The sequence below is a fragment of the Rhodanobacter sp. OK091 genome, assembly GCF_900142825.1.
In the GTDB taxonomy this organism is placed as follows: domain Bacteria; phylum Pseudomonadota; class Gammaproteobacteria; order Xanthomonadales; family Rhodanobacteraceae; genus Rhodanobacter.
Map to the genome: position 1 here is coordinate 849,289 of NZ_FRCH01000001.1, position 230,686 is coordinate 1,079,974.

General features: G+C 64.0%; 191 protein-coding genes and 1 tRNA gene (2 of these 192 running past the window's edge). 74 read left to right on the plus strand and 118 right to left on the minus strand.

Annotation, left to right across the window (positions count from 1 at the left end; genetic code table 11):
- The 6 genes from BUA26_RS04130 to BUA26_RS04155 all read left to right on the plus strand — a co-directional run.
- Positions 1–1,844, plus strand: partial view of a glycosyltransferase gene (locus tag BUA26_RS04130; RefSeq protein WP_072758134.1) — the 3' portion only. The gene continues 784 nt to the left of window position 1, outside the view; the window shows 1,844 of its 2,628 coding nt (coding positions 785–2,628); its start codon lies beyond the left edge, outside the window; the stop codon is at positions 1,842–1,844.
- A 159-nt stretch (positions 1,845–2,003) separates the two neighbouring features.
- The gene (locus BUA26_RS04135) at positions 2,004–3,779 is read left to right on the plus strand and encodes an autotransporter assembly complex protein TamA (protein WP_072758136.1); all 1,776 of its coding nucleotides are present in this window, start codon (positions 2,004–2,006) and stop codon (positions 3,777–3,779) included.
- Position 3,780: 1 nt separating this feature from the next.
- Positions 3,781–7,572: a translocation/assembly module TamB domain-containing protein gene (locus tag BUA26_RS04140; RefSeq protein ID WP_072758138.1), complete on the plus strand. Its 3,792-nt coding sequence runs from the start codon at positions 3,781–3,783 to the stop codon at positions 7,570–7,572.
- A gap of 99 nt (positions 7,573–7,671) precedes the next feature.
- Positions 7,672–9,741 carry a M13 family metallopeptidase gene (locus tag BUA26_RS04145; RefSeq protein ID WP_072758140.1) on the plus strand — a complete coding sequence of 690 codons (2,070 nt, stop codon included), beginning with the start codon at positions 7,672–7,674 and terminating at the stop codon, positions 9,739–9,741.
- Between the two features lie 166 nt (positions 9,742–9,907).
- Entirely contained in the window at positions 9,908–10,129 is a 222-nt protein-coding gene (locus tag BUA26_RS04150; protein ID WP_072758142.1) for an AbrB/MazE/SpoVT family DNA-binding domain-containing protein, read from the plus strand.
- A gap of 9 nt (positions 10,130–10,138) precedes the next feature.
- Positions 10,139–10,567 carry a type II toxin-antitoxin system death-on-curing family toxin gene (locus BUA26_RS04155; RefSeq protein ID WP_072758144.1) on the plus strand — a complete coding sequence of 143 codons (429 nt, stop codon included), beginning with the start codon at positions 10,139–10,141 and terminating at the stop codon, positions 10,565–10,567.
- A 68-nt stretch (positions 10,568–10,635) separates the two neighbouring features.
- Here the strand turns inward: BUA26_RS04155 and murD are convergent, their stop codons facing one another.
- The 5 genes from murD to BUA26_RS04180 all read right to left on the minus strand — a co-directional run bounded on the left by murD (position 10,636) and on the right by BUA26_RS04180 (position 18,255).
- Complete coding sequence (gene murD / locus BUA26_RS04160; protein WP_072758146.1) at positions 10,636–12,009, minus strand: UDP-N-acetylmuramoyl-L-alanine--D-glutamate ligase; 1,374 nt, start codon at positions 12,007–12,009, stop codon at positions 10,636–10,638.
- Positions 12,010–12,030: 21 nt separating this feature from the next.
- Positions 12,031–13,371 (minus strand): UDP-N-acetyl-alpha-D-muramoyl-L-alanyl-L-glutamate epimerase, encoded by a 1,341-nt coding sequence (gene murL, locus BUA26_RS04165; RefSeq protein WP_072758148.1) that lies wholly within the window; start codon positions 13,369–13,371, stop codon positions 12,031–12,033.
- Positions 13,368–13,772: an endonuclease domain-containing protein gene (locus tag BUA26_RS04170; protein ID WP_072758150.1), complete on the minus strand. Its 405-nt coding sequence runs from the start codon at positions 13,770–13,772 to the stop codon at positions 13,368–13,370. The genes murL and BUA26_RS04170 overlap by 4 nt, the downstream gene beginning before the upstream one ends.
- Before the next feature lie 83 nt (positions 13,773–13,855).
- Positions 13,856–16,468 (minus strand): bifunctional aspartate kinase/diaminopimelate decarboxylase, encoded by a 2,613-nt coding sequence (locus BUA26_RS04175; RefSeq protein ID WP_255368154.1) that lies wholly within the window; start codon positions 16,466–16,468, stop codon positions 13,856–13,858.
- A 272-nt stretch (positions 16,469–16,740) separates the two neighbouring features.
- Positions 16,741–18,255 (minus strand): fumarate hydratase, encoded by a 1,515-nt coding sequence (locus BUA26_RS04180; protein WP_072758155.1) that lies wholly within the window; start codon positions 18,253–18,255, stop codon positions 16,741–16,743.
- A gap of 417 nt (positions 18,256–18,672) precedes the next feature.
- Here BUA26_RS04180 and BUA26_RS04185 point away from each other — a divergent pair, with 417 nt between their 5' ends.
- The 5 genes from BUA26_RS04185 to BUA26_RS04205 all read left to right on the plus strand — a co-directional run bounded on the left by BUA26_RS04185 (position 18,673) and on the right by BUA26_RS04205 (position 25,876).
- Positions 18,673–20,598 carry a S53 family peptidase gene (locus tag BUA26_RS04185; protein WP_072758157.1) on the plus strand — a complete coding sequence of 642 codons (1,926 nt, stop codon included), beginning with the start codon at positions 18,673–18,675 and terminating at the stop codon, positions 20,596–20,598.
- A gap of 132 nt (positions 20,599–20,730) precedes the next feature.
- On the plus strand, positions 20,731–21,621 hold the full coding sequence (locus BUA26_RS04190) for a PhzF family phenazine biosynthesis protein (RefSeq protein ID WP_072758158.1): 891 nt from the start codon (positions 20,731–20,733) through the stop codon (positions 21,619–21,621).
- A gap of 55 nt (positions 21,622–21,676) precedes the next feature.
- On the plus strand, positions 21,677–23,014 hold the full coding sequence (locus BUA26_RS04195) for an APC family permease (RefSeq protein WP_255368155.1): 1,338 nt from the start codon (positions 21,677–21,679) through the stop codon (positions 23,012–23,014).
- Between the two features lie 52 nt (positions 23,015–23,066).
- Positions 23,067–23,603: a (2Fe-2S)-binding protein gene (locus tag BUA26_RS04200; RefSeq protein WP_072758161.1), complete on the plus strand. Its 537-nt coding sequence runs from the start codon at positions 23,067–23,069 to the stop codon at positions 23,601–23,603.
- The gene (locus BUA26_RS04205; RefSeq protein WP_072758162.1) at positions 23,600–25,876 is read left to right on the plus strand and encodes a xanthine dehydrogenase family protein molybdopterin-binding subunit; all 2,277 of its coding nucleotides are present in this window, start codon (positions 23,600–23,602) and stop codon (positions 25,874–25,876) included. The genes BUA26_RS04200 and BUA26_RS04205 overlap by 4 nt, the downstream gene beginning before the upstream one ends.
- A 55-nt stretch (positions 25,877–25,931) precedes the next feature.
- On the opposite strand, the gene BUA26_RS04210 is transcribed toward BUA26_RS04205, so the two are convergent.
- The 35 genes from BUA26_RS04210 to BUA26_RS04375 all read right to left on the minus strand — a co-directional run bounded on the left by BUA26_RS04210 (position 25,932) and on the right by BUA26_RS04375 (position 54,070).
- On the minus strand, positions 25,932–26,258 hold the full coding sequence (locus tag BUA26_RS04210) for a hypothetical protein (protein ID WP_218587772.1): 327 nt from the start codon (positions 26,256–26,258) through the stop codon (positions 25,932–25,934).
- Between the two features lie 135 nt (positions 26,259–26,393).
- Complete coding sequence (locus BUA26_RS04215) at positions 26,394–26,708, minus strand: antibiotic biosynthesis monooxygenase family protein (protein ID WP_072758164.1); 315 nt, start codon at positions 26,706–26,708, stop codon at positions 26,394–26,396.
- 75 nt (positions 26,709–26,783) lie between these two features.
- Entirely contained in the window at positions 26,784–27,194 is a 411-nt protein-coding gene (locus BUA26_RS04220) for a VOC family protein (RefSeq protein ID WP_072758166.1), read from the minus strand.
- Positions 27,195–27,210: 16 nt separating this feature from the next.
- Entirely contained in the window at positions 27,211–27,642 is a 432-nt protein-coding gene (locus tag BUA26_RS04225; protein WP_083572863.1) for a GNAT family N-acetyltransferase, read from the minus strand.
- Positions 27,643–27,698: 56 nt separating this feature from the next.
- The gene (locus tag BUA26_RS04230) at positions 27,699–28,265 is read right to left on the minus strand and encodes a hypothetical protein (RefSeq protein ID WP_143154164.1); all 567 of its coding nucleotides are present in this window, start codon (positions 28,263–28,265) and stop codon (positions 27,699–27,701) included.
- Between the two features lie 140 nt (positions 28,266–28,405).
- Positions 28,406–28,831: an LIC_13387 family protein gene (locus BUA26_RS04235; RefSeq protein ID WP_072758170.1), complete on the minus strand. Its 426-nt coding sequence runs from the start codon at positions 28,829–28,831 to the stop codon at positions 28,406–28,408.
- A 64-nt stretch (positions 28,832–28,895) separates the two neighbouring features.
- Positions 28,896–29,375, minus strand: coding sequence for a hypothetical protein (locus BUA26_RS04240; RefSeq protein WP_072758172.1), 480 nt, complete (start codon positions 29,373–29,375; stop codon positions 28,896–28,898).
- 634 nt (positions 29,376–30,009) lie between these two features.
- A complete protein-coding gene (locus BUA26_RS04245) occupies positions 30,010–30,438 on the minus strand; it encodes a DUF1801 domain-containing protein (protein WP_072758174.1) in 429 nt (142 codons plus the stop codon).
- A gap of 187 nt (positions 30,439–30,625) precedes the next feature.
- On the minus strand, positions 30,626–31,066 hold the full coding sequence (locus tag BUA26_RS04250) for a DUF6196 family protein (RefSeq protein ID WP_072758176.1): 441 nt from the start codon (positions 31,064–31,066) through the stop codon (positions 30,626–30,628).
- 113 nt (positions 31,067–31,179) lie between these two features.
- Entirely contained in the window at positions 31,180–31,593 is a 414-nt protein-coding gene (locus BUA26_RS04255; RefSeq protein ID WP_343124218.1) for a GFA family protein, read from the minus strand.
- 88 nt (positions 31,594–31,681) lie between these two features.
- The gene (locus BUA26_RS04260) at positions 31,682–32,050 is read right to left on the minus strand and encodes a VOC family protein (protein WP_072760014.1); all 369 of its coding nucleotides are present in this window, start codon (positions 32,048–32,050) and stop codon (positions 31,682–31,684) included.
- 435 nt (positions 32,051–32,485) lie between these two features.
- Positions 32,486–33,145: an XAC0095 family protein gene (locus BUA26_RS04265; protein ID WP_072758178.1), complete on the minus strand. Its 660-nt coding sequence runs from the start codon at positions 33,143–33,145 to the stop codon at positions 32,486–32,488.
- Positions 33,146–33,525: 380 nt separating this feature from the next.
- A complete protein-coding gene (locus BUA26_RS04270; RefSeq protein ID WP_072758179.1) occupies positions 33,526–34,146 on the minus strand; it encodes a hypothetical protein in 621 nt (206 codons plus the stop codon).
- Between the two features lie 93 nt (positions 34,147–34,239).
- A complete protein-coding gene (locus BUA26_RS20010; RefSeq protein ID WP_143154165.1) occupies positions 34,240–34,536 on the minus strand; it encodes a hypothetical protein in 297 nt (98 codons plus the stop codon).
- 78 nt (positions 34,537–34,614) lie between these two features.
- Positions 34,615–35,061 (minus strand): hypothetical protein, encoded by a 447-nt coding sequence (locus BUA26_RS20015; protein ID WP_143154166.1) that lies wholly within the window; start codon positions 35,059–35,061, stop codon positions 34,615–34,617.
- A 542-nt stretch (positions 35,062–35,603) separates the two neighbouring features.
- The gene (locus tag BUA26_RS04275) at positions 35,604–36,011 is read right to left on the minus strand and encodes a hypothetical protein (RefSeq protein WP_072758181.1); all 408 of its coding nucleotides are present in this window, start codon (positions 36,009–36,011) and stop codon (positions 35,604–35,606) included.
- Positions 36,012–36,911: 900 nt separating this feature from the next.
- A complete protein-coding gene (locus tag BUA26_RS04280) occupies positions 36,912–37,364 on the minus strand; it encodes a group II truncated hemoglobin (protein WP_072758183.1) in 453 nt (150 codons plus the stop codon).
- A 142-nt stretch (positions 37,365–37,506) separates the two neighbouring features.
- Positions 37,507–38,052: a DUF2867 domain-containing protein gene (locus BUA26_RS04285; RefSeq protein ID WP_072758186.1), complete on the minus strand. Its 546-nt coding sequence runs from the start codon at positions 38,050–38,052 to the stop codon at positions 37,507–37,509.
- 637 nt (positions 38,053–38,689) lie between these two features.
- Positions 38,690–39,094: a DUF2251 domain-containing protein gene (locus BUA26_RS04290; RefSeq protein WP_072758188.1), complete on the minus strand. Its 405-nt coding sequence runs from the start codon at positions 39,092–39,094 to the stop codon at positions 38,690–38,692.
- Between the two features lie 448 nt (positions 39,095–39,542).
- The gene (locus tag BUA26_RS04300; protein ID WP_083572864.1) at positions 39,543–39,989 is read right to left on the minus strand and encodes an SMI1/KNR4 family protein; all 447 of its coding nucleotides are present in this window, start codon (positions 39,987–39,989) and stop codon (positions 39,543–39,545) included.
- Positions 39,990–40,077: 88 nt separating this feature from the next.
- A complete protein-coding gene (locus BUA26_RS20020; protein ID WP_143154167.1) occupies positions 40,078–40,530 on the minus strand; it encodes a hypothetical protein in 453 nt (150 codons plus the stop codon).
- A gap of 2,457 nt (positions 40,531–42,987) precedes the next feature.
- Positions 42,988–43,383 (minus strand): hypothetical protein, encoded by a 396-nt coding sequence (locus BUA26_RS04315; protein ID WP_072758198.1) that lies wholly within the window; start codon positions 43,381–43,383, stop codon positions 42,988–42,990.
- A 388-nt stretch (positions 43,384–43,771) separates the two neighbouring features.
- Complete coding sequence (locus BUA26_RS20025) at positions 43,772–44,260, minus strand: hypothetical protein (protein ID WP_143154168.1); 489 nt, start codon at positions 44,258–44,260, stop codon at positions 43,772–43,774.
- A 52-nt stretch (positions 44,261–44,312) separates the two neighbouring features.
- Complete coding sequence (locus BUA26_RS20030) at positions 44,313–44,687, minus strand: hypothetical protein (protein WP_143154169.1); 375 nt, start codon at positions 44,685–44,687, stop codon at positions 44,313–44,315.
- A 118-nt stretch (positions 44,688–44,805) separates the two neighbouring features.
- Positions 44,806–45,177, minus strand: coding sequence for a cupin domain-containing protein (locus tag BUA26_RS04320; protein WP_072758200.1), 372 nt, complete (start codon positions 45,175–45,177; stop codon positions 44,806–44,808).
- A gap of 729 nt (positions 45,178–45,906) precedes the next feature.
- Complete coding sequence (locus BUA26_RS20685) at positions 45,907–46,383, minus strand: pyrimidine dimer DNA glycosylase/endonuclease V (protein WP_072758202.1); 477 nt, start codon at positions 46,381–46,383, stop codon at positions 45,907–45,909.
- A 63-nt stretch (positions 46,384–46,446) separates the two neighbouring features.
- On the minus strand, positions 46,447–46,950 hold the full coding sequence (locus BUA26_RS04330) for a hypothetical protein (RefSeq protein ID WP_072758204.1): 504 nt from the start codon (positions 46,948–46,950) through the stop codon (positions 46,447–46,449).
- A gap of 1,112 nt (positions 46,951–48,062) precedes the next feature.
- The gene (locus BUA26_RS20035; RefSeq protein WP_143154170.1) at positions 48,063–48,467 is read right to left on the minus strand and encodes a hypothetical protein; all 405 of its coding nucleotides are present in this window, start codon (positions 48,465–48,467) and stop codon (positions 48,063–48,065) included.
- A 43-nt stretch (positions 48,468–48,510) separates the two neighbouring features.
- Positions 48,511–48,753 (minus strand): hypothetical protein, encoded by a 243-nt coding sequence (locus BUA26_RS04345; RefSeq protein ID WP_143154171.1) that lies wholly within the window; start codon positions 48,751–48,753, stop codon positions 48,511–48,513.
- 412 nt (positions 48,754–49,165) lie between these two features.
- Positions 49,166–49,387: a hypothetical protein gene (locus BUA26_RS04350; RefSeq protein ID WP_072758211.1), complete on the minus strand. Its 222-nt coding sequence runs from the start codon at positions 49,385–49,387 to the stop codon at positions 49,166–49,168.
- Between the two features lie 58 nt (positions 49,388–49,445).
- Positions 49,446–49,808, minus strand: a complete 363-nt coding sequence (locus BUA26_RS04355; RefSeq protein WP_072758220.1) for a hypothetical protein — start codon at positions 49,806–49,808, stop codon at positions 49,446–49,448.
- 63 nt (positions 49,809–49,871) lie between these two features.
- Positions 49,872–50,222, minus strand: a complete 351-nt coding sequence (locus BUA26_RS04360) for a hypothetical protein (RefSeq protein ID WP_072758222.1) — start codon at positions 50,220–50,222, stop codon at positions 49,872–49,874.
- Positions 50,223–50,312: 90 nt separating this feature from the next.
- Positions 50,313–50,690, minus strand: a complete 378-nt coding sequence (locus BUA26_RS04365) for a glyoxalase superfamily protein (protein WP_143154173.1) — start codon at positions 50,688–50,690, stop codon at positions 50,313–50,315.
- Positions 50,691–50,937: 247 nt separating this feature from the next.
- Positions 50,938–52,929: a hypothetical protein gene (locus BUA26_RS04370; RefSeq protein ID WP_255368157.1), complete on the minus strand. Its 1,992-nt coding sequence runs from the start codon at positions 52,927–52,929 to the stop codon at positions 50,938–50,940.
- Between the two features lie 70 nt (positions 52,930–52,999).
- Positions 53,000–54,070, minus strand: a complete 1,071-nt coding sequence (locus tag BUA26_RS04375; RefSeq protein WP_255368158.1) for a hypothetical protein — start codon at positions 54,068–54,070, stop codon at positions 53,000–53,002.
- A 227-nt stretch (positions 54,071–54,297) separates the two neighbouring features.
- Here BUA26_RS04375 and fusA point away from each other — a divergent pair, with 227 nt between their 5' ends.
- Positions 54,298–56,337: an elongation factor G gene (gene fusA / locus BUA26_RS04380; RefSeq protein ID WP_072760016.1), complete on the plus strand. Its 2,040-nt coding sequence runs from the start codon at positions 54,298–54,300 to the stop codon at positions 56,335–56,337.
- Between the two features lie 154 nt (positions 56,338–56,491).
- On the opposite strand, the gene BUA26_RS04385 is transcribed toward fusA, so the two are convergent.
- From BUA26_RS04385 to BUA26_RS04420, 8 genes are all read right to left on the minus strand, one after another.
- Positions 56,492–57,799, minus strand: a complete 1,308-nt coding sequence (locus BUA26_RS04385) for a DUF58 domain-containing protein (protein ID WP_072760017.1) — start codon at positions 57,797–57,799, stop codon at positions 56,492–56,494.
- Complete coding sequence (locus BUA26_RS04390; RefSeq protein WP_072758228.1) at positions 57,799–58,806, minus strand: AAA family ATPase; 1,008 nt, start codon at positions 58,804–58,806, stop codon at positions 57,799–57,801. Before BUA26_RS04390 ends, BUA26_RS04385 begins: the two co-directional genes overlap by 1 nt.
- Positions 58,803–59,930 (minus strand): hypothetical protein, encoded by a 1,128-nt coding sequence (locus BUA26_RS04395; protein ID WP_072758230.1) that lies wholly within the window; start codon positions 59,928–59,930, stop codon positions 58,803–58,805. The genes BUA26_RS04390 and BUA26_RS04395 overlap by 4 nt, the downstream gene beginning before the upstream one ends.
- Positions 59,927–61,450: a DUF4129 domain-containing protein gene (locus tag BUA26_RS04400; RefSeq protein ID WP_072758232.1), complete on the minus strand. Its 1,524-nt coding sequence runs from the start codon at positions 61,448–61,450 to the stop codon at positions 59,927–59,929. Before BUA26_RS04400 ends, BUA26_RS04395 begins: the two co-directional genes overlap by 4 nt.
- Complete coding sequence (locus BUA26_RS04405; RefSeq protein ID WP_072758234.1) at positions 61,440–62,417, minus strand: stage II sporulation protein M; 978 nt, start codon at positions 62,415–62,417, stop codon at positions 61,440–61,442. The genes BUA26_RS04400 and BUA26_RS04405 overlap by 11 nt, the downstream gene beginning before the upstream one ends.
- Positions 62,414–63,094 carry an RDD family protein gene (locus BUA26_RS04410; protein WP_072758236.1) on the minus strand — a complete coding sequence of 227 codons (681 nt, stop codon included), beginning with the start codon at positions 63,092–63,094 and terminating at the stop codon, positions 62,414–62,416. The genes BUA26_RS04405 and BUA26_RS04410 overlap by 4 nt, the downstream gene beginning before the upstream one ends.
- Positions 63,094–63,612: an RDD family protein gene (locus tag BUA26_RS04415; protein WP_072760018.1), complete on the minus strand. Its 519-nt coding sequence runs from the start codon at positions 63,610–63,612 to the stop codon at positions 63,094–63,096. Before BUA26_RS04415 ends, BUA26_RS04410 begins: the two co-directional genes overlap by 1 nt.
- A gap of 86 nt (positions 63,613–63,698) precedes the next feature.
- Positions 63,699–64,172: an SET domain-containing protein gene (locus BUA26_RS04420; protein ID WP_072758238.1), complete on the minus strand. Its 474-nt coding sequence runs from the start codon at positions 64,170–64,172 to the stop codon at positions 63,699–63,701.
- 111 nt (positions 64,173–64,283) lie between these two features.
- On the opposite strand from BUA26_RS04420, the gene BUA26_RS04425 reads away from it, so the two are divergent.
- From BUA26_RS04425 to BUA26_RS04440, 4 genes are all read left to right on the plus strand, one after another.
- Entirely contained in the window at positions 64,284–64,778 is a 495-nt protein-coding gene (locus BUA26_RS04425) for a hypothetical protein (protein ID WP_072758241.1), read from the plus strand.
- Between the two features lie 54 nt (positions 64,779–64,832).
- Positions 64,833–66,608 carry an acyl-CoA dehydrogenase C-terminal domain-containing protein gene (locus BUA26_RS04430; protein ID WP_072758243.1) on the plus strand — a complete coding sequence of 592 codons (1,776 nt, stop codon included), beginning with the start codon at positions 64,833–64,835 and terminating at the stop codon, positions 66,606–66,608.
- Positions 66,609–66,842: 234 nt separating this feature from the next.
- On the plus strand, positions 66,843–67,814 hold the full coding sequence (locus BUA26_RS04435) for a polysaccharide deacetylase family protein (RefSeq protein WP_072760019.1): 972 nt from the start codon (positions 66,843–66,845) through the stop codon (positions 67,812–67,814).
- On the plus strand, positions 67,811–68,584 hold the full coding sequence (locus tag BUA26_RS04440; protein ID WP_255368159.1) for a formyl transferase: 774 nt from the start codon (positions 67,811–67,813) through the stop codon (positions 68,582–68,584). Before BUA26_RS04435 ends, BUA26_RS04440 begins: the two co-directional genes overlap by 4 nt.
- A 42-nt stretch (positions 68,585–68,626) precedes the next feature.
- On the opposite strand, the gene BUA26_RS04445 is transcribed toward BUA26_RS04440, so the two are convergent.
- Positions 68,627–68,863 carry a hypothetical protein gene (locus tag BUA26_RS04445; RefSeq protein WP_072758245.1) on the minus strand — a complete coding sequence of 79 codons (237 nt, stop codon included), beginning with the start codon at positions 68,861–68,863 and terminating at the stop codon, positions 68,627–68,629.
- A 312-nt stretch (positions 68,864–69,175) separates the two neighbouring features.
- Here BUA26_RS04445 and BUA26_RS04450 point away from each other — a divergent pair, with 312 nt between their 5' ends.
- Positions 69,176–71,140 (plus strand): CocE/NonD family hydrolase, encoded by a 1,965-nt coding sequence (locus tag BUA26_RS04450; protein WP_083572865.1) that lies wholly within the window; start codon positions 69,176–69,178, stop codon positions 71,138–71,140.
- Positions 71,141–71,197: 57 nt separating this feature from the next.
- Here the strand turns inward: BUA26_RS04450 and BUA26_RS04455 are convergent, their stop codons facing one another.
- Positions 71,198–73,096 (minus strand): esterase/lipase family protein, encoded by a 1,899-nt coding sequence (locus BUA26_RS04455; RefSeq protein WP_072760024.1) that lies wholly within the window; start codon positions 73,094–73,096, stop codon positions 71,198–71,200.
- Between the two features lie 171 nt (positions 73,097–73,267).
- On the opposite strand from BUA26_RS04455, the gene BUA26_RS04460 reads away from it, so the two are divergent.
- Entirely contained in the window at positions 73,268–74,254 is a 987-nt protein-coding gene (locus BUA26_RS04460) for an Lnb N-terminal periplasmic domain-containing protein (RefSeq protein ID WP_072760025.1), read from the plus strand.
- 22 nt (positions 74,255–74,276) lie between these two features.
- Here BUA26_RS04460 and BUA26_RS04465 read toward each other — a convergent pair whose 3' ends face one another.
- On the minus strand, positions 74,277–75,719 hold the full coding sequence (locus BUA26_RS04465) for an RNB domain-containing ribonuclease (RefSeq protein WP_255368160.1): 1,443 nt from the start codon (positions 75,717–75,719) through the stop codon (positions 74,277–74,279).
- A 206-nt stretch (positions 75,720–75,925) separates the two neighbouring features.
- Between BUA26_RS04465 and BUA26_RS04470 the strand changes: the two genes are divergently transcribed.
- Complete coding sequence (locus tag BUA26_RS04470; protein ID WP_072758247.1) at positions 75,926–76,399, plus strand: GNAT family N-acetyltransferase; 474 nt, start codon at positions 75,926–75,928, stop codon at positions 76,397–76,399.
- Between the two features lie 55 nt (positions 76,400–76,454).
- Here the strand turns inward: BUA26_RS04470 and BUA26_RS04475 are convergent, their stop codons facing one another.
- Entirely contained in the window at positions 76,455–77,237 is a 783-nt protein-coding gene (locus BUA26_RS04475) for a SapC family protein (protein WP_072758249.1), read from the minus strand.
- 252 nt (positions 77,238–77,489) lie between these two features.
- On the opposite strand from BUA26_RS04475, the gene BUA26_RS04480 reads away from it, so the two are divergent.
- Entirely contained in the window at positions 77,490–78,089 is a 600-nt protein-coding gene (locus BUA26_RS04480) for an HNH endonuclease (RefSeq protein WP_072758251.1), read from the plus strand.
- 32 nt (positions 78,090–78,121) lie between these two features.
- Here BUA26_RS04480 and BUA26_RS04485 read toward each other — a convergent pair whose 3' ends face one another.
- Positions 78,122–78,538: a low affinity iron permease family protein gene (locus BUA26_RS04485; RefSeq protein WP_072758253.1), complete on the minus strand. Its 417-nt coding sequence runs from the start codon at positions 78,536–78,538 to the stop codon at positions 78,122–78,124.
- Between the two features lie 144 nt (positions 78,539–78,682).
- On the opposite strand from BUA26_RS04485, the gene dxs reads away from it, so the two are divergent.
- Positions 78,683–80,575, plus strand: coding sequence for a 1-deoxy-D-xylulose-5-phosphate synthase (gene dxs, locus BUA26_RS04490; RefSeq protein WP_072758254.1), 1,893 nt, complete (start codon positions 78,683–78,685; stop codon positions 80,573–80,575).
- Between the two features lie 12 nt (positions 80,576–80,587).
- Here dxs and prmC read toward each other — a convergent pair whose 3' ends face one another.
- Both prmC and BUA26_RS04500 read right to left on the minus strand, forming a co-directional pair.
- Complete coding sequence (gene prmC / locus BUA26_RS04495; RefSeq protein WP_072758256.1) at positions 80,588–81,412, minus strand: peptide chain release factor N(5)-glutamine methyltransferase; 825 nt, start codon at positions 81,410–81,412, stop codon at positions 80,588–80,590.
- On the minus strand, positions 81,405–85,508 hold the full coding sequence (locus BUA26_RS04500; protein WP_072758258.1) for a hypothetical protein: 4,104 nt from the start codon (positions 85,506–85,508) through the stop codon (positions 81,405–81,407). Before BUA26_RS04500 ends, prmC begins: the two co-directional genes overlap by 8 nt.
- Positions 85,509–85,667: 159 nt before the next feature.
- Here BUA26_RS04500 and BUA26_RS04505 point away from each other — a divergent pair, with 159 nt between their 5' ends.
- Together BUA26_RS04505 and BUA26_RS04510 are read left to right on the plus strand one after the other, a co-directional pair.
- Positions 85,668–86,681, plus strand: coding sequence for an NADP-dependent oxidoreductase (locus BUA26_RS04505; protein WP_072760027.1), 1,014 nt, complete (start codon positions 85,668–85,670; stop codon positions 86,679–86,681).
- 980 nt (positions 86,682–87,661) lie between these two features.
- Positions 87,662–88,135: a hypothetical protein gene (locus BUA26_RS04510; protein WP_072758260.1), complete on the plus strand. Its 474-nt coding sequence runs from the start codon at positions 87,662–87,664 to the stop codon at positions 88,133–88,135.
- Positions 88,136–88,283: 148 nt separating this feature from the next.
- Here BUA26_RS04510 and BUA26_RS04515 read toward each other — a convergent pair whose 3' ends face one another.
- Entirely contained in the window at positions 88,284–90,965 is a 2,682-nt protein-coding gene (locus BUA26_RS04515; protein WP_072758262.1) for a M1 family metallopeptidase, read from the minus strand.
- Between the two features lie 339 nt (positions 90,966–91,304).
- Between BUA26_RS04515 and BUA26_RS04525 the strand changes: the two genes are divergently transcribed.
- From BUA26_RS04525 to BUA26_RS04545, 5 genes are all read left to right on the plus strand, one after another.
- Positions 91,305–92,276: a LysR substrate-binding domain-containing protein gene (locus tag BUA26_RS04525; protein ID WP_072758264.1), complete on the plus strand. Its 972-nt coding sequence runs from the start codon at positions 91,305–91,307 to the stop codon at positions 92,274–92,276.
- Positions 92,277–92,406: 130 nt separating this feature from the next.
- Positions 92,407–92,826: a rubrerythrin family protein gene (locus BUA26_RS04530; protein WP_072758265.1), complete on the plus strand. Its 420-nt coding sequence runs from the start codon at positions 92,407–92,409 to the stop codon at positions 92,824–92,826.
- A 129-nt stretch (positions 92,827–92,955) separates the two neighbouring features.
- The gene (locus BUA26_RS04535) at positions 92,956–94,299 is read left to right on the plus strand and encodes a (Fe-S)-binding protein (RefSeq protein ID WP_072758266.1); all 1,344 of its coding nucleotides are present in this window, start codon (positions 92,956–92,958) and stop codon (positions 94,297–94,299) included.
- A 113-nt stretch (positions 94,300–94,412) separates the two neighbouring features.
- Positions 94,413–94,994 carry a DUF3501 family protein gene (locus BUA26_RS04540; RefSeq protein WP_072758267.1) on the plus strand — a complete coding sequence of 194 codons (582 nt, stop codon included), beginning with the start codon at positions 94,413–94,415 and terminating at the stop codon, positions 94,992–94,994.
- Between the two features lie 2 nt (positions 94,995–94,996).
- Positions 94,997–95,596 (plus strand): hypothetical protein, encoded by a 600-nt coding sequence (locus BUA26_RS04545; RefSeq protein ID WP_072758268.1) that lies wholly within the window; start codon positions 94,997–94,999, stop codon positions 95,594–95,596.
- 53 nt (positions 95,597–95,649) lie between these two features.
- Here the strand turns inward: BUA26_RS04545 and msrA are convergent, their stop codons facing one another.
- Genes msrA through BUA26_RS04560 form a run of 3 tightly spaced genes read right to left on the minus strand, consistent with a single transcriptional unit; the run spans position 95,650 to position 97,175 of the window.
- Positions 95,650–96,291 carry a peptide-methionine (S)-S-oxide reductase MsrA gene (gene msrA, locus BUA26_RS04550; RefSeq protein ID WP_218587773.1) on the minus strand — a complete coding sequence of 214 codons (642 nt, stop codon included), beginning with the start codon at positions 96,289–96,291 and terminating at the stop codon, positions 95,650–95,652.
- A gap of 53 nt (positions 96,292–96,344) precedes the next feature.
- Positions 96,345–96,863, minus strand: coding sequence for an adenine phosphoribosyltransferase (locus BUA26_RS04555; RefSeq protein ID WP_072758269.1), 519 nt, complete (start codon positions 96,861–96,863; stop codon positions 96,345–96,347).
- Between the two features lie 36 nt (positions 96,864–96,899).
- Positions 96,900–97,175: a putative signal transducing protein gene (locus BUA26_RS04560; RefSeq protein ID WP_072760029.1), complete on the minus strand. Its 276-nt coding sequence runs from the start codon at positions 97,173–97,175 to the stop codon at positions 96,900–96,902.
- Positions 97,176–97,289: 114 nt separating this feature from the next.
- On the opposite strand from BUA26_RS04560, the gene BUA26_RS04565 reads away from it, so the two are divergent.
- The 10 genes from BUA26_RS04565 (at position 97,290) to BUA26_RS04610 (ending at position 109,586) form a co-directional block, all read left to right on the plus strand.
- A complete protein-coding gene (locus BUA26_RS04565) occupies positions 97,290–99,095 on the plus strand; it encodes a glutamine--tRNA ligase/YqeY domain fusion protein (protein WP_072758270.1) in 1,806 nt (601 codons plus the stop codon).
- A 9-nt stretch (positions 99,096–99,104) separates the two neighbouring features.
- Entirely contained in the window at positions 99,105–99,662 is a 558-nt protein-coding gene (locus tag BUA26_RS04570; RefSeq protein ID WP_072758271.1) for a nucleoside deaminase, read from the plus strand.
- Positions 99,659–100,372 carry a TVP38/TMEM64 family protein gene (locus BUA26_RS04575; protein WP_072758272.1) on the plus strand — a complete coding sequence of 238 codons (714 nt, stop codon included), beginning with the start codon at positions 99,659–99,661 and terminating at the stop codon, positions 100,370–100,372. The genes BUA26_RS04570 and BUA26_RS04575 overlap by 4 nt, the downstream gene beginning before the upstream one ends.
- Before the next feature lie 405 nt (positions 100,373–100,777).
- On the plus strand, positions 100,778–101,221 hold the full coding sequence (locus tag BUA26_RS04580; RefSeq protein ID WP_304442115.1) for a type IV pilin protein: 444 nt from the start codon (positions 100,778–100,780) through the stop codon (positions 101,219–101,221).
- Positions 101,222–101,224: 3 nt separating this feature from the next.
- The gene (locus BUA26_RS04585) at positions 101,225–101,698 is read left to right on the plus strand and encodes a GspH/FimT family pseudopilin (RefSeq protein ID WP_072758275.1); all 474 of its coding nucleotides are present in this window, start codon (positions 101,225–101,227) and stop codon (positions 101,696–101,698) included.
- The gene (gene pilV / locus BUA26_RS04590) at positions 101,695–102,267 is read left to right on the plus strand and encodes a type IV pilus modification protein PilV (RefSeq protein ID WP_072758277.1); all 573 of its coding nucleotides are present in this window, start codon (positions 101,695–101,697) and stop codon (positions 102,265–102,267) included. Before BUA26_RS04585 ends, pilV begins: the two co-directional genes overlap by 4 nt.
- The gene (locus BUA26_RS04595) at positions 102,267–103,394 is read left to right on the plus strand and encodes a PilW family protein (protein WP_255368161.1); all 1,128 of its coding nucleotides are present in this window, start codon (positions 102,267–102,269) and stop codon (positions 103,392–103,394) included. The genes pilV and BUA26_RS04595 overlap by 1 nt, the downstream gene beginning before the upstream one ends.
- Positions 103,394–103,948 carry a pilus assembly PilX family protein gene (locus BUA26_RS04600; protein ID WP_072758279.1) on the plus strand — a complete coding sequence of 185 codons (555 nt, stop codon included), beginning with the start codon at positions 103,394–103,396 and terminating at the stop codon, positions 103,946–103,948. The genes BUA26_RS04595 and BUA26_RS04600 overlap by 1 nt, the downstream gene beginning before the upstream one ends.
- 34 nt (positions 103,949–103,982) lie before the next feature.
- Positions 103,983–107,360, plus strand: coding sequence for a pilus assembly protein (locus BUA26_RS04605; protein ID WP_072758281.1), 3,378 nt, complete (start codon positions 103,983–103,985; stop codon positions 107,358–107,360).
- 309 nt (positions 107,361–107,669) lie between these two features.
- A complete protein-coding gene (locus BUA26_RS04610) occupies positions 107,670–109,586 on the plus strand; it encodes an ATP-binding response regulator (protein WP_072758283.1) in 1,917 nt (638 codons plus the stop codon).
- 18 nt (positions 109,587–109,604) lie between these two features.
- Here the strand turns inward: BUA26_RS04610 and BUA26_RS04615 are convergent, their stop codons facing one another.
- From BUA26_RS04615 to BUA26_RS04670, 12 genes are all read right to left on the minus strand, one after another.
- Complete coding sequence (locus BUA26_RS04615) at positions 109,605–110,384, minus strand: YkgJ family cysteine cluster protein (protein ID WP_072758285.1); 780 nt, start codon at positions 110,382–110,384, stop codon at positions 109,605–109,607.
- Positions 110,385–110,500: 116 nt separating this feature from the next.
- Entirely contained in the window at positions 110,501–110,998 is a 498-nt protein-coding gene (locus tag BUA26_RS04620) for a DUF4347 domain-containing protein (protein ID WP_072758287.1), read from the minus strand.
- Positions 110,999–111,026: 28 nt separating this feature from the next.
- Positions 111,027–111,467: a type VI secretion system baseplate subunit TssE gene (gene tssE, locus BUA26_RS04625; RefSeq protein ID WP_072758289.1), complete on the minus strand. Its 441-nt coding sequence runs from the start codon at positions 111,465–111,467 to the stop codon at positions 111,027–111,029.
- A gap of 100 nt (positions 111,468–111,567) precedes the next feature.
- Positions 111,568–112,170 carry an Hcp family type VI secretion system effector gene (locus BUA26_RS04630; protein WP_072758291.1) on the minus strand — a complete coding sequence of 201 codons (603 nt, stop codon included), beginning with the start codon at positions 112,168–112,170 and terminating at the stop codon, positions 111,568–111,570.
- A 92-nt stretch (positions 112,171–112,262) separates the two neighbouring features.
- Positions 112,263–112,751, minus strand: a complete 489-nt coding sequence (locus BUA26_RS04635) for an Hcp family type VI secretion system effector (protein ID WP_072758293.1) — start codon at positions 112,749–112,751, stop codon at positions 112,263–112,265.
- Between the two features lie 21 nt (positions 112,752–112,772).
- A complete protein-coding gene (tssC, locus tag BUA26_RS04640; protein WP_072758295.1) occupies positions 112,773–114,257 on the minus strand; it encodes a type VI secretion system contractile sheath large subunit in 1,485 nt (494 codons plus the stop codon).
- Positions 114,258–114,319: 62 nt separating this feature from the next.
- Positions 114,320–114,844: a type VI secretion system contractile sheath small subunit gene (gene tssB / locus BUA26_RS04645; RefSeq protein ID WP_072758297.1), complete on the minus strand. Its 525-nt coding sequence runs from the start codon at positions 114,842–114,844 to the stop codon at positions 114,320–114,322.
- A 352-nt stretch (positions 114,845–115,196) separates the two neighbouring features.
- A complete protein-coding gene (gene tssA, locus BUA26_RS04650; protein ID WP_072758299.1) occupies positions 115,197–116,273 on the minus strand; it encodes a type VI secretion system protein TssA in 1,077 nt (358 codons plus the stop codon).
- Between the two features lie 17 nt (positions 116,274–116,290).
- A complete protein-coding gene (locus BUA26_RS04655; protein ID WP_178368531.1) occupies positions 116,291–119,815 on the minus strand; it encodes a type VI secretion protein IcmF/TssM N-terminal domain-containing protein in 3,525 nt (1,174 codons plus the stop codon).
- Between the two features lie 11 nt (positions 119,816–119,826).
- Entirely contained in the window at positions 119,827–121,173 is a 1,347-nt protein-coding gene (locus BUA26_RS04660; protein WP_072758303.1) for a DotU family type IV/VI secretion system protein, read from the minus strand.
- A gap of 34 nt (positions 121,174–121,207) precedes the next feature.
- Positions 121,208–122,638, minus strand: coding sequence for a type VI secretion system baseplate subunit TssK (gene tssK / locus BUA26_RS04665; protein ID WP_072758304.1), 1,431 nt, complete (start codon positions 122,636–122,638; stop codon positions 121,208–121,210).
- 44 nt (positions 122,639–122,682) lie between these two features.
- Positions 122,683–123,738, minus strand: a complete 1,056-nt coding sequence (locus BUA26_RS04670; RefSeq protein ID WP_178368532.1) for a TraB/GumN family protein — start codon at positions 123,736–123,738, stop codon at positions 122,683–122,685.
- Between the two features lie 183 nt (positions 123,739–123,921).
- Here BUA26_RS04670 and BUA26_RS04675 point away from each other — a divergent pair, with 183 nt between their 5' ends.
- The 7 genes from BUA26_RS04675 (at position 123,922) to tssH (ending at position 134,340) form a co-directional block, all read left to right on the plus strand.
- On the plus strand, positions 123,922–124,572 hold the full coding sequence (locus BUA26_RS04675; RefSeq protein WP_072758308.1) for a LuxR C-terminal-related transcriptional regulator: 651 nt from the start codon (positions 123,922–123,924) through the stop codon (positions 124,570–124,572).
- A gap of 253 nt (positions 124,573–124,825) precedes the next feature.
- Positions 124,826–125,824, plus strand: coding sequence for a phosphate/phosphite/phosphonate ABC transporter substrate-binding protein (gene phnD / locus BUA26_RS04680; protein ID WP_255368162.1), 999 nt, complete (start codon positions 124,826–124,828; stop codon positions 125,822–125,824).
- A 122-nt stretch (positions 125,825–125,946) separates the two neighbouring features.
- Positions 125,947–127,803, plus strand: coding sequence for an MltA domain-containing protein (locus tag BUA26_RS20520; RefSeq protein ID WP_218587774.1), 1,857 nt, complete (start codon positions 125,947–125,949; stop codon positions 127,801–127,803).
- A gap of 39 nt (positions 127,804–127,842) precedes the next feature.
- Complete coding sequence (locus tag BUA26_RS04695; RefSeq protein ID WP_072758310.1) at positions 127,843–128,430, plus strand: hypothetical protein; 588 nt, start codon at positions 127,843–127,845, stop codon at positions 128,428–128,430.
- A gap of 101 nt (positions 128,431–128,531) precedes the next feature.
- Positions 128,532–130,367, plus strand: a complete 1,836-nt coding sequence (tssF, locus tag BUA26_RS04700) for a type VI secretion system baseplate subunit TssF (protein ID WP_072758313.1) — start codon at positions 128,532–128,534, stop codon at positions 130,365–130,367.
- Between the two features lie 4 nt (positions 130,368–130,371).
- Positions 130,372–131,520 carry a type VI secretion system baseplate subunit TssG gene (tssG, locus tag BUA26_RS04705; RefSeq protein WP_072758315.1) on the plus strand — a complete coding sequence of 383 codons (1,149 nt, stop codon included), beginning with the start codon at positions 130,372–130,374 and terminating at the stop codon, positions 131,518–131,520.
- A 171-nt stretch (positions 131,521–131,691) separates the two neighbouring features.
- Positions 131,692–134,340: a type VI secretion system ATPase TssH gene (tssH, locus tag BUA26_RS04710; RefSeq protein WP_218587775.1), complete on the plus strand. Its 2,649-nt coding sequence runs from the start codon at positions 131,692–131,694 to the stop codon at positions 134,338–134,340.
- 120 nt (positions 134,341–134,460) lie between these two features.
- Here tssH and BUA26_RS04715 read toward each other — a convergent pair whose 3' ends face one another.
- Positions 134,461–135,054, minus strand: a complete 594-nt coding sequence (locus tag BUA26_RS04715; protein ID WP_072758317.1) for an NAD(P)H-dependent oxidoreductase — start codon at positions 135,052–135,054, stop codon at positions 134,461–134,463.
- A 59-nt stretch (positions 135,055–135,113) separates the two neighbouring features.
- A complete protein-coding gene (map, locus tag BUA26_RS04720) occupies positions 135,114–135,860 on the minus strand; it encodes a type I methionyl aminopeptidase (RefSeq protein ID WP_072758319.1) in 747 nt (248 codons plus the stop codon).
- 412 nt (positions 135,861–136,272) lie between these two features.
- On the opposite strand from map, the gene tssI reads away from it, so the two are divergent.
- From tssI to BUA26_RS04740, 4 genes are read left to right on the plus strand one after another with little or no spacing between them, the layout of a single operon-like run.
- Positions 136,273–138,390, plus strand: a complete 2,118-nt coding sequence (gene tssI / locus BUA26_RS04725; protein WP_072760044.1) for a type VI secretion system Vgr family protein — start codon at positions 136,273–136,275, stop codon at positions 138,388–138,390.
- Positions 138,391–138,403: 13 nt separating this feature from the next.
- On the plus strand, positions 138,404–138,955 hold the full coding sequence (locus tag BUA26_RS04730; protein ID WP_143154174.1) for a DUF4123 domain-containing protein: 552 nt from the start codon (positions 138,404–138,406) through the stop codon (positions 138,953–138,955).
- Between the two features lie 8 nt (positions 138,956–138,963).
- Positions 138,964–139,320 carry a hypothetical protein gene (locus tag BUA26_RS04735; RefSeq protein WP_143154175.1) on the plus strand — a complete coding sequence of 119 codons (357 nt, stop codon included), beginning with the start codon at positions 138,964–138,966 and terminating at the stop codon, positions 139,318–139,320.
- A 3-nt stretch (positions 139,321–139,323) separates the two neighbouring features.
- A complete protein-coding gene (locus BUA26_RS04740; RefSeq protein WP_143154176.1) occupies positions 139,324–140,940 on the plus strand; it encodes a hypothetical protein in 1,617 nt (538 codons plus the stop codon).
- Positions 140,941–140,977: 37 nt separating this feature from the next.
- Here the strand turns inward: BUA26_RS04740 and BUA26_RS04745 are convergent, their stop codons facing one another.
- Both BUA26_RS04745 and BUA26_RS20525 read right to left on the minus strand, forming a co-directional pair.
- The gene (locus BUA26_RS04745) at positions 140,978–141,367 is read right to left on the minus strand and encodes a DUF4280 domain-containing protein (RefSeq protein WP_072758327.1); all 390 of its coding nucleotides are present in this window, start codon (positions 141,365–141,367) and stop codon (positions 140,978–140,980) included.
- A 9-nt stretch (positions 141,368–141,376) separates the two neighbouring features.
- Positions 141,377–141,955: an OmpA family protein gene (locus tag BUA26_RS20525; protein WP_218587776.1), complete on the minus strand. Its 579-nt coding sequence runs from the start codon at positions 141,953–141,955 to the stop codon at positions 141,377–141,379.
- A 293-nt stretch (positions 141,956–142,248) separates the two neighbouring features.
- Here BUA26_RS20525 and BUA26_RS04755 point away from each other — a divergent pair, with 293 nt between their 5' ends.
- From BUA26_RS04755 to BUA26_RS04770, 4 genes are all read left to right on the plus strand, one after another.
- Complete coding sequence (locus BUA26_RS04755) at positions 142,249–143,739, plus strand: sensor histidine kinase (RefSeq protein ID WP_178368533.1); 1,491 nt, start codon at positions 142,249–142,251, stop codon at positions 143,737–143,739.
- A 160-nt stretch (positions 143,740–143,899) separates the two neighbouring features.
- Complete coding sequence (locus BUA26_RS04760) at positions 143,900–146,032, plus strand: CHAT domain-containing protein (protein WP_218587777.1); 2,133 nt, start codon at positions 143,900–143,902, stop codon at positions 146,030–146,032.
- Positions 146,029–147,723, plus strand: a complete 1,695-nt coding sequence (locus tag BUA26_RS04765; RefSeq protein WP_072758330.1) for a ShlB/FhaC/HecB family hemolysin secretion/activation protein — start codon at positions 146,029–146,031, stop codon at positions 147,721–147,723. Before BUA26_RS04760 ends, BUA26_RS04765 begins: the two co-directional genes overlap by 4 nt.
- Before the next feature lie 55 nt (positions 147,724–147,778).
- Positions 147,779–153,094, plus strand: coding sequence for a two-partner secretion domain-containing protein (locus tag BUA26_RS04770; RefSeq protein WP_072758332.1), 5,316 nt, complete (start codon positions 147,779–147,781; stop codon positions 153,092–153,094).
- A 226-nt stretch (positions 153,095–153,320) separates the two neighbouring features.
- Here BUA26_RS04770 and BUA26_RS04775 read toward each other — a convergent pair.
- The 19 genes from BUA26_RS04775 to BUA26_RS04865 all read right to left on the minus strand — a co-directional run bounded on the left by BUA26_RS04775 (position 153,321) and on the right by BUA26_RS04865 (position 169,220).
- Positions 153,321–153,396 (minus strand) — tRNA-Lys (locus tag BUA26_RS04775).
- Between the two features lie 65 nt (positions 153,397–153,461).
- On the minus strand, positions 153,462–154,148 hold the full coding sequence (queC, locus tag BUA26_RS04780) for a 7-cyano-7-deazaguanine synthase QueC (RefSeq protein ID WP_072760049.1): 687 nt from the start codon (positions 154,146–154,148) through the stop codon (positions 153,462–153,464).
- Between the two features lie 157 nt (positions 154,149–154,305).
- The gene (gene queE / locus BUA26_RS04785; protein ID WP_072758334.1) at positions 154,306–154,998 is read right to left on the minus strand and encodes a 7-carboxy-7-deazaguanine synthase QueE; all 693 of its coding nucleotides are present in this window, start codon (positions 154,996–154,998) and stop codon (positions 154,306–154,308) included.
- Between the two features lie 7 nt (positions 154,999–155,005).
- Positions 155,006–155,896 carry a tol-pal system protein YbgF gene (ybgF, locus tag BUA26_RS04790; RefSeq protein WP_178368534.1) on the minus strand — a complete coding sequence of 297 codons (891 nt, stop codon included), beginning with the start codon at positions 155,894–155,896 and terminating at the stop codon, positions 155,006–155,008.
- Entirely contained in the window at positions 155,896–156,402 is a 507-nt protein-coding gene (gene pal, locus BUA26_RS04795) for a peptidoglycan-associated lipoprotein Pal (protein WP_072758336.1), read from the minus strand. The genes ybgF and pal overlap by 1 nt, the downstream gene beginning before the upstream one ends.
- A 250-nt stretch (positions 156,403–156,652) precedes the next feature.
- On the minus strand, positions 156,653–157,981 hold the full coding sequence (tolB, locus tag BUA26_RS04800; protein WP_178368535.1) for a Tol-Pal system beta propeller repeat protein TolB: 1,329 nt from the start codon (positions 157,979–157,981) through the stop codon (positions 156,653–156,655).
- Positions 157,978–158,922, minus strand: coding sequence for a cell envelope integrity protein TolA (gene tolA / locus BUA26_RS04805; RefSeq protein ID WP_072758338.1), 945 nt, complete (start codon positions 158,920–158,922; stop codon positions 157,978–157,980). The genes tolB and tolA overlap by 4 nt, the downstream gene beginning before the upstream one ends.
- Entirely contained in the window at positions 158,909–159,361 is a 453-nt protein-coding gene (gene tolR, locus BUA26_RS04810) for a protein TolR (RefSeq protein WP_072758340.1), read from the minus strand. Before tolR ends, tolA begins: the two co-directional genes overlap by 14 nt.
- A 14-nt stretch (positions 159,362–159,375) precedes the next feature.
- On the minus strand, positions 159,376–160,062 hold the full coding sequence (gene tolQ, locus BUA26_RS04815) for a protein TolQ (protein ID WP_072758342.1): 687 nt from the start codon (positions 160,060–160,062) through the stop codon (positions 159,376–159,378).
- 34 nt (positions 160,063–160,096) lie between these two features.
- The gene (gene ybgC / locus BUA26_RS04820; protein WP_143154177.1) at positions 160,097–160,519 is read right to left on the minus strand and encodes a tol-pal system-associated acyl-CoA thioesterase; all 423 of its coding nucleotides are present in this window, start codon (positions 160,517–160,519) and stop codon (positions 160,097–160,099) included.
- A complete protein-coding gene (gene ruvB, locus BUA26_RS04825; RefSeq protein ID WP_072758345.1) occupies positions 160,512–161,558 on the minus strand; it encodes a Holliday junction branch migration DNA helicase RuvB in 1,047 nt (348 codons plus the stop codon). The genes ybgC and ruvB overlap by 8 nt, the downstream gene beginning before the upstream one ends.
- A gap of 91 nt (positions 161,559–161,649) precedes the next feature.
- Positions 161,650–163,548 carry a potassium transporter Kup gene (locus BUA26_RS04830; RefSeq protein WP_072758347.1) on the minus strand — a complete coding sequence of 633 codons (1,899 nt, stop codon included), beginning with the start codon at positions 163,546–163,548 and terminating at the stop codon, positions 161,650–161,652.
- A 39-nt stretch (positions 163,549–163,587) separates the two neighbouring features.
- Positions 163,588–164,181: a Holliday junction branch migration protein RuvA gene (gene ruvA, locus BUA26_RS04835; protein ID WP_072760055.1), complete on the minus strand. Its 594-nt coding sequence runs from the start codon at positions 164,179–164,181 to the stop codon at positions 163,588–163,590.
- 61 nt (positions 164,182–164,242) lie between these two features.
- On the minus strand, positions 164,243–164,764 hold the full coding sequence (ruvC, locus tag BUA26_RS04840) for a crossover junction endodeoxyribonuclease RuvC (protein WP_072758349.1): 522 nt from the start codon (positions 164,762–164,764) through the stop codon (positions 164,243–164,245).
- A gap of 36 nt (positions 164,765–164,800) precedes the next feature.
- Positions 164,801–165,535, minus strand: coding sequence for a YebC/PmpR family DNA-binding transcriptional regulator (locus tag BUA26_RS04845; RefSeq protein WP_072758351.1), 735 nt, complete (start codon positions 165,533–165,535; stop codon positions 164,801–164,803).
- Between the two features lie 104 nt (positions 165,536–165,639).
- A complete protein-coding gene (locus BUA26_RS04850) occupies positions 165,640–166,269 on the minus strand; it encodes an alpha/beta fold hydrolase (RefSeq protein WP_072758353.1) in 630 nt (209 codons plus the stop codon).
- A 40-nt stretch (positions 166,270–166,309) separates the two neighbouring features.
- Positions 166,310–168,082 carry an aspartate--tRNA ligase gene (gene aspS, locus BUA26_RS04855; protein ID WP_072758355.1) on the minus strand — a complete coding sequence of 591 codons (1,773 nt, stop codon included), beginning with the start codon at positions 168,080–168,082 and terminating at the stop codon, positions 166,310–166,312.
- A 146-nt stretch (positions 168,083–168,228) separates the two neighbouring features.
- Positions 168,229–168,789, minus strand: coding sequence for a DUF3011 domain-containing protein (locus BUA26_RS04860; RefSeq protein WP_072758357.1), 561 nt, complete (start codon positions 168,787–168,789; stop codon positions 168,229–168,231).
- A 98-nt stretch (positions 168,790–168,887) separates the two neighbouring features.
- Positions 168,888–169,220, minus strand: coding sequence for an FmdB family zinc ribbon protein (locus BUA26_RS04865; protein ID WP_072758359.1), 333 nt, complete (start codon positions 169,218–169,220; stop codon positions 168,888–168,890).
- A 269-nt stretch (positions 169,221–169,489) separates the two neighbouring features.
- Between BUA26_RS04865 and BUA26_RS04870 the strand changes: the two genes are divergently transcribed.
- Positions 169,490–171,973, plus strand: a complete 2,484-nt coding sequence (locus tag BUA26_RS04870) for a TonB-dependent receptor plug domain-containing protein (RefSeq protein WP_072758361.1) — start codon at positions 169,490–169,492, stop codon at positions 171,971–171,973.
- Positions 171,974–172,034: 61 nt separating this feature from the next.
- On the opposite strand, the gene clpB is transcribed toward BUA26_RS04870, so the two are convergent.
- The gene (gene clpB / locus BUA26_RS04875) at positions 172,035–174,632 is read right to left on the minus strand and encodes an ATP-dependent chaperone ClpB (protein WP_072758363.1); all 2,598 of its coding nucleotides are present in this window, start codon (positions 174,630–174,632) and stop codon (positions 172,035–172,037) included.
- A gap of 164 nt (positions 174,633–174,796) precedes the next feature.
- Here clpB and otsB point away from each other — a divergent pair, with 164 nt between their 5' ends.
- From otsB to otsA, 3 genes are read left to right on the plus strand one after another with little or no spacing between them, the layout of a single operon-like run.
- The gene (gene otsB, locus BUA26_RS04880; protein WP_343124219.1) at positions 174,797–175,660 is read left to right on the plus strand and encodes a trehalose-phosphatase; all 864 of its coding nucleotides are present in this window, start codon (positions 174,797–174,799) and stop codon (positions 175,658–175,660) included.
- Positions 175,605–177,425, plus strand: coding sequence for a glycoside hydrolase family 15 protein (locus BUA26_RS04885; protein WP_072758365.1), 1,821 nt, complete (start codon positions 175,605–175,607; stop codon positions 177,423–177,425). Before otsB ends, BUA26_RS04885 begins: the two co-directional genes overlap by 56 nt.
- On the plus strand, positions 177,422–178,807 hold the full coding sequence (gene otsA / locus BUA26_RS04890; protein WP_083572874.1) for an alpha,alpha-trehalose-phosphate synthase (UDP-forming): 1,386 nt from the start codon (positions 177,422–177,424) through the stop codon (positions 178,805–178,807). Before BUA26_RS04885 ends, otsA begins: the two co-directional genes overlap by 4 nt.
- Positions 178,808–178,832: 25 nt before the next feature.
- Here otsA and pgeF read toward each other — a convergent pair whose 3' ends face one another.
- On the minus strand, positions 178,833–179,579 hold the full coding sequence (gene pgeF / locus BUA26_RS04895) for a peptidoglycan editing factor PgeF (RefSeq protein ID WP_072758367.1): 747 nt from the start codon (positions 179,577–179,579) through the stop codon (positions 178,833–178,835).
- Between the two features lie 79 nt (positions 179,580–179,658).
- Complete coding sequence (gene rluD, locus BUA26_RS04900; RefSeq protein WP_072758369.1) at positions 179,659–180,633, minus strand: 23S rRNA pseudouridine(1911/1915/1917) synthase RluD; 975 nt, start codon at positions 180,631–180,633, stop codon at positions 179,659–179,661.
- A 71-nt stretch (positions 180,634–180,704) separates the two neighbouring features.
- Between rluD and BUA26_RS04905 the strand changes: the two genes are divergently transcribed.
- Positions 180,705–181,571 carry an outer membrane protein assembly factor BamD gene (locus BUA26_RS04905; protein WP_072760061.1) on the plus strand — a complete coding sequence of 289 codons (867 nt, stop codon included), beginning with the start codon at positions 180,705–180,707 and terminating at the stop codon, positions 181,569–181,571.
- Between the two features lie 170 nt (positions 181,572–181,741).
- Here the strand turns inward: BUA26_RS04905 and BUA26_RS04910 are convergent, their stop codons facing one another.
- Positions 181,742–183,373 carry an NAD+ synthase gene (locus tag BUA26_RS04910; protein ID WP_072758371.1) on the minus strand — a complete coding sequence of 544 codons (1,632 nt, stop codon included), beginning with the start codon at positions 183,371–183,373 and terminating at the stop codon, positions 181,742–181,744.
- A 65-nt stretch (positions 183,374–183,438) separates the two neighbouring features.
- The gene (locus BUA26_RS04915) at positions 183,439–184,056 is read right to left on the minus strand and encodes a LysE/ArgO family amino acid transporter (RefSeq protein ID WP_072758373.1); all 618 of its coding nucleotides are present in this window, start codon (positions 184,054–184,056) and stop codon (positions 183,439–183,441) included.
- A gap of 201 nt (positions 184,057–184,257) precedes the next feature.
- Between BUA26_RS04915 and BUA26_RS04920 the strand changes: the two genes are divergently transcribed.
- Positions 184,258–185,154, plus strand: coding sequence for a LysR family transcriptional regulator ArgP (locus BUA26_RS04920; RefSeq protein ID WP_072758374.1), 897 nt, complete (start codon positions 184,258–184,260; stop codon positions 185,152–185,154).
- A gap of 79 nt (positions 185,155–185,233) precedes the next feature.
- Here BUA26_RS04920 and sucD read toward each other — a convergent pair whose 3' ends face one another.
- Positions 185,234–186,109, minus strand: a complete 876-nt coding sequence (gene sucD / locus BUA26_RS04925; protein ID WP_072758375.1) for a succinate--CoA ligase subunit alpha — start codon at positions 186,107–186,109, stop codon at positions 185,234–185,236.
- A gap of 11 nt (positions 186,110–186,120) precedes the next feature.
- A complete protein-coding gene (gene sucC, locus BUA26_RS04930; protein ID WP_255368163.1) occupies positions 186,121–187,434 on the minus strand; it encodes an ADP-forming succinate--CoA ligase subunit beta in 1,314 nt (437 codons plus the stop codon).
- Between the two features lie 139 nt (positions 187,435–187,573).
- On the opposite strand from sucC, the gene BUA26_RS04935 reads away from it, so the two are divergent.
- A complete protein-coding gene (locus BUA26_RS04935; RefSeq protein WP_072760063.1) occupies positions 187,574–189,226 on the plus strand; it encodes a sensor histidine kinase in 1,653 nt (550 codons plus the stop codon).
- Positions 189,227–189,305: 79 nt separating this feature from the next.
- Here the strand turns inward: BUA26_RS04935 and BUA26_RS04940 are convergent, their stop codons facing one another.
- On the minus strand, positions 189,306–190,310 hold the full coding sequence (locus BUA26_RS04940; protein WP_083572875.1) for a LacI family DNA-binding transcriptional regulator: 1,005 nt from the start codon (positions 190,308–190,310) through the stop codon (positions 189,306–189,308).
- Positions 190,311–190,656: 346 nt separating this feature from the next.
- Between BUA26_RS04940 and pgmB the strand changes: the two genes are divergently transcribed.
- From pgmB to BUA26_RS04975, 7 genes are all read left to right on the plus strand, one after another.
- The gene (gene pgmB / locus BUA26_RS04945) at positions 190,657–193,773 is read left to right on the plus strand and encodes a beta-phosphoglucomutase (protein WP_255368164.1); all 3,117 of its coding nucleotides are present in this window, start codon (positions 190,657–190,659) and stop codon (positions 193,771–193,773) included.
- A complete protein-coding gene (locus BUA26_RS04950; protein ID WP_072758377.1) occupies positions 193,770–196,313 on the plus strand; it encodes a TonB-dependent receptor in 2,544 nt (847 codons plus the stop codon). Before pgmB ends, BUA26_RS04950 begins: the two co-directional genes overlap by 4 nt.
- A 297-nt stretch (positions 196,314–196,610) precedes the next feature.
- Positions 196,611–197,876, plus strand: coding sequence for an MFS transporter (locus tag BUA26_RS04955; RefSeq protein ID WP_072758378.1), 1,266 nt, complete (start codon positions 196,611–196,613; stop codon positions 197,874–197,876).
- 103 nt (positions 197,877–197,979) lie between these two features.
- A complete protein-coding gene (locus tag BUA26_RS04960) occupies positions 197,980–200,232 on the plus strand; it encodes a glycosyl hydrolase family 95 catalytic domain-containing protein (RefSeq protein ID WP_072758379.1) in 2,253 nt (750 codons plus the stop codon).
- A gap of 57 nt (positions 200,233–200,289) precedes the next feature.
- Positions 200,290–202,557: a glycoside hydrolase family 65 protein gene (locus BUA26_RS04965; RefSeq protein ID WP_072758380.1), complete on the plus strand. Its 2,268-nt coding sequence runs from the start codon at positions 200,290–200,292 to the stop codon at positions 202,555–202,557.
- Between the two features lie 36 nt (positions 202,558–202,593).
- Positions 202,594–203,667, plus strand: coding sequence for an alpha/beta hydrolase (locus BUA26_RS04970; protein ID WP_072758381.1), 1,074 nt, complete (start codon positions 202,594–202,596; stop codon positions 203,665–203,667).
- 75 nt (positions 203,668–203,742) lie between these two features.
- Positions 203,743–205,146 (plus strand): sigma-54-dependent transcriptional regulator, encoded by a 1,404-nt coding sequence (locus BUA26_RS04975; protein WP_072758382.1) that lies wholly within the window; start codon positions 203,743–203,745, stop codon positions 205,144–205,146.
- 128 nt (positions 205,147–205,274) lie between these two features.
- Here the strand turns inward: BUA26_RS04975 and BUA26_RS04980 are convergent, their stop codons facing one another.
- From BUA26_RS04980 to BUA26_RS05005, 6 genes are all read right to left on the minus strand, one after another.
- Entirely contained in the window at positions 205,275–206,534 is a 1,260-nt protein-coding gene (locus BUA26_RS04980; RefSeq protein WP_072758383.1) for an ABC transporter permease, read from the minus strand.
- A 10-nt stretch (positions 206,535–206,544) separates the two neighbouring features.
- The gene (locus BUA26_RS04985; protein WP_072760069.1) at positions 206,545–207,867 is read right to left on the minus strand and encodes an ABC transporter permease; all 1,323 of its coding nucleotides are present in this window, start codon (positions 207,865–207,867) and stop codon (positions 206,545–206,547) included.
- Positions 207,868–207,914: 47 nt separating this feature from the next.
- Positions 207,915–209,453 (minus strand): hybrid sensor histidine kinase/response regulator, encoded by a 1,539-nt coding sequence (locus tag BUA26_RS04990; protein ID WP_072758385.1) that lies wholly within the window; start codon positions 209,451–209,453, stop codon positions 207,915–207,917.
- Between the two features lie 111 nt (positions 209,454–209,564).
- Positions 209,565–210,011, minus strand: a complete 447-nt coding sequence (locus BUA26_RS04995) for a response regulator (protein ID WP_072758388.1) — start codon at positions 210,009–210,011, stop codon at positions 209,565–209,567.
- Positions 210,008–211,801, minus strand: a complete 1,794-nt coding sequence (locus BUA26_RS05000) for a sensor histidine kinase (RefSeq protein ID WP_072758390.1) — start codon at positions 211,799–211,801, stop codon at positions 210,008–210,010. The genes BUA26_RS04995 and BUA26_RS05000 overlap by 4 nt, the downstream gene beginning before the upstream one ends.
- A gap of 90 nt (positions 211,802–211,891) precedes the next feature.
- Positions 211,892–214,189: a GH92 family glycosyl hydrolase gene (locus tag BUA26_RS05005; RefSeq protein ID WP_072760072.1), complete on the minus strand. Its 2,298-nt coding sequence runs from the start codon at positions 214,187–214,189 to the stop codon at positions 211,892–211,894.
- Between the two features lie 185 nt (positions 214,190–214,374).
- On the opposite strand from BUA26_RS05005, the gene BUA26_RS05010 reads away from it, so the two are divergent.
- From BUA26_RS05010 to BUA26_RS05025, 4 genes are all read left to right on the plus strand, one after another.
- Positions 214,375–215,427: a LacI family DNA-binding transcriptional regulator gene (locus BUA26_RS05010; RefSeq protein ID WP_072758392.1), complete on the plus strand. Its 1,053-nt coding sequence runs from the start codon at positions 214,375–214,377 to the stop codon at positions 215,425–215,427.
- A 95-nt stretch (positions 215,428–215,522) separates the two neighbouring features.
- Positions 215,523–216,785 carry an L-fucose:H+ symporter permease gene (gene fucP / locus BUA26_RS05015; RefSeq protein ID WP_255368235.1) on the plus strand — a complete coding sequence of 421 codons (1,263 nt, stop codon included), beginning with the start codon at positions 215,523–215,525 and terminating at the stop codon, positions 216,783–216,785.
- Positions 216,782–217,762: a carbohydrate kinase family protein gene (locus BUA26_RS05020; protein ID WP_072758396.1), complete on the plus strand. Its 981-nt coding sequence runs from the start codon at positions 216,782–216,784 to the stop codon at positions 217,760–217,762. Before fucP ends, BUA26_RS05020 begins: the two co-directional genes overlap by 4 nt.
- Entirely contained in the window at positions 217,759–218,979 is a 1,221-nt protein-coding gene (locus BUA26_RS05025) for an AGE family epimerase/isomerase (RefSeq protein WP_072758398.1), read from the plus strand. Before BUA26_RS05020 ends, BUA26_RS05025 begins: the two co-directional genes overlap by 4 nt.
- A 20-nt stretch (positions 218,980–218,999) precedes the next feature.
- On the opposite strand, the gene BUA26_RS05030 is transcribed toward BUA26_RS05025, so the two are convergent.
- Genes BUA26_RS05030 through BUA26_RS05035 form a run of 3 tightly spaced genes read right to left on the minus strand, consistent with a single transcriptional unit; the run spans position 219,000 to position 220,566 of the window.
- Positions 219,000–219,368, minus strand: coding sequence for a hypothetical protein (locus BUA26_RS05030; protein WP_072758400.1), 369 nt, complete (start codon positions 219,366–219,368; stop codon positions 219,000–219,002).
- Between the two features lies 1 nt (position 219,369).
- Complete coding sequence (locus tag BUA26_RS20410) at positions 219,370–219,513, minus strand: hypothetical protein (RefSeq protein ID WP_178368537.1); 144 nt, start codon at positions 219,511–219,513, stop codon at positions 219,370–219,372.
- Between the two features lie 36 nt (positions 219,514–219,549).
- Positions 219,550–220,566, minus strand: coding sequence for a helix-turn-helix transcriptional regulator (locus BUA26_RS05035; protein WP_255368165.1), 1,017 nt, complete (start codon positions 220,564–220,566; stop codon positions 219,550–219,552).
- A 28-nt stretch (positions 220,567–220,594) separates the two neighbouring features.
- Here BUA26_RS05035 and BUA26_RS05040 point away from each other — a divergent pair, with 28 nt between their 5' ends.
- Positions 220,595–221,716 (plus strand): isocitrate lyase/PEP mutase family protein, encoded by a 1,122-nt coding sequence (locus BUA26_RS05040; RefSeq protein WP_072758404.1) that lies wholly within the window; start codon positions 220,595–220,597, stop codon positions 221,714–221,716.
- Positions 221,713–222,681: a transporter gene (locus BUA26_RS05045; protein ID WP_255368166.1), complete on the plus strand. Its 969-nt coding sequence runs from the start codon at positions 221,713–221,715 to the stop codon at positions 222,679–222,681. Before BUA26_RS05040 ends, BUA26_RS05045 begins: the two co-directional genes overlap by 4 nt.
- Before the next feature lie 216 nt (positions 222,682–222,897).
- Here BUA26_RS05045 and BUA26_RS05050 read toward each other — a convergent pair whose 3' ends face one another.
- Together BUA26_RS05050 and BUA26_RS05055 are read right to left on the minus strand one after the other, a co-directional pair.
- Complete coding sequence (locus BUA26_RS05050) at positions 222,898–223,542, minus strand: response regulator transcription factor (RefSeq protein WP_072758406.1); 645 nt, start codon at positions 223,540–223,542, stop codon at positions 222,898–222,900.
- Positions 223,539–224,741 carry a sensor histidine kinase gene (locus tag BUA26_RS05055; protein ID WP_178368538.1) on the minus strand — a complete coding sequence of 401 codons (1,203 nt, stop codon included), beginning with the start codon at positions 224,739–224,741 and terminating at the stop codon, positions 223,539–223,541. The genes BUA26_RS05050 and BUA26_RS05055 overlap by 4 nt, the downstream gene beginning before the upstream one ends.
- An 83-nt stretch (positions 224,742–224,824) precedes the next feature.
- Here BUA26_RS05055 and BUA26_RS05060 point away from each other — a divergent pair, with 83 nt between their 5' ends.
- Entirely contained in the window at positions 224,825–225,904 is a 1,080-nt protein-coding gene (locus tag BUA26_RS05060) for a serine hydrolase domain-containing protein (protein WP_072758410.1), read from the plus strand.
- 32 nt (positions 225,905–225,936) lie between these two features.
- On the opposite strand, the gene BUA26_RS05065 is transcribed toward BUA26_RS05060, so the two are convergent.
- From BUA26_RS05065 to BUA26_RS05085, 5 genes are all read right to left on the minus strand, one after another.
- Positions 225,937–227,322, minus strand: a complete 1,386-nt coding sequence (locus tag BUA26_RS05065; RefSeq protein WP_072758412.1) for a hypothetical protein — start codon at positions 227,320–227,322, stop codon at positions 225,937–225,939.
- A 27-nt stretch (positions 227,323–227,349) separates the two neighbouring features.
- Positions 227,350–228,135: an outer membrane lipoprotein-sorting protein gene (locus tag BUA26_RS05070; RefSeq protein ID WP_072758414.1), complete on the minus strand. Its 786-nt coding sequence runs from the start codon at positions 228,133–228,135 to the stop codon at positions 227,350–227,352.
- Entirely contained in the window at positions 228,132–229,544 is a 1,413-nt protein-coding gene (locus tag BUA26_RS05075) for an ABC transporter permease (protein WP_072758415.1), read from the minus strand. Before BUA26_RS05075 ends, BUA26_RS05070 begins: the two co-directional genes overlap by 4 nt.
- The gene (locus BUA26_RS05080) at positions 229,541–230,272 is read right to left on the minus strand and encodes an ABC transporter ATP-binding protein (RefSeq protein WP_072758416.1); all 732 of its coding nucleotides are present in this window, start codon (positions 230,270–230,272) and stop codon (positions 229,541–229,543) included. Before BUA26_RS05080 ends, BUA26_RS05075 begins: the two co-directional genes overlap by 4 nt.
- A 112-nt stretch (positions 230,273–230,384) precedes the next feature.
- Positions 230,385–230,686: the 3' end of an NmrA family NAD(P)-binding protein gene (locus tag BUA26_RS05085; RefSeq protein WP_218587778.1), read on the minus strand. The gene runs 859 nt beyond the window's last position; 302 of the gene's 1,161 nt are visible here — the last part of the coding sequence; its start codon lies off the right edge, out of view — the gene reads right to left on this strand; its stop codon occupies positions 230,385–230,387.

A 230,686-nucleotide genomic window follows, 5' to 3' on the forward strand; every position in this document is an offset into this window, starting at 1 on the left:
CGTCGATATCGAACGAGGCGATCTTTATCCGCGATTGGCTGCTCGCGGCGAAGCAGCGCAACATCGATTACTACCTGATGGAAGCGTTCGACCAGCCGTGGAAGGAGCAACTGTCGGGTCGCACCGAAGCGTACTGGGGCACCTTCAACGCCGATCGCCAGCCGAAATTTCCGCTCACCGGTCCGGTAACGGAAGACACCGCCTGGCCGTGGAAAGCCATCGCAGCGAGCCTGCTGGCGCTGTTGCCGATGATCTTCTTCGCCCGCCGCTTCAGCCGCTTCAAGCTGATGGGACGGCTGTTCTTCTGCATGCTGATCCAGCTCGCCTGCGGCCTGATCACCTGGTCGGCCACGCTGCCGTTCAATTTCTACCTGAGCTGGATCGACTGGACCATGCTGGTGCTGCTGTTCCCGGCCCAGATCGCGATCCTGGCGATCCTGCTGATCAACGGCTTCGAGTTCACCGAGGTGCTGTGGCGGCGCGACTGGATGCGCCACGCCGGCATGCTCACGCCCGATCCGCCGGAGAAGCAGCCGTTCGTGTCGATCCATCTGGCCTGCTACAACGAGCCGCCGGAGATGGTGATCATCACGCTCGATTCGCTGGCGGCGCTCGACTACGCCAATTTCGAAGTGCTGGTGATCGACAACAACACCAAGGATCCGGCGGTGTGGAAGCCGGTGCAGGCGTATTGCGAACAGTTGGGCAAGCGCTTCCGCTTTTTCCACCTGGAACCGTGGCCCGGCTACAAGGCCGGCGCGCTGAACTTCGGCCTGAAGGAAACCGACCCGCAGGCCGACGTGGTGGCGGTGATCGATGCCGACTACGAAGTACGCGCCGATTGGCTGGCCGCCCTCACCGGCTACTTCCACGACCCCAAAGTGGCCGTGGTGCAGTGCCCGCAGGCGCATCGCGAGTTCGAGCACAATGCATTCCGGCGGATGACCGCATGGGAATACGACGGCTTCTTCCGCATCGGCATGCATCATCGCAACGAGCGCAACGCGATCATCCAGCACGGCACCATGACGATGGTCCGGCGTACCGCACTGGAAGGTACCGGCGGCTGGTCGGAATGGACGATCTGCGAGGATGCCGAGCTGGGCCTACGCCTGATGCACTCCGGCTATGAGCTGGTCTACGTCGATGAACTGATGGGCAAGGGCCTGACCCCGGCCGACTTCAAGGCATACAAGAGCCAGCGTTACCGCTGGGCGTTCGGCGCGATGCAGATCCTCAAGGGCCGTTGGAGCTGGATGACCCAGAAGGGTCCGCTCAGCGCCGGCCAGCGCTTCCACTTCCTCACCGGCTGGTTCAGCTGGTTCGCCGATGCGCTGCATCTGATCTTCACGTTGATGGCGCTGTTCTGGACCGCCGGCATGGTGGCCTATCCGCAGTACTTCAGTCTGCCGATGCAGCTGTTCCTGATCCCGGTGATCGGCTTCTTCTTCGCCAAAGCGATCTTCGGCATCGTGCTGTACCGCGCACGCGTACCGTGCAGCTGGTACGACACGCTGATGGCGTCGCTGGCCAGCATGGGCCTGTCGCATGCGATCGCCCGCGGCATCCTGCACGGCCTGACCCGCGAGAAGACGTCGTTCGTGGTCACCGCCAAGAGCCGGCGCCTGGGCGGCAGCAACTTCGCCGCATTCGCGCCGGTGCGCGAAGAGCTGCTGATGGCCGTGGCACTGATGCTGTGCATCGTCGGCATGGCGTTGAGCTACGGCACGCACTACATCGAGGGCACCTTGTGGATGTTCATCCTCGCTGCGCAGTCGATTCCCTATGTATCGGCGGTGATCGGCGCGTGGATTGCCCACAAGGCGGGCGACAAGGCGGGCTGATGTCGCCTCGGCGACATCAGCAAATCAAGCATGACGCTCTGGCTCTGACTCCGAGGTTCTGATACCGAGGTAACCAGCCGCGTTCATACCCAGCCAACATCGACTTGGGTAAGCTGCCCTCACCCCGTGAAGCCCCCCGCAAGGACGGAACCCCCACGCATGCGCCGAATTCCCCGACGCCTGAGCCTGCTGTTACTGCCGCTGGTGCTGTTGTCGACACAGGCCCGGGCCGGCGTGCAGCTGACGGTGGATGGCGTGGCGGACCCGTTGAAAGGCGCGGTGATCGCGGGCGTCGAACTTTCGCAATACGCGACCCGTGATGTCAGCGATGCGCAAATGCGCCGCCTCTACGAGCGAGCGCGCGATCAGGCGAAATCCTCGCTGGAGCCGTACGGCTACTACGAAGCCACTGTCACCGGCGACCTGCAGCAGGTCGGCAAGGACTGGCGCGTCGGGCTGCACGTGAAACCCGGCGAGCCGGTGAAGGTCACCGCCGTCGACGTGCAACTGGACAAGACGGCTGCCCGGATCGCCCCGATCCGTCGCGCGCAGCGCGCGATCGAGCAGCTGAAGGGCAAAGCGTTGGACCACGGCGCCTACGATGCCGCCCGCGACGCGCTGAGCGCACAGCTCACCGGCAATGGTTTTCTCGACGCCCGCCTGCTAACCCATCGGGTCGAGGTGACCCGCGCCGACCACAGCGCCTCGATCAAGCTGGCGTGGCAGGCAGGCCCGCGCTATCGCTACGGCCGGGTGCATTTCGAGGGCTCGCAGTTCAACGACGGTTTCCTCGACCGCTACGTGCCGTTCAAGTCCGGCGACTACTTCTCGCAGGATCAGCTGCTGGAGCTGCAGCAGGCGCTGAACGGCGCGGACTATTTTGCCGTGGTGAATGTGCTGCCCGACGCGGACGAGGCGAAGAACGGCGTGGTCGACGTCACCGTGCAGCTGGCGCCGGCCAAGCGCACGATTTATACCGGCGGCCCATTCATCGGCACGGATACCGGCTTCGGCCTGCGCGGGGGGATGGAGCGGCGCTGGGTCAACCGGCGCGGGCACAAGTGGAAGAACGAGCTGGTCGTGGCGCAGCGGCTGAAGACGCTGTCCACGCTGTATTCGATCCCGATGCCCGGCGACAACCAGCGCAGCTTCAACGTCGGCGCGAACTTCCGTGACGCGAACACCACCACTTCGCAGTCGCGCACGCTCGAGCTGGTCGGTAACGAGACCCGCCTGTGGCACGGCTGGACACGCACGCTCGGTGTGCACGCGCTGTCCGGCACGTTCACCGTCGGCAAACACGGCAACGAGCCGGACAGCACGCCAGGCATCGAGCACGGCCGCAGCACGCTGGTATTCGGCGAGGCGTCGCTGTCGCGTAAGCAGGTCGACAACGCCACGTTTGCGCGCCGCGGCTGGTCGATCAACCTGACCGCGAGCAGTACCGCCGGCACGCTGTTGTCCGATGCCAGCTTCAGCCAGCTCACCGCCGACGCGAAATGGATACGCGCGTTCGGCGCGCAGAAGCGCAACCGGCTGATCCTGCGCGGCAGCGCCGGCTACACCTGGACCAACGATTTCACCGCACTGCCCCCGCAGTTGCGCTTCTTCGCCGGTGGCGACCGCTCGGTGCGCGGCTACGGCTACCAGTCGATCGGTCCGCGCAACAGCGAAGACCGCGTGATCGGCGGCAAGAGCCTGCTGGTGGCCAGTACCGAGGTCGAACATTACTTCACGCGCAACTGGGGCATGGCCGCATTCGTCGATGCCGGCAATGCGTTCAGCGGTGTCGACTATCGTCCGAAGATCGGCGCGGGACTGGGCGTTCGCTGGCTGTCGCCGGTCGGCATGATCCGCGTCGACCTGGGTACGCCGATCCACGACAGCCGCGCCCACGGTATCGAGCTGCACCTGGTGATCGGGCCGGACTTCTGAGATGACCACGACGACCAAGACCAGCACCACCGTTCCCCGTCGCCGTCGCTGGTTGCGCTGGCTGGGCGGCGCGTTGCTGCTGGTTCTGCTGCTGCTCGCCGTCACCGCCGGCTGGCTGTTTGGCACCGGCTCCGGCCTGCGCTTTGCGTTGGCGCGGTTGCAGGCCGCCAGCGCGGGCGCACTGCGCGTGCAGCATGCGCAGGGACGTCTGGTCGGTCCTCTGGATCTGGTCGGCGTGCGTTACGACGACGGCAAGGGCACCGTGGCAAACGTGGCGAGGGCACGTCTGGATCTGCGCGTCTGGCCACTGCTGGCCAAGCGCGTGCATGTACTCGTGCTGGACGTCGACGGCGTCGACGTGGCCTTGCCCAAGCCGACACCGGATCAGACACCCAGCTCCGGCAGTTTCTCGCTGCAGCCGCCGGTCGAGCTGATCCTCGATCGCGTCCACGTCGGCACGGTGAAGGTGACCCGGGACGGCCAGATCTTGTTTGTCTCCAACCAGCTCGACCTGGCCGGCAGCTGGACCCGCCGCGGCATCGAACTGGGCCGGCTCGCCCTGCTCGCGCCGGAAGGCCATGTCGATCTCGCCGGCACGCTGGCGATCGGCAAGGGCTACCAGGGCGACAGCAAGGCGGACTTCGCGTGGAAGGTCGGCGACACCGACTACGCCGGCAACCTCGTCGCGCATAGCGACAGCAAGCAGGCGCATCTCGACCTCGAGCTCAGCGCGCCGACCGTCGCGCAGCTGCAATTGGATCTGAGCCAGAGCGGCGACTACGCCTGGACCGGCAAGCTCGACGTGCCGCGTTTCGACCCGAAGCCGCTGCTCGGCGCCAGCTCGCTGAAAGCGCTGGCGGTTGCGGTGCGAGGTCATGGCGACCGTTACAGCGGCGCGCTCGATGGCAGGCTCGATCTCAACGACTACCAGCTGTTGCTGCAGCCGCTGCGTGCGCAGTTCAGCCACGACTTCAACACGCTGACCTTGCAGCAGCTCGGTCTCGGCTCGCCGCAGATCAAGGGCAGCGTCGCCGCCAGCGGTGTCGTGCAGCTGGCGGTGAAGCCGCTCAGTGCCCAGCTCGACATTCGTTGGAACGATCTGCTGCTGCCGCAGGATCTGGTCGGCCAGGTGCTGGCCAGCCACGGCGAACTCAAGGCCAGCGGCACAGCCGACAAGTATCACGCCGAAGGCGATGTCGAGGTGGGGCCACCCGGCAAGCTGGCGAAGCTGGCACTGAACCTCGACGGCACCGCACAGCTGATCACCTTGCACACGCTGGCATTGAAGCAGCCGCAAGGCGACGTGCAGGCCAACGGCACGCTGACCCTGCAACCGGCATTTGCGTGGCAGGCCGAGGCCAGCGCCCACCGCTTCGATCCCGGCCAGCTGTTTGCCGGCTGGAACGGCGCGCTGGACTTCGACATCGCCAGCACCGGCAAGCTGCCGAAGCAGGGCCCCGATGCCACGCTGGAAATCCGCAAACTGGCCGGCAAGCTGCGCGACCGTGCGGTCAGCGGCAACGGCAAGCTGCACCTGTCATCGAACCAGGTGATCGACGGCCAGCTCAACCTCGCCTCGGGCGGCAGCACCGTAAAACTGGATGCCCGTCCGGGTGCCGAGAACGACGCGGACCTGCAACTGGCGATCGCCTCGCTGGGCGACTGGCTGCCGAATGCCGGCGGCCGTCTGGACGGCCATTTCACTATCCGTGGCAAACAGCCGAAGCTCAGCATCAATGGCCAGTTGCAGGGCCGGTCGCTGGCCTGGCAGCAGCAGAAGGCAGACTCTTTGCACCTGATCGTCGGCCTGCCCGACATCAGCCGCCCGGCCGGCAAATTGGATCTGCAAGCGAGCAATGTGTATTTGCAAGGGCTGATGTTCCAGCACATCAACCTGCTCGCCGAAGGCAGCCAGGGCGACCATCAGCTGAGCGTGGACGCGCGCGGGACCCAGTTATCCGGCAAGCTGGCCTTGCACGGTGCGCTGAAGGGTTCGGCGTGGAGCGGCACGCTGACCACCCTCGACCTGGAGCCGCAGGGCATGCCTGGCTGGCGCCTGCAGCAACCATCGCAGCTGAGCTACAACGACGGCGCGATGAGCCTGTCCGACATGTGCCTGAGCGCCGGCGATCCGCAACTGTGTGTGGCGGCGAAACAGGACAAGCCCGGCAATCTCGACGCCAGCTACCGGCTGCATGCGCTGCCGCTGGCGTTGCTGATGAACGCGGCCGGCGACGCCGACCTGCCGATGCGCGCCGACGGCACCTTGGAAGGCAGCGGAAAAATCCACCGCAGCGCCGCCGGCGCCCTCAGCGGCAACGCCTCGATCAGCTCGGCACGCGGCAGCGTCACCTACACCAATCAGGCAGATGCGCCGCTGTTGCGCTACGACCAACTGCGCCTGAGTGCCGAACTCGCATCCGCCAGCCAGCGCATCGACGTGCACAGCGGCCTCGACGACGGCGGCCGTCTGGATGGCCAGGTCACGATCGCTGGTGCACAGCAGACGCTGGGTGGACAACTGGATCTGCGCCTGAACAATCTCGCCGTCATCGAGCTGTTCAGCAGTGAGGTGGCGAACGTCCAGGGCGGCGCCGACGGCAACTTCCGTTTCTCCGGCACGCTCAAACAACCGGCGATCACTGGCCAGGCCAACGTGCGCGGGTTCGCTGCCGAAGTGCCCTCGGCCGGACTCAAGCTGACCCAGGGCCACTTGAGCGTCAGCACCACCGACGCTCGCCAGTTCCTGCTCAGCGGAAGCGTGCAGTCGGGCAAAGGCACGCTGACGATCAATGGCCATGCCGGCGTCGGTGCCAACGCGCAGACCGCCATCACGCTCAAGGGCAGCCAGTTCACCGCCGCCGACATTCCGGCGGCGAAAGTGGTGATCACACCCGACCTGATCGTGAAACAGGACGCCAAAGGCATCGACATCGGCGGCGGCCTCACGATAGACAGCGCCGATGTGAATGCCGAGAAGCTGCCCGGCGCCGGCGCCACCAAGGCGTCGCCCGACGTGGTCGTGATCGACCAGAAGCAGCAGGAACAGGCTGCCAGCAAGCTGCCGATCAGCGCCATGGTCAAGGTGGATCTCGGGCAGAAGACGCATATCGTCGGCATGGGCCTGGACGGCCGCGTAACCGGCCTGCTGACGGTCAGCGAACGGCCCGGCCGCGCTACCACCGGACAAGGCCAGCTCGCGGTCGATGGCACCTACCGCGCCTACGGACAGAACCTGCAGATCCAGCGCGGCCAGCTGCTGTTCGCCAGCACGCCGATCGACAATCCGGGGCTGAATATCCGCGCCGCGCGCAAACTCAACCCGAACGCCACCATCGACGAAGGCCAGCAGGTCGGCCTGCTGGTTTCCGGCACTGCGCAACGGCCGATCCTCACGGTGTTCTCCAACCCGGTGATGGAACAATCCGACGCGCTGTCCTATCTGATTACCGGCAAGCCGCTGTCCGAGGTGAAGGGCGGCGAAGGCAGCATGGTCAGCGCGGCGGCGCAGGCGCTGGGTTCGGCCGGCGGCGACCTGCTGGCCAAGCGCATCGGCTCGAAGCTCGGCGTGGACGACATCGGCGTCTCCAGCAACGAAGCGCTCGGCGGCAGTTCGGCGTTCAGCGTGGGCAAGTACCTTTCGCCGCGGCTGTATCTCAGCTACGGCGTCGGCCTGTTCGAGCCGGGCGAGGTGATCACCTTGCGCTACCGCTTCGGCAGGCGCTGGAATTTCGAGGCGCAGCAGGCCACCGACTTCAGCCGCGCCAGCTTCAACTACCGTTACGAGAAGTAGAGCGCCAAGGCCGCCCCGCTCTCGCTAGCCCATTAGTCATGCCCACAAACCCGGGTCGGCGCACTATCGTGCAGATTCCATCCTGCCGGGATAAAAACCATGCAACGCATCCGTTGGATTCTGACCGCCGCCGTCCTGTGCGGATCGAGCGCCTGGGCGGCCACGCCCGCGCCGGCACCACATGCTGCCGACCGCCCTACCGGCGTGGATCTGGCCGGCATGGACCACAGCGTGAAACCGGGCGACGACTTCGACGGCTACGCCAACGGCAACTGGCGCAAAACGGCGGTGATCCCGCCCGACCGCGCCAGCACCGGGATCTTCCTGCAGGTATTCAACAAGGCCGAGCAACGCAACGCCGACCTGATCAAGGCGGCGGCTGCGGCCAAAGCGCCCGCCGGCTCCAACGAAAGCAAGATCGCCGACTACTACGCCGCCTTCATGGATCAGGCCGGCATCGCCAAGCATGGCCTGAGCCCGCTCAAGCCCGAGCTCGCGAAGATCGACGCGATCAAGACGCCGGCCGATCTCGCCGGCGTGCTGGGCGGCCAGCTGCGCGCCGATGTCGATCCGGTCAACGCGACCAATTTCAGCACCGAGCACCTGTTCGGCCTGTTCGTCACGCAGGGGCTGGAAGATTCCGCGCATAACGTCGCTTATCTGCTGCAGGGCGGCCTGGGCATGCCCAACCGCGACTACTACCTCGCCACCGATAAGGACATGGCCGGCATCCGCGCCAAGTACCAGTCCTACATCGCCGCCCAGCTGAAGAACGCCGGCATCGTCGACGCGGACGCCAAGGCCAAGGCCGTGTTCGAACTGGAAATGAAGATCGCCAAGGTGCATGAGAGCCTGGTCGACAGCGAAGACGTGCACAAGGCCAACAATCCCTGGAACACGGCGGACTTCGCCGCCAAGGCGCCGGGGCTGGACTGGCCCGCGTATCTGCATGCCGCGGGCCTGGATACGCAGAAACAGATCACCGTGTGGCAACCGAGTGCGATCCGCGGAATTTCCGCACTGGTCGCCAGCGAACCGCTGGATACCTGGAAAGCCTTCCTCATTTTCCACACCATCAATCACAGCGCAGGCCTACTGCCGCCCGCATTCGCCGACGCGGGTTTCGAGTTCTACGGTCACACGTTGCAGGGCACGCCGAAGCAGCGCGATCGCTGGAAGCGCGCCATCGGCGCGCTCAACAATGACCTGGGCGACGCGGTCGGCCAGATCTACGTGAAGAAATACTTCCCGGCCTCATCCAAGGCGCAGGTGAAGCAAATGGTCGACAACATCCTCGCCGCATTCACCGATCGCGTCGATCAACTCGACTGGATGACCCCGGCCACCAAGCAGAAAGCCAAGGCGAAGATCGCTACCGTCCGCGTCGGCGTGGGCTACCCGGAAACCTGGCGCGACTACGCCGACCTGACGATCAGCCGCGACGATCCGGTCGGCAATCACTTGCGCGCCGAACAGCACGAATACCAGCACCAGCTGGCCAAGCTCGGCCAGCCGGTCGACAAGGGCGAGTGGTGGATGACGCCGCAGACCGTCAACGCGGTGAACCTGCCGTTGCAGAACGCGCTGAACTTCCCCGCCGCGATCCTCGAAGCGCCGTTCTTCGATCCGAAAGCCGATGCCGCCTCGAACTATGGTTCGATCGGCGCGGTGATCGGCCACGAGATCAGCCACAGCTTCGACAACACCGGTGCGGAGTTCGACGCGCAAGGCCGCCTGGCGAACTGGTGGACGCCGGAGGACCAGGCCCACTTCAAGGCCACCGGCCAGAAGCTGGTCGAACAGTACAACGCGTATGAGCCGCTGCCCGGCCTGCACGTCAACGGTCAGCAGACGCTGGGCGAAAACATCGCTGACGTGTCCGGCCTCACCATCGCCTGGATCGCCTATCACAAGTCGCTCGGCGGCAAGCCTGCGCCGGTGATCAACGGCCTCAGCGGCGACCAGCGCTTCTTCCTCGCGTTCGCGCAATCGTGGCGCACCAAGACCCGGCCTGCCGCACTGCGTGCCCAGGTGATCGGCGACGGTCACGCGCCCGGCAACTTCCGCGCACAGACCGTGCGCAACCTCGACGCCTGGTACGACGCGTTCTCGCCCAAGCCCGGTGAGAAGCTATATCTGGCACCGAGGGATCGGGTGAAGATCTGGTAAGGGTTTTTTCGATCAGCGCAAAAACGGAGGGCCGCATGCAAGTGCGGCCCTTTTTGCTTGACTAGCCGGCCGCCGAAGCGGCCAGCGTCCTGCCTCCCCGGAGCACATTGCATTCGGGGCCATCGCTGACGTATAACATACGTTATAACGCACCCCGGAGGCCGCCATGAAACTCAAGATCACCACCATTGGCAACTCTGCCGGCGTCATCTTGCCGCGCGAATTGCTGGCCCGCCTGCGCCTGAAAAAAGGCGACGAGCTGTTCGCGCTGGAAACCCCCGACGGCATTCGGCTCACCACCTACGACCCTACCCTGGCCAAGCAGATGGAGGTGGCCGAAGAAGTCATGCGCAAGGATCGCAACGTGCTGCGCAAGCTGGCGCAATAGGAGACGACCATGATCATCTGGATCGAACGGCCGCTCGCCATCGCCATCCACGAACGCCAGCTGGCCGAACATGGCGGCGGCAGCGGCGTGCGTGACGAGAATCTGCTGGATTCCGCGCTCGCCCGCCCGCAACAACTGCACACCTACGGCGAGCCGCCGCCGGACCTCGCCGACCTCGCCGCCAGCCTCGCTTTCGGCCTGGCGCGCAACCATCCCTTCGTCGACGGCAACAAGCGCACGGCACATGTCAGCTATCGCGTCTTCCTCGCGCTCAACGGCGCCGACCTCGTAGCCAGCGACGAGGACAAGTACGTCACCATGATCGCCCTCGCCGAAGGCAGCCTGCCCGAAGCCGATTTCGCCGCCTGGCTGCGCCAGCACATCAGCCTCGATGCCAAGAAACGCGTGAACGAACCACGGGCGCGCTACGCCCGCTGAAGCCAGCGGTCTTCCTCAAGCGGCGGAACTTCTATAGCCCGGAAAACGAGTGGTCCCGTTTTCCGGGCTCACCCCACCCCGAGCCCGGCAATGCCTGCGATAGCCTTGCCGTCGAAGCCAGCCAGCTCAGCGAACCGGCGACCGCGCTCCGCATAATCCTTGAACTGATCGAAGCTGGGTGCGCCGGGCGACAGCAGGATCACGCCATCCCGGGGCGTGCGTGCCTTTGCCTCGGCGACGGCGCTGGCGAGATGGTCGACGCGCACCAGCGGGCAACGTACTTCAGCCTCGTGCAGTGCCGCTTCGATGCGTGCGCCATTGCTGCCCATGCAGACGATCGCGTTCGGCGGCGCGGTGCGCATCGCCTCGACGAACGGCGTCCAGTCCAGTCCGCGATCGTGGCCGCCGACCAGTACGGTCACCGCGCGGCCATGCAGACTTTCCAGCGCCGCAAGCGTGGCCAGCGGTGTGGTGCTGATCGAATCGTTGACCCAGTGCCAGCCATCGCGCTCACCCAGTGGCTGCAGGCGATGCGGCAGCGGGCGGAAATGTGCGAGTGCCGATGCCGCGGCCAATGCATCCATGCCGACGGCTGCCAACGCCGCCAGCGCGGCACAGGCATTCAGCGCGTTATGCAGGCCCGGCGCCGCAAGCTGCTCGACCGGAAAGACTTCCTGTGTGCCACGACGGATGAAACCATCGGCAACGTGCCAGCCTGCGGGTTGACCGAACAGCAGGCGATGCGGATGCTTCTGCGTGCGTTCCAGCAGCGCCGGCTGCAGCGCATTGACCAGCAACTGTCGCGAGACGTCGGCCAGGCGCAGCTTGTCGGCGACGTAGCGCTCGCGCGACCCGTGCCAGTCGAGATGTTCCTCGTACAAGCTGGTGATCACGCCAAGCTCCAGCGGGCCGGCTTCGCTGGTCTGGAAGCTGGACATCTCGATTACCCACAGATCGGCGGGTGGCGAAACGGCATGGCGATCGGGCAGCTCCAGCAGCGGCAGGCCGATATTGCCAGCGAGTGCCGTGCGCACACCGAGCGCCCGCGTCAGGTGCGCGATCAGCGCACTGGTGGTGCTCTTGCCTTTGGTGCCGGTGACCGCGATCACGTGCGCGTCAGGATTCTCGCCGAACCACAGCGCGGTGCCGGAAGTGAACTGGGCGCCCTGCGCCTGCGCGGCCAGCAGTGCCGGCCTGTACGCCGAGATACCCGGCGACTTCACTACCACATCGAATTGAACCAACGTGGCGGCATCAGGCTCGCCGGCAACGACCTCGAGCGCCGGATCGAACGCGCGGGCGGCGTCGACCTCGGCCGCACTGCAGAACAAGGTGAAATGCTGATCCGGGCAACGTTGACGCACCGCATGGATGGCCGCGCGGCCCTCGCGCCCGAAGCCCCAGACCGCGACGCGGCGGCCGACCAATTCAGCGATGCGCATGACGGCCCACGAAGCTCTTCATCAGCCGATCGCCGCCAGCGCAGCTTGCAGCCGAAGCGGCACGCGGTGTTCCTCGCCCGGTACCAGCCACGGCTCCAGCGCCAGTTCCGATGCGTCCAGCTGCGGCAGGATCTCGCTGTAGAAGCGCGCGACCAGGGCGTCTTCCTGCCATTCAGGGCGCTGGCTCAACGCATACATCGCGGCGCGGGCCTCGGCGCCCTCGCCTACGCATTCGAACGGTTTGTGGTCCTGGTACTCCAGCAGCGCGTCGAAACCGGCGGTCTGATTTTCATCGTCCAGCAGGTTGCGCCCGAAGATCGACAGCAGTCGCGGCTTGGGCAGGAACGGCGCCAGCGCGAGGAACACGAAATGGCATTTCGGGCATTGCCCGCACCAGCGATCGGCCGGCTTCGGGCCGAGCAGCTTGAAGTTGCGGTTGCAGCTGGAGAACACGTCGAAATACGGCGTCAGCTTCGCGAACGCGCGAGTGATCGCCAGCTCCGAATACGGCCGCAGCAGCGAGCAGTAGTCGAGGTCACTCGCCACATGCGTATGCAGCCAGTCGCCCAGCAGCTGCTCGAACGCATAGCTCTTGCTCCACTGGTGGTTCACCTGCTGGCCGTCGTACTCCAGCGTGGCGGCCGAGGCGGAGCGTTCGTTGGCGAACGCGATCGAATCGTAGCCATACAGGATCGCGGCGACAGCGAGGATCGCCGAGTTCACCGCCGTCACCGGTACATGTCCGTTCCACGCGCCCAGCCGGTTCAGCTCGAACAGCCCCGGCGCCAGTTCGCGCTGGATGTTCAGCATGGGCAGGCCGGTACGCTCCGCACAGGCGGCGATCAAGGCCGAATTGCCGACCCACGCCGCAGTCGCCTCACCGCCGATCGACTTGATCGCCTCCACCGCGACCAGCGAATCCTTGCCGCCGCCGATCGGCACCAGCGTGCGTTTCGGCAGGCTCAATGACTGCACCGTCGGGGCTGCGGCACCGCGGGGGAATGCAATGCGTCCACGCAGATCCAGCCCATTGCGATAGGCGAACTCGGCCAGGCCGTGCAAGTACAGCTGATCGAGCAGCTCCGCCGTAGCGTTATCGAGTGGCCCTGTCGCCACCTCGATCTTCGGCGGCACACCGGCTTTGTAGTAGCTGACGCCCGCGATCAGATGCAGCAGTTTCAGCGCCGCCTCGAACGCCGTGGCATGCGCGGCCGGAACCGCCGGCGCATTCGGGAAGCGAATCCGCTCGACCAGTTCCTCGCCGTCGTCGAACGCATAAACCAGCTCGGCAACGCCATTGGCGTAGCTGCAGCGCACGAAACGGAACAGCTGGGTCAGCCGCGGTTGAATTGTCGTCGTCACTCTTCACTCTCCGGCGCGCTTGACCCCCTCTCCCCCGCGGGGAGAGGGTTGGGGTGAGGGGCTGGACTTGCCAAGGCATCCAGAATCACCGTAAGCACGCTCTCAATATTTACCAATGCGTCATTGTTCCAGAAACGCAGCACGCGGTAGCCCATGGCTTGCAATTGCTGTGTGCGCCGCTCGTCGTACACCATCTGATCTGCGTGCTGCCCACCGTCCAACTCGATGATCAACATAGCCTCGGTACAAACGAAATCGACGATGTAATAACTGATTTCGTGCTGACGGCGGAATTTCCATCCAAGCATTTGACGATTGCGAAGATGACGCCACAACCTCTGCTCCGCATCGGTCATCACTTGGCGCAATCCACGCGCCTGATCCACGTTGAGACGTTTCATCCTTGAAAGCTCTCCTGATGTTGCACCTTGGCGAGATTAACCCCTCACCTCGATCCTCTCCCCAGCGGGGAGAGGAGGAAAAGCTATTCGATCACCACCTCGTCGGCTTCGTCGCGCAGGTTGTAGTGCGAGGACATCACCTTGCCATACGCACCCGCCTGGGCAATCAGCATCACGTCGCCCTCCCGTGCCTCGGGCAGGCGGCGGTCGGTGCCGAGCACGTCGCCACTCTCGCAGATCGGGCCGACGACCTGGTACAGCGCGGTGGCCGGTTCATCGAGCCGGCTGAGATTCACGATCTCATGCCAGGCGTCATAAAGCGCGGGGCGGATCAGACTGTTCATGCCGGTGTCGAGGCCGAGATAGCGCAGCGTACCCTTGCCCTTTTGCTGGGTCACCCGCGCCAGCAGCACGCCGGCATCGGCGACCAGGTAGCGGCCCGGCTCCATCCACAGCTGATATTGGGGATAAGCGGCCTTGACCTCGCGCAGCACGCGATCGAGTTCGGCGATGTCCAGCGGCGCCTCCCCCGGATGGGACGGCACGCCGAGGCCGCCGCCGATGTCCAGGAAACTCACGCTGCCGATGCGCTCGGCGAGGCTGGCGAGCTGGGCATACACCTCGCCCCAATGGGCATCGTCGAGAATGCCCGAACCCAGGTGCGCGTGCAGGCCGCGCACGATCACGCCATGCGTGTCGGCCAGGCGCAGAAAGGCGTCGATCTGCTCCACCGGCAGACCGAACTTGCTGCCGCTGCCGCCGGTGCGCACCTTTTCGTGATGGCCCAGGCCGCGGCCCAGGTCGACGCGCAGCACGATCTCGCGGCCGCGAAACAGCTCGCCCCAATGCTCCAACGGATAAAGCGAATCGAGCGAGACGGTGGAGCGCGTGCTCAGCGCCCAGGCGTAGTCCTCGCGCGGCGCAAAATTGGGGGTGAACAGCAGCGGCGCGGATGACGGCACAGCCGCCATCACCGCCTTCACCTCGCCTGGCGACACGCATTCGAAGCCGAAGCCCTCCTCGGCCAATGCCTTGAGGATCGCCGGATGCGTGTTCGCCTTCACCGCGTAGTGCAGCCGGTCGACCGCAGCCAGCCTCTTCAGCTCGCGCGCCTGGTGGCGCACGGTAGGCAGGTGGTAGACGTAGCGCGGTGTAGCCTGCGCCGCGATCTCCAGCAGCCGCGGGCGCTGCGACTCGTGCCACCACGCCGCCGCGGGCGCCGGCGACTCGCCGCTGCCGTACAGCGCCTGCCAGCTGGGGCCGAACAGCGCGCTGTCGTCGGTGCGCAGGGCGCCGGCGGCGATCAGCAGTTCATGCAGATGCGGCAGCAGCGTATCGACCACTTCCTCGTCCACCACGAAGGTGAGATTGAGGTTGTTCGACGACTGCGAAATCATGTGCACGCGCAGCTGGCCGAACTCGGCCAGCACGCCGGACAAGGTGTGCAGCAGCGAGCGCATGCCGCGCCCGACCAGGGTGATCGCCGCGCACGGCGCGATCACCTTGACCCGGCATACCTTGGCCAGGTCGGTAGCCAGTGCCGCGATCGCATCGGAGTCGAGCAGGTTTTCGGTGGGATCGAGCGATACGGTGACATTGGTTTCGGCCGAACCGATCAAGTCCACCGACAGCCCGTGCTGCTTGAAGTGCGCGAACACGTCGGCAAGAAAACCGACCTGCTGCCACATGCCGACCGATTCCATCGACACCAGGGTGATGCCCTTGCGCGCGCTGATCGCCTTGACGCTGGGCGCGTGCGCGCGCACTTCGGGACCGATCACGGTGCCGTCGAGTTCCGGCCGGTTGGTGTCCTTGATCAGCAGCGGCACGCGCGGTTCGCGCAACGGCGACAGGCAGCGCGGATGCAGCACCTTGGCACCGGTGGAGGCGATTTCCTGGGCCTCTTCGTAATCCAGCCGCTGCAGCAGCCGCGCGCCCGGTACCTGGCGCGGGTTGGCGGTGAACATGCCGGCCACGTCGGTCCAGATTTCCACCCGCTGCGCCTTCAGCAGCGCACCGAAGTACGCCGCCGACGTATCCGAGCCGCCGCGGCCTAGCAGCACCGTGCGGCCTTTGGCTTCGCGAGCGATGAAACCCTGGGTGATGAACACCTCACCCAGCGCGGCAAGCCGTGCATTCAATGCGGGGTCGGCTTTGGTATCGACCATCGACGACAGCAGCCGGGTGCGCTCGTTCTGGTTCGGCAAGGCGATGGCGGCCAGACAGTCGCGCGCGTCCAGCCATTGCGTAGGCAGGCCGCTGTGGCTGAGGAACGCGGCACCGAGCGCGCTGGACATCAGCTCGCCGTGCGCCTGCACCTGCGCCTGCCAGGCCAGCTCTCCCAGTGCGGCGGCACCTTCGTGCGCCAGCTTTGCCAGATCGGCTAGCCGCTCGCCCAGCGTGTCGGGCATGGCCAGCTGCATGTGGTCGAGCAGATCGTAGTGGCGCTGCGCGATCGCCTTGGCCGCTTCGCTGCGTTTGCCCGGTTCGCCCTGCGCACACAGTTGCTTGAGCGCGTCGGTGACGCCGGTCAGTGCGGAAACGACGACCAGTACGCGCGCGCCCTCGGCGCGGCGGCTGGCGACCAGCTCAAGAATGTTCTGCCAGCGCGACAAGGTGGCGACACTGGTGCCGCCGAACTTCATCACGATCCAGGGGGCGTCGGCGGGAAGCGACGCAGGGCTTTGCGGGTTCACGGCTACCTTCAGTGGCGATGGTTGGGGAAGACAATTCCCCCAGTGTTGCGCCGCAGCAGGTGGAATGCAACCGCCAGAAGCCTGCGAGCGTTTGGATGGCTAAATGCGAGGGCATCATCGCCCCACTCCCCACCGGGGAGAGGGTTGGGGTGAGGGGCCAGACTGGCCTCGGTTTCCCTTCAAGCGAAGAGCTCGCTCTTGAGAGAGGCTCTCGCGAGCACCCGCCCCTCACCTCGATCCTCTCCCCAAAAGGGAGAGGAAGAAAGACGGTGTTACACCACAACGACCGGAATCTTGCCGATCCGCGCCTGCCATTCGCGCGGACCGGTCTGGTGCACCGAGCTGCCCAGCGAATCGACCGCCACGGTAACGGGCATGTCCTCGACGGTGAACTCGTAGATCGCCTCCATGCCCAGATCGGCGAAGCCGACCACGCGCGCGGCCTTGATCGCCTTGGACACCAGGTATGCCGCGCCGCCGACTGCCATCAGATAAACCGACTGGTGTCGCTTGATCGCCTCGATGGCCGCCGGCCCGCGCTCGGCCTTGCCCACCATCCCGAGCAGGCCGGTCTGCGCCAGCACCTGCTCGGTGAACTTGTCCATGCGGGTGGCGGTGGTGGGACCGGCCGGGCCAACCACCTCGTCGCGCACCGGATCGACCGGGCCCACGTAATAGATGAAGCGGCCCTTGAAGTCGACCGGCAGCGGCTCGCCTTTGTTGAGCATCTCCACCATGCGCTTGTGCGCGGCGTCGCGGCCGGTCAGCAGCTTGCCGTTGAGCAGCAAAGTCTCGCCCGGCTTCCAGTCGGCGACGTCCGCCTGCGTCACCGTGTCGAGATTCACCCGACGCCCTTTCGAGGCGTCGTAGGTGAGCTTCGGCCAGTCTTCCAGTGACGGCGGATCGAGCATCACCGGGCCGGATCCGTCCAGAGTGAAATGCGCATGGCGAGTCGCCGCGCAGTTCGGTATCAACGCCACCGGCAGGTTGGCCGCGTGGGTCGGATAGTCCTTGATCTTGATGTCGAGCACGGTGGTGAGGCCGCCCAGGCCTTGCGCGCCGATGCCCAGCGCGTTGACCTTCTCGTACAGCTCGATGCGCAGTTCTTCGGCACGATTGCTCGGGCCGCGTGCGATCAGCTCCTGGATATCGATCGGCTCCATCAGCGCTTCTTTCGCCAGCAGCATCGCCTTCTCGGCGGTACCGCCGATGCCCAGTCCCAGCATGCCCGGCGGGCACCAGCCCGCGCCCATCGTGGGCACGGTCTTGAGCACCCAGTCGACGATCGAGTCGGACGGGTTGAGCATCGCGAACTTCGACTTCGCCTCGGAGCCGCCACCCTTCGCGGCCACGATCACGTCGAGCTTGTCGCCCGGCACGATGGCCACGTTGATGATGGCCGGCGTGTTGTCCTTGGTATTGATGCGCTTGCCGGCAGGGTCGGCCAGGATGCTGGCGCGCAGCTTGTTGTCCGGGTCGTTGTAGGCGCGGCGTACGCCCTCGTTGACCATGTCGTCCAGCGACATCGTGGCGTCCCACTGCACGTTCATGCCGACCTTGAGGAACACGGTGACGATGCCGGTGTCCTGGCACAGCGGCCGATGGCCTTCCGCGGCCATCCGCGAGTTGATCAGGATCTGCGCCATCGCGTCCTTGGCCGCGGGGCTTTCCTCGCGCTCATAGGCGGCAGCAAGGCCTTTGATGTAGTCGACCGGGTGGTAATAGCTGATGTACTGCAGCGCGTCGGCAACGGACTGGATCAGATCGGCTTGCTTGATGATGGTCATGACAGCGGCTTCGATTCCAAAAAAATACCGCGTCGCAAACGGCCGTTTGCGACGCACAATCCCTCTATTGTGCCGCAACTTGGCCTGCGACCAGAAAGCGGGCGGCACCCCGGCAGCTCTCGCCAGCCTGTGGCGGGCCTCGGCCTGAAGACATAGTCGCAATTACATGCGGCACGGCTTGAGCCGCCACATGGATTGCGCAAACTATTTCGCCGCAGCGGGCACTTTCAGGGCCAGCCGTACGCTGCTAGCGTCGTTCGGCCAGTACGGATTTGTCTTCAGGGGCCGCGCTGGTTGTTGGGGTATCAGCTTACGAATGTATGGCTTAAAGCTTGTCGGGAGGGGGCTTGTCGAGAGACAGGGAGCTACTCGCCGCAGCGTCGCCCAAGTGACCGTTTCAACCCTTGGAGAAAACCCATGCTTACGAATTTGCATCGCAAGTCGCTCGCGACTTCATTGGCGTTGCTGCTTTGTGGCTTCGCCACTACATCGCTCGCCGCTGGTGGCTCGGCACCTACCAGCAGGGCGGCACCCATCGACATCGGGGCAAGCAATCCCGCTCAAACCGTGAACGTCACGCTGGTCCTCGGCCTGCACCACCAGGATGCACTCGAGCAGTACATCTACAGCACGGTCACCCCGGGCAATCCGTCGTATCACCGTTTCCTCACCACGGCACAGTTCGCCGATCGCTATGGCGCCACCGCCGACGAGATATCCAGGGTGAAGTCGTTCCTGCAGCAGCAAGGGCTCGCTCAGGCCGAGCTGCTGCCGAATCATCTCGCGATCAAGGTCAGCGGTACGATCGGCCAGTTCAATGCGGCCTTCCATACGTCCATCCACGATTACCGAGCCGGTGACGGCACGACCTTCCACCGGCCCAATGCGACACCGAGCATGCCCGTAGCGCTTGCCGACACGCTGGTCGTGGCGTCAGGCCTCAGCAGCGAGGCCCGCTATCGTTCGCATCGCGTCAGCGCACTGTTCCCGCCGCAGCCGGGAGCCCGAACCAATGCCTTGGGCACGGCTGCACCGGCCACGGTGTCCTGCACCGGCGACCCCACCGCCACCTGCATACCTGGCGAATTCACGGTCGGCGATGTGGCCAACCGCTACAACATCAATCCGCTCTACAAGGCCGGAGTGAACGGCAGGGGTTCGACCATCGGCATCGCCACCCTGGCGAATTTCCTGCCCGCCGATGCCTATAACTACTGGAGAACGATCGGCCTGGCGGTGAAACCCAAGCGCATCACCCAGGTACACGTGGACGGTGGCGGGCTGCTCAGCGGCGCTGCCGGCTCGGGTGAGACTTCCCTCGACGTCGAGCAATCCGGCGGCCTGGCGCCCTGGGCCGACATCATCGTATACGACGCACCCAATACCGACGCCGGCTTCTTCGATGTATTCAATCAGTCGGTATCCGACAACAAGGTAGACAGCTTGTCGGTAAGTTGGGGCTTACCGGAAATTTTCTACTTCCCGCAGCTCAACGGCGGTGTCGACTTCACGGATGAATTGCTTGCCTTCCACCAGGTCTTCCTGGAAGCGGCAGTACAAGGCATCTCGATGTTCGCGACTTCCGGCGACTCGGGCGCCTACGACACGGTGCGGGGAGTGGGCGGCTTGCCGACCGACCCGGTGCCGCCGCCGCTCACCGCCGACGCCCCGGGCTCCGATCCCTTCATCACCACCGCGGGCGGCACCACCGTGCCGTTCTCCTACAGCTTCAGCGGTGGACCGACGGCATCGATCGGCAAGGAAAGCGTCTGGGGCTGGGATTACATCGCCAATTACTTCCAGACCAATTTCGGCGCGGACATTACCCCTGAAGTGTTCTCGGTCGGCGGTGGTGGCGGCGTCAGCGTGTTCTGGCCGTTGCCGCGCTATCAGCAGTTCACCTTCGGCATTCGCAGGAGCGAGAGGAACCAGACCTTGTTCCTGCCCGCGTTCGGCATCAACTACACGCTGCCGGCCAATTATCGCGGCCGCAACGAGCCCGACATTTCGCTGAATGCGGATCCGGAGACCGGCTACAGCTTCGTCTCGTCACTGGACGGCGGCGGCCTGCTGACGTTCGAAGGCGGCACCAGTTTCGTCGCACCCCAGCTCAACGGGATCAGCGCCCTGTTGACGCAAAGCACCGGGCACCGGGTGGGCTTCTGGAATCCGCAGGTGTACCTGCTGCAGAACATCTTCGGTTACGGCTCGTGGTCGCCGTTCAACGATATCCGTGCCGGCGACAACTGGTTTTATAAAGGCGTACCCGGCTACGACCAGGGTGCCGGCATCGGTACGCTCAACGTGACGAACTTCGACCTGTTCCTGCGCAGCGGTTTCTGATTCAGCGCAGCGTTGATGCTCCCACTGGCTGGCGCCCATGGCGCCAGCCAGCGATGCGCGAAGCATTCCGGATGGACGCTTGCGTGCGGCGCCGCCGTGGTGGCATGGTCGGGTGCTTCCCCTGGCGCTCCCATGACCCGTCGACTCCGTTTTCTGCAACTGGACGTCTTTGCGAACCGTCTGTTTGACGGCAATCCGCTGGCTGTGGTGCTCGATGCCGTGGGGCTGGACACCGACACCATGCAGCGTATCGCGCGCTGGACCAATCTCTCCGAGACGACCTTCCTGCTGCCGCCGACCCAGCCGGCGGCGGATTATCGCGTGCGTATTTTCACCACCCATCAGGAGCTGCCGTTCGCGGGGCACCCCAGCGTGGGCAGCGCCTATGCGGCGATCGATCATGGCTTGGTGGAAAGCGGCAAGGCGTCGCTGGTGCAGGAGTGCGCTGCCGGCCTGCTGCCGGTGCAGGTCGTCGGCACCGGCCCGGCGCGGATCATCCACGTGCAGGCACCACCGGCGCGGATCGCGCCTGGCGCTGCGGACTTGACCGACAAACTGGCCGCCGCCCTGCACGCTCCGCTGGATCCGGCCACGATACGCCTTGTCGACAACGGCCCGCGCTGGATCGTCTGCGACATGCGCGAAGCGTCCGTGGTGCGTGGATTGCACCCCGACTTCATCGCCCTCGCCAGTGCCTGCGAACAGGCATCGGCACTCGGGGTATGCGTCTTCGGCCATGAGCGCGATGGCGCCGCGGCGATGGCCGTGCGTGCGTTCTGTCCCTCCGAAAACATACCCGAAGATCCGGTCACCGGCAGCGCGAACGCCGCCATTGCCGCGTACTTGCAGGCCACCGGCGGATTGTCCGCGTACGGCCAGCGTTATCGCGCCAGCCAGGGCCGCGAGGTCGGCCGCGATGGCTGCGTCGAGGTGAGCGTGGACCCGATCGGCTCGGCCATCACCATCGGCGGCGCCTGTGCGATCGGCGTGCGCGGCGAACTGCTGCTTCAGGACATTCGCTGAGCGGCCCCGTCTTGCCGGATACGCCGCGGGCCGCCATGCTGCCGCGATCGCCCCCATGACCGGTTCCATGCCAGCCCCCACTTCACCCACCACCTACCTCCGCAGCCTGCGCCCGTGGGATGCCGCTCTGATCGTGGTCGGCGGCATCATCGGCGGCGGCATTTTTCTCAATCCCGGCATCGCCGCACAACGCACGGAATCGGGCCTGGCGCTGCTGTTGCTGTGGGCCGGCGCCGGCGTGCTCACCTTGATCGGCGCGCTGTGCTATGCCGAGCTCGGCGCACGCCGACCGCACGCGGGCGGCACCTATGTCTACCTGCGCGAGGCCTTCGGGCCGCTGGCCGGGTTCCTTTTCGGCTGGACCATGTTGCTGGTGATCTATTCCGGCTCCAGCGCGGCGGTCGCCACGATCTTCGCCAGCTACGCCGCGGCGGCGTTCGGTCTGCCGCCGGCCATGGCGCTGCCGCTGACGGTCGGCGCGCTGGTCTTCGTCGGCGGCATCAATTTGTTCGGCATTCGCCTGGGCGCACAGATCCAGAACCTGTTCGCCCTGCTCAAGCTGCTGGCGGTGGCGGTGCTGGTCGTGTGCGGCCTGTTTCTCGCCGGCGCCGGCCACGGCCAGGTGCTGGCCGTCGATCCGGCGCGCAGCGGCGTCGGCTTCATCGGCGCCGCGTTGCCGGTGCTGTTCGCGTATTCCGGTTTCACCTATCTCAACAACCTCGCTGGCGAGGTGCGCGATCCGCAGCGCACGCTGCCCCGCGCGCTGACGCTCGGCATGCTGCTGGTGATCGTCGCTTACGTGCTGGTCAACGTGGCCTATCTGGCCGTGCTCGGCCATGACGGCCTCGCCGCCAGCCATGCGCCGGCAGCCGACGTGATGCAGCAGGTGTTCGGTCCGCTCGGCGCCAGATTGATCGCGCTGGGCGTGGCGATTTCCACGCTGGGCTTCTGCAACATCACCCTGGTCGCCGGTGCGCGTGTGCTGCAGGTGATGGGCGAGGACGGCCTGTTCTTCCGCGCGGTGGCGCGGCTGCACCCGCGTTATCGCACGCCGAACATCGCACTGCTGTTGCTGTCGGGCTGGGCGATCGTGCTGGCGCTGTCGGGCAGCTACGGCCAGTTGCTGGACTACGCCACGTTCGGCGACTGGCTGGCCTGCGCCATCGGTGTCGCCACGCTGTTCTGGTATCGCCGCCGCGATGGCGCCACGGCGAGCTTCCAGGTACCGGGCTACCCGTGGCTGCCGCTGCTGTTCGTCGGCACGGTGGCATGGGTGGTAGTGATGACCATGCGCGACAACCCGCGCAATGCCGGTATCGGCGCGCTGATCATGGCCGCCGGCGTGCCTGTCTACGCGGTCTGGCGTCGCCTGTTCAGTCGCGCGCACCCCTAAGCGGACGGCAGCAATGCCACAATGTGCGGATAGATTCGTGAGGAGATGATGGATGGCGCCCGTGCAAGCCCAGGCCGTGACGGTCACTTCGGACAGCAGTATCGTGCCCGAGAAGATACGCGACGGCATTGATCTCGAGATCAACGGCGAACACTACCGCCACACCGGCGATCCGCAGATGCCCTTGCTGTGGTACCTGCGTGACGTGCTGCGCCTGACCGGCACCAAGTACGGTGGCGAGCACGGCCAGAACGGCGCCGACCTGGTGCTGCTCGACGGCAAGGCGGTGTCCGCGATCGACCAGCCGATGACCAAACTGGCCGGCAGGCAAGTCGTGACCGTGGAAGGTCTGGCCGGCAACGACGGCAGCCTGCATCCGGTCCAGCAAGCCTTCGTCGATGAGGACGCGATCGGCTGCGGCTACTGCACCCCCGGTTGGCTGATCGCCGCGGTCGACCTGCTCAGGCGCAAGCCCAATCCTGGCGATGACGATATCGATCGCCTGCCCAATCTGTGCCGCTGCGGCTGCCAGACCCGCGTGCGCAGCGCCATCAAGCGCGTCGCCGCCGGCAAGGCGGGCCAGCCATGAGCAACGATCGCACTACGGTCCACAATCAGATCCGGCTGTCGCGCCGCCGTTTCCTGCAGGTGCTGGCCGGCACCGCCGGTGCGCTGGTTGTCGGTATCCGCATGGCCGATGCCGCCGATGCACCGCTGCCGCTGGCCATGCTCGGCGACACCTTCAACGACCTCGGCGCCTACGTGCGCATCGATGCCGACGGCAACGTGCTGATCGGCGCGCGCGATCCGGACACCGGCACCGGCGTCGCCACTTCACTGCCGCGTATCATCGCCGACGAACTCGACGCCGACTGGAACCGCGTCAGCGTGGTATCGCTCGGCCTCGGCGTGACCGACAACAACGGCCAGCCGCGCTGGACCTACGGACGCCAGATCGGCGGCAGCGGCGGCTCGATCCCCGCCGCCTGGAACGACCTGCGCCATGTCGGCGCGCTCGCGCGCTGGCTGCTGCTGCAGGCCGCGGCGCGTCGACTCGGCTTACCGGCCAGCAATCTGCGTTGCGATGCCGGCACGGTGATCGCGCCGGACGGGCGCCGCTTCACCTACGGCAGCCTCGCCGCGGACGCCAGCAAGATCGCCCTGCCCGCCAGCGTGCCGCTGTTGAAAAATGCCGCGAACTATCACCTGATCGGCAAGCCGGTCGGCGATGTCGACGCACGCGCCATCGTCACCGGCCTGACCCGCTATGCGATCGACGAACATTACGGCGACGAGCTGATCGCCGTGCTGGCGCATTGCCCGTGGCCAGACGGCACGCTGGCGCAAATCGATACCACCGATACGCTCGCCGTCAAAGGCGTGCTGAAAGTGGTGCAGTTGAAACCCGAGCCCGGCCAGCCGCTGGGCAGCACCGTGATCGCGCCGGCGGTGGCGGTGCTGGCCGTAGACACCTGGTCGGCGCTGCAAGGCCGCGAGAAACTCAAGCTCGAATGGAAACCCGGCGCCAGCGGCGGCGAAAGCAGCAACGCGCTGGAACAGCAGGCCAGCGCGTTGCTCGCCGGCAAAACCGATCCCACTACGCGCGTGCGCAACGATGGCGACGTCGAAGCCGCCGGCAAGAAAGCCGCGCGCCGGCTCGAGGCCACTTATTTCCAGCCGTGGCTGGGGCACGTCACCGCCGAGCCGATGAATTGCCTGGTGCGGCTGGACAAGGATCGCGCCAGCCTCGTCGTGCCGACCCAGGCGCCGCAGAAAGCATGGGCGGTGGTGCAGCGCCTGACCGGCCTGAGTCCCGCGCAGATCGATATCCGGGTGCCCCGCGTCGGCGGCGGCTATGGCCGCCGGCTCGATCACGACTACGTGGCCGAGGCCGTGATGGTGGCCAAGGCCGTCGACAAGCCGGTGCGCCTCATGTGGACGCGCGAGGAGGACTTCGACCACGACTATTACCAGTCCGGCAGCGTGCACCACCTGAGCGTGGTCCTCGACCGCAAACGCCAGCTGCTCGGCTGGAACCAGCGCATGGCGAGCGCCTCCGCGCTGGCCCATCGCAACACGCCGGATAACCGGCTATGGACGTCCGAACTGCACGCCGACCAGCTGCCCGCCGCGCTGGTGCCGAACTATCGCAGCGACTGGTACGCGCTGAACTCGGCGATGCCGCGCGGCCCGATGCGCGGCATGCCGCACACCAGCAATGCGTTTGCGGTGGAAAGCTTCATCGACGAAATCGCGCACAGTATGAAAGAGGATCCGCTGGTCACCCACTTGCGCATGCTCGGTGAGCCGCGCGAGCTGCCGCTGAGCGTCGGCGGCACGTTCAATACCGGTCGGCTGGCCAACGTGCTGAAGCTGGTCGCCGACCGGATCGAATGGAAGAACTGGCTGCACAGCGTCAACGGACTCGGCATCGCCTGCTGGCACATCGACGGTGCCTACGTGGCCCATGCCATCGAGGTGGCGATGCAGAACCAGAAGCTGGTCATCCAGCGCGTGGTCTGTGCCGCCGATGTCGGCCGCGTGATCAACCCGCTGGGTCTCGAAGGTCAGCTCGCCGGCGCCACGCTCGATGCGCTGTCCACTGCCCTGAACCTCGCCATCACGTTCAAGGATGGTCTGATCCAGCAACACAACTACAAGGATTATCCGCTGGCCAGCATGGCGCAGCTGCCGAACGCGGTCGAAGTCATCGTCGTGCCCGCCGATGACCGCCCGCCCGCCGGCGCCAGCTTCCTCGCGATGCCGACCGCCGCTCCGGCACTGGCCAACGCGGTCTTCCGCGCCAGTGCCGTGCGCGTGCGCCGGCTGCCGCTGATGAAGGAATTGCTGCGCATGCTGTAAGACCGCGCCGCTCGGATCGACCGGGCGGCGAAGCGGCTCCGGCCCGAATGGATGGTCAGGCCCGTGCCGTTCGCCATCGCCACGCGGGCATGGCTGCGAACAACAGAAGCATGGCCAGGTACACGGCGCCCGATACGGGATCTCGGGACGCAACATACTGGGCGGGCGTTTGCCCCTGCAGTAGCGCAACGAACAGCAGTTCGGCCGCGGCGAGCAGCGACAGCGCAATAACACCGACAAGAAGACGGGACCGCCAGTGCAACAGCCGATAGCGGCGCACCACATAGCGTGCAGAGCACACGATGACCAGCAGCATGAGCGGCATTTCGAGCAGCTCGGCGAAGCGAACGCCCAGGCGCGGAACCAGCAGCGGAACGCGCACGAGACCCAACGGAAAACCGCCGCGAAGACAAGCGCAAAGTAGACGAGACCTGCTTTGAGTGTGCGCACCATCGGATGCCGGGCCTGGCGCATGGATCAAGCCGAACCGCAAAGCACCTTCGGCTCGAATGGATGATTAGACCGCATCTTCCTTGGCGATCACGCTGTAGTGCTGGACGAGCGGCTCAAACTCCAGAAGATAGTCTTGATCTTCAGGATAGTATTTGGCCTTGAGTACGTCGTCGCCGGCAAAACGGCGCACGCAATCTTCGGATTCCCAATAGGTCACGGTCAGGAAATGGGTGGTGTCACCATCGTCCCGACGCAGTACGGCCACACTCAAGTTTCCGGGCACCGAGCGATAGTCCGGAATGGCCCTTCGCTCGAGGAAACTTGCGTACTCATCCGCTTTTGAACGCGGGGTACGTCCGTGCCACATGCGATAAATCATGAAGCCCTCCAGATGTTTGAGCCAAGCGGCGAATCGGCAGGCATGGATGCTGAACCGGTGAGATGCTAAGCGGTTCTACAGCGACGTGGCAATTTCGTCGTAACCTCTACCGACGAACTGCACAAGACAGAAACCGTGTCCGAACGGATCGGACATGAGCGCCAACTTTCCCCAGTTGCTGGATCGGACTGCATGTTCGAGCTTCGCGCCAGCACTCAGCGCACGTTGGACAGCCACATCAACATCATCGACGACGATGTCGAGATGCACAGGGGTCCAATGCCTCCTGTAGTCCCGCGTCTGACTCGACGCACCCGATGCCTGGCTTCCCGCCGCCTTGACCAGAAGATAGATCGGCGCTGACCCACCAAGAAGTTCGGTGCCGTCCACACCAAATCGGCGCCCGACCTTCAGGTCGAATGCGCTCGTGTAGAACTTGATCGCACGATCAAGATCTTCAACGTCGATATTTACCAGAAGGTCCATGAGAGCACTCTCTTTGCTACGGAAGCTTGGCGCGAAAGTGGAAGCACTCCATGCCAAAGCCCTCGCGGAAGTAGAACCGGTGCGCCTGTTCTCGCGTAACCCGCGAGATCAGTTGGACCTCGGTACAACCAAGCGCACGCCCCTCGTCTTTGAGTCTGGCGATTAGCTGCGCACCGTAGCCACGTGAACGTACGCGCTCATCCGCAACGAGGTCATCTATGTAAATCAGGCTCCCGCAGTACAGCATGTTCATGACCCGGTACGCAGCCACAGCCCGAACCGTCCCCTGCTCCGAAAGCACCAGAAGCCTGAGTCCGTCACTTGCCATGAGGCTACGGATCGTTGAAATGTACTGACTGTTCTCGAGATGTGGCCGAAGTTGCTGCATGACATCAAAGGTCGCAGCAATCTCGTCGTCCGATTCCGCATGAGTGATGTCGATCGTCATCGAAGTCTAACGCCTGAGTTAAGGATGCTCTTCGCTCGCATGGCTGGAACGCCTTGTTAGGCTGTACGTGGCGCGATGTGGACTACAACGGCCACGATGACTATGCCGGCGACGATCGCCAAGGGCGCCTTCCATTTGGGACCCGACAAGTCATATAGCGCAGCGAGAATCGACGCAACGAGAACCGCTTTTAGCGGGTCCGTCTGACTGAGCGCGGTAGCGCTAATGAGCATCCCGCAAAGGATGAGCATTAGCAACGCGGCAAGGGCCCCAGCAACATGGCCCAAAAGACGCACTGGCTCACCGGTTCTCGCATCAAAAGCTAGGAGCCAAGCGGCAAGAGATGCCGCGCCAATAGCCATATCCTGAAGATCGCCCCGATCGATACCCCAACTATCCCGTCGTATAGTTGAGGCCACCAGGAAGAGTGCCGCCAGAACGAAAGAGCCGCCTGCCTGGATTTTTCTGGACACGCCGTACCCGGTGCATAGGCCGAGCAGAGTGAGGATGATTAGCGCAATCCAGCCCACAATGACCTCTGGCTGGAATCCCCGGAAGTAAGTCGCCACACATGCGATAAAAGCAAACAAAACGCCTTGCCCCCAGGCAAGGCGTACAAGCATCTTGTCGACTCCCTCAGTGGCCATCCGTGCTCCGAAATACGCGGCCCAGCGTTTGATGGTGAGCGATAGCCAACGGCGCCACCGAACTTGCCGGCGTGCGCAAACCTGCCCTGTCGCTGGATGTCCGCTCGACCGAGGGGTCAGGCGCCATTGCGTTTCCCCGCGGCGTAGAACGCCAGCCCAAGGCAAACCGCAACAGCGGTGAACGAGACGACAGGCAGCAGAAAGATAAACCTCCAGGACAGGAATGCGGACGCGACGGACACAAGCAAGAACGATCCTATCAGTGGACGAACCTGGGATTGGTCAGTCTTTGCCATCGACGCCAATTGCCAGAGAACGACCGCCTGTGCAAGCAGGTAGGCGCTAGTAATGAAACCGAAGCCCAGATAGAAATCCAAGTAGGTTCGGCTAACACCCGCGGCATCGAAGTGAAACGACCTCATCGCGCGAAGCACCTCCGTCTCTCCCGCGGGAGACCAGAAGCTGAGTCCACCCGCGGTATGTCCCACGGCAAATAGCAAAGTGATGATCGATGCGATGCGCAATAAGAGCGACGGCTTCATGGGGTTCTCCAAGTGCGAGACGCATAACGCGGGAGTCAGGCAGCGGCACAGCAGTCCGCCTGGATCACTGCTTGGCCGCACACGCAGGGTGTACGAGCTGCGACCGATGGGAAAGCGACTCGGCCTGAAAGAAACCCCAAATGGCAATGGCTACAAACGGAGTAAATGCCAACAAGCGAAGATAGCCAACGCGCCGTGCCGCAGCCCCTCGTTTGATGCGCGTAGGACGCAAAACCTTGACACCCATCGGCGGAGACTGCCCATCGCGCAAGATCTTGACGCCATGCCGACCCTCTACGCAGGCGAAAACCAACGCCAGAAAGAGCGGGAAACCAACGAACAGCCCGTACCAGAGAACAGTGGTACCAGCCATACCGAACACGCTACGACAATGGGCTGATACAGCAAATGCAGCGAACGCAGGCAGAAGCCAGAGTTTCCACAGTAGAACAAACACCCCGCCGATGACGAGGCCAACGGCACACAGCCGAACGCGTTCGCGAAAACTGTATTCCTCCGCAAACTCTGGAAGCTCGATCTTCATGCCCGGCCAACGCCCCATGTCTTGAATAAATAGTGACCGCCTAAGTTATGAGGCGTGCGGTACGCGCGTTCGCTTGGAGGAGTGGTTAGACAGACCTATGTTGAACACGATGCCATAGGGATCTCGCATGTAGCAACGAGGCATAGAGGCATTTTCTTCCAGGACAGTGCAGCCGGCTGCGACAAGTCGACTCTTCGCGGCTTGAACGTCGGGCACGAGAAACTCGAAGACCGGCCCGTGCGCCTTACCCTTTTCGACATATAGGCAGAAGGCACCCGTCTCGAAACCCATCAGTGTTTCGCTTTCGGAGCTGACGGGGAGGCCGAGAACCGACCCATAGAAGTTGGTGGCTTCTGCCCAAGCCTCGGTTCGAATGATGACATCACGTGTAGATTGAAATCGGCTTCCCACGATGACCTCCTGCTTATGACACCTAACGCCTATATTTAGCGGCCACGCGGAGCGTGGCCCACTGAAATGAATAGCGAGGTGGATCCCGATTTTCGCCAGTCACACCTGTCCGTGCGTGCAGTATGCACCGTGACCACGAAGCCGTCCTGCATAGTCATGGCTATGTCCGAGTCGGCGTGAGCTCGGCCGACTCACATGTGCAATTACTGTTCTGGCAACCATGCTAGATGGTTGTCTGATCAATACCATATCGCATGGCTGATTTAAGTGCCTCCATACTTATATCGCTCAGCGTTTTGAACTTAATGCAATAACCCGTTATTTTTGCCTTACCGAGGTTCTTTCCATATGCCTGCGCCAAGTATCCCCTGTCTTCGATTCCAAGGATGTAGACGGAAATTCCCGTTGTGTTTGCACTGATGCCAATCTGGTAGAACTCCCTGGCATCGCCGTTCGCGTACTTAATCGTCTGAGTTCCGTACCCTACATTAGGGTTGGAAACGGTTTTACCTGAATCGTCCTTGCCATCCAGGAACCACAATTTACATTTCGGCATGACATTCAGAATGATGCGGTGCAATTCCTTCATGTCTCTGCGCTTCGGCTCAGGCTGAGCAGCAATATATTCTTTGATTTGCTCGTCGACGCTCATACAGAAACCCTCACTTAGCTCGCCGGCTCGGCGGCCGTCAGACTCTGGATGCAGTTCTCTATGACAACTGGCATATCTTTCTTGTGGCAAACATTTTGACGACGATATTGCCAATGCCGCTCACGCCGGATCCACCTGACGTTTGACCTAAGCGGATCGCCGCAGGCGGGTCCGCCTGAAGGAAAGATTAGGCGGCACTTCTCTCGCCTCGCAGATTGCGTATTTCGGCGATGACCTGGCTTGCCACCGACAGCGGAGCGCCCCAATAGTCAAAGATCCCTCCGCGCTGAGAGTTCTGCCCACAGATGACCAAAACGCCGGTGCCAAGTACGACTTTGAGATGCGATGCCAACCAGCCGACGAACCCTGAGTTGTCGAGGTTTTCCGTGAAGTGGAAGCTGAACACGACGAACTTTTCGTGCTCAGGCTCAACGCTCGGGACAAGAGCGCTCCAGACGTTCTCATCCCTCACGAATGCCAAAGCCGTTGTAAGCAACTCTTTCGGGAAGCTACTCACGTCCGTCTCTACGAACGTATATGGCTGGTCGTATACGACAAACTCTGCACTGGCTATGACCTGGCCCAAGCGAGTGCTCGTCTGTGATGGTGTTTCGTAGCTGATGTACATGGTGGGAGAGATTGTGTGGCGCCTAGCGCGGGAATTGAGCGGCGGCGTAGCCGTCCGCCTTGAGCGAGATGTTAGGCGGCGTTATGCCTCGAAGGCCAGACGTGGCTGGAAACTCACATGGGGTCCTTCTCATATACCACCACGCCTTGCGGCAGCTGCACCCAAGGATGACGGCGACAGTCGTACACGGAATCCTGCGGTGGCGGAAAGCTCGGGTCGGCGAACGCGCCAACGGCTACCGCGACCCACTTGCTCTCATTTCCCTCTTCGGTGTGAAACACCGTTGACCCACAGACCGGACAGAACCGAAATCTGAACTTTGCCCCTTGATCGCCAGTGCGAACGAACTCTGTGGCGGTGCCGGTTACCTTGTACGGTGCCAGGAAGCCCGCGAGCGCAGCGAATACGCTGCCGGTTCGGCGCTGACATGCCAGGCAGTGGCAGACACCCACACCCTGAGGTTCGCCCTGAACCTCTACACTCAACTGACCGCAGTAGCAGGAGGCAGTTCTCTTCTCCATGCGCATCTCGATGGTGGCTTCTCGTGCCGCCTAACGCTTGAGTTCAGCCGCCGACAACCCGCGTAGCGGGATAACGGTCGGCTGCAGCGAGCTGTTAGGACTCGGATTCGTGGCAAACGACCTCGATATTGTGTCCGTCGGGGCCTATGACGAAGGCCGCATAGTATTTTCCCGTGTAGCTGGGGCGCAGCCCGGGCGCACCATTGTCTTTGCCACCAGCCTCCAGTGCCGCGCGATAAAAAGCTTCGACTTGCTCGCGACTCTCGGCGGTGAATGCTAGATGAAGATGCCCAGACTTTTCCCCAGCTCTACGGATACACAGTGAAGACTTACCGTCCGCGCTGAGTTCAACTCCGGGCGGCCCTTCCGACACCACCGCCATGCCAATTGGCTCAAGTGCCTTGAGAAAAAATGTTTTGCTCTCAGCGTAGTCGCTGACCCCGAAAACAACGTGGTCAAACATGAGGTCCTCCAAATCCCTCGGCCTATGCATTGCCTGACGCTGGAGTTAAGCAGCGCGGCCCAACTTAAATTCGGTTGTTGATCGAAACCTAAGCCCGCAGCCTAACCCGACAAATCGGGTAGCGGCCATCAGGAGCTTCCTACACAAATCAACGAGCTCTACCGGTCGCACCGCCTAATCCCGCCATCTAGTTCCGCTAGCCTTTCACGGTGGAGCCGGCCAAGCGACGATACTCCCACCCGAAGTCGGCAGCGGCAAGCGCAGTTCCAGCCATGCTCTTGCACTGGCCGCCACCTCCTTCACAACCGATTCTCTGCTTGATCACCTATTAACTCCCGATCAACGCCCCGGACAACTCGCTGCAGTGCGCATCCGGGGGAAGCGGACGGAGGAAACCCCACGACTTGCGCCTCCGTCCCTGCCCTCTCCCTTCCGCTACTGATAGGTCGGAAGCTGCCGCACAAGGTGCGACGTGTGGCCCATGAGCAAACGCGCGGGTAGTACGTGGTAGGTGGCACGTTCCTCGCGCACGCCGGGTTTCGCTCCGTGCGATGGTCCCAGCCGCTGCGCATTCACGTCGTCGATGATGTCGCGCAGCTTCTGCGCGTCGCGGACGATGGCGTCGCCCATGATCGACAGTGTGACGTCGGATAACTCGGCATGATCGCTGCAGGTCACCACGTTGCCATGGGCCCGAAGGCTGTCGAGCAGCAGGTTGATGTCGTCGAGCTGAGTCAGGGTGACGCCAAAGAGGCAGCGATTGCCGGCCTCGTCCATGACCGGCTCGGCGACAGCCGGTTCCGCGGCTTCGATGGAATCCTCCGCGTTCGCGTGCGCATCGGCCTCTCCACGCTCGGCCGGCCAGGAGAGTTCATTCAGCACCTGAGCGATCTGCTCCTCCAGCAGTTCCAGGCAGACCGCCACTTCGCCCGGGCGAATCTCCGCATAGCACTCCTTTTCCTCGACCGACGTGCGCGGTCGCGCGAGGTTGGCCAGAAACTCCACATACTCGCGCAGCTTCTTCAGCCGCAGCTGGCTGTCTTCCGGCAGGAAATAGCCCATCGTTTCCAGATCATCCGCATCGAACGTCGACATGGTCGCCTCCTATTCCACGAAGTGCCCGTCCACGGCATGACGACGGACGGGGTGTCGGGAGGTTAGAAACCGCACAGAGCCGGCGGGCGTATTCCCCTTGCGGGTGTTGTATTAGCCGCCCTCCCGACGCAGGTATCACGTCGGCTTGCACCTGCGAACAGGTACAAAAAACCCACCGGTTTGTCGGAGGTGGGTACCGCTCTGTGTGGAGTTTCTACGCTCCTTGTGACCGAGTCTGCTATCGCCGTCGAGCTGTGTCAACAGCTGCGCTTTGGACGCTGCCTGGGCATCTGATGCGCAAAAGAATTCAGCATGAAAAGCTACCTAACGCAGGAGTTAAGCGACGGCGAAGCCGTCCGCCTTGAACGAATTGTTAGCGCTCACCAGAGCACTAACCCGCGGGCCCCTGCTGAAAACTCTCGTGCGAACTCCCAGAAGGGCTCAAACCTGCCCTCGAAAGTCCAGTTAATTCCATCCGCACCAGGGAACCCCTGTTGTATGAGTGCGCGGAAGTCAGTTGCTTCCACTATCACGGGATCGGAATGAAAAACGGCCTTCCCGGGCTTGACGTACACGTTGTGGCAATTGTTCTTTCGGAGTGATCCGTCGGACTTGGTTGGCGCGCCTACCGAGGAAAGTGTGGTGACATCGACAAGCCATGTTTGAGAAACCAAGTCCGAGTTTGCTCTTAGCTCTGCCGTCGTGCCAACCAGAGGAAATGCGTAGAAGATTGAACGGCGGTGAGATCCTGCTCGGTGCCGCAATGCCAGTAGTTGGTTGTGCGGCGCCATGAACACGCGGTCTCTTGATCTAAGCACGCGATTCGATGCTTTGAACTGAAAGATGAGCAGGCGGCCGCCCAACTTGGTGCACGCATCGAAACCGGCACGGGCCTCTTGCTTTTGGGTAAGCCCGAACCAAAGCAGACGGCTACTGCTCCCCACATGTTGCGATACTTGAGCGCAGATGTTGAGTTCGAGTGTTTTCTCTGAGAGCTTCATATGCGCCGAACGTCCCTGTGAGTGCTAACGCATGAGTTAAGCGGCAGCGAAGCCGCCTTGAACGAGTTGTTAGGCAACGTGCCAGCTCGCTTGCTATTTGGCCGAACCATCTTTGGTCTCACCAAGCACCCACTGCCGCCAGCTGCGAGGCAATGCAGCAAGTTGCCCAAGTTTTGCAGTGCCGGGCTCGCCGTGATGTCTCCAGGCACGCCACAGGACAACAAAAGACCCGACCACGAGAAAGGCCAGCCACGCCAAAGCAAATGCGATGTCTAGCGCTCGCCAATGGGCAGCAGCAGCCAGGCCGATGGCGGCGCTGCACCCAAAGAACCAGGCAAACGCGCTGGGCTGACCCCAAGAGGTATGGCTTTTTTGTCGTTCGATTTCCATGGTGCTCTTTGATGCCTAACGCTGGAATTGAGCGGCGGCTAAGCCGTCCGCCTCGAATGAGTGGTTAGATTGCTACGGCTAGTTGCCTTTGCCAAGCGAAGGAAGGCCACCCGAGACGGTGTAGATGCTCCTTCGACGGCCACCACCATGCTGGGCACGTTTAACCTTGCGCTCCGCTACAGGCAGGACCCTGCAAGCAATGCACATGCGCTCGTGTGACCACATCATCTTTTTCTTGCCACAGACAACGCAGCGTCGTTTAGTCTTCCCGGTGCCAAGCTGATTGCTAGCGTAGTAGGGCTGCACTGTTGCCGGCTTATTCACGGGCTGCATGCTGACCGCATCGCTACTCGAAATTGCTTTCTTTGCACCATCCCTTCTTGCGCGAAGACCCTCGACTAGCTTCTGCTTTGTGCCGAGAGAATGTTTCTGAGCTAGAGCGCGAATTTCCTCAGCCTTATTGCGATCTCTTTCGAGACGTTGCTTGCGCGCCCGCACCCCTACGCCATTCTTTTTCTTGTTCACAGACTGCCCCTGCAATCTAACGTTGGAGTTAAGCGGCGAGCGTCAGCGCGTCCGCTTGGACGAGTTGTTAGACCCTGCAATGTCAGAGGACGCGCGCCCAAAAGGTGCGAAATTTCCGAAACTCTCGCATTTGAAGCCAGGCATGCAGATGCTTCCATTTAGTTGAAGCCCTGATGCTCCGTGTAGCCGGACGACCTTTACTTCGCAAGAACTATGCAAGAGCTCTGACAGTAATACCGTGTCTCCCTCTTTAAGGATAAAGGACCCGTCTGGGCTGCTCACTGCCTTGCTATGGGTGCCGTCGCTGTGAGTGACAATCCGCGGCACGTTTTCATAACCTTCCAGAAAAACCAGCTTTGCGCCGCCGTGTTCCTGCGTTGCGTGTTTGATCCAACACGGATCGGCCGCGTGTGCAGAGGATGCGACGATACACATGCCCAACGTCACAAGGCGGAAAGCTGAAGATTTCGGATGCACGTGAGCTTCCTTGAGCCTAACGCTGGAGTTAAGCGGCGGCGTAGCCGTCCGCCTTGAACGAGTGGTTAAGGCGCTTTGCGAAAACCAAAACGCACCTTGTATGCGTAGACGACACCAGGTATCCCGATAAGCATCAAGTACATGACGGCATTGTATGCAGAAGGATTAGCGCGACTGCCAGACCAAAGCACGCCATCGGATAGCTCAGCTAGTAGGTAAGCTGCACCAACCGAGAAAATGGTGCAGCCAATGACGCTGCCGATGAACTGCCTCACGCGCCCGGAAGTGAAGCACGAAATGGCAACGAGAAAGCAGAACGTGCCAAATCCGTAGAAACCGATGGCTTTAGGGTCAGCACCAGAAGGGGCGACAAAAAACATGACGACCCCAAACAACCCGGCCACGAGGCCGAGTACAAGGCGTGCACCAAAGCTCAAGCCTTGATTGATAGCCTCATTTGCGCGCTCGTACATGTGATGTGCCCTGACGCTGGAGTTAAGCGGCGGCGCAGCCGTCCGCCTTGAACGAATGGCTAGGGTCCGAACAACGCCTCATGGCAATGCGGGCATAGACCGCTGGCCGTGGCCCTACGCCATGTGAACAACCCTACGGGCTTGTGGCATGCAGAGCAACGGGGAGCGTTGTGGGCAAATGCCCTGCGCATGGGGATGGCCCAGAGCCATATCACCGCGACGCACGCGGGCGCAGCGATGGCAAAGTAGATTGGAGCGCTTTCGGGGTATGACTGAAAAACGATGAAACCTACGATGACGATGGACAGTTGAACAACGGAAAGAGGTGCACCGTATAGAACCAGCTTGCGACGCGTATGCGCCAAGGCGACTCTGGTTTGTTGGATGTACGAGGATCTGTCCATAGGGCCCTAACGCTAGAGTTAAGCGGCGGCGTAGCCGTTCGCCTTGAACGAGATGTTAGGCATGCGCCGACAACAATAGGCCGATAACATAGCCCACCCCTGCAAGAACACCAACCAATGCAGCACCGCTACTACGAGATAGCTGCCACTGGGCTTTGAGGCCTATGCCCAAAGCACAACCAACTGCGAGGCAAATCGCAACCCACGGTTGAAAACCGACACTGAGCACGTGTGAGAGGAGCATGGCCAGGAGCACCGCTACCAAAGCACCTGCGAGTGTCGTAGCTGCAGAAACGAAGAATCGCATACCCACCTCCTTGTGCTGAACACCTAAGCTAAGCGGCCTTGCGGGCCGCAATGCATGATTGCACCGGAAACTCCCTCCCACACGGTCTGCTTGAGTGCATAGTTAGGCCGCACTCAGACGAACAGTTGCGCTTGGCTGCTCAGACCAGCTCAGGGTCATGGCCTTCGGAGCAGACAGCCACCGACACGATCATGCCTGCAGGCCGTTCCATGACCATCGAGGGATTCGGAGGCCCTCGGGTACGTCGCCGGCCCTTTGTGGGTACGCAGCCATGCTTACCGTAGTGGCCCACGCAAAATAGTCGTGCAGGACTCGCCAGAGCGTGGAGTCGGCGACCTCAACGTCATCCATCGCCTGGTCAAAGCATGCGATCGCACGGCGGTCCATCTCTTCATGAGGCCCATTCCCGCTGTGCATACGAACTACCGACGACTCGCTGCCGTACTGCTCGCTGTAGGTCGGCGGTCCACCCCATGCTTCGCCCCAATACGCCGCGAGGCGTTCGGTGTGTTGCGGATGGAATCCGTGGCTGAATGCATGTGCGACGACTTCGTCAGCCAAGACTCGCTCGTGCCACGCATGAGCAAGACGACGAACACCTGCGGCGCCCCCGAGGGCTTCGAACAATGTATCGGTGGTCATGACTGTCTTCCGTTGAAGCTGTATGCGCGGCCTAACGTTTGGTATGAGGGGCGGCCGCAAGTGGCCGAAGCCCGCTTGTGGATGCCGCCTCGATGGAAGGGTTAGACCTCAGTGGGCTGCGCATGGTGACCGGGAGTTTGGCTCACGCCTCCGTGGCCGACGGCCAGCCGATTCGAGCGGCCCGACGGAGACTGGACTGAACGACCCATCGGTGGAACGGGGCGATGGCACCAATATAGAGACGGCCTGAGAGGTTGTGGCAATGGACCACGGTTGAAAGAGTCAAGTGGCGTTTGCCTCCCGGCGACGGCTGATTGGTACAGAGGACAGAAAGCCTGAAGTCCAGGTGCTTGTCGTCTTCTCCAAGGACAACTTCGGTCGGACTTGTGCTGTAGATCTTGAAGATGCCGACACGGCCTGCCCCGCTCGCCGCACCAAGTGACGTGAGTTGCTTGGCAGTCTTGAGGCCGAACTTGCCGACGACGGCATCTCGGACCGCCATGAGGTTGCCGACCCACGGTGCCTGGTGGGAGAAGATGAACCTCGCCAACAGTTCGGGATTGGTAGACGCTTCCGTTGGAAGCTCGATCGAGTAGGCGTCTGCGAGATTCGTCGATTCGTAGGCCCTGGCAATTCCCGACCCTATGGGAAGCGATACGGGCGTTGCGCGACGTTGTTGGTTTGACATGTGTGCGAGCCACTGGTTGGGTTCTGATATCTGACGCTGGAATTGAGCGGCGGCGTAGCCGTCCGCCTTGAACGAGATGTTAGATTTGCTTTTTGGCCGAGGGGCGCCCGAACAACGCGCATAGAACACCGAAAGCCATCAGGCCGCCATAGAACACAATCGGAAAGTCGCTGATTTGTCGATTGTTGACTGAGTATGTGAGTGCCCACTTGTCTTTGCGGATAAGAGTACCTACGGGCAAGCGCCTCTCTAAGGACTCGTCAGTTGGGCCAGCTACATAAGTGGAACGTGTTTGATCTTGCGCTTCTACGACGTACGTAGTGTCGCACCGATTGTTGTAGGGCTGAACACAACTGGTCTCGGATGAGACTACGGTCCCTTGTAGCGAAATTGCAGCACGCTGATAAATTTCATGGCCCGCGAAAAACCAGACGAGCAAGGCTAGGGGCGCAAGGTTCGGGATGCTGTCTCTGAAAGTTGGAATCCTTTGGCCACCGACACGTCGGTTTATAACCATCCTGAAATCGCCAAGCCATTCACGAAAGCGCCCTAGCATTGACTTTCCTTGTGCATCGAGGCTCATAAAATCTAACGCTGGAGTTGAGCGGCGGCGGCGCCGTCCGCCTCAAACGAGGGGCTAGGACTCGTCCGCGAAGAGCTTGAATGCGGAATCGTCCCAGTCGTGGCCGTGCCACTTCTCCGACGGAGGCGGGAAGCCTGTGCGGCAGTAACCGCGCTTTGCTGAGAAGTCGAAGATGGCGTGAACATAGTCATTGATGAGCAAGACCGCTTTGCAGTTGTCGGGGGACCAGCCGAGCTCAACCACTGAAGGAAGATGCCTGTCGGTGACGTTGGCCACGTTGTAGATGTGCATGGCATCTTGGATGGACTGACCAGATTGTGACTGGTCTAACGCATACAAGTATCCAGTGTCTCCGTCATCTTCAAAGACCACAGCGAACGGGCCGTCTGGAGCAGCACCCTCAACGAACTCCTCGATGCCGACTGTGAGCTGCTGCTTGGCTACGACGTTAACCGGCATGAGAGTCCTAACGCTGGAGTTAAGCGGCGGCGTAGCCGTCCGCCTTGAACGAGTAGTTAGACATTATTGGTAGCCACCTGCAAGAACTCGGCTCTGGTGCTCTCGGCCACGCTACGCCAAATTGTGCCCGCATTTGGATAGAGTTCGCACCCTTGCTCTCTGGCCGCAACGAGGATCTGCTGAAACCAACGCGCGTATGACCATTCGCGTGGCGGCGGAGAGTACAAGGAGTGACGCTCCGGGTCCCAATGAACCTCCATTGCCTCACGGTAGATGTAAGGAAACGCACGAGACGCCGGAACGACGTGCAGCTGACCTGCTGCGTCGATCACGATCTCTGCGATTTCGTCTCGGTCCATTGGATGTCTAACGCTTGAGCTAAGCGGCCGCTGCCGTGATGCGCAGCATGTTAGCGCAACCCGTCACAACGGTCCGCTTGAAGGAATAGTTAGTGCGCACGCCCGTAACGTTCCTGCAGCAGGATAACTGCGGCACGAGACTTAGCAGCGGCAACGACGATTGAACTGAGACCAGGCTTCCACAGGGTAAGCTTCTGAGTTTCATGATGCCAATGAAAAACCTCGTTCCCAGCGCGCATAGCAGCGACTTTGAGTACGAGTTGATTTCCCGTGCCATTGTCGGCTATTGACACAAGGCCTTGCGCCATCACTTCTTTACCCCAGACGCCCTTGAGGTTTTCATAGATGATGCTGTTGCATGTTTTTCGTGGGTTCGTTGGATCAAAAATAGGAAAAATTCTCCAGCCACCACGAATTTCGTTGCAGTTATACGATTTCCACGCTTCTCGTAGTTCGTCAGGAAAGCGAAAGCCTAGATCTGCTTCAGCAGCGGCAACCATTTCTTCCGTGACCCCAAGTGCAGGTTGCTGATTCATGCGCGCTAACGCTTGAGCTAAGCGGCCGCTGCCGCGAGGACCGTCAGTTTACCAGCGGCCCATCGCAGCGATCCGATTGACCGCATAGTTAGGCAACACGCCTTTTGCGAAACGGAACCGATACCACAACGTATGTGAGCCCGCCTTGTGCAAGGACCGTGCATGAAACATTGTAGGGCTCAACGCCTAACCAGAAAAACTCGTAGGTTGTTCGATCAGCTACGAACCTGTGTGTTTCTACAGGCTCGCCAAGCACGGTTGTAATTTGCTCGATGGCCATACCTCTTTGTAGAGGTAAACCCACGCGACGAAAGACAGCGCTGTAAATGGCCTTGTGGAGTGCCCCTAAGTCAAGTGCAAGCGACTGCAGCAGGCCTGGGTGTTTCTGTGGCCTGAGCCACCCAGTAAAACCGATGGCCTCACCAACCCAAGTGCGCCCCATGAACTCCCAGTTGGTCAACGCAACGATTTGAGATGCGGGAGAAAACTGAGACAGACGAAGTTCACCGAATTCTTTATGAGGGATCATGGCTACGATCATCTGCTTTTGCGAAGCCTAACGCTGGAGTTAAGCGGCAGCGAAGCCGTCCGCCTTGAACGAGTAGTTAGATATTGTTGCCCGAGGTTTCATCTTTCGGCTCTCCGGATAACGGCAAGCCACAGTTCATGCAACGCTGTGCGAAAGGATTTGCCCATGAGGACATGCAAAACGTGTTTCCGCACCTTGGGCAATTGCTGAAGCCGCTAAGTACAGCAGAAAAGAAGAGAAGCCCCATGTAACACGCAATAACGATGCTGCCCACCGCCCCAGAGATGACGACCAACGAACTCAGCCACACGATCGGCAGGAAGCCGCTGAATAGAACGAGCACCTGACGTCGCCTGGCACGTATGCGCCGAAGCCCCGCCTCAATGCTCTCGTTGGAATCGATTGTCATGATTGAATCTAACGCTGGGGTTGAGCGGCACGCGGCTTTTCGTGCGTCCGCTCGAATGAGCGGTTAGGCCAGAGCCTACCGGGTAGGTTCGTGCATGAGAAGACTATGAACAGCACGACCTTTCCGGAGGAAGTAGAAAGCGAAGAGCGCGAAGAAAATTATCTGAGCGACACCGAGGCCTAGTCCAACCCAGGTTGAAAGAATGGGCTGCTCCGTTCGAGCGGCGAGTGACTCGTAATTGACGGTGTACAGCTTTGATAAGTTGAAGGCATCGACGGCCACGCTCAGGAGCGATAAGAAAGCGCGTCCAAGCGCTAGCAGGCCAATGATTCTAAGGGTAAGCCAACCTGCGGATTCTTTGTTCATTGGATGCCTAGCGCTGGAGTAAAGCGGCCCGCCCGCTTGGACGAATTGTTAGCACCCAAGCCGAGATACGAACTCACTGATGACATGAGCGCAAGCTTGTGGCACAGCTTGGAGCAATAAATGAGGTCCTGCAATGTTTACGGTGGTGCAGTGCGCGATGGCTGCGCTAATTTGCCTGCCAGCACGCCACGCAAGCAGCCTGTCATTTGTGGCACAGAGGTAAAGAACGGGCAAAGAGACCGCGCGACAGCTGACTAACGCCTTGGCCCGCAGAGCGGAAGCAACCCGAGACCGAAGAACTGCTGGCCTGACTGCGAGCAATGCATTTTGGAGCGCGGCTTCTAGTTGTGGTGTGGCCCAGCGGCCAAGCAGCCACCAGGATAACAAAGACAACGGTATCGCTCGCACCGGCGCGAAGCGTGTGAGTGACGCAAGCGGCCCGAACATTGGCACCGGCGACTCTGCGAAGGTTGTAGAAAGGATAACCCCGACGAGATTGGACGGCGGGTTTGCGGCAATGGAAAGCGCAATGGGACCCGAGAATGACTCGCCGAGGAGCACAAACGGTACAACGGAAGGCAACTGATCTCTGACAAGCCTTTCGAGCGCGACGTAGTCGAGAATCTGGTCTGGTGGGTAAGAAATGATCGCGATGGAGTCGAATGCTGCGCGGACGGCATCCGCAAAAGCGGAGTGCAACGTGGCAGTGCCATCTAGGCCGGGAAGCACTACGAGTACGGTCATGCTGATCTAGGATGCTAACGCTGGAGTTAAGCGAAGGCGTAGCCGTCCGCCTTGAACGAGTGGTTAGGGCTCATATGGCACGGCATTAACCACCGAGTCCAACCGTAAAAAGAGCTGTTTTTTTGGTCTTGGCCAGTCAACTGCTTTTTCAACAATGACGCCAGAGAAGTCGTGTTAGGCGCGCTCATTTCAGAACCGTCATGGCGAAGGCAATTGCCAAGCCAAAAATTGCGACGTTCCAAGCGAGTACGCACATACGCAAACGTTTTAGCCAACCGCGATAGGTGGCGGAGGAAGCCGCCCATGTTGGATTTTTGAAGAGCCAAACAAAGGATAGACGATGAGTGGCCCATGCGCTGCGGAACATTGTGCACTCAGGCGCACGCCAGAAAAAGCCGTGAGGTCGACCGTTAGCCTCCCAAGCTGCTCGATCTTGTGCGTACTCAGTGCGGACCAAGCGATCGAAGATTACGAACGAATACAGTAACGCAGAGATCGCTAGCGCGAGGATGACTAACATGCCGGCGAATGTGAAATGCGAGGTCATCAGTAGGGCCTAACGCTGGAGTTAAGCGGCGGCGTAGCCGTCCGCCTTGGAACGAATGGTTAGGGCCCGCGCTCACTAGATATGTGTACGAGACCATGACCGCATGAAGCTTTTCAGCTCCGGCCCAGCAGAGATGTCCCTCATTTGTTGTGAGTCAGTAGGAGAAACCGGCTCGTAACCCGAGATGGCGGTGGCAACACAGAATACGTTTACGAATATTGCACCGCAATGAGAGCAGCTACCAAGCGCAAACTCCATTGAATCGGCATGACCAAGGTCACGCTCAGCGGACCACTTGAAATTGTCGCAGCAGGATTGCCGAGCCATGCTTGGTTAGCCCTAACGCTGGAGTTACGCGGCGCGCTTTTTCGTGCGTCCGCTTGGACAAGCTGTTAGACAACAGCTAGTCGAATTTGAGCTTCGATTTGAGATCAGCAAGCTCAGCCCGCTCTCGCGAATCTGCGGCGTCGCGCTCAGCAGCAGCACGCTGAGCTTTTTCTACATACGACCGGTAAGTAGCGTTTGTTTCAGCAATGACCTTGTTAAGCTCAGGTATGTGATGCCGCTGGAGCTCATCGGGGACGCAATAGATTTCTAGACGCTTACCCAATACAGAAGCGCGCCGCTTCATCATGTAGAACTGCTGCTGCCACCGGCCATCAAAATACTGAGCCCATTCGTGCGGTGCCGACGCAGAAAGGGTAAGAACGACGTGCACCATTTGAGTATTCGGCTCGCTCTTGTATGAGGCCTCGTCGTCCATAGCGACGATCTTGATGTCTTCAAACTTGCTTGGCATATTTCCTTCCCCTTATTGTCTAACGCTGGAGTTAATCGGCGGCGAAGCCGTCCGCCTTGAACGAGTTGTTAGAAGGTTGCGACACCGCTAACTACCGCGTGAACGAGCAAGAGCACACCACCAGCCATAGAATATTGCGCAGATGCCGCCGAAGATGCCGACCACTGCGCATACGAACCCCAAAACGAGAAGCACACGCGCATGCCACGACATTGCAAGAAGGACCAGCAAAAACCCTGCAGACGCGAGACACACCGCAGCAAAGGCTAGCCGTAGAGCCGTAGAAAATGGCGTGATGTTTTGGCCCACGAAAAAGTTACGCACGCTACCTTCTAACGCTAGGGTTAAGCCACGGCGTAGCTGTCCACCTTGAACGAATTGCTCGCCCCTACGCGGAGCCATTGAACGACAGCTGAGAAAATTGTCTTGCTTCTGGATCGTATAGTACCCCCCAGAAGCTATCGCCACCGTCGCAAACGATTTCAGGCTCACTGCGCCAGCGATCTCGATCCTGGGGATGGAGATAGATCGGGTGGTCATGAAACGCATTGATATATACGTAGTCGTGACCGTTGATGCTGACACCGACGTACTGTCTATAGAATGCAGACGGGCCTGAAACGGACAGGCTTTTGCCACAGCAAGTTTGAGACACCATTTTTGAGAGCTTCGGCAAGTCCTGTTCTAGCTTCGCAATCACCGCAGGACTAACCATCCATACGCCGCTGACCGGCCCCGGTGTCTCGCGAGAACATTGCTGAAGGACGTGTCGTGCCTGTGTCGTTGGCAACAAAACGGCGCGCTCAGACGAGGCCGAATTGGCACTCGCACCAAAGCCTAGAAGAAACAACGCGAGAAAGTTGAGTGTTTTATGCATAACGCTGGAGTTGAGCGGCGGCGAAGCCGTCCGCCTTGAACGAAATGTTAGGTTACTTAGTGTTGATGGCGGTGACTACTGCTAGTCCTTTAGTTGTTGCGCGATACTGAACGACTGAAGCACCCAGCATATTTGTATCGCCGTCTGGCAGCGTATGCGGCTCATGGATTTCCACGAATCCCTTGGCCTCAAGGTCTTTGAGCAGAGGCCAAGAACCGTCCTGCTCTAACGTCTCCTTGCGATTAAATACATGCGGGTCGGCTTGTAGCAATAGGGATATTTGACGAAGGCTTATGCCAAGAGTTGCCTGTGATTGCGATTCCAGCGCTCGCGCATGTGCAGCAAGTTGTAGGTTGGCATTGCGCTCGGCGCTCCATGCGTTTTGGGAGAGCGAAAGCGCAACGAGGATGACTAGGAAAGCACGCATATGGAAGACCTAACGCTGGAGTTAAGCGGCGGCGAAGCCGTCCACCTTGAACGAGTTGTTGGGGCCCGAACAACGCCCCGTGGCAATGCGAGCATAGCCCGCTGGTTGAAGAGTCCGCTCATACCGGGCGCAGTTGCTCAGCCAAAGACCGAGTTTTCTCGGTGGCCACCGTGCCAGTGTGCAGCGTTGACTTGCGCTCGATGAGCATGAGTTGACACTCTTCCTCCGCGACCGGATTGTGGCGAACGCCCTTGGGGACGATGTACATCTCACCCTCGCCAAGCTCCACGGTGTTCCCTTCCAGTTCGATGCGGAGACGGCCTTTGAGTATGAGAAACAGCTCGTCTTCGTTCTCGTGACTGTGCCAGGCCAACGAGCCACGGACTTTTGCAACTTTGATATAGGCATCATCGACCTCACCGATCACCCGCGGAGACCAAAGTTCTGTGAGGGAGGCAGCGATTTGCTTTGGTGACACAACACTCGACATGTTCTCTCCTACAGGCTAACGCTTGAGTTAAGCGGCGAAGCCGTCCGCTTGAATGAGTGGTTAGGCATCTTGGTATCGCTTGAGGCCGCAGTGAGGGCAAGCTACAAGCGGAACCCGAGAGTTGCCTACGAAATATTGCGAACACCTTGGGCAACGAAAGCGACTTAAGCGTATGCGCCAGTAGAACGTGCCAGCTAGCCAGAGACCAAGGTAACTAAAGATTAGAACTTGCCGATTGGCTTGTGTAAGTGATGATGCATGGTTTAGCAGCAGCAAGAACGGCAAGACCAAGCCTCCAAGCCACCAGGACAAGAACCAGGCCTGAATATGGCGATACCGCTTCCATGCTGCCGAATATTTGCCCATGCATGCCTAACGCTGGAGTTGAGCGGCGGCAAAGCCGTCCGCCTTGAACGAATAGTTAGAGCCTAGCCTGTAGCAATGCTACTTCGCTTTGAAGGCCCATGTTTACAGCAGCGCTGTGTAACTCGCCCCAGAACTCCTTTGGGGCGCTGCATAGCTCACCAAGCTCCATGGCGTCGTCGAGAGCAAGACCAAGTTCGTTGTGATGCAAGAACCCCTCCATCGATAACCAGCAGGCATCAGCATCTTGGCTTGGCAGCGTTTGCGGCAAATAGAAGCGACTTGCTGCGAGATGTCGAAGCGTTATAGCTAGCGAAGCCTTCAACTCAATTGGCAACATTGTTCACCTAGGCTCTGACGCTGGAGTTAAGCGGCGCCGGAGGCGTCCGCCTTGAACGATTGGTTAGGTGCCACTTGCACCCGCTCCCATGATGCTACTGGCCCGGCGCTTTGGCGAAGTAGTGGGTGGCACATTGGCCGCTTGAGTAGTCTCCATTGCTCAAACTGCGCCGGGCTGCGTACAGCCAGCTTGGCTAGCAAGTGCTGCCACTCGTGATGAATTTGGCCGGTGGTAACAACGATAGGCTCAACGACTTTGACCGGCCCTATCTTGGTGCGATCGAACGAGTATCCACGGGCCTTTGCCTCCGCGTAGACCCCAGCAAGATAGGCGTTGATCGCCAGGCGCGGCTGCGCATGCGCCGCGAAGCGGTCGAGTTGTGGGTGATGCTTGTACCCGTGCGTGTTCCCGCGAAGGACCGCACGAGCCAGCAAACCCTCCCGCCATAGTGCGACAAGGCCTTGAGTGTCTAGGTATTTGGGGTGTAACGACCAAAGACGCATGCGCGTATGGCACCTAATGCTGGAAGTTATGCGGCGGCGAAGTCGTCCAACTTGAACGAAATGTTAGAGATCGTGCGCCCCAGTACCCGCATAGCGTAGACGGAGCAGGAGCCGAGAAGTAGCCCGCGCACCTAAAACGAGAGCTGTACCAAGGATGCACTGGACGATGCTGGCAACAAGTGACGGCAACACGAACAGCCCAGGCCCGCCAAATGCGCGAATTACGCTGCCGGCCAAATCCGGTAGCGCGAGGGTAAATATGAGAGTGCCCGCTGCGACGAACACCGCACCGACAATTGACTGCTGGTCTAGCGTAGCCACCGGGAGATCAGTGATGCCGCGTGCAGCTAGCCGTGCTAGATAAGGCGCACACCACCAAACGACGATTGCCGCAATTGCCGGCCCAAGTAAAGAAATTAGGGCGATGACTGGAAGCGATAAGCCGAACTGATTTTGGTTTGGAACAACCACGAAGACGACAGCCTCGGCTAGATAGACGAGCGCTCGCGAGGCGATGAAAACAGCCAAGACTCGTAGCGCAAGCGTCGTTAGTTCCTGTGGCTTCATGTCTTCAACCTCTAACGCTGGAGTTAAGCGGCGCCGGAGGCGTGCGCCCTGAACGATTTGTTAGGCGCGCAATTACTGCCCACGGCGCGAACTTGGCGGCTCACCTTTGAGCCAACACACTGCAAGGAGAATGGCCGTGGAGACCGCGATGCCGGCAAAGAATAGTGCGTGATCTCTTGCTGGCGGCAAGAAATGTCTGAGGAGCACTAAGGACGCAGCATAGGCGACGAAAACGGCCCAGCCTTGCCACCGGGCTGGGAAGCTCCAACCCCAGCCGTACCGCTTAGCAGGAAACCAGTACTTCTTTTCGATATCCATTTCGACCCCGATGACGATTTTTCGAACCGCCTAACGCTTGAGTTAGGCGGCAGCGTACCCGTCCGCCTTGAACGAGTTGTTAGGCATACAGCTAGTCACGATAGGCAGACCAAGCAAGCCAAATGAACCCAGCGCATGCCACCAACCAGAAGAAGATGATGAACCAAAATTGCGATGACTGTGATGCATGGCTATGCATAGTGCCCGCTACGAGGTCTGTTCGGCCAAAGCCAGGAACAGAGCCGCTCTTGAGGCCAGACACGACCAGCGCGCCAGATACAAGTGCGCCGATTACACCGATGAAGATCTTGAAGTAACGCCTAACGGTGTCTTGCATACGCACTCCCTTGATATGCCTAACGCTTGAGTTAAGCGGCGGCGAAGCCATCCGCCTTGAACGAGATGTTAGGCCATGACACGAAATATTTCGGACGCCAAGAGCCAAACGATGGGAAGCAGTACGAGCAGCCATGCGAGCCAGTGAATAAGCTTGCGCCAGGCCCAGCCACAGAACATGGCGACCGCAGCAAAACCGAGTACTGCGAAAGCCGGAAGAAAGTACCAGTTCGCTGCGACGAGCTCGTATACGCCGGAGTCGACGTTGTGCCCGTAGCGAGCCACGGTTTCGTCCACAGCAATCCGTGAGGCCCGATACAGCCACGCCGCCATTGCAAGCGATGTAGCGCTGGCGATGGCATCTATCCAAGCTCCCAATCGTGCTGAGGTAACCATCGTGACCTAACGCCGGAGTTAAGCGGCGGCGGAGCCGTCCGCCTTGAACGAGATGTTAGACATCATGGCACTTCGACTGGGCATACAGCTGGGCTTGCAACATATATTTTTGAGTTAACACGCATGACGTCGGCCCGGTACGCTTGGATGTTGTCGACGGCCCCAGCCTCGACAACGGTGAGCAAATTTGTCTCTTTGCAAAGCTCCAATTCTACGTAAGAACCGCCCGGGCCGCCGCTGCCTGCAAAAGTGACAAAGACCAGATGCCGATTGTGAGCAGCTATGGCGGATGAGACCAGCCCACGGGCGGCGTCCGTGTAGCCACTTTCAGCCGGATGTTTTCGATTGAAAGCGCTCAGATATGCCCGAGAGAGATCAATTGCCAAGCGCTGATCGTAATGAAACGCATCAGCTGCGGAAGCGCTGAAGCTGATGAAAAACGCAAGAGCTGCAAGGAGGCTCTTCATGATGCCTAACGCGCGCGTTAGCGCGTCCGCCTTGAAAGAGATGTTAGGCCTTGTCGCCAAGGTCACGACCGAGCCACTTACCAATTGGCTTGGAAAAGATGAGCACAAGCACACCGACGACAATGTAAGCCATGTTGCCTATGACTGTGTGCGCAGGGTAGTGCTGAACATTGACGCCTGCAGCAGCCTCGATCGCGTACATGCTCCAGCCGAGCACGATGAAGGCCGTCCATACAGCAGCCATAAGACGAAGAATAAGAATGGCCAACTTTTGATGAGAGTTCACAGCAGACAGTCCTTGTGGCCTAACGCTTGAGTTAAGCGGCGCCGGAGGCGTCCGCCTTGAACGAGATGTTAGACCGAACCGGCCCAACAGGAATCATGCTGCGAGCTTACGGATTGCCTGACGCACTTGCTCGTCTGGTACCAAAGCCGCGAATCGGTGCTCGAACGTGACCGCGAACTCGGGCGATGCTTGGCCTGATGAAACAAGATTGCTCCCCTGACGAAGCTCTTCGATCAACCGCCAATCCTCGTCGGTGATGCCCGATGTAACACCGGATCTATTACGAGACCATCCATCGGCGTCACCGCCGAATGATTGATACGTACTTATTTTTGCCAATGTGAGCATGGTATGAAGTACGGTCTAACGCTGGAGTTAAGCGGCGGCGTAGTCGTCCGCCTTGAACGAGATGTTAGACGCCATTTGCGCCAAAGTGATTGTAGAGGCCTATGACAAGAAGCGCGCCGAGCAGAGCAACGGCGCCAATCGTCTCTACGTCATAGTTAGAACGCGAGAAGCGTTTTCGAAGAGGTTTGAATAGCAGCAGCGGCAGAGTGACGATCAAGCCTGCAACGAGGCAGGCAAGGCCAAACCCCAAGCCAAACTTTGTCCAATCCCAGAATGCGTGAAGCATGTTTGGCGCCTAACGCTGGAGTTGGGCGGCGGCGAAGCCGTCCGCCTTGAATGAATTGTCAGGGGTCGACCCAGTACAGGCACAGCCCACCTGCTGCGAAGAATATCAGCCACGATAGGTGGCGACCGCGCGTAAGGACCAGTGGCAATAGGCCGCAAGCAATAAAGGTCCAGCCGATGGCAGATGCAAGCGCCGAAGCCGAGGCTTGGCCGGCCAACTGGAACAAGACGACGGCAAATCCGAAGGCAAGCACACTGGTTATGTGCCACGCAAAGCGAAGCGTGCGTACCGTGAACTCGGTGCCACCAAACAGCCTGGGCAGATTGTCTCGACGGAACAGACGGATGAGGATGTACCGCTCCCCCAAGATGGAGTGGGCAATCCCGAGTGCGGCAATCAAGAAAGCGGCGGTATGCAGCATTCTTCCCAAGCTCCCTGACGCTGGAGTTAAGCGGCGGCGAAGTCGTCCGCCTTGAACGAGGTATTAGGTTGCATTGGCGAAAATGCCGCGGGCAACGAACTGTGTAATGACGGAGGCGAACAAAATACCAAGAACGAGAAGCGCCCAACGAAACTTGAACCACGCAGCCCGGTACCCGGACGACTGTACAACCAGATCGACAAGGTAGGCGGCGCAGTAGGCGACGTTTGCCAAGACAGCCAGCACAAAGAGACCTTGCAGCAGATCGAAGGACATGGCTTGCCAGGACTGCGACAGGTGAAACAGGAAGATGGCCCCTACGACACCTAGAAGGGCTGCGTTGTAGATGAGACGGCCGCGCTCCCAGTAACGGATGGCGTTGGTTAGTGAGGCGCGGAATGGTGGTGTGCTCATTCTTGCAACCTAACGCCGGAGTAAGCGGCCGCTGTCGCGATGCATGACCGTTTGCCGTAACCGATTTCATCGACCCGGTCGACCATGCGCTTAGGCCATGCGACCCGGTTCGCTACCGCTATCCGGCAATGGAAAGAGCAGTTCATTGCCATCGGGATCTTCTATCTTGATCACATCGTAGCCCCACCAAGAGATCTGGTTGGGAATGGAGCGCTCAACCATTTCGCGCTTGAATTCCGCAATGCCATCGCGCGTGAGCTCTACAAACAGGCGTCCCTTGTCCTTGCGTCCGGCATCCTCGCACAGAATGATCTCGCATTCCGCCCTATCGATCTGACATACCTTCCCCTGTCCATCGCCTTCATGCCAGGCCTTTTCGAAACCGAGTGTTTCGATATAGAAGTGCAGCGCACGATTCAGGTCACTAACGAAGAGAACCGGCCTTGTATACCACCTGTGCATGGTCATCTCTCCGGGAGTTCGTGGTGCGGCCCGACGCTGGAGTCAAGCGTCGGCATAGCCGTCCGCCTTGAACGAAATATTAGCCCCAAATGTGAACCTTTCAGGGCGCGAAAACCCGCCTGGCGATCTGCCGGTGAAACGCGCAAGTCCAAAACCAGGATGGCGCAAAAGAGCGTACTGCACGGCCAACGGAGGCACGCCGATGCCTGCCAAGCCCGCCGGATCGGGGCTTGGCGCAGGCACTACGTATGCCTCAATGGAACTGGTCGCTGGCCGGCACCCACGAACTGGACGATGAGGCGGGCGTACTGGCCCGCTTGACCGGCAGCACGATGCCTTCGCAGCCCGGTGGTGGCGGGCCGCCGGCGACGCGGGCCGCTGCGCATTCGGCGCCGTTGTCGAGTTTGATCATCGGTGCCGGAGCTGCGCTGCTGGCTGCGGGTGCAGGTGGCGTCACCGGGTTGGCGGGAGCGAGGTGCAGGCGTTCGTAGACTTTCGCGTCGAGCGGCTTGGCCGGCGGATCGGGGTTCTTGCAGCCGAACAGCGACATCGGCAGCAGTGGCATCACCGCGCACTCGACGCGTACACCGCGGGGCAGATGGAAGGTGTGTTTGACCGTGGTTTTTTCCACCGCATGACGCAGCGCGGTGTCGATCGAACTCTCGCCTTCGGGGGTCCAGTTCTGGTCGAAGCGGGTCGGCTTGTAACCGATGTTCGGCGTGCCATGGCTCATGATCGAGGTATCGCCGCGCGGCTTCAGTTGCACGTAGCCGCCGAGTTCGCCTTGCTTCTCGCCCTGGTCGGCACCGGGCTGGTTGCCGCCGGGCTGGCCGGTACCTTGTTGTTGCCCGGCGCTGCCCTTGTCGCTGCCCTGCCCTGTTTTCGGCGATGTGGCGGCCGTGTTCTTGCCGGTGTCCGTTTCCGGTGCGGCAACGACGCCGTTGGGCTCACCCGGCGTGGCCGTGTCGCTGCCTTGCGGCGTAGCGTTGGGTGCACGGCTGACGTCGCGCCCGCTGCTGAGGTCGCCCGGACTTGGGTTGGTCTCGTGCGCAGCAGGTTGCTCGGTCGCGGCAGGTGACGGCGACTGGGCCGGCGTGCTGGTCGCGGTGGTGGTCGGCGTGGCCGCGGCGGCGGTCGCCACTGGCGCACTCAGTTGCGGCCGTTCGATGGACGGCTTGATGGCTGGCGTGCGTGCGGTATCGGCAACCTCGACCTTCACGCTCGGCGTCTGCGCCTCGGTTCGCGCCGGTGTGGCGGGAGCCAGCGGCACCGCTTCCAGTTCGGCTTCGGCCACGTCGATCGTCGGCGCCTGCACCTGCGGTTTCTCATTCGGTACGGTCGGCGCCGGCGCACTCAATGACGTCTGCAGGTTCACGCTCGGCGATGGCTGGGCCGGCAGCGGAATCGGCTGCAGCTCGGGCACCGGCGGCGCGGCGGCAATCTCGGCACGGGCCGGCACCACGCTGGCTGGCGCGTTGGTTTTCGGCACCTCGGTATTCAACGTGACGCTGGCTACGCTGATCGGTGGCGGTGACTGCGGCGGCACTTCCGGCAGCGCCAGCGAGGCCGGCGGCGTCAGCGGCTGGGTACCTTCCAGTTGCGGCTTGCGCACGGATTCGGGCTGGAACTTCGGCGGCACCGGCGGCTGCAAGGCCGGCGTCGGCAGCGCCACCGTCGGCGGTTCGCCGGCCAGCGGAACCGGCTGCAGGTCGGGTGTCGGCGCCGGCTTCGGCAGGCTCACTGGCGGCGGCGGCGCGGCCTTTGGTTTCGGTGCCGGCGCATGCGGCTTCGCGGCCTTTGCGAGCACCGGCGTCGCGGCGGCCGGCGCGGGCGACGCCGCTACCGTTGCCTGCGTAAACGCACTGCGCTCGCTGCTCGGCGTGGGCTGGCTGCTGCGGCCTTGATGCCGCGGACCGCGCTCTTTGGGCGGTGTGCCGCGCACCGGTGGCGGCGGTGGCGGCTCGGGTGGTTCGATCAGGCGCACCTGCATGAACTGCAGCTTCGGCGCCGTCGGCGGCGGCAACTCGTAGGCCGGCCCCAGCACGAAACTAAACAGGAACACGATGTGCACCAGCAGCGCGCCGATCGCGGCGACCGCATGCAGGCCACGCTCGCGTGGGCGCTGACGGGTGCGTTGATGGTAGACGCGCGCCCGGGAGGCAGCCGCCAGCGGCGAGTTCAGCATGATCCGCGCGGGATTGGCGGAACGGCCGGCAGCAGGTTGGTCCGGGGGTGGCAAGGGCATGCGGCCAGTGTAGCGGGCGCGGCGGCCGTTCCGCATGACACTCAAGATGCTCTGATCTAATCAGAGCATCTCAATGACTGCGGGCAGCGCTCGCGGCGCGTTCGCGCAATTCGGCGTCGACCGAACGATTCGGCGTATCGACCGGGCAACCCGGCTCCAGCGGCTTGCCGGCGCGATACATCGCGATGCACGCCTCCACGCTGGGCGGCTTTGGCGCATGCGCCTCGCCATCCAGCGGCTTGGCCGGCGCCATGCTGAGGCGCTCGTCGCCGTCCTTGGCCGAGGGCGGCGCCGGCGGATTGATGCAATTCGGCGTCGGAATGCCCAGCACCGTCATGCATTTCAGATGCACGCCACCGGGCAGGTTCACGTCCTTCGATTTCAACACCGCATCGACCACATGCCGAACCGCCGCGCCGCCGGCCGTTTCATCCGGTGGCGGAAAGTACTTCTCGAAGCGCGTCGCCTTGTACTTGATCGGATCGGTGTGCTGCATGATGCGCGCGTCGCCTTGCGGCTGGTTCTGTACATAGCCGGGCACGGGCGCGCTGGCGGCGGCCGCCGGCAGCAGCGGCTGGCCATGCTCGTCGTACAGTCGCGCCGCGGTGGCTGGCTTGGGCGCCGGCAGCTGCAAGGTCATCGCCTCCTTCGCGACCGGCTCGGGCAGCCTGGGCCGCACGCGCGGCTTCGGAGGCGGTGGCAAGTCCTGCGCGGGCGGCGGTTCGACCATCGGGATGGGCGATCGGGTGATGAAGCGAATCCGCAGTATTTCGTCGGTTCGTGTCGCCACCGCGGGGGTCGGCCGCGGCCGCATGCCGTACCAGATCGCCACCACGAACAGCGCATGCAGCGGCACAGCCACCGCGATCGCGAGCCAGCGCTGCCGGCGATCGTGCTGCGGCTCGCGCCAGCGCCGCTGCCGCAACCGCGCCAGAGTCGGGCCGTCCAGCGGTGCCAGTCCGCCATCCGGCTGATCCTGGCTCAGCCATGGCTGGCGTTGATGTGCGGCCTGCTGCGGACGGACGATGACGATGCCTCGTGGGATGCGGATGGCTGTCGGCAGGATGCCGGAGGGCGCTTGAACCCCGACGCACCGGCCAGCGGGTGTGGAGTTCACGCGCACTACAGACCGCTGCCACACGCTGCCGGTTCCCCGCACTGCAGCTTGACCGCATCGGCGGTTCGCTCAAGTCTAGACGCGTGGTGCAACGCACCGCTCCGCCATGACCGCCCTCATCCTGTGCAGACGCCCGCTCTGCGCATGCGAGGAACGACCATGACGGCCCGCCATCGTCAGCCGCCAACGCGCGGCCTCATGCGGCGCCGTTCATGCCACGAGGCCACGCCCTGCTTGAGGAGGGTCGCATCGTGACATACACCACGGAAAGCATCCGCAACATCGCGTTCGTCGGCCATGCCGGCGTGGGCAAGACCACGCTGTTCGAAGCGCTGCTGCTGGCCGGCGGCGCGATCCAGGCACCGGGCACGGTCGAGCGCGGCAACACGGTGTCGGATACCGACAGCCAGGAGAAGGCCCGCGTACATTCGATCGACACGTGCATCGCACATCTGGATCGGGACGATTGCCACCTCAACCTGATCGACACCGCCGGCTATGCCGATTTCCGCGGCGCCACGCTGGCCGCGCTGGCCGCGGTGGAAACCGTGGCGATCGTGGTCAACGCGATCAACGGCATCGAGCACGGCACCCGCCGCATGATGATGCATGCGAAGCAGCGCGGACTTGCGCGCATGCTCGTGGTCAACAAGATCGACTTCGACGGCGCCAACCTGGCGGCTGTGGTGGATGCGCTGCGCGAGGAGTTCGGCAACGAATGCCTGCCGGTGAACCTGCCCGCCGGACGTGGCACGCGCGTGCTGGACTGCTTTTTCCACAGCGAAGGCGCCACCGATTTTTCTTCGCTGGCCGAGGCGCATCAGCGCATCCTCGACCAGGTCGTCGAAATCAACGAAACCATGATGGACCAGTACCTCGACGCGGGCGAAGGCGCACTGACCCCGCAGCAGTTGCACGATGCGTTCGAGCAGTGCCTGCGTGAAGGCCATCTGGTACCGATCTGCTTCGTCAGCGCGCGCACCGGCGCCGGCGTCAACGAACTGCTGGATGTCGCCACGCGGCTGCTGCCGAATCCGGCCGAAGGCAATCCGCCACCCTTCGTGCGCAGCGATGGCTCGCCGCTGGCGGTCAGCGCCGATCCGGCCAGTCATGTGATCGCCGACGTGTTCAAGATCGTCAACGATCCGTTCGTGGGCAAGCTCGGCGTCTTCCGCGTGTGGCAAGGCACGATCCGCCGCGACAGCCAGTTGCTGGTCGACGACGGCCGCAAGCCGTTCAAGGTCGGCCATCTGTTCCGGCTGCAGGGCAAGACGCATGTGGAGATCGAGGCGGCGATCCCGGGCGACATCGCCGCAGTGGCGAAGATCGAGGACATCCACTTCGACGCGGTGCTGCACGACTCGCACGACGAGGATCGGATCGCACTGGCGCCGCTGACGTTTCCGTCGCCGATGTTCGGCCTCGCACTGGAGCCGAAGCACAAAGGCCATGAGCAGAAACTCTCCAACGCGTTGGGACGGCTGGCCGAGGAGGATCCGTGTTTCCGCGTGGAGCACCACAAGGAGCTCAACGAGACGGTGGTGCGCGGGCTGTCCGACCTGCATCTGAAGGTGATGCTGGAGCGCATGCGCGAACGTTACGGGGTCGAGGTGGTGACCCATCCGCCACGCATCGCCTACCGGGAAACCATTTCCGGCCAAGCCGAAGGCCATCACCGTCACAAGAAGCAGACCGGCGGCGCCGGCCAGTTCGGCGAAGTGTTCCTGCGGGTGGAGCCGCTCGAACGCGGGACCGGTTTTGAATTCGTCGATGCGGTGAAAGGCGGCGTGATTCCCGGCCAGTTTCTGCCGGCGATCGAGAAAGGCGTGCGTCAGGCGATGGAGCATGGCGCGATCGCCGGCTATCCGCTGCAGGATCTGCGGGTGACCGTGTACGACGGCAAATACCATCCGGTCGACTCGAAGGAAGTCGCCTTCATCAGCGCCGGCAAGAAGGCGTTTCTCGACGCGATCGGCAAGGCGCGGCCCATCGTGCTGGAGCCGATCGTCAACGTCGAGGTGGCGATTCCCGAACACAACGTGGGCGACGTCACCGGCGGCCTCGCCGGCAAGCGCGCACGCATCATGGGCACCGACACCCAGCGCGGCGGCGAGCTGGTGATCAAGGCACAGGCGCCGCTGGCAGAGCTGGTCGACTACCCCACCGAACTGAAATCGATGACCGGCGGCCGCGGCCGCTACAGCCTCGACCTCAGCCACTACGAGCCCGTACCGCCGACCGTGCAGAAGCAGCTCAGCGAGGCGTGGAAACCGCACGCGGAAGAGGATTGAGGTACGGCGGGCAACCGCTATGCCCTATTGCACCATGTGGGAGCGACTTCAGTCGCGATGCTCTTGCTTCACTAGTTTTTGGCACACATCGAAGAGCATCGCGACTGAAGTCGCTCCCACAAACATGCAGGCATCCCACACCGCGGTAGACCCACTACAGCCGACTGCTGCGCTTCACCGCGAGATAGCGCTCGATCAGCGCGCCGGACAATTCCGCGCAACTGACGTCGAGCGTGTTCACGCCTTCGCGACGCAGGCCTTCGTGCACGCGCTCGCGTTCGGCCAGGTAGTGCATCGCGGCCGCGCTGCGGATGCTGGTTTCCAGCTCGTCGCCCGGCTCGATCGCGGCGCGGTCCAACGCCAGTTCGCGCAGGCTGACCAGCATCACCAGATGCCGCTTGGCCAGCATCGATACTGCCATGCGCAATTCCGCGTCGTCCTCGTCGCGCACGTTGGTGATCAGCACCACCAGTGCGCGGCGCTGCTGGTGCGCCTGCAGCGCGCTGGCCGCGGCGAGGTAGTCGGTGGACAGCGGCATCGCGTGCAAGTCGTAGCCGGCGCCCAGCAGCATGTCCATGCCACCATTGCCGTGTTGCGGCGGCAGCCAGCGCTGCTGCTGGCCGGTGCAGGCCAGCATGCCGACCGCGTCACCCTGGCGCAGCGCGATACTGGCCAAGGCCAGCGATGCGTTCAGCACATGATCGAAATGCGCCAGCTGATCGTCCTGCGCCAGCATGCGGCGACCGCAGTCGAGCATCAGCACCACCTGCTGGTTGCGCTCGTCGCGATACTCGCGCGAGATCAGCCGGCTGCTGCGCGCGGTGGCTTTCCAGTCGATCTTGCGCAAGCTGTCGCCGACGCGGTAGTCGCGCAGTTCCTGGAACTCGGTGCCTTCGCCGCGGCGCCGCTGCAGCCGCGCGCCGACGCTGCGCGAAGCCAGCTCCACGCTGAGTCCGGCCAGCTCGGCCAGCGACGCGAAATTCGGATACACGCGCACCGTCGACGGCGTGCCGACCACGCGGCGCGAAGACCAGCAGTGCCACGGCGAACGCAACTGCAGATGGCAACCGTCGAAGCCGAATTGGCCGCGCGCGTCCGGCGTCACCGTGTAGTCGAGCAGCATGTCGCTGCCCGGCGGCAACGAAAGTTTGCGCGGCATGCCGCGCACGGCCCAGCCGCCCGGATGCAGATCGTGCAGCCGCAGGTGCTGGGTGCGCGCCGCAGACGCGCGCAGACGCAGACCGACCCGCGCCTCCGGCCCCAGCGGCATCACCGGCGATACGTCGCGCTGCACGCTGGGCGAAGGCAGCCGCCGCAGACGCCAGCCGTCGACCAGCGCCAGCATCGCGATGACGGCGCCGCAGGCCAGCCATGCCGACAACGGCAGCCACGCCAGGCTGGCCAGCACACCGATCACGGTCCAGCCGGCCAACAGCCACAGCAGGGGCGGGGCGGGTCGCATCATTGGCGTGGCGCAGGCACCTTGTGCAGTAGCGCCCTGAGCAAGTCGTCGGGCCGCTGGCGTTCGATCAACGCTTCCGGCGCCAGCATCAGCCGATGCCGCAACGCCGGCAGCGCCACCGCGCGCACGTCGTCGGGCGTGACGAAATCACGGCCATCGAGCACCGCTTGCGCGCGCGCCAGCCGCGCCAGCGCCAGCCCGCCGCGCGGACCCGCGCCGCCGATCACGCCCGGCCATTCGCGCGTGGTGCGCACGATGCGCACGGCGTAGTCGGTCACCGCCGCATCCATGCGGATCGCGGCGACGCCTTGCTGCAAAGCCATCAGTTCGGCCTGGCTCATCACCGGCTGCACGCGCGAGACATCGAGGTCGGCGGCGACCTTGCCGTTGACCACGCTGGCGACCATCCGGCTTTCGTCCTCCGCGCTGGGATAGCCGATCACCACCTTGATCAGGAAGCGGTCCAGCTGCGCTTCGGGCAACGGGTAGGTGCCCTCCTGCTCGATCGGATTCTGCGTGGCCACCACCATGAACGGCGCCGGCAACGCGAAGCGGCGACCTTCGATGGTCACCTGCCCTTCCTGCATCGATTCGAGGAGCGCGGCCTGCGTCTTTGCCGGTGCGCGATTGATCTCGTCGGCCAGCAGCAGGTTCGCGAACACGGGGCCGCGGCGGATCTGGAAGCGCTCGGTCTTCGGATCGTAGATCGCGTGACCGGTGACATCCGCCGGCATCAGGTCGGGGGTGAACTGGACGCGCCCGAAGGTGCAGCCGACCGATGCGGCCAGCGCGCGCACCAGCAAGGTCTTGCCCAGCCCGGGCACGCCTTCGATCAGCACGTGGCCGGCGGCGAGCAAGGCCAGCAAGACCTGGTCGAATACTTCGGCCTGGCCGATGAAGGCCTGCGCGACCTGCACGCGCAGCGCGCGTGCGTGCGCGCCGAGTTCGTCGATCGAAAGCGGTACCGGTGGGATGACCGGCACGGCGGCGAGTGTCTCGGTGGTCATGGGCGGCTCCTGAGTCGCGCCAGGGTGATGATGCATGCGCGAAACGCCTGCGCGTTCGCGGGTGACTGGAAGGCCTGGGCGATCTGCGCGGCATCGATCCCGCTGCGCTCCGCCAGGCGTGTGTAGAGCGCGTCGCCATTGAGCATCGCGCAGGCCGGATCGCGCCGGCGCTGACGCGCCAACACCGTGTGACAGGCCAACTGGTGCAGGCTGCGGCCGCCGTCGCGGCGATACAGAAATTCACCGGCGGCCTGCACGTGTTCGAGCAGGGCGCGTCGATGCATCGCCGGCGCCGGCATCAATGGGCCAAGCCGGGCACTGCGCATGGCCATCCAGCCGGCCAGCAGCAAGGTCAGCGCCAGCAATGCCGGCCAGCCGTCGCGCAACAGCATCCTGAGGAACGAAATGCCGTCCAACGCGTACACCAGATAGATCTCGCCGCGGCCCATATTGGGCGCCAGCAGACGCCAGCCGAAACGCTGCGCCGAGGTCTGCTTCAGCGCATTGCGCGAAAGAGTGTTCAAGTTGACCAGCAGGCTGACCGAACCCCTCCCCATCCGGGTGCGGGCAAACAAATAGCCATCCTGCGGATCACCGATTGCCGCATCGACGGCTGCGGCAGCCGCCGACGAGAGCAGGAAGCGGCGGCCGCACAAGGCAACTCCGTTCGCGTCGTCGTCGCCAGCAGCGCCCGCCGCGCCGATGGTGCTGCAGGCATAGTCCGCCTGGCGCGGATCGAGCAGTTGCAGCGCTTCGAACAGCGGCGTGTGCACCGCCGTGACGGTCGACCCGGGCGACATCAGCAGATGCCCTCCGCCACGCACCCACGTCGCGATCCGCGTGGCGCCATCCGCATCGACCCGCGCCGCATCGTCGCCCAGCACCAGCGTGTCGCCGGGATGCAGCGGCATCTTCTGCGGATCCAGCGTGGCCAGCGCGGTCGCCGACACGTTCAACCGCTGCAAGGTCAGCTCCAGCGCAAGGAAGCGGTTGTAGCGCGCCTCGCCCTTGGCGGCCACCGTTTCGGTGACGTCCTTGTGCTCGAACGTGGCGAAGAACGCGCCGACCAGGAGCAGCAGCACGCCCAGCACCAGCAGAGCCGTGTAAAGCGGTTTGCGGTTCATGCGGAAGCTCCCGCTTCCACCGGCCAGCCGCTAAGCAGATGTTCCATTCCGGCGTCGTCCGGGTAACGCCCCGCATAAGCGGCGAACTGCCAGGTGCGCACGATCGCGATGGCACGCTGTGCGCGCGCCGGATCGTCGATCGCCGCGGCCTGGCGCAACCAGTCCGCCTCGGTCGCATCCGCCGATGGCGGTACCTTCAGCAGCCGGGCCGTCTGTTCCACGCAACCGCGGTACAGCAGCGCCAGCGCCTCGCGCTGATGCTGTGCCTGCCACAACGCGCGGGCGGCGCCGGCCAGATCCGCGGGCAGCGGCGCGTCCGCCACGACACTCACGCGCACACCCGGCGACATTGCCGATGCCGGCTCGTCGGGTGTCGGCGCCAGCTGTCCACGCCAGCGCCAGGCAAAACGCAACAGCGCAGCGATCGCCACGATCAGCAGCAGCCACATCAGGGCCTTGAATACGATCGCCAGCGCGGCGCCGAACGCCGGGAACGGTATCGGCTGTGCGTTGGGCTGCGCCTTGGGCGTGTATTTGAACACCCACTTTCGCGTCGTGTATTCGCCACCGAAACGGGGGTCACGGTAGGTCTCCGCCGCCGCCGCGGCGAAACGCGCGTCGGCGCTGTCAACCGGCTGCCGGAACACTTGCTGCAGCGATGTTGCCGAGGGCTTCCGAGGCACGCCAGACGGCGTCGCCGCCTGGCCCGACAGCGGCCAGGCGCAGGTACAGGCCAGCAACATGCCAAGTACCTTGCCGAGTCCTTGCAGCCGCGTGCGCATGCGGCGGAATGCCAGATCGATATCCCACGCTTCCAGCTGGGTGCGCCGGTTGAGATACAGCGCGAATCCGCAGGCCACGTACAGCGGCTCGATCGCGCTCATCGCCAGATACGCCATGGCTGCGGCCAGCAGCAGCCAGGCCGTCGAAGCGTCGCGCACGTCGTTGCGGAAAAAGTCGCCCAGCGAATCCGCGCGCCATTCGTGCGGTATCAGCATCGCCCCCAGCAACCACGCACTGAGAAACAGCACCAGTTCGAACTGCAGGCAACCATAGGTCAGCAGACTGGTGTCCGCCACAATGCGGCGGCGCAGCACTTTCCAGCGCGCCGAGCGCAGCTTGCGTGGCGCTCCTTCGAGCAATTCCATCGGCAGACGCAGCGCGCGATTGCTGTCGATGCGCAGCCAGCTGAGCGCGGCCACCGTGCTGCGCCAGCTCCACTGGCGCTGGCCGCGCAGAGTTTCGCGCCAGTTCGGCGTGCGATCAAACACCGCCCGCGACAGCACGTACAGCGGCAGCCGGTCGAACAGCGGCTTCAGCCACCACATCAACACCAGGCCCAGCCATGGCAGATCCAGCATCACGCCGAGCGCATTGCAGATCACGAACACCGGCAAGGTGAAGGCGAACCACGCCGACCACACGGCGCCGGCATTCGCGCGCAACATGGCGGCACCGAGATCCAGCGCCTCGCGCGGCGCGCGCGGCCGCAGCACCACACTGATCCGCTCAAGCTCCATGCGAGGTTCCCCTGCCGCCGCGCCACAGCCAGCCGAGCACCAGCAGCCACAGCAGCGCGCCGCTGCCGAACTTCAGCACATCCGGCAACGCCGCGATCGACGACCAGTACGCCTCGACGAAGGCCGCAGCCAGCAACATCGCGAACGCGCCCAGCGCCAATTGCGCACCGACCCAGCCGGCGGCGACCAGCGCCGGCCCGCGCCGCTGCCGGCCCGGTGCCAGCAAGGTCAAGCCGAGCTGCAAGCCGGCGCCGCCGGCGATCACCAGCGCGCTCAATTCGAGCGCCGAATGCCCGACCACGAAACGCCAGAACGGGCCGCCATAACCGATCGCGGTGAGATGCCCGGCCACGCCGCCGATCAGCACGCCGTTGGCGCCCAACACGTAGATCGCGCCGACGCCGAAGAACAGGCCAGAGGCAAACGTGCGGAACGCGATGCTGACATTGTTCATCACGTAAAAACCGAACATCTGCATGTCGGTGCCGCTGCTGCGGCCGAGGTGCGTATTCGCCGGGTCGTACATCTTCTCGACATCGGCGAGCTGGGCACTGCTGAATACCGTATGCGCCAGCTCGGGGCGCACCTGCATCAGCACCAGGGTGATCAGGGCCGGCATATAGAACAGCACCGCGGCCGCGGCCATGCAGCGCCATTGCGCGCGCACCAGGCGCGGGAACCCCGCGATCAGGAAGCTGGCTACCCGATGCCAGCGCGGCGCCGGCGGTCGATACATCACGCGATGGCCTTGCTGCACGATGCGCTGCAGCCGATCGGTCACTTCATGGCTGTAACCGCGTCCGCGCGCCAGCGCCAGGTGGTGACAGAGACGCCGGTACGACACCGGAAAATCCAGCGCCTGCTCCTGCCGCATGGTGCGCTTCGGCTGCCGTTCCAGCGCGCTCAGCCACGACTGCAGGCTGTCCCACTCACCACTGTGCAACGCCACGAAACGCTCCTGCTTCATGGCCGTCCCAGCAACCAGTTGGCATGCCCGATCAGCTGCCGCACCGCCGCGCTATCGTTGCGCCCGGTCAGCGGCGTGAGCAGGTTGGCCAGTTCCTCCTGCCGCTGCGGGGTGAGCTGACCCGAGCGTTCGGCGAACTCCACCAGCGCAGCCTGTTCGTCGGCCACCAGCACCACGGGCAGCGGCACTGCCGCCTGGGACGGTACTTGCTGTCCCGCCGGCAGCTCGCTGACATGAATCACCATCGTGCCCGCGACGATGTCGCCGAGCCGGCGCGCGTGCGGATCGATCAGCGTGCTGATCAGGCCCACGCCATACACGCCCGGCAACGCATCCACCACACGCAGCAGGTTGCGCACCACCGACGGCAGCCAGGTCACCGGCGTGCCGTCCGCGTTGACCACGCGCAGACCCAACGCGCGCTTGCCCAGGGTCTGCCCGCCCAACCAGACCTCGCACACCACCGAGTACGCCCACATCAGCGCGAACAGCAGCAGCAAGGCCAGCCCTTTGCCGCCCACGCCGAACAGCGAGAGTGGGATCGCCGCCAGCATGAACACGCCCATGCGCAGAAACAGATCGACCGTCCACGCCTGCGCGCGCGGGAGAGCTCCCGCCGCGCGCAAGTGCAAGGAAATGCCTTCGGGTGTCTCGATCTCGCGAATGGTGTCGAGCATCAAACGTTGACGACAATCGTATCGGCGATCAGATCGTGCAGGCAGCGGCGCTCCTTGCCGAAGATAAGCAGAGGGTCGACCAGATTGATCAGCCTGCCGACGACAGGAATCAGGCTGATCAGGACGACCGGCACCACCCGCAGGAAGATGTAGCGCGCCAACCCGATGCGGCTGCCGTCGGTACGCACGATGGCAATATCCAGCGCACGCTTGCCGATGGTCTGGCCGCTGCGATGAATCATCATGCAGTTGACGATGAATATGCCGATCAACAAGGCCAGGCCCAGCAGTATCACACCCACCATCGGCGCGGCGGGCTTCAACCCTTGCTTGACGTCAACCGCCATGGTGGCGCCCCAGACGACCGGGAGGACCCAGACCAGATTGATCAGGCCATCCAGCAGCGCAGCACCCAGACGCCTGCCACGTTCGGCCTTGCGGTTTTCCAGATCATGCGCGTCCCATGCAGCCACATCGTCGACCACGGCCGTTGGCGCGGCATACGGATTCGTTTCCATCGCTTCCCTCCCCTTGTCGCTGTCCTCGCGGCCCTCCCCCATGTCGGGCCACGATGGCGAGTATAGAAGCGAATTTTGACCGTTGCCTACCGCTTCGGCTTGAGCAGTGTGCCGGTGCATTTCGGCGACCCGCACAGACAGACCCACAGCTTTTTCAGGCGCGCGGTATGCGGTACATCCAGCACGATGCCGTAGTCGTAGGTGAGCTCTTCGCCTGGCTTGATCGCGCGGATCGTCTCGATCAGCACCTTGTCCTTGCGCGGATCGCCGCTGGCGCTTTCCTCGACCACGGCGCGGCAGTTCGGTGCGCAGCTGTGGTTGATCCAGCGCGCGCTGTTGCCGTGCTGGTTCGCGTCGATGATGTAGTCGTCGTTGAGCGTAAACAGGAAGGTATGGCCGGTCTCGCCGCCGTCGCCATACAGTTCGTCGGCCTCGGCATGGGTCAGCAGCTTGCCCTTGTACTGGATGATCTCCTCGCCTTTGGCGATGGCGCTGGCGGCGAAGACTCCGTTGCCGTGGATCGGTGAACGGCGGGCGATGATGCGACGTGCTGAGGTCATGGGCGGATCTGCTGGCTCTTGGGAACGGACCGCCGATGATGCCCGTTGCGGAGCGTCATGGGAATTTCCGCCAACTTTGCTAAGATTCAAACAATCGTTTGAGGTAAAGCCATGAAACGACTGCTGCAAGGATTTCTGCTTGTCCTGCTGACCGCCGGCCTGGTCGCCGGCCTGACCGCCTGCGGCCCGGCAAAGAAGAGCGTCTATCCGCCCACCGTGAGCATCCAGCAATTGTCCGTGTTGCCTAGCGGCCAATGGCAATTGACCGTGCGCATCCAGAACAACAGTTACGGCGAGATGGATTTCAAATCGCTGGACGGCCAGTTGCAGATCGCCGAGCTGGTGCCGATCCGGCTGCACGCGGTGTTCAAGCGGGACATCCCGGCGCTCACCGGCGACGTGGTGCAGCTCGACGTGCTGCCCACTACGGCGATGGTGCAGGCGCTGCAGACGATCGCCGGCAAAGGCAGCAGCGGCACGCTGGCTTACCGCGTCAGCGGCAGCACCAGCGCCAAGCCCGAACAGGAAGACAAACCGCGCGACTTCGACTTCAACGGCAACGACTGGATCTCGCCGGTGCCGGGCATCGCCAATACCTACCGCTGACTCTTTCCGGGACATCGCCCTCCACCGCATGTCTCCTCTATCCCAGGAACTACCATGACTGCTTACAAGGCTCCCCTCGATGACCTGCGCTTCGCCCTGTTTGACGTGCTGGGCGCCGAAAAGACCTTGACCGGCCTGCGCGGCGGCGAAGCGCACAGCCGCGATCTGCTGGACGCCGTGTTGGAGGAAGCCGGCCGCCTCAGCGAGCAGTTGCTGGCGCCGACCAACGGTCCCGCCGACGAGGAAGGCTGCCATTTCGACAAAGCCACCCAGACGGTGACCACACCGAAGGGGTTCAAGGAGGCGTTCAAGCAGTTCGCCGAAGGCGGCTGGACCGGCCTGACCAACCCCGAGGCCTATGGCGGCCAGGCGCTGCCCGGCGTGCTCGGCACCGCCACCACCGAGATATTCCAATCCGGCAATCTGGCGTGGAGCCTGTACCCGCTGTTGTCCGAGGGCGCCACCCATGCCATGGAGTTGCATGGCGAGGAGTGGCAGCGCGAGCGCTTCATGAAGCCGATCATCGAAGGCCGCTGGACCGGCACGATGTGCCTGACCGAGCCGCAGGCCGGCTCCGACCTCGGCCTGCTGAAGACCCGCGCCGAACCGGCTGGCGACAAGACCTACAAGATCACCGGCACCAAGATCTTCATCAGCGCCGGCGAGCACGACCTCACCGAGAACATCGTGCACCTGGTGCTGGCCCGCCTGCCCGACGCGCCGGAAGGCAGCCGCGGCATCTCGATGTTCATCGTGCCGAAATTCAAGGTGAACGAGGACGGCTCGCTAGGCGCGCGCAACACGGTCGCCGCCGGCGCGATCGAACACAAGATGGGCATCCATGCGTGCTCCACCTGCGTGATCAACCTGGACGGCGCCGAAGGCTATCTGATCGGCCAGCCGAACAAGGGCTTGATGGCAATGTTCACCATGATGAATGCAGCGCGCCTGTCCGTCGGCGTGCAGGGCCTGGCGCTGGCCGAGCGGGCGCTGCAGAACAGCCTCAACTACGCCCGCGAACGGCTGCAGTCGCGTTCGGCGTCCGGCCCGAAGTTCCCCGACAAACCGGCCGACAATCTGCTGGTGCAGCCGGACGTGCGCCGCATGCTGCTGACCCAGCGCGCCTTCGTCGAAAGCTCGCGCGCGCTCCTTCTGTACACCGCGCTGCAGACCGACATCGAATCGCGCGCCACCGATGAAGCCGCGCGCAAGGCTGCCGGCGAACTGGTGGCGTTCCTGATCCCCATCGCCAAGGGCATGGTCACCGAGCTGGCGCAGGAGTGCACCAAGGAAGCGCTGCAGATCTACGGCGGCCACGGCTACATCGCCGAGAACGGCGTGGAGCAGTTCGTCCGCGACGCGCGCATCATCACGCTGTACGAAGGCACCACCGGCATCCAGGCCGCCGACTTGCTCGGGCGCAAGATCCTCCAGCTGCAAGGTGCAGGCTTCAAGCATTTCCTCGAGGAAATCAGCGCGTTCTGCCAGCAGCACAGCGCCGACGAAGCCTTGCGCCCGTACATCGCCCCGCTCGCCATTGCGACCAAGAACTGGAGCGATCTCACCTTGAAACTGGCCCAGCGCGTGCAAGCGAACCCGGAGGAACTCGGCGCCGCTGCCGTCGACTACCTGTACTACTCCGGCTACGTCGCACTGGCCTACATGTGGGCACGCAGCCTGGCGGCTGCCACGACCGGCACGCAGTCCGCCGCGTTCAAGCAGGCCAAACGCGACACTGCGAGCTTCTACTTTGCACGCATCCTGCCGCGTACGCTGATGCACAACGCAGCGATCGAAGCCGGAGTGGCAACGCTGCCGGAGATTGTCTGAATCAGCCGGCCATTGGCGACAAAAATGGCCCGGCACACCCGGGCTTTTTTTGTCGCCGTGCTATCCGACTGGAACACCCGTTTGGCGCTTTACATTCCCCCCATGAATTGCCGACTGCCTGACCATCTGTTGTGCCACGGGCTACCCGGCAAGCTTGCATGCCGATTTTCAAGGTAACGCCAGTATTCACACGGAGCTGATACGCTCGTGCCAGTGGAAAGCAGGCTGGAAAGTATGAATACCGGCGCATTCACCATATCCATCGACTTCGAACTCTATTGGGGTGTGCGCGATACGCGCAGCCTCGATGATTATCACGAACGTCTGGATGGTGTCAGGCAGGCCATCCCCCGCATGCTGAGCCTGTTCGAGCAGCATGATATTCACGCCACGTGGGCGGTCGTGGGTTTTCTGTTTTGCCATGATCGCGATGAGGCGCTGTCGGCGGCGCCGTCCGAAAGGGCCGGCTACGAGAACCGCGCGCTCTGCCCTTACCGCTATCTGGAACAATCGACTGATCTTGTCGAGCGCTACCATTTCGCGCCGGCTCTGGTCGAGCTGATTGCCGCAACGCCACAGCAGGAAGTGGCGAGCCACACGTTTTCGCATTACTACTGCCGCGAAGCCGGCCAGACGGCGGCGACGTTCAGCGCCGATATCGCCGCTGCCATCCGCATCGCCACGGAACGAGGCCTCGCCATCCGCAGTCTGGTGTTTCCCCGCAATCAGTGGCATCCCGATTATCTGGCGGTACTGGCGGAGCACGGCATCACCGCTTATCGCGGCAACGAGCATGGCTGGCTGTATGCCGCCACCGATCACGTCGGGCAAAACACCGTGCGCCGAATGGGTCGCCTGCTGGACAGCTACATCAACCTAAGCGGCCATCACACGTATACGCTGGAAAGCTGCGCCGGCAAACTGCCGTTCAACTTTCCGGCCAGCCGCTTCCTGCGTCCGCACGACCCGCGCCTGGCATGGCTGGACGGCTTGCGGCTACGCAGGATCACGCAAGCCATGCGCCACGCCGCGATACACCATGAGGTCTTCCACCTGTGGTGGCATCCGCACAATTTCGGCGCCCATACCGATCAGAACATACGTTTCCTGGAGCGCGTACTCGAGGAGTTCGAACGGCTGCGCCGCCGTTATGGCATGCGCTCGCTGGGCATGGCCGAACTCGCCGACGCGCTGGCCGCACGATGACCCCACGGCGTCCCCGCATCGTCATGTTGTGCGGCGATGGATTGTCGTCCTGGTTCATGTACAACGCGCTGGCGGCCGAGGCGGAGATCCTCGCCGTAGTGGTGGAGCGCAAGCCTTCGTCACGGGCCATGATCCGACACCGGCTGCGCCAGCTGGGGTGGTTTACGGTCATCGGCCAGCTGGCTTTCATCGCGTTCAACCGGCTGCTGGCGCGATGGCAGCAGCGCCGCATCGATGAGCTTGTCCAGCGCTATGCATTGCAGGCGACCTTGCCGCCGGCGGACATCACTCATCGCGTACCCAGCATCAACGCCGCCGCAGTGCGCCGGCTGCTCAAAAAACTCGATCCCGATGCGGTCGTGGTGAACGGCACGCGTATCATTTCGCGCACCGTGATCGACTGCATCGAACGTCCCTTCATCAACACGCATGTCGGCATCACGCCGCGTTACCGCGGAGTGCACGGCGGCTACTGGGCGCTGGTCCACGACGATGCCGAGAACTGCGGCGTCACCGTCCACCTGGTGGATGCAGGAGTGGATACCGGTGGTGTGCTGTACCAGCAGCGGATCCGTGTCGAGCGCAGCGACGGCTTCAATACCTATCCGCTGCATCAGCTGGCCGCTGCGATTCCGCTGATGAAGCAGGCGTTGCGTGACGTATTGGACGGCACTCTTGTCAGCCGCGACGGTGTCGGCCCATCCAAACTCTGGTATCACCCTACCCTGGGCCAATACCTCAGGTACCGGTTTACGAAGTCGGTCAAATAGAACCGGGGGTCGCGGCGACCCGAAGACCCTTTCCTTCCCGACTCACTTACCGGTGACGCCGCGGAACGCCTGCCCGCTCATTCGCAGGTATTGCTGGATCAGCGCTTCATGCGCGGCGTCGGCAAGCATCAGCTCGCACGCCATGGCGTCCTGCACCGCGGCAAGGCTCGCCGCCGTCGGCGCGGGTGGCGGGGTTTTGACGATCTGCAACTGCGGCACTTCAACCGTGGCGGTTTTGGAGTCGAGCAGATAAGAGATGTCGTAGGCATGGTCGCTCATGCGGTGAATAAAGCAACATGCTTGCCAACACAGGCGAAGCAAGCGGATTTCGGCCTATTTCGGGAGTCTGGCGCCGTTTCTGCAGGGTTCCGATACCTGCACGCGGGCTCGCTTCGGCCACCGTTTGACGCGCCAGGTACCGATTTGGACGAGATGCGTCACACCCTCTCCGTCACAGCGATTCGCCTGGGCCGCTGCGTTGACTCCGCTCATCGCGGCGCCATTCCGATCTTTCGGTGTTGCCGTGATTGAGTCCCGCTGGGCCCGATTCGTTGCGCTACGCTAAGCCGGCTATCCGCCCAAGGGGTCCCCATGAAATCGAACCGTATCGCTGCCGGGTTCAGGCCCGCGTTGTTCGCCCTGCTGTTCACGCTGAGTGGCGTATCGCTGGCCACCGACACGCCGCAAGCCAAGTATCCGAATTACCCCAGCGAGACGCCGGCCAGGTTTGTGCCGGCTACCGACAGTTACGACTACGTATCGCGCGACGTAATGATCCCGATGCGCGATGGGGTAAAGCTGCACACCGTCATCCTGATCCCGAAAGGCGCGCAGCACGCCGGCATCCTGCTCACCCGCACGCCGTACGATGCGAAAGTATTGACCACACACACGATGAGTGGCCACCTGGGCCCCATGCTGCAGGGCTACGACAATGCCACCGACGTCATCGTCGAGGACGGCTACATCCGCGTGGTGCAGGACGTGCGCGGCAAGTACGGTTCCGAAGGCGACTACGTGATGAACCGGCCCGTGCACGGGCCGTTGAACCCCACCCCGGTGGATGACGCCACCGACACCTGGGACACCATCGACTGGCTGGTGAAGAACATTCCCGAGTCGAACGGCAAGGTCGGCACGCTAGGTATTTCCTACGACGGCTTCGAGCCGCTGATGGCGCTGGTCAATCCGCATCCCGCGCTCAAGGTGTCGGTGCCGATGAATCCGATGGTCGACGGCTGGATGGGCGACGACTGGTTCCACAATGGCGCGTTCCGCCAGCAGAACCTGAGCTACATCTACGAACAGACCGCCAGCCGCGACAACAGCATCAAATGGTGGACGAACTACCACGACGAGTACGACTTGTTCATGCACTACGGTTCCGCCGGTGCGCTGGCCCGCGCGTACGGCATGGAACAGCTCGGATTCTGGAACAAGCTGCTGGCGCATCCCGCCTACGACAGTTTCTGGAGCGACCAGGCGGTGGACAAAGTGCTCGCCGCACAGCCGCTCAAGGTACCGGTGATGCTGGTGCACAGCCTGTGGGACCAGGAAGACATCTACGGCGCGCTGGCCGTCTACAGGGCGATCAAGCCGAAAGCCTCCGGTGGCGGCATGGTGAAGCTGGTGATGGGCCCATGGCATCACGGCCAGGAGATCGACGAAGGCAGCTCGCTGGGCGCGATCCAATTCGGCAGCGACACCGCCCAGTATTTCCGCGAACACATCCTGCGTCCGTACCTAGCGCAATACCTCAAGGACGGCGCACCCAAAGCCGACATCGCCGCAGTCACCGCCTTCCAGACCGGCACCAATCAATGGCAGCGGCTGGATCGCTGGCCGCTGGCCTGCACCGACGGCTGCCCCACGAAGAGCCGTGCGCTGTACCTGGAAGCCGGCAACAAGCTCGGCTTCACGGCACCCGCTGCCGGCGCCGACTACGACGAATACATATCCGATCCCGCCCATCCCGTGCCGTTCCGCGCACGCCCGATCCAGCCGGTCGGCTACGATCCCGGCCAAACCTGGTCGCAATGGCTGGTCGACGATCAGCGCGAAGCATCCGGCCGCACCGACGTGCTGAGCTATGTCTCCGACGTGCTCACCACGCCGCTGAAAATCAGCGGCGCACCCGAAGTGCATCTGGTCGCTTCCACCAGCGGCAGCGACAGCGACTGGGTGATCAAGCTGATCGACGTCTATCCCGATCAGGTCGCCGCGCAACCGGGGATGGGCGGCTACCAGCTCGCCGTGGCGATGGACATCTTCCGCGGCCGCTATCGCGAAAGCTTCACCGATCCCAAACCGATCGCCGCGAACCAACCCCTGCCCTACCGCTTCGCACTACCTTCGGCCAACCACGTCTTCCTGCCCGGCCACCGCATCATGGTGCAGGTGCAATCGAGCTGGTTCCCGCTGTACGACCGCAACCCGCAGACCTTCGTACCGAACATCTTGCTGGCCAAACCGGCGGATTACGTGAAGGCTACGCAGCGCGTGTATCACGCACCGGCGCAGGCGAGCTTTATTGCATTGCCGGTGGTGGGCAACTGAGCGTCCTTCCTCCCCTGCGACGCGGGGGAGGAACGCGCAAGGCCATGCTGCTCGCGGCTACGGTTGACCGGCTCGCACTGCCTGTGCGTGCAGCGCGAGAATCCTGCGCAATTCCAGGATCGCCGCCGGAGTTTCCTGCACGCTGTGCCATGACGGCACGGCGAGTTCGGAGTCGGCGCCATCGAGGTGCGCGCTCTGGTACGGCACGACGCCGTCGCTGCTGGTGACGAGCGGGCCGGCAGGTTTGTAGTCGCCGATGATGGTGTGATAGCGCACGCGCGGCGAGATCGGCAGGTTGGCGGCGGCGACGATGAAAGGGTCGGTGTCGCTGAGGTTGTCGATGCTGTTGGGTATGCGCAGCGGCGTGGCCGTGCCGGAACCTTCACCCTTCAGCAGATCGGACAGGCTGGCCACTTCCTTGAGCACGTTGACCGGCAGGCGGATCAGGTTGCCGATCCAGCGCGCCAGCCGATGCTGCGCGTATGGCGTGCCGCGATGCGGCGACGCGAGGAACACGGCGCGGGTGACCTGCGGCATCGGCGTGAACTGCAGATAGGGCGCGAGACGTTTGCGCACGCGTGCGCGCTTCTCCGGCGAGAGATTGGCGCGCAGGGGCACGACATCCCACAGTTTGTCGCCGCTCGATGACACCAGCAGCCGCGCGATGACGCCGCCCATGCTGTGGCCGACCAGCACCATGTTCTGCGAGGCGCGCGCACGGCCGGATGGATCGAAATGCTGCAGGGTCGTGTCGAGCGCCTTGTGGATCTGCGCGAGGTTCACCGCGACGGGCGCGTTGGTCGGATAGTAGACCTCCCATACCTGGTAATTGCGGCGCAGGTATTCGTCGCCCATGACTTCGTTCGCCACGTTGATCCACGCCTCGGGACTGCTGGCCAGGCCATGCAGCATGACCACGGTGAGGCGATCGGGATCGTACGGCTGCATCAACAGCACGCGCGGCGTGGTGATACCGCCTTCGCGACCCAGCAGCGAGCGGATCGACTGGCTGGCGAACCCGGAACGCGCCAGCCACATGCCATAGGCCGCGGTGAAGTTCGCACCGAGCGGCACCATGCGACCGCCCACGGTGATGCTGCTGTCACGATACGGATCCCTCGCCAGCAGCTGCACCTGTCTCGTGGCCAGCACCTCGGCCAGCGTATGGCCATCGAAGACCAGCGCGCCAGTCATCGACACATAGCCAGGGTTGCGCCACGGCACTTCGGCGGCGTGCGATTCCGGCGACGCGACGGCGACGAAATTCGAGCCGAAGCCGTCGCGCTGGTAGACGTTGCGCAGGCCGTTGAAACGCAGGTTGGAGGCAGGAATGAGTTCCGTCGGCACACGCGCGTCGCCGGCCAGGCGCACGTCGGTCTGGGGTCGCAATACGGTCCAGCCGGCCAGCGAGGTCTGCGTCCACTGTGTGCCGAGCTGCGGCAATTCATGGAAGAAGCGGACCACCGCGCGCTGCACCGCGAAGTTGTAGAAGCCGATCACCTGCACCTGGCGCAATTCGAAGGCGCGATCGGATGGCTGGCGCACCGTGTAGAAGAGGTAGGCATAGGCATAGCGCGCGGACTGCAGGTAGGCATCGAGCGTCGCGTCGTCCATCGGCGTGCCGGCGTTCGCGCGGTCACTCTTCATCGCCTTGCTCATCCACAGTTCGGACAACGTCGAAAGCCGCTGCTCATCGGTCAGACCGCCTGAACGGGCGACGGTATCCGTGCAATCCGCGAACGCACGCGCGCAGGCATCGGCAGCGAGCGCGACCACGTTGAGCGACTGCGCCGTGCCGTCGCTCAGGCGGCCGCTGCCGAGGATGTCGGCGCGCCGTTCCGCGACATAGTCGTGCGGCTTGATGTTGCTGACCCCGACCATGGCGCACGCGCCGAGGGAAAGCAGCATGGCAAGGGCGATGCATCGCACGATCCATATCCGTGGTCCGCTACTCATGCTGCTGTGGTCCATTCGACGGGTGGCGGGGTGATTGTAGCGATCGGATTGCAAGCCGGGCTCGCTCCTGCGCCGGGCCATGCATTGTCTTCCCGCGATCAAAGCCGCAGGCTTGCGGTGGCGGTCGAGCAGCAGAGAGATGATGGTGGAGAGATGATGGCGAAGAAACTCATGGTGGTGGGCCGGGCCGTGCTATTCGTGGTGACCGCGCTGGTTACGGTCCTGTCGGGCGCGTGGGGAACGCTCGCGCTCTGGTACCAGCTGCCGGGCAGCGCGGTCGCCCGAACGCTGGGCGGCGCGACCTGGGCGCTCGCTGTGATCGCGCTTGCCGTGTTCGCGATCAGCCGGCGCAGTTGGTTGCCGCTGGGCATCTACGCGGCGATGTACGGGGCATTGCTGATCTGGTGGGCGAGCATCGCGCCGTCGAACAACCGGGTGTGGTCGGACGATGTCGCCCACATGCTGACCGGCCATGTGCAAGGCAACGCGGTCACGCTCGACAACGTACGCAATTTCACCTGGCGCACCGACGACGACTACGATGCACATTGGGAGACGCGCCATTACGACCTGGATCGCCTGGTCTCCGCCGACGCCGTGCTGTCCTACTGGGGCAGCAAGGCGATAGCGCATGCCATGATCTCGTTCGGCTTCGACGACGGCAGCCATGTGGTGTTCTCCGTGGAGATCCGCAAGAAACGCGGGGATCAGTATTCGTCGATTGGCGGATTTTTCCGCCAGTTCGAAACAACCCTGGTCGCCGCCGACGAGCGTGACATCATCCGTGTGCGTACCAACGTGCGTGGCGAGGACGACTATCTCTACCCGCTGCGCATGGACAAGGCCACCATGCGTGCGCTGTTTCTTTCCTACGTGCAGGCGGCGAACACGCTGTCCGTCACGCCGGCGTTCTACAACACGATCACGTCGAACTGCACCACGATCGTCTATCGGATGGCGCGGCAAATCGACCCCGGACTGCCGTGGGACGCGCGCCTGCTGCTGACTGGCTACCTTCCCGAATATCTCTACAAGATCGGCGCGGTGGATCGCAGCGTCCCGGTCGAGCAGCTGCGTCAGCGTGGGCGCATCACCGACAAGGCGAGAAACGCTTCCGCCTCCGATTTTTCCAGAGCCATACGCTCGGATTCCCGTTGATCGCTACGCCTAGGTCCTTGCTTCAATCCGCCAGCTCGAAACGCGTCACGCGCTTGACCGGATCGGCCTCGATCAGGGTGACTCTGACGTCGGCGCCGAGCGGCAGACTGGATGCGCTCGACACACTGGCTTCGATCGCCGGATCGCGCACGATCACGACGCCTTTGCCGGGTGCATTGGCGGCGACTTCGACGATGGCGCCATTGAAGGTTTCACCCACGCGCGGCGCCAGCACCGCAGCTTCGGCCAGATCGAGCACGGCTTTCTCGTACTGGCTGGCGCGATGCCCGGAAGCCTGCATCGTGACAGGCAGACCAGGCAACGCAGCCAGTGCCCAGGTGGGCACGGGCTGGTTCGCGCACAGCGCCACGCAGACTTCGCCGGTGTAACGATCGACGAGGCGGCGCAGCGGAGCCGTGGCGTGGGTGTATTCCGCCGCTACCGCCCACTGCACCGGCTGCGCGGGCAGCTCGCCATTGAATGCCGTGTAGCCGGCGCCGCGCAACACGGTGGTGCACGCGGTCAGCATCGCGACATGAGTGTCTTTGGCGGGATCGAGCGAACGGATGAATGCGGGATAGCTCAAGGCGTCCGGCCAGTCGATGCCCAGCGCCCTTGCGGTGATGCGCAGCCGCTGCAGCGACTGCGGCTCGGGTTCGGGTAAGGTGCGCAGCAGGCCGACCTTGGCCCGCACCATCAGTTGCGCCGCTGCCATGCCGGTCAGCAGCGATATCTGCTCGTTCCAGTCCTCGACGGCCAGACGCGCGCGGAATGCCAGCGACCAGCGGCCGTCGACCACGTCGACTTCCTGTTCCGGCAACGGCAGGCTGATGCCGCCACGCGCTTGTTCGCGCTGCTTGCGCAGCTCGCCGATCTCGCGCAGTACGGCCCACATCGGATCGGCGGTGCCGGCATCGATCTGCTGCTGCACGCCGGCATAGTTGAGCTTGGCGCGGCTGCTGACGCGGGCGCGCCGCACGTCGATGCTTGCGATCTCGCCGGTCCTGTCCAGTTCGATCGTCCACAGCAACGCGGGACGCAGCTCACCGGGCAGCAGGGACGTAGCGCCCTCGGACAGCACCTTGGGATGTAGCGGGATCTTGGCATCCGCACCGTACAGCGTCTCGCCGCGGCGGTTCGCTTCAAGGTCGATGGGATCGCCGGCGGTGACGAAAGCGGCAACATCGGCAATCGCGTAGTAAACCCGGTGACCGCCGTCGGTGCGCTCGACGTACATCGCCTGATCCAGGTCCATCGACTCCGGCGGATCGATCGTGACCAACGCGATATCGGTGCGATCCAGTGCCGGCAACCGCGGATTGGCGGCGGCCTGCGCAGCGGCGGCCTCGACTTCCGGCGGAAACGCCAGCGGCAGTTTCAGCTGACTCTGGATGTCGCGCATACCTTGCACCAGCACGCTGTCGCCGGTGGGCTGGATGTGGATGCGGCGGGTGGTGGTCGGCACGGGCGATATCCTGGCGTGATGGTTTGCGGCAATCCGGGCGGGCATGCGGCGCGCCTGGTGCAGATGGCACATTTCTCGAAATATACACGTCTCGGACAATCGGCCGGCGCCGCACGCAGGCGGCTCATCCACCGACCGGGACTTCCGTCGCCCTCGCTCAAGGTGTAGAAACGACAACGTTATCCCCGCCCCGCAATCGATTCCTCATGACCGACACATCCTTGCTGATTCGTCTGGCCGAAGACGACGACGATTTCATCCTCTCGCTGGTACCACGCTTCGTGGATTTCAACTTGCCGCCGTGGCGGCGCCGGCACGAATGCATCGAGGGCATTCGCGATGACCTGCTGCGGCATCTGGAGGATCAGCCGGCGAACAGCTTTTTGTTCGTGGCCGAGGACGCCGATGGCGAACGGGTCGGCTTCATCCATCTGCAGCGCACTGCGGATTTCTTCACCGGGCGCAGCAATTGCCACATCTCCGATCTGGCGGTGGCGCCGAAACACGAGGGCAACGGTGTCGGCAAGGCACTGCTGACGCATGCCGAGGACTGGGCGCGCGAACACCATTGCCAGCTGGTGACGCTAGCGGTGTTTCCCGGCAACGAGCGCGCGCGGGCGCTGTACGAGGCGACGGGCTACGCGCCGGATCTGCTCAGGCTGGCCAAACCGGTGCACTAAAACAAAAAAGCCGCCCGAAGGCGGCTTTTTTCTGATCTGTCGCGATCGACGGCGATCAGTTCTTGGTGGCGCCCGCCGCCGCTTCGGCCTGCTCACGCACGTCCAGACGCTGGGCCAGACGGTCGATGTTGATCAGCGACAGCAGATGCGCATAGATCCAGCCGAGCACGCCTTCACGCAGCAGCTCATGGGTGACCTTCTCGTCCAGCGCGCGCAGCTTCTCTTCACTGACCACGAACAGGCCATTGAGATTGATCGACCGGCCCTCCTTGCCGTCGGTGCCGTCCTTCTGCAGCCGGATGTTGCGCGGCTCCAGCAAGTCGTGCTTGACCAGCTGCTCCATGAACCACTTGGTGCGCGCAATGTTCTGCTGGAATTCGCCGAGGAAGCCCACGGCCTTGCTCAGCATCTCGCTGTCGCTGCCGTCTTCCATGAACAGACGCTCGCCTTCGCTGGCGTTGAAGCCTTCGTAGCTCTCGTCGAGGAACACGGTGAAGTCATCGCCTTCCTGCCCGGCCGGCTTCTCGGCCAGCACGAACGGGTAGCGGCGCACAAAAGCCGGGATATAGGTGTCTGCCGCCCAGCGACCGTCGGCATCGACATACAGGTTTTCGTTCTGGCGCAGGCCGAGCATGGCCATCGGGCCGGCTTCGGCCATCGACGTGCCACCAAACACGATCAGCAGATCGCGGGCAGCGATGCCGAACTCCACACCGGTCAGCGGCACCGAGTGCGCATTCATCGCGAATTTCACGTTCGGCACGCCCTTCAGGCGCAAATCCTTGTGTTCGGTGCGGTTGAGCGGCACCGGGTGCTCGTAGAAAAGAACTTCGGCCACGTTACTTACCTCTGCCCCCGCCGTGCCGGGTCACCACCGAAGCGCCCCTACCAAACCCGGCGTCAGGTCTGTGTTGACTGGCAATCATATCAGCGCTTCCGCGCCACGGCGACTGTCCTCCCCGTGCTTATCGGGGCGTCCCTCGCCCGATTTGCATGCGGATTGCAATGAAATTGTTCTATGCTCGGGCTAGACAAGCATCCTGCATTGCCGAAAACGCTCTTTCGAAGCCCAGGCTGAAGGACGATTTACATGCTGATGGAAGTGCCAAGTCGGGCCGATCTCCATGCGACCCGTGTGTTGTCACTGGACGCCGCCGGCCGCATCCTCGACTGGATCAGCTGGCAGGACGCGGTTTGCCTGTACGTCCGCGATGCGGTCGCCTGGACGCTGGGCGACCCTTGCCTGACCGTGCATGGCGGCCACAATCGCCTGCTCGGCTCACAGAGCCTCATGCACCTGCACCCCATCATCGCCAGCACCGGCCATTGCCGGGAGCATGCGATCGACCCTGCCCCGGCGCTCACCAACACGGCGCTGTTCGCCCGTGACCGCCATATCTGCCTTTATTGCGGCGAGCACTTCACCCGCAGCGAACTGACCCGCGACCATGTGCTGCCGATTTCCAAGCACGGCAAGGACGAATGGGAGAACGTGGTCAGCGCCTGCCTCGCCTGCAACCTGAAGAAGAGCAACCGCACCCCGCAGCAAGCCAACATGCCGCTGCTAGCAGTGCCGTACCGGCCGAGCTGGGTCGAGCACCTGATCCTGTCCAATCGCAACATCCTCGCCGACCAGATGGAATTCCTGGTCAGCCGCCTGCCGCGCGACCGGCGGCCGATCGCCGCCTGACTTCGGGCGGCCCGATCTCAGGCGGTGTGCTCTCAAGCGGCGTCGTTGTGCAGGTCGCCGGTATCCCGTTCGATCGTCTCAAGTGTGCTGTAGGCGGCTTGTGCCAGTCTGCAGTAGTGCTTGCGGATGCGATCCAGGTCATCCTCTTCCAGTTCCTCCAGATTCAGCAGCGCGTTATGGGCCTTGCTGGTGCGGATCAACTCGTCCAGCTTGATCTGCAAAGCCGCCGAATCGCGGTTCTGGCTGCTCTGGATCAGGAAAACCATCAGGAACGTGATGATCGTGGTGGACGTGTTGATCACCAGTTGCCAGGTGTCGCCGAAGCCGAACAGCGGTCCGGTGGCCGCCCATAGCACGATCATGGTTGCGGCGAGAATGAATGCCGTCGGCTTGCCGGCCTGGCGTGAGGTGGCTTCGGCGAAATGGCGAAACAGCTTGCGTACGGTCATGGTCGGGTTCCCTGCTGGAAGATGTCCCGCAGCGTTGCTTCAGCGACGTATGCATCGTGTGGAGAGATGTTTGCAGCGGCTCTGCCCCGGCCTGTTCATATGTCTGCCCTTGCCCCGCCCCGCCGCTGGACCAACAATACGCAGATGAACGATCTTTCCCACTATCCCCATCTGGCCCCGATCGAGACCCCAGCCGATTTGCGCCTCGTCCCCGACGACGAGCTGCCGGCCGTAGCGGACGAACTGCGCCAATACCTGATCGAGGCCGTGGCCAGCTCCGGCGGTCATTTCGGCGCCGGCCTGGGCGTGGTGGAGCTGACCGTGGCGCTGCACCATGAATTCGACACGCCGCACGACCGCCTGGTGTGGGACGTCGGCCACCAGTGCTATCCGCACAAGATCCTCACCGGCCGTCGCGAACGGATCACCACGATCAAGAAAAAGGACGGCCTGGCGCCGTTCCCGCGCCGCGAGGAAAGCGAATACGACACCTTCGGCGTCGGCCATTCGTCCACCTCGATTTCGGCCGCGCTGGGCATGGCGATCGCGGCGCAGCGCAAGGGTGACCAGCGCAAGGTGGTGGCGGTGATCGGCGACGGCGCCATGACCGCCGGCATGGCGTTCGAGGCACTCAACCATGGTGGTGACGTCGAGCCCAACATGCTGGTGGTGTTCAACGACAACGGCATGTCGATCAGCGAAAACGTCGGCGCGCTGACCAAGATGATGGCCCGCGCGATGGCCAGCCACACGCTGAACGCCCTGCGCGAACGCGCCAAGCGGGCGATTCCCAAGCAATCGCTGTTCGGGCGCTTCTTCAAGCGCTGGGAAGAGCACGCCAAGGGCATGTTCGTACCCTCGACCTTGTTCGAGGAGCTGGGCTTCCACTACACCGGCCCGATCGATGGCCACAATATTCCCCAGCTGTTGCATGCGCTGCGCACGGTGAAGGATCTGCCCGGCCCGCAGCTGCTGCACGTGATCACCACCAAGGGCAAGGGCTACGCGCCGGCCGAGCAGGCGCAGATCGAATATCACGCGGTAGGGCCGTTCGACCCGCAGGCCGGCCTGGTGAAAAAGAACGCACCGGCAAAGCCGAGCTATACCGATATCTTCAGCGACTGGCTGTGCGACCAGGCGGCGGCTGACGAGCGCCTGCTGGCGATCACCCCCGCGATGCGCGAAGGCTCGGGCCTGGTGCGCTTCTCCAAGGAATACCCGCAGCGCTACTTCGACGTGGCGATCGCCGAGCAGCACGCGGTAACGCTGGCCGCGGGCATGGCCTGCGAGGGCGCGAAACCCGTCGTGGCGATCTACTCGACGTTCCTGCAGCGTGCCTACGATCAGGCGATCCACGACGTGGCGCTACAGAATCTCGACGTGACCTTCGCGATCGACCGCGCCGGCGTGGTCGGCCCGGATGGCGCTACCCACTCCGGCAGCTTCGACCTCACCTTTCTGCGCTGCCTGCCGAACATGCTGATCATGGCGCCGGCCGACGAGAACGAATGCCGCATGATGCTGAGCACCGGCTTCCAGTATCGGGGCCCCGCCGCAGTGCGCTATCCGCGCGGCAGCGGCCCCGGCGTCGCCATTCATCAGCAACTCGACACCTTGCCGATCGGCAAGGCCGAGCTGCGTCGGCGCGGCCGCGGCGTGGCCCTGCTCAGCTTCGGCACGATGCTGGCACCGGCTGCCACGGTCGCCGCCGAGCTCGACGCGACCCTGGTCAATATGCGTTTCGTCAAGCCGCTGGATGAAGCGCTGATCGTGGAGCTGGCAAAAACCCACGACGCCTTCGTCACCCTGGAAGACAACGCGATCGCCGGCGGCGCCGGTTCCGCCGTGGCCGAATGCCTGGCCGCGCACGGCATCACGCTGCCGATCCTGCATCTCGGACTTCCGGACGTCTATCTGGAACACGGCAGCCGCGAAGAAGTACTGAGCATGGCCGGCCTGGATCTGCCAGGCATCCGCCGTGCGATATCCGCGCGTTTCCCGCAACTGGCCGCATCGAACATCGCCAGCATCGGCTGAGGCCGCTCCTGTCTACCCGAAGCGGCCGCCACTGACACGGTCGCGCTGCTCCAGGTCCTGGGCGGTGAATACTTCGGCATAACCCGCCTCTTGCAACAACGCACGGGAAGCCTCGCCCTGGTTCCAGCCATGCTCGAACAGCAGCCAGCCGCCGGGGTGCAGGCGGGCGGGTGCGTCGTGCACGATGCGGCGGATATCGTCCAGGCCATCGAGGCCTGAAGCCAGCGCGCTGACCGGCTCGAAACGCAGATCGCCCTGCCCCAGGTGCGGATCGGCGGTCTCGATGTATGGCGGGTTGGAGACGATCAGCTCGAACTGCCGACCGGCCAGCGGCGCCAGCCAGTCGCCATGCACGAACGCGATGTTGCCGATGGCGTGACGTTGCGCATTGCGCCGGGCGACGGCGAGAGCATCGGCGCTGGCGTCGGTGGCGACCACCTGCGCATGCGGTCGTTCGTGCGCGATGGCCAGCGCGATCGCACCGCTGCCAGTGCCGAGATCGGCCACGCTGCAAGCATTATCGTCCGGCAGGCGCTGCAAGGCGAGTTCGACCAGCAGCTCGGTCTCCGGGCGCGGGATCAGCGTGGCCGGAGTCACTTCCAGATCCAGCGACCAGAAGCCGCCGTGGCCGGTGATGTAGGCCACCGGCTCACCGTTCGCACGACGATCGAGCAGTCTTGCGTAATCCGTCTGGACGTCCATATCCGGCACGTCGTCGGCATGCGTAAACAGCCAGCTGCGCGGTTTTTTCACGACGTGCAGCAGCAGCAACTCGGCATCGAGACGCTCACCGAGCTGCTGCGTGGCTGCCGCCAACATGTGGCGGACATCAAGCATCGTGTGGCTCTGGCGCCGGTGGTGGCGGCGGTGGCGTCGATCCGGATTTCGGTTCGCGCTTGCGCCAGTAACCGCCGTGCGTCCACGCATCGAACGCCCAGCGCAACCAGCCGATCAACGCGTTGGCCAGCCACAGCGCCCATGCCAGCATGGCCAGTTTGTAAACCCACAGCGAAACGCTGAACACGCCGCCGCCGGGCAGCGCATTGGCGCTCTGATCGGCGAACCAGTGCAGGCTCCATGCGCTGGAGTCGTTGCCTGCCACATGCATGTCGGGCAGGCCGAGCAACCCCTTCGGTACCGCGCTGATCAACACGGCCAGCGCCACCAGCGTGAGTGCGGCGAGGCCGAATTGCAGCAGGTTGAATGTCGTCGGCGTCAGTCGCTCTGCCGGCGCCCCGCGCGCGCGCAAACCCAGGAGGATCAGCCATAGCACCACCAGCGCATAGGCACTCCAGGCGAACGCGGAGAAGCCCAGTCCAAGCAGTAGCCAGTGATGGAAACGCAACGGCGTCGGCGCATAACGCGCCAGCAGCCACGCCGCCAGCAGCAGCACGATCAGTTGCGACCAGTACAGCACCGCCGGTCCGGCCGTCGGTCCCCACGTCCACAACACCCAGCGATCCTGCGGCAGCTGCAGTGCGAGGCTGATGTTCGCCACCGGCGCGTGCAGTGCGAACGCCGGCGTTTGCGTGCGCGCGGCAACGCCATGAGGTTCGCGCAGGCGCAACGTGTAATCGTGCGCACCGGGCAACAGCGGCAGGCTGAGCTTGCCCTCGCGTACAGCGAGGTTGATCGGCTGGTTGTCGCGCTGCGCCTCCAACAACTCGGCACCCGCCGGCAGATCAATCGCATGCTCGCCACCGCGCGTGCTGCGCGCATGCAGGCTCAGCGTGGTCTCACTCGCACGCTCACCTGCCGTGCTGGTCAGCTGCACGCCATCGAAGGCCAGACTGTCGCCTGCCACCGCCACCGGTTGATTGAAGGCAAGCTGCAAGCTCTCACCCGGCAACGGCTGGTAAAGCAGGCCGTCGTCGCTGGCGCTCGTCGGCACGCCCTTGGCATCGACATGCCACATCGGTGCGGCATGGATTTCCCAGACTTCGGCACGCTCGCCAAGGTCCGGCGCCTTCAACGCCAGCTGCGCGGCATGATCGAGGCGACTGGTCCAGCTCACGCTGTTGCTGTTCGCGTTGAAGGTGATGTTGATGCGGCCATCCTTGACCAGCGCATCGTCGCCAAGCGGATGCTCACCGGGCAGCAGCGGCAGCGTGGTGCTGAAGCCGCCCTGCTGCGGAGCGATGCGTTCGGCCACGTTCTGTATCGTCCAGTCGAGACCCAGGACCAGACGGCGGGTCAGTCGCACATACGGCGGAAAACTCTGAGCGGCCGGAAGATTCTTGCCGTCGCTGGCGGTACGCACGCGATGCAATGCGATGCTGTCGCCCAGCACACGACCATCGTCGACACCATCCAGCGACCACCCCTGACCATTGAACGTCACGCGCTGCGGTCGCTGCGCAAAACGCAGACTGACACTGTCGGCCACTCCGATGCGGTAATGCAGGCTCACCCGGTGCACGCCGCGGTCCAGTCGCAGCAGCAATTGACCAGCGTTGCGCGTGAGCGGCGCGTCGGCATGACCGTCGACGACGACATCGAGCAATTGCAGTGCATCGTCGGCCTGCGGCAATGGCAGCGCGACCGGTGCACCGATATGCGCTTCCAGCTCCACATCGAGCGCATCGCCATTGACCTGCAGCTGTGCCTGCGCCAGATCCGCACAGGTCGGTGCGCATTTCGGCGCCTCGGTCAGGCGGTTTCGCAGCTGCTCGAGCAATTGCTCGCTGGGCAGGCTCTGTGCATGCACGCCATGCGGCAACAGCGCCAGAGCCAGCAACGCGGCACCCGCCATGCGGCCACCACGCCAGCCAGCCCAGCGGCCACGCCACGGCAACAGCAGAGTCGTCACCAGCTTCGCCAGCAAGAGGGCCAGCAGCGCGACCATCGCCACGCGCAGCAAGCGCACCAGCCACGAAGGCGCGATCACCAGCCGCGTGCTCTGCTCCGTCGTCACCGGGCCGGACCAGCCCAACTGGTAGTTGTTGCCCTGGTTCCAGCGCGGCATGCCGGCACCAGCCTGGATCACGCTGCGGGTATCGACCTGGCGACTGCGCCCCCCGACTGACGCTAGGTCAGCCGCCGGCGACGATGCAGCGGTCATATCCGATGACACTTCTTCCACTTGCGCCGGTGGCGGGGGAGGCGGCGCTGCCTGCGCCATGATTTGCGGCGACGCCACCTGCTGTTTCATTTTCATCTGCGCATTCGCATAAACCCCTTCCTCCGCTGCCTGCTCGGCGTAACCCGCCGAAATGATCCGGCTCTGGCTTCCACCTTCCAGTTGCGGATGCAATGCGTACTGCAGCTGCGTCGCGGTGAACGGCAGCGTCCACAACGCTGCCAGCGCGAAGACCGCCACCGCACCCATGCGTGCAGCAGAGCGCAGCCGCCCTTCCGGCAACGCGCGCAGCAGCAATGCCAGCGCCAGCGTGACGGCCAGCGTCCACAGCGGCGCATGGTTTTCGTGTTGTGCCAGTGCGAGATAACCGGCAGCAAGCAGCGCCCAAGGCCAGCCGAGCAGGCGGCCGGCCAGCAGCGCGATCAACGCCACCACGAACAGGTCGAGCAGGCTCCATTGTGCGACCCAGGAATCGGGCGAACGATCGACGCCGACCGTACCGAGCAACCGGTAACCCGAAGGCAGGTGCAAGGTGGCCTGGATGCCCTCCAGCGGTATCTGCCAACCCGCGCTCGGGAGCGCACCGCGGTAGGTGGCGAGACGCAGGCCGGCATTGAGGTCGAGCTTCTGCTCGCGCAGCTCGACGCCACTTCTATCGTTGGCGCCCTTGGTGATCAGCAGCGGCTCGTCGCCCTGCGCAGCGCGCTGCAGTTGCCATGGCGCCGCTACGTCCAGCCGCTGATGATGGCGCAGCTCGCCGGTGAGATGATCCGCAACGCTGAGGCCTGCACCGTTGAAATCCAGCCACAGCTCGCGCTGCAAATGCAGCTGATCGCCTTGTCCACCTTCATCGCCGCGCGTGCCCTGCTCGATCGCCAGGCCTGCGTTGTCGCCGAGAGCATAAGCAGGCAGATCACTCCAGTCGGACGGCACACCAGCCTGTGCTGCGTCGGTGGCATTGCCCTCGACGCGCGTGTTGCGCAGATCGGTGTCGTCGGCATAGCTCCAGATTTCCTGCCGCGGCCACGGTGCGGCCGGCAGTTTCAGTGCCACCTTGCTCAGCGGCGCGACACTGCGGGCGGCGAGCGTGACCGTCCACTGTCCCGGCCGCAGCTGCACGCGCAGTTGGCCATCGTTCTCCAGTCGGGCAGGCAGGTCACCGGACAGCGCGGTCGCCACAAAACCCGCAGGCAATGCAGGACCAAGCAACTGTTCACGCGCGCTGCCGGTGACATTGAGCTGCAGCCGCGTTTCCAGCGTGGCCGGCAGCCCGTCTTCGAGACGGCGATAGACGCGCAACGACAGCGCATCGGCCGCCCGTTGCGCCGCGGCGGCTTCGCCGAGAGTGAGTTGATCGCCGTTGCGTTCGATGTGCGCGACGGCAGCACCGTCGACGTTCAGCGAGACCAGCCCGATCATGGCCGGCACGCGCAAGCGCGCGGGACGCGACGTCCACGGCAGCGTGCCGCTCAATTGATAGTCGCCCGGCATCAGCCACAGCATCGGCACACCGGCGCGCTGCAGTACCGTAGCCGTCTGCTTGTTGGCGCTGACCTGCTGCGGCCAGTTCCTTTCGTCGCCTGGCAAAGCCACCCAGCTCGGCGCGTCGACGTGCACGTTCAGGCTGAAGCGGCCGCCGTCCTTGCTGGCATCGAGGGTCAAGCGGCCGGGCCACGCGCATCGGTAACTGCCGTCGCCGGGCATCTGGTTGGCGAGGAACGGACAGTCGTGCTGCGGCACATCGTGCAACACCCAGCTCTGCCAGTCGCGCAACGACGCCGGTAAATCCTGTGCCAGCAATGGCGTGGCGAACAGCAACCCCAGACTCAGCAATCCAGCCAATCGACGAAGCATACGTTTCTCCCTGTGTGCCGTGTGGCCGGCACAGTGTAAGTGGAACACGCGGGCATGTAGGGGCTGGGGGCCCATAAGTTTTGCGTTGAAACCGTATCCCGGTGACCGGCCGCGCCACGCCGTATAGTCGTGGGCGAGCCCTCCCACACGGTGAACCGCATGTCCCTCGTCAATCGCCAGTTGCGTCTCAAGACCCGTCCCGAAGGCCTGGTCACACGCGAGGATTTCGACCTGGTCGAACAAGCCGTGCCCGAACTGAAAGACGGCGAAGTATTGGCGCGCGTGCTGTACCTCTCGATGGATCCGACCAACCGTGTATGGATGCGCGACATTCCCCAATACCTGCCGCCGGTGGCCATCGGCGAGGTGATGCGCGCACTCGGCCTGGGCCGAGTGGTGCAGTCGCGCTCCACGCAGTACCACGAAGGCGACCTGGTGCAAGGCGTTACCGGCTGGCAGGACTATCTGGTATTCCACGACAGCGCCAAAGGCTACGTGCGCCTGCCCGCCGACCCCGGCATCCCTTTGCCTACCCTGCTCGGCGCCTGCGGCATGAGCGGGGTCACCGCCTACTACGGCCTCACCGATATCGCCCCAGTACAAGCCGCCGAGACCCTGGTGGTCTCCGCCGCCGCCGGCTCGGTGGGTTCCATCGCTGGCCAGATCGGCAAGATCATGGGCGCCCGTGTGGTCGGCATCGCCGGCGGCGCCGACAAGTGCCGCTATCTCACCGACGAATTGGGCTTCGATGCCGCCGTCGATTACAAGTCCGCCGAGTTCAAGCAGCAACTCAAGGCCGCCACCCCCGACGGCGTGCACGTGAACTTCGAGAACGTGGGCGGCGAGGTAATGCGCGCGGTGCTTTCACGCATGGTCATCGGCGGGCGCGTGGCGCTGTGCGGGCTGATCTCCGGCTACAACAGCGGCGAACGGCCCAGTGACGACTTCGGCGTTTTCGTGATGAAGCGGCTGAGCATGCGCGGGTTTCTGGTGCTTGATTACACGAAGACGCGCGAGGCGGTGCAGGCGCTCAGCGGGTGGATTCGCGATGGGCGGTTGAAGGCCGAGGAAACGGTTGCCGAGGGGTTGGAGAATGCGCCGGTGGTGTTGAACCGGTTGTTTGATGGGAGTCATCGGGGAAAGCTGGTGTTGCGGGTGGACCCGCAGACGTAAGGTGTGATTGTTCTGTAATGCCTGCTTTCGGGGGCGGCCTTAGCCGGTCGACGCAAATGTTTGCCCTTGTAGGAGCCCGCTCGCGGGCGATGCTCTTCGCTCTTGGTTGGATTTGAAGCGAAGAGCTTTCGTGCGCCTTTGGCGCCCGAGTTACTTTCTCTTTGTGTGGCCAAAGAGAAAGGTAACCAAAGAGAAAGGCCACCCCGCTTGGCGCTTGCCGGGCTCCTGCCCGGCAAGTCCGTGAGCCGGGGCCGGGCTTTTCGACAGGACTCCTGTCCTGGCGAAAAGGCATCGGCATCCTTGCCGATGCCCCTGCGGGCCTGTCGACCCCGTCTCACCGCCGCACAGGGGCCCCGGGGAGAGCAGCGGGCCATCCTGCCCCGCACTCGATGGAAAGCTTAGAAGCAACGGCAAAAGAGCGAAGCTGCTCTGCTGTCGCTTTGCTTTGATCTGGCTCTTCTGAACAGTACGCGCAGGAGGCGCGTTGCTTTACCGGGGCCCCTCTGAAGCGGCGGGCGGGTGGAGGAACAGCCCGCAGGGTGGCCGGCACGGATGCCGGCCAGTTTGGCGTCAGCACAGGATGTGCTGTCGACAAACCCCGCAACCCACCCGCGGACTTGCCGGGCAGGAGCCCGGCAAGCGCGCAAGCGGGGTGTCGTTTTCTCTTGGTTACTTCTCTTTTGGACAAGCAAAAGAGAAGTAACTCGCCCTCCGCAGGAGGGTGAACGCTCTTCCCTTCAAATCAACCCACCCAGAGCAAGAGCATCGCCCGCAAGCGGGCTCCTACAAGAAGGGCCACGCAAATAGCTCGGCTGTCGAAGGCAGACGAAAGCGCTTCGCTTCACATCAACCCATCAAGCGCAAAGCCATCGCGACTGAAGTCGCTCCCACAGCCCATTCCCACATCCCACGGGAGAGAAAACCCAGGCATCCCACCCTCAAAAGACGTATCGTCCACTCTCCTCCAGATCAGACTCCCCATGGCGACGCCGAAACCCTACCCGCATGCCGACTTCCTGAGTCATCTGGAGCAAATCACCGCGTCCGTTCCGCTGACCACAGGCGCACCGATGTCGCCAGCGCTTGCACGCATGCTTCTGGCCGCAGACGGAACCGGCCAGCCGACGCGAGCCGTCGCTCACCTGATCCAGTTGTTGAAAGCCCGCAAAGCCATGCTGCAGGCATCGTTCGGTACGGCTGTGGTGGCCGACGAGCTGCGCCGATACCAGAAGTTCGCCAAACCAGGCCAGCCGTCGCCGCATATCGTCCAGCTGCGGCAGCAGCAGGCTGCCGCGCGGCAGGCCTCCAGTCAGTCGAAACAATCATTCATCAAGGCGGCGGCCGCATTCGTGCGGGAGGTCGGTATCGACGTGCCGCAGCGTGTGGCGATCGAAGTGTTCATCACCCACTGGATCGATGCCAACGTGCCGAAGGATGCTGTCGTCGCGAGCTGAGCTTCGGCTGTCGGAGGCACACCGATGACCGCCTCGGACCTGCGAAGCGTGTCGATGTTCGGGAAAAACCAAGGATCGAATTGACCGATCCGCTCAGCACGACGCCGGCACGTTCCACGTGCCGGCGTACATGCACCCTTCTTCGCGCTTACCGCAGGATCGCACCCGCATCCTGCTTGGTCTTGAGCGCACTGCACAGCTGGATCGATTCGCTGGTCTGCGCCAGACCACGATCGATGCCGGCGGCATCCTTCAGACGCGGCTTGAAGAACGCCTGCAGACGATCGCCTTCGGCGGTGGTGCAGCTGCCGCCAGCAGCCAGCGACGGCAGACGGCCACCGGAGAAGCTGCCGGTGCGGCCGAGGATCTGCTGGTAGTGCGCAGTGAACCACGTCCACATCGCATCACGCTGGACTGCGGTCTCGCGACCGGCGCGCAGCAGCATGGCCATCTCGCCGACCTTGACCGGCTTGGTCAGCGCGAAGTTGCGCACCTGTTCGGTCAGCGCCGGATCTTCCACGCTGGCCAGGCCGCCCAGGATGCCGTTGCGCAGGGCCGGGTCGCTGGTCTTGGGCAGTTCGGCGATCAATGCATCGACCGCGCTCTTGCCGTGTTCCTGCACCGCCATGCCCAGCGCGTCGCCGAGCAGATCCGGATCGGCAGCCGCAAGATTCAGGCGACCATCCGCCTTGGGCTTGAGCGCCGCCTCACCCTGCTTGAGCAGTGCCGCGCGAACTTCCGGCAATTTGAAACCGAAGGCCAGGCTGCTGGCCAGCTCGCTGCGCATCAGCGAGTTGTCCTCGGGCTCGCCTGCCTTGCGCTGGTAGCCGAGCTGCTGCAGACGCGGCAGATAAGCGTCCTTCGCCCATGCCGCCAGACGAGCGCGCTGGGCATCGGTGACAGCTTCGTTGCGATAGATCCAGCCGACCTGTTCCAGTGGAGCGGTGGCCACTTCGCGGATCTTCGAAGCGGTCAGTGGCTTCAGCGCGATCAGCACGTCGCCGGCATCCAGGTCGCCGTGGCGGAAGCTGGCATTGACCGCGTCGGCGTAGGCCAGCTGCTCGGCATCGCTGAGCTTGCCGACCTGCTTGACCAGACCGGCCACGCCGTCCTTGCCCAGGCTGAAACGGTAATAGCCGCTGGCGTTCGCGTTCGGCATCACCCAGGTCGGGTTGCTGGCTCCAGCCAACTCCATCGAACCGGTGGCCTTGTCCAGCATCTCGCAGCTGACTTTGCTGCCGTCGGCGGTGCCGTAGCGCACGCATACGGGCACGCCCCAGATGCGCTGCGCGTCGCCGGTGCTGCCGATCGGCAGGTAGCGGCTCTGGCTCAGCTGCAGCACGGTCTTGCCGTCCTTCTGTTCCAGCCTGGTCGCCACGTACGGCACGCCGGACTGGTCGAGGAAGCTCTTGAAGGCATGCTTGAACGCATCGCCCTTGTCGGCCGCGGTGGCGATCGCCGAGACCAGGTCGTCGGCGGTGGCATTGCCGAACTTCTGCTTCTGGATGTAGGCGCGCATGCCTTTCTGGTAGGTCTTCTCGCCCACGTAGTTCTCGAACATGGCGATGACGCCGGCACCTTTCTGATAGGTGATGCCATCGAACGCGGTCATGATGTCGCCGTTGCCGGTGATCGGCTGGCGGATGCTGCGCGCGCTGATCAGGCTGTCGTTGCTCATCGCGCCCTGCGCGCCGCGTACGCGATCGAGGTCGGCGCGGTATTCCGGATGCACTTGCATCGTCACTTTCTGCTGCATCCAGGTGGCGAACGCTTCGTTGAGCCAGATGTCGTTCCACCATTCGGTGGTCACCGTATCGCCGGTCCACTGATGCGCCAGTTCATGTGCGTTGACGTTGAACGAACCCTGCACATTGCGCGCCGGCGAATCCTTGTCGATCAGCAGCAGCCAGTCACGGAAGGTCACCAGGCCGGCGTTCTCCATCGCGCCCGCTTCGAAATCCGGGGCGGCGAGCAGGTCGAGCTTGTCCCACGGATAGCCGAAGCCGTAGTAGTTCTCCAGCGCATGGATGATGCTCGGCGTTTCGCCCAGCACATGCTGCATGCGATGCCCTTCGCCGGCGGCGGCGATGCCGCGCAGTGGCAGCGGCTTGGCACGGTACGTATCGGGCGAGATGTCCGGTGCCTTGACGACATCCCACGGACCGACGCCGAACGCGACCAGATACGTCGGCAGCGGCAGCGTCTGCGCGAAGGTCAGTGTCTTCCAGCCTTTGCCCGCCGCGACTTCTTTCACCTGCTGGGTGTTCGCCACGGCCGTCTGGCTGTCGGGAACGGTCAGGCTGATGTCGAACGGAGTCTTGAAGCCGGGCTCGTCGAAGCTCGGAAACGCGAAGCGCGCGCTGATCGGCTCCATCTGCGTCATGGCATACGGCTGGCCCTTGGCGGTGACCTTGTACAGGCCTTGCAGCTGCGCATTCAGCGGAGCGGTGTATTCAAACTTGAGGGTCAGGTTCTGCGGCGTCAACGTGCTGCCGAAATCCACCCGCACTACACCGGCCTTCGGGTCCGCCTCGACGTATTTGCCCGCATGCACTTTGCCGGCGGCGTCGATGATGTCGACCTTCGACACCTTCAGCTCCGCGCCGTCCAGCCACAGGTGATCGGAAGCCTGGGTCAGCTTGACCTTGATCGTGGTGGTGCCGGAAAAATCCGTCTGCGCCGGATCGACCTTGAACGCGATCTGGTACGACTGCGGTATCGCCCAACCCGGCAACCGGCCTTGCGGTGTCTGGTCGGCGGTGGCGGCAAACGCCGCGCCGCAACAGGCAGCCAGCGCGGTGAGCATAAAAGGACGGACAAGACGGCGCATACGATTTTCCCTGGGACTTGTGGAGAGCCCGCACGCTAGAACCGCCGTGACCTTCGACCCAGTGCCAGAAGGCACAGGCGCCGCGCCAGCGCGCATACATCGATGCCCCTTGTCCCGGGCTGGCTGCAGTTGCCGGGCGAAAAAAAACCGATGGCGAGTCACTTCGCCATCGGCCTGGGAAGCCCGCGCGCCTGCGGGGGAGAGGGAGGGACTCCGACGCGCGGGATGTTGCAGGTGGCCAGGATAGAACCCGCACTTGTATTGCTCCAATTGATTGTTACCATCCCTGCCATAGTGTGAATCTATTGAAAGCGTGAACTTATCGTGCCGGGGTGATCCATGAATCTGCGTGATCTCCAATACCTGGTTGCTCTTGCCGAACACCGGCATTTCGGGCGCGCCGCCGAGGCCTGCTTCGTCAGCCAGCCGACCCTTTCCACCCAGATCAAGAAGCTGGAGGACGAGCTGGGCGTGCCGCTGGTCGAGCGCACGCCGCGCAAGGTGCTGCTGACCGAAGTCGGGCGCGACATCGCCATTCGGGCACGCGATGTGCTCAACCAGATCGAGCATATCCGCGGCGTGGCCCGGCGCACGCTCGATCCCGAATCGGGCACGGTGCGGCTGGGCATCTTCCCCACCCTGGGTCCGTATCTGTTGCCGCATGCGTTGCCACTGGTGCGTGCCGCGTTCCCCCGGCTTGAACTATTGCTGGTCGAGGAAAAAACCGAAGCGGTGCTGCGCCTGTTGCGCGAGGGCAGGCTGGACGCCGGCATCCTGGCGCTGCCTCTGCATGAGGACAGCCTGCACAGCGAGTTCCTGTTCGAGGAACCCTTCCTGCTGGCGGTCTCGGAACAGCATCCGCTGGCGCACAAGCAAGGCCAGCTGAAACTGGCCGATCTGACCAACCAGAATCTGCTGCTGCTGGAAGACGGCCACTGCCTGCGCGACCAGGCGCTCGAGGTATGTCACATGGCCGGCGCCGGCGAGCGCAGCGGTTTTCGCGCCACCAGCCTCGAGACGCTGCGCCAGATGGTGGCTGCCAACGTCGGCATCACCTTGCTGCCGGTGACGGCGGTGAAGCCGCCGGTGGCGCCGGTTCAGGGTTTGCACCTGATCGAGTTCAAAGGGCATCCACCGAGCCGGCGCATCGCCATGGTCTGGCGCAAGAGCTCGGCGATGAATGTATTCCTGAAACGTCTGGCCGAGGTCTTCAGGCAACTGCCCACCGACTTGCTCGACGCCCGCCAGGCCGCCACGCCGGTATCGGAAAAGAAGATGGCGCCAGCCAGCGGCGGGGTCGCCCGCCGATAGTTGCAGGCTATTTGCTCCATCTAGACAATCAATTTCCTCGTTGCCCCCAGCCGGCGCTAGGCTCGGCTGTCGACGACCGCCACGGCCGCCTCCGCATTGCCCTCCCAGCCGCACGCCACGAGGTGATGTCATGAGCAACCTGAAAGGCTCCAAGACCGAGCAGAACCTGAAAGACGCTTTTGCCGGCGAATCGATGGCCAACCGCCGCTACCTCTACTTCGCCGGCAAGGCGGACGTGGAAGGATTCAACGACGTCTCGGCAGTATTCCGCTCTACCGCCGAAGGGGAGACCGGCCACGCCCACGGCCATCTGGAATATCTGGAAAACGTAGGCGACCCCGCCACCGGCCTGCCGTTCGGCGAGACCCATCTGAACCTGAAGAGCGCCATTGCCGGCGAGACCCACGAGTACACCGACATGTACCCGGGCATGAGCAAGGCCGCGCGCGAGGAAGGTTTCGACGAAATCGCCGACTGGTTCGAGACCCTGGCCAAGGCCGAACGCTCGCACGCCAATCGCTTCACCAAGGCGCTGAACGAGCTGGGCTGAGCTGCCCGCCGGCTTCGCTTTTTTTGTGGGAGCGGCTTCAGCCGCGATCAGGCGTAACGTTGTCCTGCAGCGCCCCGGTCGCCAGCCGACGATCGCGGCTGAAGCCGCTCCCACTTTGAGGAAACGACCATGGCCGAGCCCGTCAGCGGCACACGCGAAGGCAACCTGGACGCTCCCACCCGGCATCCGCTGGACTGGACCAATCCCGATTTCATGGATCAGCCATCGCTCGATGCGGAGCTGGAACGCGTGTTCAACATCTGCCACGGCTGCCGCCGCTGCGTCAGCCTGTGCCATGCCTTCCCCACGTTGTTCGACCTGATCGACGGGTCGAAGACGATGGAGATCGACGGCGTCGACAAAGCCGACTATCCCAAGGTCACCGAGCAGTGCTACCTGTGCGACCTGTGCTACCAGACCAAATGCCCGTACACGCCGCCGCATCCGTGGAACGTGGATTTCCCGCACCTGATGCTGCGCGCCAAGGCCACGCACTTCCACGAGCATGGCGCACCGTTGTCGGCCATGATCCTGTCGAATACGCGCGCGGTCGGCAAGCTGGCATCGATCCCGGTGGTGGTGCAGGTAATCAACGCCGCCAACCGCAATGCTGGTGCGCGCAAGCTGCTGGAAAAAACCATGGGCGTCGATGCCGATGCCCGCGTGCCCGCGTACCACACGCCCACCGCGCGCAAGCGCCTGCGCGATCTCGACGGCAGCGGCACGGTGACGCCGGCCGGCCGCACGCGCGGCAAGCTGGCGTTGTTCGCCACCTGCTATTGCGACCATTCCGATCCGGTGGTGGTCGAGGACCTCGCCGCGATACTCGCGCACAACGCGATCCCGACCCGGCTGGTCGAACAGGAAAGCTGCTGCGGCATGCCCAAGCTGGAACTGGGCGACCTGCAGACGGTGAAGATGTACAAGGAGCGCAATATCCCGGTGCTGGCGAAAATGGCGCGCGAGGGCTGGGACTTCACCGCGGCGATCCCGTCCTGCGTACTGATGTTCAAGCAGGAACTGCCGCTGATGTTCCCGGACGACGCCGACGTGGCGCTGGTGCGCGACCGCTTCTTCGATCCGTTCGAATATCTCGCCGAGCGGCACAAGGCGGGCCTGCTGCAGACCGACTTCAAGCAGTCGCTGGGCAAGGTCGCCTGGCAGGTACCATGCCACCAGCGCGTGCAAAAGATCGGCCCGAAGACCCGCGACATACTGCAACTGGTACCGGATACGGAAATCGTCACCATCGAACGCTGTTCCGGTCATGACGGCACCTACGGCGTGAAGCACAAGACTTATGCGAACTCGCGCAAGCTGGCCAAACCGGTGGAGAATCGCGTGGCGCAGGCGGACGCCGACCACTTCACCAGCGACTGCCCGATGGCCGGCGGCCATATCGCCCACGGCCTCGACGACAAGCCGGCGGCGGAGCATCCGCTGAGCCTGCTGCGCAAGGCGTACGGCATTTGAGAAACGAGTGGGAAAGAGCGAGAAACGAGTGAAGAGGAGTGAGAGACGAGTAAAAGCCCCTACTGCCCTCACTCACTTCTCACTCCTCCCCACTCTTCACTGATTTAAAGCCCATGCACAAGCTCACCCGCGCCGACCTGCTCACCCTCGAAGCCTATGCGCAGCAACGCGGCGAGTTCCGCGCCCGCGTGATGGCGCACAAGAAGCAGCGCACGGTGCACATCGGCGAACACCTGACACTGATCTTCGAGGATCGCCTGAGCGTGCAGTACCAGGTGCAGGAGATGCTGCGCATCGAACGCATCTTTGAGGCTGCCGGCATCCAGGACGAACTGGACGCTTACAATCCGCTGATACCGGGCGGCGGCAATCTCAAGGCGACCTTGCTGATCGAGTACGCCGACATCGAGCAGCGCAAGCGCGAACTGGTGCGCCTGCGCCACATCGAACACGCGATCACGCTGAGCGTGTACGGACATGCGCCGGTGACCGCCATCGCCGACGAGGATATGGAGCGCAGCAATGACGAAAAGACCGCCGCCGTGCACTTCCTGCGTTTCGAGTTCGATGACACGATGATCGCCGACTGGAATGCGGGCGCGCCGGTCACCCTGGCCTCAACGCTCCCGGCGATGCCGGTCGAGGTGACCCTGACACCCGAACAGCGCAGCACGCTGGCGGCCGATTTCGTCTGAGCATGCGCAAACTCCTGCTTGGCGCCGCCCTGCTGCTGGTGCTGCTGGGTGCGATGTCGCACTGGCGCCATCGTTCGCTGCATCCGCTACCGGGCGTGCTCGCGGCCGAGGCACCCGCGCAGGTCGACCTCGATCACGGCGCGCAATTGCAACGCGGCGACGTCACGCTGACCACCCGCGCTCATTTCGACATCACCGCGCGCGTGCTGTCACGCAAGGATTATTCCTGGGGCGCCGACGCCGAGCTGATCCCGGAAGACCTCGCCCTCGGCTGGGGCCGCATGTCAGACAGCGATGTGCTGGCAAACATCGACATCACTCAGTCCGATCGCTTCTACTACTGGCACGTGAAGGAATTTCCGATCCCGCGGCGCGAAATCGAAACCTCCAGCGCCAATATGCACATGATTCCCGCCGACCCCGGGGTGAAGCGCGAACTCGAACAGGTGCGCCAAGGCCAGGTCGTCCATATCGAAGGCTTTCTGGTCGACGCCAGCCGACCCGATGGCTGGCACTGGAACACCTCGATGACCCGTGACGACACGGGTGCGGGTGCGTGCGAGCTGGTTTACGTTGAAAGCCTGGATATCGTCACGCCTTGAATGCGATCCAGAAGGCTGGCACCGGCTGACGCAATCGCTTCATCCCGGCAAACTCATCCGATCGGGCAACGCACTCCCGTTCCGCCTGACCCGCCATACCCGTCCGGATTTTTCGACAGGTATTGCTGGTGCTCATCCTCGGCGTAGTAGAACGGGCCGGCGATGGATATCTCGGTGGTGATCGGATGAAGGCCGGCGCGGTTGAGTTCCGCCTGATAACGTCTGGCCGAAGCTTCGGCGATGCCTAGCTGCGCCACGCTGGACGTATAGACGGCCGAACGGTATGGGGTGCCGACGTCGTTTCCCTGGCGCATGCCCTGGGTCGGATCGTGGTTTTCCCAGAACACCTGCAGCAGCTGTTCCAGGCGAATCTGCTCCGGGTCATAGATCACCTGCACCACCTCGGCGTGGCCGGTCTGGCCGGAACAGACTTCATCGTAGGTCGGATTCGGCGTATAGCCGCCTGCATAGCCGACCGCCGTGCTCAACACGCCCGGCAGATCCCAGAACTTGCGCTCCGCCCCCCAGAAACAGCCCATGCCGAACAGCACCATCTCGCTCTGCGGATAATTCCTGGCCAGCAGCGAGCGCCCATGAACATGATGTGGCTGGGCTGGCGCCATTGCCCGCTCGCGTCCCGGCAGCGCCTCATGGCTCTGTGGCATCCGTTGCTTCCAGTCCCCTGTACCCATCATCGGCGCTCTCCGGACGCTACACCTCGCAGCCTACGGCTGCGCTGGGTGCCGCTTCAATAACGCAGCAGACTGTGCAACGGCTTACTCCCCTGCCAGCGGGTCCGCCCGCACGCCGCGACCAGTTCGACGACCACGCTGGCGCCGATCAGCTCGGCATCCAGCCTGCCGACCAGGGAGGCTGCCGCGGCCAGCGTGCCACCGGTGGCCAGCACGTCATCGACCAGCAGCACCCGTACGCCCGGCTTCAGCGCATCACTCTGCGCCTCCAGCCGATCGCTGCCGTATTCCAGTTGATAGTCTACGGCCACTACCGGCGGCGGCAGCTTGTTCGGCTTGCGCAACGGCACGAAACCGGCATGCAGCTTCTGCGCCAGCGCGGCGCCGAAAATGAAGCCCCTTGCCTCGATCCCGCAGACCGCCTGCACGCCGCTACCCTGCCACGGCTCGGCCAGCGCATCGATACACCGGGCGAAACCGCCGGCATCGGCGAGCAATGGCGTGACATCACGAAACAACACCCCAGGGCTGGGGAAATCCGGTACGGCACGAATCAGGGCGGCCAGGTCTTGCATGAAGCTCCTTGAGCATGTCGCGATGGCCGATGCGGCTCAGCAGGGTACGGTCAGCGGATCGTCGGGCAGGTCGTCGTCTTGAATGGCCAGCCGCGCCTCGCCGAGCTGGGCTTCCACTCCGCCCACGATGCCCCGGGCGATGGCCACGCTCGATTCGGGCACCATCACGGCGATGTAATCCATTGCCGGCAGCTGACCAATCGCGCCGGTCAGGTATTCGCCCGAGATGAATGCCGGGATGTCACCGGCTTCCAGCGCATCCTTGACCAGATGGGCATCGAACAGGTTTTCGGCGCGATAGACGATGTGCATGGCCTGCACGCTAACCCGCGCGGCGTCGCGGGGCAAGGCGGGCCGCCAATCTGCGCCCATGGCGGCGACAAGGTAAACTTGGATGTTCCCGCTACTGCCTGCGAGCCCTGCCCGATGTCGATCGACCATCCCGCCACCGCACCTGCCACGCCAACGGCCATCGTGCACCCGGCGGCTTCACATCAGGCTGCTCCACAACAGGCTGCTCCACAGCAGGACTTCATTCGCCAGATCGTGCGCGACGACCTGGCCTCGGCCAAACACCACGCCATCCATACGCGCTTTCCGCCGGAGCCGAACGGCTACCTGCACATCGGGCACGCCAAGGCGATCTGCCTGAACTTCGGCATCGCGGGCGAGTTCAAGGGCTGGTGCAACCTGCGCCTGGACGACACCAATCCGGGCAAGGAAGATCCGGAGTTCGTCGAAGGCATCAAGGACGACGTGCGCTGGCTCGGCTTCGAATGGCATGCGCTGCGTCATGCGTCGGATTATTTCGAGGTGTTCTATCGCTCCGCGCTGAAGCTGATCGAAGATGGCGTGGCTTATGTCGACGACCTCAACGCCGAAGAGATGCGTGAGTATCGCGGCACGCTGACGGCCGGCGGCCGCAATTCGCCGCATCGCGAGCGCAGCGTGGCGGAGAACCTCGAGCTGTTCCGCTGCATGCGCGCGGGCGAGTTCCCCGACGGCAGCAAGACGCTGCGCGCAAAGATCGACATGAGCGCCGGCAACATCAACATGCGCGACCCGGCGATCTACCGCATCCGCAAGATCACGCACCAGAACACTGGCGACGCGTGGCCGATCTACCCGATGTACGACTACGCGCACTGCCTGTCGGATGCGCTGGAAGGCATCACCCATTCGCTGTGCACGCTGGAGTTCGAGGATCACCGGCCGCTGTACGACTGGTTCGTGGACAAGGTCGACCTGCCGAACCACCCGCAGCTATGGCAGCCATTGATCGACGCCGGTCTGCCGACGGTGCCGGCCAAGCCGCGCCAGATCGAGTTCTCGCGGCTCAACCTCAGCTACTGCATCACCAGCAAACGCAAGCTGGCGCAGCTGGTGAACGAGAACTTCGTGGATGGCTGGGACGATCCCCGCATGAACACGTTGCGCGGCCTGCGCCGGCGCGGCTTCACCCCGGCCGGGCTGCGTCTGCTGATCGAGCGCGTCGGCGTGAGCAAGCAGAACAGCGTCATCGACTACGCGATCCTCGAAGGCTGCATCCGCGAGGACTTGGATGCCACCGCAGCACGCCGCATGGCGGTGCTCGATCCGCTGAAACTGGTGCTGACCAACCTGCCGGAAGGCCACGGGGAAACGCTCACCTTCGCGAACCATCCGAAGAACGAGAGCTTCGGCACCCGTGAAGTGCCGTTTGCGCGCGAGCTGTGGATCGAGCGCGAGGATTTCGCCGAAGTGCCGCCGAAGGGTTTCCACCGCCTGAAACCCGAGGGCGAAGTGCGCCTGCGCGGCGTCGGCATCATCAAATGCGAGCAAGTGATCAAGGACGCCGATGGCAAGGTGATCGAGCTGCGCTGCACGCTGGACCCGGAAACGCGCCACGGCATGCCCGGCGCGGATCGCAAGGTGAAGGGCACGATCCACTGGGTCAGCGCGAAGCACGCGATCGCCACCGAAGTGCGCATCTACGATCGCCTGTTCAATGTGGCGGCCCCGGACAGCGAAGAAGACGGCAAGAGCTGGCTCGACCACGTCAATCCGCAAGCCAAGCAGGTGGTGCGGGGCTGGTTGGAGCCGGCGGCAGCGAACGTCGATCCGGAGCAGCGCTTCCAGTTCGAGCGGCTGGGCTATTTCGTGGCCGATCGGGTCGATCACCGCGCCACGGCACCGGTGTTCAACCGCACCGTCACCTTGCGGGATACTTGGGCCGCGCAGGCCGGAGCATAAGGAAGCCGCATGTTGCCACTGCAGATCCATCTGACCTTGCCGCCATGGATCGGCGAAGTCGCCGACGAGAGCCGCGCCTATCTCACCGACGAGGAACGGGTTGGGTTGGCGATCGAGCTGTCCAAGCACAATGTCGAACGCAGCCACGGCGGCCCGTTCGGCGCCGCGGTGTTCAACGCGGCGGGGCGGTTGATCTCGGTGGGCGTGAACCGCGTGGTGGCGCAGACCTGTTCGGTCGCGCACGCGGAAACGATGGCGTACATGATGGCGCAGCAGCGTCTCGCGGCGTTTCGGCTCAACGAGCAGGGCGGCCGCTACATCCTGGCCAGCAGCGCACAACCGTGCTGTCAGTGCTTCGGCGCCACCATCTGGGCCGGTATCGACGAACTGCTGATCGGCGCACGCTCCGAAGACGTCGAGGAGCTGACCGATTTCGACGAAGGCCCGTTGCCGACCGACTGGATCGGCGAATTGCAACGCCGCGACATCGCCGTACGCCGCGACATACTGCGCGATCAGGCGCGTGCCGTGCTGGCCAGCTACGGCGCCATCGGCACACCGTATTGAGCCGTTGGCGCGCCGCGCTGCCACTGATCCTGCTGGTGCTGGCGGGCATCGTGCTGTTCGCGTCCGGCTCGCTCGACCAGCTGACCCCGCGGCAGCTGGTGGCGCATCAAGCCGAGTTGCAGGCCCAGATCGCCGAACACCCCTGGCTTACCCGACTGGCTTACGTCGGGCTGCTGACGTTGACCGTGGCCACCGGCATTCCCGGCACCGTGGTGGTGATTCTGGCCGGCGGCTTCGCGTTCGGCGTGGTGGATGCCACGCTGTGTTCGTCGGTCGGGCTGACCCTGGGTTCGCTGATCCTGTACCTGGCCAGCCGTTACGCGTTCGGTCCCGGCAGCCGGCAGCCGCCGGCGGTCGTGGCGCGGTTGCATCATGGTTTCGAGCGGCATCCGGTGAGCTACACCTTGTTTCTGCGCTTCGTGCCGGTGGTGCCGTTCGGCGCGGTCACCGTCGCATTGGCCTGGCTGCGCTGTCCGCTATGGCTGTTTCTCGGCGCCAGCTGGCTTGGCGGTACCGTCGCCCTGATCTTCGAAACGTCCATCGGGGCCGGTCTGGGCGACGTCATGAGCCAAAGCGACAGCTTTGGGGTCGCCTTGTTCATGCACCGCGAAGTGCTGCTGCCGCTGGGCGCGCTGGCCTTGCTCGCGCTGCTGCCCCTGCTGGTCGAGCGCATCACCCGGCGGCGCCGCCAGGCAAACCATATCGATTGAGCACCACGGCTTCGGCCCCGGCTCGAGCGATTTGCGTGCTCCACGAGGCCTTCAATGCCCGTCCAGGGCGCCCAGGCAGCTCTTCAGCTAGCAGAAATTTCACGCCTTCAACCGCTCGAGCCTCTGCCTATTCCGAAAGGTACCTCGGGCATGGATGAACGACTTTCCGGGCGGGGTCGAAAGATCATGCGCAGGGTTCGGGAACACCCCCCAAACCACTGCAAATCGGCAATTTGACATTGGCTGGGGAACATCTCATATTCGCAGCCGAGCATGGAGTTAGCCCGTGATTCAGCACACGGACGAGCCTGTCGGTCCACTGAAATAGTGCCGGCATTCCCAGGGGGGAATATGCCAGTTTCGATCTACTCCGATCGACGGTTCGCGTCACCAGCTCGCACACGTTTGTGTCGGGCCTGGATCGAACCGTGCGTAGAACCGCGCGCGCAGGGTTTCACCTTGATCGAGCTGATGATCACGGTGGCGGTCATCGCCATCCTTGCTGCGATCGCCGTACCCAGCTACTACCAATACATCTTGCGCTCCAACCGCTCGGCGGCCGAGAGCGTGATGCAAGAAATCGCCAGCGCGCAGGAGCGCTACGTGGTCGACAGCCGGCAGTTCGCCGGCGCCCTGACCACGCTAGGCTACAACGTGCCGAACACGGTGTCGCCCAGCTACAGCGTTTCATTGGTGGCTACCGCGGCCTCCGTCTCCGGCGGCACGCCGCCGAGCTACACCATCACCGCCAAGCCGATAAACGGCCAGACCCGCGACACGACCTGCGGCACGCTCACCCTCTTTGGGGACGGCACCAAGTTGCCCAACGCAACGAACTGCTGGAAATGAGCCATGCGCACATCACGTAGCCACGGCTTCACGCTGATCGAGATGCTGGTCACCCTGGCCGTATTCGCTGTGCTGTTGATGATCGCGATCCCCTCGATGCGGCCGTTCCTGCAGTCGCAAGGCGTCAAGAACGCCTCGATGGACATCAGCTCCACCGTGGCGCTGGCGCGCAGCGAGGCGATCAAGCGCAACGCCACGGTCGACGTGACGGCCAACAACGCCACCGACTGGAGCCAGGGCTGGGTGGTCAGCCAGACCACCCCCGCCTCTACCATCCGCAAGCAGGCTGCCCTCGGCAATATCGTCATCACACCGTCCAGCGGGAGCTTCAGCTTCGACAGCAACGGCCGGATGACTACCACGGGCTCCACGTTCACGATCTCGCCCCTCGACAAGACCGGCTCGCAGCCGCTCTGCCTCACCGTCACGGTGGGCGCCACCGGCCGCGTCGAGTCCACCAAGGTCACCTGCACATGAAAAACCAGACCGGCATGATGCTCATCGAGGCGTTGGTGTCGCTGGTCATCGCGGCCATCGCCCTGCTCGGCACCGTCACTCTGATGGCGAAGTCCACGCGCGGCGAGATGGAGTCGTACCAGCGGGTGCAGGCGTTGACCCTGGTGCAGGACATGGTTTCGCGCATCAACGCCAATCGGCAGGTCGCCTCGTGCTATTCGGTTGGCACCAGCATAACCAACCCCACCGGGCCCACCGGTTACAGCACGACCAGCGCCCCAACTCCCTGCACCGCGGGCTCGTCGATCCAGAACACCACCGTCGCTTCCGACCTCACCGCGTGGCAAAACGCCCTGCTCGGTTCCAGCGAAGCCTCCGGCAGCAACAAGGTCGGCGCCATGATCGGCGCCGTCGGCTGCATTACCCAGATCGACCCAACCAATCAGATCTATCAGGTCAGCGTTGCCTGGCAGGGCCTGATGTCCACGGCCACGCCAAAGTTGCTGTGCGGGAGTGGAACGCTCGGCAACAACAACCTGCGGCGCGTGATCAGCGTCCAAGTCCAGATCGCCAACCTCACGACGACATGATGACTCCTCGCGCCCACGGCCAGCCCCTGTCACATGGCCGCCACCAGGCGGGCATGTCCCTGATCGAGCTGATGATCGCCGTCGCCATCGGCCTGGCGCTGCTGGCCGGGCTCAGTTCGCTGTACGTCTCCACCAGCAAGGCACGTGCGGAGTTCAACAAGACTTCCGAGCAGGTCGAGAACGGCCGCTTCGCTTTGCAGTCCATCAGGCGCGACATCGAGATGGCCGGCTTCTACGGCCGCTCCAGCCTGCCGGTCGCCACTACCAGCTATGCCCTGTCGGATCCCTGCGCCACGACGCCGGCGTCGATGGGTTTCAGTACCAGTCCCACACTCACCGTCCCGCTCCCGGTTTACGGGCCTGCGCTGGCCAGCGCCGCTCCCGCATGCGTGCCAGCCACCCTTGCGACCACTCTCCCGAACATGAAAGCCGGTGCAGAAGTCCTCACCGTCAGCTACGTCGCCGGCAGCACCACCATCACGCCTGACGGCACCAATTACTACCTGCAGCGATCCAGTTGCGAAACCGATAGCGTACCGATGGTCTATAGCAAGACCGCCGGCGACTTCACTCTGCTCACCAAGGCGCCTATTGCCGGTAACGCCTGCAGCACCACCGGCACCAAGGCCGAGCTGCGCCAATACATCCTGCGCAGCTACTACGTAGCCACCTGCGATGTGTGCAGCGGCACCAGCCCCGACACCACGCCGACGCTGAAGGTGGCCGAGTTCGTGAACGGCACGATCCAGACACCCACCTCGCTGGTCGCCGGCATCGAGGACGTGCACTACAGCTACGGCGAAGACCTTGACAACAACGGCTCGCCGGACTGCTACGTCGACAATCCGTCCGACATCAGCGCCGTACCGGCGGCCTGCACGGCGGCGGCTACAGCCGCTTCTTACACATGGACTGCGTCAGCTACCGCCAATTGGGCCAACGTCACCGCCGTGCGCGTCAACCTGCTTTCGCGCAATCTCGACAACACGGCCAGTTGGACCGACACCCGCACCTACGACCTGGGCCGCTCCGCGGTGAACGGCCCGTACAACGACCACTACAAGCGGCACGTCTACGGTACCGCCGCACGCATCTGGAACACCGGTGGCCTGAGGGAGAACCAGTAATGAAGACCTCGCCGTCTCGCGCCTCACAACGCGGCTTCACCCTCGTGATGACGCTGATCTTCCTGATCATCTTCATGCTGTTCGCCATTTCCATGGTCAGCTCGAGCATGATCAATACCAAGGTCGCGGCCAACCAGCAGTACCGGCTGGAAGCCGGCACCGTGGCGCAACAAGGCATCGAGCAGGTGATGAGCCAGCCGTTCATCCGGGTGCCGATCACCACCACCACCTTCGTGAAGGTCGACGTCAACGGCGACGGCAAGGCGGACTTCACCGCACAGGTCGCGCCTCCCGTCTGCCTCGACAGCAAGGTGATCCCGAACGCGGTACTGCCGAAGGGCGACGTGTGCAGGACACCCAACAACCCCAACGGCAACCTGATCCTGCCCGGTCCGGCTTCCTCGACATCCCCGACGCCGGCGGCACCCTCGATGTGCTCCGCGACGCAGTGGGACATCCAGTCTGCCGTCACCGATCCGAACAACACCGCCGTTGCGGTCACCGTGCATCAGGGCGCCGCCGTGCAGGTGCCGATCGGCACGGCCTGCCCCTAATTAACCTCGCATCCGTTCCTGCGGAGGAATCGTCATGCCACACGCGCGCATTATCTTGAACCACCGGCTGCGTATCTTCGTCCTGATCGCTGCGGCCCTGGTACTGCCGGGCGTGGCTTGCGGCGAGGATATCGACCTGTATACCGCGCCGGGCAGCGGCGGCCAGCCAAACGTGATTCTCCTGCTGGACAGCTCCAGCGCATGGAACGGTGCCGTGGGATTCAGCTGCCCCAGCCCAGGTTCAGGCGCGGTTTCTTCCAACAATGCAGGCACGGATGCCGGTTTTGAACAGTGTGCCCTCTATAACGCGCTTACTGTCTTGGGCACCAACGCGCAGCTGGCCGGCAACATCAACGTGGGCCTGATGCGTTGGGACAAACAAAAGGACGGAATAACGGATACCGGCGCGACCTACAGTGGCAATGGCGGTTATTTCAAGTTTCCGCAGCCGCAGGCGGCACTGCTTCCTGTCATTGGCGATCCGTCCGGGTCCACCACCTCGCCGGGTGCCGTCAATCTCAGCAACTTGCTGACCATCATCAAGGGAATCGACCGCACGGCGGATGGTGCAAACAGCCCGAACACCGGCGGCGCCATGCAGGAGGTATGGGCGTACTACACGCGCAATAAGGGTCTGTCAGGCAACGACTACTCGTCACTAGCCAAGCTCAACGCCTGCCAGAAGAATTTCGTGATCTACATCGCGAACGCCATGAACAATGGCGACCCCAACCAGACCGCCAATATCTGGCAGACCGCGCTCGTAAATGCCAGCAAGCTTTATACATTTCCAAATTTTGATCCAAATGCGATTGTCCCTGTCTCCCCGCTTTCCAAGTATCAAGGCAAGGGTGGCGGCCCCGAATGGGCCCGCTACATGGACAACATCGATCTTTCCTCCGGTACCAGCAGCACCCCGCAGAACATCATCACCTATACGATCGCAGTGACCGACGGCAAAAACCCCGAATATGTGAACTATGTTCAGACCATGGCCGCCAACGGCGGAGGCAAATCCTTTGTAATCAACATCAACGACGCGAATGCACTGGAGGCGCTGATCAAGGATCTGACAGGCATATTCAATGAAGTGCAGGCGACCAACAGCGTGTTCGCCTCGGTGAGCTTGCCAGTCAGCGTGAACGCCCAAGGCACCTCACTGAACCAGGTGTACGTCGGCATGTTCCGCCCGGATGCCACCACGGCCCAGCGCTGGGCAGGCAATCTCAAGCAGTACCAGCTCGGCTTTGATGCCAACCTGAACGTCCAGCTCGAAGACTCGCTGGGCAATGCGGCGATCACCAACTCCCAAACCGGCTTCATCACGCCCAATGCGCTCAGCTACTGGACGGCGGATCACCAGGCCGGCACCCTGCGCGATGGTCCAGTCACCCTCAGCAGCAGTGGCTACTACAACGCCGGCACCATCGTCCCCAACTGGCCCAGCCTCACCACCGCCACCGCCACCACTCCCACCGGCTTCTGGGTCAATCTTCAGCCGGCCGCTGTTCAAGGCGCTGGCGGCACATTTGACGTCCCCGACGGCCAGATCGTCGACAAGGGCGGCGTCGCCGAGATGATACGCGCGGATTACCTCACCGATGCGGCTCAGGCGAACCGCGTGATCTATACCTGCCCCACAGCTGGCTGCACCGTCAATGCCGCACTGTCCACCAAATTCGATGCAGCCACACTGGGCAGCAGCACAGCTTTCAACATCTCTTCGACCGCTTCTTACACTGCTCAGGATTTGATCAACTGGGTCCGCGGCAAGGACAACATCACCACCGGCACCGGCGTCGAGAACCCGAAAGGGCCGGGTGGATCGGTCACCGTGCGCCCGTCCATCCATGGCGACGTGCTGCACTCGCGACCGGCGGTGGTCAATTACGGTGGTTCCGTCGGCATCGTGGCGTTCTACGGTTCCAACGACGGTTTCTTCCGTGCCGTCAACGGCAATCAGGATGCCACGTTCACCACCGTCACCCCTGCGCCCGCCGGCGCCATCAACATTACCAACACTACAAGCTACGTGCGTCCTGGCAGTGAATTGTGGTCGTTCATCGCTCCTCAATTTTTCAGTAAGCTCAAGGATTTGCACGATAATACCCCCCAGCTCACGCTGGGCGCTGCCAGCAGCAAGAAGGACTACTTCTTCGATGGCACCACCACGGTCTACCAGAATCTGCGCACCACCCCCGCGACGACCTATATCTACGTCACGGCGCGGCGTGGCGGTCGCCTGATTTACGCGTTCGACGTAAGCGACCCGACCCTACCGAAATTCCTGTGGAGCAGGACCAACGCCGACATCCCCGTACTCGGCCAGACCTGGTCGCAGCCCAAGCTGGCCCTGGTCAAGGGCAACACGAATCCGGTGGTCATCATGGGCGGTGGCTATGACACGAACGAGGACACCGATCCGGCAACCGTTCCCGATACCATGGGGAACGCGATCGTGGTGCTGGACGCCTTCACTGGCAACACGGTGTGGACCGCCTGCCCGTCCGGCTGCACCACGGCAGTTTCCGCTATGACTTATGCGATCCCTGCCGACATCACGCTGCTGGATAGCGATGGCGATGCCAAGACCGACCGCCTTTACGCCGCTGATCTGGGCGGCAATATCTGGCGTGCCGACATCGATGGTGCCACTCCGTCGACGGACTGGAAGGTGACCCAGATCGCCAAACTCAGTAGCACTGGCAACGGCACCGGTGCCAGCTGCGCCAGCACCCCCACCGGTGCCCGCAAGTTTTTCTATCCGCCCGACGTCACACAGACCGGCAATTTCGACGCGGTGGTGGCCGCCAGCGGCGATCGCGAGCATCCCCTGCTGGTGAACGCATCCTCCTGTGTGGTCAACCGTTTCTACATGCTGAAGGACACCAGCACCGGCAAGAGCGTGCCCAGTACCTGGACCACAATCACCGAATCCATGCTCACCGACGAAACCGGTGCTCTCACAGGAGGAACACCCTATCCCTCCACCAGCACCACGCAGGGCTTCTTTATCAACCTCGGGGCTGGCGAAAAGGCCGTGAATGCGCCGCTGACGGTGGCGGGCTATACCTACTTCGGCACCAATACACCCACTCCCGCGAGCTCACTCGTATGTTCCGCGAACCTGGGTATCGCACGCGGCTACGCGATCAACTTCCTGACCGGCGCAGGTCTGAACAACAAGGGCTACATCACCTTCGACGGTGGCGGCATGCCGCCCTCGCCGGTATTCGGCTTGGTCGAAGTTACTACCAGCAGCGGCGTGTACACCCCGGTGCTCATCGGCGGCGGCAACCAGACCGGACTGAACGGCGGCAACAACTCCTCGTCGCTGGGCGCCAACAAGGTCACCCCGCCCAACACCGGCAAGCGCAAACGTACCTACTGGTTCACCGAAGGCCTGAAATAGGCATTAGCCAAGACCCAAAGACCCGGCGGGCGCGGCCGTCAAGCCGCGCCTGCGCCACGGCCAACGGCGAGGCGGATCATTGGCGATGGCCGCTGCTCCCTCCACGACCGATCCGATGGCGGTGCCTGGCGGCTATTCGAAACCGCAACGGACGTGGGCAGCGACCATCCCGCGCCAAGCGGTGAATCCACCATCAGCCATATGGCTGATCGCCGACCCGGGTACCGTGTTTGCCGGCTCCCGTTCACCGCTTTTCGCGCTAGGCTCAGGCTGACGGCACGCGGGGTTGCCGTAGGGGCGCAAGCAGTGATGGACAGCAGGACACACAGCTTCTCGGTACGCCTGTGGCGACGCGCGTCGCTGATGCAGCGGCTGGGCTTCATCGCGTTGGCGCCCACCTTGATCACGGCCACGCTGCTGGTGACCATCCTGACCCGCCACCAGCTGGCGACCCTGCATGTGATGGCACAGTCCACCGCGGACGCCATCGCAACCCAGGCCGCATCGATCTCCACCGATCCGCTGCGCAACCTGCAGCGTCGCGAACTGGTACGCATCGCGCAATCGACAGGCGGATTGCCGCACGTGGCCCATGTGCAGATTCGCGCGGCCGATGGCGAGATCCTGGCCGACGATCGTGACGCCAGCAAAACGCAGATGCAGGACAACCTCACCGTGGTGCACGATGTGGTCGATCGGGATCAGCCGCTGCATCCGACGCTGGGCTCGGTGCTGGTGGAGGTGAACTTGAGCGAGGCCATTGCGGCGCAGCGGTCCAGCCTGCGCATTGCGATCCTCACGCTGGTAGTGAGCCTGCTTGTCGCGGGGGTGATTGGCTGGCGGGCGGCACATTGGATAGGCGCACCTCTGCGACACTTGGCCCGTGCCGTGCATCAGCTCGGCCGCAGCGATGATCAGGTCGAGGTGGAGATCACCGACCAGACCGAGATCGGCGAATTGCAACGAGGTTTCAACAGTGCCGCCGCCGCATTGTTCGACATGCATCGGAGCATGGAGAGCGAAATCGAACACGCCACGCTCGAGCTGGCCCACAAGAACGCCGCGCTGGAAGCCGCCAGCGTGGCCAAGGCGCGCTTTCTCGCCGCCGCATCGCATGACTTGCGGCAACCGCTGTACGCATTGACCCTGTTCTCCTCCGCCCTGGCAGTGGAGGAACACGATCCGGTGCGGCTGGATCGCATCGCGCACATCCAGGAATGCGTGCAGGCACTCGATCACCTGTTCAGTGAACTGCTCGACCTGTCGCGGCTGGAAACCGGCGCGATGCAGGTCGAGATCAGCGAGTTCCCGCTCGATCAGGTCTTCGATGAAGTCAGCCGGAACTTCCGCATGATCGCCGAACAGCACAACCTTCGGCTCATCGTGCGAACAACCCGCCAATGGGTGCGCTGCGATCACAGCATGCTCGCACGCATACTCAACAACCTGGTCAGCAATGCCTTGCGCTACACCAAGGAAGGTGGTGTGCTGGTCGGCGCGCGCCGTGGACCTGCCGGTACCTTGAGGGTCGACGTATGGGATACCGGCGTAGGCATCGACACCGAACATCAGGTGCGCATCTTCGACGAGTTCTATCGAGTCGAACAACATGCCGGGCATGATTACGACGACGGCCAGCGCCGCGGACTCGGCCTGGGCCTGGCCACCGTGCAACGACTGACCGATCTGCTCGATATCCGGATGCAGCTCAAATCACGTCCGCGCCGCGGCAGCGTGTTCAGCTTCCTGTTGCCCATGGTGCCGCCGCAACAGGTCTTCGACCAGAGAACCGAAGATCCGCCACTGGATGTTTCGGGCATGCGTGTGCTGGTGATCGATGACGAACCCGCGATCCTGTCCGGCATCCGTTACCTGCTGAAGAGCTGGGGCTGCGAAGTGGCCGTGGCCGAGGATCGTGCGCAGGCCCTCGAAGCCGCCAATGAATGGGTGCTGCCGCCGGACATCGTGATCTCCGACCTGCGCCTGCGCGAGGGCGAGAGCGGACTGGATGTGCTGGCTGCGCTCGATCACTACTATTACCGGGACAAGGAAGCGAACATGGACGAACGGCCTTTCGCGCGTCTTCTGATCACCGGGGAAACCCGCAGCGACCGCCTGCGCGAAATCATGGCCGCGAAGATCACGGTGTTGTACAAACCGGTATCGCCGGAGCAGCTGCGTGAAGCCATGATGGCCGTCTGGACGTCCGCGCGCAGCCTGGCCTGAGAGAGATTCGCGGCAACATCACGCTTCCGCATTGTCCGCTGACGGCGCCGTGCCAAGCCACTTGAACAACGACTCGATCTGCGCGGGGCCGCTGCTGGTCGGTGGCGCTTCCGGGTATTCCTTCGCCCACTCCGGCGCCGTGATCAGCGGTACCCACGACAACCCAACCTTGTCCTGCCTGTCTTGGCTTGCTTCCAACTTCCGCAGCGCACGCGACACCTGCACGGCGATTGGCAGGCAGTCGATGCTGTCGGGCGTGGGTTGAGCGCAATGTGTTGCCGGCGAGGTGACGAGGTATTCGCGGCAAGCCAAGGGGCGCTCCGTATAGATCGAACAGGATTCCTGCTCGAGAAACGGACAGGCCACGCCGTGACGGAAATAGTCGATACCGAGTCGGCGGCGTGATGCTTCGTCCAGACGCGCGGGTGCGCGCAAGCGATCGAGCATGCCGGTGGCAGCCAACTTCGCATGCGCGGCCTCGAACCGATTCAACACTTCGTTGCGCCGCGGCTCCGGCATCGCGGCGATCACCTGGCGCAGTCGATGCGCCTCGGCGGGGGCGATCGGCACTAGCTGCCGGCAGCAGGCACCGCACCCCTTGCGGCATGAGATCGGCCTGCCTTGCGCCGCACTTTTTTCCACCGCGGCGTCGACCACGGCGTCGGTCAAGCCACGCAACAAATGCAGCAGCTGGCCCGGCGTGGCCGGTCCGGCGGGCACCGTCAGCTGCATGCGCCATGGCTGCTCATCGAGCACCAGGTCGACGGTCGCCGTCACACTTGCGGTTTGTTCTGCCATGTCGTTGCCCTCGCCGAAGCGCGCCGATGGTGGCCAAGCGTACCGGTGCGCGCCGCACGGTCGGTCTTGCGATGGATGTGCCGGATGACGGTCAAGCCATGCAGGCATCGCACGAGTCATTGCTCGAAGCGTTCAACGATCCTTCCGGTGGGATCGACGTACAACCGGCGCGTGGCGCCCCACAGGTGCACGACATGTCCGTTGAACGGATTGCCGAAGCCGACCGAAGTCTGGCCAAAGACCTCGCCGCCGCCCGGCGTCAGGAATACCCCTACGGCCGCTTCGAGAAAGCTCCAGCCGTCGTCTCCCTCGGCGACATTGCAACCGTTGAAGTAGACGCGGGCATTGGTCGTGGTGAGGCTGGTGTATCCGCGGGGGATCAGGCCTCTCACCCAGGTCGCATCGATATAGGCGTTACCGAAATAGATTCTTCCCGGAGAGCCGTGCGTTTCGAACAATATGCGATCGAAATATTCTCCGCTGTCCTTCATGGCGTCGAGCGCGGGCACCAGGTCGCCGGCATCGGTGATCGGCAGGCGGTGCACCGCGCCGCGCGCATCGGCGGTCTGCCGGATACGCGAATCGCTGGCGTCGTAGATATGCAACAAGGCCATGGGCCAATCTCCTGATGTGACAGCCGGCTCAGCGCACCTGATACGACTGTGTGTTGAGTTGCAGCACGGCGTCGAACTGCACCTTCTCGCGATCCGCACCGAGGTTCATCAACGCCTCCACGCGAAAGCGCAACGCCCGCTCGTACGCGCGCTGCCCTTCCAGTTGCACCTTGACGCGGGTAAGCCGCGGCTCGTGCAGGCCGATCGCCTGCTCCAGCACTTTGCGGATGCGGTCCCGGTCGCGCGGACTGAGCAGGCTGTACGACGAAAAATCCGGGATGCCGAATGTCAGCGACGACTTGCGGCATTCCACAAAGGCCTCGGGCAGCACGCGCGCCGCCTCGGAGCGGGTGTTGAGCAAGGCCTCCAGGTCGCGCGACACCAGGTCGCGGAACTCCAGCAGCGACATGCCACGACCGCTGTCTTCGGGCAGCGGCTTGTCGGTGAGGCGATCAAGAATCGAACGCATGGCCTGCTCCGTTCCAGCGTGTCAGCCTGGTGGCCGACCTCAAAAATCCATGATTGGCTCGTCATCCCAGCGAAAGCTGGGATGACGAGCAATGACCCATTCACATCGACGCGTTGAGCTTGCGATCCCAGCCGGCATGCTTCTTCCCCTCGGCGGTGCCCTTGACGCCTTGCGGCTGATAAGTGAACTCGATCCGCCCATAGCTGAGCACCAGCCGTTCGGCCGGGATGATCTGTTCCGGCGACGCCGCCACCTGCCAGCTCGACACCACCACGTCCTGCAACTGGATCTGCAGGTACTCCAGCCCTTCCGCACCGGATGCCTTGCGGCAGGTGAGAATGGCCTTGGCGATTTTCTGGCGCGTCGTCGACGCCTTCAGCAAGGGTGCCGAGGCTGCGTCGACATGCTTGCTCAGATGCAGGTCGCCGACCCGCACGGCGCCCGCCGCGGCGACGCCTGTGCGCGCCTCCGCCTTAGCGTCCGCGCTGCGGAAAATCGGCATGTCGTTGCGAATGCCCGAAACCGCCTGCGCATCGCGCGTCTCCCGCGGGTCGTAATCATTGACCCCGAACGACCAGCCGTCGATCTCGATTTCCGCGGCGTGATCCTCGTCGTTGGATTCGCCCTGGATGCCATCCAGCTTCAGAAAAAAATCGTTGCTCGACGATGTCCTGATGTTCAACTCCGGCACTTCGATTGGCATCGACCTGCTCCACCTTGTCGGCATCATGCGTCGGCGTGACATGCCGGGAGGCAGGCCACGCCGATGTCATGCGATGGTCTGGAACGACCCGCTCAGGTCGCCTTGTTGGTGTGGCGGTCGTAGGCAATGGTGATCGAGCCTTCCAGCGAACCGTCGGACTTCTGCGGCTTGTATTCGTAGGTGATCTTGGCGTAGTTGAGGCCGATCGACTCGTTCGGAACCGGGCTGCTGCCACCGGCCGCGCTGGAGTGATAGCTGGAGATCAGCACGTCCTCCAGCGTCAGCTTGAGATACTCCTGCTGCTGGCCGCCGGCCTTGCGGCAGACCAGGACCATGTTCTTGATGTGCTGGCCGGTGGCCACCGCCTTGAGCAGCTTCGGCGTCGACTTGTCGGCGTACTTGCTGATCGTGATATCGCTGAAGTCGGCCTTGCCCGCGCCACCGCCGCCACCTGCGCCAAAGGTGCCCTGGTTGGTCGCTCCCCACGACCACGACTGGATCTCCAGTTCGCCCTTGTGCTTGTCATCGGTGGACTCGCCCTCGATGCCGTCGATTTTCAGGAAGAAGTCGCTCTGTGACATGGATCAATCCTCAATAGATTCTCAACGCGCCGACTTCGGAAGCTCGGCCACCAGACGCAGCGAGACGCTCAGTTCGTCCAGCTGGTAATGCGGCCGCAGGAAGGCCACCGCCTTGTAGGCCCCGGGTTTGCCGGGCACATCCACAACTTCAATGGACGCCTCGCGCAGCGGGTACTGCGCTTTCATCTCCTGCGAGGCGTTGTCGTCCAGCAACACGTACTGGGTGATCCAGGTGTTGAGGAAACGCTCGACGCTGGAGCGCGAGGCAAAACTGCCGATCTTGTCGCGCATCATCGACTTCAGGTAATGCGCGATGCGGCTGACCGCGAAAATGTATTGCAGCTGGGCGGCGAGGCGCGCGTTCGCGTTGGCTGCATCGGTGTTGTATTCCTTCGCCTTCTGCGCCGACTGGGTCGAGAAGAACGCCGCGTAGTCGGTGCCCTTGCAATGCACCAGCGGGATCATGCCCAGATCCGCCAGCTCCTTTTCGCGGCGGTCGGTGATCGCGATCTCGGTCGGACACTTCAGCGCGACCTCGCCATCGTCGGTGGCGAAGGTGTGGGTCGGCAGCCCTTCGACCAGGCCACCGCCCTCGACGCCGCGGATCGCCGCGGTCCAGCCGTACTTGGCGAACGCGTCGGTGAGTTTGGTGCCCAGCGAGTAGGCGGCATTGGTCCACAGATAGCGGTTGTGATCCTTGCCGGAAACGTCTTCGACGAAATTGAAAGCCTCCACCGGCGTGGTCTCCGGCCCGTACGGCAGGCGGCCCAGTACATGCGGCATCGCCAGGCCGACGTAGCGCGCATCCTCCGACGCGCGGAAGGACTTCCACTTGGCATATTCGACAGTGTCGAACACCTTGGCCAGGTCACGCGGACCGGCCAGATCGGTGAAGCTCTCGAAACCGAACATCTCCGGCGAGGCGGCCGACAGGAACGGTGCATGCGCCGAGGCGGCCACATGCGACATTTCCTCCAGCAGATACATGTCCTCCGGCTGCCGGCTGAACTCGTAGTCGCCGATCATGGTGGCGAACGGCGCGCCGCCGAAGGTGCCGTATTCCTCTTCGTAGATCTTCTTGAACAGCGTGGACTGGTCGAAGTCCGAGGCGTTCTTGAAATCCTTGATCAGTTCCTTCTTGGTGCAGTTGAGCACCTTCACCTTCAGCGTTGTGCTGGTCTCGGTGTTTTCGACCAGATACTTCAGGCCGCGCCAGGATCCTTCCAGCTTCTGGAATTCCGGCGCGTGCATCACTGCCGAGAGCTGGTCGGAGAGCAGCTTGTCGATGTCGGCGATGCGTGCATCGAGCGAGGCGATCGCATCGCTGGAAATGCTGATCTGGCCGTCGGTCACCTGATTCACCAGTTCGGCGATCAGGTCGCGGGTGCGGTCACGCTCGCTGTCGGTGCGCGCGATGCGGCTCTGGTTGAGGATGCTGTCGAGCAGGCTGCCTCCCTGTTCGGCGACGACGGTGCCCTTCGCGGCTTCTTGCTGTGTGCTGGCCATGTCTTGCCCCTAACGTTGCGTGTCCGATGGTTGATAGGCGGTGCCCGCGATCTGTTCGCGGTTTACTCGGAGTCGCCGGACTTGCCGCCCGAACCCACTTCCTTGGTCAAGCGGGTGATCTGGTCGGTGTTCTGCAACACCTCGTTGAGCAATTCCTCGAACTTGTCGTTGCCGGCCATCTTGTTGCGCAGGTCGGCGAGTTTCTGACGCGCCTCCAGCAGCTTGCGCAGCGGATCGACCTGCTTGACCACGTTCTCGGGGCTGAAGTCATCCAGGCTGCGGAAGTTGAGCTCCACGCCCACCTTCGAGCCGTCGCCCTTGAGCTTGTTGTCCACCTGCATCTGCACGCGCGGTTTCATGCCTTTGAGCACGTCGTCGAAGTTGTCCTTGTCGACATTGACGAACTTGCGCTCCTTCATCTTCGCCAGCGGCTCGGCCGGCTGGCCGCTGAAGTCTCCGATGACTCCCGCCACGAAAGGCAGTTCCTTCTTTTCGATCGCATCGCCCACCTCGACGTCATAGGTGAGCTGCACACGCGGTGCGCGGACGCGATCGAGCTTGTGCTGCGTGCTTTCTTTCTTGGCCATGACGTTTCCCCGGCAGTTGGGCGAAGCCCGTTGCGCGGATGCGCAGCGGCGATAGCGGAGAAGTCTAGGAATCTGTCCGGCGCGAAAGAATTAGCCGTACGGCCAGTTGGCGGCCTATGACTTTGGGGTGGTGTACCGCTCCGGGTCGACTGCCCGGACCCGTGGCCTTTTCCTCCTCTCCCCTTGGGGAGAGGATCGAGGTGAGGGGCGGGTGCTCGCGGGAATCGCCATGGTGCAACCCCGACGGCACGCCGCAAGACTGGCCCTGACTGACCGCCTCACAATGGGAGATCGAGGCGAGCACCCGCCCCCTCACCCCAACACTCTCTCCGCAAGGAGAGGGAGTAGTGGGTCACTCGCCCGGAATCCCCACCCGATCGCGGATCGAGGCGAGCACGGAGCTGTCGCGGACGACTTCGCTGAGCCATGCATCGAGCGGTGTGTTCGCCCATACCACCGCTTTCTCCAGCATGAAGGCGACCGGGTTGTGCGGCTCGGTGCGACGGAAGAACGCGGCGATGTCGCTGATCGCACGCAGCGCGGCTTCCTTGCTGGCGGCGCTGTTGCTGGACAGGTCCAGCGTGCCGCCGCCAACGGGCGACGATGACGAAGAGGCCGCGCCGGCGATCGAGCCGGGATCATCCGAAGCGTTGCCGGCAGCGGCGCCGCCGATGCCTTTGGCCTGTGCGGTCTTGCCGATCACCTGGCGGATCCGTTTCAACGCGTCTTCCACCGCGGCCAGCGACGGTGCAGCGCGACCGAGCCGGGTATCGACGATGCGCTTGAAGCTGTCGAAGGCGGCCAGCGCCCCGTCGGATTCCTCCAGCAGGCGCTGCACGGCGTCGTTCGGGTTTTCCATCATCGCCTTGTCGAACGCCTCGCCGGTGAGCCGGCCCTCGTCGAGCGCGGCCCGATGGGACTCCTGATTCTGCCGTGCCAGGTTGTCGACCTCGCGCGAGTCCTGCCAGTCCAGCAAGGTCATCGGCTTCGCGCCGCCGGACAGCGGCACGCGGCGCAGCGCATCGCTGGCGTAGATGTTGTACCAGGCCAGCTTGGCCGCGCGCTCCTCGGCATCGTCGCCGTCGAGTTCGGGATACAAGCCGTCCCACATCGTGTCGAGCAGGCCGTACAGCAGATCGACCGACTGCGTGGCGCCACGGACGCCGTCGGTGGCGATCAGCGCCTCGCCCAGCCACACGGCCATCTGCAGATCCTTGCTCTGCTTGGTCAGCACTTCGGTGGACAGGCGGATCACCAGGCGCCAGTCGGCGACCTTCAGCTCGGTCTGCCATTCGCCCTGGCGCAGGTTGGGGTCGTCGGCGCGGCGCGCATCGCGCACGCGGTCGTAGACATCGTTGAAGCTCACGTCCTCGCCGCAGGGGCGATCGGGCGAGATCGGCGCAAGCAGTTCGGCCAGTTCGATACTCATGATGCTTCTCCTAACCGTTATTCGATGATCGTGGCGGGCATCGCCACCGGCGTATTGCGTGCACTGAGGTATTGCTTCATCGCATCGGACAGCTCGACGGCGAGATATACCCGCGCCTGATTGAAGCCGACGGCACGCAACCGCCCGGTGATGTCGGCCCATTGCAGCGGCGTATAGGAATCGCGGAAATCGGCGAGCGCGAAGCTGTGCGAGCCACCGCCGAAATCCTTCAGCAGCTGCAGGAAACCGTCCTGCCCCGCATAGAGTTTGGTGAGCACCAGCGCATCCGCAGCCGCTGGCGCGACTGCGCCCGCCGCGCTGGCCGAAGCGGCCGGCACCAGCGCCACTTCGTTGGGCGCAGCTTGTTCCAGGCTGATGCGCAAGCTGGCCTGCAGACAGTTGGCCGGCGACCAGAACACCGCAACCTTGGACTCGGCCAGCGACTGCGCCTTGCTGTTGGCGCTGAAGCTGCGATCCTTGCAGTCGATCTGCAGCACCGTGCCCAGCGTGCCTTCGGCGAGGCTGCCCAGCTGGCTCGGCCCGGTGAAGCTGAAGCTGCCGGCCATGAACGGCTGGTCGGCATTCAGTGCGGGCTGGGCCTGGCTCTGCGCCGTCATCATGGCCTGGAAGCCGGGCGTCAGCGGCAGCGCGATGCCACCCACCTTGGTCGGCGCATGTTCCTTCTCGCTGACAAACGGTGCCAGCCAGTCGTTGACGAAAGCATTGAGCTTGCCCTGGGCGCCATACAGCGCTGCCATCTGCTGATCGGCGGGCAGCTGCTTCAACGGCGTCGCCACGCCGTCGTTCCAGCGTTGCTGCACGTAGGCGGCGGCGCGCTGGACGGTGAGATACAGCAACAGGTGCGAAGGTCCCTGCACCACCGACCAGGCACCGAGGTCGTCGCCCTTGAACTTCGCGGCATAGCTATCGTCCGGCCGATCCACCGACTGCAGCAGCGTGGCGTACTCGCTGGCCGGCGGCTGCGCTGGCGCGCCCTTGGCACGATAGATGTCGGCGACGATCTGATACAGGTTCTGTTCGCCGCCCTGCGCCTGCAGACGCAGGTAGCCGTTGGCGAACAATGCCTGCTGCTTGTCGAGCACGGCATGGCGGGTATCCAGCAAGGCCAGCAACCACGTCGGCGGCGCCACCCCCGCGCTACTGAACCAGCCGCCGACGGTATGGCCGATGAAGCTGCCCAAGGGTTTCCAGCCACCCCATCCGGCCGCTTTGGTCTGGCTCCACGCACGTTGCCAGCGCAACGACAGCGGCAACTGCAGCGGCAGGCTCAGCAGGTTGCGCTGCACGCTGTCAAAAAAAAAGCGGTACGGATTGTCGTCGCCGCCGGCGCGCGTCGCCAGTTCGTCGGCATGGCCTTTCCACAGGTTCACGCCCTCGAAGAAGCGGCTCTGGAACTGCGCCCAGGCATGGAAGTAGCTGGTGAAATACGCGCTACGAAAGCCATCGGCCAGACTTTTTTTTTCCGCCATGGTGTCGCCGATGGTCTCGGTCATCGGTGACACCACGCCCTCCCAGGCGTCGACCGTATAGGCGGCCGACACCGTGGGCAAGCTGCCCGAGTCCACGCCGACCAGACGATCGGCGGGCAACCAGTAGTCCTGCAGCCGCGGCCCGATCATGCGCGCATCGGCCCAGGCTTCCAGATCCTGCGAACGCGGCGTATAGGCGGTGAGCAGACGCTGCAACTCGCCTTGCAGCCGGTGCTCTTCGTCGTCCAGCACGGCGCTCTTCTGCCAGCGCAGGTAGCCCAGGTAGGTGGTGAGCAGCGCGTCGGCGTTGTCGCGGTCGCGACGGGTATCGGCATCGGCCGTGAAGAACGGCGCGAACAACCGCGAGCGCGGGTCGAACACCACGTTGTGCAGCACCTCGCTGTCGATGCAGCTGGCGCTGTTGCTGCGGCAATGCTGCAGGATGCGCAGGCGCTGGGTCACCGCCAGCACGTGCTCGATACCGGCACGCCCGTTGGCGACATCGTTGTCCAGCATCTGATCGTACGGCGCCAGGATCAGATTGGAGAAATCGGCGACGACCTCCTGCTTGAGCTGCTCGATGTCGCGGTCGGAGCGGCGCAGGCCGAAGCCGAGCTGACTCTTGTCCGCGCTGGCTTCCAGTCGCTCGATGGTGCGACCGCAGCCGGCCACCCATGCGATGCGTCCGCTGGCACCGGCATTTTCGCGGCCCTGGCAGGCAGCGCGGGTCTGCGCCAGCAGTTGCGCATCATCGGTGCGCGCCTGGCTGAGGCCATAGGTGAAATAGGCGGAAAATCCCAGCAATGCCGCCACGCCGAGTGCCGTCACACCCATCCGTCCCGCGCTGCCCTTGAAGCTGGGCGTGGCGAGCGGCTGATCGGCCGGCAGGAAACGGGTGAACAGATCGGCGACGAAGGCGCCGGCCGGTGTGTTCGGTCCCGGCCCGCCGGCAAAGTACAGGCCGCGCCAACGCGGCGTGCGCTGGAACGGATTGTCTTCCAGCAGCAGGCTGACGAATCCGCGCAGGCCATCTTGCAACCGGCTGATCGACTGCACGAACTCGAACACGCCGCGGCGGCCCTTCACTTCGTGCTGCGCGGCGAGTGCGGTGAGCCGCAAGGCGTGCAGGCGCTCGGCCACCGGCGCGAACAAGCCGTCGAACTTGGCGCTGGTACCCGCGCTGACCGCTTCGTTTTCCGGCAGCCGCCAGCCCATCGCCTGGGCGAACGCTTCGGCCGGGATGGCGGCGCGGAACGCGGCATAGCCTGGCAAGGTCTCCAGCCCGGTCACCATCACGTACACCGGCAACTGCACCTGCAAATGTTCCATGGCTTCGTCGACCAGCCGGCGCAACCGCATGCTGGTGTCCTTCAACGCGTCCGCGTTGCCGAGCAGGCTGCGCGCGCCAATGCATGCGACGATGCCATTGAGCGGCAGCTGGTCGCGCTCGCTGGCCAGTTGCATCAATGCCTGATACCACAGGCCGCGCTCGGTGCGAGCCGAGGCATCGCAGACGATGCATGGGCTGGTCTCGATCGCGATCAGCGACTTGAAGAACCACCAGCGCCAGATGGCCTCTCCGTCTGCACCGGCCGGCGCGGGAAACGGCGAGATGGTGCTCGCCGCCTGCAACAAGCCGTGCACGTTGGCATCGGCGTCGCCGAGGAACAGCATCCACGGTACGCGATACAGCGGGTTGCGGCTGCCGGCGCCGCGGATATCAACGAGCTCGGGCGAACGCTGGATCGTGCGTTTGGCCTCCTGGATGGCCGCGCTCATCTTCGCCAGCGGCTCGCGCTCATCGTCCGGATTGCCTGGGCCGAGATCGCCGATGCGCTGCCGTGCGCGACCGGCACGCGAATACTTGCGCGCGCCCTTGGTGAACCACCACAACACCGCCAGCGCGGCGAGGCACAGGCCCAGCAGTTGCCAGAATCGCGGTGGAATGCCGGGAATCAGCGCCGGCATCACGAACACGATCAGCGCCAGCAGCGCGATGCCGCCGAGCACGAACAGCGCAGGTCGGAACCAGGTTTTCTGAGTGAGGCTCATGGTCATAGTCCTCAGCGCGCCGGTTCGGTCTGGATGGTCATGAAATCAGCCACGAACTTGTCGTTGCTCCGATTCAATTCGACGGCCTGCTTGAGCAGCGGCAGGTAATCCTTGGCCGGTTCGCTGTCCGGGCGCAGCCCGGTGTACAGCGGCGTCGGCGAAGCGACCACAGTCATCAACTCCTGCCCGAACGGCGCTTCGACGGTGATCCAGCCGCCGCCTTGCACGCCCGCCTGGCCTACGTCGATCTGCTGGCTGGCCGGAATGACCTGCCCGCTGTGCGGCTCGCGCGTGTTCGGAAACAGGTGGATCACTTCGCCTTCGACCGTGTAGTAATCGACATAGAGATAGCCGTCGTGATTGGCTTGGACGAGCTTGACGATCACCTGCTCGTCCTTGACGAAACGATCGGTGTGGCCGGTGGTCGGTGTCACCGCCAGGCCATCGTGCCGATCGAGGTTGCGCTGCCGGTACGGCGTGAGCAGCTTGACCACTTCGCAATGCGGCCAGATCAGCACCTTCACCTGATAGCTCGGCGTCTTGACGCCCTTGATACCGCCGATATCGCCACGCAGGCGTTCCAGATCCACCGGCTTGGATACATAGCCGGTCACCGAAGTCACCCCGTCCTTGTCGACGGTGCCGGTGAGATCGGCGCAGCTGTAGCCGGCGATCTCCTGGTCCACCAGTTGCTGCACCGTAGGCCCCGTGACGTGCGTGGGCGAAAGGAAGAACCACACCAGGTACACGAGCGGAATCAGCAACGCGACCACCGCGCCAACCTTCATCAGCAACGCGTCCCACTGCTTGGGATAGCGCGGCCCGGAGGGGTCCTTCATCTGGTAAGGCTGCGGCGTGATCTGTTCCTCGCGCAGCGTGTGCAGCGGCGCCGGCGCTACCGGCAACTGGCGGCTGTTCAGCTCCTTGATCTTGCCCAGCTCGCCGTGATCGCCGGTCTCGAAGTAATACTGCCCGACGAAGCCGAGCAGCAACGCGTGGTAGTACACCTCGCGCACCTCCTCATCGCCGCCCTTGAGGTTGGACAAATGCTCGAAGAACTCGTTGCCCGCGTTGTTGGTGTTGAACAGCGACACCTGCAGCGGGCTGGCCTGACTCCACCAGGACGGATTGCGCGTGATGATCTCGTCGAACCACGCAACCACCGCGAACGCCGCCGACTCCACCGCCGCGGCCGGCTTGCCGGCGGCCAGCGCGCTGCTGCGGGCCTGTTCGATCAGCGCTCGCGCGCGCACGTAGACCTCGTCCACACTGCCCTGTGCCACGCCATCCACGATCTGCTCGTCGATCGCCAGACCGTAGGAAAACAGCGGGGTGAAGAATTCCAGGAGCCTGCTCATGGCTTCCTCGCGGCTCGTATCGTCGCCATCGCCATCACTCCTCCGCGCCCACGGGATACAGCTTGATCACCGTCTGTTCCGGCGGCAGATCGCAGAACACCGCCATGTTTCGCCCGTTGCGGATGCCTTGCCAGAACGGGTGTTTGGTATCCACGAGGAAGTAGGTGGTATTGGGCGTCTTCTGCGGTAACTCTTCCGGCGGCACCGGCAGCAGGTCGATCTTCAGACCGAACAACGCGGCCTGCAGCAGACGGGGCATTTCCTCGATCGCGCAGATCTTGCCGGTGCGGGACAGCCGTCCAAACAGATCCTGCCCGCGCAGTTCGGATTCGAACGCGAGATAGAAGCGCGTCTTGTCCGACTCGAACAGGTTCGGCGGCAACTCGGCTTTGTACAGCTTGCCGTCGAAAGTGAGCGTAATGCCCACCTCGGCGCCTACGGTGAGCGCCTTGACCAGGGTTTCCGCACGCTGAAACGCGATGCGGAAACACGCACGCAGATTGTCGTGGTCGTACGGCGGCAACTCGGTGTCGGCCGGGTTCTCGCGCAGGCCGCCGGCGAAGCTGATCTCCTCGGAGAACACCGAGAACTCCGCCACCAGCTCGCGCAGCCGCAAGTACAGCGGGTAAGGTCCCTCCACACCGCCGCGCACGATTTCCTGCAGGTCGGCGATGTAGCGCGCGAAGGTCTGCATCATCACCACGCGCATCACTTCCTGCGCGCTGGTCGACGCGGCGCGAATGCCGCGCTGACGTTTCACGCTGGAGAAGTCCGCGCCACGCGAAACCAGCAGGTCGCGCAGGCTGCGCGCCCAGCGGCTGAGGTTGACCGAAGCCTGCAACGCCACCAGCGGCGGGATGTAGTCGGGCGACAATTTGAAACGGCCCGGACCGTTCGGCACGATCTCGGCAAACTTGTACGACTCGCAGGCACCGAGCAGCGCGTCGGCACCCTCGTCGAGGCTGCTGATGATCTGCGCCTGGTAGCCCAGGAAATCCACTTCGGCGGCCGGTGCCTGCGGATCGTACGGATCGGCGCGCGACTCGCCATCGAGCCGATGGCGCGCCGGCAGCCGGCTGCCGCGTTCCTCGCTGCGACCCAGACCGTCGAGCGTGCGCTCGCGCTTGAGCACCAGGTACAGGGAAATCGGTTCGTTGTTGGGCACGCTCAGTTCAAGCAAGCTGCGTTCGGGCACCCGCGCGTTGCCGCCGCCCTCGGCGGTGGCCGCCACGCCGCCGCTGATCAGTTCGCCCTGCCGGGTCAGCAGCACGAAGCGTTCCAGCGTGGCCATGCCGGTCGCCAGCGCATCCTCGCGCAGCACGAGTGCCTCGTAGCCCCAGTGATACGGAGAAAACTGCCGATGCAGGCGCAGCGCATACGCCTGCTGCCAGGCGTCCTGCGCCTGCAGATGCTGCGGCGTGAGGAAACCACCTTGCGCCCAATGGACTTGCCGTACTGCCTGCATGACGTGAATCCCGTGTCAGTGTTGCCGTGCGATGCGACGATGGCTCACCACGTCTGCGCGCTTACCGCGAAGCCGCGGCGGGCGAGCCCGACGAGCAATCCATCCTTGCCGGTGAGATGAATGGCGCCGACCGCGACGAAGCAGCCGCCTGCACGCAGCAGCGGCTCCAGCTCCTCGATCCAGCGTGCGTTGCGTTGTTCGAGCAGGCATCTCTGCGCGCGCCGTTCGGCGCCCTGCGCCTGCGCGTCCAGCCCGTGCATGGCGTCGATATCGGCCAGCCAGCCGGGCAGATCGCCGGCGCGGTAGAACGCCAGCGAGCGCTCGGTCTCGGCGCGCAGTTCCTGCGGATCGGCCAGCCGCTGCTGCAGCACCACCGCATAGTCGGCCGCCGGCATGCAGTCGAGCGCGGCGAGTTGGTCCTCCAGCGTTTCCAGATGTACCAGCTTCAGCCCGTGCGTGTGCGCGACTTCTTCCACCATGTCGTCGATGCTCCGATGTTGCGCGTCGCCGGCATTCGGCAGCGGTGCATCCTGCCCCTCTTCAAGCAATGTCATAGCGACCCATGGCTTGAATCGATCGAGCTGGCGGCCGCTGTGTTCGGGCAGCAACGTACCGAGCTCGATGAACTCGACACCGCCGATGAGCCTGGCCAAGCTCTGCTCCGGCGCCAGGAAGCGGTAGCGGTCGTAGCTTTTCTGCCACGGCGTATTGCCATCCACTTCGTTAATCAAGGTGTGTTGCCCGCGCACCGCATCGCCCACACGCTGCGGATCAAGGCCGAGTTCCGCGGGCGCACCGATATGGATGGTGCCGAACAGCAGACTGTCCGCCGCACCCGGCTGCGGCGAATGGATGCGGAACAACACGCCGCGCGCGGCGCGCCAGTTAAATGGCTCATCGGTAGCGGCAGATGTCGATGGCGCCTGGGTGGAAGGCGCTGATGTCGATGCCGCCGCCGGCTGTTTTGTCGACACCGCACTGGCCGGAGCAGACTGCAACAGCGGTCGGGCGGCCGCCGGCGCTCCTGCCAGCAAGCTGCAGCACAGCAGGAGCACGCCGTTCCAGCCTTGCCACCCTCTCGCTGTGAGTGCCGTTGCCATGGCTCTTTTCCCTGTCGTGATCATCAGCGATTCTCACGACGCATCGCCGCAACGGCCATATCACGGAGAGCCTAGGCCGTTCGGGCTGGCACGGACGAGTTGCTGCCGGTGCCTACTGCGGCTATGTTGCCGAGGGGGTAGACAGGCGCCGGCGGGATGCCGCGATGCCACGGGGAAACGGATATGCGGATATTGATCGCGGATGACCATCGGCTGATCGTCGAGGGCATCAAACTCAAGCTCGCCGAACTCGACCCGACCATCGAGTTCACGGTGGCCATGGACGTGGACGAACTGCGCTGTGCGATCCAGCACGGACCTTCGCCCACGCTGGCGCTGATCGACCTGACCATGCCGGGCAGCCAGGGCTACGAGCACCTGATCGAAACGATCAACAGCCTGCCCGGGGTGCCGGTCATCGTGATTTCCGGCTCGGAAGACCCGGCCCTGATGAGGGCGCTGCTCATGCTGGGCGTGCAGGGTTTCATCCCCAAGGCTTATTCGCCCGACGTGATGCTGTCCGCCGTGCGACTGGTGCTGTCCGGCGGCGTGTACGTGCCGCCGATGCTGTTGCTGGACGGCGGTGCACCGGCCGCGGCCATTCATGCGGAACCGGCCGCCAGCCTCGAGGAACGCCTGCGCAAGCTGCTGACCGAGCGGCAGATCGACGTGCTGCGATCGCTCTCGCAAGGCAAACCCAACAAGGTGATCGCCCGCGACCTGGGTATCAGCGAGGGCACCGTGAAGATTCACCTGGCGGCGATCTTTCGCGCGCTCAACGTGCGCAACCGGGTCGAGGCGGTGGTCGCCTCGCGGCGCATCAGCGGGCTCTGAGAGCCTGTTCAAAGGTTCAGGTTGGCCGGCCGTGACCCATGTCTCAGGACATGCCTCGGGGGCCGTCGCCAATCGTTTGGATGTAACACATCGCACGATGACCGGCGGTAGACTTGCGTACCGTACGAATGACCTTGCGCGCAGGATGCGCGCCACGCAGGCCATGGGGGAGGGGTTGGGCAACGTGCGTCGGACATGCAGCTCCCGCAGGACAGACCAGCCATGGCGGAACGCGCTTCGCCGCGCCGCAGTCGTGCTGTTGTTCGTGCTGGCCGCGCCGGCGCTGCTGGCCGCCCAGCCCGCCACCGACCTGTCGCAGGTGCCGCTGACATTCGGGATACTGCCGATCGGCGGTGCTTCCGAATCGCTGGACGCATGGCGGCCGACCCTGGACGACATGAGCCGCTCGCTGCAGCGGCCGGTCCGCAGTATCTCCGTGAGCACTTACGAGGGGCTGGCCGAGGCGATCGCGGAGGAACGCGTGGACATCGCCTTCGTCTCCGGACGGTTGGCGCTGCAGGCGGTGGGCGAGCATCGCATGCAGGTGGTTGCCCAGCTCACCCGCGGCGACGGTTCGCGCGGTTACTACTCGGTGCTGCTGGTGCCGAAGAACTCGCCCATCCACACGATCGCCGATATTTACAGCAAGCCGAACCACTGGCGTTACGCGCGCGGCGAATCACTGTCGATGTCCGGTTACCTGGTGCCCGAGACGCAGCTCTTTGCCAGCCACAAGCTCGATTCGGATACATTCTTCGCCACCGTCGTGGTGGGCAACCACCAGAACAATGCACTGGCTGTCGCCAACAACGAAGTCGACGTGGCCAGCAACAACACCGCCGACCTCGAACGCTTCGCCCAACATTTTCCCGAGCAGTACGCGCGCCTGCGCGTGCTGTGGAAATCGAGTCTGATTCCGCACGCGGTGATCATCGTGCGCGACGACTTGTCGCCGCAGCTGCGCGCGGCGATCACCGACTTCATCACGCACTACGCCAAGAGCGGACGCAACGCCGCGTCGGAACTCGCCAACCTCAAACTGATCCACGATATCAGCGGTTTTGCCCCGGCCAGCAACGCCGCCCTGGTACCGTTCGCCGACATCGACTACACGCTGGATCGCCGCCGCGCACTCAGCGCGCAATGGGTGAGCGATGCGGCGATGCAGGCGCGCCTGCAGAAAATCGAGAGCAGCCATCGCGCGCTGGTGAAACGGCTCAACGCCAGCTCGGCGGATTCGCCCAGCCCCTGAAAAACCGCTGGTCGCGCACCACACCGCCCCTTCCCTCTCCACCGCCATAGCGCATCCGTGGTATGGCGGCGAGAGGCACACTGGCGAATCATGCCCGGCATCCTCACGCATGGGAGCCCGCCATGACGTCACGTCAGACATCGCCGTTCCCCTCGCCTGCCCTTGCCGCACTCGGCCTGCTGCTGAGCCTGGCCGGTTCGCTGGTCGCGCAGACGATGCCGGCGTCGTCGAATGCCGGTGTGCCGGTCGTGATCGATGGCGATGCGCTGGGCCAGCCGTTCGTGACGAAATATGCGCGCTTCCAGCCGGTACCGTTCAGCACCTTGCCCGGCTGGAATACGGATGCGCTGCGCGAGAGCCTCGACGTGTTCAGCCGCAGCTGCAAGGTGCTGTCGCGCAAGAATGCATGGAGCGCATCGTGCGGCGACCTCACCGGCGCCGACTCCGGCAGCGACGATGGCGCGCGCCGTTTCTTCGAAGCGCACTTCCAGGTCTACCAGGTGATGAACCCCGATGCGACGGCAGATGGTCGTATCACCGGCTATTACGAACCGCAGCTGGAAGGACGCAGCACGCGCAATGCGCAGTTCCGTTTCCCGGTGTATGGAGCTCCGCGCGATCTCTACCAGCTCGATGCGCGCTCGCTGAGCGGCGCGAGCCGGCAATGGTTCCGCATCGAAGACAACCGTTTGCTGGCCGCCGCACCCGGCACCGCCGACGCGCGCGAATACGAGCTGGCGCTGGACAACGACCTGCCCGACCTGGCCGACAAGCGTTATCGCGTGCGGCTGGACGGCGGCCGGATCGTGCCCTATTTCAACCGCCAGCAGATCGAGTCGCAAGGCATCGACGCACCGGTTCTGGCATGGGTGCAGGACGCCTATGTGCTGTATTCGATGCAGGTGCAAGGCTCGGGCAAGATCAAGCTGGAGGATGGCCGACTGGTTCGCGTGGCCTATGCCGAGCAGAACGGCCAGCCATTCCTGCCGAACGCTTCGTCCAGCGACACCGCCTTGGCCAGCAGTGCGATCAAGACGCGTGGCCTGCGCCTGGGCTCGGCCAGTGCCGCAGGCGAGGCGGCCAACGCGCCGACCGACGATGTCGCCTCGATCATCGCTCAGCTGCGGCATGGCAGTGGCAGCGGTCCTGCAGCCGATCCGGCGCCGGCAGCATCGCCGCGCGCCGCAACACCGGCCAGCCACACCAGCACGACACCACACAACAGCGACGTACAGGCGATCATCGCGCAGCTGCGGCACGGCAATGCAGCAGCGACCGGCAGCGCATCCGCCGCCGCGGTCCAACCCATGCCGGCGGCCGCGTCAGCGGCTGCGCCGAAGGCTCACGATCCGCAGGTGCAGGCCATGATCGCGCAGCTACTCGGCAAGGCGCCGCCGCCCACGGCCGCCGGCTCCTTCAGCAGCAATGCGCAAACCCATGTCAGCGGCAGCGATGCCGCCCGAATGGCTGTAGATCCGCACCGCAAGGGCGTGGCCAAGAACATCACTGCCAGCAGCGGCAGCACCTCGGGCGGCGCACTCAGCGGTATCGGCGATCCGAGCTACGTCTTCTTCCGGGTGATTCCGGATGGCCCACAAGGTCCGCTAGGCGCTCTCGGTGTGCCGCTCACGGCCGGTCGTTCGCTGGCCGTCGATCCGCGCACCACGCCGCTGGGCGCGCCGGTATTCGTCACCACCGCTGCACCCGGCGGCGCCGGCAGCATCGATCGGCTGATGTTCGCGCAAGACACCGGCGGCGCGATCCGCGGCAGCGTGCGCGGCGATTTCTTCTGGGGCTTCGGTGACGATGCCGGCAGCATGGCCGCTTCGATGAACGCCAACGGCCGCATGTGGTTGCTGCTGCCCAAGGGGCTCACGCTCGGCGCGCTCAATCCGAAAGTGCGCACGCGCGGACTCGGCAGCAGTGCCGCCGCGCCCGATTGCGTCATTCCGGACGACGAAAGCTGCGTCGAAAACTGACCTGGTTTCCCATCCACTTTATAAACAGGGAATACATCCATGCCCAACAACATCACCGGCCTGAACCTGCGACTGAACTGGTCAGATTTCATCGGGCAAGCTCCCCCGAATCGGCCGGCCAATCAGGCCGCTTTCACCTCCGCCTCATTCAGCATCAATTTCGGCATCACGCAAGCTTTTGCGGCGATCGGCATGCGCGTGCCAAACGCAAGCAACGACCTAGGTTTCGTGGTGAGCAACCTGCAGATCAGCGTGACGTTGAACCGTCACCGGATGTGGTCGGTGGCAAGTGCGCAGACACCGGCGTTGCTGGCACACGAGCAAGGCCACTATGACATCGTGGCGTTGACGATGAGCGACCTGTTCAACGACCTGCTCAGCCCACCCAGCGTGATGGCCACGGAAAACGCCGTGAGGAATTTCGCGAGCGCACTGCAGACCGAAGCGTCGCGTCGCATCGATGCGATGGAGAGTTCGGTCCGCGGCGACGGACTCTACGACCAACAAACGAATCACAGCCTGAATTCGGTGCAGCAGGCCAACTGGGACAGCGCCTTCGCCCTCGCCCGGCCGCCGACCGGCATGCGTTTCGATCTGGCCCTGGGAGCGCAAGGCATCTCGCCCTGAGGGACGCCATAGGTTCTACACCCTTCGGGGAATAGAGCGCGCCGCCGCTCTGGTCGAGACTCTGGAAATCGCGGCATCGGCCGCACCCACCGTTACCGGCCATGCTCGACGAATTGCTGCCTTATTACGAAAACGAGCTGACCAGCCTGCGCTCGCTGTCGAAGGAGTTCGCTGCGCGCTACCCCAAGATCGCCTCGCGACTGTCGCTGGAAGGCGACGTCTGCGAAGACCCGCATGTGGAACGGCTGATCGAATCCTTCGCGTTCATCGCCTCGCGCATCCACAAGAAACTGGACGACGATTTTCCGCAGATCACCGAAGCGCTGCTGTCGGTGCTGTACCCGCATTACCTGCGGCCGGTGCCATCGATGTCGATCGCACAACTGGCGCCGACGGCGGGTGCCGAGCTGACCGCGATGCAGACGGTGCCGCGCGGCACTCCCTTGCTGACACGGGCGATCCAGGGCATGCCGGTACGTTATCGCACCGCCTATCCGGTGCAGGTATGGCCGCTGAACGTAACCGAGGCTGCGTTCGAATCGGTGGAACGCTCGGCATTCGCCGTGCGCAGCGCCGACGTGGCAGCCAGCATACGGATCCGGCTGGAAGTGGTCGGCAAGACGACTTTCGCCGCGCTGGATCCGCACCAGCTGCGTTTTTATCTGGACGGTGAAAGTCCGTTGGTGCATGCGCTGCACGAGCTGCTGCTCAACAGCGTGGAATCGGTGACCGCGGTGGCGCCCGAGGGCGCGCCGATGGTGCCGCCGCAACGCCTGCCGGAAGGATGCATCCAGCCGGTGGGTTTCGGCATCGACGAGGGCCTGCTCGACTACGATCCGCGCAGCTTCCTCGGTTACCGGCTGCTGCAGGAGTACTTCACGCTGCCGGAGAAGTTCCTCTTCATCGACATCACCGGCCTCGACCTGAAGCGCTTCGGCACGGCCGTGGAATTGCGCATCGCACTGCGCTCGTTTGGACGTCCGGAACGCACGGCGCGAATGGAACAGACGGTGGGGCGTGACACCTTCCGCCTGCATTGCACGCCGATCGTGAACCTGTTCACCCAGCAGGCCGAGCCGGTTCGCGTCACCCAGCAGGTGAGCCAGTACCCGGTCATCCCGGACGTGCGCCGGCCACTGGGGCTGGAGGTGTATTCGATCGATCGCGTGCAGCGCCTCATGCGCAGCGGCGAGTCCAGCGTCGGCACCGAGTTCCTGCCGTTCTTCTCGACCCGCCATGGTCTCGGCGGCGACGACAGCGGCTGCTACTGGTACGCGCAACGGCTGCCTTCGGCGCGCCCCAACGACGACGGCACCGAAATGGCGATCGCGTTGGTCGACCGGCAGATGGATCCGCGTGTGCCGGCGGTCGAGACGCTATCGATTTCACTCACCTGCACCAACCGCGATCTGCCCGCGCTGCTGCCGTTCGGCGGCGAGGAAAGCACCTTGCAAGTGGAGGACGGCGGTGTCATCGCCCGCGCCCGGCTGCTGAAGAAACCCACGCCGACCTGGCGCGCACCGATGCGCATGGCCAACCAGTGGCGGCTGATCTCGCATCTGTCGCTCAACCATTTGTCGATCGTCGAAGGCGGCCGCGATGCACTGCTGGAAATCCTCAGTCTGTACAACTTCGCGGACTCCGCCACGCTGCGCAAGCAGATCGCTGGCATCGTCACGGTCAGCAGCCAGCCATCGCTGAGCCGCATCGGCAAGGCACCGCGGCAATCGTTCGTGCGCGGCACCGACATCGAGCTGACCTTCGACGAAGAACAGTACGTGGGTTCGGGAGCCTATCTGCTGGCGCGCGTGCTCGATCTTTTTTTCGGCCTGTACTGCACGGCCAACTCCTACACCCGGCTCACCGCACGCAGCGTGCAGCGCGAGGAGCCGCTGGCCACATTCGGGGCGCGTGCCGGCGCGCAGGCGCTGGTCTGATGCCATGACCACGATGGACCAGCCCATCGGCAGCTTGCCCGGCGACAAATCGCCGCTGCCGGCATCGCCGCTGCCGCTGCTGGCCGGCGCGCTTACCGTGCCCGGGCTGCTGCCGCGCGCACCACTGGACGGATTGCTGGCCGAGCCGGAACGCTACGGTTTCTTCCAGGCCGTGCGCCTGCTGTATCGCGCGCACGGCATGCCCGCACCCGCCGGCGGTGCATCGCCGCGCGATGCGCTGCATTTCACGGTACCGCCGTCGCTGAACTTTCCGCCTTGCGAACTGCATGCATTGCAACGTGACACGCAGGACGACAGCGCCGCACCGCAGTTCACGATGAGCGTGAATTTTCTCGGCCTGACCGGACCTTCCGGCGTGCTGCCGAGGCATTACACCGAATGGTTGATGACCCAGCTGAAAGCGCGCGATCCGGCCGCGCGCGACTTCATGGACATGTTCAACCATCGTCTGCTGAGCCTGTTCTGGCGTACCTGGGCCAAGCATCGCTGCGAACTCGGCGGCGAGCTGGCCGGCGACCGCGGCGCGGGCAGCGTGCTGCGGCACGTCTACGACCTGATCGGACTCGGCACTCCGGCACTGCATGCGTTGGTCGAACCGCGCTCGCGCCACGCCGCAAAGCCGACCCTGCCGGCCGCTGCGCTCGGCTATTACAGCGGCCTGGTCGCGCAGCATCCGCATGGTGTCGGTGCGCTGGCGCAGGTGATCGGCGACGTGGTCGATGCGCCGGTGGAAGTGATCGGCAGTCACGGTACCTGGCAACGCATTCCCTTGCGCGACCGCACTCGGCTGGGCCGTAGCAATCAGCGTTTCGGCGACGGCTGCGTGCTGGGCACGCGGTTCTGGGACCGGCAGACCACGGTACGTGTACGCATCGGCCCGCTGCGCCTGCGCGGCTTCGAAGCGTTGCTGCCGCAACGTGAACTGCTGGCCTCGGTGGTGGAGCTGTTGCGCTTTCTCACCGGACTGGCGCTCGATCTGGACATCCAGCTGGTGCTGCGGGCCGAGGCCGTGCCGCGCGCGCGCATGGGTGGTACGCGGCCGGCGCGACTGGGCTGGAACAGCTGGCTGGCAGGGCGACGCAGCGAACGCCCCGCCGACGAATGCCGCTTCGTATTTACCGGTTTGACGTGATTCAAAAACCCCCTCTCCCCTCTGGGGGAGAGGGCTGGGGTGAGGGGATGGGGCTTGCGCGTAACTTCACCAACGCGCTCCGCCCAGCCCCTCATCTGCCCCGGCCTTTACCTAAGCCGGGGGGCACTTTCTCCTCGAAGGGGAGAAGGAAACAACTTCAGGAGAGCAGTCATGGCCATCAATCTGCGCGCACTCGTAGCGCGACTCAACACCACCTGCCGCGGCGCGATGGAAGGCGCCGCCGGGCTGTGCCTATCGCGCACGCATTACGACGTGGAGATCGAGCACCTGCTGCTGAAGCTGCTCGAAGTGGACAACAGCGACATCCGCCGCATTCTTCGCCAGTTCGACGTCGCTCCCGAGCGGCTGGAAAAGGAGCTCGGCCAGATCCTGGTCGGTTTCAAGACCGGCAATACACGGACCCCGGCGCTGTCCGGCCATATCCCGGAGCTGCTGGAGCAGGCGTGGACTTACGCCTCGATCGAATTCGGCGAAACGCGCATCCGCAGCGGCCACCTGCTGGTGGCGCTGGTCGCGGTGCCTGAGCTGCGTCGGCTGGTGCCGGCCAAGTCGCTGGCGGACATCAATGTCGAGACGCTGCAGAAGAACTTCCACGCGCTGGTCGAGTCCTCGGTGGAAGCACGCGAAGCACGCAGCTTCGGCGAAGGCGACGGCAGTCCGATGGCCGCAGCGACAGGTGTTGGCGATGGCAGCGGCAAGCCCAGCGCCACGCCCAACCTGGACAAGTTCTGCAGCAATCTCACCCTGCGCGCGCGCGAAGGCAAACTCGACACCGTGCTCGGCCGCGACGAGGAAATCCGCCAGATGGTGGACATCCTCACCCGCCGCCGGCAGAACAGCCCTATCCTCACCGGCGAGCCCGGCGTCGGCAAGACCGCGGTGGTCGAAGGCCTCGCCGCGCGCATCGCCGCCGGCGACGTACCGCCGATACTGAAGAACGTGGAACTGCTCTCGCTAGACCTCGGCATGCTGCAAGCCGGTGCCAGCGTGAAAGGCGAATTCGAGGCACGACTGAAAGGCGTGATCGACGAAGTGAAGGCAAGCGCCAAGCCGATCATCATGTTCATCGACGAAGCTCACACCTTGATCGGCGCCGGTGGCGCGGCCGGCCAGAACGACGCGGCCAACCTGCTCAAGCCGGCGCTGGCGCGCGGCGAGCTGCGCACCATCGCCGCCACCACCTGGGGCGAATACAAGAAATACTTCGAGAAGGATGCCGCCCTCACCCGCCGCTTCCAGGTCGTGAAAGTGGACGAACCCGACGAAGCGCGCGCGGTAAGCATGTTGCGCGGGGTGGCCAAGGCGATGGCGAAGCACCACCAGGTGCGCGTGCTGGACGAAGCGGTGACCGAAGCGGTGAAACTCTCCGCGCGCTACATCGTCGGTCGCCAACTACCGGACAAGGCGGTCAGCGTGCTCGATACCGCGTGCGCACGCATCGGCATCGGCCTCAACTCGATCCCCGCATCGGTCGAGGACAGCCGCAAGCGACTGGAAATCCTCGCCACCGAGCGCGAACAACTGGCGAAGGAAGCCTCCGGCGGCAGCGACCACGCGAAACGCCTGGCTGAGATCGACGCCGAAACCACCGAGCTGAAAACCTCGCTGGAAGCTCTGGAAACGCGCTGGAAACAGGAGCTCGAACTGGTCGGCCAGATCCACGCCAAGCTCGACGAGGTGGAAGCGCTCGCCGCCGACGCACCCGAGCGCGCCGGCCTGGTCAGTGAACTCAACACACTGCGCGCCAACCTGAAATCGCTGCAAGGTCAGGCACCGATGGTCAATGCGCTGGTCGATGCGAATACCGCCGCGCAGATCATCGCTGCGTGGACAGGCATTCCGCTCGGCAAGATGGTCGCGGACGAAATCCAGAACGTGCTCAAGCTGCGCGAGCAGCTGGAGGAACGGGTGATCGGCCAGAGCCACGCGCTGGACGCGATCGCCCAGCGCGTGCGCACCTCGCGGGCGAACCTGGAAGACCCGAACAAGCCCAAAGGTGTGTTCCTGCTGGTCGGCACCTCCGGCGTGGGCAAGACCGAGACCGCGATCGCGCTGGCCGATATCCTGTATGGCGGCGAACGCAACATGATCACCATCAACATGAGCGAGTACCAGGAGGCACACACCGTCTCCAGCCTCAAAGGCTCACCGCCCGGCTACGTCGGCTACGGCGAAGGCGGCGTGCTGACCGAAGCCGTGCGGCGCCGGCCCTACTCCGTCGTGCTGCTGGACGAAATCGAAAAAGCCCATCCGGACGTGCTGGAACTATTTTTCCAGGTGTTCGACAAAGGCGTGATGGAAGACGGCGAAGGCCGCGAGATCGATTTCAAGAACACCATCATCATCCTCACTTCCAACGCGGGCACCGACCTGATCATGCGAGCCTGCGCCGGCGACGGCGAGGTGCCCACGGTCGAGGCACTCGGCGATATCCTGCGCCCCGAACTGCAGGATCACTTCAAGCCCGCCTTCATCGGCCGCACCACGGTGATCCCGTTCTACCCGCTGCGCGACGTGAACATGAAGAAAATCGTGCGGCTGAAACTCAACAAGATCGTCAAGCGCATCGCCGCCAACCACGGCGCCTGCTTCAGCTACGACGACCATCTGGTCGACACCATCGCCGCGCGCTGCACCGAGGTCGACTCCGGCGCCCGCAACATCGACAACATCTTGAGCGGCAGCTTGCTTCCCGAAGTCGCCGGCGAAGTACTCGAGCGCATGAGCCGCAGCGAGCCGGTGCAGGAAATCAAGGCCAGCGTGGGCGAGGACGGACGGTTCGCGTATGCATTGACGTGAACGGGGCCTGGCGGGCAAGGGCTCGGGCGCGGACTCGTGGTCCAAGCCTAGGCGCCCGTCCGCCCGGATGCTAATTGGCCGGCTTGCGCAAGCCGGAATGTTGGCTGCAAATACCGACGATCACGACCATTTTGAAAGCGCATGTTCAATGCGCGAGCAGAACTGTTGCACCTGAGGTTGCGTGAGGCGTTCGGCCTGGTAGAGCGACAACATCTCGAACCGGCAAGCAGGCGCACAGGTGCCCAAAAGAGCTGCCTTCAGAACCCGCTTCACGGGCTGCCAAAGAACCAGGCGATCAACCCACCAGGGCGACCCAAGAGAAGTGACAGCCAATGCTCTTTTGAGATGGCGGAGCCTTGGCCTGATCGGGCCGAGGTCAGTTGCGTGATCGTAAGCGACACCAGGAGCCCACACCCGGTCAAACCAACCTTTCAATATGGCGGGGAAGCCAAACCACCAAGTGGGAAAAACAAGAACCAGCGCCTCGGCGGAAAGCAAACGACTGAGCTGTTCCCGAACATCAGTGGAATCGAACAGAGGTCCGTAATAGCTTTCGCGCTCACCGACGGTGAGGAGTGGCGAGAAGCCGGACCGGTAAAGATCTTCGACTTGCACCTCATGGCCGCTTGCGACTAATGCCGCGATAGCTGACTGAGCCATCGAGTGGCACAGGCTATCGCTGATTGGATGCGCGATAACGACAAGGCACTTCATCGATCCGTGACCATGCTGGCTAATGTTTGATGGAAGGGTTCGCTTTCATCGACGATCACTCAATGCCGAGTGACGACTATGGGTTCGCCCTTCGTAATGATCATCGTGTGCTCGTATTGCGCGGACAAGTTGCCATGCGCTCCAACCAAGGTCCATCCGTCGGATGTCTCGGTCACCACGCGGCTCCTTGTTGAGAGGAAGGGCTCGATGGTGATCACCATGCCATCCCTCAAGATGCGCCTGTCCGTCGGATCAAAGTACCCGGGAATGTGTTCGGGTGCCTCATGAAGTGCACGGCCAACCCCGTGGCTACCCAGGTTTTCGATGATCTTGAAGCCGTATGTCTTCGCCGTTCGCTGGATTGCGGCACCGATGCCATTGATGGGCTGGCCGGCACGGGCCTGCTTCATGGCTTGCTCGAGCGCCGTGCGGGTGGCATGGCACAAGCGCGTCTTCTGTGGATTGGTCGGGGGTACGATTTTCGTTCCTCCGGTATCGGCGAAGTAGCCTCCCAACTCAGCAGAAACATCGACGTTCAATACGTCGCCAGGTCGAATCACTCGATCGCCCGGGATGCCGTGTGCGGCCTCCTCGTTGATGCTGATGCAGGTCGAGCCCGGGAAGTCATAGGTGAGTTTCGGCGCCGATCGTGCGCCGTGTCTTTCAAGCAATCGCTCACCCAGTGAATCCAGCTCGCGCGTCGTCATGCCGGGTTCGGCAGCATCGAGCATTTCCTGTAACACGAACGAAACGATCTTGCCTATGCGTTTGAGTGCGACGACATCGTCTTCAGTTTCGATGGTCATGTAAGGTCCTACCTGGATACATGGGACTACCCGAGAGTGGTTGCGCCGAAACCGAGAAGGGAGCTCGGGACCGAATCACGGGAATGTACTTCCAGCGAAAGCCGGCTCGCCATGGACCCCCACTTCGGGGGATGGCACCGGATCGTTCCGCAAAGCGGCGTGCCCGGTCAAGGAGGTTTGCATGGAAGGCCACTATCCCGCGGCCTCACATCAGGGCCGCACGCGCAGAGCCACAGGTCCGATGGGCGTGACAAGTGATGTCCCTTCGAATCCGGTCGATAACCGGCGGAAGGCTCGCTTGCCCGATATTGCATAGCTGCAGTGGGTCGGCCACTCGGCCTACCCCATCCCGCGAATGGTCGTGGCGGCGGCGAATCCGCAGGATAGGCGCATTGTCCCGTCGCGCGCCGCCATGCCGTACTCGACCAAGAAGCGCCCGTTCCATCTCACGACGCCGCTGAGCGAAGACGCGCTGCTCTTGCATCGCTTCGATGGCGAGGAGGCGCTGTCGCAGCCGTTCGAGTTCCGGTTGTCGATGTTGTCCGAAGACAATGCGATCGACGCCGGCGATCTGGTCGGCAAGCGCATCACGCTGTGGGCCAATGACGGCGACGATGACGACGACGGCAAATGCTGGAGCGGCATCGTCGCCAGCTTCGGGCGCACCGGCTCGAAGTGGTGTGCGGATGTGGGCGACACGCAGGAGCTGACCGCCTACGAGGCGGTGATCGTGCCGTGGTTCTGGCAGCTCAGGCTGGTCGAGGACTGCCGCATCTTCCAGAACCAGAGCATTCCCGACATCGTCGACACGATTCTTGGCGAGCTGCAACTGGGCAAGCATGAGACCGATCTGTCCGGCACTTACGAAGCGCTCGATTACTGCGTGCAATATGGCGAGAGCAGCTTCGACTTCATCGCACGGCTGCTGGAGGATGCTGGCATCCAGTATTTCTTCAGGCACGATCCGGACGAGCCGGAGGACGTGCTGGTGATTTCCGATCGCCAGGAGAAAGACTACAAGGGCCACGTAAAAGCTCTGCGCTTTGCCGCCAACTGGGCCGAGCAGGACGAGTCGGTGGTGTTCGCGCTGGCGCGCCGCCAGCGCATGCGAACCGGGCGCGTGCTGATGCGCGATTTCGATTTCACCAAGCCGACGCAGAACCTTGAAGCCGGCGTGGACACCATGCTGACGGTGGGTGCGCAGAAATCCTTCCAGAGCTTTCGCTATCCCGGCGGCTATCTCGAACGCCATGCCGGCGACGATCGCGCCAAGCTGGCGATGGAGATCGAGGAAGCCGCCCACGAAGTGCTGGACGGCGCCAGTACCTTGCTGGAAATCCGTCCCGGCGTGGCGTTCCAGCTCGACGATGCACCCAGCGAGATGCTGGAGCCGGCCTGGCGCACCGTGCGTTCGCATCACCGCGGCGAAAACAACTTCGACGACGACAGCGACGCCAGCTACTACCGCAACGATTTCACCGTGATGCCGCTGGCGCTGCCATACCGGCCGCCGCGCACCACCCGCAGGCCACGCATGCGCGGCCCGCAGACGGCGATCGTCACCGGCCCGGCCGGCGAGGAGATCTACACCGACAAGCACGGCCGGGTGAAGGTGCAGTTTTTCTGGGATCGCCTGGGCAAGGGCGACGATAAGAGCTCATGCTGGGTGCGCGTGGCGCAGGCGTGGGCAGGGCGGGGCTGGGGCACGTTCTTCCTGCCTCGCATCGGCATGGAGGTGATCGTGGATTTCCTCGACGGCGATCCCGACCACCCGCTGATTACCGGCTGCGTCTACAACGGCGACAGCGCGCCGCCATACGCGCTGCCCGGCGAGATGACCAAGAGCACCATCAAGACCATGTCCAGCAAGGGCGGCGACGGCTTCAACGAGCTGCGCTTCGAGGACAAGAAAGGCAGCGAGGAAATCTTCATCCATGCCGAGAAGGATCTGCAGACGCGGGTCAAGCACGATTCGGTGGAGAGCATCGGCGGCGACCGCCAGCTCACCGTCGCCGGCAACCGCTCGGAGACCGTCAACGGCGAGCAGCAATACGTAGTGCAGAAGACGCGCACCAGTTCGGTGGGTACCGACGACGGACTCACCGTGGGCAGCAACCTGACCATCAGCACCGGCAGCGACCTCGGCATTTCCGTCGGCGGTTCGGCGATGCACGACATGGGCCAGGACATCCACATCAACGCCGGCATGAACGTGGTGCTGCAGGCCGGCATGCAGATCAGCCTCAAGGCCGGCGGCAGTTCGATCGTGCTCGGGCCAGCGGGCGTCACCATCGACGGCGCCCTGGTACGCATCAATTGCGGCGGCAGCCCGTTGTCGGCGAACAAGCCGCAGAAACCGGACAAGGCGAAGAACGCGAAGGACGCGGTCACCGGTGCTGCCGGCTCGGCATTGGCCGCGCTGCAACAACTGCAGGCTGCGGCGATGCAGGCGGCCGCACGCGCCGGTGCGCCGTTCTGCGCGGAATGCGAAGCCGCCAGGGCGACACTCGCCGCGATGGGCCACGGTTGATGGAAGCGGACACGTGATCGATCAGGCTCAAGTCGCTGCACTCATGCGTATCGTGTTCAAGCACGAGCAGCAGCACATCTACGCCGTACTGGACGGCTGCATGCTCGCCGAGCTGCCGCAGCGCCTGCAGTCGTCAGGCTGTCCCTGCAGCTGCCTGTTTTCCGGGACGCTAGATCCCATGCTGGAGTCGGCCGCACCGTGGCTGGTGGAATTGCCGGCGCAGGCGCCGTTCACCCGCGCGATCCTGCGCGAGGTCTGGAACGAGCACGCCGGCATCCTGCTGCAGACTGCGGCCGAGATTGATCTCTATACGGTGCGCCATCACCTGCGCCGCTTCCTGCGCGTCAGCGGACCGGGCGGCGCGCCGATGCTGTTCCGCTTCTACGATCCGCGCGCCTTCCGCATCACGGTACCGCGGCTACGCCAGGCCGACTACAAGGCCTTCATCGGTCCACTGCAAGGGGTGTTCACGGAAGCCGACGATACTGTGGGCGCGCTGTATTTCACCGCGGACGGAGCGATTGAGGGACAGCGCCTGTCGTTTCAACTGGCCACCACGGGATGAATCTCGCCATGCTGCAATTCGATCGCAAACAACTCGCCAGCATCGGCCAGACGCATCTCCAGCAGTCGCTGCATGATTTCCTGCGCCGATACCTGCCGCAGGCTTCGCAGATGCCGTCGGCGCAGCTGCGAGGCGCACTGGACAACGTCATCGCGGATTGCCGCGCACGCGGGCTGAACAGCCAACGTGCGATAGCTGCCTATGCGCTGGCCGCCTGCACCCTGGGCAGCGCCACCGTGAACAACGACCCGGCCTTGCAGCACATCGTCGCCATGCGGCAGTTGCCGCAAGCACACAAGGCGTTGCTGATCCAGACCTGGCTGGCGCGCATGGGTGCCGAGCTGGGCAAACACGGACGGAGCTGAGCGATGAGCGACGACTTCCCCTCGCCCGATCTGGGCGGCATGGTTGAACAGGCTTCGAATGCGGCCGCCGGCGCCGTGGACAGTGCACAGGGCGCTGCGCAACAAGCAGTTTCGCAGGCGAGTGACGCGGCCCAGGGAGCGATCGGCGAAGCACAGAACGCGGTGAGTACCGCAGCCAGCACGGCCACAGCCTGCGCCAGCGGTGCGATGGCGCAGGCACAGAGCGCCGTGCAGGAAGCCGCCGGCCAGGCCGGCAATGCGGCGCAAGGTGCGCTAGGCCAGGCCAACCAGGCCATGGGCAACGCGATCGGTACCGCCCAAGGCATGGCGCAAGGCGCACTCGGCCAGGCCAACCAGGCTTTGAGCGGCGCCAGCAAGGCCACCGGCGATGCCGCGAAAGACGCGCTCGATGCCGCCGGCGACGCCGTCGACAAGGCGCAAGGCATGGCCAACGACATCGCGCAGAATGGGCTGAGCAAAGCCAGTGATGCGCTGGACAACGCGCAGAGCACGGCCGAGGGTGCTGCGCAATCCGCACTGCAGAAAGCGAACGATGCCGTCAACAACGCGCAGTCGATGATCGAGAACACCGTGCAAGGCGCACTGAACGGCGCCAACCAGGCGATCAACCAGGCCAAGGATGCCTTGCGTAATGCCGGTACGCAGGCACTGCAGCAAGGTCTCGATGCCGCGCATGGCGCACTCGGACAAGGCAATGCGCTCGGCCACGAGGCGCTGGCGGGATTGGCCGGGGCATTGGCTGCGCTGCCCGATCAGTTTCCGGATCTGCCGGCCGACTATCCGGGTTCCGAGTGTCCGTACGTTCGTGCATTGCACGACCTGCTGGCCCAGCGTGCAGCGCAGGCGCAAAACTCGCTGGGCAATGCGGCCAACGCGCTCAACGGCGCCGGCGACATGCTCGATCAGACCACCTCGGCACTGGGCGACGCGGCAAATCAGGTAGGCGATACCGCCAACCACGCGATGGATCAGGCACTCGATGCGATCAACAGCGCGCAACAGACCGCCAACGATGCCGCACAACAGGCATTGAACACGGCACGCGATGCGCTGAACCAGGCCAAGGACACCGCCAACCAGGCGGCGCAGCAGGCGATCCAGAAAGCTACTGATGCGGCGAATCAGGCCAAGCAGCAGGCCAGGGACACCGCTCAGCAAGCCGTCGATCAGGCCAATCAGCTGGTCGACAGCACGCAGAAGCAGGCGACCGATGCCGCCCAATCAGCCATCCAGACGGCTCAACAGAATGCAGCGGCGATGCAGCGGCAGGCGAGCGATCTGGCGCAGCAAGGGATCGCCCAGACGACGCAGGCAGCGCAGCAGGCGCAACAGGCTTTGAGCGGGCCTACTCAGCAGGCGTTGAACCAGGCACAGGCCGCCACTCAAGAAGCGGCGCAGCAGGCCGGCGATGCGGCCCAGGGCGCGATCGGCCAGGCCCAGCAAGGCATCGCCGACGCCAGCAAGGCGGTCGCCGGAGCTGCCTCGGGCGCCGTTGCGCAGGCCGGTCAGGCAGCTGGCCAGGCCGCCGCGTTGGCAGGCAACGCGGCCAAATCGCTGGGCAACGCCGCGAATGGACTCGGCGGCGGCATGCCCGGCTGAACTGGGCATTCTCAAAACCGCAACGCCGCCGCCCTGCTCAGGGAATCTGTTCGGTCATCTGGCCAGGACTGGCCACCGTGATCACGCCCGCCCACATGCACATGCAAGTGCAGGTGTTGTCCAGGCAGGGGATGTTGCCGAGCATCACCGTCGGTGTGCCCGGAATCCACGGTGACGACGTGGCGGGGATGCACGGCATCGGCGTCAGTACGCCCATCGCCGCGGTGGTGGCCGCGGCTACCTGCGGATTGGCCGGTGACATGCACATGCCGAACGGCATGATGTTGGTCATCGGGATGTGATCCATGATCGTCGCCGCCGGCTGATTGGTCGACAGCATCTTGTTGGTCGGCAGCACCACCAGGGTCGATGGCGCCACACCCATGCTGCACATCAAGCTGGCACCGTTGACCACGTGGATCGGCATGACGGAGCCTCAGCCACCGCTGGCCACGATCTCGACGCGACGATTCTCGCCGGCGGTCGGATCGGCCTTGTTGAGCAACTCGCTGGCGCCCTTGCCACTGGCGCTGAGCCGGCTGGCGGCCACACCGTGCGCGGTGAGGTAACGCTTCACCGAAGCCGCACGCATCTGCGACAGGTGCATGTTGTAGCCAGCCGAACCGACACCGTCGGTATGCCCGATCACCTGGAACGAACGACCCTTCAGTTCGTCCGATCCCAGTGCCGCGGCGAGATTATCCATCGTCGTCGCCGATGACCCTTCGATGCGGTCGGAGTTGAAAGCGAACTGGATCTGCATCGAGATCGAGGCCGGCGGTGGCGCGACGGGCTGATCGGCCACCTTGCCTGCCGCCGCTGCGCCGCCTAGCCGCAGCGAGCGCGTGGCGCCGGTGTTGACCGAATCGTCCTTCTGTACCTTGAGCTGGTCGACGATCGACTTCACCGACGGCGCGTCGGAAGACGGCGGCGAGCCGGCATCCTGGGCGACGGCGCAGGTGGCCACAAACAACAGTGAAAAGGCGACGCGGGCCAGCGGGCGGATGACGTTCATGGGGACTCTCCTGTCGTCGCGCCGGACAGCGCGGCAAAAACGGGTATTCGATGGCGGCCAGTCTGTACAGCACGCCACGTTTTTTCGATATGCAATTCGCTCTATGCCGCATGTTGCTATGTCGCAGGTTGCTATATCGAAGTGCTTATCGAAGCGATGCCCGGAGTTATCTAGAGTGTGATCACTACAGCCATGGAAGGTCGCTCACCCCACCGGACCGACTTGTCCCGACAGCCTGCCATGATGCCGACATTCATCGCCATTCCCTCGCCGCAGCAATCGTCACACCGGGCATGCCTGCGCTTGCCCCGCAGGGCAGCGGATCAAGGCTGACCATGCCGCGCCATCCCACTAGCTTGCTGCGCCGGCTGCTTGCCGACAGCGTATTGCCCTGCGCATTCGCCGCACTGGTATTGACCGGCCTGCTCACCGTGCAACGGTTGCGCTCTGTGGAAGACACCGCCCATCTGCAGATTGCCGCGCAGCTCGAACAACTTGCCGGCGCACTGGAACATGCCGCCGGCGCGAACACGCAGGCACTGCTCGACGGAGCCTTGCGTGGCAGCAGTGACGAGCCGTTGCAGCGCGTCGATCTGGAGGAAGCCGACGGTCGCCGGCTGTCCAGCGGCGCACCGGCGGATGCTTCGTTCGAGCGCTACCGCCGGAATCTGTCCAGCGGCCCGGGACCGCATCGCATCCTTACCGTTCATGTCGATCCCGCACCGCGCCTGCACGCGCAGCGCCTGATCCTGCTGTACGGCGTGTTGAGCGGATTCGGCATCGGAGTGCTGGTGGTGCTGGCGACACTGACCTTGCGTTATCGCGTGTCGATACCGCTGCGGGACCTGCAGCGTTCGCTCGACGCCTTGCTCGACGGCGACGACGAAGAAGTGAGTACGGATGGACTTCAACCCCATGGCGAATTCGCACGGCTGCATGCGAGTACCGCGGCACTGGCCCGACAGCTGGAGACGCATCGTGCCGACTGGGCATCGATCAAGCAGACCACGGCGATCGATGCGCTGGACCAGTTGCGCCAAAGCCAGGCGGCGGAGCGGGGAAAATCGCAGTTCATGGCGCTCGTCGGCCACCACTTCCGCCAGCCGGTGCAGGCATTGCAGTTGATCGCGGCCAGCCTGCATCCGGGCATCGACGCCGAGCAAAGCGCCTTGCTGGCACAGATGCGAGCCAGTGTGGCCACGATGACCCGGCTGCTGGATGCCTTGCTCGATATCTCGCGACTGGACGCCGGCGTAGTCGCTGCAACGCCTGCTCCATTCAGCGTGGCGGGTCTGTTCCTGCGTAGTCGCGCAGCGCTGGCGGAGGATGCGCGCCAGCATGGGGTGCGCCTGGCGTGGCACCCGGGCCACTGGCTTGTGCATGGCGATGTCCAACTCGTCAGTGATCTGCTGCAGCAGCTGATCACCAACGCCATTGCGCACACCGGTTCACCCGGGCGCGTGTTGATCGCGGCACGACGGCGAGCCGCGGGAGTACGCATCGAAGTACGCGACAGCGGGCCGGGCATCCCGACGATCCATCAGCAACGCATTTTCGAAGAGTTCGTGCAGCTGTATGGCGAAGGCGAGCGCCATGAAGGCTATGGACTCGGCCTGGCCATCGCCGCACGGCAGGCCAAGTTGCTGGGCACGCAGATCGGGCTGTGCTCCGAACCGGGACACGGCAGCACGTTCTGGTTCGAGCTGCCGCTGGCATCCATGGAGAACAGTGATGGCCAGACGGATACTCGGCAAGCATCGCCGGCGATGCATCCGGTCAATTGATCCCCGCATCTGATCGAACATCAGATCGCAATTCACGCGTCGTACGAACGGGCTATGCCCTAGTGCAAATAGGCCGTGGCTGCCTGGCTGCCTAGACTGCACGAGCTTCGAAAGACCGTCGGCATCACGCCCGCGGCTCGCAGTCTGGGAGGGACACCGCGTGCGCGCTCAGATCATGTTGGTCCGGCTTGCCGCCGCCATTCTCGTCGCCATCACCGGCACGGCCGCCGCGCAGGACCTGCCGGCGTTGCGCAGCCACGACGCTGCCGCCATCGACACATCAACCGCGCGCAACGCACAGGCACGCATGGACGATGCCGATACGGCGCTGGCGTTGAGCGCCGATGGCGCGCTGCTGTATGGCGCCAGCGCCGTGAAGATGGACGGCTACCAGTACTGCAGCCAGGCCGTTGCGCTGGCGGAAAAAGGCGAGCTTCGGCAAAGCGTGCGGGCCGCCAGCCAGGCGCTCTATCTCGCGCAACAAAGCAAAGACGACGAACTGCTGGCGCGCGCCTATCGCGACCTCGCGATCGTCTACGGCTACGGCGGTGATTTCGAGAAGGCTACCGCTTTCGCCAAAGCCGCACTGGCGCATCCGGTGAAGGATCCGACCAAGGTCGTCGGCCCCGCACACAAGGTGCTCGGCGACGCCGCCGCGCGACAGGGCGACTACAACGCGGCCGTGGCCGAATACCAGCTCGCCATGGCGAGCAGCTCCGATCACTACCGTCCGCTGGTGCAGCTGTCGCTGGCCAATGCGCTGATCGGCCAGGGCGACGTTGCCGGTGCGCGCAAGCAACTCGATGCGATGAAGACCATGACGGCCGATCCCACGCTCGCCATCCAGCTCAAGCGCACCGAGGCGAAACTGTTGCTGGCGGAAAACAAACCCAACGATGCGCTGGCGTTGTATCGCGAGCTGCAGACTTCCGCCGCCGGCAGCGATGCCGGCTACCAGCGTTTCTGGGCCGAGGACGGCATCGCGCGCAGCCAGTTGGCGCTGGGCGACAAGGCGCAGGGCGCCGCCACATGGAAGCAGGCACTGGACGGGCTCGACCAGGTGCGTGCGCAGTTCCACAGCGAAGAATTCAAGATGGGCCTGTTCTCCGACGTGCAGACCGTGTTCGAGCAGGCGATCGATCTGTACTCGCAGATGGGCGACAGTGCGCAGGCCTTCGACCTGTCCGAGCGCAGCCGTGCACGTGCGCTGCTGGACGATGTACGCGACCGCGCAAAGGTTCAGCCGGGGGTCGCCTCGACCATTCCGGTCGCGGAACTGCAGAAGCAACTGCACGCCGACGAACGCGTGATCGAGTTTCACACCCTGCCTGAGCGGCTGCTGGTGTGGGTGGTCGGCGGCGATGGCATCCACGAGCAGAGCTACCCGATTCCGCGCAAGGATCTGGTGCGGCTGGTCGATGCGTTCCGCCAGTCGATCATCGATGGCCGGCGCAGCGCGGTGGGCGGAGCCGATCAGCTTGGCGAACTGCTGATCAAGCCGCTGAACCTGCCAGCGGATGTGCGGCTGATTGTGGTGCCGAGCGGCCCGTTGCATTACCTGCCGTTCCAGACGCTGCGCGTGGACGGCCACTATCTGGTCGAGTCGCATCCGGTGTCGGTGACTCCCTCGGTCAGCATTGCCATGCAACTGATCCAGCGCGGCAGCGCGGTGCAAGGCACGCTCACCGCCTTCGGCAACCCGGACGTGGCCCCGCAATATGCCTTGCCCGGCTCGGAGGCCGAAGTGAAAGTGCTGGCCGCGGCCTTTCCCGGCAGCCAGCTGTTTCTGCATGGCGACGCCACCAAGACTCGCTTCATGGCCAGCGCCGACAAGACTTCGCTAATCCACGTGGCCGCGCATGCGCAGGCCGACACGATCGACCCCCTCTACTCGCGCATCCTGCTCGCGTCGGAGAACGGCAAGGTCAATTTTCTCGAGGCGCACGAGGTGCTCGGCCTCAACCTCGACAAGGTGTCGCTGGTGACATTGTCGGCGTGCGAATCCGGACTCGGCCGCGTGGCCAATGGCGACGAGGTGCTCGGCTTCACCCGCTCTTTCCTCGCCGCCGGCGCATCCAGCCTGATCGTGTCGCTGTGGCCGGTCTCGGACGATGCCACGAAATTGCTGATGTCCACTCTCTACGGCGAACTGGCCAAGGGCACCGATGTGCAGGTGGCCATGCAGCATGCGCAACTGGCCGTACTGCGCAGCAAGGGCATGGATCACCCGTTCTTCTGGGCGCCGTTCAATGTGATCGGCGACTGGCGCCTCACCGCTGGAGCCAAACCATGACATGCCTCGCAAGGATCGCGGCGCAGCCGCGACGTCTTCCGCTGGCGATCGCGCTAGGGCTGATTGCCCTGCCCGCATTTGCCCAGTCGACCAGCCAGGGCCTGCAGTCGCAGGCCACTCCGCAGATTCCGGCAGACCAGCAGGCGGCGCCGCTGCCGCAGCCGCAGAACACACCCGCCCCGCCGCCGGTGACCGCGCCGCAATCCAGCTTTGTATTGCGCCGGGTAGTGTTCACCGGGGCCAGCGTGTTTCCCGCAGCGCAGCTCGATGCGCTGGCGGCGGAGCACATCGGCAAGCCGGTGACGCTGGACGATCTGAACAAACTGGCGCAACAGGTCACCGCGCTCTATCACAAGGCCGGCTACATCTTCGCCACCGCGGTGGTACCGGTGCAGGAAGTGAAAGACGGCGCGGTCGAGATCAGCGTGATCGAAGGCCGCCTCGGCCAGATGAAAGTCGAGGTCGATCCCGCCGCGCCGATCACGGAAGCACGCATCCGCGCGATGCTGGCGCCGCTGATGCCGGGCCAGCCGCTCAGCGGCAAAGTCTACGAGCGCACCATGCTGCTGCTGTCCGACCTGCCCGGCATCAAGGCGCAGTCCTCGCTGTCCTCCGGAGCCGAGGCCGGCACCACCGACCTCGTGGTGAAGGTCGGCCGCGCCGCGCCGATCACCGCCTCGCTGGGCGTCGACAACTTCGGCACACGCGAATCCGGCATCTTGCGCGCGGGAGGCTCGCTGCGCTGGAACAGCCCGTTCGGCATCGGCGACAACCTAGATGCGCGCGGGCTGGTTTCGGAGCGTGGCGGCACCACCTTCGGACGGCTGTCGTACGAGGCGCCACTCGGTTACAACGGCGTTCGTGCCGGCGCCGGCATTGCCCGCGTGCACTACAGCCTCGGCGGTGCATTCGAACCGCTCGACGCGCTGGGCACCTCGCGCATCGCCGACGCGTCGCTGACTTTCCCGGTGCTGCGCCAGCGCGACCAGAACCTGTTCCTTCGCCTATCGGTAGATCGCAAGCTGCTCACCGACGAACTTCGCGCCGTGGACTACACCTCGCACAAGCGCGTGCAAGGTGTGGGCATCGGCTGGGCCTGGGAGCGGCGCGACAACTTCGGCGGCGGCGGCTACTTCAGCAGCAATGGCGTGCTGTATCAGGGTGACCTGCACATCCGCGATCCGAATGCGCGCGCCTACGACCAGAGTATTTACGGCAACCACACCGAGGGCGGCTTCACCAAACTCACCTTCCAGTTTTCCCGACTGCAGGCGCTGGCGCCGAAACAGACGCTGTTCCTCGGCATCGGCGGGCAGCTGAGCAACGGCAACCTGGATGCGTCGGAAAAACTCTCACTGGGCGGCCACGATGCCGTACGCGCCTACCCGCAGGGCGAAGTGCTGGTGGATCGGGGTTTCATCGCCCACTTTGAATACCGCTATTCGCTGAGCCAGGACGTCACCCCGTATGCGTTTTACGACGCGTCCCGCGGCTGGGTCAACCGTTCGCACGAATCGCCAGGTGGTCGTGTCATCCGCAATCTGCGCGGCCCCGGCCTGGGCGTGAACTGGGCGCGACCGGGCAATTTCTCGCTGGACCTGACGGTGGCCTGGCGCACGTCGCGTCCCGCCGTCACCAGTGACGGCGACAAGCGGCCGCGGGTGTTCTTCCAGATCCAGAAATTTTTCTGATGCACGGGTCGCTGCCACGACCTGCACGGCATGGCTGCCGCCACGGAGACTCGACATGAACGCGCAACCCATTACCTGCCCGCGCCGTCCGCTGCGTCTGTTGCATCGACCGCTCGCTGCCGCATTGGCCCTGCTGCTGGCGCCGGCGGCGTTCGCGCAGAACCTGCCCGATGGCTTCACGCTGAAATCCGGCAGCGTCGATCTGCCCAGCACTGTCGGCCAGACCATGACGATCGGCCAGCACAGCAAGGGCGCGATCATCGAGTGGAACGGCTTCAACATCGCCAATGGCTATCACGTCGACTTCCGGCAGCCGGGCGTGGACAGCGTCACGCTCAATCGCGTTACCGGCGCCGGCATGTCGCAGATCGACGGCATGCTCAGCGCCAACGGCCGCGTGTTCGTCGTCAATACCGCCGGCGTGCTGTTCGGCAGCAACGCGCAGGTCAACGTGGGTGGCCTGGTGGCTTCCACGCTGAGCATCAGCGACGCGGATTTCAATGCCGGCGTCGACAGCGGGCACTTCGTATTTGCCGGTGACGGCAACGCCACGATCAGCAACCTCGGCAGCCTTGCAACCGCGGCCGGAGGCACCATCGCGCTCCTCAGCGGGGGAAGCATTTCGAACAGCGGCACCATCAACGCGCCTGGAGGCACCGTGGCGCTGGGCTGGGGCCATGCGATCACGCTGGACATCGGCGGCGATGGCCTGACCAATCTCATCCTCGCCCCCAGCAGCAACCACGGCGGGGTCGCCACTATCGTCAACAGCGGAACCCTGCAGGCCGATGGCGGCCAGGTGGTGCTGCGCGCGGATCTTGGCAACATCAGCGGCGTGGTGAATCAGTCCGGCATCGTGCGCGCGCGATCGCTGCAGAACCGCGGCGGCCAGATCGTGCTGGACGCCGGCGCCAACGAACTCGACATCACCGGCAGCAACGATGCCGCCGCCGGCGATGCCGGCGTCGCCGGCGGCACCATCACGGCCAGTGCCAATCGCCTGCTGGCGAACACCGGCGCCGCATTCAACGCCGGCGGCGGCAGCGGCGGCGCGAATGGCAACCTTACGATCAACTCCGTCAGCGACATCGTGATCGCCAGTGCCGGACAGATCACCACGGATCTGGGCAACAACCTGCATGCCTCCGCTTCCCATCTGCTCGACAGCGCCTTGGGTGGCGCACTCGGCAACGGCACCAACGTCACGCTGAACGGTCTGGGCCAGACAAGCGGCAGCGGATATCTCGGCGGTGCGGTATCGATGCTCGATGGCATCACCTTTCCATACACCCCGCAACAGATCACCGATGCGCCGGCGCAAATCGTCAAGAACGCCGGCGTCGATGCCCAGCTCACCATCAATGCCAACCGCGATATCGTGATGGGAACCGGTACGGCGATCACCGCCAGCAGCGGCGCGCTCGGCATCGACCTCAATGCCGACAGCCACGGACAGCCGGCACCGATACCCAACAACCCTACCCTTTTTCAGAGCGGTGGCCACATCGAGCTGGACGGTGCGAACATCGCCAGCAACGGCGGCGCTATCCGTTTTTACGGGCAGAGCGACGCCGTCAACGGTCGCGCCACCGGTAGCGTGAACTACGTCATCGGCGGCAGCGCGGTCTTCACTGTCGTTGCTCCCGACGGCTTCAACCTCAACGACAGCACGCTGGATGCCTGCGCTTACGCCGGAGCAAGCTGCGGCGGTAGCGGCAGCATCAGTCTGCGTGGGCAGGGCATCGACAATCCCTCCATCACGCCGAAGATCGGTGGCATGGGCATCCTGGCGCTTGGCAGCACGCTGCGCAGCGGCAGCGGAGCGATCACCCTCGACGGCATCGGCGGCATCGTCGCCAGTGGCGTGTGGTTCGGCAACGACATCAACTCCGACACCGGCCAGCTGATCAGCGCTGGCGTCATCCAGTCGGCCAGCGGCACGATCGGCATCACCGGCCGCGCCGGCGACGAGGCCACGGCGGGAAGCGCGGCGTACTACGACACCGCCAGTGGCGTGCTGCTCGGCTCCGTGCCGATCGGCACCGGTGGATCCATCGACGTGCAAGGTACGGGCGCCATGCGCAGCACGGCCGGCGCCACGCAGTCGATCGCATCGAGCGATGGCGTGGACATCCTGGGCGCCAGCTTGAATGCCGGCACCGGCCAGAGCATCACGATTTCCGGTCAGGCCGGCTCGGCCGGCGCGAACGTCGATCCCGCCACCGGCCTCAGTACGCCGACACCGGTATATGGCATCAAGGCAAGCAGCAGCGGAGACCTCGTGCGCGCCACGCCCGGCGGGCTCGTCAGCCATGGCGGAACGCTCGCCGTGCACGGGTTGGCCGGCAGCGACCTGTATGTCGATACCACGCTCGATGCTTCGGCAACGGCTGGTATCGGCGGCCCGATCACACTCGATGGCAACAACATCCAGCTCACCGGCGGTTCGCATCTCGACGCCGATGGCAACGGTGGCGGCGCGCTGAGTGTCAATGCCGCCGGCGTGCTGGCGATGGATGCCGGCAGCACGGCTTCGGCGAATGCACTTGCGAACGGCAACGGCGGCAGCGTCCGCCTGTTCGGCAGCCAGGGCCTGTACGCCTACGGCAGTGCCAGCGCACACGGCGGCAGCGCCAGCGGCAACGGCGGCAGCGTCGATACCTCGAGCGCCGGCGGCATCAGCCTCAACGGCTTTCGCGTGGATGCCGGCGCGTCGAACGGCAACGCCGGGCAATGGATCATCGACCCCTACGACGTCGTCATCACGAACGGCAGCGCCTCCGGTTCGCTGACCAGCAATCCTTTCGTTCCGCTCGCCAACAGCACCATCCAGGATGGCGACATCAACGCGGCCCTGAATGGCGGCACCAGTGTCACCATCACCACCGGCACCAGCGGCAGCACGACCAACGGCAGCATCACCATCAACAGCGGCGTGGACATCCTGCGCACCGTGGGCACCGTGCCGTTGACCTTCCGCCTCGACGCCAACACGAACATCTCCGGCAACAACCCGTTCACCATCCAGTCCACGGCCGGTGCGTTGAATCTGGTGTTCGACAGCAATGCCGGCAGCGTCAACACCAACAACGGCAACATTTCGTTCAACGGCGCGAATCTGCTGACCAACGGCGGCAGTATCGCCATGTTCGGGCAGAACGATCCGGTGAATGGCTTCGCCCAATCCTTCATCACCGGCATTTCCTTGTCTCAGAGCACGCTCGATACACGCGTCGCAGGCAACGACGCAAACCCGGGTGGCGCGATCAGCCTGCGCGGCAGTGCCGGATATTATGGCGGAGGTACAGGAGTGTCCCTGGGACAGACCGACCTGCACAGCTCTACCGGCAATATCGACATCTTTGGCGTGGGCATAGGCGGCGGCAGCGGCGTTTCCCTGACCGCCAGCACCTTGGGCAGTGCAAGTCAGATCACGACCACCAGCGGCAGCCTCGCGATTACCGGCATCGGCAGCACCAGCGGGTTCCAGTTCGGCAGCCTCGATGGCTTGTCGACCGTCAATTACACGCTGCAAAGCACGACCGGGACGATCGACCTGCGCGGCTACGGCGCGGTGAACGGCAGCAACGGCAACACCGCCGTATCCAACGACGGACTGGTGCTCGACAGCCTGACCACGGTGAGCAGCGTCAGCGGGGATATCTACCTGAGCGGCATGTCGGCCGGCAGTGGAGCCGGCGTCAGTCTGGTCGGCACACAAGGAGCGCCGCCGACCATCGACAGTGGCAGCGGCAGCATGGTGGTACGCGCGCACAACGATGGCTCCACCGATGCACTGGTGGTGGATGGCACGCTGGCCAGCACCGGCACGATCGACCTGCGCCCGGGCGGGGTCGATGCCAATGGCGCACTGACTGAAAACCCGAACGATGCGATCACCCTGGGTGGTTCGACTGGATTCGCCTTGAGCGCGCCTGAAATCGGCAACATCGCCGCGCATGACCTGGTGCTTGGCAGCGACATGCAGGCCGGTACAACCACCGTTTCCGCACCGATTACCTACACCCACAATCTCACGCTCGACAGCGGTGCCGGCGGCGGCATTGGCGTCAACGGCGCACTCGACGTCGGCACGAATACGCTGGCGCTGATCAGTGCGGGCGACATCACCCAGACCGCGCCGGTCACCGCGGCATCCCTGCTCGCGCAATCCGGCGCTGGCCTGGTGAACCTCGGCAACGCCGGCAACAACGTCTCGTCGGCCACGCTGGCCGGCTCGGCGAGCGGCGACTTCACTTTCGTCAACGCCGGCACTGTCGGTATCGGCAACGTTACCGCCACCGGTTTCGGCGCCGCCGGCAACACGCCTACCGTGCTGGCCGGAGCCGGCGTCAGCGGCAACAACGTGCTGGTACGCGCGCTCACCGGCAACATGATCCTCAACGCCAACGTCAGCGGCAACACCGTGAATCTGGTCGCTGACGGCCCCACCGGCCTGTTCCTCAACAACACCGGCGCATCGATTGCCACCGGCAGTTACTGGCATGTGTGGGCATCCACCTGGGTCGGCGAGAACCGTGGCGGCCTGGCCGGCGCGGGCACACTGCCCAACCTGTACGGCTGCGCCTTCAGCGCCACTTGCACAGTGACGCCACTGAACACCGCGAATCAGTTCATCTACATCGCGCAGCCGGTGGCTACCATCGCGATCGACAACCTCAGCCGCGAATACGGCCTGCCCAACCCGGCGCTGACCTATGTGACCAGCGGTTTGATCCTTGGAGATCAGGCGGTCAATGCGATCAGCGGGAGTCCCGCCACGATCGCAACCCAGGCCAGCAACGTCGGCAGCTACGCCATCAACGGCAACTTCACCTCGCCGGCGGGTTACGTACTGAATATCGCCAACGGCGCACTGGCTGTCACTCCGGCCACACTGACGTATGTCGCCAACCCGCAGCAGCGTCTTGTCGGCACCCCGAACGGTACGTTCAGCGGCAGCGTCAACGGCTTCCGCAACGGTGACACGCTGACCAGCGCCACGACTGGCACGCTCGGTTTCCAGAGTCCGGCCGACATCAACTCGCCAATCGGCGTTTACGGCATCTTTGGCAACGGCTTGGGCGCGACCAACTACGTGTTTGTGCAGGCCAACGGCAATGCGACCGCCTTGACTATCATGCCGCCGCTGGGTACCTACACGCTCGACGTGATTCGCGACACGCCGGTGACCTATGTCTACGACCGCAACTTCGGCATGGTCGGACTGTGTCCGGCCACCGATCTCACCTCCAGCAGCCGCGACCAGGATGGCGACACGCTGGCACGCGAGTGGTCCCGCGTGCGTTCGCGTCCCAACCTGGCCAACTGCGTCTCGACCAAACAGAAAAACAGCTGCGGCGATTTCTGAGCGCCTGCGCCGTATGCGCTGATACTTCAATGCCCACTTCGGCTCTCCCGTCACCCCGCGCGACGAACCATGGCAATCACCGGTGACGTTTGTCGTTATTGCCAGTCGAGCGGAACACGCATCTGCTGAAACGGAGCAATTCACGCGCACTATGTACTACTACCCGGAGAGGACGTCCCTGGCTCTCGAAGCAAAAAAAGAGCGCCCCATGGGCGCTCTGAAAAACTGGTGGGTCGTCCGGGATTCGAACCCGGGACCAATAGATTAAAAGTCTACTGCTCTACCAACTGAGCTAACGACCCATCATTGAAAAACTCAAGCGGACAATTTTACGGGCTGGGCGGCAACGGCACAAGCAATCCTGCGCTCAGGCATACCGCGTGGGATCCGGCAGACCCGCTTCGCGAAACCCCTGCGCGCGCAATCGACACGCATCGCAATGACCGCAGGCGCGGCCTTCGTCGTCCGCCTTGTAGCAGCTCACCGTAGCGGAGAAGTCCACGCCGAGGCGCTGACCCTCGCGCGCAATATCCGCCTTGCCCATGCGCATCAGCGGTGCGTGGATACGGATGCCGGCGCCTTCGACACCTGCCTTTGTGGCCACGTTCGCCAGTACCTCGAATGCCTCGATGAAGGCGGGCCGGCAGTCCGGATAACCCGAGTAGTCGACCGCATTGACGCCGCACCAGATATCGCTGGAACCAAGCACCTCGGCCCAGCCCAGCGCGATCGACAACATGATCGTGTTGCGCGCCGGCACATAGGTCACCGGGATGTCGCCGCTGTCCACGGTATCCAGCGGCACGTCGATGTCGGCGGTGAGCGCGGAGCCGCCGATGCTGCGCAGGTCGATGCTGACCGTCTTGTGCTCGACCGCCCCCAGCATTTTCGACACGCGGTCGGAGGCGGCCAGCTCCGAGTTATGACGTTGACCATAGGCCACACTCAACGCATGTACCTGATAGCCCTGCTCGCGAGCCAGCGCGATGGTGACAGCCGAGTCCATGCCGCCGGAAACCAGCACGACGGCTTTGCGCAATGTGTCTTGAGACATGATGTATTCCACTTCAGAGTGACCGGTCACCGGCCGCAAACGCCACCGGCAACACAGGCCGAAGCGCATGAAACAGGAGTGAGTGGAGAGGAGTGAAAAACGAGTCGGCCTTGCCGCATTCACTCATCTTCCACTCCTCTCCACTCGTTTCTCGCCATCAATGCCCGGCCGCGTCATTCCACAGCAGCTTGTGCAGCTGCATCTGAAAACGCACCGGCAGCTTGTCGGCGATGATCCATTCGGCCAGCTCGCGCGGCTCCACTGCGCCGTGCACCGGCGAGAACAGCACCATGCAGCGATCCGCCAGCGCGTGTTCGACCAGCATCGCGCGCGCCCATTCGTAGTCGGCGCGGCTGGCGATCACGATCTTGATCTGGTCGTGCGGCAGCAGGTGTTCGAGATTCGACCACAGGTTGCGCTTGCTTTCGCCCGAATCGGGCGCCTTCAAGTCCATCACCTTGCGCACCCGCGGATCGACCGCGGAGACATCCAGCGCACCGGAGGTCTCCAGCGACACCTCGTAGCCGGCGTCGCACAGTTTCCGCAGCAGGATCAGACAGCGCTTCTGCGCCAGCGGCTCGCCACCGGTCACGCAGACGTGTTTCACGCCATGCGAAGCCACCTCGGCCAGAATGTCGTCGATCGCATGCCAGCCGCCGCCGTAGAACGAATACTCGGTATCGCACCACACGCAACGCAACGGGCAACCGGTGAGCCGCACGAACACCGTGCGCCAGCCGATCGCATCGGCCTCGCCCTGGATCGAGTGGAAGATCTCGGTGATCCGCAAGCGCTCGGCAACAACCGCAACCGGCGTGGTGGACGCCATGGATGCGTCGTTGTCGCTCATTGCCGTACTACTGCTGCAGGCGCTGCAGGCGTTCCTGGGCCAGGCTGGCTGCCTTGGAACCCGGATACTGGGTGGTCACTTTCTTCAGCGTGGCCTTGGCCGCATCCACCTGCTTGAGCTCGAGCTGGCTGTAGCCCACCTTGAGCAGCGCATCGGACGCCTTGTCGCTCTGCGGAAACTGGCTGAGCAGCCGCTGGAACGACTCCTGCGCAACCTGATAGTTGGTGGTGGCGTAGTAGGACTCGCCCAGCCAGTACCAGGCATTGGGCGCCAGCGCATGATTCGGGTATTGCTGGAGGAAACTGCGGAATTCGCGCGAGGCCTCCACGTAATTGCCCGCGCGAATCGCCTTGAAGGCTACGTCGTAGGCAGCCTGGGCACCGGCCGGATCGGCGGTGCCGCCAGCCGCCGCGGGCTGACCATTACCGGCAGCGGCCGCGTTGCCTGCTGCGGGAGCTGCGGCGGCGCCTGCGCCTGCCGCGGGAGTCGGATTAGCGACAGCCGGACCAGCCGGACTGTTGACCTGGGCACCGGCCTGACCCTGCGGACGGTTGCCTGCGGCCGCACCAGCGCCTGCACCTTCGATACGTCCCATACGGGCATCGAGGTCGCCGTACTGGGCTTTGTTCTTGTCCTCGACCGTCTGCAGCTGATGCTGCAATTCCTCGAGTTGACCCTGCAACTGCTGCACCTGTGCCTGCAATTGCTGCATCTGGTTGACCGCGCCGATACCGGATTGGTCCTTGTTCTGTGCCTGCTGTTCCAGCCGCGCGACGCGATCGGCGAGGCTCAGCCGCGAGTCCTGCGCGAATGCCGGGAACGCGAACAGCATGGCGGACGCGACAGCGCCCGCCATGCTGATCCTGGCTGCAAAGCTGTTAGCCAGTCGCTTCATCATTACTGCGCCGTGTAGACGATCTCGACGCGACGGTTCTTGCCCCAGCAATCCTCGTTGTGCTCACGGCACACCGGCTTCTCTTTGCCGTAGCTGATCACTTCGAGCTGGCTGGCCGAACCACCGGCAGCCTGCAGCGCGCTGGAGACGGCATTGGCACGACGCTCGCCGAGGCCCAGGTTGTACTCGCGCGTGCCGCGCTCGTCGGTGTTGCCTTCGAGACGGATGTGCGACATCGGACGATCCTGCAGGTACTTGGCGTGGCACGCCATGATCTGCTGGAATTCCGGCTTGATTTCGGTCTTGTCGAAATCGAAGTACACGACGCGCTGACGCAGGCAGGCATCGGTATCGAGATCGGCAGGGGTGTACTTGCCATCCGAGGCCGGAGCCTGGGTCTGGGTGTTCTGCTCCATGGGGGGCTGCGGCTTGACTTCAGCCTTCTTGGAGCAAGCGGCCGCGCCTACGCAGAGCAGGGCAACCAGGGCGACGCGAACGGTCTTATTCATGGTGACGTTCCTTAACGAGTTGAGTTCCGACGAACAATGACGATTGAGGTTACGGGGCAGCTCACGCCGGTTAACCGGCTGTTATTTTGACACTTGAAAGACCGACTGTGCGAGATATTGCACAATCGGCCTGACTGGCGATGGCGCAGCAAAGCGTCACCGCCGGAAACCGAAACGCGCCGGAAAGGCGCTGTTCGGGCCCAGTCCCTGGGCATCGCGCTGCCGCACTTGCGTGCAGCAGCGTGGAAAATCAACGTTGCCGGTACGGACCCCAAGCCGGTTCGCGCACATCGCCATCGGTAAGTACCAGGCGCTGGCGAACCAGACCATCGGCCGAGGCGGCATACAGTACGCCGCGACGTCCTTCGGTAGCGGCGTACAGCAGCATGCTGGCATTTGGTGCAAAACTCGGGGATTCGTCAATCGGACCCGGCGAGAGGGGTCGCACCTGGTCACCCAGACTGCGATCCATGACGACTATACGATACACGTTCCCGTTGGCCTGCACCATCGCGATCTGCTTGCCGTCGTAGCTCACCGAGGCATTGTAGTTGCTCTGGCCCTGGAAGGTGATCCGCTGGGCGCTGCCGCCGCTGGCTCCAATCTGGTAGATCTGCGGCCGGCCGGAACGGTCGGAAGTGAAGTACAGACTCTGGCCGTCCGGCGCCCAGACCGGCTCGGTATCGATCGACAAGCTGTTGGTCAGCCGGGTTTCCTGGCGGCTGGCAATGTCGAGCACATACAGCTCCAGATTGCCCACATAGGACAGCGCCACGGCCAGCTTGCTGCCATCCGGCGACCACGCCGGCGCACCGTTGATGCCCTTGGCATGCGACTCCACCAGCTGGCGCGAGCCGGTGGTGATGTCCTGCACGTAGATGTTCGAATTGCCGCTCTCGAACGAGACGTAGGCGATCTTCTTGCCATCCGGCGACCACGATGGCGACAGCAACGACTCCTTGGAGCGGGCCACCACCTGCGGGTTGAAGCCATCCGAATCGGCTACCAGCAGGGAATACGTCGTGTTGTTACCCAGGCCCACGGCGGTGATGTAGGCAATCCGCGTCCAGAACGCGCCGCGCACACCGGTGATCTTTTCGTAGATCTGATCCGCAATCTGGTGCGCCACACCGCGCAGGTCACCGGCCGGCACGGTGAAGGCCTGCGCCAACAGGCTCTGCTGCTTGTTGACGTCCCACAGCTCGTACTCGATCCGCAGCATGCCGCCGCCGGCGTCACTGATGCGGCCAACGGTGATGTAGTCCTGCTTGAGCAGCCGCCAGGTCGCGAACTTGATGTCCGCACCCTTGGCCGGGAATTCAACGATGTCGCTCTTGGCCAGCGAGCGGAATTTGCCGGAACGGTTGAAGTCGTTGCGGATCACGTCGGCGACGTCGGTCGACAGCGGCGCCCCGCCCGCCTGGGCGAACGGCACCACCACGATCGGAGTGGCGGTCTTGACGCCGCCGACGATGTCGACGTTCAACGATTGGGCAGCGGCGGGGCCGGCGAACAACGCCGCCACGGCCAGCAGGACGACGGCGAAGCTTGAGCTGAGTTTGCGCATGGGCTTGATCATTGCGGCCTGAAGGTGAAGGTAAGGTTGCGCTGGAACACGCTTTCAAAACCCTTGTATGGCAGGGTTTTCGTTCGCAGCACCGCGTTTTCGACCGAGCGCCGGCCGGCATCATCGTAGGGGCAGCTGGAATCGACGGTGGCACTCATCACGTCACCACCGGGTGATTGGACGATGTGAACCTGGCACGGAACCGCGGGTATGTTATCCGGCCGCAGCCAGTTCGGCGTGACCGCATTCTGAATGGCGGCGGCATATTCGTCGGCCAAACTGCTGTTCTGGCTGTTGTTGCCGGTCTGGCGCTGCGCCGCCGCGGGCAGATCGGGCTGGCCGTCATCCTGCGCGTTCTTCAGGTCTTCCATCTGCTGCTTGGCCTGTTTGGCCTTGTTGTCCAGCTGCTTGGTCTGAGCCGAGGCCGCGTCCATCTGGGCGAACAGCTTGTCGATCTTTTTCTTCTCTTCCTCTTTCTTCTTGGCCGCCTGCGCATCGATTTCGGATTGCCGTTGGCGATCTTTTTCTTCCTGCAGCTTCTTGGCGTCCTCGGCTTTCAGCGCGGCATCCTCGACTATCTTTTCCTGATCCACCACGTCGACATGCTCGGGGGGCGGCGGCAGTGTCTTGATCACCGGCGGTTCGGTTTGCGGCGGCGTGGGCGGCGGCACCGTCGGCGGTGGCGGCACGGTATCGGGGACCGGCTTGGCCTTCACCGCCTTCGGTGGCGGGCTGCCGGTGGGGCCGATCAGGGTCGCTTCGATGATCTGTCCCTTCAGCTCCAGCGGCTTCGAGCAGGTGATCGGGTTCATCCACGCAGGCAGGTGCAGCGCCTCGAAGGCGCTTTCGTAGCTTGAACACGGCAGGATCGCGAGGAACAGAAACCCCACGATGCCGATGTGCAGGACGGCGGAAAGTACGACCGCCTTCGGCGTCGCCTTACTTTCGTCCATCGGACGTGCTCTTGCCTTGCTCAGGCTGACCCATCAAACCCACCTTGGCGACACCGGCCTGCTGCAGGTCGGCCAGCACCTTGAACACGCCGCCGTAGGCACCGCGTTCGTCGCCACCGACCAGCACGCTGACTTCGGGGTTCTGGCGCACGAACGCGCCCACCTTGAGCTTGAGCGTGTTCTCGTCGACCAGCTCCTTCTTGGCCCCGCTCAGGGTCAGGTAGAGCTGGCCGTCCTGCAGCACCGAGACGAGCACCGGGTCCTTCTTCTGCTGCAGCGACTTGGCGTTGGCCTGCGGCAACTGCACGTCGACGCTGGAATTCATCATCGGCGTGGTGACCATGAAGATGATCAGCAGCACCAGCATCACGTCGATGTACGGCACCACGTTGATTTCGGATTTGAGCTTGTAGCGCCGCTGGCGCCCGGAGGTTCGCATGGCTGCTGCTCCGCTCAGGCTACGTCGTCGGTCTGGATCTGCCGCTGCAGCACGGAGGAGAACTCTTCCTGGAACACGTCGTAGCGCGAGGCGATCCGCTCGACCTTGGTGGCGTAGCGGTTGTATGCCCACTGCGCCGGGATCGCCGCGAACAAGCCCATCGCGGTCGCGATGAGGGCCTCAGAGATATGCGGCGCGACCACCGCGATGGTGACGTCCTTCATCTCGCCCAGGCCCTGGAACGCGCCCATGATGCCCCACACGGTGCCGAACAGGCCGACATACGGGCTGATCGAGCCGACGTTGGCGAGAAACTCCAGGTTGCGCTCGAGCAGGCCGATTTCGCGCGTGCCAGTTACCTGCATCGCGCGCTCGGAACTCTCCATCACGCTGCGCACGTCATGCGTCTTGCGCTGGCGCTGGCGGGCGAATTCGCGGAAGCCGGATTCGAAGATGTTCTCGATACCGCCGTTGTCGGCACCGCGGCCGCTGACCTCGCGGAACAGCTGGGCCAGGTCGCCGCCGGACCAGAAGCGCTCCTCGAATGCCTCGGCATCTTCCATCGCCGCTTTGGTCTGCGTGTACTTGCGGATGATGATCACCCAGGACAGGAACGAGAACACCAGCAGCACCAGCAGCACCAGTTGCACTGGCAGACTCGAGTCCGCGATCAGCGAAAAAATGTTCAGTCCACCGTTCATTGCTTGAAGGTTCTCCGCCAGTTGGCTTGGTTGTCTAGGGTGCGGGTTCGGGAATCAGACCAGCTGGAATCAGATCCGCAGGAATCGGTGCCGGACGCATGCGCTGCAGATCCACGCAGGCCACCCGCACTTGCGCGCGAATCAGGCAGCTGCCGTCCGTCTTCGTGATCGTCTGGGTGAACAGGATACTGGCTGCGCGCCGTTCTTTGACTTCAACCGTTACCGACAGTTCATCATCCAGCAGGGCGGCCTTGAGGAAGTCGATCTGCATGTCGCGCACCATGAAGGCCAGCCCGGTGGCCTCTTTGAATGCCATCTGGTCGACGCCCAGCGCGCGCATCCACTCGCTGCGGGCGCGCTCCATGAAACGCAGGTAGCCGGCGTGATAGACCACGCCGCCGGCGTCGGTATCCTCCCAGTACACCCGCACCGGCCAGCTGAAGGGCGACTCAGACATCGCCCGCCTCGGCATTGAACAGGTCGGCCGGCTGCACCTGCCGCGGCGGCGTCAGCCCCAGGTAGCGCCAGCCCTTGGCACTGATCATGCGTCCGCGGGCGGTGCGGATCAGGTAACCCTGCTGTATCAGGTACGGCTCGACCACGTCCTCCAGCGTGCCGCGATCCTCGCTCAGCGCCGCGGCCAGCGATTCCACCCCGACCGGACCGCCGTCGAAGTTCTCGACGATCAGACCGAGCAGGCGCCGGTCCAGCTCGTCGAAACCTTCCGGGTCGATCTTCAGCATGTCCAGCGCGGCCTGCGCCACCGCCAGCGTGATCTCGCCGCCGGCGCGCACCTCGGCATAATCGCGCACCCGGCGCAGCAGGCGGTTGGCGATGCGCGGCGTGCCCCGCGAACGGCGGGCAATTTCCTGCGCCCCTTCCGGCGCGCAGACGATACCGAGGATGCGGGCCGCGCGTCGCACGATCGCGGCAAGCTCATCGGCGGTATAGAACTCCAGCCGCTGCACGATGCCGAAGCGGTCGCGCAACGGTGCGGTGAGCATGCCGGCGCGGGTGGTCGCGCCGATCAGGGTGAACGGGGGCAGATCCAGCTTGATCGAGCGTGCGGCCGGACCCTCGCCGATCATGATGTCGATCTGGAAGTCCTCCATCGCCGGATACAGCACTTCCTCGACCACCGGCGACAGCCGATGGATCTCGTCGACGAACAGCACGTCGTTCGCTTCGAGATTGGTCAGCAGCGCGGCCAGATCGCCGGCACGCTCGAGCACCGGGCCGGAGGTGGAGCGCAGGTTGACGCCCAGCTCGTTCGCGACGACATGGCTCAACGTGGTCTTGCCCAGTCCGGGCGGCCCGAAGATCAGCACGTGATCGAGCGCACCGCCACGCTTCCTGGCCGCCTCGATGTAGATCGACAGCTGCTCGCGCACCGCCTGCTGGCCCAGGTATTCGGCCAACCGCTTCGGCCGGATGGTGGCCTCCAGCGCGTCGTCGTCGAGCTGGGCGGCAGCGGTGATGATGCGGTGTTCGGTCATGTCGCCATTATGGCGGCAGAAACGGGCGGAGAGGAGTGAGAAGTGAGCGAGATACGGTTTTTACTCGTTTCTCACGCCTCCCCACTCACTCCTAGATTTCGACCTGCGCGCCCAGCTCGATCAGCCGGTTGCCGGGAATGTGGAAGAACGCCGTGGCGGGCAAGGCATTGCGCGCCATGAAAACGAACAGCTTGTCGCGCCACAACGCCATGCCAGGGCGATCGGTGGCGACGATGGTTTCGCGCGACAGAAAGAACGTAGTGTCCATCATGTCGAATGGCAGGTTCGCGCGGGCGCAACGTGTCAGAGCCTGCGGAATGTTCGGGTCTTCGGCGAATCCGAAGCGCAGCTCGAGGCCGTAGAACTCACCGTGCATCGGCGTGATCTCGATGCGTTCATACTCTTCGGCGAGCGGCGTTTCCAGTATCGCTACCGTCAGCATCACATTGCGCTGGTGCAGCACCTTGTTGTGCTTGAGGTTGTGCAGCAGAGCATGCGGCACCGCCTGCACGTTGCCGGTGAGGAATACCGCCGTGCCCGGCACGCGCAGTGGCGGATGCTGGACGATGTTCTCGATGAACGGCGCCAGCGCGAGGCCGCCCTGCTTGATCTCGCGCACCACCAGCTCGCGGCCGCGTCGCCAGGTGGTCATCATGATGAATACGCCCAGACCCATCGCCAGCGGGAACCAACCGCCGTGCTCGACCTTGATCAGGTTGGCGCTGAAGAACGCCACGTCGACGGTGAGGAACAGCAGGCCGAGGCCGACCACCTGCAGCAGATTCCATTTCCACTGATAGCGCGCGACGATCAACGCAAGCATCGTGGTGATCACCATCGTGCCGGTCACTGCAATTCCGTACGCCGCGGCCAGATTCGCCGATGAGCGGAACCCGATCACCGCGCCGACGATCAGCACCAGCAGCATGCGGTTGATCCACGGCACGAAAATCTGCCCGGACATCTCACGCGAGGTATGCACGATGCGCATGCGCGGCACATAACCGAGCTGCATCGCTTCGCGCGTCATCGAGAACGCGCCGGAGATCACCGCCTGCGAGGCGATTACCGTCGCTGCGCAGGCGAGCACTATCATCGGATAGAGCAAGGGTTGCGGCACCAGCAGATAGAATGGATTCGCCGCCGCTTTGGGATTCTCCAGCACCAGCGCGCCCTGGCCGAAGTAGTTCAGCAACAGCGCCGGCAGCACGAAGAAAGCCCAGGCGAGACGAATCGGCCGGCGGCCGAAATGCCCCATGTCCGCATACAGCGCCTCGGTACCGGTCACTGCCAGCACTACCGCGCCGAGCGCGAAGAACCCTCGCGCATGATTGTGCAGGAAGAACTCCACGCCATAAGTCGGGCTGAGCGCCCAGAGCACCTGCGGGTGGTGCACGATGCCGTTGACACCCAGCGCCGCGATGCTCAGGAACCACACCACGCACACCGGACCGAACACCACGCCGATCTTGTCGGTGCCGTGCTTCTGCAGCCAGAACAAGCCGAGGATCACCACGATGGTGATCGGCACCACCCAATGTTCCAGCCCCGGCGCGGCGATTTCCAGACCCTCCACCGCGGAGAGCACCGAGATCGCCGGCGTGATCACGCCATCGCCATAGAACAGCGCCGCACCGAAGATCGCCAGCACCGCGATGACCCAGCGGAGCCGCGGAATGTCCCGCACACTGCGCTGCGCCAGTGCCATCAGCGCCATGATGCCGCCTTCGCCCTTGTTGTCGGCACGCATGATGAACAGCACGTACTTGATCGACACCACAATGATCAGCGCCCAGAAGATCAGGCTCAGTCCGCCCAGCACATTCACCGGGTCCGGCGTGATGCCGCGCTCGCCGAGCACTGTCTGCAGCGTGTACAGCGGGCTGGTGCCGATGTCGCCGTAAACCACGCCGATCGCGCCGAGCGCAAGTGCGGTGAGGCGTTTTTTCGAGTCCAGCGACGGATCGGTATGCAGGTTGTCGTGACTCACGGGATCAACTCCATTACAGAATGTCCGGCAGGGTTGTCATCAACCTGCCAGCGCGGCGCGCAGCGCCTTGCGAATGATGGCTTCGGCGTTGTCGCCTTCGGCGGCAACCTTCTGAACCAGCCGGGTGACTTCGACCGGTTTGTAGCCGAGCTGCTGCAGCGCCACGGTGGCCTCGCCAGCCGCGTCCAGCGGAGCACCGTTTCGGACGGTTGCGCCCGGCAGACTGGACACGCCGTCGAGACGATCACGCAGTTCCACCACGATGCGCTCGGCGGTCTTCTTGCCAATGCCGGGAATCTTGGTCAACGCAGCCACGTCGCCCGCGTGCACCAGCCGCGCGAAGTGGTCGGTGGCGACACCGGACAGCACCGCCAGCGCAATCTTGCCGCCGATCCCGCTGACCTTGAGCAGGTTGCGGAACAGCGCGCGTTCGCTCTCATGCAGGAAACCGTACAGCGTCACGCCGTCTTCCTTCACCGCATGATGGGTGAGCAGGATCACTTCCTTGCCGACGCCGGGCAGGTCGTAGATCGTCGACATCGGCGCTTCGACTTCGTAACCGACGCCGGCGACCTCGACCAGCAGCGAGGGCGGCTGCTTGGAGATCAGGATGCCACGCAGACGTCCGATCATCGGCAGCGTCTCCATGCTTGTTTCGTCGTCGCCTTCATCAGCGACGGCGTCATTACCGGCTTCATCGGCGGCGCTTCCAGGCCGTGCGCGGAATGCCGACGCGGGCCAGGCTGGCGCGAGTGTGTGCATGGGTGACCGCGATCGCCAGCGCATCGGCAGCATCGGCTTGCAACGGACCCTTCAGTCCGAGCAGTACGCCGATCATGTGCTGTACCTGGGTCTTGTCGCTGCGGCCGCTGCCGACCACGGACTGCTTCACTTCGGTTGCTGCATATTCGTGCACCGCAATTCCCCGGCTGACCACCGCGCAAATCGCGGCACCACGTGCCTGGCCAAGCTTCAGCGCCGAGTCCGGGTTGCGCGCCATGAACACGCGCTCGATACCGCACTCGGCCGGCTGATGCGCGGCGATGATGTCACACAGTTCATCAAAAATGCGTTTCAGGCGCAGTGGAAACGTGGCCTCGCCAGCCACCACCAGCGCAGCGTGAAAGACATGGGTGAGCTTGCCGGCATCGTCGACGTCGATGATGCCCACGCCGGTGCGCTGACTGCCCGGGTCGATGCCTAGAATTCGGGTCATCTCGGATGCGATGCGAAAGGCCGTTGGCCTTCCGACTTATTCGGCGGCCTCGGGCGGCAGCACGGCGTTGTGATAGATCTCGTGCACGTCGTCGAGCTCTTCCAGCCAGTCGATCAGGTCGAGCAGGGTCTCCTGCGCCTCGGCGGGAATCGCGACCCGATTGGCCGGGCGCATCACCACTTCCGCATGCGTCGGCTTGAGGCCGGCGGCAAGCAGCGCCTGCTGCACTGCCTCGAAGCTTTCCGGGGCGCACAGCACGGTGCTCTCGCCGGCCTCGTTCACCACGTCGTCGGCGCCGGCATCGAGTGCGGCCTCGAGGATCTTTTCCTCCAGCGCCGCATCACCCGCCGTGGCGAACACCAACTCGCCGCAGCGATGAAACTGGAACGCCACCGAGCCGCTGGTACCGAGGTTGCCACCATGCTTGGTCAGCCCGTGGCGCACGTCGGCGACGGTCCGCACCGGATTGTCGGTGACGCAGTCGATGATGAGGGCGATGCCGGCCGGGCCGTAGCCTTCATAGCGCATCTCGTGCATGTCGGCACCGCCATCCGCACCGGAACCGCGCTTGATCGCACGGTCGATCGTGTCACGAGTCATGTTCGCCGACAGCGCCTTGTCCACCGCCGATCGCAGCCGCGGATTGGCAGCCGGATCAGCGACCCCGGCGCGCGTGGCGACAGTGATTTCGCGGATCAGCTTGGTGAACACCTTGGCGCGCTTGGCGTCCTCGGCATTCTTGCGACCTTCGATGGACGGACCTCTACCCATGACAGTGCCTGCACTCGATCAGCTGAACGAACCGGGAATTTTACCTGATTTCGGATCGCGTGCCGGAATCCCGCCGTGAGGCAGAACAGCGCAGTTCGTGTCGATCAATCGGCCTCGAACCGGCCCTGGCGCAGGAAACGGGCGACACGCTGGGCTACTTCGGCAGAAAACAGCAGGCCGGTATGGTTCGCTTCCACGACGCAATGAGCGGTCAGGCCGGCCAGCCGGGTTTCCTCGACCGCCACGGTGCCATCGTGCTCACCGACAAAATGGCCCAGCATGGCACCGAGGCCGAGCGGCATGCTGCCGGCGATCATGCCGACTTCGCGCGGCCCGTCCCAACGCTCGAAACCCTGTTCCAGCAATTCGCGGTTGTGTCCCAGCAGCACTTCGCCGCCGCGGCCCCAGGCGGCGAAACCGCGCGCAGCCGCACTGCCCTTCAGTGGCGAGCCCAGACAGACGATGCGGCCGGGCGGCGGGTCGCCTTCGAGGCAGGCGCGCAAAGCCAGCAGGCCGCCGAGGCTGTGACCGACCAGATGCACAGCGTCTCCCTCCGTCGCCAGTCCGGTCATGCGTGCTTGCAGCCGATCGAGAATGCGCTGCTGAGTGGCCGCCACACTGAGGTAATCGAAGCGGTGCACGCGAAAGCCGGCCTCGATCAACCGACGATGCAGCATGGACAACGCGAAGCCTCGCATCCATAAGCCGTGCAGCAGGATTACGTGGTCGCTCATGGCATGCCGCCTGGAAGTCGCGCAGGGCGCTGTCGGCGAATCAGCCGGCAGCCTCCTTGCCGGCCGCCACGCGCACATGCAGCTCCTTCAGCTGCGCGTCGCTCACCATGGACGGCGCGTCGGTCATCAAATCCTGCGCACTGGTGGTCTTGGGGAAGGCGATCACATCGCGGATCGACTCGGTACCGGCCATCAGCGCGGCGATGCGGTCGATGCCGAACGCCAGCCCGCCATGCGGCGGCGCGCCGAATTTGAGAGCTTTCAGTAAAAACCCGAACTTCCTCTCGGCCTCTTCGGCGCCGATGCCGAGCAATTCGAATACCGTGCTCTGCATCTCCGGCCGGTGGATACGGATCGATCCCCCGCCGATCTCGTTGCCGTTCAACACCATGTCGTAACCGCGGCTCACCGCGTTGTGCGGATCGGCGCGCAGTTGTGCGGCGTCATCCACCTTCGGCGCGGTGAACGGATGATGCAGGGCGACGAAGCGTTGCTCTTCCCCGTCGTATTCGAACATCGGGAAGTCGGTGACCCACAGCGGCTTCCAGCTGTTCTCGACCAGGCCGCGATCCTTGCCGACCTTCAGCCGCAGCGCACCCATGAAATCGGTGACGGCCTTCCAGCTGCCGGCACCGATGAACACGATGTCGCCGGTCTGCACGCCGGTGGCCTTGAGCACGGCGTCCAGCGCCGCGTCGTCGAGGAATTTCGCCACCGGCGAATTGATCCCGTCGCGACCCTTGGCCAGATCCTCGACCTTGAGCCAGGCCAGGCCCTTCGCACCGTAGCGCGACACATATTCGGTGAGGCCGTCGATGTCCTTGCGCGACAGCGTGCCGCCGCCGGGTACGCGCAGCGCGGCGACACGGCCATCCGCCGCGTTGGCCGGCTCGGCAAACACCTTGAACTCGACGTGCTTCACCGCGTCGGCAACGTCCACCAGCTCCAGCGCAATGCGTAGGTCAGGTTTGTCCGAACCGAAACGGCGCATGGCCTCGGCCCAGGTCATGCGTGGGAAAGACGCATCGAGCTCCACCTCCTGCACTTCGCGGAAGACGTGGCGAATGAGCTCCTCCACGAAATCCTGTACGTCCTTTTCCTCGACGAACGCGAACTCCAGGTCGAGCTGGGTGAATTCCGGCTGGCGATCGGCGCGCAGATCCTCGTCGCGGAAGCAGCGCGCGATCTGGTAGTAGCGGTCGAAGCCGGCCACCATCAGGATCTGCTTGAACAGCTGCGGCGACTGCGGCAGCGCGTAGAACTGACCCGGGTGCACGCGGCTGGGCACCAGGTAGTCGCGAGCGCCCTCGGGAGTGGCCTTGGTCAGGATCGGCGTCTCGACGTCCTGGAAGCCGCGTTCGTCCAGGTAACGGCGCAGCGTCTGCACCAGCTTGATGCGCTTGCGCATCATCGCCTGCATTTCGGGACGGCGCAGGTCGAGGTAGCGGTACGTCATCCGCATGTCCTCGTTCGGGTTCTCGTGCATCGCGAACGGCAGATCCTTCGCGGCGTTGAGAATCTCCACCGTGTCGGCAACGAGTTCGACCGTGCCGGTTTTCAGCTTGTCGTTGACCGATACCCGTTGGCGTATCGTGCCGGTGACGCGCAGGCAATATTCGTTGCCGATCTCGTTGGCCAAGGCAAAGGCCGCGCCGTTGTCGCGATCGATCACCAGTTGGGCCAGGCCTTCGTGGTCACGCAGGTCGACGAAGGCAACGTGGGCCTGCAGTCGGATCTTGTTGACCCAGCCGCACAAGGTGACAGTCTGGCCGATCAGCGACTCATCGATAAGGCCGCAGTAATGCGTGCGCATGCGCTTGAAACTCCGGGCAAGCCGCAGTGCGGCTGAAGCAGATGGAAAAGACCGGGAATATTAGCACTGCGATGCCCGCCGGCGGGTTTCCCGCCGGCCAGCAGCTGCGGGGCTGAGCGCCTCCGCAGCAGCCGGACGGAAAGCGGTTACCAGCGACGATCGACCACGAACTGGCCTCGGCAACCGTGATCCACCCACACGCCGGCGCGATTCCAGCCCCAGCTGTAGCCCTCGGTGCAACGGGTGTCGGACAGCTGCTTCACCAGCCGGACCTGGCCGCGGCGACCGACATCGACCTGGCACAGCTGATAGTGCTTCTTGTTGCTGTCGCACTGCAGGCGGATCTGGCGATCCCAATCCGGACCCGGACGCCAGCCGTCGCCGTCGCCGTCGCCGTCGCCGTCGGGACCACCGTAGCCGGGACGACCGCGCCAGGCTTCCGCGAACAATCCGCGACAACCGCGATCCACCCACAGGCCCTGCCGATCCACGCCCCAGCTCTGGTCACGGATGCAGGCGCCCTTCGACTCCTGGCGGGTCAGTTGGGCATCGCGCCATGGCACCGCGCAACGGTTGAATCTGCCGTTGATGCTTTCACAGCGAATCGTCCTGCCGTCCTGCGCCTGTGCCGACGGCGTCACCGCCAGCGACAGGACACCGAGCAAACCGGTCACCACACCCATCAGGATCTTGTCTGACACATGCATGTGCGTATCTCCTGGTCGAAGTCATCGGCCCGCTCGTACCGGCCGAACCCTGTGAATGCCCTGTACAACCTTTCATCCACGGCGACCCACAACGGTGATCAGTCGGGACTCTTGCTGCCCGATGCCACCGGAGCTGCAGCCGGTGCCGGCGAGGCTGCAGGCGGCGTGGCCGTTGTGCCCGCACTGGCAGCAGGCCGGGTTTCGCCGCTGCCACCCGAGGCCTCGGCCAGATTACGCTTCTTGTCGCCGTCCTTCTTGAAATCGGTTTCGTACCAGCCGCTTCCGGCCAATCGGAACGACGGCGCGCTGACCATCCTCCGCAGATGGGGTGCATCGCAGGCGGGACAGATCGAGGGATCGGTATCGGACAACTTCTGCAGGCGATCGAAGCGGTGACCGCAATGGCTGCATTCAAATTCGTAGATGGGCATGAAAACTCCGGACGGTCCAGCCAACGTGGGGCTGGCAGCGGGTCATTATCGGCGCGTTCGCAAGGAATTCAATGTCCCAACCGGCGCGTGGCGCCGGCCGTACCGCGGGAGTAGCCTGCAGCCAGGGGCAAAACGTTCCGGGCATCCCATCGATCACGGTAAATCCGTGAGTTGGACGTATAGACGTCTATACGTCTATTGACGTAATCATGATGCGCCACTAATCTGCAATTGTTGCGACGCAGCAACCCATGAAATGGAGAGTTCCAATGAGCAAACGTTCCAAACCGATCGTACTGGCGTGGCTGCCCGCTGCCGTGCTGCTGGCTTTGTCCGGCACCGCGGCCGCGCAGGATGCCGGCACGCCGCCGGCGACCAAGAAGGCCAAGGAGCTGAGCACCGTGATCGTCACCGGCACCCGCTCCGACAGTCGCACCGAAAGCAGCTCGCTGACCCCGATCGACGTGGTCTCGGCCAAGGTGCTGCAGCAGACCGGCACCAACGACCTGCCGACGGCGCTGGCACGCATCATCCCCTCATTGAACTTTCCGCGCCCGGCGGCAGCCGACACCGCCGACACCCAGCGCCCGGCGCAGCTGCGTGGCCTGTCGCCCGACCAGGTGCTGGTGCTGGTGAACGGCAAGCGCTGGCACCCCGGCGCCATCCTGCTCAACAACGGCGTGATCGGCCGCGGCTCGCAGCCAGTAGATCTCAACACCATCCCGATCTCGGCCATCGACCATATCGAGGTGCTGCGCGACGGCGCTTCGGCGCAATACGGCTCCGACGCGATCGCCGGCGTGATCAACGTCATCCTCAAGAAGGGCGCCAAAGGCGGCGACGTGGAAGTGAGCGGCGGCCAGTACTCCGCCGGCGACGGGCGCCAGTGGCTGGGTTCGGCCAACTTCGGCATCCCCCTGAGCGGCGACCGCGGCTGGCTGCGCCTCGCGCTGGAAAGCAGCAACGAGGACCACACCAACCGCGCCGGCCCGGACAACCGCTCGCCGGCATGGGCAGCGCTGGGCGTGAACTTCCGCCAGGGCGACCCCTCCGTGCACAGCAGCAACCTGCTGCTCAACGCGCAGTACGACATCACGCCCAACGTGGAGTTCTACGCGTTCGGCCACTTCAGCCACCGCGACAGCGTCTCGCCGGCGTTCTTCCGCTATGGCCTCAATAGCCCCAAGCCCAACAACCCGCTGATGGCCTCGGTATACCCGGACGGCTTCCTGCCGCTGGAAAACGCCGACTCCAACGACCAGTCGCTGGTGGCCGGGCTGCGCGGCACCGTCGACGGCTGGCGCTGGGACGTGAGCGGCAACTACGGCGGCAACCGCGTGCGCTACGAGACGCGCAACAGCCTCAACTACGCCTACCTGCACGACTTCGGCACCACGCCGACGGTGTTCCGCGACGGCATCCTGAAGGCCACCCAGCAGTCCTTCGACATCGACATCGCCAAGGACCTCAGGCCCGGCTGGCTGCCCAACCCGGTCACGATGGCCTTCGGCACCGAGTACCTGCGCCAGACCTACGCCATCCGGGCGGGCGACCTGCCCTCCTGGTACGTGGGCACCTCTGGCGTCTCCGGCGGCGCGCAGGGCTTCGCCGGCTGGCAGCCCGCCAATGCGGTGAACGCCTCGCGCCACGACGTGGCCGAGTACCTCGACTTCGAGACCAATCTCACCGACAAGCTAGGCACCTCGCTGGCGGTGCGCCACGAGGACTACTCCGACTTCGGCAACACCACCTCGGGCGCACTGGCCGCGCGCTACGATTTCACCGACAGCTTCGCCCTGCGCGGCAGCGCATCCACCGGCTTCCGCGCGCCCTCGCTGGGACAGGAATACTTCTCGCAGATCGGATCGCTGTTCTACGGCAACGGAGCCTTGCCCGGCCTTCCCGCAGGCATCTACAACCGCGGCCTGGTCCCGGTGGGCAGCCAGATCGCCACCCTCCTGGGTGCCGAGCCGCTGAAGCCGGAAAAATCGAAGAACTTCACGCTGGGCGCGGTGTGGAACGCCACCGACGCGCTCAACCTGAGCCTGGATCTCTACCAGATCGACATCACGAACCGCATCGCGCTGTCCGGTGCGATCTCCACCACCACCCCGGCGGTGGTCAGCTATCTGGCCGCCCACGGCGTCACCAACCTCAACTACAGCAGCGTCAACTACTTCACCAACGCGGGCGACACGCGCACCCGCGGCGTCGATTTCGTGGGCACTTACCTGGCGGACTTCGGCGGCGCCGGCACCCTGACCACGACGCTCAGCGCCAACTACAACCAGAACAAGGTCACCAGCATCAAGCCCAACCCTGCGGTACTGAGCAGCCTGGGCAACACGGGCTTTGTGCGCCTCAACCGCCAGGACATCAAAGGCTATCTTGGCAACTCCTCGCCGCGCAGCAAGCTGATCCTCAACGAGCAGTACGAGATCGGTCAGTGGAGCTTCACCGGCACGCTCACCCGCTACGGCAGGTACACCAGCTACGTGAGCAGCCTCGCCACCTACAACCCGGCGAAGGGCATCGTCGATCAGACCTTCAACCCCAAGTGGATCCTGGACCTGGCAGGCAACTACCACTGGCAGAACTGGGCTTTCACGCTGGGCGTGGACAACGCGCTGAACATCCACCCCGACAAGAACATCGCCAACAACAGCAACAATGGCACGCTGCCGTATTCGACCTTCTCGCCGTTCGGCTACAACGGCGCCTACGTGTACGGCAAGGTGCGCTACAGCTGGTGAGGTCCGCCATCCGGACACCCAAAAAAATCCCGGCTCGCGCCGGGATTTTTTTGGCGCCACTTCAACCCTGCTTGAATTCCAGATGGCCGCCGACGGCATCCACTGCGACGGTGCTGCCGGACGGGTAGCGGCCTTCGAGAATCTCCCGCGCCAGCGGGTTCTCCAGCTGTTGTTGGATCGCCCGCTTCAAGGGCCGTGCACCGTAGACCGGGTCGAAACCCGTGTTGCCAAGCAGCGCCAGCGCAGCATCGCTTATCTCCAGTTTCACCTGGCGCTCGGCCAGACGCTTCTCCAGATAGGCCAGCTGGATCCTGGCGATCGCGCGAATCTGCGTCTTGTCGAGCGGACGGAACACCACGATCTCGTCGAGCCGGTTGATGAACTCCGGACGGAAGTGAGCCTGCACCACGCCCATCACCGACGCCTTCATCTGCGTGTACTGCTCCTCGGCATCGCCGCCTTCGCTGTTCTCGGAGGCGTCCTGGATCATCTGCGAACCGAGGTTCGAGGTCATCACGATCACGGTGTTGCGGAAATCGACCGTGCGACCCTGGCCATCGGTGAGTCGGCCGTCGTCGAGCACCTGCAGCAGGATGTTGAACACGTCCGGGTGTGCCTTCTCCACTTCATCGAGCAGGATGACGCTGTACGGCCGGCGGCGCACCGCCTCGGTGAGATAACCACCTTCCTCATAGCCGACGTAACCCGGCGGTGCACCGACCAGCCGGCTCACCGAATGCTTCTCCATGAACTCGCTCATGTCGATGCGCACCATCGCATCGGTGGTGTCGAACATGAACTCGGCCAGCGCCTTGCACAGCTCGGTCTTGCCCACACCGGTGGGGCCGAGGAACAGGAACGAGCCGTTCGGCCGATTCGGATCGGACAGGCCGGCGCGGGAACGGCGGATCGCATCGGAGACCGCGTGCACCGCCTCGTCCTGGCCGACCACGCGCTTGTGCAGCTGATCCTCCATGTGCAGCAGCTTGTCCCGCTCGCCCTCGAGCATCTTGTTGACCGGGATGCCGGTCCAGCGGCTCACCACCTCGGCGATTTCCTCGGCGGTGACCTTGTCCTGCAGCAGCTTGAAATCCTGCGTCTCGGCCGCCTGCGCGGCAGCGAGCTGCTTCTCCAGCTCCGGCAGCCTGCCGTACTGGATCTCGCTCATCTTCGCGTAGTCCTGCCGACGCTGGGCTGCGTCGAGTTCCTGCCGGGCCTGCTCGATCTGCTCCTTCACCTTGGTCGCGCCCTGCAGCGCGGCCTTCTCGGACTTCCAGATTTCGTTGAGATCGGAGAACTCGCGCTCCAGCTTCTCGATATCGGTTTCAAGATCGGCCAGACGCTGCTTCGATTCGCTGTCCTTTTCCTTCTTCAGCATCTCGCGCTGAATCTTCAGCTGGATCAGCCGGCGCTCCAGCCGATCGAGTTCCTCCGGCTTGGAGTCGATCTCCATGCGGATGCGCGAAGCCGCTTCATCCATCAGGTCGATCGCCTTGTCCGGCAGCTGCCGGTCGGCGATGTAGCGGTGCGACAGCGTGGCGGCGGCAACGATCGCCGGGTCGGTGATCTCGACACCGTGATGCACCGCGTAGCGCTCCTTCAGCCCGCGCAGGATCGCGATGGTGTCTTCGACACTCGGCTCGCCCACGAAGACTTTCTGGAAGCGGCGCTCCAGCGCGGCGTCCTTCTCGATGTACTTGCGGTATTCGTCCAGCGTGGTGGCGCCGATGCAGTGCAGCTCGCCGCGCGCCAGCGCCGGCTTGAGCATGTTGCCCGCATCCATCGCGCCCTCGGCCTTGCCGGCACCCACCATGGTGTGCAATTCGTCGATGAACAGGATGATCTGGCCTTCGTTCTTGGCCAGATCATTGAGCACGGCCTTCAGGCGCTCCTCGAACTCGCCGCGGAATTTCGCACCGGCGATCAGCGCACCCATGTCCAGCGCCAGCACTCGCCGATCACGCAGGCCTTCGGGCACCTCGCCCTTGATGATGCGCTGGGCCAGCCCTTCGACGATGGCGGTCTTGCCCACGCCTGGCTCGCCGATCAGCACCGGGTTGTTCTTGGTGCGCCGCTGCAGCACCTGGATCGTGCGGCGGATCTCTTCGTCGCGGCCGATCACCGGATCGAGCTTGCCCGATTCGGCACGCGCGGTGAGGTCGATGCAGTATTTTTCCAGCGCCTGGCGCTGCTCCTCGGCATTTTCGCTCTGCACTTTCTCGCCGCCGCGAAGCTTGTCGATCGCCGCTTCCAGATTCGGCTTGGTGGCACCGGCCGCCTTCAGTGCGGTACCCAACTCGCCCTTGTCCTCCAGCGCCGCCAGCACGAACAGCTCACTGGCGATGAACTGATCGCCGCGCTGCTGCGCCAGCTTGTCGGTGAGGTTGAGCAACCGGTTCAGATCGTTACCCAGGTTGATGTTGCCTTCCTGTCCGCTGACCTTGGGCAGGCGCTCCAGCAAGTCATTGACGCGTTGCTGCAGCGCCGGCACGTTGACCTGCGCCTGGGTCAGCATCGGCGCGGTCGAGCCGCCCTGCTGATTGAGCAGCGCCGCCATCACGTGCACTGGCTCGAGCATGTTGTTGTCGCGGCCCACGGCCAGCGACTGGGCGTCGGCCAGCGCCTGCTGGAAACGCGAAGTGAGTTTGTCCATGCGCATGTCGATGATCCCGCCTGGTGATTTGCGTCCGAGGAATTGACGGCAGCCCCGCCACTGCCTGCAACGTGCGGGCGCCGCACAACGAATCAAGATCGCCACGCCCCAATGTATCCGCATTGAACACAGGCGGCACAGGCGATTTTCACATTCGGTTTGTTAGGGTCATGACGATGTCTACGGCCACACCCGCTATCGCCTTGGCACCTCGCAATCCGCTCCCGCCACCGCCGTTGCCCGACGCCGGCACGCGCTGGGCAGTCTTTCTCGACGTCGACGGCACCTTGCTCGACTTTGCCGACGACCCGCTGGCGGTTCGACCCGGCGCTCCGCTGCTGGCGCTGCTGCATGCGTTGCGCCAGGCGCTAGACGGTGCGCTGGCGCTGGTCAGCGGCCGCACGCTGGCCGACCTCGACCGCCTGTTCGCCGCTTCGCACTGGGCCGCCGCCGGGTTGCACGGATTGCAGTTGCGCCACGCCGACGGCAGCTGCCGGCATTTCACCGTAGTTCCCACGCAACAAGCGCGCATGCGCGACGTCGCGCGCACGCTGGCCGCACGCTTCGATGGCGTGCAGGTGGAAGACAAGCACGCTGCGGTGGCCTTGCATTGCCGCCGCTCGCCGGCGCAGCTGCCGGCTCTGCACGAAGCGGCCATCGCCGTGATCGCGCAGCTGCCCGGCTACGAACTGCAGCCGGGCAATCTGGTGCTGGAGTTCAAACCGTCCGGCATGGACAAGGGCCGCGCGGTGCTGGAGTTGCTGCAGCGCGCGCCGTTTGCCGGTCGCCAACCGGTGTACCTGGGCGACGACCTTACCGACGAACATGCGTTCGCCAGCGTCAACGCCCGACACGGGCTCAGCGTACGGATCGGCGCGCGCGAACCGAGCCTGGCCACATTCACCCTGGCTGGCCCCGCCGCAGCGGAAGCCTGGCTGACCCGCGTCCTGGACGCCCTCACGCACGGAGCCTCCACCCATGTCCGAATCCCCCGAGGATATCCCTCAAAAGGAGATCCAACCCGCCAGCCTTGAGCTTGGCGTGATCGGCAACGGCAGTGTCGCCGCCCTGATCGACAACCAGGCGCGCATCGTCTGGTGCTGCCTGCCGCGTTTCGATGCCGACGCGAGCTTCTGCGCTCTGCTTTCACCGACGACTGAGGGCGGCGACTGGGCGATCGAGCTGGAGGATTTCGAACGCGCGGAACAGTTCTATCTGGCCAACACGGCAGTGCTGGTGACACGCTTGTTCGACCACCACGGTGGCGCCATCGAGATCACCGACTTCGCGCCGCGCTATCGCTCGAACGGGCGTTTCTACCATCCGGAAATGCTGACGCGCCGGGTGGCCCCGATCAGCGGATCGCCACGCCTTCGTATCCGGATGCGCCCATTGTGCGACTACGGCGCAAGAGTCGCGCAGACGACCTCCGGCAGCAATCACATCCGCTACCTGCTCAGCGACGTAGTGCAACGACTGACCAGTGACGTGGCCACGCCGCTGATCGAGCGCGGCCTGACGTTCGGTCTCGATCGGCCCGCGCATTTCGTGTTTGGTCCGGACGAGACCCTCAACGACAACGTGGCCGACTTCGTCCACCTGGCGCTGGAGCGCACGCTGGACTATTGGCGTGAATGGGTGCGCAACCTGTCGATACCGTACGAATGGCAGGCCGCAGTGATCCGTGCGGCCATCACGTTGAAACTGTGCCAGTACGAAGCCACCGGCGCGATCGTGGCCGCGCTGACCACATCGATCCCGGAATCGGAAGGCACCGCACGCAACTGGGATTACCGATACTGCTGGCTGCGCGATGCCGCCTTCACCGTGCGCGCGCTCAACCGGCTGGGCGCAACGCGCACGATGGAGGAGTACATCCGCTTCGCCTTCAACCTGGTCGCCAACAAGGACACCAGCGAGCTTGGCCCGGTGTTCGGCATCACCTTCGAGGACGAACTGCCCGAGCGCCAGGTGGACACGCTCAGGGGTTATCGCGGCATGGGCCCGGTGCGGGTGGGCAACGATGCCTGGCGGCAGCGCCAGAACGATGTCTACGGGTCGGTGGTACTCGCTTCGGCACAACTGTTCTTCGACGTCCGGCTCGAACATCGCGGCGACGAGGTGATGTTTCGGCGGCTCGAGCGGATGGGCACGATGGCGCTGCACATGGCCGAGCAGACCGACGCCGGGCTGTGGGAATACCGCGGCCGCTCCGCCGTGCATACCTATTCCGCCGCGATGTGCTGGGCCGCCTGCGACCGCCTGGCGCACATAGCCACCGAACTGGGGCTGGGCGACCGCGCGCGGTACTGGCATGAGGAGGCCGTGCAACTGCATGCCCGGATCGAGGCGCGCGCATGGAACGAACAGCTCGGCTACTTCGTCGATGCCTACGATGGCGAACACCTCGATGCCAGCCTGCTGCTGCTAGCCGACATCGGCTTCATCGACGCGGCCGATCCACGCTTCGTCGCCACCGTCGATGCGATCGGCGCGGCCCTGGGCCGGGGCGATTATCTGTTCCGCTATATCGCACCGGACGACTTCGGCGCGCCTGAGACCAGCTTCAACATCTGCACGTTCTGGTACATCGAGGCACTCGCCGCCACCGGCCGCAAGGAGCGGGCGCGAATGATGTTCGAGCACATGCTGAAACAGCGCAACGCACTGGGCCTGCTGTCCGAGGACATCGCGCCCGGCAGCGGCGAGCACTGGGGCAATTATCCGCAGACCTATTCGTTGGTCGGCCTGATCCAGGCAGCGATGCGACTGTCGCGGCGCTGGGAGGACGCGCTGTGACCACGCCGCTGCCATCCGGCGCCCGCCTGGTGGTGGTATCCAATCGCGTTGCGCTGCCACGCCAGGCCGCGCCCGGCGGACTCGCCTCGGCACTGCAAGCCGCGCTGCGCGAACGCGGTGGCCTGTGGTTCGGCTGGAGCGGCAAACTCGCCGCCGAAACCGGCGCCGAACTGCACCGGCTGCACGACGCGAAAGTCGACTACGCCACCATCGACCTGTCGCATGCCGACTACGACGACTTCTACACCGGCTTCGCCAACGGCGCGCTGTGGCCGATGCTGCATTACCGGCCCGACTTGGTCGATTACCAGCGCAGCCATCTGGACGGCTACCTGCGGGTCAACGAACTGTTCGCCGACCGGCTGCGGCAGCTCATCACGCGCGACGACATCATCTGGGTACACGACTACCACCTGATTCCGCTGGCCGCGATGCTGCGCCGGCGCGGCGTGAAAAACCGCATCGGCTTCTTTCTGCACACGCCGCTTCCCGCCGCCGGATTGCTCATCGCCCTGCCCAACCACCGCGAACTGCTGGAAACATTGGCCAGCTACGACTTGATCGGGGTGCATACCGCCCGCGATTTGCGCGCACTGGAAGACTATTTCCTGCACGAGACCGGCGCCACGATGCGCCGCGACGGACGCATACGCAGCGCGAACGGGCGCTTGTTCCGCGCCGCTGCCTTCCCGATCAGCGTCGACACCGCAGGCCTTGCCGAGATGGCGCGTTCCGCTGCATCGAACCGGGAAATCGGCCAGCTGCGCGACAGTCTGGAAGGCCGCCTGTTGATCATCGGCGTCGATCGCCTGGATTATTCCAAAGGCCTGCCCCAGCGCTTCCAGGCGTATGCGCGGCTGCTCGAGCGAACCCCCGAACTGCATCGACGGATCACCTTCCTGCAAATCGCTCCACCCTCGCGCGGCGCGGTGCTGGAATACCGGCAGATACGCCGCGAACTCGAACGCAGCGCCGGCCACATCAACGGCAAATACGCCGCGCCGGATTGGTCCCCGGTCCGCTACATCAATAAGTCGTTCCCCCATCGGCTGCTGACCGGTTACTACCGCAGTGCGCGGGTCGGACTGGTAACCCCGCTGCGCGACGGCATGAACCTGGTGGCCAAGGAGTACGTGGCCTCCCAGGACCCGGACGATCCCGGCGTGCTGGTGCTGTCGCGCTTCGCCGGCGCAGCCCAGGAACTTGCCGACGCGCTGCTGGTGAACCCCGCCGATACCGAGGAAGTCGCCGATGCGCTGGAACGCGCGCTCAGCATGCCGCTGGCCGAACGGCGCGAACGCTGGAACGCGATGATGGCGGTACTGCAGAAAAACGACATCACCGCCTGGCGCGTGTCGTTCCTGCGAGCTCTGTGCCGCTAGCTGTGTCGTTTAGAGATGCCCGTGCCTACGCCGCCAGCCAGATCAGGCTGGCGAAACGGCCGCTGTGGGCGCCATCGCGACGATAGGAATAAAACCTCGGGTCGGCGTAGGTGTCGAAGCTGCCGCCGTGGATCCGCAAGACGCCGGCCGCCGCCAGGCGCTGTCGCGCCAGTCCCGCCAGATCGCAATGCCAGTGACCGGGCCGGCTCGACACGAAACAGTCCGCCGCTGTCGGGTCATGCGCCACGAACGCCGCGCGGACTTCCTCGCCCACTTCGTACGAAGCCGCGCCGATACACGGCCCCAGCCATGCCAGCAATCGCGCCGGCGACGTCTGCAACTGTTCCACCGTCGCCTCCAGCACACCGCCGGCCAGGCCGCGCCAGCCGGCATGCGCCGCGGCAATCTCACTGCCGTCGTCCGTACAGAACAGCACCGGCAGGCAGTCGGCGGTGAGGATCGAAAGCACGGTGCCCGGGATGTGGGATACCGCGGCATCCGCCTGCGGTTCGTCCGGGCTGGGCAGCGGCCCCAGCTCGGCCACCGTGACACCATGTACCTGGTGCAGCCAGCGCGGCAGCGCCGGCAACGCCAGCGCCTGCTGCAGCGCGCTGCGATTGGAATGCACCGCATCGGCCGAATCGCCGCTGCGCAAGCCGAGATTGAAGCGTTCGAACGGCCCCGTCGACAGGCCCGGCCCCAGCCGCGTGGTGACGGCTGCATGCACCCGGGGCGGAGCCGGCCAGTCGGGAAAGATCCAGATGTCGGTCATGATCGCGGGGGAATCGCTGAGCGGGGATAGCACAGCTTAAACGAAGCCTGCCACGCAGCGGCACTTCCCGCCGCGTGGATCAGTAATGGTCCGGGCCGTGTTCGAGCAGATCCGCCCGCAGCGCTTCGATCAACGCCCATTGATCGGCCGGCCGCTCGGCTGCGAACGACAACGCTTCGCCGCTGATCGGATGGACGAACGACAGTTTCTCGGCATGCAATGCCTGCCGGCGGAATCCGCGCAGCATGGCGATCAGCTCCGTACCGGCACCCTTGGGCAGCTTCAGGCCGCCGCCGTATAACGGGTCGCCGATCAGGGGATGGCCGATATGTGCCAGGTGCACGCGGATCTGATGGGTGCGGCCGGTCTCCAGCTGGCATTGCAGCAGGCTGTGCGCCCGAAAACGTTCGCGCAGCCGGTAATGGGTCACGGCACGCTTGCCGTCCTCTTCGTCGCGCACCGCCTGGCGCAGGCGGTCGCCCATGCTGCGGCCAATCGGCTCGTCGACCGTGCCGCCGGCCACCATCGTGCCCAGCACCACCGCCTCGTATTGCCGCTCCACCTCGTGCCGCGACAGCAGATCGACCAGCGCCGTATACGTCGGCAGTGTCTTTGCCACCACCATCAGGCCGGAAGTGTCCTTGTCCAGCCGGTGGACGATGCCGGCCCGCGGCAACTCGGCCAGCTTGGGATCGTGATGCAGCAACGCATTGAGCAAGGTGCCCGCCGGATTGCCGGCGCCTGGATGCACCACCAGCCCGGCCGGCTTGTTCAGCACCAGCAGGTGCTCATCCTCATGCACGATGTCCAGCCCGATGTCTTCCGGCGCACTGGTCACCTCGTTTTCCAGCTCGACCTGCAGCCGCACCTGCTCGCCGCCGCGCAGCAACTGCCGCGGCGGCGCCTGCGCCCCGTCCAGGGTCACCGCGCCGGACTTGATCCAGCCGCTGAGCCGCGAACGTGAATAATCAGGGAACATCTCGGCCAAAGCCTGGTCGAACCTGCGTCCTGCCGCGGCCAGCGGTACCTCCGCCTCGTGCCGGATCGTGGTCATGCCGCGCTCCGCGGGCTGTGGCCGGTTTCGGCTATCATGCCTTTTCGTTCAAACATACTGAATTCATTCCTATGCGCCTATCAATGGGCTTGTCCAAGCTGCCGATGTTCAAATTGCCTGCCCTGAAAGTGCTCGCGGTGCTCGCGCTCGTGGTGTCCATGAGTGCCTGTTCGATGTTCAGATCGAAGCAAGCCACCATCGACAACATGCCACTGGAAGCGCTGTACAACAACGCGCATGCCTCACTGCAGAATGCCGACTACTCGGCGGCCAGCAAGGCCTACCAGCGCCTGATCGCGCGCTTCCCGTCGGGCGAGTACAACGAACAGGCCCAGCTCGATCTGGCCTACTCGCAGTACAAGGACAACCAGCCGGATGATGCGTTGTCGACCGTGAACCGCTTCATCAAGACCTATCCGACCCACAAACACGTTGATTATGCCTACTACCTGCGCGGTCTGATCAATTTTGATCGCACCAGCGGCGTGATCGAGCGCTATATCAGCCGGCAAGGTTCGCAGGCCCGTCGCGATCAGGGCTACAACCTGCAGGCGTTCGACGACTTCTCCGAACTGTCGCGGCGCTTCCCCGACAGCGCATACACCGCCGACGCACGCCAGCGCATGATCTACCTGCGCAACGTGCTGGCGCAGTACGAAATCAACGTGGCCGAGTTCTACCTGCGCAACAAGGCCTATATCGCTGCGGCCGATCGCTCGCAGTACGTGGTCGAGCATTACCAGGAGGCGCCGCAGGCCGGCGACGCACTGGCCATCCTCACCCGCAGCTATCTGGCGCTGGATCAGAAGACCCTCGCCGACCAGACCCGCCAGGTGCTGGCACTGAACTACCCGAACCATCCCTACCTGACCGATGCCAAATGGCCGCATGCGCCGTCCACCTTGCGCAAGATGGTGCCGTTCTCGGGCCATCATTGAGCTTTATCGATCCATCCGTCACAAGAGAGCCGGCGCACACGCGCCGGTTTTTTTATGAGGATTTCGCAAGCCCCGCACCCTCACCCCAACCCTCTCCCCAAGGGAGAGGGGGCGAACGTGCCATGCAGGTTCGGCTTCGTTGATATCGTGGTGCCCCTTCGCGTCGAGGCTTAACGCCAACCGGAAGTGATGGGATAGCGCCGCTCGCGCCCGAACGCCCGCGTGGTCACGCGCGGCCCCGGAGCCGACTGCCGGCGCTTGAACTCGTTCAGCAGCACCAGCCGCACCACGCGACGCACGGTGTCGGCAGGAAAACCCTGCGCGGCAATCTCCGCCTGCGACTGCTCGGCTTCGATGAAACGGGCAAGTATCGCGTCCAGCTCGTCGTACGGCGGCAGCGAATCCTGGTCGGTCTGGTTGTCGCGCAGCTCGGCCGAGGGCGGACGGTCGATCACCGCGGAGGGAATCGCCTCGGGCTCGCCCAGGCGGGCCGCATGCGCATTGCGCCAGCGCGACAAGCGATAGACCACGGTCTTGTAGACGTCCTTCAGCGGCGCGTAGGCGCCGCACATGTCGCCATACAGAGTGGCGTAGCCCACCGCCATCTCGCTCTTGTTTCCGGTAGCCAAAAGCAGCCGGCCGTGCTTGTTGGAGAGCGCCATCAGCGACACGCCGCGGGTGCGCGATTGCAGGTTCTCCTCGGTGGTATCGGCCGGCTTGCCGGCGAACGCAGGCGCCAGCGCGCCGAGGAAGGCATCGACCATCGGCTCGATGTCGATGATGTGGTATTCCACGCCCAACTGCTCGGCCTGCGCGCGGGCGCCGTCCAGCGACAGCTGCGAGGTATAGCGTGTAGGCATCATGACTGCCGTCACGCGCTGCGGGCCCAGCGCGTCCACCGCCAGCGCGAGTGTCAGCGCCGAATCGATACCGCCGGAAAGGCCGAGCAGCACGCCCGGAAAACCGTTCTTGTCGATGTAGTCGCGGATACCGCGCACCAGTGCGGCATACAGCGTGGCCTCGGGCGACGTATCGGGCACGCTGGGCCAGCCATCGGCTTGCAGTGTGCGTGTCTCGCTGTCGAACTCCGCCCACAGCATCGCGTCGACGAAGTTGGGCGCGCGCGCCGCGATGCTGCCGTCGCCGTTCACCAGCAGCGAACCGCCGTCGTAGACCACCTCGTCCTGGCCGCCGATCAGGTTGAGATAGATGATGGCGCAGCCGGTTTCCTGCGCACGTGCCGTCAGCACCTGTTCGCGCTCGCCCTGCTTGGCGTCGTCCCATGGCGAGGCGTTGATCACCACGATCAGCTCGGCGCCGGCGCCGGCGGCTTTCGCCGCGGGCTCCGGCTCCCAGATGTCTTCGCAGATAAGCACGCCCACGCGTACGCCGTCGATCAGCGCGACGGCGCTGTCGCTGCCGGGGCGGAAGTAACGCTTGTCGTCGAACACGCCGTAGTTGGGCAGCGCCTGCTTGTGCGTGGTGAACTCGATGCGGCCGCCGCGCAGCAGGCTGGCGGCGTTGTACACCTCGCCCTCGCTGTGCGGATGACCTACCAGCACCGCCACACCATTGGTGGCGCCGGCCAGCGCATTGAGCTCGCACTGGCAGGCGGCGAGAAAACTCGGACGCAGCAGCAGGTCTTCCGGCGGATAACCGCTCAACGTCAGCTCGGGAAACACCGCCAGCGCCGCGCCACCTTCACGCGCCTGCACCATCAGATCGCCCACCTTGGCCGCGTTGGCCGCGACGGCGCCGACCGGGAAATCGAGCTGCGCAAGCGCGAGGCGTAGGGAGGACATGCCGATGAATCCGTATTCCGGGGTAGCTCCCTATGATACCCGAGGCGCTCATGCACCCTGGGAATTCAGCCTACCCGCTGGACCAGCAACAGCGCCGCCAGCGCGAGCATGAAGGCCGCCACGGCCACGTCGAACACGCGCCATGCCACAGGGCTGCGGAACACCGGCAGGAGCACGCGCGCGCCATAGCCCAACGAGAGAAACCACAGCACGCTAGCCGTGGATGCGCCTGCGGCGAACGCCCAGCGTCCGTCGCCGCCGTATTGGGTGGACAGGCTTCCCAGCAGCACCACCGTGTCGAGGTATACGTGCGGGTTGAGCAAGGTGAAACCCAGACAGGCGAGCACGACCCGCCGCCGGCTCCCCGCACCGTCGCTGACCGGCTGCAGACCGCTCTCGCCTCGCCAGGCGCGCCATAGCGCCAATACCGCGTAGGCAGTCAGGAACATCGCGCCGGCATAGCGCAGCCACTGCAGCAAGCCGGGATGCTGCTGCACCGCCAGCCCCATGCCCGTCACCCCCAGCAGGATCAGGCAGATATCCGCCAGGATGCATACCAGCACCACGGCACCGACGTGGTTGCGCTGCAGCCCCTGCCGAAGCACGAAGGCATTCTGCGCGCCGATGGCGATGATCAGGCCCGCGCCGGCGCCAAGCCCGGCCAGGTAAGCCGTAGAAAACATGGGGATATCTCTCGGGAAAGAACCGCCACCCTGGCGCACATGCACGATTTAGTAAAACTAAATATTCTTAAGTCTGTTTAGTTCTTCTAATGCTCCCGACGAAATCACCGTGAAGGCGTACATGCAGTGCGTCTATGGGCCTGCCCTTCGTCAACGGCTCGCGTGCTGGAGGCGTTTTCCCAACCCAACGAGTGCCCGCCCATGAGTCTTCTCAATCCCCAACTCGCCGCCTTTGCCGCCGTGTTGGAGGAGGGCAGCTTCGACGGAGCAGCCCAGCGGCTCGCGCTGACGCCATCGGCGATCTCGCAACGGATCAAGGCGCTGGAGGATCGCCTGGGCCAGGTGCTGATCCTGCGCCGCACGCCGTGCACGGCCACGCCCGCTGGCGAGCAGCTGTTGCGCAGCGTGCAGCAGATGCGACTGCTGGAGACCGAAACGCTGAAGGCCTTCCATGTGGAGTCGGCCAGCACCGGACCGGCCTCCGTCGCGATCGCCGTCAATGCCGATTCGCTCGCCACCTGGTTCGTGTCCGCGCTGGCGGACCTGCACGAGCGGCACGGGATGCTGTTCGACGTGCGAGTGGAAGACCAGGACCATTCCACCGATCTGTTGCGCGACGGTTCGGTGCTTGGTGCCATCACCGCCATCGCCCGGCCGGTGCAGGGCTGCAGCGTGAAGAAGCTGGGAGTGATGCGCTACCTGCCGGTCGCTTCGCCCGCCTTCGTCGCGCGACACTTCGCGCGGGGCGTCGACGCCGCCTCGCTGGGCAAGACGCCGATGCTGGTGTTCAATCGCAAGGACGCGCTGCAATGGCGCTTCATCCACAGCGTGACGCGCGCGCGGCTGGCGCCGCCGATGCATTACCTGCCCTCCTCCACGGCCTTCGTGGAAGGTGCAGCGCTGGGCATGGGCTGGGCGATGGCGCCCGAGAGCATGCTTGAACAACCGTTCGCCGAAGGAACGCTCAAAGCGATCGCTCCCGGCCGCTGGCTGGATGTACCGCTGTACTGGCAGCACTGGTCGATCCGATCCGCCACGCTGTCGACGGTGACGGCGGCGTTGCTGCTGGCCGCCCGCCAGGGCCTGCGAAACCCATAGCGCGCTTGATCGCGGGACTGCCCTAAAGAAAAAGGGCCGCGTCACCGCGGCCCTGTTCTTGCCGTTCGTGCCGACCCGGTTACTTCTTCATCAGGCCCGCAAGGGTCTTGCCAAGATCGGCCGGCGACTTCACCGTGGTGACGCCCGCCTTCTCCAGCGCAGCGAACTTCGCCGCGGCGGTACCCTTGCCGCCGGAGATGATCGCGCCGGCATGGCCCATGCGCTTGCCGGCCGGAGCCGAGGCGCCCGCGATGAACGAGACCACCGGCTTCTTGACGTACTCGCCGATGAACTCGGCCGCATCTTCCTCGGCGCTGCCGCCGATTTCGCCGACCATGATGATGCCTTCGGTCTGCGGGTCGTCCTGGAACAATTTCAGGCAGTCGATGAAGCTGAGGCCGTTGATCGGGTCGCCGCCGATGCCGATGCAGGTGGACTGGCCCAGGCCTTCGTTGGTGGTCTGGAACACGGCTTCATAGGTCAGCGTGCCCGAGCGCGACACGATACCGACCTTGCCCGGCATGTGGATGTGGCCCGGCATGATGCCGATCTTGCACTCGCCCGGGGTGATGATGCCGGGGCAGTTCGGCCCGATCAGCACGATCTCCGGATGCTGCTGCAGCACGTTCTTCACGCGCAGCATGTCGAGCACCGGGATGCCTTCGGTGATCGCCACGATCACCTTGATGCCGGCGTCGATCGCTTCGAGGATCGAATCGGCCGCGTACGGCGGCGGCACGAAGATCACCGACGCATCGGCGCCGGTTTCGAGCACGGCCTCATCGACCGAGTTGAAGACCGGCAGCCCGATGTGTTCGGAACCGCCCTTGCCCGGGGTCACGCCGCCGACGACCTTGGTGCCGTAGTCGAGGCACTGCTGTGCATGGAAGGTGCCCTGCTGGCCGGTGAAGCCCTGCACGATCACCTTGGTGTTCTTGTTGACCAAAACGCTCATTCGTTTGCTCCTCAGCCCTTGGCCGCAGCCACGGCTTTCTGGGCCGCGTCGTTGAGATCATCGGCCGGCGTGATCGCCAGGCCGGAATTGGCCAGCAGTTCGCGGCCCTGATCGACATTGGTGCCCTGCAGGCGCACCACCACGGGAATCTTCAGGCCCACTTCCTTGACCGCGGCGATGATGCCCTCGGCGATCAGGTCGCAGCGCACGATGCCGCCGAAGATGTTGACCAGGATGCAGTTGACCTTGTCCGAGGACAGGATCAGCTTGAACGCCTCGGTGACGCGCTCCTTGGTGGCGCCGCCGCCGACGTCGAGGAAGTTGGCCGGCTCGCCGCCCGCCAGCTTGATCACGTCCATCGTGGCCATCGCCAGACCGGCGCCGTTGACCATGCAGCCGATGGTGCCGTCCATCGTCACGTAGTTGAGGTTGTTCTGCAGCGCGGCCGCTTCGGCGGCGTCTTCCTGGGTCAGGTCGCGCATCGCGGCCAGGTTCGGATGACGGAACTCGGCGTTGTCGTCGGAGTTCACCTTGCCGTCGAGCGCGGCGAGGTTGCCGTCTTCCAGCACGGCGAGCGGGTTCAGCTCGACCAGCGCCAGGTCCTGTTCGTTGAACAGCTTGTACAGGCCCAGCATGATTTTCGTCAGCTGGTTGACCTGCTTGCCATTCAGGTCCATCGCGAATCCGAGCTGGCGGCACTGGTACGGCTGCAGGCCCTCGACGAAGTCGATCACGATGGTGTGGATGTCTTCCGGAGTCTCTTTGGCGACCTGCTCGATGTCGACGCCGCCATGCTTGGAGGCGATGAACGAGATGGCCTTGCTGTCGCGGTCGACCAGGATCGACAGGTACAGCTCGCGGGCGATATTGGTGGCATCGGTCACCAGCACCAGGTTCACCGGCAGCGCGCGGCCAGCCGACTGATAGGTTTCCATGTGGGTGCCGAGCATGCCCTTGGCGGCAGCACGCACATCGTCAAAGCTGCGGCAGAACTTGACGCCACCGGACTTGCCGCGGCCGCCGGCATGAATCTGCGCCTTGACCATCCACTGGGTGCCACCCAGCGCCTTGGCGGCATCGACGGCGGCGTCGGGGGAGTTGGCGATCTTGCCCGGCGGCACGGCGATGCCGTACTGCGCAAACAGTTCTTTGGCCTGGTATTCGTGGAAATTCATTCGATACCTCGAGCGAACGGAAAAACAATGGCGACTGCACGCGTGTAAAACAGCGTGGGTCAGTAAGGTCGGACGGCGGAGTGACGCGCGGCCGGGAGGCCATGCGCCTGCCACGCGAACTGGCAGAAACCGCGCAATACGGCCGCTCATTTTCGCGGAAGCGGGCGGCAATGGAAAGAGCGGCCTGTTCTGGCGCCCGCGCGGGCCGATTTCATGCGGTTTCACGCACGGCACAGCGCCGATCAGCCCGTCTATACTCGGCTGGAACCGCCACAGAGTGCCCAGCCACGTGTCCAGCACAGCACCTTTCAGTGCCTCGTCCGCAAGCCCGGCAACGATTCGTCACGAGCTGTCGTTCCTCAATCTATTCCGCCTGGTGCAGGCTCTGGTGTACACCGGTCTGGCGTTCGGTCCGTCCGGCATGGGCTGGCCGCAACTGGCGGAACCCGGCTTTGCCCGCACCGTCACCACCGGGTACTTGATCTTCGCGCTGCTGGCGCTGCTGCTGAACCGGCGCAGCATGCCGTATGCCCGGGCAGCCGTGGCGACGGCCCTGGTGGTGGACATTGCCGCCGCCGTTCTGACGATTACCGCGATGAACGACGCGCGCATCGGCATCGCGATGATGCTGGCGGTAAACCTCAGCGCCGGCGCACTGATCCTGCCGCTGAGGCTGTCCAGCTTCTTCGCGGCCCTGGCTACGCTGGGCATGCTCGGGCATACCTTCTTCGACACCTCGGCGAGCAACCGCGGCGACCGCGACCTTCTCGAGGCGGCCTTGTTCGGCCTCGCCTACTTCGCCACCACCACCTTGTGCCACGTGCTGGGCCGGCAACTGCGCGCCACCGAGGCGCTGGCCGAGCAGCGCAGCACCGACCTGGCCAACCTGGCCCAGGTCAACGAGCTGATCATCCGGCGCATGAAGACCGGCGTACTGCTGGTCGACGACGCCAACCGCATCCACCAGATCAACGAATCGGCGTGGATGCTGATGGGCAACCCGGGCGCCGACCAGCGCGACCTGGGCCAGCTGGCGCCGGAACTGTCGCGCCGGCTTTATCACTGGATGACTTCCGGCAAGCTGGACGAAACCGCCACCCAACTCGCCGACGGCGTGCCCGAAGTGGTGCCGCGCTTCACCCGGCTGGCACCGAACGACGACTCGCATGTGTTGATCTTCCTGGACGACACCTCGCTGTTGTCGCGCCGCGCGGAGGAACTCACGCTGACCTCGCTGGGCCGCCTGTCTGCCTCGATCGCGCACGAGATCCGCAATCCGCTGGCGGCGATCCGCTATTCGGCGCAGTTGCTGGCCGAGTCGAAAAGCATGGATTCCACCGACCAGCGCATGGTGGAAATCATCAACAACCACTGTATCCGGCTCAACGAGATCATCGAGAACATCCTGCAGTTGTCGCGGCGCGAGCGCTCGCGGCCGGAAACGCTGGATCTCGGTCACTGGGCGCAAGTCTTCGTCGAGGAATACAGCCAGGGCAACGACCTCGGCGCCGATTCGCTGCGGGCGATCGCCAGCAGCGGCACGCCGGTGGCGGCAGTGGCCGATCCGCAACAGTTGCAGCAGGTGGTGTGGAACCTGGTGCAGAACGCGCTGCGCTACGGCCGCCTGCCCGGCGAGCCGGCGCGGGTGATGGTGGTGACCCGGCAAGGCGAGCACGGCGTGCCGATTCTGGAAGTGATCGACCGCGGCCCCGGCATCGCGCCAAAAGTGGCCGCGCAGATTTTCGAACCGTTTTACACCACTCACGAATACGGCACCGGCCTGGGCTTGTATCTGGCCCGGCAGATGAGCGATGCCAACCAGGCCGCGCTGGAATACGTGCGCGTAGCCGGCGGCGGCAGCTGTTTCCGGCTGGTGCTGACACCACCGGCGCGCAGTCCCACCGACTCCGCCGAAACCGCCCAGACCACCGCCACGCGCTGAACCGGATCTCGTTGAGCCGGGTCTCGTTGAGCCGGATCCTGTTGAACCGGACCTTATCTAGCCGCCCGGTTGAACCTGATCAGGTCGAGCGCACGATCAGGCTCACCGGCAGGCTTTCCGAACTGGCTCGTTCGCCGTCGATCAACGCCAGCACCTTGCGCGCCAGCAGCATGCCGCCTTCTTGCCAGTCCTGCCGCACCGAACTCAGCGGCGGCAGGAAGCTGGCGCCGAGCGGCATGTCGTCGTAGCCGACTACCGAGACATCGGCCGGCACCGAGCGCCCCAGGTCCAGCGTGGCGCGGATCGCACCCATGGCCAGCAGATCGTTGCACGCGAAGATCGCATCGAAACCCACCTTGCGCGCATGCAGCGAGCGCACCGCGTCCATCCCCGAGTCCAGGGTGAACTCGTCGCGCCGCATCAGCAACGGCTTGATACCGTGCACCGCCAGCGCGTCGACGAAACCATTCAGGCGCGCGAAGATCTCCGGATGGCTGGGGTTGCCGATGAACACCGGGCGGCGCCGGCCCAGCGCGATGAAGTGCCGGGCCACCACTGTGCCGCCGAGGCGATTGTCGCTGCCTACCACCACATGTGTATCGCTGGCCGATTGCGCGCCCCACACCACCATCGGCAGGTGCAGCTTGTCGAATCGGCGCACGGCATCCTGGTGCACGCCCTGGCCCAGCAGGATCAACCCGTCGGCAGCCTGTACCGCTGCCGCAGTGGCGCCCTGGCGCGTGGTCAGCAACACACTGTAGCCGGCCGCGGTCAGCTCCTGCGAGATGCCGCCCAGCAGTATCAGCGGGTACGGGTCGAGCATGGTGCGATCGGTGGACGGCTTCATCTCGACGATCACCGCCACCGTATGGCTGCGGCGCAGGCGCAGGTTGCGCGCGCTGATGTTGAGCTTGTAGCCGTGCTCTCGGGCCAGCGCCTGAATCCGTTCGCTGGTTTCCGGGTTGACCAGCGGGCTATCGCCCAGCGCACGCGAGACCGTGATCTTGGATACCCCAGCCAGTTGCGCCAGGTCGGCCATGGTCAGGCTGCCTGACGCATGCTTGCGCGCGCCTTTCTTGCTCAACTATCTGACCCCTGCTGGCTGACCCGTGTTGGTCTGGCCGATCCGGTGCCGCCGCGCTGCCGAACTGCAGCGCTGATCCGAACCGGCGCCAGCAGTGTGTCGACATTCGCCCCGTCGATGCAACCTCGTTCCGCACCGTCATGACATGGCACCGCCAAACGGGCCCAGGCTGTCCAGATGAACGGATTCACTCCCTTCGACTCCCGGAAAATGTCTTTTCCCTAGCCCGACTAACAAAATGTTATCGATATCTTGATACCGATAACATTTAATGCCAAGCTCGCCGCCAGCCGCAGCCTTGCGGGCCGACCGGCCTGATGCGTCAGGCGGAAAGAGAGAGCAAATCGTGGATCACTACGCAGCGGTGCCGCTCGATGCCGAAGCGCCGACAATCGGGGGAAAGGCAGCGGCCGATCCCTGGCTGCTGACCCGTCACGGCACCGATCCGGCCGGTTTCGCGCAGGACGAAAGCCTGTTTGCACTGGCCAACGGCACCCTCGGCGTACGCGGCAACCTGGAAGAGAGCGACAGCGACAGCCAGGCCACCTTGCTGTCCGCGGTGTGGGAACGCACCCCGATCGATTACCACGAGCGGTTCCCCGGCTTCGCCAGTCACACCGACACGCGCATCCCGGTCGCAGACGCCGCACGCATCCATTTGCGCCTGGGCGACACGCCAGTGCGGCTCGACCAGGGTGAATGGCTGTATTTCGAGCGCACGCTCGACCTGCGCAGCGGCTGCTACCGCCGCCGACTGTGCTGGCGGTCGCCGGAAGGCGCCACGCTGGAGATCGAGGCCGAGCGCATCGTGAGCCTGGAGGACGCCGGACTGCTGGCGATCCACTATCGCGTGCGCTCGCTGGATTACAGCGGCCCGATAACGCTGGAATCGTCGATCAGCACCGCCCGCGAAGCTGCCGAACAAGGCTCCGATCCGCGCATCGGCAGCCATATCGATGGCGGTCTCAGCACCTACGACGCCCGAGCCGAGGAAGACCTCGCCTGGGTCGGCCAGCAAACCACCCACAGCGGCATCCGACTGATCTGCGCGCAACGGCACCAGCACGGCGACGACTTGCAATTCCGCTACGCGAATCTGGCGCCGCACGGCGTCACCCAGGTCTACGAGGGCGTCCTCGCGCCGGGCCAGACGGTCGCTCTCGACAAATACGTCGCGTATACCTTCACCGCCCCGTTCGCCAGTGATCAGGTCGAGGATCAGACAAACGACTTGCTCACGCGCGCGCAGGCCTCGCTGGATACGGCGATCGCATTCGGCTACCCGGCGCTGCTGGCACGGCAGGTTCAGGTGCTGTCGGCGCTCTGGGCGCAAGCCGATCTCGCCATCGAAGGCGACCCGGCGATCGAGCAGGCGCTGCGCTTCAACCTGTTCCATGTGTTCCAGTCGAGCAGCCGCGACAGCCACGGCACTACCGCCGCCAAAGGCCTCACCGGCGAAGGCTACGAAGGTCACTATTTCTGGGACGCCGAGGTGTTCATGCTGCCGGTGCTGGCCACTCTGGCGCCGGAACTGGTACGCGCGATGCTGACCTATCGCCATCGCACACTGGACAACGCGCGCCGCCATGCACGCGAGCTCAACCATCCGCGCGGCGCGCTCTATGCGTGGCGCACGATCAGCGGCGACGAGTGCTCCTCCTATTTTCCCAGCGGCTCGGCGCAATACCACATCAATGCGGCGGTGGCGTGGGCGATCCGGCTCTACGTCGACGCCAGCGGCGATGAGGCGTTTCTGCGCGAACGCGGCGCCGAGATGATCATCGAGACCGCGCGGATCTGGCTGGAGATCGGACATTTCAGCGCACGCCACGGCGGCGCGTTCTGCATTCATGAAGTGACCGGACCGGACGAATACTCCGCCCTGGTCGACAACAACCATTACACCAACCGGCTGGCGCAGCGGCACCTGCAGGACGCCGCCAACGTCGCCGACTGGATGGCGCTGACGTATCCGGCCGAACATGCCGCCCTCAGCGCCAGGATCGTCCTGCAAGCGGACGAGGCTGCCCAGTGGCGCCGCGCTGCCCAGGCGATGCATCTGCCGGTCGACGGTGCGCTCGGCATCTTTCCGCAAGACGACGGCTTCCTCGACAAGCCCTTCCTGCCGGCCAGACTCGCCGCCACGTCAAACCGGCAGCCGCTGCTGCTGCGCCTGCATCCGCTCACCATCTATCGCCACCAGGTATGCAAGCAGGCCGACACGCTGCTCGCCCTGGTGCTGGCAGGCGAGCAGGTCGACGTCGCCGCCAAGCGCCGCAACTTCGATTACTACGAAGGCGTCACCGTCCATGACTCCACGTTGTCGGCATCCACCTTCGCGGTGCTCGCCGCCGAAGTGGGTCATGCGGACAAGGCCTATGGCTATTTCCTGGATACGTTGCGCGTCGACCTGGACGACCTGCACGGCAATGCGGCGCACGGCCTGCACATGGCAGCGATGGCCGGCAGCTGGCTGGCACTGACCTGGGGCTTCGGCGGCCTGCGCGTGCATGGCGGCATGCCGGCACTGGCGCCAAGGTTGCCGGCGGCATGGAAGGGCTACCGCTTCGGCCTGCGCTGGCGCGATGCGCATCTGCGCATCGAGGTCGACCGCGACGGGGTGCTGTACACACTGACCGACGGCAGCGCCCTCACCTTCCTGCATGACGGCCTGCCGCAGCGTCTGCATGCGGGCCAGCCCTTGCGGCTGAAGTGCGCTGGCTTCGTCGAAGCCGCAGCGGTGCCGCTGAAGGCGGTGATCTTCGACCTCGACGGCGTGATCGCCGACACCGCGGTGGTCCATCACGCCGCCTGGAAAAGGCTGGCTGACGAGATCGGCGTGCCGTTCGACGACGCCACCGGCGAGCGCATGAAAGGCGTCGACCGCCTCGGCTCGCTGGAGATCCTGCTGCAGGCCGCGACGCGCACCTACACGGACGGCGAGAAACACACGCTGGCTGCACACAAGAACGATTATTACCGGCAACAAATCGAGCGTTTCGGGCCGCGGGATCTGCTGCCCGGCGCGCGTATGGCGATCGAACAGGTACGCCGGGCCGGGCTCAAGGTGGCGCTGGCTTCAGCGAGCCGCAATGCCGGTCTGCTGCTGGAGCGGCTTGGCATCGCCGACCTGTTCGACGTCGTCGTCGACGCCAATCGGATCAGCCGTTCCAAGCCCGATCCGGAAATTTTCCTCGCCGCCGCAAGCGCTCTGGGCGTGGCGACGGATGAGTGCATTGGCGTCGAAGACGCTGCGGCTGGCATCGCCAGCATTCGCGCCGCGGGGATGGCGGCGGTGGGAATTGGCCAACGCCAGGTATTGGCCGAGGCAGATCTGGTGTTACCGAGTATCGCGGCATTCGACATCGACATTTTTACGACAACCCGAACGACGAACTGGCGTGGACCTGTCACCAGGCAGGCCTCGACCCAAACTGAAACTGATGGGGAGGAAGTGACATGAACAACAACAAGCAAATGACCCGATTGATGCTGTCGGCGGCTATCGCAGGCATCCTGATGTCCGCGACGGCTATGGCGCAGGACAGCACGCAGAACACCTCGACAGCCCCCGCACCAGCGACCACCAAGAAGACGCCGCAGCGGCAGGCCAACGCCAAGACCACCACGACCCTGCAACAGGTCGTGGTGACCGGCTCGGCCACCGGAGTGAAGAAGATCGACGCCAGCTATACGCTGACCACTGCCAGTGCCGAACAGATCAAGCAGTCCAATCCCAAGAGCACGGCCGACCTGCTGAAGATCGCGCCCGGCCTGTGGCCGGAATCCACGGGCGGCCAGACCGGCGCCAACGTCGAGATCGCCGGCTTCCCGGGTGGCGGCGACGCGCCGTTCAACACGGTGCAGTTGATGGGCTCGCCGCTGTACGGCATGCCGACCCTGTCGTTCTTCGAGCAGACCTCGATCTTCCGCCTCGACGACACGATCGAACGCGTCGAGATCCTGCAGGGCGGCCCGTCGGTGGTCTTTGCGGACGGCCAGATCGGCGCCACCGAAAACTTCATCCTGAAACAGGGCACCGAGGTACCGTCGGGCAGCATCGGCGTCACCTACGGCTCGGAAAACCTGAAGCGCGTCGACGGCTTCTATGGCTTCCAGCTGGCTCCCAATTGGTACAGCAGCGTGGGCGGCTTCTATCGCGACTCGAAAGGCGTACGCGACCCGCAGTTCCCGGCCGACAAGGGTGGCCAGTTCACCGCCACGCTGACCCATGACTCGGACAACGGCACGATGACGCTATATGCGCGTGCACTGAACGACAAGAACCAGTTCATCACGCCGATCCCGCTGATCCAGAACGGCACCGACAAGTTCAGTGCCTACCCGGGCTTCGACCCGCTCACTGACACCTATAACAGCAAGTACATCCAGCATGTGTTTCTGGCCGGCTATCCGGGCGGCGGCACCAACGCCAACCTCGCGAACGGCCGCGGCGCGAAGATGAATTTCTTCGGCGGCAACTTCGACTATGACCTGGGCGGCTGGACGATCAGCGACAAGTTCCTCATCGATGCGGGCGACGTCGACACCAACGCGCTGTTCTCTGGCTCGAATCCGGCGACATTGAACGACGAGCTGTACAACACCCCGACCAGCCAGGGCGGCTTCGCGCTGCCGGCCGGTTCGGCGACGGCAACTTACGCCGGCCCGGGTGGCGGCGGCATGGTCGATCCAAACCAGAGCGTGATCCACCAGGGCTGGTGGTACATCCACAAGCATCTGAAGAACATCAACAACGACTTCCGCGTCAGCAAGGAGATCTTCGACGGCAATACGCTGACCGCGGGCGTGTACCTGGCGCACTACACCGACGACGACAAGTGGGCACTGGGCAACCAGATGCTGATGACCAACACGCCGAACGCGCGTCCGATCGCGGTGAGTTACGTCGACGCCGGCCAGACCAAGCAGTTGACCGATAGCCAAGGCTTCCTCGACAACGGCGGCTACAACATCACCGAGCGCGGCAAGGCCACCAACAAGGCGTTCTACCTGTCCGACTCGTGGCACCTCGGCAAGTGGCTGTTCGACGCGTCGGCCCGTCTGGAAAACCAGGATGCCTCCAATACCGTCTGCAACCTGACCAATGTCGACCTCGATAAGAACCCGCTCACGCTGTACAACAACAGCGTTCCGGTCTGCAACGGCACGTACTCGCGTACCGACTACAACAAGACCCATACCTCATGGACCGTCGGCGCGAACTACGAGTTGGCCGACAACATGAGCGTCTACGTGCGCGGCAACAAGGGCGTGCACTTCGGCGACTTCGACAACGCTCTGCGCGGCAACACCACCGGCAACACGGCCCCGCTGCAGAAGATCCAGAACATCGAAGCGGGCTTCAAGTACCAGTCGGAACTGGTCTACGCCGACATCAGCGTCTATCACAAGCAGTTCAATGGCCTCACCTTCCAGCCCACCAACGGCGCCGGCGTGCCGATCGGCAGCCAGCAGCTGTACGGCTCGGACTCCAAGGGCATCAACGTCAGCGGTGCGCTCACCCCGGTCGAGAACCTGAAGCTGTCGCTGGTGGCGAACTACCTGGATGGCCACTACACGCACAACAGCTCGTGCTTCCCCTACACCAACGTGGTCACCGGTGTGGCCGGCTGCGCGGCGATCAACGGGGTGCAGTTGCAGCGCCAGCCGAAGGTTCGCTACATGTTCACGCCGAGCTATCGGATCCCGTTCGCGTGGGGTGACGTGACTGCCTTCGTAACCTATACGCACGTCGGCCCGCACACCCAGGACCAGTCCGGCCTGCAGCAATTGGGCACCTACCACACGTTCGACTTCGGTGTGATCGCCAACATAGAAAAGAACTGGCAGCTGCGTCTGCAGGGCACCAACATCACCAACGAACTGGGCCTGACCGAGAGCAATTCGCGCATCTTCGGTACCGGCGTTTCCGGCGGTGTGATCCTGGCCCGTCCGCTGGAAGGCCGCGAGGTCAATTTCCAGGTGAAGTATCTGTTCTAGCACGGTGTTGAATGGCGGGGCCACGGATGGCCCACCGCCGATCGGCATCACAGGCGCTTGATCGGCGTAGCAAACAGGGACCATTCCGTCTGGAATCTATTTGTACAACCACAGGCCGGCCCCGGGTTTATTCCATGGACAGGACGAACACGCGGGCCGGACTGGCGCCTTGTTGAGCGCAGAACCGCCTTCAACAACAATCCGATAGCTCAGCGGCATGCGCAGTCCGGGGTATGCCTCAGAGGGTACGGACCGCGTTTTTCCTGAAGTCGCACATGCCGTACCACCGGGGATGACATGAACCGAATTCGCATGATTGTCGCACTGGCGCTGATCTACATGATCTTCGCGATCCTGCTCAACAGCGTCGGCACGGTGATCCTGCAGTCGATCGCCACCTTCGGCATCGACAAGCCCGAGGCCAGTGCGCTGGAGCGCTACAAAGATCTCACGATCGCGTTCACCTCGTTTCTGGTCGCCTCATTCCTGCCGATGTTCGGCTACCGACGCTCGATGATGCTGGCCCTGGCCATCGTCGGCAGCGCCTGTTTACTGATGCCGCTCTATCCCGGTTTCCTGACCACGCGGCTGTTGTTCGCCTGTGTGGGCGTCGGCTTTGCTATGGCCAAGGTCTGCGTGTATTCCTCCATCGGCCTGCTCACCACCGACCGTGTCGCCCATTCGCGGCTGACCAATACCATCGAGGGCTTGTTCATGGTCGGTGTACTCGGCGGCAACTGGATCTTCAGTGCGTTCGTCGACCCCCAGCACCCGGGCAACCCGGTGTGGTTCAACGTGTATTGGCTGCTGGCCGGCGCGTGCGCGCTGGTGATCGTGCTGCTGGCCGGCAGCCGGCTCGACGAGAGCGCCGCGCATGCGCACGGGCACAACAATTCCTTCGCCGACTCGTTGATGGAGATGCTGCGGCTGTTCGTGCGGCCGCTGGTGTATGTATTCCTAGCCTCGGCGTTCCTGTACGTATTGATCGAGCAGAGCTTTGGTACCTGGCTGCCCACTTTCAACAGCGAGATCCTGAAGCTGCCCAATGCCATGAGCATCCAGTTCGCCAGCATCCTCGCCGGCATGACCGCACTGGGCCGCATCGGTGCAGGCGTCGTGCTCAAGCGCGTGCGCTGGCATGTACTTCTCAACGTGTGCGTGGTGGCGATGGGCGTGTTGGTGATGCTGGTGCTGCCGCTGGCGCGTGGCGTACAGGCGCGTCCGGACGTCGGCTGGTTCAATGCGCCGGCCGCCGCCTACCTGATCCCGCTGCTCGGTCTGCTGATGGCGCCGATCTACCCGGTGATCAATTCGGTCGCGCTGAGCTCGCTGCCCAAGCCGATGCACGCGGCGATGACCGGGCTGATCGTGGTGTTCTCCGCGCTCGGCGGCACCATGGGTTCGTACATCACGGCACGGGTATTCGCCAGCTTCGACGGCATCCACGCGTTCTATTTCTCGCTGCTGCCGATGAGCTTGATCCTGATCACACTGTTCTTCTTCAAGCGCGAGACCGACCGTGCTGCCGTCTTGGCCGTCTCGCCGGCGGAAGCGCTGCCGTGAACCTCTGCCGCAGCGAGTTCCTCGCCATCGGGTTCGTTGCCACCGCGACCCGCACCGCATGCCGACTACCGCACCACACCTTGCCTCGAGGAGCCATGCCGAGATGATTTCGCTACGCCACCACTTGCTTCCCGGCATCGCGTTCACCCTGTTGCTGGCCAGTGCAGGTTCTCGCGCGGCCGCCACCGACCCCAGCTTCCTGCTCACCGGCACCGCCGAAAATTTCGGCACCTATTTCCCCAGCTATCTGGCCAACGGCTACTTCTCCACGATGACCTCGGTGCGCGGCACCGAGGGCAACCGCGCGTACATGGTCGCGTTCATGGACTATAAGCCCGGCGACATCGCGCGTCCCGCCGCGATCCCCGGCTGGAGCGAGATCGACTACAACCCCGGCGGCGGCTGGCTCAATTCGACCCGGCTGGGCGCGAATATTTTCACGGGATACAAGCAGACGCTGGACATGCATGGCGGCACGCTGTCGACCCGCTACCGCTTCGAGTACGCGAACAAGGCGACCGACGTCGAGGTCACCACCTTCGTCAGCCAGGCATCGCCGCACCTGGCGGCGACCCGGCTTTCCATCACGCCGCAGTTCGACGGCAGCGTGCAGCTGACTTTCCCGATCAGGCTATGGTCGGAGCATCAGCCGCGCTTTCCGATCGGCAGCATGAGCGGCGACGAGATGATCGCGGCGGTGATCGCCAGCGGCCAGACACTGGACAACAAACCGGTACCCACGCCCGACCGCGCCGCCGTGTGGTATCCCGGCTACACCCGTGTGGCGGCCAACGACGGCGATACCAAAGAGCTGACGCTGTGGCTGGACGGCCAGGCCGAACACGGCCTGACGATGGCCGAAGCCGCGGCGATCGGCCTGCCGCCCGGTCTGGTGGTCGAGGACGTGAAGCTGGAAAAAAGTCCCTACAAGCTGTCGCTGAACCTCATCGTCAAAGTGCAGAAGGGCAAGACCTATACCTTCACCAAGTACATCGCCACCTCGCGCCAGAACTGGGACGGCAAGGCCAGCGACGACGTGGCGCTGGCCACGGCTGCGCGCCGGAAGGGCTTCGACAAGCTGCTGGCCGAACACCAGGCCGCCTGGCACGAGCTGTGGAAGTCCGACATCGTGGTCGACGGCGACCCGCAAGTGCAGCGCGCCGTGCATTCGGATCTGTACTACCTGCTGTCCAACTCCACGGTCGGCACGGCGTGGCCGATGGGCGCTTGTGCGCTGACCCCGGGCTACGCCGGCCACGCGTTCTGGGACAGTGATTCGTGGGTCTTCCCTGCCCTGCTCCTGCTGCATCCGGAACGCGCCAAGCCGATCGTGATGTTCCGCTCGCGCACGATGCAGCCCGCGCGCGAGCGTGCGAAGCAGTACGGCGTGAAAGGCACGATGTATCCCTGGGAGGCCGATCCGGAGACCGGCGTCGACCACACGCCGCACTTCGCCTATGGCGTGTTCCGCGAGATCCACGTCAACGCCGACATCGCCATCGCGCAATGGCAGTACTACCTCGCCAGCGGCGACGACGCCTGGCTGAAGCAGCATGGCTGGCCGGTGATCCGCGAGATCGCACAGTTCTGGGTCAGCCGGGTGACCTACGACAAGGGCCAGGACCGCTACGAGATCGAGCACGTCACCTCGCCCGACGAGGCGTACGACGACGTGCCGAACGACTCGTTCACCAACGCCGCGGCACGCAAGGCGCTGCAGATCGCGATCAAGGCCGCCAAGCAGGTCGGCGCCACGCCCGATCCGCAATGGGCCACGATCGCCGCGAAGATGTACATCCCGTTCGACGAAAAGAATCAGCGCCATCTCGACTTCGACGCCTCGGTGCCGCATGACAAGATCACCTGGATGGGTTCGTCGCTGGCCTGGCTGATGTATCCCAACCTCGACCTGCCGATGTCGCCGCAGGTGCGCCGCAACGACTTCGCGTTCCAGCTGCACGAACTGAAAGTGCACGGCGACGATCCCAACGAGATGATGATGGTGATGCTCGCCGTCGGCGCGGCCGAGCTGGGCGACAGCAAGACCGCCGGCGAATGGATCCAGCGCAACCTGGTGGGCTTCCTGAAACCGCCGTTCAACGTGCGCACGGAAACCGTCGCCAACAACGCCGGCTACATCCTCGCGACGTCGGCCGGCTTCGTGCAGAGCTTCGTCTACGGGTTCAGCGGCCTGCGCATCGAGGACGACGGCCTCACCGAAGCGTATGCGCCGGCGCTGCCGCCCGAATGGAAATCGCTGCAGCTGAAGGGCATCCATTTCCGCGGCAAGCAATACGACATCACCATCGAGCACGGCGCCGACGGCAAGGCCAAGCTCACCCGCAAGCCGTTGTAGCCACTTTGCGAGCGGGTGCCGCTGCGGCGCCCGCTCGCTGCCAGGAAGGGAATGACGATGCGTCGACGCCGTAGCCCGCTTCTCCTGACCGTCATCCTGGCCGGCCTGCTCGCCGCAGGCGCCGGCCAGGCCACAGACGCGAGCTTCCTGCTGACGGCGACCGCCAAGGCCCTGGGCAACTATTTTCCGGGCCAGCTGGGCAACGGCTTTTTCTCCACGCTGACGTCGCCGCGCGGCACCGAGGGCAACCTCGCCTACATGATCGGCTTCATGGATTACGCCGAGGGCGACGTATCGCGCCCCGCAGCCATTCCCGGGTGGACCGCGATCGACTACAGCACCGGCCCGTCGCACGCGGGCCAGTTCTGGCTCAACCAGGTCGACGTGAACGCCGCGCGCTTTCGCGATTATCGGCAGGTGCTGGACATGTACGACGGCACGCTGACCACCCGTTACCGCTACCTCGACGGGGCCAGGTCCACCGACGTGCGCGTGGTGACCCTGGTAAGCCAGGCCTCGCCGCATCTCGCGGCCAACCAGCTCACCATCACGCCGGACTTCGACGGCGAGGTACAGCTGTCCTTCGCGCTCGATCTGTGGGCGCCGCACCAGCCGCGCTTTGCGCTGGCGAAGCTCGACGGTCCGCAGATGCAGGAAGCGGTCGCCGCGAACAATCTGAAGTTCGAGGCGGTGCCGCCTGACGTGCCCGACCGTGCGCCGCTCTGGTACCACGGCTATACGCACGTGCTCGCCGCCGACGGCGACACGCAGGCGCTGACACTCTGGCTCGACGGCAAGGCCGAACAAGGCGCCGGCATGGCCGAAGCCGTGGCGGTCGCGCTGCCTGCCGGCATGCGGCCGCGCGACGCCAAACTCCATCGCAGCGACTACAAGCTGTCGCTGGAGCTCCGCATCGAGGTGCGCAAAGGCCATAGCTACACCTTCACCAAGTTCGTGGCCGCCTCGCGCGAGCGCTGGGGCGGCGACGCCAAACAGGATCTCGCCCTGGCCACCGCCGCGCGCGACGCCGGCTTCGACGCGCTGCTGGCACGGCAGCGCGATGCGTGGCACACGCTGTGGCAGTCGGATATCGCCATCGACGGCGACCCGAAGGCGCAGCAGATCGTGCATTCGGACTTGTACTACTTGCTGATCAACGCGGCGCCCGGCACCAACTGGCCGATCGGCGCCTGCGGCATGACGCCGGGCTACAGCGGCCACGTGTTCTGGGACAGCGATACCTGGCTGTTCCCCGCGCTGTTGCTGCTGCACCCCGAACGCGCGAAGTCGCTGGTGATGTTCCGCAGCCATACCCTGCCCCAGGCCCAACAGCGCGCGAAGACGCGCGGCCTGCGCGGTGCGATGTACCCCTGGGAAGCGGACCCCGACAACGGCAGCTCGCAGACGCCGCATTTCGCCTGGGTGCTCGACGAGCGCGAGATCCACGTCAACGCCGACATCGCCATCGCGCAGTGGCAGTACTACCTCGCCACCCAGGATCGCGACTGGCTGAAGCGGCATGGCTGGCCGGTGATCCGCGCCATCGCCGAGTTCTGGAGCAGCCGCGCCACCTACGTGCCGGCCACGCAGCGTTACGAGATCCTGCACGTCACCTCGGTGGACGAGGACTACAACGACGTGCCCAACGACACCTTCACCAATGCCTCGGCGCAAAAAGCCCTGCAGATCGCCACGCGAACCGCCCAGTTGCTGGGGGAGACCGCTGACCCGCAGTGGTCGCGCGTCGCCGCCGGCCTGCTGCTGCCCTACGACGACAAGGCAGGCCACCATCTCGATTTCGATGCCTCGGTGCCGCACGACATCAATTCATGGGGCGGCAGCTCGCTGCCGATGCTGAGCAATCCGTCGCTGGACCTGCCGATGGACGTCCAGACGCGCCGGCGCGACTACGCCTATGCCATCGCGCCGATCACCCAATCCAGCCGCGATCCCAACAGCATGGGCCTGATGCCGCTGTCGATCGCTGCCGCCACCGCCGGCGACAGCGAGGCGGCCGGCGACTGGTTCCAGCGCAACATCACCGCCAACGTGCTGAAGCCGCCGTTCAACGTGCGCACGGAAACGGCCACCAACAACACCGGTTATTTCGCCACCGCCAGCGGCGGCCTGCTGCAGAACATCCTGTACGGCTTCACCGGTCTGCGCCTCGACGAGAACGGCTTGACGCAGGCCTATGCCCCGATGCTGCCGCCGCCGTGGAAGTCGTTCACGCTGAAACACATCAACTTGCGTGGCCGCTATTACGACATCACGGTCCGCCGCGCAGCCGACGGCAGGCCGGAGCTGGTACGCCACGCACTCTGAAACCCATCGCCACCCTGATCCACGAGGAGAAAGGCCATGCCCGCAGCACGCGCCCAACGGCTGATACAAGCCACGTTGTTCTGTGCCGGCCTGTTCGGTGCTGCGGCGTTCGCGCAGACGCAGCGACCCAGCGTCGACAGTCGCGGCAACGTGAGCATGCCCGCCTTCGTGGTGCCTTACTCGGCGTACGCGTCACCCGAGGCGCAGCGGCAGTTCCAGCAGATGCTGGAACAAGGCCGGCATGCGCCGGGCATCGGCTCGATCGCCGCCAGCCGTGCCTACTACGACAGGATCAACACCGATCGCGCCGATCGCATGCGGAAAATTTATCCGGTGAGCATCCACGCCGAGACAGTAGGCGGCGTACCCACCGACGTGGTGCTGCCTGCGCAGGGCGTCGCCCCAAGGCAGCGGCACCGGGTGCTGATCAACCTGCACGGCGGCGCCTTCCTGTGGGGCGCGCACAGCGGCGGCCTGGTGGAGGCCATCCCGCTGGCCAGCCTGGGCCGGATCAAGGTGGTCAGCGTCGATTATCGGCAAGGACCGGAACATGTCTTCCCGGCCGCCAGCGAGGATGTCGAGGCGGTCTATCGTGCCCTGCTCAAACAGTATCCGGCGAAGAACATCGGCATCTATGGCTGCTCCGCCGGCGGTGTGCTCACCGGCGAGGCGGTGGCGCGCATCATCACCAGGAAGCTGCCGGTGCCGGGGGCGATCGGCACCTTCTGCGGCTCGGTCAGCGAGCTGGCCGGCGATTCCACCTTCATGTCGCCCGTGCTGAGCGGCGATCCCCCGCCGGTCCGGCCGCTGCAGCTGGCCGACCTGCCGTACTTCAAAGGGGCCAAGGTCAACGATTCCCTGGTATTCCCCGCCAACTCACCCGCGCTGCTGGCGAAATTCCCGCCGACCCTGCTGATCACCGGCACGCGCGATTTCACCATGAGCTCGGTCGTGCACAGCCAGGCACTGCTGACTGCGGCCGGGGTGGACGCCGAGCTGCATGTCTGGGACGGCATGTGGCATTCGTTCTTCTCGGATCCGGAGATGCCCGAATCCCGCGAGGCGTACGCCGTGATGGTGGGCTTCTTCGACCGCAGGCTGGGGCGTTAGAAATGCGCGCACAGTCTTTGCCTCGCAACGCAGGGCCGGGTATTCTCTGCCGTATCGATAGCCACGCGACGTGCCATGAACCCACAGACCGTCCTGGTCATTGACGACGAACGTGACATCCGCGAACTGCTGACCATCACGTTGGGTCGGATGGACCTTCAAGTCGATGCCGTGGGCACCGTGACCGAAGCGCGTCGCGCGCTGGCCGAACGCACCTACGACCTGTGCTTCACCGATATGCGGTTGCCCGACGGCAATGGCCATGAGGTGATCGAGCTGATCGCCGCGAACCATCCGGACATGCCAGTGGCGATGATCACCGCCTACGGCAACGTCGACGCCGCCGTGAACGCGCTGAAGGCCGGCGCATTCGACTTCGTCTCCAAGCCGGTCGACATCCAGATGCTGCGCGGACTGGTGCGTACCGCCTTGCGGCTGGCCGAAGAAAAACGCAGCGGCGCCGCCGCCGCGAAGACCGGCGATTCCAGCGAGCGCCTGATCGGCGACTCGGGGGCGATGCAGCTGGTACGCGCCACCATCCGCAAATTGTCGCGCAATCAGGCGCCGGTCTATATCGCCGGCGAATCGGGCGTGGGCAAGGAGCTGGTGGCCCGGCTGATCCACGAACAAGGTCCGCGCGCCAGCGGACCGTTCGTGCCGGTCAACTGCGGCGCGATTCCGTCCGAGCTGATGGAAAGCGAGTTCTTCGGCCACCGCAAAGGCAGCTTCACCGGCGCCAGCGCCGACAAGGAAGGCCTGTTCCAGGCTGCCCAGGGCGGCACGCTGTTCCTCGACGAAGTAGCCGAGCTGCCGCTGCACATGCAGGTGAAACTGCTGCGCGCGATTCAGGAAAAGGCGGTGCGCCCGATCGGCGGCCGCGACGAAATCCCGGTGGATGTGCGCATTCTGTCGGCCACCCACAAGAATCTCGGCCAGCTGGTCGAACAAGGCCAGTTCCGCCAGGATCTGTTCTACCGCATCAACGTGATCGAGTTGCGCGTACCGCCGCTGCGCGAACGCCGCGGCGACGTGCCGCAGCTGTCCACCTTCATCCTCAAGGCGCTGGCCGGCAAGAGCGGCGACAGCGTCGGCCAGCTGTCGCCGGCGGCGCGCGATGCGCTGGAAGCGTACGATTTTCCCGGCAACGTTCGCGAACTGGAGAACATCCTGGAACGCGCCATGGCGATGTGCGACGGCACCGTCATCGATGCAGCCGATCTGATGCTGCCACAGCGCGGTACGCGTGCCGGACATGAGGCGCCACCGGCAGCCGCGGCAGGCCATGAAGCCTCGGCTGCGCCAGCGTCCGCCAGCGCCAGCGCAAACGGCGGTCTCGACGACTACATCAGCAATCTCGAACGCACTGCCATCGTCAAGGCGCTGGAAGAATCGCGCTACAACAAGACCGCTGCCGCCCGCAAACTCGGCATCACCTTCCGCGCCTTGCGCTACAAGCTGAAGAAGCTCGGCATCGACTGAGCCCCGCTTCCCGTAGGAGCCCACCCTGCGGGCAATGCCCTTGTGGGAGCGACTTCAGTCGCGATGCCTTTTCGCCAAATTGAAGAGCATCGCGACTGAAGTCGCTCCCACAAGGTGCAAATTACCGCTCACACCGAGCGCGTCGCCTCCACCGGTGGTACCGCGGCGGCTCGTCGCGCCGGGCCCAACACCGCCAGCTGGCCCAGCAGCCACAGCAGCACCGCGCCGACTCCGAGCACCCACAGCGGCATCCGCGGCAGTTCGTAGTGCGTCATCAACGACAGATTCGCGGCCACCCCGAGTATCACGCCCAGCACCACGCCGATGCCGACGATCAAGGCGTTCTCGGTCTGGAAATAACGCAGAATGTCGCCACGCGTCGCGCCCAGTGCGCGCCGCACCCCGATGGATCGGCGCCGCTGGCCGACCCAGAAACTGCTCAGCCCCACGATGCCGCCAGCCGTCGCCAGCAGCAACAGCACGCAGATCGCCGCCATCATGATCGCCACGCCGCGATCGGTGCCGTAGGCCTTCGTGCGTGCCTGAGCCAGCGTGACCACGCCATCCTCCGGGCTGATCAAGCGCAGGCGACTCTGAGCAACCAAGGCAGCTGGTGCCGCATGCAGTACCGCGTCCAGTTGCCCCGGCTGCGCGCGCACCAGATAAACCACCCCGCCGTTATAGGCTGCCCCGTCGTCGGGACTGGCGTAACGCGCCGGCACCAGCACCGTGTCCTCGTCGATCGAACGGGTCGAGCTACCGACGTAACCGCCTTCCAGCCGATCGATCATGCCGATGATCGTGCTCGGGCCGTCGTCATTGAGATAGACGCGCTGACCCACCGCCGCACCGCCAGGGAAGAGCTTATGTGCCAGGTCGCGCGTAATGAGGATCACCGCCGGCATCAATTTGCTGTATGGACCGAGGCTGCCGATCTCGTCTGCACGGAAATTGCGGCCAGCCACCAGCGAGATGCCGAACGTGTCGAGCGCGTGCTCGTCGGCAAAATAGGAAAGCGCCAGCTGCGGCCTCGTCGTCTGCGCGACCTGATGCTTGATGCGCACCAGCCCGCCCCCGCCCTCTTCCATCGGATAGGCTTCGCTGGCAAATGCGTCGCGCACGCCCGGCAGGCTGCGCAAAGTCGCCAGGTCGGCGCCCATCTGCGCATCGATATGCGGCACGTCCGGCTGGCCGATCCACTTGTTGTTGATCGCAAACAGATGTGCCTCGTCAGTGCCGGTCGGTCGCGACAGATGCACCACCCGCGTCTTGACGATGAACAGCGCGTTGCTGACCACCGCCAGGGTCAGCGCGATCTGCAGCACGATGAGCAGCGTGGCCATCTTGTGCCGGCGCAGCGCGGCGAGGATCGGTCGTATCTGGATCATCCTGCTTTTTTCATCCGTTCGACTTCAGCTGCCACGCCGGCTGCACTTGGGCGGCGCGCCAGGTGGGATAAAGCGCGGCAATCAGTGTGGTGAGCACCGCGACCAGCACCGTCAGCAGCAGGAGCGACGCATCCAGTCGTGCCAGCCGGGCAACCGCCGGTTCGAACACCGAGCCGACGCCGGCCATGCCCAGCATCGTCAGCAGCAGTCCCAGCAGGCCGCCAGCCAACCCTATCGCCGCCGCTTCGGTCAGAAACTGGCGATATATCGCACCGCGCGACGCGCCCAGCGCGCGACGCACACCGATCTCCGGCGCGCGGCGCATGAAGCGGGCCAGCATCAGCCCCACCACGTTGACGAGGCAGATCAGCAAAAAGCTCAACGAGACGATCATCGACAGCGCCGAGGCCTTTGGCACGACTTTCATCACGTGCAGCCATTGCCCGACATCGGACAGGCGCACGTTCGGCGGCCAGGTAAAGCGGCCGACACGCTGCTGTTCGGCCGCGTAGTTGTGCAGCCAGTCACGGTAGCGCTCCACATCAGCACGCGTGGGCAGCTCCACCCACGCGACGATCCACGCGCATCCGCTGTGCAATACGCCCTCCCAGTTCGTCAGGTCGGGATCGACGGAGTTCGTGCTGCAATAGAAATTGCCGCTGGTGGCCTTCTGCAGATCGATGGCACGACTGAACGGGAGGTAGAGCTGGCGGGGATGGCTGAAGGGATACCACGTGCTGGTCACATCGAAGAAGCGCGGGCTGGGATTCCAATCGCCCAGCACGCCCACGATGCGATAGTTGCGCGCGTCGAGATTGATCTCGCGACCCACGCTGTCGGTGCCACCGAACAGCTTCTGGTTGAGCGCGGCGCTGATCACCACGACGGCCGCGCGTTGATCGTCGTCGCTGGCCGACCAGCTACCGCCGTAACGGAACGGCGCGTCAAACATCGCGAAGAAGTCATGGCTGACCGCGTCGCCCTCCAGCGAAAGCGGCTGCTGTGCGTCATCCGGCAGTACTGTCCACCTGCTGCCGTAGATCAACACCTGCCGCCGCGCTTGCCGCGCGTGCAGCAATGCCACGGCGTCGGTGTAGTTGAGCATCTCCGGCGGCTCGCCTTTCCAGTTGTGCGCCGGGCCGAAGCTGTCGATCTGCGGCACGAACAGCTGGTTCGATTTCCACGGGATCGGGTCGGCCGCGGTGGCACGGAACACCGCGAAGGTGACCATGCAGGTGGCCACACCACAGCCCATCAACACCACCACAAGTGCCGTCAAAGCCTTGCTGCGCCGGCAACTGCGCAGCGCCAGATCGAAGTAATACGTCAACAAGAACACCCCCTGAGTAACCGTTCTGCATGGGACGCGAAACAATCAGGCTAGCTGCCGTTGTCGACCGCCTTCAGTGCCTTGCGCAGCGTGCGCAGAAGTACCTGCGTGGTGACCGGCTTGTCGACTACGTAGAGGTGCTCCAGCGGTGGCATTTCCTGGAGGTCCTGCGTTGCGCCGGGACGCGTCAGCAGGATCACCGCGCCGCCGTAGCCATGCTCGATCAACGCGGCCAGCGTACGCACGCCGGTGAACAGGTTCATGTCCGCATCCAGCACCACCAGGTCGGGCAGTCCGCCAGCCTCGATCCATTGCAGCGCGGCAGTGCCGCTCTGGCTGGCATGCGCCTGATAGCCATAGGCATCGAGCGTATCGGCCAGCAGGGACAGCTGGCCGGCCTCTTCCACCACCACCAGCACACGTTCGGCGGCACCTTCCAGGCTGTCGCGATCGTCCTGCTGGTCGTTGTCCGCCACCGTTTCCTCCAGCGGGATATACAAGTCGAAGCGGGTGCCGCGGCCCGGTGCGCTGTCGACCCGCATCACGCCGCCATGGCTGTTGACGATGCGTTGGCACGACACCAGGCCCAATCCGGTACCGGCTTCCTTGGTGGTGAAGAACGGTTCAAAGAGATGATCCAGCACTATCTGATCCATGCCGGGGCCGCTGTCGATCACGCTGATCTGCAGGTAATGGCATGACCGCGACGGCTCTTCGGGCTGGAAGAAATCTTCTGCCAGCTCGGTCTGTGCCGTCTCGATGCGCAGGCTGCCACCGTCCGGCATGGCCTGGATCGCATTCAGGCACAGGTTGAGCAGGCATTGCTGCAGTTCGGTGTGGTTGCCCTCGAAGGACAACTCGGGGTCGTCGATGACCAGTTCCATCGACACCGTGTGCGGCACGCTGCCTTGCATCAGCAGATCGAACGCACTGAACAGCGCGCCCAGCTTCACCAGTTCCGCGCGTCGTGCCCCGCGTGCGAAGGACAGCATCGAGTGCACCATGTCCAGGCCGCGCTTGCCGCAATCGCGCACCAGCTTTCCCAGCCTCGCCAGACGTGGATCGTGTTGGTAGTCCTGCAGACTGTCACCGGCCAGCAGCAGCGGCTGCAGCAGGTTGCGCAAGTCGTGGCTGAGGCCGCCCGCGAGCATCGCCAGACTCTCGAAACGTTGCGCGCGGATCAGCTCCGACTCCGCCCGGCGGCTGGCCCGCCGCGCCTCGGCTTCACTCAAGGCACGGCGCACCGCGCTGGCCAGCCGGGCCGGGTTCTGCTTGAGGATGTAATCGGTGGCGCCGTTGCGCAATGCTTCGATCGCCGCTTCTTCACCCAGTGTGGCGGAGACGAAGATGAAGGGAAGATCCTCGTCGCGCTTGCGCAGCAGATCGAGTGCATGCTGGCCGGAAAAGCCCGGCATGCTGAGGTCGGACAACACGATGTGCGGCTTGAACTCGTCCAGCGCAGTGACGAAGCGCGCCTTGTCATCGACCCGTCGCGCTTCATAGGCAATGCTGTCGGCATCGAGCTCGGCCAATATCAGCTCGGCATCGAGTTCGTTGTCCTCGACCTGTAGCACACGGATGGTCGGCATTGCCCGAAGCTGCCGGTTTGGCATGTTGATTCCTGCGACTACTCATTAAGAAGCTTTGCAGGCGTTTGCACGCCCGTTGGAACTGCGCCCCCTCTCTTTACCGCCACCCGGTCAATCCTTCTCGGGCGCCTGATTCAATACGGCCCAAAACTGTCCCAGCGTGCGCACCGCATCGAAAAACTGATCCACATCGACCGGCTTGATCACATACGCATTGGCACCAAGATCCCAGCTGCGCGCCAAATCGCTTTCCTCGCGCGAGGAAGACAGAATCACCACCGGAATCCGCCGCAGCCGCTCATCGCTGCGCATCTGGGTCAGCACATCCAGCCCGTTCATGCGCGGCATCTTGATGTCCAGCAGTACCACGGCCGGATCGCCCGGCTCGCGCGATGCCCATGCTCCCCGCGCATAAAGATAGTCCAGGCATTCCACCCCGTCTTCCACGTGCACCACCGGATTGACCAGGTGCGCCTCGCCCAGCGCGTCCATCGCCATCTCGGCATCGGCGGTGCTGTCCTCAACCAGCAGGATGGTGCGCAGGTCCTTCTTGTTCATGCTCGACTCTCGATAGGTGCGCCAGCCGCATCGGTGGCCGGCAGTGAAAAATGGAAGCGGGCCCCCTGCCCCGGTTCGGCTTCCGCCCAGACCCGCCCGCCATGACGGGCCACGATCCGCCGAACATTCGCCAATCCGATACCGTTGCCCGGAAAGTCCGAAGCGCGATGCAGGCGCTGGAACACGCCGAACAGCTTGTCCGCATATTGCATGTCGAAGCCGGCGCCGTTGTCGGCCACGGTGAATTCGTAGTCGCCACGTCGCCCCTGCTGCACGCTCACTTCAATCTGCGCCACCTCGCAGTGGCCGGTGTACTTGACCGCGTTGCCGAGCAGATTCTGCCATACCGTCCGCAGCATGTTCTCGTCACCGATCACCATCGGCAACGGCGCGATCTTCCATACGATACGCCGATCCTGCGCCTCCGATTCGGCCAGCGAACGGGCCTCGTCGACCACCGACTGCATGTCGATCGCCTGCAGCCGCAATGGGCCGCGGCCAAGCCGCGAAAACACCAGCAGATCGTCGATCAACTGGGCCATGCGCTGGGCCGAACCGGCAATGACCTCGATGTAGTGATTGGCCTTTTCGTCGGCGTGGCCGCCCAGATGATGTTCCAGCTTGCGCGCGAACCCCGAGATGTGGCGCAACGGCGCGCGCAGATCGTGCGATACCGAATAACTGAACGCCTCCAGCTCGCGGTTGACGTCGGAGATCTGGGCCACCTTGCCTTCGAGCTGGCGATTGAGCTCGCTCACCTTCTGTTCGGCCAGTGCGCGCGTGGTGACATCGCTCACCGTCAGCAGCAGCGCCGGCGCATCGGTGTCCTGTTGCTGCAGGCGGCGCGCATTGATCACCACGTGGCGGTCGACGCCGTCGACGGTGCGCTGGATCACGTCGTGATCCCACAATTCGCGATCGCGCAACAGCACGTCGTTCAACCGCTGCAGCAGGACATTGTCGTTCCACGCACCGTCGCCGATGCCGGCCAGCGGCTGGGCGTTCCGGCCAGGGTCCATCCCGTACAGTTCGCGGAAGGCGTTGTTGACCAGCAAGCTGTTCAGATCCTTGTCGAACAGCGCGATCGGCTCGCGCACGGCCTGGAAAATCAGCTGCGAACGCAGCACCGCCCGCCCTTCGCGGGTTTCGGCCAGCCGACGCTGGCCGATCTGCCGTTCGGACATGACCACGATGATCGTCAACAGCAGCAGTTGGGCCAGGGCGGTGATGCTGAGCACCACACGGCCATTGAAAGCCTGCTTCGCGGCGTTCGCCTGACGCGCCCCCAGCAGGCTGTCCTCATTGTGCACAATGGCAGCGATCTCGCTGTCGATCGCGAACAGATCGCCGCCATCGCGCAACGATTGCCGCGCGCCCGCCGCATCGCCGTGCTGCAGACGCGACAGCGCCTGATTCATCAAGGTGATGCGGCCATCCGCTCCGCTTTCCAGCGCACTGATCGCCGTCTGCTGATCCGGATTGTCCAGCGTCATGGTGCGCAGTTGCCGCAGCAGCGCTGGCACTTGCTGGCTGGCCAGCAGGGCACACTTGCGGGTCGAGTCATTGCCGTCGCCGGACAGCAGCCGGTAGCTCGCCGACTCGCTGTCCTGCATCATGTAAGCGATCTGATAGGTGACCGATTTCACCGTGTTGGAATGAGTCACCCAGGCGGCGGCCCGCTGCGTATCACGCGAATTGCTGAGCGTGACTACATAGGGCAGCGCCACGATGACCAACACCGCCAGCAGCATGCCGACGGTGCTCCAGCGCAGGCTCCCTCTCACTTTCATGTGGATTGAAGCATCGGCCAACCCGACGTGGAAAAGACTGCGGGCATTCTGGCATGTTTCCGCCAACCGCCCATGAAGCAAGGGCGATGCCTATTTGCCGTATCGACTCATCGCGGCTGGCCGCGCCGCATCGCTCCTGCCCCAGTCCCGGTTCGGCTCGGCCTGCATGCTGAAATGCAGTTCACCGCCAGCCAGGATTTCAGCGTGGTGCAGATAGGTGCGCTCCAGCGGCTTGCCGTTGAGCGTTACCGCGCCGACATACGGATGCGCGTCATCCAGCGGCGTGGCGCTTACGGTGAATGTGTGCCCATTGCTGAGGTGGATCGCGGCCTTCGCCACGAACGGCCGGCCGATCGCATATTCGTCGCTGGCTGGCGTCACCGGATAAAAGCCCAGCGCGGTGAAAACATACCAGGCCGACATCTGACCGAGATCGTCGTTGCCGGCCAGTCCGTCCGGCCGCGCTGCGTACTGGCTATCCATGATCTGCTTCAGCCTGGCCTGGGTTTTCCAGGCCGCACCGGCGTAGTCGTACAGGTAGGCGATATGGTGGCTGGGCTCGTTGCCGTGTGCGTACCAGCCGATCAAGCCGGTGATGTCCTCGACGTTCTTGAAATGGGTCGGATCGACCTTGGCGTCGAACAGCTGGTCGAGCTTGTCGATGAACTTCGCGTCGCCGCCCAGCGCACCGATCAGACCGGCGATATCCTGCGGCACGTACCACGAGTACTGCCACGCATTGCCTTCGGTGTAATCGCTGCCGTAACCGGCCGCTTCCGGATTGAACGGTTCGCGGAACTTGCCGTCACCCAACCGTGCCCGCATGAAGCCGGTCTGTGCATCCCACGCGTGGCGCCAGTTGCCCGCGCGCTGCTGGAACGTGGCGGCGGTATCGCTCTTGCCCATCGCCTTGGCCATCTGCGCCAGCGACCAGTCGTCGTAAGCGTATTCCAGCGTCTTCGACGCGGCCTCCGGTTCCTTGTCGATCGGCACGTAACCGAGCTTCATGTAATCGGCAAGGTCGCCATACGGCGCATAAGTGGCGCTGGCCACCATCGCCCGCATCGCCGCATCCGCGTCGAAACCGCGCACGCCCTTGATGTACGCATCGGCGATCACCGGCACGGCGTGATAACCGATCATGCACCACGTCTCCAGACCCTGGTACGCCCATATCGGCAGGATGCCGAACGGGCTGGCCTCGCGCGCGGCAATCAGCGAGCGGATGAAGTCGGTGCTGCGCCCGGGATTCAGCAGCACCATCAGCGGCTGCTGTGCGCGGTATACATCCCACAGCGACCAGGTCGAGTAGAACTCGAAGCCGTTCGCCCGATGCACCGCGTGATCCGGCCCGCGATAGTCGCCATTGACGTCCATGCTCAGCGTCGGCGACAGCATCGCGTGGTACAGCGCCGTATAGAAACTGGTGCGGGTAGCCGCCGGCCCATCCACGTCGATCACCGCCAGCGCCTTGTCCCAGGCGGCTTTTGCTTCGGCGCGACGCGCATCGAAATCCCAGCCCTGACCGTCCTGATCCAGATTGGCGATGGCGTTCGCCTCGCTTGCCGGCGAAATCGCCACTTTCACTTCCAGCGGTTTCTTCAGCTGGCCGAAATCGAACACGCCGATCAGCGCGCGGCCATTCTGCGCATCGGCGTCCTCGGCCTGATTGCCCGGCCCCTTGAAGCCCTTGTAGACAAGGTCGGTCTCCCGGTCGAGCAGCTCGCGCGAGGTCATCGGCTGCGAGAAACGCAGCGCAAAGCACAGCTCGCGTCCCGGCGCCCAGCCACGGGTGCCGCGGCAACCGGTGACGGTGCCATCGGCGTGCACGCGCAGGTTGGCCCACAACACCTTGCCGGGGTAGTCATAGATGCTGGGACGCAGATCGAGCAGCACATGCGCAGGCTTGTTCGCCGGGAAGGTGTAACGATGCCAGCCGATCCGCCGCCCGGCGGTGAGTTCGGCGCGCACGCCGTAGTCGCTCAAGGTCACCCCGTAATACCCGGCTTGCACCAGCTCGCTGTCGTGCGAAAAACGCGAGCGGTAGCCGCTGCCTGGCTTGGCCGGGTCGCCCGGCTCCAGCTTCACCTCGCCCGCGATCGGCATCACCAGCACGTCGCCGAGATCCGAATGCCCGGAGCCGGAAAAATGCGTGTGCGCGAAACCCATGATGCTGGTGTCGGCGTATTGATAGCCGGCGGCCCACTTGTAGGCATGCTTGAAATCCGGCATCGCCGTGTCCGGCGACAGCTGGACCATCCCGAACGGCACCGTGGCGCCGGGAAACGTATGGCCGTCGCCACCGGTGCCGATGCGCGGATCGACGGCCGCGGCGTGGCCGCCCGCCCGGTCCGAGGCCCATGTGGCCCCGGGCGCCAAGGTGGCCATGCTGAACGCGGCGCCGAGCAGACAGGGAATTACATCACGCAAACGGACAATCATCGTCAATCCCGCCTTTGGTACGATTCAAAAGGGCACGCTAACACCCGTTGCCGAACAAGGCATGTTGCAACGCGACGTGTGCAACTGCGTCGATAAGTTACATTTGGATCGTTCTAATCAGGCAAAACCGCATGTCGAGCCATACCCCGATTGGCCGCAAAGTGACTTTGAACGACATCGCCGCAGGCTGCGACGTGTCGCGCGCCACCGTGTCGCTGGTACTGCGGGGCAGCCCGCTGGTACACAAGCTCACGCGCGCGCGCGTCGAAGAGGAGCTGCGCCGGCAAGGCTATGTCTATAACCGTGCCGCGGCCAATCTGCGCCGACGGAGTTCGTCCAGCATCGCACTGATCCTGAACGATCTGGCGAATCCGTTCTTCGCCGAATTCGCCGCCGGCGTGGATGAAGCGCTGGGCGCAGCCGGCTTTGTCACCTTGCTAGGCTGCACCGGCGAATCGGCCGAGCGCGAACAGGCCGTACTGGGTTCGCTGCTGGAACACGGCCCCGGCGGCATCATCCTGTCGCCGGCCGAGCACAGCAATGCGCATGACGTGCTGGCCGTGGTCGGCAAGCGCGCGCCGTTGCTGCTGTTCAACCGAGAACTGGGCGGCGCCCTGCCCGAGTTCGCGCACTGGGATCAGCTGATGCTGGACAACCAGCGTGGCGCCCGGTTGGCGACCGAGCACCTGATTGCCCGCGGCCACCAGCGCATCGCATTCTTCGGCGGCCATCAGGACTCCAGTTCATGCCGGCAGCGGCATGCCGGTTATGTCGAAGCGATGCGCGCGGCCAAGCTGCGCATCGAGCCGGACTGGCGCATCGAATGCGCGCCGACCCGCCTCGATGCCGCCCACCGCACCAGCGCGCTGTTCGACGCCACCCATGTGCCGACCGCGGCGGTCTGCTACAACGATGCTGTCGCGCTGGGGTTGATGCTCGGTCTCCATCAGCGCGGATTGCGCCCAGGCAGAGATTTCGCATTGACCGGCTTCGACGACATCGCCGAGGCCGCACTGGGCATGCCGCCGCTGACCACCATGTCGACGGCGCCGCACGAGCGCGGCCGGCAGGCGGCCCAGTTGGTGTTGCAGCGACTGCAGCAACCGCAGGCGGCCAGCCGCCAGACCATCGCACCGGTGCAACTGGTGGTGCGCGAAAGCAGCTGTCCACCACCTAACGCTTGAACTCACTTTTTTGGGGAATTCGCATGGCTTTCGCCACTCCTTTATCACCGACGCCCGACACCGCCCGATCGGGTGAGCGCTATACCGACAACCCGATGGCGATGGGCGTGCTCACCACCATCTTCTTCATGTGGGGCTTCCTCACCTGCCTCAACGACATCCTGATCCCGCATCTGAAGTCGATCTTCCAGCTGAGCTATGCCGAAGTGATGCTGGTGCAGTTCACCTTCTTCGGCGCGTACTTCCTGATGGCCATGCCGGCCGGCCGGCTGGTCGCCGCGCTGGGCTACAAGAAAGGCATCGTCGCCGGCCTGGCGATCGCCGGCCTCGGTGCGATCGGCTTCTGGCCAGCGGCTGGCCTGCATCTGTATCCGGCTTTCCTGGGTGCGCTGTTCGTGCTGGCGACCGGGATCACGGTGCTGCAAGTGGCTGCCAATCCCTATGTGGCACTGCTCGGCCCGGAGCGGACCAGCTCCAGCCGGCTCACCCTGGCGCAGGCGCTGAACTCGCTCGGCACCACCCTTGCGCCGCGGTTCGGCAGCCTGCTGATCCTGTCCAGCGTGGTCCTCGCACCAGCCGAACTGGCGAAGCTGGCGCCGGCCCAGCAACTGGTCTACCAGACCCAGCAGGCGCAAGCGGTACAAGGGCCCTACATCGGGCTGGCGGTGGTGCTGTTCCTGCTGGCCGTCTTCGTGTGGCTGTTCCGCCTGCCTGCGCTGACCGAAGCCACCGACAAGGGCGACCACGCCAGGCACAGCTTCGCGGAGGTGCTGCGCCATCCGCACGTGCTGTTCGGCGTGCTGGGCATCTTCTTTTACGTCGGCGCCGAGGTGTCGATCGGCAGCTTCATGGTGAATTACCTGTCGATGCCCGACATCGGCCACATGAGCGAGCAGCAGGCCGCCAATTACGTGTCCTGGTACTGGGGCGGCGCGATGATCGGGCGCTTCATCGGTTCGGCCTTGATGGCGAAATTCTCGCCGCGCCGGCTGCTCGCCCTGTTCGGCCTGATCAACGCGCTGCTGGTGCTGACCACCATGTTGAGCACCGGCAGCGTGGCCATGTACAGCATCATCGCGATCGGCCTGTTCAACTCGATCATGTTTCCGACCATCTTCGCGCTCGGCATCGAACGGCTGGGACCGATGACCAGCAAGGCCTCCAGCCTGCTGATCATGGCCATCGTGGGCGGTGCGATCGTTCCTTACGTGCAAGGCGTGCTTGCCGATCACATCGGCCTGCAGCACGCATTCTTCCTGCCGCTGCTGTGCTATCTGTACATCGTGTTCTACGGCATCAGCGGCTCGAGAATCCGCAGCACCCCGGCATCGGACCTCAGCGGGAACAAACAGGCATGACCGAGCGCCCCATCCTGTGCTTCGGCGAGGCCTTGATCGACCTGCACGCGAACGACCGCGACGATCGCGGCTTCGCCGCCAGCTTCGTGCCGTTCGCCGGTGGCGCCCCCGCGAACGTGGCCGTCGCCGCCGCCCGGCTCGGCGGCAAGGCGCGCTTCGCCGGCATGCTGGCGCGTGATCGTTTTGGCGATTTCCTGCTCGACAGCCTGCAGCATGCCGGCGTGGGTACCGACGACATCGCCCGCACCGAAGCGGCCAACACGGCGCTCGCCTTCGTCACGCTCGATGCGAGCGGCGAACGCAGCTTCAGCTTCTATCGCGAGCACACGGCCGACCTGCTGTTCCGCCCGGCCGACTTCCGTGCGGACACGTTCCGCGATATCGCGGTATTCCACGTCTGCTCGAACAGCATGACCGATCCGGCCCTGGCCGCGACCACGCGCGAAGGCATGCAGCGCGCGCACAACGTCGGCGCGCTGGTCAGCTTCGATGTCAATCTGCGTCCGGCGCTGTGGCCGGCCGATACCGATCCGCGTCCACTGCTGTGGCCGGCGTTGCATCTGGCCGACGTGGTGAAGATGTCCGCCGAGGAATTCGCGTGGCTCGCGGTGGATGGCGAGCAGGCCGCGATCGACCGGCTCTGGCTTGGTCGTACACGACTGATCGTGGTGACCGACGGCTCGCGACCGCTGCGCTGGTTCCACCCGGACGCCGAAGGCGAGCTGCCGTGCTATCCGGTCGAGGCGGTCGATACCACCGCCGCCGGCGATGCCTTCGTCGGCGGCCTGCTGTGCTGCCTGGCCGAGCTCGATGCCGGTCCCCAGCGGATCGATCAGCTGGTCACCGAGCTGCCACGCCTGCACGCCATGCTGCGCTTCGCCGCCGCCTGTGGCGCACTGACTGTCACCCGCCAGGGTTCGTTCTCCGCGATGCCGCGTGGCGACGAAGTACTGGCCTTCATGGAGCAACCGGCATGAGTGCCGCAACTGTCACGCCCGATTTTCGTTCTGCCGATTTCCTGCGCGAGCACATCGCGCAGACGATGGCCTTCTACCACCCGCACGCGATCGATCCGGCCGGCGGCTTCTTCCACTACTTCAAGGACGACGGCACAATCTACGATCGCAGCCATCGGCATCTGGTCAGCAGCACGCGCTTCGTCGTCACCTACGCGCTGGCGGCGATCGAATTCGACAAAGCCGAATACCTCGATGCCGCGCGGCACGGCCTGCGCTATCTGCGCGAGGTGCACCGCAACCCATACACCGGCGGCTATGCCTGGACGATCCGCGACGAGCAGCCTGAGGACCGCACCAACCACGCCTATGGCGTCGCCTTCGTGCTGCTCGCCTACGCCACGGCATTGAAGGCCGGCATCAGCGAAGCGGCGGCCTGGATGGACGAAACCTGGCGCCTGCTGGAGCAGCACTACTGGGATGCCGACGCTGGCCTGTATCGCGACGAAGCCGATGCCGACTGGCATTTCAGCGGCTACCGCGGGCAGAACGCGAACATGCACATGTGCGAGGCGATGCTGGCGGCTTATCAGGCCAGCGACGAACCGCGTTACCTGGAACGCGCACTCGTGCTTGCCGATCACGTGACGCGCCGCCAGGCGGCCAAGGCCGACGGACTGGTCTGGGAGCATTACGACGCCGACTGGAACATCGACTGGGACTACCATCGCGACGATCCGAAACACCTGTTCCGCCCATGGGGTTTCCAGCCAGGCCATCAGACCGAATGGGCCAAGCTGCTGATGATCATGGAGCCGCTGCTGCTCGAACGTGGCCGCGAGGAACCCTGGCTGCTGCCGACCGCGACGCACCTGTTCGACACTGCCCTGGCGCGTGCATGGGACAACGAACACGGCGGCATCTGCTACGGCTTCGCGCCGGACGGCAGCATCTGCGACGACGACAAGTATTTCTGGGTACAGGCCGAATCGCTGGCCGCTGCCGCACTGTTGCACGCGCGCACCGGCGCGGCCGTGTATGACGACTGGTACGGGAAGCTGTGGGCGTACTCATGGCGGCACTTCGTCGATCACCGCTACGGCGCCTGGTACCGCATCCTGACCCGCGACAACCGCAAGTACGACGACGAAAAGAGCCCGGCCGGCAAGACCGACTACCACACCATGGGTGCTTGCTACGAAGTGCTGGCGTTGATCCGTTCCGGCGGCCGTCCGTAATCCGTCGTCGCTTCCCGGGGTTACCACCCGATGCCGGGCATCGCGAGCTGGAGGCCCATGCCCAGATCGAACTGCCCGGAATCCGCCGTCGACCGTTCGCTCACGCATACGCGGCGGTCCCGGGTGGCAACCCACAGGTCCACGTTGATCCGGTGCACGAATTCCGCTTTCGTCCGGGCTGCGCGATAGGCGCCGATGCGCTTTTCGATATCGAGCACCCGCGTGACGCGATCGAGACCGTCGTCGCCCTTGTACCTGTCGCGCAACATGACCTGGATCCGGGTGGCGATGGCATCCAGCGCCGCGATTGGCTTGTCGGCGCCGGATGCGGCCTGGGTCAGGCCAAGCATCATCACCAGGATGGTGGCAACGCGCACGCCACCGATCACGTCAGGTGCTTCCCTTGGCGGAGGCCTCGCGCAGCTTTTCTGCGCATTCCTCGCAGCACGCTTCGACTACATGGCTGCCGATGGTGACCCGGATAGCCGTTTCATCCAGCGCACAATCGCACGCGGCACAGGTTTTCTCGCTCATCTCTCATCTCCAGAAGTCACCCTTCACCGGGCGTGCTCAGGAGACCACCACCGGCGGCGGCGCGCTGTCGGATTCTTTAGCAGTGTGCGTCTGGGTGGATCGGCGAAAATCCGTCGGCGAGCGGCCGAAAGCCTGCCGGAACGCGTAGGCGAAATGGCTGTGGCTGGAGAAACCCAGCTCGGCGGCCAAAGCCGACAGGTCGTCGTATCGCCCGATGGTGTCGAGCGAGCGCGCCAAGCGCAGTTGCAACTGGTAGCGATAGAGCGGCATGCCCTCGACCTGCCGAAAGACCTGGGTCAGGTAGACCGGTGAGCTTCCGATCTCCCGCCCAATCTCTGCCAGCGTCCAGCGCCGCGAGAGATCGCTGGCCAGCAGCACTTTCACCCGATCGGCCAGCCGGCGACGCGCATGCGTGGACGTAGGCTCCCGCGACGTGCGCGGCCCCAGGCTGCGGCAGACCAGGGTCAGCACCAGGGCTTCCGCTTCCAGCGGCTCGATCGTCCCATTGTCGAGGTTGTGCCGCAGCAGGGCGACAAGAGCTTGCGCACGCGCATCGATGCGCTGCGACTGGCGGCGGAAGACGCTGCGCTCGCCCGGACTCATGAGTGCCGCCGGCGCAAGTTCCGCCAGCATCGCCGCGTCCAGGCTCAGCGACAGGCAGGAGTCACCGCCGTCAAGCGGATGGCTGACTTGGTAACCCTCTCCAGCATTGAAGAACAGCACATGGTTGGCATCGGCCACTACCTGGTCGTTGCCGACATGTCTCATATAAAGGCCGCGGTAGGGGAAGACGAGCTGGGTGGAGGAGGCGCACTCCTCGACGCTGCGATGACGACACTCGCCGCCGCAATGCACGTTCCTGAGCGTCAGCGAATCGGTCGACAGCAATGCATGGGATGTGAGGTTCGACATGATTCCCGCGCCAGGCCGCGCACCCTCCTGAGGGTTGCGATGAGCGGAGCTTAGCAAGTCCATGCGACTCCGCGCCTGTATCGTCGATGCGGTCGCTAAAGATTCTGACAGCGCATCAGCGCTGCCAATGGTCTTCTTCACGCACCTCATTCCGTGAACAGAAGAGAACATGACCATGAATCGCGAACACATCGCTCGTGCGGAGCGTTTCCATCAATTGCACAATGAACCGAGGCCGCTCGTTCTGGCCAATGCCTGGGACGCCGCCAGCGTCAGGATCGTCGAAGAAGCGGGCGCCCAAGCCATCGGCACCACCAGCGCGGGCATGGCCTGGACGCAGGGTTATTCCGACGGCGAGCAGATGCCCGTCCACGAGCTGCTGGCTGCCTGCCAGCGCATATGCCGCACCGCGTCCACGCCGGTCAGCGTCGACATCGAACGCGGCTACGGACGCGACGCCAAAGACACCGGCGGCCTGGTGGGTGCGTTGATGCAGCTAGGCGTGGTGGGCATCAACATTGAGGACGGCACCGATCCAGGTACGCACACTCTTGCCCATCCTTCGATACTCACCCGGCGCATCGCATGCGCGCGCGACATGGCCCGACATCATGGCCTGCCCCTCTTCATCAACGCGCGGATCGACACCTATGTCGCCACCGGAACGGAAACAGCGGCGCGCCTCGAAGAAACACGGCAACGCGCCCTCGCCTATATCGATGCCGGCGCCGATGGCATCTTCGTTCCTGGACTGGCCGACCTGGGCGACATTGCGCATCTCGCTCGCGCGCTTCCCGTGCCGCTCAACATCTACGCGGGCTATCCCGGCGCGCCCAGCGTGGACGCGCTCCAGCGTGCAGGCGCACGGCGCATCAGCCTCGGCTGTGGCCCCATGCAGTCCGTCATGGCGCATCTGGCAAGGATCGCCGCGGAGGCGTTCACCGAGGGGCGCTACGACACCATGGCCACGCACATGCTGACGCCTGCCCAGGCCAACGCCTTGTTCCGGTCCACGCCAGTACGCGACGACAACACGACGCACAGGGTTCGCCGCACAGGCATGGGAGATGGACCCGTCGGCCTGTTGTTCGCCCAACCTCGACACAGTGTCCGGCCGAACGGAACTCGCCTCAGTGATGTCGAACTGACCACACGCAACGGCATGCACAAGACGACGGTGCCTGGCGTGGCCAGAGGCAGCGCAAGGCCCGGGCTTGCGCAACAAGCGCTGCGACGGCTCGCCGCGTCGTTTCTCGGCGCATTCGGTGGAACCCGGGCGGGCGGCCGATGATGCGTCGGCGCCGGCAGGCGATGGCATGGCTGGTCACCTGGGGGTATTTCGCCGCAACGACCGGCGCGGCTGCCGAGGCGGCAGTGCCGGCGGACAGCGACCACCAGTCACGCGAGGAAGCGTGGTGGACCGGCCCCATGATGGCCAACTCGGCCGCGGCGCTGCCGCAAGGCCATTACCTCATCGAGCCGTACCTCTACGACGTGCACTCGTCGCACACCGACAGCTTCGGATCGCTGACCTACATGGAGTACGGCATCACCGACCGCCTGACGGCGGGGATGATTCCGACCTTCGGCTACACCCGGATGGCGAACGGACCCGGCAGCGCGGGGGTCGGCACCGGCGACCTGAATCTCCTGGCGCAATACAGCCTGACGCAGTTCCAGGATGGCAGCGCCATGCCGGCGATCGCCTTGATGGTGCAGGAAACCGTGCCCACCGGCAGGTACGACCAGCTCGACCATCGACCCGCCAACGCCCACGGCGAGGGCTCGTTCACGACCACCGTGCAACTCAACACGCAGACCTACTTCTGGGTGCCGAACGGCAGGATCCTGCGCATGCGCTTCAACATCGGCCGATCCATTTCACGCAGGACGCGCGTCGACAACGCAAGCGTCTACGGTACGCCTGCCGGCTTCCGGGGATACGCACGCCCCGGCGATTCATTCGCGGTGAACGCCGCGTGGGAGTACAGCCTGACACGGCACTGGGTGCTGGCCTTCGACCTGGCATACCGGCACACGCTGGGTGCCCGGGTGGATGGCGCCATTTCTGTTGCGGGCACAGCGACGCCACTGATCCATCGAGCACGATCCAGCGAGAGCTTCGGGTTCGCACCCGCGATCGAGTACAACTGGCGCAGCAATCTCGGCGTACTGGTCGGCGTCCGCGTATTCACCGGCGGCCACAACAACCCCACGACTGTTACGCCGGCGATCGCGCTGAACTATGTCCATTAACGAAGTCCGGCCTGCCATCGCCAGGCTGGCGAGCCTTCGAAGGTTGGACGTACGGGGTTCGCACTGAGCGCGCAGACGGGAGCTAGCCACGTACCAGAACAGTGCCTGCGTCCAGTGCACCTGTGTCCTCGATGCGAGCGATGTTGTGTTCGCGCCGCCACCGCGCTCGCTGTGCCGTGGGTTGCCGACAGAGTGCAACCCGTCTCCTCTTCAAGACTAGATTATCTTCAGCGTGATGGCTTTCAGCACGGCGCGCGTTCGGTCGCGCGTACCGAGTTTGTCGAAGATATCGATGAGGTAGTTCTTGACGGTGCCTTCGGCGATGTGGATCGCTTGTCCTATCTCTCTATTGGTATATCCGCCCGCCAACAGGCGAAGGATATCGACCTCGCGTTTGTTGAAGCATCCGGTCGGCGCTTCGTCGTCGTGATAGGCGTAGCGTGTTCGCAGCAGGTCGGTCGAAATCGGCGCTATGACCTTGCGCCCCCTGGCGACCTCCTCGATGGCTGCGACCAGCTCCAACGGGGACGCGTCCTTCAGCAAAAAACCTCCCGCTCCGGCCTCGGCGGCGCGAAGGGCCATGTCCGGGTCATTGAACGTGGTCAGCAAGACAACCGGCGGAGCGCCCGGAATCCTTCTCAGACGTTCGCAAAGGCCAAAACCATCCAATCCCGGCATGCGGATGTCGGAGAGCACGACATCGACCGTAGTTTTCGTCATCAGATGGAGAAGCGCTTCTCCTCCATCGGCCTCTGCGACGACTTCAAGTTGCTCGAAGCCGCCGAGCAATGCCTTTAGGCCGCAAAGCACCAGCGCCTGGTCATCCGCCAGTGCGATGCGAAGACGCCTCGGACCGGTCATGACCACGCCACTGGCAGCCAGGCATGCAAGTGGAAACCGGTGTCGCCGGACCGGCCGAACTGGAGATCACCTCCCATCGCCTGGAGCTGCTCCCGCATCCCGGTCAATCCGTGGCCGGCGCGTACATGACCGTGCCCACGGCCGTCGTCCCGGATCACCAGCGACACCCCCTCGCCATCGCGGGACAGTATCGCCCACACATGATCGGCGTCGCTGTGGCGTGCCGCATTGGTCAAACCTTCCTGGAACGTGCGCAACAACGCCTCTGCCTGATCCAGCGTGGCGACGCGGGCGTCGTCGGCTATCTCCAGAACGACGAGAGGCCGGGGAAAAGGTGCCGCCAGGCGATGCATCGTGGCGCCCAGATCCAGTCCATCGTGCAGCCGGAGTTGGTGAACCATGCCACGCAGATCACTCAGCAATTCTTCGGTCAAACGCGAGCACAGAGCCACCATCGCGGCCTGATCCAGCCGGCGGTTGTGGGTCATTGCGGCGAGGTTCAACTGCAATGCGGTGAGTTTGTGTCCCGCCACGTCGTGTAGCTCGCGCGACAGCCGAAGGCGTTCTTGATGTCTGGCCGACTCGGCCAGCATGCCGCGCGTGGTCAGCAGTTCGGCGTGTGCGCTGGCGAGCATGTCTCGCGCCTGCTCCGTCTTCTGAGCGAACCGCGAAACCATGACGGCGAACAGCTGAAGGCTGGCATGCAGGCTGACATAAGTCAGCGGCGCATCCATTTGTCGAAACATCAGGACGATGGAAAGCAACAACGCGTTCAACAAGACCATGATGATGGCCAGCATCCGGATGCTGGACAGCCTGGCAAACGTCAGCATGGGAACGATCAGCAACGCCGCGGCAGAGTTGTAGCGATAAAGCGCCACCAGAACGAGCGTGATGACGCTGAGCACGATAGCCAACGCGAACTGAGCCGCATCGTGCCCGCGCACGGCAACCGACACCATGAACACCAGAAGGAAAACCAGATGCAGCGACTTCGCCAGTCCATGAACCGGAAACGCTGCGCCCAACGCAGTGGCGATGAGTGGGCCGGACCATAGCTCAAGACCGATAGCCGCCCATGCCAACAGGCCCGCTACCGCAATCGCCGATCGGGGGGATATCGCCAATCTCATGCTTGCCAGCATTCCGTCAGGTCGGAAGAAAGGCAAGCAGATACCGAAAGAAGTGACTTTAGTCACCTCGACTGGTGACTTTCGATGCCTGACGGCTCTGGTGCGCGCAAGCAGACTGAACGCCTTATCCCAACCCAAGGTTTGGCAACATGAAGGCGAAGCTGGCGCGAATTGCGAAGATCGGTGTTCTGGCCATCGGCCTCTCGGTAGTTGCCGGCATAGCGGTGACCTCGGTGCCCGTCGTATCGCCAGGAGAGCGCAACGCATTCGCGGCCGTTCTCCCTCCGGCCATCATCAAGGACAGCAAACCCATCCAGCAGGCTTATGCTTATTTGCCGCAGCAGACGCGGTTCGATGCCTTCGTCGCACTGCAAGATGGCAAACAGCTGGCGCAATGGGGAGAGGCGGATCTGCCGATCAATACGCACTCCGTCAGAAAGAGCCTGCTCAGCGGGCTCTACGGCATCGCCATCGCACGGGGATATATTCGCCTCGACCAGACCCTCGGCGAACTTGGCATCGACGACAAGGTGAAGCCGCTCACCGCGATGGAGAAGTCGGCGACGATCCGTGACCTGCTGATGTCCCGTTCGGGCATCTACATCGAAGCGGCCGGTGAAGCAAAGGGCATGAAAGACGGGCGCCCGCGCCGGGGTTCGCATCGACCGGGGGAGTTCTTCTACTACAACAACTGGGACTTCAACGTGCTTGGTGTCATCTTCGAACGCCGCACGGGTTTGAGCATCGGGAAGGCGTTCTACGAATGGATCGCCAAACCGACCGGCATGACCACCTTCAAGCCGGATCAGGTCATCTACGACCAGCCAAGCTATACCGAGCATCGCCAGTTCGTCATCTTCATGACCGCCGCCGATCTCGCCCGATTCGGAATGCTCTATGCCAACAACGGCGTATGGAACGGGCACCAGGTGATACCCGAATCCTGGGTGCGCGAAAGCACGCAGGCATATTCGGATGTCCACGACATGCCTCCCTTCGATGCCTATGGCTATCTCTGGTGGCTCGATCGTCGCAACGACGTTGTATGGGCCGACGGCTGGGGTGGCCAGTTCATGGTCGTCGATGCAAAGCACAGGCTGGTCGTCGTCGCTCGGCGTGACACCGGGCGTAGCTTGCTGCAAATGGGTTTGTTCGCTGCCTTTGGCAAAGACGGATGGCGCAGCCACTTGCAGAAGCTGCATGACATGATGATTCTGGCCACCGAGTGACTCCGGTGCGAAAGTCCACGCGCCGATGTTGCTCAGAGGTATCTGACGACCTGGACTACGCCACTCACTCGCCAGGGAAGACTGCCGAAGGCGCTGGTCTTCGAGCCAATCGTGGTGCCGACGTAAGCGGAAATGGTCCAGTTGCGCGATGGGAAGTACTGCGCGTACATCTGGGCAAGTCCCGACCCATCGTTCTCTGCGACGAAGGCGATGGCACCCAGGTTCAACGTCGATGGAATCACGTCCTGCCAGTCGGCCCGTAGAAAAAACTCCCGACGCGTGAGCGGCTCCTGCTGATCCGCCGCGTATTGCCGTACATACCAGAACTGCGAAGCGCTGCGCGTATTGTTGGCGCCTTGTTCGGAGATGCGGGAGAACTCCGGGCCACTGAGACCCGACTCGTGATAGTGATACTCGACATTGAGCGTGAGATTGAAAGCGCTCGTCCAGGAAGCGCCTATGGAGAGATCATTCGAGAATGGCTTGCGTCCCGAGACGTGTTCGATCACCGATAGCCCCGCAGGCAGCGCGCCGGTTCTTTCCCCGAATGCAAGCGCGCGCGCGGTAAGCGAGGGTTCTCGCACGCCGGACCATTCGAGATAAGCCACCGTACCGGCATTGAGCACGCGGCTCAGGCTTCCACCCCAGTGCGTTCCGATGGCATCGTGGAATGCGAGCAACTGTGGATTGAATGCGGAACCATTCCAGCTCACTGACAGCAAGCCGCGACCGTCGGCATTCGTTCGTCCCCAACCAGGATCGAAGCTTGCGAGGGCCGATGTGGGGATAGGAGCAGTGTCGGTAAGCCTGGGGGCATAAGCGGCCGTTACGCTGCCGCCGTCGAACAATCGCTGCGCCTTGATCATCACGACACCCAACCGGCTTTCACGGGCGGCCGATGGATCAATCGAGGATAGTTGAACGGCCGATCGGGTCTTGAAGAAATCGGTCGGGTTATAGCCGTAGGCGATTCCTTCTTTCAGATTGACGCGCCCCGCTTCGATGTAGGTACGCGGCACCAACTCGTCGGAAAGGTAGATCTCCCGGAGATCGTTTTGGGCGTTCGCTCTCGATACGGCCGATAGTAAGCTGCCCGCAAATACGTTCAGCCGATCGCTGAAACCGAACGTCCAGGCGTTGGCGAGCGGGAGCTTGATATCCGCATCGAGACTCAGGCGATTCTGCCAGGATGGCTGGGCCGCTGGCGTCGGAATCACGGGCGTCTGATTGTCCCAACCAGTGAACGCGTCCTCGATCCGAATTCGCTGCTCTGAGGAACGCTGAGTAGTCGGCGAGCCCGGGCTCGGAGTCGCCTCTGCCGCCGGCGGAATCCGCTTGAGGTCATCGTCCTCGCTGGTACTGGTCGACTGCGCGAGCACAGCGTTTGCCATACCAAGCAGGCACAGCCCGACCACCATTCGTGGAATCCATGGGGTCATGCAAGCTCACTGCCCCACGCGTGGCAGGTAGTCGCGCTGATACCAGCTGTCGGGTATCGCACGGGCCTTGTCGTCCGACGTATTCATGGTCGTGACGAGCTTCGAATTGACCGCGTCGATCAGAATGATCTCGGTCGGACGCTGGGCGCCGAGACTCTCACCGTACTTGTGGTAATAGGCGATCTTGAGGAGTCGGCCGCTGTCGGAGTAGAACTTGCTCTTGACCGGATGGAAGCTTCCTTGCTCCACCCAATAGTCGATCCTGCCGTAAATGGCGCTGTCATTGCTCGGCACCAATTCAACGTGCCAACAGCTTCGCGCATGTTGATCCGCGTCATTGAGCGTCTCTCCACCAGCCGGCCCGACGAGCTTGGCGCGATAGTCATGCGCCAGATTGACAGTGACGACATCTCCCTGTGCAGCCTGCCCCAAGAGCCGCTGTTGCGGGGAGATGCGTACGCTTGATCGGGCCGCGGGATCGTAGAACCACATCACCGTCCCGTTCATGAGGACGGTTTTTTCCACGTCACGAGGCGGCTCCTCATAGCGGACCAGATTGCGGTACTGACCTGTGGCGGGATCGACCTTCGAATAGACGCGCAGAACGGTCTGACTATGGGCCGTACCGTCGATGTACTCGACCAGGGTCAATTTTCGCTCGAACGGTTCGGATGGATTCCGCACGGCATCCGAGGCAGTAACTACCTCGTCGGCGGTCGGGGCTTCGACCGCGCGAGCGCCCAGCGGCAGAATCGACAAGGCGAGCAACAGAAAGGAAAGAGAAGTCTTCATACGTGCCCCAGAGCATCGACGATGGTGAGCCGTGCGCCGCGCCGCGCTGGAAGCCAGGCCGCGATCACGGCAACGATCGCGAGCGAGATCCAGATGATGCCGGCAAGGGGTGCGATTTCGTTCTCCCTGACAAGCAATGGAACGGGACTGGCGCTTCCGGGTGGCTGCCAGGTCAGTCCGGAATGGTTGATGAGATAGTTGAGAACGAACCCCAGCAAGAGACCGATCGTGGCTCCGATCAACCCGAGCAACAGGCCCTCGGCGACGAACTGGCGGGTGATACCCAGCTTTCTGACCCCGATGGCGCGCAACGTCCCGATTTCCGGGGTGCGCTCCATCACACTCATGCTCATGGTGTTGACGACGGTGAAGAGCACGATCACCACCATGACGAGCGAAATGAAGGAGAAGATCGCGGACATCATCCCAATGACCTGCCGATAAAAGGGCTGCAGCTCCTTGAGTTCGCGAACCTCCAGATCCAGCCCCTTGCTCTGAATGAGTCCTTCAATGCGCCGTTTCGCCGCATCGATGTCCTCGGTGCGATGGAGTTGCAGCACGATGCCGACCGCCTTTTTCTCGCCACGCCCGTAAAGAAGTTGCTGCGCCAGGTGGAAGTTCATGACGACGAAGGCGTCATCGAGTTCCTTCACCCCTTGCGCCACAGCGGCGTCCACGTAGAAATTGACGACATTCGGTGCCCCGGCGGAGGTGGCCGCCAACAGATCGAGCCGCGGAACGTGGCTCTGCCCGGACTGCTGGGTGGAGCCCTCTCCCGAATCCTTGAGTCCCGCAAAATCGCGCTTGGCGGGTACGCTCGGGCCTGCACCGTTCGCATCGTCTTGAGGCAGCGCGGTGTTCGGGCAATCCGCGATCTTCAAGGCTCCGCAGAGGCGCAAAATCCTCCCGAGACCGACGCCCACGAACCCGTGAGTTTCATCGAGCTCGTTCAACGGCGCATCCACCTCTCTCAGTTGGGCGCGAATCTGATGCTCGTCCCATTCGTGCATGCGGTTGTAGTCCTTGGGAATGACTCCCAAGCCCATGAAGGTCTTCGAGGCATCCGACTCGAAATTGCCCGCGATGCCGAAAAGGTTCACGGTGGGCGTCACGACATTGATCAGAGGCTTCAGGACAGGATCGTCCTTCACGAGCTGAAGGACGGTCTCGTAATGCGGAATGCCGTAGGCCGCCGGATTGCCGCTGCCGTACTTGAAGTACCCCTCGCGGTAGATCGCCAGGTGCCCTGACCGGACCACATTCTGGGTTTCGATCTGTACGAATATCTCCGAGACGAACGCTCCGAAAACGAGCGTTGCCATGGCGCCGATCGCGATGGCCGAGATGGTCATCACAGACCGGCGCACATTGCGCGTGATGTTGCGCGCAGCAATCTTGATAGTGCTCATGAGTGTGCCGTCCGGTGTTCGAGCAGTTCGCCATCGCGGATGGAGAACACCTCTTCCGCGTGGGAAATCAGCTGAGGATCGTGGGTGGAAAAAACGAAGGTGGCCCCGTGCTCGTGCTGTACCTGACGCATGAGATCGATGATGGCGGCCCCGGTCTGGGAATCGAGATTGGCTGTCGGCTCATCCGCAAGCACCAGCGTCGGGCCCTTGACCAAAGCCCGCGCGATCGCAACCCGCTGTTTCTGACCGCCGCTCAATTGGTTAGGTCGGTGATTCCTGTGTTCGACAAGCCCCACCGACTTCAAGATTTCGAGAGTGCGTCGCTTGCGCTCGGTCGGCCGCACCCCGAGAAGCACCAAGGGGTACTCGACATTCTCGTAGGCCGAAAGCACCGGAATCAGATTGAAGTTCTGGAAGATGAACCCGATCTTCCGGGCGCGAAACTCCGACAGTTCATCATCCGACTTCGCGCCGATCTTCTCCCCGCCGATCTCGAGGACACCGGCAGTGGGCCTATCAAGACAGCCGATGAGATTCAGGAGTGTGCTTTTCCCACTGCCCGAGGGTCCCAGGATCATGGAAAACCGCTGAGGCGGAATCCCGAAGCTCACGGATTTGAGCGCCTCGACCGGCACATCGCCCAGTCGATATGTCTTGGAGACGCCATGGAAGCGAACCGCAGCCTCTGCGCCAGAGGTAGAGCTTTGAATGGGAATGGCTATCGCCATGGAAGAAACTCCTCGTCGGCTGCTGATCGGCGATGCTTCGATCGCTTTTGTGCAACTTGAATGGCCAGGGTGAATCGGACGCATGGGGCTCGCGCTGAGCGCACGGACAGGGCTAGCCACGTACCAGAACAGTGCGTGCATCCAGTGCGCTGGTGTCCTCGACATGAGCGATGCTGTGCTCGCGCTGCCAGACCTTCGACTCGGGTGCGAACTGCGGTCGCGACGGGAATGGCCTGCGCAAATCGCGATCGTATTTGTCGAGATTGAAGCCGGACCTGAGCGGGGCGATCATGAACTGGGCGAACTGGCGGAACCGGTTTCCGAGCGTGCGCTGGTTGCCCGGCAGCGCTGCGTAGCGGCGCGCTATCGTCTCGAAGTCCTCCGGCGGGCGGCCCGTTACGTCGAGCACGTCAG

Coding starts and splice junctions, on each gene's coding strand:
- BUA26_RS04135 (WP_072758136.1), top strand. CDS start 2,004: ATGCGCCGAATTCCCCGACGCCTGAGCCTGCTGTTACTGCCGCTGGTG.
- BUA26_RS04140 (WP_072758138.1), top strand. CDS start 3,781: ATGACCACGACGACCAAGACCAGCACCACCGTTCCCCGTCGCCGTCGC.
- BUA26_RS04145 (WP_072758140.1), top strand. CDS start 7,672: ATGCAACGCATCCGTTGGATTCTGACCGCCGCCGTCCTGTGCGGATCG.
- BUA26_RS04150 (WP_072758142.1), top strand. CDS start 9,908: ATGAAACTCAAGATCACCACCATTGGCAACTCTGCCGGCGTCATCTTG.
- BUA26_RS04155 (WP_072758144.1), top strand. CDS start 10,139: ATGATCATCTGGATCGAACGGCCGCTCGCCATCGCCATCCACGAACGC.
- murD (WP_072758146.1), bottom strand. CDS start 12,009: ATGCGCATCGCTGAATTGGTCGGCCGCCGCGTCGCGGTCTGGGGCTTC.
- BUA26_RS04170 (WP_072758150.1), bottom strand. CDS start 13,772: ATGAAACGTCTCAACGTGGATCAGGCGCGTGGATTGCGCCAAGTGATG.
- BUA26_RS04180 (WP_072758155.1), bottom strand. CDS start 18,255: ATGACCATCATCAAGCAAGCCGATCTGATCCAGTCCGTTGCCGACGCG.
- BUA26_RS04185 (WP_072758157.1), top strand. CDS start 18,673: ATGCTTACGAATTTGCATCGCAAGTCGCTCGCGACTTCATTGGCGTTG.
- BUA26_RS04190 (WP_072758158.1), top strand. CDS start 20,731: ATGACCCGTCGACTCCGTTTTCTGCAACTGGACGTCTTTGCGAACCGT.
- BUA26_RS04195 (WP_255368155.1), top strand. CDS start 21,677: ATGACCGGTTCCATGCCAGCCCCCACTTCACCCACCACCTACCTCCGC.
- BUA26_RS04200 (WP_072758161.1), top strand. CDS start 23,067: ATGGCGCCCGTGCAAGCCCAGGCCGTGACGGTCACTTCGGACAGCAGT.
- BUA26_RS04205 (WP_072758162.1), top strand. CDS start 23,600: ATGAGCAACGATCGCACTACGGTCCACAATCAGATCCGGCTGTCGCGC.
- BUA26_RS04215 (WP_072758164.1), bottom strand. CDS start 26,708: ATGATTTATCGCATGTGGCACGGACGTACCCCGCGTTCAAAAGCGGAT.
- BUA26_RS04220 (WP_072758166.1), bottom strand. CDS start 27,194: ATGGACCTTCTGGTAAATATCGACGTTGAAGATCTTGATCGTGCGATC.
- BUA26_RS04225 (WP_083572863.1), bottom strand. CDS start 27,642: ATGACGATCGACATCACTCATGCGGAATCGGACGACGAGATTGCTGCG.
- BUA26_RS04230 (WP_143154164.1), bottom strand. CDS start 28,265: ATGCTTGTACGCCTTGCCTGGGGGCAAGGCGTTTTGTTTGCTTTTATC.
- BUA26_RS04235 (WP_072758170.1), bottom strand. CDS start 28,831: ATGAAGCCGTCGCTCTTATTGCGCATCGCATCGATCATCACTTTGCTA.
- BUA26_RS04240 (WP_072758172.1), bottom strand. CDS start 29,375: ATGAAGATCGAGCTTCCAGAGTTTGCGGAGGAATACAGTTTTCGCGAA.
- BUA26_RS04245 (WP_072758174.1), bottom strand. CDS start 30,438: ATGAGCGTCGACGAGCAAATCAAAGAATATATTGCTGCTCAGCCTGAG.
- BUA26_RS04250 (WP_072758176.1), bottom strand. CDS start 31,066: ATGTACATCAGCTACGAAACACCATCACAGACGAGCACTCGCTTGGGC.
- BUA26_RS04255 (WP_343124218.1), bottom strand. CDS start 31,593: ATGCGCATGGAGAAGAGAACTGCCTCCTGCTACTGCGGTCAGTTGAGT.
- BUA26_RS04260 (WP_072760014.1), bottom strand. CDS start 32,050: ATGTTTGACCACGTTGTTTTCGGGGTCAGCGACTACGCTGAGAGCAAA.
- BUA26_RS04265 (WP_072758178.1), bottom strand. CDS start 33,145: ATGTCGACGTTCGATGCGGATGATCTGGAAACGATGGGCTATTTCCTG.
- BUA26_RS04270 (WP_072758179.1), bottom strand. CDS start 34,146: ATGAAGCTCTCAGAGAAAACACTCGAACTCAACATCTGCGCTCAAGTA.
- BUA26_RS20010 (WP_143154165.1), bottom strand. CDS start 34,536: ATGGAAATCGAACGACAAAAAAGCCATACCTCTTGGGGTCAGCCCAGC.
- BUA26_RS04275 (WP_072758181.1), bottom strand. CDS start 36,011: ATGTACGAGCGCGCAAATGAGGCTATCAATCAAGGCTTGAGCTTTGGT.
- BUA26_RS04280 (WP_072758183.1), bottom strand. CDS start 37,364: ATGACCACCGATACATTGTTCGAAGCCCTCGGGGGCGCCGCAGGTGTT.
- BUA26_RS04285 (WP_072758186.1), bottom strand. CDS start 38,052: ATGTCAAACCAACAACGTCGCGCAACGCCCGTATCGCTTCCCATAGGG.
- BUA26_RS04290 (WP_072758188.1), bottom strand. CDS start 39,094: ATGCCGGTTAACGTCGTAGCCAAGCAGCAGCTCACAGTCGGCATCGAG.
- BUA26_RS04300 (WP_083572864.1), bottom strand. CDS start 39,989: ATGAATCAGCAACCTGCACTTGGGGTCACGGAAGAAATGGTTGCCGCT.
- BUA26_RS20020 (WP_143154167.1), bottom strand. CDS start 40,530: ATGATCGTAGCCATGATCCCTCATAAAGAATTCGGTGAACTTCGTCTG.
- BUA26_RS04315 (WP_072758198.1), bottom strand. CDS start 43,383: ATGCCAAGCAAGTTTGAAGACATCAAGATCGTCGCTATGGACGACGAG.
- BUA26_RS20025 (WP_143154168.1), bottom strand. CDS start 44,260: ATGCATAAAACACTCAACTTTCTCGCGTTGTTTCTTCTAGGCTTTGGT.
- BUA26_RS20030 (WP_143154169.1), bottom strand. CDS start 44,687: ATGCGTGCTTTCCTAGTCATCCTCGTTGCGCTTTCGCTCTCCCAAAAC.
- BUA26_RS04320 (WP_072758200.1), bottom strand. CDS start 45,177: ATGTCGAGTGTTGTGTCACCAAAGCAAATCGCTGCCTCCCTCACAGAA.
- BUA26_RS20685 (WP_072758202.1), bottom strand. CDS start 46,383: ATGCGTCTTTGGTCGTTACACCCCAAATACCTAGACACTCAAGGCCTT.
- BUA26_RS04330 (WP_072758204.1), bottom strand. CDS start 46,950: ATGAAGCCACAGGAACTAACGACGCTTGCGCTACGAGTCTTGGCTGTT.
- BUA26_RS20035 (WP_143154170.1), bottom strand. CDS start 48,467: ATGAAGAGCCTCCTTGCAGCTCTTGCGTTTTTCATCAGCTTCAGCGCT.
- BUA26_RS04350 (WP_072758211.1), bottom strand. CDS start 49,387: ATGCTTCACGCATTCTGGGATTGGACAAAGTTTGGCTTGGGGTTTGGC.
- BUA26_RS04355 (WP_072758220.1), bottom strand. CDS start 49,808: ATGCTGCATACCGCCGCTTTCTTGATTGCCGCACTCGGGATTGCCCAC.
- BUA26_RS04360 (WP_072758222.1), bottom strand. CDS start 50,222: ATGAGCACACCACCATTCCGCGCCTCACTAACCAACGCCATCCGTTAC.
- BUA26_RS04365 (WP_143154173.1), bottom strand. CDS start 50,690: ATGACCATGCACAGGTGGTATACAAGGCCGGTTCTCTTCGTTAGTGAC.
- BUA26_RS04370 (WP_255368157.1), bottom strand. CDS start 52,929: ATGCCCTTGCCACCCCCGGACCAACCTGCTGCCGGCCGTTCCGCCAAT.
- BUA26_RS04385 (WP_072760017.1), bottom strand. CDS start 57,799: ATGCGACCCGCCCCGCCCCTGCTGTGGCTGTTGGCCGGCTGGACCGTG.
- BUA26_RS04390 (WP_072758228.1), bottom strand. CDS start 58,806: ATGACCACCGAGACACTCGCCGCCGTGCCGGTCATCCCACCGGTACCG.
- BUA26_RS04395 (WP_072758230.1), bottom strand. CDS start 59,930: ATGAACCGCAAACCGCTTTACACGGCTCTGCTGGTGCTGGGCGTGCTG.
- BUA26_RS04400 (WP_072758232.1), bottom strand. CDS start 61,450: ATGGAGCTTGAGCGGATCAGTGTGGTGCTGCGGCCGCGCGCGCCGCGC.
- BUA26_RS04405 (WP_072758234.1), bottom strand. CDS start 62,417: ATGAAGCAGGAGCGTTTCGTGGCGTTGCACAGTGGTGAGTGGGACAGC.
- BUA26_RS04410 (WP_072758236.1), bottom strand. CDS start 63,094: ATGCTCGACACCATTCGCGAGATCGAGACACCCGAAGGCATTTCCTTG.
- BUA26_RS04415 (WP_072760018.1), bottom strand. CDS start 63,612: ATGGAAACGAATCCGTATGCCGCGCCAACGGCCGTGGTCGACGATGTG.
- BUA26_RS04420 (WP_072758238.1), bottom strand. CDS start 64,172: ATGACCTCAGCACGTCGCATCATCGCCCGCCGTTCACCGATCCACGGC.
- BUA26_RS04425 (WP_072758241.1), top strand. CDS start 64,284: ATGAAACGACTGCTGCAAGGATTTCTGCTTGTCCTGCTGACCGCCGGC.
- BUA26_RS04430 (WP_072758243.1), top strand. CDS start 64,833: ATGACTGCTTACAAGGCTCCCCTCGATGACCTGCGCTTCGCCCTGTTT.
- BUA26_RS04435 (WP_072760019.1), top strand. CDS start 66,843: ATGAATACCGGCGCATTCACCATATCCATCGACTTCGAACTCTATTGG.
- BUA26_RS04440 (WP_255368159.1), top strand. CDS start 67,811: ATGACCCCACGGCGTCCCCGCATCGTCATGTTGTGCGGCGATGGATTG.
- BUA26_RS04445 (WP_072758245.1), bottom strand. CDS start 68,863: ATGAGCGACCATGCCTACGACATCTCTTATCTGCTCGACTCCAAAACC.
- BUA26_RS04450 (WP_083572865.1), top strand. CDS start 69,176: ATGAAATCGAACCGTATCGCTGCCGGGTTCAGGCCCGCGTTGTTCGCC.
- BUA26_RS04455 (WP_072760024.1), bottom strand. CDS start 73,096: ATGAGTAGCGGACCACGGATATGGATCGTGCGATGCATCGCCCTTGCC.
- BUA26_RS04460 (WP_072760025.1), top strand. CDS start 73,268: ATGGTGGTGGGCCGGGCCGTGCTATTCGTGGTGACCGCGCTGGTTACG.
- BUA26_RS04470 (WP_072758247.1), top strand. CDS start 75,926: ATGACCGACACATCCTTGCTGATTCGTCTGGCCGAAGACGACGACGAT.
- BUA26_RS04480 (WP_072758251.1), top strand. CDS start 77,490: ATGCTGATGGAAGTGCCAAGTCGGGCCGATCTCCATGCGACCCGTGTG.
- BUA26_RS04485 (WP_072758253.1), bottom strand. CDS start 78,538: ATGACCGTACGCAAGCTGTTTCGCCATTTCGCCGAAGCCACCTCACGC.
- dxs (WP_072758254.1), top strand. CDS start 78,683: ATGAACGATCTTTCCCACTATCCCCATCTGGCCCCGATCGAGACCCCA.
- prmC (WP_072758256.1), bottom strand. CDS start 81,412: ATGCTTGATGTCCGCCACATGTTGGCGGCAGCCACGCAGCAGCTCGGT.
- BUA26_RS04500 (WP_072758258.1), bottom strand. CDS start 85,508: ATGCTTCGTCGATTGGCTGGATTGCTGAGTCTGGGGTTGCTGTTCGCC.
- BUA26_RS04505 (WP_072760027.1), top strand. CDS start 85,668: ATGTCCCTCGTCAATCGCCAGTTGCGTCTCAAGACCCGTCCCGAAGGC.
- BUA26_RS04510 (WP_072758260.1), top strand. CDS start 87,662: ATGGCGACGCCGAAACCCTACCCGCATGCCGACTTCCTGAGTCATCTG.
- BUA26_RS04515 (WP_072758262.1), bottom strand. CDS start 90,965: ATGCGCCGTCTTGTCCGTCCTTTTATGCTCACCGCGCTGGCTGCCTGT.
- BUA26_RS04525 (WP_072758264.1), top strand. CDS start 91,305: ATGAATCTGCGTGATCTCCAATACCTGGTTGCTCTTGCCGAACACCGG.
- BUA26_RS04530 (WP_072758265.1), top strand. CDS start 92,407: ATGAGCAACCTGAAAGGCTCCAAGACCGAGCAGAACCTGAAAGACGCT.
- BUA26_RS04535 (WP_072758266.1), top strand. CDS start 92,956: ATGGCCGAGCCCGTCAGCGGCACACGCGAAGGCAACCTGGACGCTCCC.
- BUA26_RS04540 (WP_072758267.1), top strand. CDS start 94,413: ATGCACAAGCTCACCCGCGCCGACCTGCTCACCCTCGAAGCCTATGCG.
- BUA26_RS04545 (WP_072758268.1), top strand. CDS start 94,997: ATGCGCAAACTCCTGCTTGGCGCCGCCCTGCTGCTGGTGCTGCTGGGT.
- msrA (WP_218587773.1), bottom strand. CDS start 96,291: ATGATGGGTACAGGGGACTGGAAGCAACGGATGCCACAGAGCCATGAG.
- BUA26_RS04555 (WP_072758269.1), bottom strand. CDS start 96,863: ATGCAAGACCTGGCCGCCCTGATTCGTGCCGTACCGGATTTCCCCAGC.
- BUA26_RS04560 (WP_072760029.1), bottom strand. CDS start 97,175: ATGCACATCGTCTATCGCGCCGAAAACCTGTTCGATGCCCATCTGGTC.
- BUA26_RS04565 (WP_072758270.1), top strand. CDS start 97,290: ATGTCGATCGACCATCCCGCCACCGCACCTGCCACGCCAACGGCCATC.
- BUA26_RS04570 (WP_072758271.1), top strand. CDS start 99,105: ATGTTGCCACTGCAGATCCATCTGACCTTGCCGCCATGGATCGGCGAA.
- BUA26_RS04585 (WP_072758275.1), top strand. CDS start 101,225: ATGCGCACATCACGTAGCCACGGCTTCACGCTGATCGAGATGCTGGTC.
- pilV (WP_072758277.1), top strand. CDS start 101,695: ATGAAAAACCAGACCGGCATGATGCTCATCGAGGCGTTGGTGTCGCTG.
- BUA26_RS04595 (WP_255368161.1), top strand. CDS start 102,267: ATGACTCCTCGCGCCCACGGCCAGCCCCTGTCACATGGCCGCCACCAG.
- BUA26_RS04600 (WP_072758279.1), top strand. CDS start 103,394: ATGAAGACCTCGCCGTCTCGCGCCTCACAACGCGGCTTCACCCTCGTG.
- BUA26_RS04605 (WP_072758281.1), top strand. CDS start 103,983: ATGCCACACGCGCGCATTATCTTGAACCACCGGCTGCGTATCTTCGTC.
- BUA26_RS04610 (WP_072758283.1), top strand. CDS start 107,670: ATGGACAGCAGGACACACAGCTTCTCGGTACGCCTGTGGCGACGCGCG.
- BUA26_RS04615 (WP_072758285.1), bottom strand. CDS start 110,384: ATGGCAGAACAAACCGCAAGTGTGACGGCGACCGTCGACCTGGTGCTC.
- BUA26_RS04620 (WP_072758287.1), bottom strand. CDS start 110,998: ATGGCCTTGTTGCATATCTACGACGCCAGCGATTCGCGTATCCGGCAG.
- tssE (WP_072758289.1), bottom strand. CDS start 111,467: ATGCGTTCGATTCTTGATCGCCTCACCGACAAGCCGCTGCCCGAAGAC.
- BUA26_RS04630 (WP_072758291.1), bottom strand. CDS start 112,170: ATGCCAATCGAAGTGCCGGAGTTGAACATCAGGACATCGTCGAGCAAC.
- BUA26_RS04635 (WP_072758293.1), bottom strand. CDS start 112,751: ATGTCACAGAGCGACTTCTTCCTGAAAATCGACGGCATCGAGGGCGAG.
- tssC (WP_072758295.1), bottom strand. CDS start 114,257: ATGGCCAGCACACAGCAAGAAGCCGCGAAGGGCACCGTCGTCGCCGAA.
- tssB (WP_072758297.1), bottom strand. CDS start 114,844: ATGGCCAAGAAAGAAAGCACGCAGCACAAGCTCGATCGCGTCCGCGCA.
- tssA (WP_072758299.1), bottom strand. CDS start 116,273: ATGAGTATCGAACTGGCCGAACTGCTTGCGCCGATCTCGCCCGATCGC.
- BUA26_RS04655 (WP_178368531.1), bottom strand. CDS start 119,815: ATGAGCCTCACTCAGAAAACCTGGTTCCGACCTGCGCTGTTCGTGCTC.
- BUA26_RS04660 (WP_072758303.1), bottom strand. CDS start 121,173: ATGAGCAGGCTCCTGGAATTCTTCACCCCGCTGTTTTCCTACGGTCTG.
- tssK (WP_072758304.1), bottom strand. CDS start 122,638: ATGCAGGCAGTACGGCAAGTCCATTGGGCGCAAGGTGGTTTCCTCACG.
- BUA26_RS04670 (WP_178368532.1), bottom strand. CDS start 123,738: ATGGCAACGGCACTCACAGCGAGAGGGTGGCAAGGCTGGAACGGCGTG.
- BUA26_RS04675 (WP_072758308.1), top strand. CDS start 123,922: ATGCGGATATTGATCGCGGATGACCATCGGCTGATCGTCGAGGGCATC.
- BUA26_RS20520 (WP_218587774.1), top strand. CDS start 125,947: ATGACGTCACGTCAGACATCGCCGTTCCCCTCGCCTGCCCTTGCCGCA.
- BUA26_RS04695 (WP_072758310.1), top strand. CDS start 127,843: ATGCCCAACAACATCACCGGCCTGAACCTGCGACTGAACTGGTCAGAT.
- tssF (WP_072758313.1), top strand. CDS start 128,532: ATGCTCGACGAATTGCTGCCTTATTACGAAAACGAGCTGACCAGCCTG.
- tssG (WP_072758315.1), top strand. CDS start 130,372: ATGACCACGATGGACCAGCCCATCGGCAGCTTGCCCGGCGACAAATCG.
- tssH (WP_218587775.1), top strand. CDS start 131,692: ATGGCCATCAATCTGCGCGCACTCGTAGCGCGACTCAACACCACCTGC.
- BUA26_RS04715 (WP_072758317.1), bottom strand. CDS start 135,054: ATGAAGTGCCTTGTCGTTATCGCGCATCCAATCAGCGATAGCCTGTGC.
- map (WP_072758319.1), bottom strand. CDS start 135,860: ATGACCATCGAAACTGAAGACGATGTCGTCGCACTCAAACGCATAGGC.
- tssI (WP_072760044.1), top strand. CDS start 136,273: ATGCCGTACTCGACCAAGAAGCGCCCGTTCCATCTCACGACGCCGCTG.
- BUA26_RS04735 (WP_143154175.1), top strand. CDS start 138,964: ATGCTGCAATTCGATCGCAAACAACTCGCCAGCATCGGCCAGACGCAT.
- BUA26_RS04740 (WP_143154176.1), top strand. CDS start 139,324: ATGAGCGACGACTTCCCCTCGCCCGATCTGGGCGGCATGGTTGAACAG.
- BUA26_RS04745 (WP_072758327.1), bottom strand. CDS start 141,367: ATGCCGATCCACGTGGTCAACGGTGCCAGCTTGATGTGCAGCATGGGT.
- BUA26_RS20525 (WP_218587776.1), bottom strand. CDS start 141,955: ATGAACGTCATCCGCCCGCTGGCCCGCGTCGCCTTTTCACTGTTGTTT.
- BUA26_RS04755 (WP_178368533.1), top strand. CDS start 142,249: ATGCCTGCGCTTGCCCCGCAGGGCAGCGGATCAAGGCTGACCATGCCG.
- BUA26_RS04765 (WP_072758330.1), top strand. CDS start 146,029: ATGACATGCCTCGCAAGGATCGCGGCGCAGCCGCGACGTCTTCCGCTG.
- BUA26_RS04770 (WP_072758332.1), top strand. CDS start 147,779: ATGAACGCGCAACCCATTACCTGCCCGCGCCGTCCGCTGCGTCTGTTG.
- queC (WP_072760049.1), bottom strand. CDS start 154,148: ATGTCTCAAGACACATTGCGCAAAGCCGTCGTGCTGGTTTCCGGCGGC.
- queE (WP_072758334.1), bottom strand. CDS start 154,998: ATGAGCGACAACGACGCATCCATGGCGTCCACCACGCCGGTTGCGGTT.
- ybgF (WP_178368534.1), bottom strand. CDS start 155,896: ATGATGAAGCGACTGGCTAACAGCTTTGCAGCCAGGATCAGCATGGCG.
- pal (WP_072758336.1), bottom strand. CDS start 156,402: ATGAATAAGACCGTTCGCGTCGCCCTGGTTGCCCTGCTCTGCGTAGGC.
- tolB (WP_178368535.1), bottom strand. CDS start 157,981: ATGATCAAGCCCATGCGCAAACTCAGCTCAAGCTTCGCCGTCGTCCTG.
- tolA (WP_072758338.1), bottom strand. CDS start 158,922: ATGGACGAAAGTAAGGCGACGCCGAAGGCGGTCGTACTTTCCGCCGTC.
- tolR (WP_072758340.1), bottom strand. CDS start 159,361: ATGCGAACCTCCGGGCGCCAGCGGCGCTACAAGCTCAAATCCGAAATC.
- tolQ (WP_072758342.1), bottom strand. CDS start 160,062: ATGAACGGTGGACTGAACATTTTTTCGCTGATCGCGGACTCGAGTCTG.
- ybgC (WP_143154177.1), bottom strand. CDS start 160,519: ATGTCTGAGTCGCCCTTCAGCTGGCCGGTGCGGGTGTACTGGGAGGAT.
- ruvB (WP_072758345.1), bottom strand. CDS start 161,558: ATGACCGAACACCGCATCATCACCGCTGCCGCCCAGCTCGACGACGAC.
- ruvA (WP_072760055.1), bottom strand. CDS start 164,181: ATGATCGGACGTCTGCGTGGCATCCTGATCTCCAAGCAGCCGCCCTCG.
- ruvC (WP_072758349.1), bottom strand. CDS start 164,764: ATGACCCGAATTCTAGGCATCGACCCGGGCAGTCAGCGCACCGGCGTG.
- BUA26_RS04845 (WP_072758351.1), bottom strand. CDS start 165,535: ATGGGTAGAGGTCCGTCCATCGAAGGTCGCAAGAATGCCGAGGACGCC.
- BUA26_RS04850 (WP_072758353.1), bottom strand. CDS start 166,269: ATGAGCGACCACGTAATCCTGCTGCACGGCTTATGGATGCGAGGCTTC.
- aspS (WP_072758355.1), bottom strand. CDS start 168,082: ATGCGCACGCATTACTGCGGCCTTATCGATGAGTCGCTGATCGGCCAG.
- BUA26_RS04860 (WP_072758357.1), bottom strand. CDS start 168,789: ATGCATGTGTCAGACAAGATCCTGATGGGTGTGGTGACCGGTTTGCTC.
- BUA26_RS04865 (WP_072758359.1), bottom strand. CDS start 169,220: ATGCCCATCTACGAATTTGAATGCAGCCATTGCGGTCACCGCTTCGAT.
- BUA26_RS04870 (WP_072758361.1), top strand. CDS start 169,490: ATGAGCAAACGTTCCAAACCGATCGTACTGGCGTGGCTGCCCGCTGCC.
- clpB (WP_072758363.1), bottom strand. CDS start 174,632: ATGCGCATGGACAAACTCACTTCGCGTTTCCAGCAGGCGCTGGCCGAC.
- otsB (WP_343124219.1), top strand. CDS start 174,797: ATGACGATGTCTACGGCCACACCCGCTATCGCCTTGGCACCTCGCAAT.
- BUA26_RS04885 (WP_072758365.1), top strand. CDS start 175,605: ATGTCCGAATCCCCCGAGGATATCCCTCAAAAGGAGATCCAACCCGCC.
- pgeF (WP_072758367.1), bottom strand. CDS start 179,579: ATGACCGACATCTGGATCTTTCCCGACTGGCCGGCTCCGCCCCGGGTG.
- rluD (WP_072758369.1), bottom strand. CDS start 180,633: ATGACCACGATCCGGCACGAGGCGGAGGTACCGCTGGCCGCGGCAGGA.
- BUA26_RS04905 (WP_072760061.1), top strand. CDS start 180,705: ATGCGCCTATCAATGGGCTTGTCCAAGCTGCCGATGTTCAAATTGCCT.
- BUA26_RS04910 (WP_072758371.1), bottom strand. CDS start 183,373: ATGTCCTCCCTACGCCTCGCGCTTGCGCAGCTCGATTTCCCGGTCGGC.
- BUA26_RS04915 (WP_072758373.1), bottom strand. CDS start 184,056: ATGTTTTCTACGGCTTACCTGGCCGGGCTTGGCGCCGGCGCGGGCCTG.
- BUA26_RS04920 (WP_072758374.1), top strand. CDS start 184,258: ATGAGTCTTCTCAATCCCCAACTCGCCGCCTTTGCCGCCGTGTTGGAG.
- sucD (WP_072758375.1), bottom strand. CDS start 186,109: ATGAGCGTTTTGGTCAACAAGAACACCAAGGTGATCGTGCAGGGCTTC.
- sucC (WP_255368163.1), bottom strand. CDS start 187,434: ATGAGCGGCCGTATTGCGCGGTTTCTGCCAGTTCGCGTGGCAGGCGCA.
- BUA26_RS04950 (WP_072758377.1), top strand. CDS start 193,770: ATGAACAACAACAAGCAAATGACCCGATTGATGCTGTCGGCGGCTATC.
- BUA26_RS04955 (WP_072758378.1), top strand. CDS start 196,611: ATGAACCGAATTCGCATGATTGTCGCACTGGCGCTGATCTACATGATC.
- BUA26_RS04960 (WP_072758379.1), top strand. CDS start 197,980: ATGATTTCGCTACGCCACCACTTGCTTCCCGGCATCGCGTTCACCCTG.
- BUA26_RS04965 (WP_072758380.1), top strand. CDS start 200,290: ATGCGTCGACGCCGTAGCCCGCTTCTCCTGACCGTCATCCTGGCCGGC.
- BUA26_RS04970 (WP_072758381.1), top strand. CDS start 202,594: ATGCCCGCAGCACGCGCCCAACGGCTGATACAAGCCACGTTGTTCTGT.
- BUA26_RS04975 (WP_072758382.1), top strand. CDS start 203,743: ATGAACCCACAGACCGTCCTGGTCATTGACGACGAACGTGACATCCGC.
- BUA26_RS04980 (WP_072758383.1), bottom strand. CDS start 206,534: ATGATCCAGATACGACCGATCCTCGCCGCGCTGCGCCGGCACAAGATG.
- BUA26_RS04990 (WP_072758385.1), bottom strand. CDS start 209,453: ATGCCGACCATCCGTGTGCTACAGGTCGAGGACAACGAACTCGATGCC.
- BUA26_RS04995 (WP_072758388.1), bottom strand. CDS start 210,011: ATGAACAAGAAGGACCTGCGCACCATCCTGCTGGTTGAGGACAGCACC.
- BUA26_RS05000 (WP_072758390.1), bottom strand. CDS start 211,801: ATGAAAGTGAGAGGGAGCCTGCGCTGGAGCACCGTCGGCATGCTGCTG.
- BUA26_RS05005 (WP_072760072.1), bottom strand. CDS start 214,189: ATGGCCACCTTGGCGCCCGGGGCCACATGGGCCTCGGACCGGGCGGGC.
- BUA26_RS05010 (WP_072758392.1), top strand. CDS start 214,375: ATGTCGAGCCATACCCCGATTGGCCGCAAAGTGACTTTGAACGACATC.
- fucP (WP_255368235.1), top strand. CDS start 215,523: ATGGCGATGGGCGTGCTCACCACCATCTTCTTCATGTGGGGCTTCCTC.
- BUA26_RS05020 (WP_072758396.1), top strand. CDS start 216,782: ATGACCGAGCGCCCCATCCTGTGCTTCGGCGAGGCCTTGATCGACCTG.
- BUA26_RS05025 (WP_072758398.1), top strand. CDS start 217,759: ATGAGTGCCGCAACTGTCACGCCCGATTTTCGTTCTGCCGATTTCCTG.
- BUA26_RS20410 (WP_178368537.1), bottom strand. CDS start 219,513: ATGAGCGAGAAAACCTGTGCCGCGTGCGATTGTGCGCTGGATGAAACG.
- BUA26_RS05040 (WP_072758404.1), top strand. CDS start 220,595: ATGACCATGAATCGCGAACACATCGCTCGTGCGGAGCGTTTCCATCAA.
- BUA26_RS05045 (WP_255368166.1), top strand. CDS start 221,713: ATGATGCGTCGGCGCCGGCAGGCGATGGCATGGCTGGTCACCTGGGGG.
- BUA26_RS05050 (WP_072758406.1), bottom strand. CDS start 223,542: ATGACCGGTCCGAGGCGTCTTCGCATCGCACTGGCGGATGACCAGGCG.
- BUA26_RS05060 (WP_072758410.1), top strand. CDS start 224,825: ATGAAGGCGAAGCTGGCGCGAATTGCGAAGATCGGTGTTCTGGCCATC.
- BUA26_RS05065 (WP_072758412.1), bottom strand. CDS start 227,322: ATGGTGGTCGGGCTGTGCCTGCTTGGTATGGCAAACGCTGTGCTCGCG.
- BUA26_RS05070 (WP_072758414.1), bottom strand. CDS start 228,135: ATGAAGACTTCTCTTTCCTTTCTGTTGCTCGCCTTGTCGATTCTGCCG.
- BUA26_RS05075 (WP_072758415.1), bottom strand. CDS start 229,544: ATGAGCACTATCAAGATTGCTGCGCGCAACATCACGCGCAATGTGCGC.
- BUA26_RS05080 (WP_072758416.1), bottom strand. CDS start 230,272: ATGGCGATAGCCATTCCCATTCAAAGCTCTACCTCTGGCGCAGAGGCT.